This window comes from Stenotrophomonas sp. 107298_Sma (genome assembly GCF_056480345.1).
This window is the reverse complement of sequence record NZ_CM151094.1, coordinates 1,569,587-1,794,364: the sequence shown is the minus strand read 5'-3', so window position 1 is coordinate 1,794,364 and position 224,778 is coordinate 1,569,587. Positions and strand designations below refer to the sequence as shown.

Genomic DNA, 224,778 nt, shown 5'->3' with positions numbered 1-224,778 from the left:
GGTCGTGGGTGAAGAACAGATGCACATTGCGCGCCAGCTTGTCTTCGAGGAACTGCCGTTTCTCGTCGATCAGCAACTCGGCATTGCGGTCGTAGCCCATGGTGATCGGCACGTGCACCCACGAGCGGCCCGGGATCAGATCGGCACAGAACACTACGCCGCCCTTCGGTGATTCATCGGCACGCGCGTGGCCGACAATTTCGGCCAGCATCAGCCCCGGCGTGTGGCCATCGCTGTAGCTGAAACGCACAGTGCGCCCCAACGCCTTCGAATATTCGCCGTCCACCACTTCCAGACGGCCACTGGCCTGCAGCAGGCCCGGCAGTTCCGGAATGAAGCTGGCACGGTCGCGCGGGTGCGGCTGCAGTGCACGCTGCCAGTGCTGCGCACCGACCACGTAGGTCGCGTTGGGGAACAGCAGCTCCGGCTCACGCCCTTCGCTCCAGGCCGCGAGCAGGCCCCCGGCGTGATCGAAGTGCAGGTGACTGAGCACCACCACGTCGATATCCTCGTGCTCGAAACCGGCTTCGCGCAGCGAATCAATCAGCACGTGCTGGCTTTCCTGCACGCCGTAGCGTTCGCGCATGCGTGGATCGAAGAAGGCACCAATACCGGTTTCAAACAGCACCGTCTTGCCTTCCAGAGGGCTGGCAAGCAGCGCACGGCAGGCCAGCTCGATGCGATTGAGCTCGTCCGGTGCCGCCCATTTTTCCCACAACGCGCGCGGCGCGTTACCAAACATCGCACCGCCATCAAGGCGCTGCGAGTTTCCACGAATCGACCAGAGTTTCATGCGCCGATTATCGGCGTCGGCTCGTTAAATAATCGCTAGATTCGAAACGGAAAACCCCGCCGGTTGGCGGGGTCTCCAGGCCCTCCGTACGCCGGGCATGGCCCGGCGCTGCCGGAGCATCAATGCGCCGGTACAACCTGGGCACTGCCCACCGGGTTGCGCGGGTCGCTGCCACCGAACAGTTTGTTCGCTTTGCGGTCCCATTCCACGGTCTGCAGGTTGCCCCAGACGTGGCTGGAACCGCGGCCGCCGGCGGCGACATCGCCCGGCAGGTCGATCTTGTGGCCCATCGCCTGCAACTGCTTCACCGTGCCGGCGTCGAACGCATCGTTCTCGGCTTCGATCAGGTCCGGCAGCCACTGGTGGTGGTAGCGCGGCAGCGCGGCGACCTGCTGCGCGTCCAGGCCGGCGTCGTAGCCGAGGATGCCCAGCAGCACCATGGTGATGATGCGGCTGCCGCCCGGCGTGCCCAGTACCACCACCTTGTCGGCATTCTCCATGAAGGTCGGCGTCATCGAGCTGAGCATGCGCTTGCCCGGCTTCGGCGCATTGGCCTCATAGCCCATCACGCCGAACGCGTTGGGCGTACCCGGCTTGAGCGCGAAGTCGTCCATCTCGTTGTTCAGCAGCACGCCGGTGCCCTTCGGAATCAGGCCCGAGCCGTACAGCAGGTTGACGGTCTGGGTGGCGCCAACCCGGTTGCCGTCGCGGTCGATGATCGAGAAATGGGTGGTCTCGTCGTCCTCCAGCGGGGTCGGGTTGCCCGACAGCAGGTCGCTGGGCGTGGCCTTCTCCGGATGGATGGTGGCGCGCAGGCCCTGCGCGTAATCCTTGCTGGTCAGCACCTTCTGCGGGATCTGCACGAAGTCCGGATCGCCGAGGAAGAAGGTGCGGTCACGGTAGGCACGGCGCATCGCTTCCACCACCAGGTGGGTGCGGTGGGCCTCATCCATCGACTTCAGGTCCCAGCCTTCCAGGATCTGCAGCATCGACGCGAGCGCGATGCCGCCGGAAGACGGCGGCGACGCCGTGGTGATCTTCCAGTCGCGGTAGTTGAAGACGATCGGCTCGCGCAGCTTCACGCGGTAGCCCGACAGCTCCTCGGCGGTCCACTTGCCACCGGCCTGTTTCACGCCGGCCAGCAGCAGCTTGCCGGTCTGGCCCTTGTAGAAGCCATCGAAGCCGTCAGCGGCGAGGCGTTCCAGGGTCTGCGCCAGCTCCGGCTGCTGGAACAGGTCGCCGGTGGCGATCGGCTTGCCGTTGCGCAGGTAAACCTCGCGCGTGCCGGGGTAGCGTTCCATCACTTCACGGCGCGAGGCATAGCCCTTGGCCATGCGGTCGTACACCGGGAAGCCTTCGCGGGCGATGCGGATCGCCGGTTGCAGCGAGGCCGACAGCGGCAGCTTGCCGTGCTTGGCCGAGAGCTCGACCAGCGCCGCCGGCAGGCCGGGGATGCCAGCCGACCACGGCCCGTTGACCGAGCGGTCACGGTCGAGGTCGCCCTTCTTGTCCAGGTAGGCCTGCGGGGTCGCAGCGGCCGGCGCGGTCTCGCGCGCGTCCAGCATCACATCCTTGCCGGTGGCCGCATCATGCAGCAGGAAGAAGCCGCCGCCGCCCAGGCCCGAGCTGATCGGCTCGACCACCGCCAGCGTGGACGACACCGCCACTGCGGCGTCGAAGGCGTTGCCGCCCTGCGCCAGGATGTCGATGCCGGCCTGGGTGGCCAGTCGGTGGCCACTGGCGATGGCCGCACCATCGGGGCGCTCGGCCCGGACCGGGCTGTCGGCCCAGGCGATCGGGCTCAGCAGCAGGCCAAGCAGCAACAAAGGGCGGACGATCAGCGTCTTCATTCGGATGGGGGCTCCGCGTAGAGTTCGGGGTGATCGTGCTGCAGCTGGCGCAGCTTGGCCAGCAGCTGGTCTTCCGTTTCCACGATCTCCGGGTCCGGGTCGATGCACTCGACCGGGCAGACGACCACGCACTGTGGCTCGTCGAAATGACCCACGCATTCGGTGCAGCGCGCAGGGTCGATCACGTAGATGGTTTCACCCATCGCAATGGCCTGGTTCGGGCAGGCCGGCTCGCATACGTCGCAGTTGACGCAGAGCTCGTTGATTTTCAGCGACACGGCGATACTCCTCGCCCGCGCCCTGGGACAAAGGACCGGCCAACGCGGGCGCGCGGGCCGGTCAGGTCATCAGCGGCGCCCTTGCAGGACGCCGCCCGGGCCATGCCGGAGCATGGCCGCCATGGCTCGGTATTACTTGGCTTCGACGAAAATGTACTCGGCACCGGTCGGCTGGATGGCAGCCTGCACGCGGGCATTGTCGGCCGACTGGCCGATGAAGACGACGCGCACGCCCTTCATCGAATCCGGCGACACGTCCTTGAAGACAGCCTGGATCATGTCAGCCATCTTGCCCGAGGCCGACGAACCGAAGGCCAGCATGTTGCCCGGCTGCACGCCACGGGCCACGGCCTGGGTCGCGCTTTCGGTCTGGCGCTCGTACTTGGCCTGGAAGTCCGGATCCGATTCCGGGGAGAGGTAGTACAGGAACGGGCTGTTGGTGATGTTGCCCATGTTCTGGATCGCCACTTCCTGCAGGTACTTCTTCCAGCCTGCATCGTCGTCCTTGGCCGGAGCGACCAGGGCCTGCTTGGCCTCGTCGACCGGAGCGGCCTCTTCCTTCTTGCAGGCGGTGAAGGCCAGGGCCAACGAAGCGATCAGCATCGCGCGCATGGTGGTGTTCATGGGTTTCCTCCCGGAATGGTGCGTGGTGTTGTACGTAAAGGGGGTGCGGGTACCGCGGGGCTTACGACTGCGCCGACTTCGCTTCGCGGACCTTGCGCAGGGCTTCCAGCACCGCGGCCGGCACGAAACCGGACACGTCGCCGCCCAGGCGCGCGATCTCGCGGACCAGCGATGACGAAATGAAGCTGTGCTGCTCGGCCGGGGTCAGGAACAGGGTCTCGACCTCCGGAATCAGGTGGCGGTTCATGCTCGCCATCTGGAATTCGTACTCGAAGTCGGACACCGCGCGCAGCCCGCGCAGCAGCACACCGCCCTGCACCGAACGTACAAAATGGGCCAGCAGCGTATCGAAGCCGATGACCTCGACGTTGCTGTGGTGGCCCAGGGCGCCACGCGCCAGCTGTACGCGCTGCTCCAGCGGCAGTGCCGGTCCCTTCGAGGGGCTCTGCGCCACGCCCACCACGACCTTTTCAAACAGCGGTGCGGCCCGGCTCACCAGGTCGATATGACCATTGGTGATGGGGTCGAACGTGCCGGGATAGACGGCGATGCGGCGGTTGGCCACGGTCATGGGCGGTTGCAGATGTTCAGATGAGGTCAAAGTGTAGCAGCGGCGCGGCGGTACAGGGCAAAGCGCACCTCGCGGGTACTGCCCTCGCGGTGCAGCAGCCATTCCGGCGGAAGCACCGGCATGTGGCCGGCCGGCGACTCCAGGTACAGCCAGGCATCGGTGGTCAGGTGCCGGGGCAGCTGTGCCAGTACGTCCTGCCACAGGCCATCGGCGAACGGCGGGTCGATGAAGACCAGGTCAGCCTGCTGCGCGGGCGCGCCCTGCAGCCAGCGCACGGCGTCGGCCTGCACGACCGTGATCTGGTCGGTGGCCTGCAGCTTGGCCACAGCGGCGGTCAGATTGCGCGCCAGTTGCGCATCGCGCTCGACCAGGGTGGCGTGCGCGGCACCGCGCGAGACGGCTTCCAGCCCCAGCGCGCCGCTGCCGGCGAACAGGTCCAGCACGCGTGCCCCGCCCAGCTTGGGCATCAGCCAGTTGAACAGGGTCTCACGCACGCGGTCGCTGCTGGGCCGCAGGCCCGGCAGGGTCGGCACCGGCAGGCGGGTATTGCGCCAGCGACCGCCGATGATGCGGACCTGGCCGTCATTGCCGCCACGGCCGCTCACTGGCGCCCCCGGCGGGAGGTATTCGAGGATTTCAGCATGGAGGGGATTGTAGTCGTCCGGGCGGCGCCCGGAACCCGCAGAGGCCGAAGCAACGGCCGAAGCAACAGCCAGAGCAACGACAAAAGCTGGTTTCCTGTGGGTAGGCGGGGTGGGTCAGGCTGTGGGGGAAGCCGTAAACCCGTCCATGGGGGCTTGGCCGCGGCATCCATGCCGCGGACACCCCCACAACCTGACCCACCCCGCCTTCGACAGTTTTCTGCGATCTGTCGGAACATCTCTTGGGGTCAGATCCGTTTTCCTGCGGAAAACGGATCTGACCCCATTTGATGTATCGATATCTGACAGATGTGTCGACCAAGGTCGACACCTACCAACAGCCGCGTGAACCTGTCAGAGGCGGGGCACTGTGGGTTCGCGGGGTGTGAGCCGCATGGATGCGGCGACCAAGGCTACATGGACGTACTTGCGCCGTCCCCGCGAACCCACAGTGCCCCGCCATCCCACGGAATGCCGCTCTGGCTCTGGCTCTGGCTCTGGCTTTGGCAGTTGCAGTTGCAGTTGCACTGAGCGGGTGCCGGGCGCAGCCCGGCCGACCAACCCCTTGATTTCGGGACAATCAGCCATACCCCTTGGCGAGGCCGCACGCGCTGGCGCGGCATTGCACACGGAGCCTTATCGATGACCGAGACCACCCAGACCGAAACCCTTGGCTTCCAGACCGAAGTCAAGCAGCTGCTGCAGCTGATGATCCACTCGCTGTACTCCAACAAGGAGATCTTCCTGCGAGAGCTGGTCTCCAACGCCGCCGACGCCGCCGACAAGCTGCGCTTCGAGGCCCTGACCCAGCCCGCCCTGCTGGAAGGCGACAGCGAACTGCGCGTGCGCGTCAGCTTCGACCCCGCCGCCCACACCATCACCATCGAAGACAACGGCATCGGCATGAGCCGCGCCGAAGCCATTGCCCACCTCGGCACCATCGCCAAGTCCGGCACCGGCGATTTCCTGCGCCAGCTGTCCGGCGACCAGAAGAAGGATTCGCAGCTGATCGGCCAGTTCGGCGTCGGCTTCTACAGCGCCTTCATTGTCGCCGACGAAGTCGAAGTGACCTCGCGCCGCGCCGGCCTGGCTGCAGGCGAAGGTGTGCGCTGGACCTCCCGCGGTGAAGGCGATTTCGACGTTGCCACCGTCGACAAGGCCGAGCGCGGCACCCGCATCGTGCTGCACCTGAAGGACGGCGAGCACGATTTCGCAGACGGTTGGCGCCTGCGCAGCATCCTCAAGAAGTACTCGGACCATATCGGCCTGCCAATCCAGATGCCGAAGGAAGACAGCGAAGAAGGCGCGGCCGTCGAGTGGGAGACCGTCAACCGCGCCAGCGCGCTGTGGACCCGTCCGCGTACTGAAATCAGCGACGCCGAGTACACCGAGTTCTACAAGCACGTGGCGCACGACCACAGCGACCCGCTGGCGTGGAGCCACAACAAGGTCGAAGGCAAGCTCGAGTACACCTCGCTGCTGTACGTGCCGGGCCGCGCGCCGTTCGACCTGTATCACCGCGATGCACCCAAGGGCCTGAAGCTGTATGTGCAGCGCGTGTTCGTGATGGACCAGGCCGAGCAGTTCCTGCCGCTGTACCTGCGCTTCATCAAGGGCGTGGTTGATTCCAATGATCTGTCGCTGAACGTTTCGCGCGAGATCCTGCAGTCCGGCCCGGTCATCGATTCGATGAAGGCCGCGCTGACCAAGCGCTCGCTGGACATGCTGGACAAGCTGGCCGCCGACAAGCCGGAGCAGTACGCCACGTTCTGGAAGGAATTCGGCCAGGTGCTGAAGGAAGGCCCGGCCGAGGACTACAACAACCGCGAGAAGGTGGCCGGCCTGCTGCGCTTCGCCTCCACCCGTGGCGACGGCGATGCGCAGAGCGTGTCGCTGGCCGATTATATTGGCCGAATGGCCGAAGGCCAGGACAAGATCTATTACCTGACCGGCGAGAGCTATAGCCAGGTGCGCAACAGCCCGCACCTGGAAGTGTTCCGCAAGAAGGGCGTGGAAGTGCTGCTGCTGACCGACCGCATCGACGAGTGGCTGATGGGCTACCTGACCGATTTCGACGGCAAGGGCTTCGTCGACATCGCGCGTGGTGACCTCGACCTGGGTGCGCTGGAAAGCGAAGCCGACAAGCAGGAGCAGGAAGCGGCAGCAAAGGACAAGCAGGGCCTCGTCGAGCGCCTGAAGACGGTGCTGGGCGATGACGTGGCCGAAGTGCGCGTCTCGCACCGCCTGACCGATTCGCCGGCGGTGCTGGCCATCGGCGAACAGGACCTGGGCCTGCAGATGCGCCAGATCCTGGAAGCCAGCGGGCAGAAGGTGCCGGACAGCAAGCCGGTACTGGAGATCAATCCAGGTCATCCGCTGATCGCCAAGCTGGATGCGGAAGCCGATGGCGCACGCTTCGACGACCTGGGCCGGGTGCTGTTCGACCAGGCTGCGCTGGCCGCCGGCGACAGCCTGAAGGACCCGGGCGCCTACGTGGCACGCCTGAACAAGCTGCTGCTGGAGTTGTCGGCCTGATCGAGGCGGTGGTCGCCGGGCATGGCCCGGCGCTGCTCTGGTAGATGCCAACCTTGGTTGGCACTTTTGCCCGGGTAGGCGGCAACCTTGGTTGACGCTCGAAAAGCGTGCCAACCAAGGTTGGCACCTACCGGGGCGAGTCGAGCGTGCCAACCAAGGTTGGCACCTACCGGGGCGGGTCGGGCGTGCCAACCAAGGTTGGCACCCACCAGGGGCGGCGGTTGGCGCCGACCGAGGGGGTTCAGGCTTCGCGATCCAGCAGCGAGCCCAGCATCTGGTCCTGGCGGCGGATCACCGTGGCATTGGCGGCGAAGGCCACCACTTCGGCTTTCGCTGCCAGCAGATCTCCCAGCGGTGCGGCGGCATCGACGCCGGCAGGGGTCACCGAGGCCTGCACCCCGCCCTGCTCCACCGCACTACGCTTCAGCTGCAGGCGCTGGGCATCGGGAGTCGCCAGGTTGGCCACGTTGTGCGCGGCCACCTGCACGCCCTGCTGGGCCACGCGCATTCCGCTGAGGGCGATTCCCATCACATTGTTCATGGCGGCCTCCGGGCCGCCCTGCGCAGCCCTCCGGACCGGTTAACGGCCGATGGGCCGCGACCTTGAGTCCACATCGGCCCGACAGGCCCGAGTGGTAGCATATCCCTCTGATTTCAGCGCCTTTTGCCAATGCTCAGTTTTTTCCGCCGCAAGAAGCCCCAGGATGCCCCCGCAACGGAGGCACCCAAGACCCAGCACTACTCGGCTGAAGAGCTGGCCGCGGCGTTCCCGTCGACCGCGCCCGTCGAGGACAAGGAACCGGCGCCGGCAGCTGCGCCAACTGCACCTGCCCCCGTCGAGCCGCCCCCGGCAGCGGTCGCACCGGCAACCGTCGAGCCCTCCCCGGTGGCTCCAGCGCCGGTGGTCCCGGCAGTCCCGGCTCCCACCGCTCCGAGCCCGACCGCGCAGATCGACGTCGCCCCTGTTGCGACCCCGGCCATCGAGCCGGTGCCTGCGCCGCTGCCGGAGCCCACGCCTGCGCCGACCCCGGCACCGATCGCCGACGATCTGCCTGCCGCAGCCTCTGTCGACGCCGTGCCGGCCACGGCCGGCAAGCCCGGCTGGCGCGAACGCCTGCGCAACAGTGTCATCGCGCGCAGCTTCGGCGGCCTGTTCTCGCGCAATCCCAAGCTCGACGACGACCTGCTGGACGAGCTGGAAACCGCACTGATCACTGCCGACGTCGGCGTCGGCGCCACCACCGATCTGGTGGAGGGCCTGCGCAAGCGCATGAAGGCGCGTGAATTCGTCGATGCCAACGCTTTGCTGGCCGCGCTGCGTGCCGAACTGATCGCGATCCTGCAGCCGGTGGCCAAGCCGCTGGTGATCGACCGCACTGCCAAGCCCTTCGTGGTGCTGACCGTGGGCGTCAACGGCGTCGGCAAGACCACCACCATCGGCAAGCTGGCCAAGCGTTTCAAGGACGAGGGCCACAGCCTGATGCTGGCCGCCGGCGACACTTTCCGCGCCGCCGCCGTCGCCCAGCTGCAGATCTGGGGCGAGCGCAACGGCGTGGCCGTGGTCGCGCAGGGGCAGAATGCCGATGCCGCCTCGGTGGCCTACGACGCACTGCAGGCCGGCAAGGCCCGCGGCACGTCGGTATTGATCGCCGATACCGCAGGCCGCCTGCACACCCAGTCCGGGCTGATGAACGAGCTGGGCAAGATCCGCCGCGTGCTCGGCAAGATCGACGAGAACGCGCCGCACGAAGTACTGATGGTGATCGACGGCACCACCGGCCAGAACGCGCTTTCGCAGCTGCGCCAGTTCAATGCTGCGGTCAAGGTGACCGGCCTGGTGGTGACCAAGCTGGACGGTACCGCCAAGGGCGGCGTGGTGTTCGCGCTGGCCCGTGAGTTCGGCATTCCTATCCGTTTCGCCGGCATCGGCGAGCGCCCGGAAGACCTGCGCGTGTTCGATCCGGAAGCTTTCGTCGACGCCCTGTTGCCTGAGGCGCTGGGCGCCTGATACACCGTGCAGCCACGCATCGCGTGGCTCTACTGAAACCGGTAGAGCCACCCCATGCGTGGCTGCCCACCTCCGGAACGCCGATGCCACGCCAGCCGCACGCCAGCGCCGAGATGGTCAAAAGAGACAGCTTCGTTGCCCGCCTGCTGCACTGGTTCGACGACCACGGCCGCCACGACCTTCCCTGGCAGCACCCGCGCAGCCCCTATCGGGTCTGGCTGTCGGAAATCATGCTGCAGCAGACCCAGGTGACCACGGTCATCCCGTACTTCCACCGGTTCCTGCAACACTTCCCGACCCTGCCTGACCTCGCCGCGGCCAGCAACGATGCGGTCATGGCGCAGTGGGCTGGGCTGGGTTACTACGCCCGCGCGCGCAACCTGCATTCCGCGGCCAAGCGCTGCGTGGAACTGCACGACGGTGATCTGCCGCGTGATTTCGACGCGCTGCACGCGCTGCCCGGCATAGGCCGCAGTACCGCCGGCGCGATCCTCAGCCAGGCCTGGAACGATCCGTTCGCGATCCTCGACGGCAACGTCAAGCGCGTGCTCTGCCGCTACCACGGCATCGACGGCTTCCCGGGCCTGCCTGCGATCGAGAAGCAGCTGTGGGCCATTGCCGAGGCGCATGTGGCACAGGTGCCGGATGGGCGCATGGCCGACTACACACAGGCGCAGATGGACCTGGGTGCAACGGTCTGCAGCCGCGCCAAGCCGGCCTGCGTGATCTGCCCGCTGCAGGATGACTGCGTGGCACGCCGCGAAGGCCGCACCGCTGAACTACCCACGCCCAAGCCCAGCAAGACCCTGCCCGAGCGCGAGGCCGTTGCGCTGCTGCTGCGCGACGCCCAGCAGCGCGTGCTGCTGCAGAAGCGGCCGGATACCGGCATCTGGGCGCAGCTGTGGACGCTGCCACAGGCCGAGGCCGGCAGCGTGCTCCAGGACTGGTTCGACCTGCACGTCGACGGCTCGCTGGAAGAGGCCGAAGAGCTGCCAGTGCTGCAGCACACCTTCAGTCACTACAAGCTGCATCTGCAGGTACTGTCGCGGCAGGTGCACGGCCTGCGCGTGGAAGAACCGACGCTGCGCTGGGTGGCCGCCGACGAGCTGCCCGCGCTGGGCCTGCCGGCACCGATCCGCAAACTACTCGACGGTGCCACGACCAAGGCACCGAAACGAAAATCCACGAAACCCCGCAACCACGAGTGAGTGCCATGCCCCGAACCGTCTTCTGCCAGTACGAACAACGCGATGCCGAGGGCCTGGACTTCGTGCCCTACCCCGGTGAGCTGGGCCAGCGCATCTTCAACAACATCGGCAAGCAGGCCTGGGCCGCATGGCTGGCGCACCAGACCATGCTGATCAACGAAAACCGCCTGTCGCCGCGGACGCCGGAGCATCGCGCTTTCCTCGAAGGCGAACTGGTCAAGTTCCTGTTCGAGAAAGACGCGGAAAAGCCGGCAGGCTTCACCCCGGAAGCCTGACACACAGGTAGTGCCGGCCGCTGGCCGGCAACCTGGCATCTTCGCGATGCCGGCCAGCGGCCGGCACTACCACGCTATTTCGTGCTTTCCTCGCGCTCCTGCACCTGCGCCTGGCGCAGCTCCTGCTCGGAGGCACGCAGCGCCTTTACGTCCAGCTTGCGGATGCTGTCGATGAAGCACGGCATGCGCGGGCCGCCGGCAGGGTCGCGCACCAGCACTTTGTCGAAACGCGCCGAAACACGGTTCATCTGGCTGGTCAGGCCGATGGCGGTGGCATACGGCAGGTCCTGGCAGGGACCTCTCAGTTCCAGCAGGTAGGCTTCGCTGGGACGCGTCCACACCGCCAGCGCGCTGTCACCCAGTTCGGTCCAGCCATTGAGGCTGCCGAAGAACTGCATGTCGTTCTGCGGCGCGCCGGCATGGGCACGGTACAGGTCAAGCTTTTCGGCAGTGCTGAGCCGGCCGGTGGTCGCGCAGGCGGCCAGCGCCAGGCAGAGGCCGGCCATCAGAAGCGGGGTCTTCATGGCGATCTCCTCGGGGAACTGTCGCCATCATGCGCCTGCGCAGACAACGCCGGCGCGAAAGCCAGTACCCCATTCAGCAGCCGGTCGGCGGTCGACCAAAGCAGGCCCAAGGCTCCGGATTCCGGTAGTCGCCAACCTTGGTTGGCGCTTGCCCTGCAGGAGCAGCCGACCAAGGTCGGCTTCTACCAAAGCGGGCCCAACGCCTCAGACGTCGGCGTGGGCCAGCGCGTGCAGGCGCCCTTCGCGCAGCTCCAGCACCCGGTCCAGGCGGCGCGCCAGGCTGCGGTCGTGGGTCACCAGCACCAGGCTGGTATGCCGCGCCCGGTTGAGCTCCAGCATCAGCTCGAACACGGTGGCGGCGGTACGGTCATCGAGGTTGCCAGTCGGCTCGTCGCCGAGCACGCAGGCCGGGTGGTTGACCAGCGCTCGCGCCACCGCCGCGCGCTGGCGCTCACCGCCGGACAGTTCGCCCGGCTTGTGGTCCAGACGATGGCCAAGGCCGACCGCCTCCAGCAGGGTCGTTGCACGACTGCTCGCTTCGGCCACCGCGGTGCCGGCCAGCAGCACCGGCATCATCACGTTTTCCAACGCGGTGAATTCCGGCAGCAGGTGGTGGAACTGGTAGACGAAGCCCAGTGCCTGGTTGCGCAGCAGGCCACGCGCGGTATCAGACAGCGCCGACATGCGCTGGCCGGTCACGTACACCTCACCGGCGGTCGGAGTATCCAGCCCGCCAAGCAGGTGCAGCAGCGTGCTCTTGCCGGCGCCGGAGGCACCGATGATCGCCACCGTCTCGCCTGCGGTCACGGTCAGGCCCAGGCCATCGAACACCGGGGTCTGCATGCGTCCCTCGGCATAGGTTTTGCCCAATGCCTCGGCGCGGATCACTTCATCGCCGCGATTGAAGACCTTATTCATAACGCAGGGCCTCCGCCGGCTGGGTGCGTGCTGCCCGCCAGGCGGGATACAGGGTGGCCAGGAAGCTCATCAGCAGCGCGACCACGGTGATCGCCACCACGTCGCCGGTCTGCATGTCGGTCGGCAGGCCGGTGATGTAGTAGACATCCTCCGGCATCAGCTTGACGTTGAACACGCTCTCGATGGCGCCGAGGATGCGTTCCAGATTGAGGGTCAGGGTGATGCCGCCGATCAGGCCGGCCAGGGTGCCGAAGATGCCGATCAGCGAACCCTGCACCATGAACACCTGCATCACCCCGCCCGGGGTCAGGCCGAGCGTGCGCAGGATGGCGATGTCGGCCTGCTTGTCGGTGACCAGCATCACCTGCGAGGACACCAGGTTGAACGCGCCCATGGCGATGATCAACGACAGCAGGATGCCCATCACCACCTTCTCCATGCGCAGCGAGTGGTAGAGGTTGGCGTTCTGCTGGGTCCAGTCGCTCACGCGGTAGGCGCCGCCAAGGTTCTGTGCCAGGTCCACGCCCACTTCCAGCGAGCGGTCCATGTCGTGCAGTTTCAGCCGCACGCCGGTAGCACCATCGGAACGCAGCACGCGCTCCAGGTCCTTCATGTTGGCGAAGCCGACGCCGCGGTCGACCTCGTTGTAGCCGGCCTCGAAAATGCCGCTCACGGTAAAGCGTTTCATCCGTGGCACAGCACCGGCAGGCGTGCCCTGCACTTCGGCGAAGGTCACCAGTACCTGGTCGCCGACGTCCACGCCCAGCCAGATCGCCAGTTCCTTGCCCAGCAGCAGGTTGAAGCTACCTGGCTTGAGGCTGTCGTAGCTGCCCTTGGTGACCTTCTTGTCGATCACCGACACCTTCGGCTCCAGCGCCGGGTCGATGCCCTGGATGATCGCGCCCTGCACGCGCGGGCCGCTGATCATCGACTGGATCTCGATGTAAGGCGCGGCACCGGCCACGCGCGGGTCCTTGCGGGCCACGTCGACCACACGCATCCAGTCCGGCATCGGCTCGCCGTCGCGGCTGATGGTGGTGTGCGCGGTCATCTGCAGCAGGCGGCTGCGGATTTCCTTCTGGAAACCGCTCATCACCGCCAGGGTGGTGATCAGCACGGTGACGCCGAGCGCAATGCCCAGGATCGATGCCATCGAGATGAAGGAGATGAAGCCGTTGCGGCGCTTGGCGCGCAGGTAGCGCAGGCCGATCGCCACGGGAATGGGTTTGAACATGCAGGCACGCCAGTCAATTCAGCTTATGGTGCCATCGTACGGGGCCTACGGGAAACGGCACGTGCGGCCACGGCCAGTCGCAGTTCACGTCGCTGCCCGGGATCGAGCACATCGGGCCAGAACAACAGGCGCCGCCGGCGCCGATCCTCACGCCACAGCAACAGCAGCCAAGGCCCACGCACGACCAGCCGTGGTGCATCGACGCCCTGCCCTGCCACCTGCAGCGGGTCGGGCGGTACTGGCAGAAGCACCTGCACGCGTGGCCTGCGCTGGCGCCAGGCCAGCTCCGCCAGCCCCATCAGCCAAGCCAGCAGCACGGCCGGCATCAGCAGGCGCGGCGGCAACTCCGTCGCGCGCAGGAGCCAGGGCGCGGCCAGCAGCACCGCCAACTGGACAGCGGCCTGCAGCCGCGATGGCCGCCACTCAAGGCTTGAGGGCGAGGATCTTCTGCATGAGGGGGATCGCGTGCGCATGCGGGCAGGCCTCATAGCCCATGAACCAGCGCCACAACTTATCGTCCTCGCAGTCGAGCAGGAACAGGAAAACCTCGCGCTCTTCGGTCGGCGCAGTGCTCCACTCGTGGTCCAGGTAACGGCCGAACAGCTGGTCCAGCTCACGCATGCCGCGGCGGCAGCGCCAGCGCAGCTTCTTCAGCAGAACATCTTCTTCCATCGTGTTTCTCCAGATACAGCAAAGCCACGCATGGCGTGGCTCTACTGGGGTGGCACAGCCACGCGTGGCGTGGCTCTACCGGGTACGGCCAGGCCCGATCAGGCGCGGCGTTCCATCATCAGCTTCTTGATCTCGGCGATCGCCAGCGCCGGGTTCAGGCCCTTCGGACAGGTGCGGGCGCAGTTCATGATGGTGTGGCAGCGGTACAGCTTGAACGGATCTTCCAGATCGTCCAGGCGGGCACCGGTGTCCTCATCGCGCGAGTCGATGATCCAGCGGTAGGCCTGCAGCAGGATCGCCGGGCCCAGGTAACGCTCGCCGTTCCACCAGTAACTCGGGCAGCTGGTCGAGCAGCAGGCGCACAGGATGCATTCGTACAGACCATCGAGCTTCTTGCGGTCTTCCGGCGACTGCAGGCGCTCACGGTCCGGCGGTGCCGGGGTCTGGGTGCGGATCCACGGCTTGATCGAAGCGTACTGCGCGTAGAAGTGGGTCAGGTCCGGAACCAGATCCTTGACCACGTTCATGTGCGGCAGCGGGTAGATCGGCACTTCCTTCTTGCCGCAGTCCGAGATGGCTCGGGTGCAGGCCAGGGTGTTGGTGCCGTCGATGTTCATCGCGCACGAACCACAGATACCTTCGCGGCAGGAGCGGCGGAAGGTCAGGGTCGGGTCGATCTCGTTCTTGATCTTGATCAGGGCGTCCAGGACCATCGGGCCACAGGCGTCCAGATCGACTTCATAGGTATCGGTGCGCGGGTTGCTGTCGTCGTCCGGACTCCAGCGGTAGATCTTGAAGGTGCGCACGTTCTTGCCGCCGTTCTTGACGGGGAAGTGCTTGCCCTTCGTGATCTTGGAATTCTTGGGGAGTGAAAACTCGGCCATGGCTGCTCTCGTTGGCTCAGGCGGCCCGCGCCCGAGGGCGCGGATTGCATGGTAGGCGGGGTCGGATCAGTACACACGCGGCTTCGGCGGCACCACGGACACGTCATCAGTCAACGTGTACATGTGCACCGGACGGTAGTCGAAGCTGCACTTGCCCTTCTCGTCCACGCTGACCAGGGTGTGCTTCTGCCAATTGACGTCGTCGCGGTCCGGGAAGTCCTCGTGCGCGTGTGCGCCGCGGCTTTCCTTGCGCTGCTCGGCCGAGTTGATCGTCGCCACCGCATTCAGCAGCAGGTTGTTCAGCTCGTAGGTCTCGATCAGGTCCGAGTTCCAGACCAGCGAACGGTCGGAGACCTTCACGTCCTGGAACGAGTCGAAGATCTTGTCCATCTTCTCGCAGCCTTCCTTCAGCGTCTGGCTGGTGCGGAAGACGGCCGCGTCGGCCTGCATGGTGCGCTGCATGCGATCGCGGATGACCGAGGTCGGGGTATCGCCGTTGGCGTGGCGCAGCTTGTCCAGCAGGCCCAGTGCCTTGTCGCAGGCATCAGACGCCAGCGGCTTGTGCGACGCGCCCGGCTTGATGGTCTCGGCGCAGCGGTTGGCCACCGCACGACCGAACACCACCAGATCCAGCAGCGAGTTCGAGCCCAGGCGGTTGGCACCATGCACCGACACGCAGGCGGCTTCGCCGATCGCGTACAGGCCAGGGATCACCGCATCGGGGTTGTCGCCATCCTTGCGCACCACTTCGCCGTGGTAATTGGTCGGAATACCGCCCATGTTGTAGTGCACGGTCGGGATCACCGGGATCGGCTGCTTGTGCACATCGACGCCGGCGAAGATGCGGGCGCTCTCGGCGATGCCCGGCAGCTTCTCGTCGATCACGCCCGGGCCGAGGTGGGTCAGGTCGAGCAGGATGTGGTCCTTGTGCTCGCCAACGCCGCGGCCTTCGCGGATCTCGATGGTCATCGAACGACTGACCACGTCGCGCGAGGCCAGATCCTTGTAGTGCGGTGCGTAACGCTCCATGAAGCGCTCGCCACTGCTGTTGCGCAGGATGCCACCTTCACCGCGGACACCCTCGGTGATCAGGCAGCCGGCGCCATAGATGCCGGTCGGGTGGAACTGCACGAACTCCATGTCCTGCATGGCGATGCCGGCACGCATGGCCAGGCCGCCACCGTCGCCGGTGCAGGTGTGCGCCGAGGTGGCGCTGAAGTAGGCACGGCCGTAGCCGCCGGTGGCCAGCACCACGCCCTGGGCGCGGAACAGGTGCAGGGTACCGTCGGACATGTCCAGGGCCAGCACGCCGCGGCAGGCACCTTCGTCATCGAAGATCAGGTCGAGCGCGAAGTACTCGATCATGAAGCGCGCGTCGTGCTTCAGCGACTGCTGGTACAGGGTGTGCAGCATCGCGTGGCCGGTACGGTCGGCCGCCGCGCAGGTACGCTGCGCCGCCGGGCCTTCGCCGTACTTGGTGGTCATGCCACCGAACGGACGCTGGTAGATCTTGCCCTCGGCGGTACGCGAGAACGGCACGCCGTAGTGTTCGAGCTCGATGATGGCCGGGATGGCCTCACGGCACATGTACTCGATGGCGTCCTGGTCGCCCAGCCAGTCCGAGCCCTTGATGGTGTCGAAGAAGTGGTAACGCCAGTCGTCCTCGCCCATGTTGGCGAGTGCGGCCGAGATACCGCCCTGGGCGGCAACGGTATGCGAACGGGTCGGGAAGACCTTGGTCAGGCACACGGTCTGCAGGCCCTTGGCGGCCAGGCCGAACGTGGCGCGCAGGCCGGCGCCGCCGGCGCCCACCACGACCATGTCGTACTTGTGTTCGGTGATCTTGTAAGCGGACATCTAATCTGGATTCCTGTGTAGGTGCCTGGGCTCAGGCAACGCCGAGGGCGATGCGGCCCACCGCAAACACACTGACGATCATGCCGAGCACGGCGACGAACTTCACCGCGGTCTGCAGCACCAGGGCCAGCAGCGATTCGTGGATGTAGTCTTCCAGCACGACCTGCATGCCGAGCTGCGCGTGCCAGAACATGGCGATCAGCAGGCCGATCAGCGGCACTGCGTTCCACGGCTTGGCCACGGCGGCGGCGGCGGTCGCGTAGTCCGAGCCAAGCAGGCCCAGCACGAAGACCAGGAACCAGATGCCCAGCGCCACCAGGGCGGCGGCGGTCAGGCGCTGGTGCACGAAGTGCTCGGTGCCGGTCTTGGCCGAACCAAGGCCGCGCACACCCTTCAGCGGAGTACGGAACTTGCTCACGCGGCACCTCCGAACATCACATAGGCCCACACCAGCAGGGTGATCACCAGGCTGCCGGTGACCGACAGCCAGCTGCTGCGGATGAAGGCGGGGATGCTGAAGCCGATGGCGAAGTCCTGCACCACATGGCGGATGCCATTGCACAGGTGATAGGCGAACGACCATGTCCACGCGAACAGGAACACGCGGCCATACCAGGCCCCGGCATGGCCGGTGAAGCAGTTCCAGGAATCGGGCCCCATCATCAGGGCCAGCAGGCCGGCGGCGATGATGAGGGCACCAACAGACAGAAAGACGCCAGTGGCTCGATGCAGGATCGAGGTGGCCATCTGAATCTGCCAGCGATACACCTGAAGGTGCGGGGAAAGTGGGCGTTGTCTGGTCGCCATTCGCTGGGCTCGTTGTCTCGGCTGGGCGGCACACGGCCGCGTTGGCTCAATGCTGATCAGAAATCGATGCAGCGTCCGTTTTTCTCCCAATCGCCATACCGCACCGGATCAAGTCCGCCGCGGCCGCCGAATTCCTCTGCTTTTTCCTGTTCCACGGGCACGGGTGCCGCGGGGACCAGCGGGGCTTCAGATTCGTCGTCGGGAGTGGGGGTTGTTTGGCCTATCATTGTTGGTCTCGCAACGCACAAATTTTAGACCTCGTTCACGTGCCTGACAACCTGCCCCCTGCTTTCGTCGGATATCCGCGCCTGCCCGGCCACCAGTTGCTGAGCCTGCAGGGCCCGGATGCGGCCGTATTCGCCCATGCCCAGTTCAGTGGTGATGTCACTGCCCTGCCCCTGCTGCACTGGCAGTGGAGCGCCTGGCTGAGCGCCAAGGGCCGCACCCTGGCGGTGTTCCAGCTGCTTAGGCTGACCGAAGACCATGTGTTGCTGGTGTTGGCCGACGGCGACGCCGATGCGATTGCGTCGCAACTGCAGCGCTTCGTGTTCCGCCGCAAGGTGAAGGTGCTGGTGCGCAGCGATCTGGCCGTGGCCGGTGCGTTCACTGCTCCCGAGGCCGCCAGCGGCGCCGCCATTGCGCAGATCACAGGTGACGGCTGGGAGCTGGACCTCGGCAGCGACGCGCTGCCGCGCACCCTGCGCATTGGCGCGACCGAGGCCTTCGACGCCGGCAGCGAGGCCGATGAGGCCGCTTTCGCTCTTGCCTGGCGCCAGGCCGACCTGCGCTATGGCCTGCCGCGGCTGGAAGAAAGCCAGCGCGAGGTGTGGACGCCGCAGCAGCTGGGGCTGGACCGCCTGAATGGTTACAGCGTGAAGAAAGGCTGCTATCCGGGCCAGGAGATCGTTGCCCGCACCCACTTCCTCGGCAAGGCCAAGCGCGCGGTGCAGCTGCTGCATACCGCAGCACCGGCCCAGGCCGGTGATGGCGTGCAGCAGGACGGCGCGGTGCTGGGCACCATTGCCAGCGTGGCCGGCGAACTGGCGCTGGCGGTACTGCCGCTGGAAACCAGTGACGCTGAGCTGCAGGCGGGGGATGCCATCGCGCAGCGCGTGCCCTTGCTGGACGGATTGGCGCGCTGAACCCGGTGGATGAAGGAAGGTAGTGCCGGCCGCTGGCCGGCAACCACGCATGGTTGAGGTTGCCGGCCAGCGGCCGGCACTACCCCTTACAGGCGTTCGCCGCTTTCCGGGTTGAAGAAATGCAGGCCCTGCGGGTGGATCGCCACGCGGATGTCCTCACCCACGCGCGGCAGCGACTGCGGCGCCACGCGCATGGTCAGCGCATGCTGGCCGCTGCTCATGTTGACGAAGATCTCGTTGCCGACCGGTTCGATGCCCTCGATACGCGCGATGAATGCATGCGCATCATCAGCACTGGCCGGCTGCAGGTGCTCCGGACGCACACCCACTGCGATCGGCTTCTGCAGCCAGGCCGGATCAATCGTGGCCTGGCCCAGCGGAGCACGCCATTCACCATCGACCACGGTCACGCCACCAGCATCTCCCTCAAGGGTGCCACGCAGCACGTTCATCGCCGGGCTGCCGAGGAAACCGGCCACGAACAGGTTGGCCGGGCGGTCATACAGCGCCATCGGTGTATCGATCTGCTGGATGATGCCGTCCTTCAGCACCACGATGCGCTGGCCCAGGGTCATCGCTTCGACCTGGTCGTGCGTCACGTAGATCATGGTGGTGCCCAGCTTGCGGTGCAGCTGGGCGATCTCGGTGCGCACGCTGTGACGCAGCTTGGCATCGAGGTTGGACAGCGGCTCGTCGAGCAGGAACACCGCCGGTTCGCGCACCAGCGCACGGCCCAGCGCGACACGCTGGCGCTGGCCACCGGACATCGCCTTGGGCAGCTTGTCCATCATCTCGGTCAGGCCCAGCGTCTGCGCCGCCTCGCTGATGCGCTTGTCGATCGTGGCTTTGTCATGGCCACGCAGCTTCAGGCCGAAGGCCAGGTTCTCGGCCACGGTCATGTGCGGATACAGCGCGTAGCTCTGGAACACCATCGCGATGTCGCGATCCTTCGGCGCCACGTCGTTGACCACGCGATCGCCGATGGTCAGCGTGCCGCCGCTGATCTCCTCCAAGCCAGCCACCATCCGCAGCAGGGTCGACTTGCCACAGCCGGACGGACCGACCAGCACCATCAGCTCGCCATCGGCGACCTCGAAGGTGGCGTCCTTCACCGCGACCTGGCCGTTGTCGTAGACCTTGCGCACACCCTGCAACTGCACTTTTGCCATATCACCTATCCGGTCCGCCCGAAGCCGGGCTGTCTTTTGGGACTGCCTCGGCCCTCCCGATGGCAGTGATGATTGCGCGCCTGCCGCATGACGGCGAGCACTGCAATCGAATACAGTTGCCCATTCTGCCATGTAAACGTTTTCACGTGGCACTATCCGATGATCGGTGCGCACCGATCTGCGTCGGCGGTTGAACGAAGGTTCTGCCGAAGCAGTGGTTTCGAATGGAACGGTCTTCCGGAGCCCCGGAGAACGCCCCGGACGAACCTCGGACAGGCAGTTGCGCGGATGTCCCCCGAACCCAGCCATGAAGCGATTGACAACGATGTCACCCGGATCTGAAACTCGAGCGATGCACGACACCCTCTTCCTGTTCGGTGCCACAGGTGATCTGGCCCAGCGCTATCTGTTCCCTTCGCTGCTTCGCCTGCTTGGCGACGGCCTGCTGCCGGAGGACTTCCGCATCCGCGCACTGGCGTTGTCCGGGCATGACACCGAAGCCTTCCATGACATCCTGCGGCCACGCCTGCAGCAGGCCATGCCGATGGCCAGCCAGGACGACATCGCCGCGCTGCTGCGCCGCATCGACTACCGTTCGGTCGACCTGCGCGACGTCGACTCGGTCGCCGCTGCGGTCTCCGATCTGGTGCATCGCAAGTGCGTGAGCTACCTGGCCATTCCGCCGGGCCTGTACATCTCCACCTGCGAAGGCCTGGCCAAGGGCGGCGCCCTCGCCGCGCCGGCACGCCTGATGCTGGAGAAGCCGATCGGCAGCGACAGCGAAAGCGCCGAGGAAATCATCAGCACCATCGGCCAGTGGATCGACGAGGACCGTGTATTCCGCCTCGACCACTACCTGGGCAAGGCGGCGGTGCAGAACCTGATCGCGCTGCGCTTCGGCAACACGCTGCTGGAAGCGGTGTGGAACCGCAACTACATCGAGTCGGTGCACATCCTGGTGGCCGAGAGTGAAGGCGTGGACGGCCGCGATGCCTACTACGCCCGCTCCGGCGCGCTGCGCGACATGGTGCAGAGCCACATCCTGCAGCTGCTGTGCATGGTGGCGATGGAACCGCCGGCCTCGTTGGAAGCCGACCGCATCCGCGACGAGAAGGTCAAGGTGCTGCGCGCCCTGCGCCCGCTCGACGCGAAGCACGCCGCACGTGACAGCATCCGCGGCCGCTACACCGCCGGCACCATCAACGGCCAGCCGGCACAGGCCTACCAGCCGCCGGAAGGCAGCGACGTGGAGACCTTCGCCGGTGTCACCGCACATATCGACAACTGGCGCTGGAGCGGCGTGCCGTTCCACCTGGTCACCGGCAAGCGCCTGCCCGAGCGCACCACCCGCGTGGTGGTCACGCTGAAGCCGGTCACCCACTGGCTGTTCGAGCGCCCGCAGCGCGCGCAGGCCGCACCGAACCGGCTGGTGTTCCAGCTGCAGCCGCAGGAGAACATCGAGCTGGGCCTGATGAGCAGCCTGGCCGGCCCGGAATGGGGTGCGCTGGAACTGCACCCGCTGGAACTGGAACTGTCGGTGCCGACCGGCCTGCATCGCCGCATCGCCTACGAGCGCCTGTTCCTGGATGCCTTCAACGGCAACCACACGCTGTTCGTGCGCGACGACGAAGTGCGTGCGGCCTGGGCCTGGATCGACAGCGTGGCCGATGCCTGGAAGGAAGCGAAGCTGCCGCTGGAACCCTACCCCGCCGGCCAGTGGGGCCCGGACAACGCGACCGGCTTCCTGCCGCAGGGCGTGGATGCGCCGGACAGCGAGGCGTCGGCATGAGCGCCAGCTCACAGCCGGTGCTGGTCGCCGACATCGGTGGCACCAACGCCCGCTTCGCCCTGGCCGACACCTCGCTGGATGCGCCGCTGCAGAAAGACAGCATCCGTGAGTACGCAGTGGCGGAATTCCCATCGCTGGGTGATGCCGCCCGCCACCATCTCGAACAGATCGGCGCTACCGCCAGCCGGGGCGTGTTCGCGGTGGCCGGTCGTGTTGATGGTGACGAAGCACGGATCACCAACCATCCGTGGGTGATCTCGCGCAGCCGTACCGCGGCCATGCTCGGTTTCGACGAACTGCACCTGATCAACGACTTCGCCGCACAGGCGATGGCGATTTCACTGCTGCAGCCCGATGACGTGGTCCAGGTCGGTGGTGCCGCCTGGGTCCCCGGCAAGCCCGGCCAGCCGCGCAACTACGCGGTGATCGGTCCGGGTACGGGCCTGGGTGTCGGTGGCCTGATCCTGCGCCACGGCCGCTGCTACCCGCTGGAAACCGAAGGCGGCCATGTCAGCTTCCCGCCGGGAACTCCGGAGGAGATCCGCATCCTGGAGATCCTGTCCGAACAGTTCGGCCGCGTCTCCAACGAGCGCCTGATCTGTGGCCCCGGGCTGGTCAACATCCACCGCGCCGTGTGCGAGATGGCCGGCATCGACCCGGGCCAGCTGCAGCCGGTGGACGTGACCGCCCGTGCCCTGCATGGTGATCCGCAGGCGATGCGCACCGTGGACGTGTTCTGCGCCGTGTTCGGCGCCATCGCCGGTGACCTGGTGCTGACCCAGGGCGCCTGGGACGGCGTGTTCCTGACCGGCGGCCTGACCCCGAAGATGCTCGATTCGCTGCAGCACTCCGGCTTCCGCCAGCGCTTCGAGCACAAGGGCCGCTTCTCCTCGATCATGGCGCGGGTTCCCTCGTTGGCCGTGATGCACCCCCACGCCGGATTGCTGGGCGCCGCCGCCTATGCCGCCGACGCCGAACGTGACGCACCTGGAGTTGCCGCATGAGCCCCACTTTCCACGACGACCGCATCGAGTTCATCAACCACGGCGATGCCGATGGCTGGATCGAGGCGGTAGCCGCCGAGATGGCGCAGACCCTCAACCGTGACATCAACGAAGTGGGCCGCGCGCGCATCCTGTTGTCTGGCGGCACCACACCGGCCCCGGTGTACCAGGCACTGGCCGAGCTGGACGTGCTCTGGGACCGGGTGGAAGTGAGCCTGGCCGATGAGCGCTGGTTGTCGCCGCAGGATCGCGACAGCAATGCCTGGCTGGTGCGCGAGAATCTGCTCAAGCGCGCCGAGGGTGCGCATTTCGATCCGCTGGTGCGGATCGGCAAGCCGCTTCCGGAATGCGTGTACACCGCCAACCTGCAGGCGCAGCACAGCCAGCCGCCGAGCCTGGTGGCGCTGGGCATGGGCAACGACGGCCACACCGCCTCACTGTTCCCCGGCTCGAAGGACCTGGCCCGTGCACTGGAAAGCACCCTGCCCTATGCCGCGCTGGACGCCACCGGCTGTCCGGGTGCCAACCAGTGGCCGCTGCGCATCACCCTGACCCCGCATGGCCTGCGCCAGTGCCGCCAGCGCCTCTTGCTGCTGCGCGGCAAGCAGAAGCTGCAGGTGCTGCGCCAGGCGCTGGACAGCAACGATGCCCAGCAGTACCCGATCCTCAATGCGATCAACCTGGAAGGCGCGCGCCTGCGCGTCCACTGGGCTGATTGATGTTGGCGGCGGCGCTCTGCCGCCGCTTGCCTCTCGCCACCACGAACGCCGGTAGCCAATGAGCCTCCATCCGCAACTGCAAGCCATCACCGAACGTGTCATCCGCCGCAGCGCCGCCTCGCGCGCCGCCTATCTGGCCGCGATCGACGCCGCACTGCGCGATGGCCCGTTCCGCAGCCGCCTGAGCTGCGGCAACCTCGCCCACGGTTTCGCCGCCTGCGGCGGCACTGACAAGAGCCGCCTGCGCGGTGGCGTGACGCCGAACCTCGGCATCATCACCGCCTACAACGACATGCTGTCGGCGCACCAGCCATTCGAGACCTATCCCGATCAGATCCGCGCCATGGCCCGTGAGCTGGGCGCAACGGCACAGGTGGCCGGCGCGGTACCGGCGATGTGTGACGGCGTCACCCAGGGCCGCGGCGGCATGGAGCTGTCGCTGTTCTCGCGCGATGTAATCGCCCAGGCGACCGCGATCGGGCTCAGCCACGACATGTTCGACACCACCATCCATCTCGGCGTGTGCGACAAGATCGTGCCCGGCCTGCTGATCGGTGCGCTGGCCTTCGGCCACCTGCCGGCGGTGTTCGTGCCGGCCGGCCCGATGACGCCGGGCATTCCGAACAAGCAGAAGGCCGAAGTGCGCGAGCGCTACGCCGCCGGCGAGGCCACCCGCGAGGAACTGCTGGAAGCCGAATCGGCGTCCTACCACGGTGCGGGCACCTGCACCTTCTACGGCACCGCCAACTCCAACCAGGTGCTGCTGGAAGCGATGGGCGTGCAGCTGCCGGGCGCATCGTTCGTCAATCCGGACACGGCGCTGCGCGATGCTTTGACCCGCGAAGCCACCGAACGTGCGCTGGACATCACCGCACTGGGCGATGATTTCCGTCCGCTCGGCCGGATCATCGATGAGCGCGCGATCATCAATGCGGTCATTGCGTTGATGGCAACCGGTGGTTCGACCAACCACACCATCCACTGGATCGCGGTGGCACGCGCAGCTGGCATCGTGCTGACCTGGGACGACTTCGACGAGCTGTCGCAGCTGATTCCGCTTCTGGCCCGCGTTTACCCGAACGGCGAAGCCGATGTAAACCGCTTCGCCGCAGCAGGCGGCCCGGCCTTCGTGTTCGGCGAACTGATCAAGGCCGGCTTGATGCACGGCGACCTGGTCAGCGTGGCGCGCGGCGGCATGGCCGACTATGCGCGCGAACCGCAGTTGCGCGACGGCAAGCTGGTCTACCTGCCGGGGCTGGAACGCAGCGCCGACGAAGAGGTGGTGCGTGGTGTCGACAATCCGTTCGAACATCAGGGAGGCCTGCGCCTGTTGCGCGGCAACCTCGGCAAGTCACTGATCAAGCTGTCGGCAGTGAAGCCGCAGTACCGCACGATTGAAGCACCGGCGGTAGTGGTCGATGCGCCGCAGGTGCTGAACAAGCTGCACGCCGCGGGCATGCTGCCGGAGCATTTCGTGGCGGTGGTGCGCTACCAGGGCCCGCGCGCCAACGGCATGCCGGAACTGCATTCGCTGGCGCCGCTGCTGGGCCTGCTGCAGAACCAGGGCCGGCGCGTGGCGCTGGTCACCGACGGCCGCCTGTCCGGTGCCTCGGGCAAGATTCCGGCGGCGATCCATGTGACGCCGGAAGCCGCACGTGGTGGTCCGCTGGGCAAGGTACGCGAAGGCGACATGATCCGCCTTGATGGCGAGGCCGGCACGCTGGAAGTGCTGGTGGATGCGGCCGAATGGGCCGCACGTCCGCTGGCGCCGAACACGGCACCGGCAGCGCACGACCTGGGTCGCAACCTGTTCGCGATCAACCGTCGCGTGGTGGGGCCGGCCGACCAGGGTGCGATTTCAATTTCGTGCGGGCCGGCGGCGGCCGATGGTGGGCCGTGGGACTACGATGCGGAGTACGAGCTGGGGCACGATGCGGCGGCGGCGGCGGCACCGCATGAGGCGAAAGACGCCTGAAGCGAAAAGCCGCGGCAGGCTTCCCGGCTTGGGCAGTAGAGCGCCCTGGCCGGGACACGCCGTAAACCCATCCATGGGGGCTCGATCGCGGCATCCATGCCGCTCACGGTCCCGGCCAGGGCGCTCTACTGCCCTTGGACAACTCCCGGCGCGTCATTTGCGCTGCGGCCACTGAATCAAGAAGAGCAAAGGCAAGGGCAAAAGCATGGGTATCGAACAACATCAGGTGAAGGCGGCGGAGTTGCTGCATGCGGCGGGCATCCTGCCGGTGGTGACGATTCATACGCTGGACCAGGCGCGTGCGGTCAGTGCGGCGTTGCTGGAAGGTGGCCTGCCGGCGATCGAGTTGACGCTGCGTACGCCGGTGGCGATGGAAGCGCTGGCGATGCTCAAGCGTGAGCTGCCGGACGTGGTGGTGGGTGCCGGTACGGTGCTGACCGTGGAGCAGATGCAGCAGTCGATCGATGCGGGTGCGGACTTCCTGGTGACGCCGGGTACGCCACCGGCACTGGCCGATGCACTGGCGGCGGCACCGCTGCCGGTAGTGCCGGGTGCGGCGACGCCCACCGAGCTGCTGTCCCTGTACGCGCGCGGCTTCCGCGTGTGCAAGCTGTTCCCGGCCACTGCCGTGGGTGGGCTGGCGATGATCAAGGGCCTGGCCGGCCCGGTCGCCGACCTCAAGCTGTGCCCGACCGGTGGCATCACCGAAAACACCGCCGCCGAATACCTTGAGCAGAAGAACGTGGTCTGCATCGGCGGTTCGTGGATGGTGCCGGGCAACTGGATCGCCGACGGCGAATGGGACAAGGTGCGCGCCAGCGCCGCCGACGCCGCGAAGATCATCCAGCGCGTGCGCGGTCACTGAGCACATCAAGATGTAGAGCCGAGCCCGCGCTCGGCTCCGGCATCATCAGGGGTCAGAGCCCTTTCCCACCGGGAAAGGGATCCGACCCCGGGCAACGAGCGCGCAAAGCGCGCGACCCGCTCCTGCTCTTCCTTCTTCATTCCGCGGTGGCGGCGCACGGAAACTGTCCGTGGCCCTGCGGAGGGATTGCGCAGGGGCGTAAGCGCCATGGATGGCGCGCCCGAGCCTCCAGGGATGGATTCACGGCGTCCCCTGCGCAATCCCTCCGCAGGGCCAACCCCACGAATCCTGCCGCACACCGCGAGGGGCTCAGCCGTTGGCCGAAAACCCTTACAGCGGCCGCGCCGGATCCACCAGCCCATACTGGCTGGCCATCCGCGCCAACGCGATGTTGTCGCTGATCCCCATCTTCTCGAACAACCGCGCCTTATGCGTGTTCACCGTCTTCGCACTCAGGCTCAAGCGCCGCGCGATGTCTTCCTGGCGCAGGCCCTGGGTCAGCAGCAGCGCCACTTCCAGCTCGCGCGGTGACAGGCTGTCGAACGGCGAACCGTTGCCCTCCACCGTCGACAACGCCAGGTTCTGCGCGATGCTGGTGCCCAGGTAGCGGCGGCCACCGGCCACGTCGCGCACCGCACGCAGCAGCTCCTGCGCATCGCAGCCCTTGCCGATGTACCCGGCAGCGCCGGCTTCCAGCAGGCGCTTCGGCAGCGGGCCGTCCTCCAGCACCGATACGATCACCACGCGGGTGTTGCGGTGGCTGCGGACGATGCGCTCGGTCACTTCCATGCCGCTTACGCCCGGCAGGTGCAGATCGCACAACACCACGTCCGGCAGCAGCTGGCGGACTTCACGCAGCGCGTCTTCACCGGTCTCGGCTTCGCCCACCACCTCGATGTCGGTTTCCCCCGACAGAATCATCTTCATCCCGGTGCGGACCAGCGCGTGGTCATCCACCAGGTAGACTCGAATCGTCATTCACGTACCTCTTCGAATGCGGCCATTGCAGGTCAAGCTAGGCAGGGTGCCGATACCCTGCAAGCGCGTCCGGAATGCGGCGCCGGCGATCTGCCTTGCGCATCACATTACCGCGCGTTGTGCTTGCCCCCTGTCTTGCAGAACCTGCTGCAACGAAACAACTAATCTATTACGTAGACGCCCCGGAGGAGCCATCCACGTCAATCCCCCTGTGATGATGCTTCGCTGGCCTTCGCTGGCGGCGAGCCGTGACGTCGCCATGGGTGCCGGCGACTGAACATGACCAGATAGCACCCTACCACCCAAACCAGCGCGGCACACCATCCGGCCAGGATGTCGGAGGGGTAATGCACCCCCAGGTAGACCCGCGACACGCTGACCAGCAGGCTGAACGCCGGTGCCAGCAGCAGCACCGGCCAGCGCCAGCGGGTGTTCCAGGCCAGCAGCACCAGGGTTACCGCGAGGGTCATCGAGCCCATCGCATGGCCGCTGGGGAAGCTGAACGTCGATTCCGGCGCGATCGATTCCCACAGGCTGGGCCGCTGGCGCTGGAAGAAGTGCTTGCTGCCCATGTTCAACAGTGCCGAGCCAACGAAGCTGACCGCCACGAAGGTGGCCTCGCGCCAGCGCCGGTAACCCAGCAGCACGCCGATGATCAGCACGTCGGCCGGAATCAGGAACCACTCGTAGCCCAGCTTGGAGATGAGCACGAAGAAGCGGTCCAGCAGCGGCGAATGCAGGCCATGCATCTGCCACAGCAGGGGCGCGTCGAAATGGAACGATTCAAACTCGTGCACCTCGTCGGCCAGAGCGACAAAGCCTGCCAACGGCAGCAGCACCCCACCGAACAGCAGGAGCAGGCGCCAGGCATTGCTCGCCATCCAGTGGCGGAAACCGGAGGCAGACTCCGGTGCAGCGAGGATCGCAGGCTTATCCGGCGTTTCGGACATAGGTGCGTTCGACGTAGTCGTCGATCAGGGCGACGAAGTCCTGGGCGATGTTCTCGCCGCGCAGGGTCACCTTCTTTTCGCCATCGACGAATACGGGCGCAGCCGGGGTTTCACCGGTGCCCGGCAACGAAATACCGATGTTGGCGTGCCGCGACTCGCCCGGCCCGTTGACGATGCACCCCATCACCGCCAGGGTCATGTTCTCCGCACCCGGGTGCTGGATCTTCCACATCGGCATCTTTTCGCGCACATGGCTCTGCACCACCTTGGCCAGCTCCTGGAAGAACTCGGAGGTGGTACGGCCACAGCCCGGGCAGGCCGTGACCAATGGCGTGAAGGCGCGCTGGCCGGTGGTCTGCAGCAGTTCCTGGGCGACGATCACTTCCTGCGTACGCGACTGGCCCGGCTCCGGGGTCAGCGAAATGCGGATGGTGTCGCCGATGCCTTCCTGCAGCAGCACGCTCAGCGCGGCCGACGAGGCGACGATGCCCTTGCTGCCGATGCCGGCCTCGGTCAGGCCCAGATGCAGGGCGAAATCCGAACGCTGGGCCAGGTCGCGGTACACCGCGATCAGTTCCTGCACGCCGCTGACCTTGGCCGACAGGATGATGCGATCGCGCGGCAGGCCGATCTCCACGGCCTGCTCTGCCGAATCCAGCGCCGAACGGATCAGCGCCTCGCGCAGCACGCGGCCGGCGTCCCAGGGCTGTTCACGGTGGTTGTTCTCGTCCATCAGCTTCGCCGCCAGGGCCTGGTCCAGCGAGCCCCAGTTGGCACCGATGCGCACCGGCTTGTTGTAGCGGATCGCGAACTCGATCAGCTGCGCGAACTGCAGGTCCTTCTTCTTGCCGAAGCCGACGTTGCCCGGGTTGATGCGGTACTTGGCCAGCGCTTCGGCACAGGCCGGTTCGGCCGTCAGCAGCTGGTGGCCGTTGTAATGGAAGTCACCGATCAGCGGCACATCGATGCCCATCATCGCCAGCTTGTCGACGATGCGCGGGATCGCGGCGGCCGCTTCAACGGTGTTGACGGTCAACCGCACCATCTCCGAGCCAGCCCGCCACAGCTCGGCCACCTGCTTCACGCTGGAGGCCACATCGCTGGTGTCGGTATTGGTCATCGACTGCACCACCACCGGCTTGCCACCGCCTACGGTAACCCCGCCGATCTGGACGGCATGGGTCTGGCGGCGCGGCCAGGAGGTGGCATCGGAGGGCGGAGTCGGGCGGGTGACGGCGTCGTGCATGGGCGCATTCTACCGCCCGCCCCCGCATTCGGGGTGACTCGCATTCAGCCGCCGGCACGGCTGCGGCCGATTGTCGCAGGCACGTCCACGCGTGAACGCATACGATGAGCGTGAATGACCGGTCCCGACGCCCCGTTTCTCCGAACCCTGTGCAGCCTGCGCTGGCTTGCCGTAGGTGGCCAGGCCGCCACGATCCTGGTCGCCACCTGGGTGCTGGGCCTGCCGTTGCCGCAGCTGCCGCTGTGGGCCGGCGTGGCCGTACTGACCCTGTTCAATATCTATACCCAGCTGCGCCCGGAAGCGGCCGACACAGCGCCGCTGACCGCATTCGGTCACATCCTGGTGGACGTGATCATCCTGACCTGGATGGTGGGCTGGAGCGGCGGCATGGCCAACCCGTTCAGCTCGCTGTTCCTGATCCTGATCGCGCTGGCCGCGTTCGCCCTGCCCCTGCGCTGGGCGCTGGCGGTGGCACTGGCCTGCCTGCTCGGCTATGCCGCCAGCGGCATTTTCGGGCAGCCGTTGCCGGACGGTTATTTCCGCGGGCAGGACCTCAACCGCTGGGGCGTGGTCGCCAATTTCCTGATTTCCGCTGCGGTCGTGCTGACCTTCTCCACCCGCCTGGCGTTGGCGCTGCGCCAGCGTGAGCTTGAACTGTCGGCACTGCGCGAGCGCTTCGCCCGCAACGAGGGCATCGTCGCTCTGGCCACCCATGCAGCCTCGGTGGCGCATGAACTGAACACGCCGCTGGCGACCATGACCCTGCTCGCCGATGACGTCGCCGAGCGCAGCGAAGAGCCGGAAGTACGCGAAGACATGGAAACCCTGCGCGAGCTGCTGGTGCAGTGCCGTGAACGGGTGCTGGCGCTGGCCGCGCCGGCCTCGGCCGATGCACCGGGACGCAGCCATTCCAGCGCCCAGCAGGTGCTGGAGCAGTGGCGTTTGGTGCGCCCGACCATCGACCTGCATCGCAACGACGATGCGCCGTTGCGGCTGCCGCTGGATCCGGGCGTGGGCCATCTGCTGATGGTCCTGCTCAACAATGCCGCCGATGCCGGCGAACAGGCCGGCCGGCCGCGCGTGGACCTGGACCTGCGCATCGAAGGCGACGACCTGATCGGCGAAGTCCGCGACTACGGCCATGGCTTCGACGCCCGTGCCGCCGTCCTGCCGGGCAAGCTGTTCGGCAGCAGCAAGAGCGAGGGCATGGGCGTCGGCCTGGCCCTGTCCCATGCCACCATCGAACGCCTCGACGGCGAGATGTGGATGCGCCCGGCCCAGGGGGCCGGCAGCCGCGTCGGCTTCCGCCTGCCGCTGGCCCCACGTGAGGACACCCCATGAGCATTCACCATTCCACCCTGGGCCTGCTGGTCGACGACGACGAGCTGTACCTTCGTACGCTGCAGCGCAGCCTGGCCCGCAAGGGGCTGGAAACGCAGACCGCGCAGGACGCCGCCAGTGCACTGGCGCTGGCCCGCCAGCATCCGCCGGCGTTCGCGCTGATCGACCTGAAACTGGGCAGCGATTCCGGCCTGGCCCTGATCCAGCCATTGCGCGCCCTGCGCGCGGACATGCGGATCCTGCTGGTGACCGGCTACGCCAGCATCGCCACCGCGGTGGAGGCGATCAAGCTCGGTGCCGACGACTACCTGCCGAAGCCGGCCACGGTGCCAATGATCCTGCGCGCACTCGGCGAGGAAGACGATGGTCCGGCCGACGATGGCGAAATGGAAGTGCCCGATGCGATGACGCCGATCAGCCGCCTGCAGTGGGAACACATCCAGCAGGCGATGCACGAGACCGGCGGCAATGTGTCGGCGGCCGCGCGCCTGCTGGGCATGCACCGGCGTTCGTTGCAGCGCAAGCTGGCCAAGCGGCCGAGCCCGGAACGCGACCCGAGCCGGTGATGCGTCGTCGTATTCGCCGGGCATGGCCCGGCGCTACCGGCATAACGAAGGGTAGCGCCGGGCCATGCCCGGCGGCATTCCCCGCCCGCGTCAGCCCTTCAGCTGCGCCAGGATCTCGCGGGTCATTGGATCGGCAACCGTCACGTCCTCGCCCTGCAGCGCCGGCAGCAGGCCACTTGCCAGCTGTTTGCCCAGCTCGACACCGAACTGGTCGAAGGCATTGATGTTCCAGATCACCGACTGCACGTACACCGCGTGTTCGTACATCGCGATCAGCGCACCCAGCGCCTGCGGGGTCAGCGCGTCGAGCAGGATCAGCGTGCTTGGGCGGCCGCCCGGGTAATCGCGATGCGGATCGTCGCTGCCCTGGCCATTGGCCAGCGCCTCGGTCTGCGCCAGCAGGTTGGCCAGCAGTGCCTGGTGATTGATCGTGTACGGATCATCGTTGTGCACGCAGCCGATGAAGTCGGCCGGAACGATGCTGGTGCCCTGGTGCAGCGCCTGGAAGAAGCTGTGCTGCACGTCGGTGCCTGCCCCGCCCCACCACACCGGCACGGTATCGGTGGTGACCGGCTGGCCGTCACGCTGCACGCGCTTGCCCAGGCTTTCCATCACCAGCTGCTGCAGGTAGGCCGGCAGCAGCGCCAGGCGCTGGTCGTAGGTCATCACCGCATGCGTGGCATGGCCCAGCAGGTTGCGGTTCCAGATGTCGGTCAGGGCGTGCAGCACCGGCAGGTTGCGCTCCAGCGGTGCATCCAGTGCGTGCGCATCCATCTGCGCCGCGCCTTCCAGCAGCTGTTCGAATCGCTCGAAACCGATCGCCAGCGCGATCGGGAAACCAACCGCCGACCACAGCGAATAGCGGCCACCGACCCAGTCCCACATCGGCAGCACGCGATCGGCGGCGATGGCAAAGGCTTTGGCCGCACGTTCCGGATTGGCGCTGACTGCGTACAGGCGCTCGCTGCCACCCAGCCAGTCGTGCAGGATCTGGCCGTTGAGCAGGGTTTCCTGCGTGCCGAAGGTCTTTGAGATGAGGATGCCGGCGGTCTTCGCCGGATCCAACGTGGCCAGTGTGCGCTGCATGGCGGCGCCGTCCACGTTCGACACGAAATGCACGCGCAGGCGCGCACCGGTGACCGGACGCAGCGCATCAGCGACCAGCCGCGGACCGAGATCGGAACCGCCGATACCAACGCTGACCACATCGGTGACGCCGCTGTCTTCCAGCGCACGTACCAGCACGCCCATGCGCTGGCGGATGTCGCGCGCGGCGGCATAGGCCTCGGCCGCCACCGGCGCATCGACCACATCGCCACGCAGCGCGGTATGCAGTGCGGCGCGGCCTTCGGTCAGGTTGACCTGTTCGCCACGGAACAGGCGGGTGATGGCAGCGCCGACATCACGCTCGGCAGCCAGCGCCAGCAACGCCTGCAACGCCGCGGCATCGTACTTCTGCCGGGCGAAATTGACATACAACGGACCAACCCGCAGCGCCAGCTCCTGTACACGGCCGGGTTCGGCGGCGAGCAGGCCGGGAATGCTTGCGCCCTTCAGGCGCTGGGCGTGGGAATGCAGCGAGTCGAATCCGTTGTTCGTTGTCATGCGGCCTGTGTCGGGATCGTGTCGTTGGTGTGGGAGATCTGGTTGTTGCCATCAACGTACACCAGCTTCGGCTTGAAGCTGTCAGCTTCCTGCTCGGTCATGCTGGCAAACGCGGCGATGATGATGATGTCACCGACCTGCACGTGGCGCGCGGCACCACCGTTGAGCGAGACAACGCCACTGCCGGCTTCGGCGCGGATGGCATAGGTCGAGAAGCGCGCACCGTTGGTCACGTCCCAGATGTGCACCTGCTCGAACTCGCGGATGCCGGTGGCAGCCAGCAGGTTGTCATCGATGGCGATCGAGCCTTCGTAGTTCAGCTCGGAATGGGTGACGGTGGCGCGGTGGATCTTGGTCTTGAGCAGGGACAGGTGCATGGGGGCGCTGCAACGGCAAAGGAAAGAGCGGATTCTAGCACCCGCTTGGCTGTCGTCAGGGGCCTGCGGCAGGACGCTGAAGGCCGTTCAGGCGCGCTCGCCCGGCGGGACTGCCGGGACAGCGCCGGAAGTGCCGTGCAGCGACAGGCGGAACACCGTGTGGAAGGCCAGGCCGGCGACCACGCCGAAGCCCCCTGCTGCCAGCACCGTCAGGCCGTAGCTGATCACGTCGAAGGTGTCGACATAGCGCAGGCGCTGCAGCAGCGGGCCGCTATCCGCGCCCGGCCAGGCGCACGTGGCCATGGCCAACGCCCCCAGCCCAAACCCGACCAGGACGAACCCGATCCGGCGCAGGCGCTGCTGAGACTGCAGGATCAGCGCCATCGGCAGCAGCACGGCGATGGCGTTGCAGGCGGCCAGCACGAACATCAACCCACCGCCGGTGAGCGCGGGCACCGGTGTGCGCCGGAATTCGAGCGCAAACAACAGGCCGCCAAACAGCTGGGCCGGCAGCATGCCGGCCGCCAGCACCGCCAGGATCGAGGCCTGGGCAAGGCGGCCGGTATCAGTGGTTGGGGTGTTCATTTCCGATCTCCCGTCCGTGGGAAGGTGAAAGGCGCCCATTGCGGGCGCCCTTCCATGCTGCGCTTAGCGGCTCAGAATTCCAGGTTGTCGATCAACCGGGTCGTACCCAGGCGCGCGGCGATCAGCGCGACACGGCCGCCGCCATCGAAGGTCGGCTCGGCCAGTTCCGGCGTGCGCAACACGGCGTAGTCGACCTGGAAACCATCCGCCTGCAGCGCGGCGGCTGCCTCGGCCTCGATCTGCGCGCGCGACTGGCCAGCCACGTAGCCCTCGCGCATGCCCAGCAGGGTGCGATGGATGCGGGTCGCGACCGGGCGCTGTTCGGCGCTCAGATACTGGTTGCGCGAACTCTTGGCCAGGCCATCGTCGTCACGCACGATGTCCGCGCCGACGATCTGGATCGGGAACGACAGCTCGGCCACCATCTGCTTGATGACGGCCAGCTGCTGGTAGTCCTTGCGACCAAACACGGCCACGTCCGGCTGCACCTGCAGGAACAGGCGCGCGACCACCGTACAGACGCCATCGAAGTGACCCGGGCGGCTGGCGCCCTCCAGCACTTCACTGACACCCGGCGCGTGCATGCGCGTGGTCTTGTCCACGCCCAGCGGGTACATCGCCTCGACACTGGGCAGCCACACCGCATCGCAGCCAGCCTGCTCCAGCCCGGCCACGTCAGCCTCGGGCGTGCGCGGGTAACGGCTGAAATCTTCGTTGGGGCCGAACTGGGTCGGGTTGACGAAGATGCTTGCCACCACCTTGTCGGCGTACTGGCGGGCCAGGGTCACCAGCGAGTGGTGGCCCCCATGCAGGTTGCCCATGGTCGGCACCAGCGCAACGCGCAGGCCTTCGCGCTTCCACTCGGCGATCTGCCCGCGCAGTGCGCCGAGCTCGTTGAAGGTCTGGATCATTGGGCGTAGGCGTGCTGTTCGTCGGGGAAGCTGCCGTCGCGCACGGCGTCGGCATAAGCGCGGGTGGCACCGGCCACCGAACCGCCTTCAGCCAGGAAGTCCTTGACGAACTTCGGACGGCGATGGCCGCTGTCCAGGCCGAGGAAATCGTGCAGCACCAGCACCTGGCCATCGCACTGCGGGCCGGCACCGATGCCGATGGTCGGCACGTCCACCGCAGCGGTGACTTCAGCAGCGACCGGAGTCGGCACGCATTCGAGCACCATGATGCTGGCACCTGCAGCGGCCACGGCCCTGGCATCTTCCACCAGTTGGCGCGCGGCATCGCCACGGCCCTGGATCTTGAAGCCGCCCAGGCGCAGCACCGACTGCGGGGTCAGGCCCAGATGCGCGCAGACCGGAATCTCGCGTTCGACCAGGTAGCGGATGATGTCGACCTTGAAGCCGGCACCTTCGATCTTGACCATCTCCGCGCCGGCCTGCAGCAGCTGCAGCGAGGCATCCAGCGCGCGCTCCGGGGTGGCATCGGCGCCGAACGGCAGGTCGGCCACCAGCAGCGCACGCTGCAGCACGCGGGCCACGGCGCGGGTGTGGTAGACCATGTCGGCCACGGTCACCGGCAAGGTGGAGTCATGACCCTGCACGACCATGCCCAGCGAATCGCCGATCAGGATCAGGTCGACGCCGTTGGCATCGAAGGTGCGGGCGAAGCCGGCGTCGTAGGCGGTCAACATGACCAGCTTCTGGCCATTGCGCTTGGCCTCGGCCAGGGCGGGAACGGTCCAGGGCTTGCTGTCTGCGTGGGTGCTCATGTGCTGATAACCGGGGGAGATAACCCGGCCATTATCACCCTATCGGCGCAATCCCGCAGGCATCCACCCGCATCACTGCATCCTGCACGCGGCCGTGGCCGGGGATGGCCAGATCCGGCGCGATTTCGGCCAGCGGTACCAATACGAAGGCGCGCTCATGCATGTAGGGATGCGGCACCTGCAGGCCAGGCTGATCGATCACCTGCGCGCCATGCAGCAGCAGGTCCAGATCCAGCGCACGCGGCCCCCAGTGCACCTGCGGATCGCGCACGCGGCCGAAATGCCGCTCCAGCGACAGCATCGCCTGCAGCAGTTCGTTGGCCGGCAGATCGGTTTCGACCGCAGCCACCGCATTGACGAACGGCGGCTGATCTTCATTGCCCCAGGCGGGCGTGGCGTACAGGCGCGACGCCCTGTCCACGCGGGTGCCAGGCAGGCCGTCCAGCGCAGCAATCGCTGCGCGGACGGTGGCAGCCGCGTCGCCAAGGTTGGCGCCGAGGCCGATCCAGGCAAGGGTCATCGCTTACTCGCCCGCAGCACCGGCCGGGGCGCCCGGACGGCGACGGCGACGGCGGCGCTTGCGCGGTGCCCCACCCTCTTCGTCAACGCCCTCGTGGTGCAGCGAATCCAGCGACGATTCCAGCTCATGCCCGGATTGCGCCTGCGCTTCACGCCAGAACGCCACATCAGCCTCGTGCTCGGCGGAGGCCACCTGGCGCAGGGCCAGGAAGTCGAACGCGGCGCGGAAGCGCGGGTGGGTCAGGGTACGGAACACGCGCTTGCGCTGGCGCGAACCGAAGCGCGACTGCAGCAGCCAGATCTCCTGCATCGGCAGCGAGAAGCGGCGAGGCAATGCGATGGTGCTCAGCTGCTGCACGGTGACGCGGTCGGCGGCACGGCGCTGCGCTTCTTCTGGCGCCACGCCCTGCTTGAGCAGGGTCGCCTGTGCACGGCAATACGCCGGCCACAGCAGCAGCGCGAACAGGAACGCCGGCGAGACTGGCTCGTCATTGGCCACGCGCGCATCGGTATTGGCCAGGCCTTCCACCAGCATGCGGCGCAGCGCGCCGGTGCGGTTGGACTTGAGGGCCTTGGCACTTTCCGGGAACAGCACGTCCAGCAGGCCGTAACGCTCCAGGCCTTCGAAGCTGGCCACACCGTGCCCGGACAGGAACAGCTTGAGCACTTCCTCGAACAGGCGCGCCGGCGCAGCCTCGTTGAGCAGGCTGGCCAGCTGCGGGATCGGCGTGGCGGTGCCCTCTTCGATCTGGAAGCCGAGCTTGGCCGCCAGGCGCACCGCACGCAGCATGCGCACCGGATCTTCCTGGTAGCGCTGCACCGGATCGCCGATGAGCTTCATCAGGCGCGCCTGCACGTCTTCGAAGCCGCCGGTGTAGTCACGCACCGAGAAGTCCTCGATGGCGTAATACAGGGCGTTGCAGGTGAAGTCGCGGCGGATGGCGTCGTCTTCGATGGTGCCGTACACGTTGTCGCGCACGAGCATGCCGTTTTCCATCTCGCGGTCGCCGCTGCCGTCATCGCTGTTGGCACGGAACGTGGCCACTTCGATGATCTCGCGGCCGAACACAACATGGGCCAGGCGGAATCGGCGGCCGATCAGGCGGCAGTTGCGGAACAACTGCTTGACCTGCTCGGGCGTGGCATCGGTGGCCACGTCGAAATCCTTGGGTTGGCCATTGACCAGCAGGTCGCGCACCGCACCACCCACAAGGTAGGCGCCGAAGCCGGCATCGCGCAGGCGATAAAGCACGCGCAGGGCGTTCGGGCTGATGTCCTTGCGGGAGATCGTGTGCTGGTCGCGCGGGATGACGCGCAGGCTGAACGGTGATGGAGCAGAGGAAATGATGTTGGCGCTTCCGGTTGAAGTTTCGGGATTGCCCAATGGCATCGAGGTGCATATACTAGCGCTCCTGCATCGGCAGCGACACACTGCTCCCTTCGTCTAGTGGTTAGGACGTGGCCCTCTCAAGGCTAAAACAGGGGTTCGAGTCCCCTAGGGAGCACCAGTCGCCGCAGCAGGAACCGAAAAAGCCCGCCTTGTGCGGGCTTTTCTGTTTTCCTGGGTTTGTGGCGTCGGGTGCTTGGTCGCTGTGGCGCCTGCCTGCTTCTGCGTTTGAGGGGGCGGGCCACCCTGGCCTGGACACGCAAAAGCCCATCCATGGCGCCAACGGTCCAGGCCAGGGTGGCCCGCCCCCTCCTTACAGTTTTCCGCGACGGCGGCACGAACAGCCTCGCTCCTCCGCAGCCAACTCAATCCCGACCCGCAGACCTGCGTCCGCCACACGAAATGTGTCGAGAGGCGGCAGGCCAGCCGTCAGCCTTCCATCTGCTCCAGTTCCTTGCCCTTGGTCTCGCGCACGTAGCGGACGACGAAGAAGATCGAAAGGATCGCCACGACCATATAGATGCCGTAGGCACCGGCCAGGCCAATGCCAGCCAGCAGCATCGGGAAGGTCACGGTGATGGCGAAGTTCGAGGTCCATTGCGCCGCACCCGCCACCGCCAGCGCCGGGCCGCGGATCTGGTTGGGGAACATTTCGCCCAGCATCACCCACATCACCGGGCCCCAGGACATGTTGAAGAACACCACGTAGGCATTGGCCGCAACCAGGGCCAGCCTGCCCATGCCATCGGACAGCTGCAGGCGACCGTCGACCAGACTGCCGCTGGCGAAGGCGACCACCATCAACACCAGCGCCCCCGACATGCCGACCGAGCCGATCCACAGCAGCGGCTTGCGTCCGATGCGGTCGATCAGCAGCACGGTCAGCAGGCAGGCACCGATGCTCAGTCCACCGGACAGCACATTGATCAGCAGCGCGTCGCTTTCCGAGAAGCCCACCGCCTGCCACAGCACTGCGCCGTAGTAGAACACCACGTTGATGCCGACCAGCTGCTGGAACATCGCCAGGCCGATGCCCACCCAGAGGATCGGGCGCAGTTTGCCGGTGGCCTTGTCGAGCAGATCGCCGAAGCGCGGCTTGTGCTGGTCCTGGGCCAGGCTGGCTTCGATCTCGGCCTGCTTGGCCGCCGCCGCACCATCGCCATACAACCGTGCCAGCACCACCCCTGCCTGCGCCTGCCGGCCCTTCAGCACCAGGAAACGCGGGCTCTCCGGGATCACCAGCAACAGCAGCAGGAACAGACCCGACGGCAGCGCCTGCATCCAGAACATCCAGCGCCAGGCCTCATGCCCCAGCCACAATGGCTCGGTGGAGGCCCCGGCGGCACGGGCCAGCAGGTAATTGCTGAGGAAGGCGGCAAACAGGCCGCAGATGATCGCCATCTGCTGCACCGTGGCCAGGCGACCGCGATAGCGTGCCGACGCCACCTCGGCGATGTAGGCCGGCGACATCACACTGGCCGCGCCCACTGCGAACCCGCCGAGTACGCGAGCGGCTATGAACAGCCAGGAGGCATGGGCAGCACCGGCACCCAGCGCCGATATCAGGAACAACAGCGCGGACACGATCAGTACGCCGCGACGGCCCAGGCGGTCGCCCAGCCAACCGGCCAGGAATGCACCGATCGCGCAGCCCAGCAGCATCGAGGCGACTTCGAAGCCCAGCGCCGCCTCACTGGAATTGAAGGCTTGGCGCAGGCCGTCGACCGTGCCGTTGATGACACCACTGTCGAAGCCGAACAGGAATCCACCGAGGGTGGCCACGCAGCTGATCAGGACGATGAACGCGGTGTTCTCACCACGGTGCAAGGCGGATCCGGTCTGGATCTGGGACATGGACGTACCTGCTGGGAAGGGGTACCGGCCATCACGGATGACCGGCTGCGCCACAGCGTCGCATGGGCGTTGCCCTGCCGCCAACCGGCCACGGCCGGGCCTGCCAGACGCCCGTTTTCCGCCCTGCGCCGACACCGGGGGCCAACCTGTTCTAGAATTGTCGGGTTCAGGAATCGATCCACCCCCAGCCCATGCCCTTTGTCGTCACCGAAAACTGCATCAAGTGCAAACACACCGATTGCGTGGAAGTGTGCCCCGTGGATTGTTTCCACGAAGGCCCGAACTTCCTGGTGATCGACCCGGATGAGTGCATCGACTGCACCCTCTGCGAACCGGAGTGCCCGGTCAATGCGATCTTCCCGGAGGATGATGTCCCCGCCGGCCAGGAAGGCTTCGTCGCCCTCAATGCCGAGCTGGCCAAAGAATGGCCGGTGCTGACCGTGCGCAAGGACCCGCCTGCCGACGCCGGCGAATGGGACGGCAAGCCGGACAAGCTGAAGCTGCTGGAGCGCTGAGAAGCGCTTGTTGCAGCAAGGAAAAGGGCGCCATCGGCGCCCTTTTCCGTTCCTGGTCCTGGCGGAGGTCGCCGACCAAGGCAGGTAATGCGGTAGCCGCCAACCTTGGTTGGCACAGGAGCGCCGACCAAGGTCGGCCTCTACCCGGGCAGGTGCGGACCTGGGCCCGCCCCCACCCGACCCGCGCTTACTGCGCCAGCTTCGCCTTCAGCGCGGCGATCAGCTTCACCGGGGCCTCGGCGGTGGCCGGCAGGCCACGCGGGTCGACCGCGGAAATGTACGCGCCGGCGTCGACGGCAACCACACGCACCAGGAAGTTGCTGCCTTCATAGGCTACATCGTACGAGCCCAGCAGCTGCGCGCGGCTGGCGATGGTCACGCCTTCCACGCCTTCCAGCGCGGTACCGACCTTGGCGAAGGCTTCATCCTTGCCACCGGCAATGGTGAAACCGGTGTTGCCCACAGCCGGAGCCGCCGCAACCGGCGCAGCCGGCTTGGTCGCCGACGCCAGCGTCGGCACCTTGTTATCACCGGTGGTCGCCGGCAGGTTCAGGTCCGGCGGCACTTCCAGCGGACGCATTTCCGGGGCCAGGGCATAGTCGCCCTTGACGCCACGCTTGAAGCAACCAGTGGTGCCGGCGGCGACGGCCACAGCAAGCAGGGCGTAGGACAGCACGCGGACAGTGGAAACGGATTGACGCATGTGAATCTCCTGGGTCAGACCAAGACGGAAGGTCAGTGGCTGGAAAGGGCTTCGAGGGCGGCGATGTCGCCGGCAAGGTGATCGGCAGCCCGATGATGCGCTGCCGACAACGGCAGCAGCGGCAGGCGCAGGTCGTGGCCGATGCCGATGCGGCGCAGCAGCGCCTTGACCGGGATCGGATTCGGCTCGACGCCACAGAACTCATGGAACGGCTGCAGGCGCGCATCCCATGATTCGGTAGCTTCGTGGTCGTGGGCGGCCGCCAGCTCGCACATCCGGCGGTAGGCGCCCGGCAGCACATTGGAACCGACCGAGATCAGGCCATCGATGCCAGCCCGGATCGAACGCGCGGCAGTACCGTCATCGCCACTGAGCACGGCGAACTGCGCGCTGCGCAGCGCCAGCAGCGCCTGCACCCGGCCGGTGTCACCCACGGCCTCCTTGATGCCGACGATGTTGGGATGGCTGGCCAGCTCGGCCACGGTCTCCGGCTGCATGTCGCAACCAGTACGGCCAGGCACGTTGTACAGCACGACCGGCAACCCGCCCTGGTCGGCAACGGCACGGTAGTGCGCGATCAATCCGGCCTGGGTCGGCCGCACATACGGCGGGGTGACCACCAGCGCGTGGCTGGCACCGAGCGCGGCGGCGCGGCGGGTCTGTTCGATGGTTTTGGCGGTGCCCGACAGGCCGGTACCGGCCATGACCGGAATGCGGCCGCCGATACGCTCGACCGCGCTGGCCAGCAGCTGGTCGTACTCGGCATCGGTGAGGGTTGCCGCTTCGCCGGTCGAGCCAGCTACGACAACGCCATGGACGCCACCTTCCAGTTGCAGGTGCAGCAGGCGCTGCCAACCGTCGGGATCGAGGGCGCCGTCGGCCCGGAACGGGGTCGCCAGCGCGGTGATGAGGCCGGAAAGGGACAAGGACGTGCTGCTCTTGGCTGGAAAGGGAAACGCCCGCCACGAAAGGCCGGGGGCGACCTGAATGTTACTTGCGGCGCGAAACCACGGGCAAGTATGCTGGACACCGGTGGATCCCCGCCTCTGGCGGGCATTCAGACTAACGCATGCATTACCCGGAATCGCCTTGACCGACACCACCCCGCGCCCCGCGCCGAGCGAAAACCACCTCCTGATCAACGCCTATACGACGCATCCGGAGTCCCCCCTGCTGTCCGTCACCCGCCGCATTGCCGACAGCGGCTGCAATCTGGTGGACGCGCGCCTGGCCACGGTCGGTCGCGATGTGTCCGTCACCGCCCTGGCCACCGGCTCCTGGGATTCGGTGGCCAAGCTGGAAGCGATGCTGACCCGGCTGGAGCGCGAAGAAGGCCTGAAGCTGGTCTGGTACCGCACCGCTGCCAAGCAGGCGCAGTCCAACCTGCTGCCGTACATCGTGGAGGTGATCGCCGCCGACAAGCCGGGCATCCTGTTCCAGCTGGCCGACTTCTTCGACCGCCAGGGCATCACCATCGAGAGCCTGCAGAGCACGCGTTACCGCGCCATGCAGACCGGTGCGGAAATGTTCAGCGCGCAGGTCACCATCGGCGTGCCGGCCAACATGCACATCGCCGCGCTGCGCGACGATTTCCTCGAGTTCTGCGACCACTTGAACCTGGACGCGATCATGGACCCGATGAAGTTCTGAATTTCGCGCGCCTCTCACAGGCGCGTGGCGTTTCATGCAATTGTCTTGGAAAGAACCCAGGCTCGACAGAAGGACCTCATGAACAACGGCGACACCCTGGACAGCACCACTCTTTCCCTGCCGCTGGCACTGTCCGGCGGCGAACAGGCCACCCTCGGCGACTACGCCGGCCAATGGCTGGTGCTGTACTTCTACCCGAAAGACAGCACCCCCGGCTGCACCACCGAAGGCATCGACTTCAACGCGCTGCTACCGAAGTTCAGGAAGGCCGGTGCCGTCGTGCTGGGCGTGTCGCGTGATTCGGTGAAGTCGCACGACAATTTCTGTGCCAAGCAGGGCTTCGCGTTCCCGCTGGTCAGCGATGGCGACGAAGCGCTGTGCAGCGCCTTCGACGTGATCAAGATGAAGAACATGTACGGCAAGCAGGTACGTGGCATCGAGCGCAGCACCTTCCTGATTTCCCCCGACAGCCGCATCGTGCAGTCCTGGCGCAAGGTCAAGGTCGCCGGCCATGCCGATGCCGTTCTCGCCGAACTGAAGGCCTCCCAGTCCAAGTGAGTCCCACTGCCTACTGTGTCTGCCATCACCCTGCCCCGCAGCAGGCCGTGATGGTTTTCCCCTGTCCGTAACCAGGAATCGACGATGACCCGAGGCAAGCGCATCTACGTGCTGGATACCAACGTGCTGATGCACGATCCCACCGCGCTGTTCAAATTCGAGGAGCACGACGTCTACCTGCCCATGCAGGTGATCGAGGAGTTGGACAACGGCAAGAAGGGCACCACCGAGGCGAGCCGCAATGCGCGCCAGGTCAGCCGCTTCCTCAACGAGCTGGTGCAGGCCTCGGGCCTGGACAACCTGGCCGACGGCATTCCGCTGCAGCGGCCGCAGGGCCTGCAGCTGCGCGGCAAGCAGAGCGTGGGCCTGCTGCGCTTCCAGACCAGCCATTTCGACGCCGGCAAGAGCTTCGGCAAGGTGATCCCGGACAACGCCATCCTCGGCGCGATCCTGGCCCTGAAGGAAGAGACACCTGAGATCCCGGTGGTGTTCGTTTCCAAGGACATCAACCTGCGGATCAAGGCAGCGATCGCCGGCATCGTGTCCGAGGACTACGAGAACGACCGCGCGCTGGATGATTTCAGCCTGCTCTACACCGGCGCCACCGAGCTGCCGGAAGACTTCTGGAAGCGCCACGGCGATGACCTGCGCAGCTGGAGCGACAAGGGCCGTACCCATTACGAAATCCAGGCGCAGGACGGCGAAGAGTGGTACCCGAACCAGTACGTCTACCTGCCCGGCGAAGACGAAGTCGAGCTGCGCGTCAGCCGCGTGGTCGGCGATGGCAAGGTGGTGCTGTCGCTGGTCGATGATTTCCGCCACGGCAGTCACGCCGTATGGGGCATCAGCGCGCGCAACCGCGAACAGAACTTCGCGCTCAATGCGCTGATGGACCCGGAAATCGACTTCGTCACCCTGCTCGGCACCGCCGGTACCGGCAAGACCCTGCTGGCCCTCGCCGCCGGCCTGGCACAGACGATGGACCAGCAGCGCTATCGCGAGATCATCATGACCCGCGCCACCGTCAGCGTCGGCGAAGACATCGGCTTCCTGCCCGGCACCGAGGAAGAGAAAATGACGCCATGGATGGGCGCGTTGACCGACAACCTGGAAGTGCTCACGCACAACCAGGAAGGCGGCACCTGGGGCCGCCAGGCCACCAACGACCTGCTCGCCAGCCGCATCAAGATCCGCTCGATGAACTTCATGCGCGGCCGCACCTTCCTGTCGCGCTACCTGATCCTGGACGAGGCGCAGAACCTCACCCCGAAGCAGATGAAGACGCTGATCACCCGTGCCGGCCCCGGCACCAAGATCGTCTGCCTGGGCAACGTCGAGCAGATCGACACCCCGTACCTGACCGAGACCACCTCGGGCCTGACCTACGCGGTCGACCGTTTCAAGAACTGGCCGCACAGCGCGCACATCACACTACGTCGTGGCGAGCGCTCGCGCCTGGCCGACTACGCCTCGGAGGTGTTGTGAACCGCTGCACCCGCCTGCTGCTGCCCACGGCTGCGATCACCCTCGCAGCCGTGCTCGGCGCCTGCACCACCACGCGCGGCCCGGCCAGCGTGCCGACCGCAGAGCGTACCGGCCAGTCCTGGGTGGTCACCCGCCCGATCATCGCCGCGCAGGTGCTCGACACCTGCTCGCGCGCCAGCCCCGGCCGCGAGGCCGGGCGGGTCAGCGGCTACTGGGCACCCAGCCGGCAGCAGATCGACCAGCTGGAAGCGAAGCTGCCTTCGCTGGAAGCACAGGTTCCCAAGGTGCTGGACTTCGATCGCCAGTACGTCGGCATCGAAAGCGCAGGCAAGCGGCTGATCTACATCAACGCCTTCCACCTGCCTGACGATGGCAGCATCAATCCGGCCCGTAAGGCGATCCGCGTCTGCGATGGCGGCACGCAGTTCTGGGGCGCCGTGTTCGATCCCGCCAGCAACACCTTCAGCGAGCTGCAGTTCAACGGCGGCTTCGGCGGGCCCTGAGGGGGCCCCGCCGATGGGAATACGCCTGCCCACCTGGGTCTGGATCGGCGCGGTCGCGCTTTCATGCGTGGCCGGCATGGTCAATGTGGTTGGCTTCCTGGGGTTCGAACACCAGGCCGTCAGCCACATGACCGGCAGCACCAGCCAGTTGGGCATGGCGCTGGCACAGGGCGACTGGCGTGCGGTCGGCCACCTGTGGGGGCTGCTGATCGCGTTCGCGCTGGGCGCGATGCTCAGCGGCCTGCTGATCCAGGACAGTGCCCTGCAGCTTGGCCGCCGCTATGGCGTGGCGCTGGCACTGGAATCGGCACTGCTGCTGGTCGCCATCCCGCTGTTCGAACAGCATCAGATCTGGGGTGCGCTGGCCGCCGCCATGGCCTGCGGCCTGCAGAACGCGATGGCTACCACCTTCAGTGGCGCGGTGGTGCGCACCACCCACCTCAGCGGCATGTTCACCGACCTCGGCATCGGCCTCGGCCACCTGCTGCGCGGGTTGCCGTTGCAGGTGCGCCGACTGACCCTCAGCGGCCTGATCATCAGCGGCTTCCTCGCCGGCGGCGTCATCGGCGCCTGGCTGTTCATGCGCTGGCAGTACGACGCCCTGCTCGCCCCCGCCCTGCTGACCGGGCTGACAGGGCTGGGCTATGTGGTGTACCAGCAGTGGGCGCGCTGGCGGCATTGAATCAAAGGCATCCACGCATGGCGTGGATCTACCTTCCCCTGCTGGACCACGGCACAATCACCTGATGAGCCCGACCACTCCCGTTTCCGCCCTGACCATCGCCGGCTCCGATTCCGGCGGCGGCGCCGGCATCCAGGCTGACCTCAAAGCCTTCGCCGCGCACCGCGTGCACGGCCTCTCGGCGATCGCTGCGCTGACAGCGCAGAACACCCGCGGCGTCATTGCCGTGCACGTACCACCGATCGACTTCCTGCGTGCACAGCTGGACGCCTGCTTCGACGACTTCGACATCCACGCCGTGAAACTCGGCATGCTGGCCAATGCCGAAGTGATCAACGCCGTCGCCGACGCACTGGAGCGCCACCGGCCGCCGCATGTGGTGCTGGACCCGGTGATGGTCGCCACCAGCGGTGCTCGCCTGCTTGAAGACAGCGCGCTGCAGGCGATGCGTGAGCGCCTGATTCCGCTAGCCACGCTGATCACCCCGAATACCCCCGAAGCAGAACTGCTGGTAGGCCGGAAGATCAGCAACGGCGATGACGCCGAACAGGCCGCTGCCGCACTGCTTGGCCTCGGCGCCGGCGCAGTACTGCTCAAGGGCGGGCACCTGCATGAAGGCAACCGGGTGATCGACCGTTACTTCGACGGCGTCAGCAGCGAAGAATTCATCCACGCTCGCCTGCCGCTGGACGCACACGGCACCGGCTGCACGCTGGCCTCAGCCATCGCCGCGCAGCTGTGCAACGGCCTGAGCCTGGCCAACGCCTGCGAAGCCGGCATCGACTACGTCGCACGCGGGCTGCAGCAGGGCTACGCGCCTGGCCGCAGCGAGGTGCTGGTGCTCGACCACTTCGGCGCGGCGCCTCACGCATGAGCCTCGCACCGGACGTCCTTGCCGTGCAGTGCACTGATGGCCATCGCTACGAAGTGATCGCCTGCGTGCCCGCACAGCCCATCGCGCGCCTGCTGTGGCTGCCAGCACTGGGTGTGGCCGCACGCCATTACCTGCCGCTGGCACAGGCGCTGGCGGCGAAGGGCGTGGCGGTGTACCTGCACGAGTGGCGCGGCAACGGCAGCAGCTCGCTACGTCCGTCACGCACGCAGGACTGGGGCTATCGCGAAGTACTCGATCAGGATCTGCCGAGCAGCCAGGGCGTACTGGCCTCAGCGGATTACGAAGCAGGCGCCCTGCCCTGGATCATCGGTGGCCACAGCCTGGGTGGGCAGCTGGCCTGCGTGCACGCCGGTCGCCATCCGCAGCACTTCAATCGGCTGTGGCTGGCCGCCAGTGGCTCACCGTTCTGGCGCAGCTTCCCGCCGCCACGCGGCTGGCTGCTGCCGCTGGTCTATCGCTTCCTGCCGTGGATCGCACAGCGCCAAGGCGTGCTGCATGGCCGTCGCCTGGGCTTTGGTGGAACCGAAGCACGTGGGCTGATCGCCGACTGGGCGCGCGTGGGCCTGAACAATCACTACGCCGCCGCGGGCATGGCCGAAGATCTCGACGCACAGATGGCACGCATGCATGGCAGCGCACAGGCGGTGCTGATGGAACACGACTGGTTGGCACCGACCGGATCGATGCAGACGTTGCTGGCCAAGCTGCCGAATGTGGCCGCGCAGCTGCACGTGCTTTCCGCGCAGGAGCTGGGCACGCGTGCCGATCACTTCGCCTGGCTGAAGGCACCGGACGCCGTGGCTGACAGCTTTTTCATTCAGTTGGGTGAAAATTTTCACAAAACTGTTGACGGTCCGCGCCGGGATCCGCATAATTCCGCTCCTGTCGCAGGGCGCCCGTAGCTCAGTTGGATAGAGTACCTGGCTACGAACCAGGCGGTCGGGAGTTCGAATCTCTCCGGGCGCACCACTCGACAGGTTTTCAGCATCCGCCGCTGAAAATGCAGTAAAATTAAGCAGTAAGTTGATTGTGTACCGCGCGCCCGTAGCTCAGTTGGATAGAGTACCTGGCTACGAACCAGGCGGTCGGGAGTTCGAATCTCTCCGGGCGCACCATACACCGTCAGCACAACAAGTTTATGTAATTGGCGCCCGTAGCTCAGTTGGATAGAGTACCTGGCTACGAACCAGGCGGTCGGGAGTTCGAATCTCTCCGGGCGCACCATTACACCGAAACAGCAGGCCTCGGCCTGCTGTTTTTTTATGTGTGTTTTTCGGCAGGGCTGCGCCCTGCACCCGCCGAAGCAACGGCCGGAGCAACAGCAACAGCACACATTCCGTGGGGTGGCGCGGCGGTGTCGGAGTGCGGGGACGCCGTGAACCCGTCCATGGGGGCTTGGCCGCGGCATCCATGCCGCGGACACCCCGCACTCCGACACCGCCCCACCTCTGACAGATTTCCGCGATCTGATGGATCCACGCCATGCGTGGATGAATCTTCATCGAGTTCGAATATTTCGACAATTGATGGAAGAGCATCCACGCATGGCGTGGATCTACCGTGTCGACCAAGGTCGACACCTACCAACAGCACCGGGACTCTGTCGAAGGCGGGGTGGGTCCGGTTGCGGGAGTGTCCGCGGCATGGATGCCGCGGCCAAGCCCCCAAGGGTGAGGGTGCTTTGCTTGCGAAGCACTGCTTCGCAAGCGCCCGAACGCACAGCCGCCAGCGGCTGGGCCGGACCGCGGAGCGGGGTTTACGGCGTCTCCCGCAACCGGACCCACCCCGCCTCCCCACAGGAAACCAGCTTCTGCTGTTGCTGTTGCTGTTGCTCCAGCTCGTAGCGGGTGCAGGGCGCAGCCCTGCCGTACCCCTAACCCCGTGCCATTGACTGCCACCACTGCGACAGCAGCTCCGGCCTGCGCAGGCGGTCTCGCCACCAGCGCAGTGCGGCGCCATCTTCTCCGGTACGCCAGGCCAGCCAGAACGTCTCTTCCGGCTTGTGCTCCTCCACTTCGCGGATCACCAGCTGGCCGCGCGCTACTGCCGCGCGCGCGCACGGCTCGGGCAGGAATCCGAAGCCCACACCCTCGCATTGCAGCTTCAGCTTGCTGGCCATGTCCGGCACCGTCAGCATTTCCTGCCCCATCAACAGGCCGACCGTGCGTGGCAACAGCCGCCGCGCCGAATCGGAGACGGCGATCGCGCAATGCTCGACCAGCTGCTCGCGACCGAGCACGCCCGGCACCGCCGCCAAGGGATGATCGGGCGCGACCGCGAACACGAACTCCACCGTGCCCAGCGGCTCGACCACGTAACCACCGCCACTGGGGCCCTCGCCCGGCGCACCGACCAGCAGGTCGGCACGGCGGTCCAGCAGGGCTTCCCAGGTGCCGGACAGGGCCTCGCCAATCAGCCGCAGCCGGGTCGGCGCCTCGGCCTCACGGAATGCGGCGATATCCGGCCCCAACAGCCAGGTCGGAAACACCGAGTCGACCGCCAGGGTCAGCTCGGTCTCCCAGCCCGAGGCCACCCGCCGCACCCGCAGCTCCAGCTCACGCGCGGCGCGCAGCAGGTGCCTGCCCTCTTCCAGCAGCGCGCGGCCGGCCTCGGTCGGTTCGGCGCGCGGTCCGACCCGGTCGAACAGCTGCACACCCAGATCCTCCTCCAGCTTGGCCACGGTATAGGAGATGGTCGAGGGTACTTTGTGCAGGGCCTTGCCGGCGCCGGCGAAAGAGCCGCGGCGGTCGATGGCATCCAGGATCTGCAGAGCATCGAGGCTGAGCTTGAGCATTCGAATTTTTCGATGATGGCTGTCAAAACTATCCGTTTTTCAAAGCCGGGGCGCAAGCGGATACTTCTCTCCAACGGGAAAACACAGCGGCCAGAGGCCCATCCCGCCCCATCGAAACCATCGAACAAGGAGATTCCATCATGCTGCAGATCCGCAAGAGCGCTACCCGTGGCCTGGCCGAGCATGGCTGGCTGTCCTCGCGCCATACCTTCTCCTTCGCCAACTACTACGACCCCCGTTACGTCAGCTTCGGCCCGCTGCGGGTGATCAACGAAGACAAGGTGATCGGCGGCCAGGGCTTCGGCACCCACAGCCACAGCAACATGGAGATCGTTTCCTATGTACTGGGCGGCGCGCTGGAGCACAAGGACTCGATGGGCACCGGTTCGGTGCTGCGCTACGGCGACGTGCAGCGCATGAGTGCCGGCAGCGGTGTCAGCCACAGCGAGTTCAACCATTCGGCCGATGAGCCGGTGCACTTCCTGCAGATCTGGATCTTCCCGGACGCGGAGAACATCACCCCGTCGTACGAGGAGACCCACTTCGCGCCGGAGACCAAGCGCGGCCAGCTGCGCCTGATTGCCTCGCCTGACGGTGCCGACGGCTCGCTGCGTATCCACCAGGATGCCCGCATCTTCGCCGCCATCCTCGATGGCGGCCAGAAGCTGCACCACGCGCTTGGCAACGGTCGTGGCGCCTATGTGCAGGTGGCGCGGGGCCAGCTGCAGGTCAACGGCATCACCCTGGAAGCCGGCGATGCGCTGCAGGTCAGCGACGAAGCACAGCTGACCCTGGAAAACGGCAACGACGCAGAAGTGCTGGTGTTCGACCTGCCGCTGTAACGACAACGCCCGCGATGCTCCAGTGCATCGCGGGCGCATTTCTGTAGCGCCGGGCCCACGCTCGGCTGCTGTTTGCCTGGATCAGGCCATGCACGGCCAGCCGAGAGCGGGCTCGGCGCTACAGCACCACCGGCGTCAGAACTTGTACGTCATCGCCAGGCGTACGTTGCGCGGCTCACCCCAGGTATAGGTGCTGTACCAGCTGAAGATCGTGTAGTACCGCTTGTCCAGCAGGTTGTTGACGTTGAGCGTAGCCGACAGGCGATCACTGAATTCATAACGCGCCATCGCATCCAGCAACCAATACGGTTGGGTGCGATGCACCACCTTGGCCTGCGTGGCCGGGTTGGTGATCTCACCGAAAGTGGAATCCTGCCAGCGCGCACCACCACCCAGCGTCAGCCCCTTCCAGTCGCCGCGCAGGCGGTAGCTGGTGTGCAGGCTGAACTGATTCTCCGGCTCCAGCGTCGACACCTTGGTCCCGGCCTGGCGTGCGATCTTGTGGGCGAAACCACCCTGCACCTGCCAGCCCTCGGCCAGCTGGCCGGACAGCTCCAGCTCATAGCCCTTGGTGCGCACGCCCATCAGCGCGCGGTAGGCGATGTCGCCGGTCGGCGTCTTGCCACCGGAAGGCTGGGCGAAGTTGTCCTGGTCGAGCTGGAACAGCGCCGCACTGGCGTTGAAGCGGCCATCGAAGAATTCCGCCTTCAGGCCCATCTCGTAGCTGCGTCCTTCCAGCGGATCCAGCGCCTTGCCCTGTTCGTCGCGCTCGCCCTGCGGCTTGAAAATGGTGCTGTAGCTGGCATACACCGAATAGTGTTCGCCGAGGTCGTAGACCACGCCGGCATACGGTACGAACACGCCGGTCTCGCGCGTCTGCGGCGAGCGGTAGCTGGCCAGGCGGCTGCCGACGATCACCTTCAACGGATCGGCAACATCGAAGCGGCCGACCACATAGACGCCGTTCTCGCGGGTCACTTCATTGTTGTCGTAGCCCCGCTGCCATTGCGGCTCGGGAATGTCCCCCTGCCACGCGCGATAGTCCGGCACCGCTGTCGGGTAGCCGGGCTGCGGTGAGTAACCGGTGTTGGTCCAGCGCTTGCGCGACGCGCTGCCGCCGACCACCAGTTCATGCTCGCGCCCAAGCAGGCCGAAGCGCCCGCTGACGTAGAAGTCGGCGGCGTTGCTGACGGTCTTGCCGACATACTTGCCCAGCCACAGCGACACGCCTTCGCCGGTAACCGGATCGGGATTGCCACCGGCCGCGCCGGCCAGGGCCGCGTCATAGCCATTGACCTGATGGTTGAGCTGCAGCTTGGCAACCCAGTCATTGTTGAACGTGTGCTCCAACGTGGCGAAGCCGGTGCGCACGTACTGGCGCCAGCCGCTCCAATGGGTGCCATTGTTGAACGAACGCGGCATGTCGTTGAAGTTGCCCTGGCTGTCCAGCAGCGGGATGCCGCCCCAGGTCGAGCCCTTCGGATCGCTCTCCAGTACGTCCCCGCCGACAGTCAGCAGGGTGCGCTCGCCCACGTCGGCCTCAAGCACTGCGTAGCCCACCTTGCTGGTGCGCTGGTAGAAATCGAGATTGGAATGCTTGTCCTGCCAGGCACCAACGGCACGGCCACGCACACGACCATCGGCGGTCAGCGGACCACCCACATCGATCTCGGCGCGGTAGTCGTCCCAGCGGCCCACACCCAGCGTCGCACTACCTGCGAAGTCCTTGCCCGGCTTCTTGCGCACCAGGTTGATGGTCGCGCCTGGATCGCCCATGCCGGTCAGCAGGCCGGTGGCGCCCTTGAGCACTTCAATGCGGTCGTAGATGGCGGTGTCGCTGAGCGTGTTACCGGCCGAGTAGGCCGAGTCGCGCGACATCGGGATGCCGTCGTACTGGAAGTTCTGCACGGCGAATCCGCGTGCGTAGTACTCGGTGCGCTCGCTGTCGTAGGTCACGATGCTGATGCCCGGGGTCACCCGCATCACGTCATCGATGCCGTCCAGGCCGAAGTCGTCCATCTGCGCGCGGGTGATCACGCTGATGGTCTGCGGGGTCTGCCGCGGGGTCAACACCAGCCGGGTGGCGGTGGCGATGGTGCCCGGCGTGTAGGCGCCGCTGCCTTCGGTGATGGTGCCGAGCTGGTTGGCGGTGACCTGTACGGTCTGCAGGGTCTGCGAGGCGGGCGCCGGCTTGGCCTTGTCCTCGTCCTGGGAGGACTGGGCGGCCGCGGTGCCGCCGCTCAGTGCAAGCAGCAGCAGACCCTGGGCCAGCGCATGCGACAGCGGCAGGCGACGTGGAAACGGGAGCGGAAAACGGACAGGCACAGACGACACGACGGGACCTCCACGATCGAGTGGGATCCTCTGGCGGCGGCTGGAGGCGGGATGGGAATGGGGCCGGATGGCCGCAGGCGCAGGAGTTTACTCCCCTGCGCCCCGGCTGTCGTGCGGTATGCCGTCGCGCGCGTCGCGATGGCGCCGGATCAGCCGCCTACGGCGGCACAGGCCTCAAGAATCAACGCGGTCACCTCGGCCGGTTTCGAGGCCAGCGAGGCATGGCTGGCATCCAGTTCCAGCAAGCGCTTGGGTTGCATCCGACCAGCCATGACCTTCTGGTTCTCCGGCGAGATCATCCGGTCATGGCGGGACAGCTGGTACCAGCTCGGCTTGTGCTTCCACGCCGGGTCGCTGACCGCATCGCCGAAAGTGCTGGCCAGCGGCGCCTTCTGGGTCACCGCCATCACCCGGCCGTCGTCGTCACTCAGGTCCTGGCAGAAGCTTTCATGGAACTTGTCGGCACGCAGCCACAGGTAGCCATCGCTGTCCGGCGCCAGATTCGGTGCCGCATCCGGCAGATGCTGCTGGGTGATGCCACCTGGACTCTCGCCGGCATCCGGGGCGAACGCCGCGATGTAGACCAGGCCCTTCACGTTGGCCTCGTTGCCGGCCTGGCTGATCACCGCACCACCATAGGAGTGGCCGACCAGCAGCACCGGCCCGTCGATCTGCCGGATCATTTTCTGGGTGCGGCCGGCATCATCGGCCAGCGAGGTGAGCGGCAGTTCCACCGCCTGCACGCGGTCATGGCCGTTGCGATGCAGCTCCAGGATCACTTTGGCCCAGTGTGCGGCCCCGCCCCAGAAACCATGGACGAGGAGGATGGTCGGTGTCGTGCTCATGTACGGATCTCCGGCAGCGGCCGGCGGAATGCCGACCGTGTCGCCACTGTCCGCGTGGGGCGTTAATCACTGGTGACGCATTCGGGTCACTGCAATCGTATGCGTCGCTTGATCTCACGCATGGCACTTGCCCATCCGGCCTGAAAACGTTTTCATGGATACTCCTTGGAGCTTCGCACCGCGCATGACGCCCTCATCCCCACGTGCCCAGCAGCACGCCACCCGTGCCGCCTTCTTCATTCCCGGATTCGCCACCGCTGCCTGGGCGCCGATGGTGCCCTATGCCAAAGCCAAGGCCGGGTTGTCCGATGCCAGCCTCGGCGCGGTACTGCTGTGCCTCGGCCTGGGCTCGTTGCTGGCGATGCCGTTGGCCGGTGCCTTGACCGGCCGCCTCGGCTGCCGCCGGCTGCTGGTGGTGACCTGCGCGATGGTGCTGTTGGCATTGCCACTGCTGGCGCTTGCGCCCTCGCCTTTCGCACTGGGCGCTGCTCTGTTCGTATTCGGTGCCGGCGTGGGCGCGATGGACTGCACGGTGAACATGCAGGCGGTGGCGGTCGAGCGCGACGCCGGGCGCGCAATGATGTCCGGCTTCCACGCCTTCTACAGCATCGGTGGTTTTGTCGGTGCTGGCTGCATGACCGGCCTGCTGATCCTGGGTACGCCGTTGTGGCTGGCCGCGCTGGTCTCGGTAGCGGCGCTGCTGGTGGTGGCGGCGCTGTCGGCCCCGCACTGGCGCCCACAACGGATCCTGCACGAAGGGCCGCTGCTGGCACTGCCGCACGGCGTGGTCCTGTTCATCGGCGTGCTGGCCTTCGTGGTGTTCCTCGGCGAAGGTTCGATGCTGGACTGGAGTGCGGTGTTCCTGGCCGAAGTACGGCAGGTGCCACGCGACCAGGCTGGTGCGGGCTTCGCGCTGTTCACCCTGGCGATGACCGCGATGCGCCTGTTCGGCGACGGTATCGTCGAGCGCCTGGGCCGGACCCGCACGATGGTCTTCGGCGGCATCACCGCTGCGGTGGGTTTCACCCTGGCCACGCTGGTGCCGTCATTCCCGGTGGCGCTGGCCGGCTACGTGCTGGTCGGGCTGGGCTGCGCCAACATCGTGCCAGCGCTGTTTTCCATGGCGGGCCAGCAGCGGGTGATGCCGGAGAGCATCGCCATCACTGCGGTTACCACACTGGGGTACGCCGGCATCCTCGCCGGCCCGGCAGCGATCGGTGCACTGGCACACGCCACCAGCCTCGGCTTCGCCTTCCTCTGCGTGGCCGCGCTGCTGCTGGGCGTAGCCGCGTCGGCGCGCTCACTGGCACGACGCCTGCCCTGACAGAAAAGGGGACGGAGGGGATTAAGTCGTTTCTAGCCCAGGTGTGCGGGAAACGACCTAATCCACTCCGCCCCCTTTTTTCAGCTGCGCGCCGGAGCCTTCACCGGCGTATCGGTTTCGTGCACCAGCCATTCGGCCTGGGCGGGCAGCTGCGGTGCCGGGCAGGTGCTTTCCGGATGGTGCTCGTCGCGTGCCATCCAGTCGTCGACCACACCGGCCAGCAGATCCAGCCTCAGCGGCAGGGTGATGTGATCTTCGCCGCGCATCTCGATGTAGTGCGCGCGCGGATTGGCCTGCGCCAGTTCGCGGCCCTGGCTGACCGGGATGTGCTGGTCGCCCTGCCCGTGCAGAAGCAGTACGCAGGCGTGGGTATCGGCCAACGCGCGCGCCACGTCCACACGGTCGAGATCGACGTCGATGCGGCGGCTTGCCGCGGCGACCACCTGGTCGATGTCCTGGCCACCGTAACGCCAGCGCGCGTAGGAGGCTACCGCCTGCGCCTTCAACCCTTCCGGCTGCAACCCCATCAGATGCGGGATCATCGTACGGATGGCCACCCCGGCATTGGCGAATGACTCCATCGCTACCACCCCGGCAACCTGATCGCCCAGCTTGTCGGCGGTGAACACTGCGGTGGCCGCACCGTATGACACACCGAACAGGTACAACGGGCCGGTCACTTCGCCGCGTGCACGCAACTCACCGATCACATCGACCACGTCATCGGATTCATAGGTGCCATAGCCGGACGGACCGGCACCGGACTGGCCGTGGTTGCGCAGGTCGAGGGTGACCACGCGGTAGCCGGACTCGGCCAACTGCAGCGACCACGGCAACATCGAATCACCGTTCATCATCCAACCGTGCAGCAGCACCACGGTGCCGCGCGGTGCCTGCGCGTGGAAGGGCTGCGGCACGGCCAGGCTCAAGCCGGTATCCAGCGGCAGGCCGTTCTCGTGGCGCTGCGGCAGGTAGTGGTAGCGGGCACCGTAGTTACCCGGATCGAACACGCGCCAGAAGATCGGCACGCCATCGCGCCCCGCTGCGAAACCATGGCGATTGGGCAACTCGGCAATGGCGGCGGCAATGCGCGGGCGATCGAGCAGGGTCGACACGCCACCCGGCGCGATCAGCCGATCAGCGAGCGAGGTGGAGGATGCATTGATGGAGGAGGAGCATGCAGCCAGCCACAGGCCGGCGCACGCCAGCAACAACAGCAGCAGGCGCTTCATATCACGTCGTAGGGGTGAATCAGACAAGTGGCGACGTTAACGCCCCACCCGACCGGCCATCTATCGCGCGTGGATGACGGCTTGATGACAACGCGGGAACGATTCAGCTTGGTGTACAAGCTGTATCTGTTCAGTCATTGATCCGGATCAATGAACGCGCGTGCGCGATTGCCCACAGTGCCGCCATGCGCACCTCGTTCAAGCTCGCCATTGCCCTGGCCGCCACCGTGGCCGCCGCCTACGGCATCGCCCGCACCACGCCCTACTGGTTCGCACCGCGACAGGAGGCGAAGGTCAACGTCCACGACCTGGCGCTGATCGCGCAGGGGCAATACCTGTCGCGCGCGGCCGACTGCGCTGCCTGCCATACCGCGCCGGGCGGCAAGCCGTTCGCCGGTGGACTGGGCATGCAGACGCCGATGGGCACGATCTATTCGACCAACATCACGCCCGATCCGGACACCGGCATTGGCGCCTACGACTACGCCGACTTCGAGCGCGCGGTCCGTCGCGGCATCCGTCACGATGGGCAGCCGTTGTATCCGGCAATGCCGTACGCCTCATACGTGATCGCCAGCGATGCCGAGATCAAGGCGCTGTACGCCTACTTCATGGGCTCGGTGCAGCCGGTGAAGCAGGACAACGCCGACAGCACGATTCCGTGGCCAGCCAACATGCGCTGGCCACTGGCCTGGTGGCAGCTGCTGTTCGCACGCCCGCGCAGCTTCAGCCCGGATCCAGCGCTGGATGCCGGCGAGCAGCGTGGTGCAGAACTGGTGGAAGGCCTGGCTCACTGCGGCGCCTGCCACACGCCACGCGGGCTGGCCTTCCAGGAAAAGGCGATGGCCGACGATGGCAGCCGCCAGTTCCTGTCCGGTTCGGTACTGGAAGGCTGGTACGCGAAGAACCTGCGCAATGAATCGACCGGCCTGGCCAGCTGGAGCGAGGGCGAGATCGTCGACTTCCTGCGCACCGGCCGCACCGATCGTTCGGCGGCCTTCGGTGGCATGGCCGATGTGGTCGAGCACAGCACGCAGTACCTGTCCGACGCCGACCTGCTGGCCATGGCACGCTACCTGAAACAACTGCCGGCACGCGAGGGCCGCAGCGCACAGTGGTCACCGGGTACCGACACCACCACCGCCGCACTGCGCAGTGCCGACTATCGCGTGGCCGGCTCGCTGGCCTATGCAGAGCACTGCCAGGCCTGCCATCGCGCCGACGGCCGCGGCATGCCACGGGTCTACCCAGCACTGGCTGGCAACTCGATCGTGTTCGCCGATGATCCCAGTTCGCTGGTGCAGGTGACCCTGATCGGTGGCCGCACGCCGCATACCCCGCACGACCGCATGGCGTTCACCATGCCCGGTTTCGAGCAGCTGCCGAATGCACAACTGGCACAAATCCTGACCTTCATCCGCAGCAGCTGGGGCAACCAGGCCAGCGCGGTCAGCGAGGTCGACGTGGCGAGGATGCGCCGGGTGGTGCGTGACAAGCCGGTGCATTACGTTCCGCAGGAGGCTGCACGATGAAGCGTTCGCGCAAACGTTCCCGCCTGCTGCCCGGCAGTGCGATCGCCGTTGTGCTGCTGGCCGGTGCCGGCACCCTCGCCTACCGCCATCTGTACCCGGACCTGGATGCCGCCGTGGCCAGCACGATCGATATTCTCGACGCGCAGGGCACGGTGGTCGGCCAGTACCACGCCCCCAGCGCCGAGGAAATTGCCGGGCTGGGCAATGCCGGGTCGGTGATGCTCGGCCGCCGCCTCCTCAACGAGACCGCGCGGTTGCTGCCGGACAACGTCGGCAACGATCTGAACTGCAATTCGTGCCACATGGCCGAGGGCAAGCGGCCGTTCGGCAACCACTACTTCAATACGGGTGGTGGTGCCTACCCGCGCTACATGCCACGGCCAGGCAAGGTGATCGGGCTGACCGAGCGCATCAATGGCTGCCTGCAGCGCTCGATGAACGGCAAACCGCTGGCCAAGGACGCGCCGGAAATGCGTGCCATGCTGGAATACATGACCTGGTTGAGCCGTCCCGTTCCCGAAGGTGCGCGCGTGGCGGCACCCAGCGAAGGGCCGATCGACAGCTCACTGACACCTGATCCGATCCGCGGCCAGGCGCTGTACGCCGCGCAATGCGCCGCCTGCCACGGTGACAACGGCGAAGGCCGACGCGATGCCAGCGGTGATATCGCCTTCCCGCCGCTGTGGGGTGACCGCAGTTTCAACATCGGCGCGGGCATGGCGCGGCTGTACAAGGCCGCCGGCTTCGTCAAGCACAACATGCCGCCGGCAGTGACCCGCGAGCCCCCGCTGGGGCAGCAGGTGATGCCCGACCAGGATGCGGTGGACGTCGCCAGCTACTTCATCAACCAGCCGCGTCCGGACTTCGCCAACAAGGCCAAGGACTGGCCGCGTGACCCGAAACCGAAGGACGCGCGCTACTGAGGCAGGCGGCCTCGGGTACCGGCCGTCACACAACACGGTTCCTGCATCTTCGCGTCATGCCGATGTCATTGGCGCTGCCGACACTCCGGGGCTTCCCTCCCCTCAAGGTCCGGTCTCGATGCGAACCATTGCGCGCTTTCCCCGTGTCTCCCTGCTTGCCCTGCTGATCGCCCCCGCACTGGATGCCCTGGCCGAAGCACCGCAGGGCGACGCGGCCGAACCGCGCAGCAGCGATGCCCGTACCCTGGACCAGGTGCAGGTGATAGGCCAGGCCACCAGCTACGCCAAGACCTCGGTACGTGCGGAAACGTTGAACCGGCAGACCGTGATGAGCAGCGTCAACGACGCACTCAATGAAGTACCCGGGGTGGTGGTCAGTGAAGCCGACGCCACCGGTTCGTCGGTGTGGGGCACGCAGATCAGCATGCGCGGTTTCGTCACCAACCGCGATACGCAGCAGATCGGCACCACCATCGATGGCCTGCCCAATGGCGGCTCGGGCTACGGCGGCGGCTCGCTGGCCAACCGCTACATCGACACCCTCGATCTGGAAACGGTGGAAGTCAGCCAGGGCACCGCTGATATCTCCTCGCGCTCGAACGAAGCGCTCGGGGGCACCCTGAACTTCCTTACCAGCGATCCGCTGCAGGACAGCCGCCTGCGCTTCGTGGTCGGCGCCGGTGACAACGAGGCACGCAAGTACTACGTGCGCTACGACACCGGCCTGCTCGGCGGCCACACCCGCGCCTGGGTCAGCGCTTCCTCCGCGCGCGTGCACGACTGGATCGACGGCAGCGGCAAGACCAGCAACGACCACATCGCCGGCAAGTTCATCACCGAGCTGGACCGTTGGACCCTTACCGGCTACCTGTCCTACAACGATGCCGACGAGCCGGAATACACCAGCGTCTCGCCGAAGGGCTTCGCCACCAACCCGGATCGCGACAACCTGGTCGGCACCCTCACCGGCATTCCGTACCTGGACCAGAACTTCCGTTCCGGCTCGCGTGCGCTGCGCGAGAACACCTTCGGCTACCTGCGCGCGGCCTTCGACGGCGGTAACGGTTTCAAGGCCTCGGTGGCCGCTTATGGGCACCGAATGGAAGGCCGCGGCGACTGGCTGCCGCCCTACCTGGCACAGGTCAGCGATGACGGTGCTGGCCGCCCGGAATCGGAGTATCTCGGTGGCAGGACCGTGTATGGCGGCAGCAACCGCGGCCAGATCTTCTTCGTCAATCCTGATGGCAGCGCCGCACAGCGCCTGGCCAGCTGCACCCCACGGCTGGGCTTCACTGCCGAGTACGACCCGAACTGCTACGCCGGCAACGTGTTGGGCGCGCAGTCGTACCGCCACACCCACTACGACAACAACCGCAAGGGCGTGACCGCCGACGTCGAGTGGCGGCAGACTTTCGGTGCCGTCGACAACACGATCCGTGGCGGCCTGTGGGTGGAGAAGCTGGACCGCTCGGCACGCCGCGACTGGCATCGCCTGCTCAACGTCGGCCAGGACATCGCCTTCGACCACCAGCCGTACTGGGTGCAGTTCGAGGACAAGTACAAGGTTGATGAGCAGATGTACTACGTCGAGGATATCGCGCGCTTCGGCCCGTTCAGCGCGCGCCTGGGCGTGAAGCAGTTCTTCGTCGACCAGTCGCGCCGCCGCGTGATCGGTGCCAATGAGCACGTGAAATCCGATTCCAAGTCCGATCCGCTGCTGTCCACCGGCTTCACCTGGGCGCCAGGCGTGGAAGGCATGGAGCTGTTCGCCGGTTTCTCGCAGAACTTCGCCGCCATTCCCTCCGGCGTGCTCGGCGAGACCGACCCGCAGCGCTTCCGCAACGTGGAGCCGGAAACCGCCGACAACATCGAAGTCGGCATGCGCATCAGCCGTTGGCCGCTGACCGCCTCGGTCACCCTGTACAACATCAAGTTCGACAACCGCATCGTCTACCTGCCGGCAGGCTTCGTCAGCGGCATCGACTACCTGGGCGAGACCGATGGTGTCTACGAGAACTTCGGCGGCGTGGAAAGCAACGGCCTGGAGGCCGCGTTCGGCTATGGCTGGGACAACGGCTGGCGCCTCAACGCCGCCTATACCTACAACCGCTCCAAGTACCTGGGCAGTGGCGACGCCGCACGTGATACCCAGCTCGGCATCGTCGACGGTGCCAAGGTGATCGGCCAGCCCGAACAGACCCTGGTGCTGTCGGCCGACTGGCAGGGTGAAAGCTGGAACTTCGGCCTGTCCGGCCGCTACCTGGGCACGCGCTACCTCGATGCCGCCAACGTCAACAAGCTGCCCTCGGCCACCGTGTTCAACGCCAACATCGGCTTCGACCTGCAGGGCCTGTCGCCGCGCCTGAAGGGCATGGGCACCAACCTGGTGGTGAGCAATCTCACCGACAAGCGGTATCTTGCAGGGGTGGATGGCCGCGACAACGCCTTCATCGGCGCACCGCGTACCGTCGGCATCTCCTTCCGTGTGGACCTGTGAGTGAACCCGTGACCGATATCGGCCGACGCCGGTTGTTGCAGGCCGGCGCTGCCGCCGGCCTTTCCCCCCTGCTACCCAGCATCGCCCGGGCTGCAGCGATCGCACCCGCCGCGCAGACGCGCAGCCTGGAAGACCTGCAGCACATCGTGGTGTTCATGCAGGAGAACCGCTCGTTCGACCACTACTTCGGCACGCTGCCGGGGGTACGTGGCTTCGGCGACCGCTTCGTGGCCCCGGCCGCCGCGCTGCAGGCCGGTGGCCGCGCGCGCAGCCTGTGGCTGCAACCCGATGCCAGCGGCACGCTCGCGATCGCACCGTTCCCGCTGGATACCGCTGCACACTTCGGCTACATGCGGGTGGAAGGCACGCCGCACACCTGGCCTGATGCACAGCGTGCCTGGGACCATGGACGCATGGGTCAATGGCCGAAAGCCAAGCAGAACCATTCGATGGGCTATTTCCAGCGCAGCGACCTGCCCTTCCAGTTCGCCCTGGCCGACGCGTTCACTATCTGCGACGCCTACCACTGTGCGATGCAGGCCGGAACCAACCCGAACCGGGTGTTCCTATGGACCGGCCACAACGATGCGACCGCGCGCGCCGGTGGCCCGGTGATCGCCAACTCGCACGACAACTTCCCGGAACATGGCGGGCATCCGGCGTCGTACCGATGGACCAGCTATGTAGAACGCCTGCAGAAGGCCGGGGTGTCCTGGCAGATCTACCAGGACATGGCCGACAACTTCACCGACAACCCGCTGGCCGGCTTCGAGTCCTTCCGCCAGGCCTACCGCGCTGCGCCGGGGCATGACCCGCAGCTGCGCGCGCGTGGGGTCAGCACGCGTGGGCTGGCACAGCTGCGCCAGGACGTGGTCGACGGGCGCCTGCCGCAGGTCAGCTTCATCATCGCCGACGCGGCCGGCAGCGAGCATCCCGGCCCTTCCAGCCCGGCCCAGGGCGCGGCGTACACCGCGCGCGTGCTGGATGCACTGACCGCCGATCCAGAAGTGTGGAGCCGCACCGCCCTGTTGCTGATGTTCGACGAGAACGACGGCTTCTTCGACCACATGCCGCCACCGGCACCACCTTCACCGGAAAACGGTGGCTGGGCGGGTGCGTCTTCGGTCAGCACCGAGGGCGAGTACCACCGCCATCCGGCACCGGGGGATGAGAAGTACGACGCCGCCGAGCTGCGCGGACGCCCCTACGGACTGGGCCCGCGCGTGCCGCTCTACGTGATCTCGCCCTGGAGCCGGGGTGGCTGGGTCGATTCGCAGGTGTACGACCACACCTCGGTCATACGCCTGATCGAACGCCGATTCGGCGTGGCCGCACCGGACATCTCGCCGTGGCGCCGCGCGGTCTGCGGTGACCTCAGCAATGCCTTCGACTTCGCCCAGCGTGATACCCGCCCGTTCGTACGCGGCCTGCCCGACGTCAGCGCGGTTGCCGCACGCGCTGCCGCCCTGCCGGGACGCACAGTGCCGGCGTTGCCGGAGGGACTGAAGCCGGCGAAACAGGAAAGCGGCGTACGCCCGGCGCGTGCCCTGCCCTATCGGCCGCAGGCATCGATTACTGCGATCGACGCATCGGGCGTGGATCTGACGCTGTCCTGCGAAGGCGCAGCGGCGGTGCTGCATGTGTACGATCGGCTGCGGCTGGGTGCGGTGCCACGCCGCTATACGCTGGTACCGGGCACGCCGCTGCGCGAGCGCTGGGCGCTGGACGCCCAGGGACGCTATGACCTGTGGCTGCTCGGCCCGAATGGCTTCCACCGTCACTTCCAGGGCGCTGCCAAAGGGCCCGTCGTGCAGGCGTCGGTCGAGCGCGCCGAAGGCCAGCTGCGGCTGCATCTGCGCAATCTCAGCGATGCCGTACAGCAGCTGCGCGTGCATGCCGGCGCCTATGCCGGGCACATGCCGGAACAGACGCTGGCGCTGCCGGCGCATGCAGAGACCGCATTGGCGTGGGATGCAACGCCTACCGCGGGCTGGTATGACCTGCAGGTCGGCGCGGGTGAGAGCGTGCTGCGTCTGGCCGGTCGCGCAGAAGATGGTCGCCCCGGCACCAGCGACCCGGCGATGGGCAGCGAGCCATTGCGGTTCGAGCACGATTGAAGGATCTCTGTAGAGCCGAGCCCATGCTCGGCTGCTTTTCCGGTCAGTTATCGAAGAGCAGCCGAGCATGGGCTCGGCTCTACAGGGTAGACCGGTAGATTCAGGCCTCCTGCAACCCCGGCCGGCCGTGCTCCACCGCATAGCGTTTCCAGCTCTGCACCGTTCCGTTCGGCTGCATCACGGTATCCAGCGTCTTCATGTCGCCGATCCAGGCATCACGGGTGACATCGCACAGCACATAGCCGCGCTTGTCGGTGGTCGCCTTCAATTGCGGACTGTGCCGCAGCTGGTTCTCGGCATACGCGTCCACGCCCTGGCCATCGGCACCGGAGGTGATCGACGTGGCGAGGAATTCACTGGAGATCACGCCCGAGTCACGATGGTCCTGCACCAGGTCACTGGCGTAGTGCCGATGCGCGTCGCCGCAGGCGGTCACTACATTGCCGAAGCCAACCTTCTGGATGTGGTCAAGCAGGCGCCGGCGGCTGTCCAGATAGCCCGACCATTGGTCGTCGGACGACTGCACCACACCATCCTTCTCGCGCATGTAGTTGCCCAGTGCCACCTGGTGGGCGATGGTGTGCCAACGTGGCGTGGCATCGGCCAGTCCGTCGAACAGCCAGCGCTCCTGCTTCGCACCGACGATGCTGCGCGCCGGTGATTCCACTTCCTCATGCAGCGCCATGTCCACCTGCTTGCTGCGGTACTGGCGGGTGTCGAGCAGGTGCAGGTCCATCAGCGTGCCATAGCGGGCACGCCGATACATCTGCATGTGGCCGTTGCGGGGAAGCGCCGATCGGCGCAGCGGCATGTTCTCGTAGTAAGCCTGGAAGGCCTGTGCGCGGCGCAGCAGGAACACCTCGCTGGGGGTATCGTCCTGGTCCTCCGCACCGGCCCAGTTGTTGTCCACTTCATGGTCATCGAAGGTGACGAACCACGGCGCCGACGCATGCGCGGCCTGCAGGTCGGAATCGCTCTTGTACTGGGCGTAGCGGCGGCGGTAATCGTCCAGCGTGTAGATCTGCGGTCCAACATGGTTGCGCAGGTTGGTGAATGGCCGGCCGTTCATCCTGCGCACGCCCGGTTGGCTTGCGCCCTCGTAGATGTAGTCGCCATAGTGGAAGACGAAGTCCAGCGGCTCCTCGGCGATGCGCCGCCATGCGGTGTAATGGCCCTCTTCATAGTGCTGGCAACCGGCCACAGCGAAACGGACACGATCAACCGCAGCGTTGGCTGCCGGCAGCGTGCGGGTGTCGCCCACGGCACTGGCGTGGCCGCCCACGCTGAAGCGATACCAGTACGGACGGCCCGGTGCCAGCCCTTCCAGCTCCACGTGCACCGCATGGCCAAGCTCGGGGTGGGCCATCGCCGAACCCTGGCGCACCACCTTGCGCATGCCATCGTCGGCCGCCAGCTGCCACTGGACCGCCATCGGCTGCGTCGGCATGCCACCACCGAACACCAGCGGCTCCGTTGCCAGGCGTGTCCACAGCACCATGCCATCGGCCGAGGGATCACCCGAGGCCACGCCCAGGGTGAACGGTGTACTGGCGAACCGCGGCGATGCCAGCAGGTTGCGCGGGTTCAGCGCGGTGGCATCGGTCTGCGCGGCCAGCGCCCGTGCCGTGCCCATCCAGGCGCCGGCGGCGGACAGGCCGGCCAGGGCCAGGAATCGCCTGCGATTGATCGTATCCACGGGTGCGCCCTCAGTTGTAGATGATGTGGAAGTAGAAGAAGCGGCCGTAGTCGTCGATCTCGGTGCGGAAGCGACCATTGGGTCCAGTGCTGTAGGTCGGCTGCGTGTTGAACAGGTTCTTGGCCTCGTACTTCAGCGTCACGTGTTTGCTGACCTTGTGGCTGAAGGCCAAGTTGAAGGTCATGTACGGGTCGTAGTACGAGTCCAGCCACTGGGTATCACCGAAGTCGACCAGCATCCGGCTGCGGTAGGTGCCGGACATGCGCAGCTGTGCGCTCTTCCACGGCATGCGCCAGATCACCGACCCATTGAGCGACCAGTCCGGCTGGTACAGCAGGCGGTCCAGGCGGCGCTCGCTGCCATCACTGATGCGGTAGTTGGTCTGGCCTTCCAGCCGCGTGGCGTTGAAATACATATCAAAGCGCTGGCGGCCCCACTGCAGGTTGCGGTTGGCCACCGCGAACTCGACGCCGCGCAGCTTGGACGCGTCGGTGTTCATCGGCTGGGTGACCCGGTAGCGGGTATCACCCACGTTCTCGAACGTGGTCAGGGTGTAGATGTCGTCCTTGATCACTTTGTCGAACAGCGCGACCGAGACCAGGCCGTTGTTGTCGTTGAAATACAGGTCCCAGGCCAGGTCGATGTTGGTGGAGCGGCGCGGCTGCAGGTTGGCGTTGCCCTGCTTGATCGTGCAGAAGCCCCTGCCCTCCTCGTCATCGCCACAGCTGGTGCTGGTGGCCTGGGCGATGTTGCTTGGCGTCGGCCGGCCCAGGGTGCGGCTGGCGGAGAAGCGCAGGCGCTGGTCGTCGGTCAGCTTGAAGGTTGCATTCAACGACGGTAGCAGGTTGTTGTAGCTACCACTGGTCCTGCGGAACGCGGAGGTATAGGTGGTACCGCCATCATCACTGAACGGGCTGAATGCATCGAAGGTGGTGTGGTCGTAGCGCAGGCCACCGATCAGCAACAGCCGATCCCAGGCATAGTGCGCGGAGACATAGGCATTGGTGATGTCCTCAACGTACTTGTAGTCACTGGTGAAATCGGCATTCGGATAGGCCGCGTCGTTGCCGCCAAGCGTGGGCGCGAGTTCGTCATTCCATTTGCGATTGTCGATCAGCGGAAAGCCCGGCACGCTGCCCAGCAGGGTCGAACCCGGGTACAGGTAATCGTTGAGCGTGGCACTGCTCTTGTAGTAGTCAAAGTCGATGTCCTGCCAGATCTTCAGGTGACGGTACTCGGCACCGGCGGCCAGGCCAAAGCCACGCGCATCGGCGTCGATGTTGTAGCTGAAGTCGGCACGCAGGTTGTCGATGCTCTCCTTGGCATCACGCGGCGAGACATAGGCCTGTGCCGGGTTGAGCTTGAACGCCGAGCTGGTCAGCAGGCTGGAATCGGAAACCGCCACCGCGTTGGGGAAGCCGTGGCTGTCGTTCTCGTAATCGACGAACAGGTTGCTCGGGTAGGCGCGTACCCCCCAGTAGACCTGGCTGTTGTGGAAGGTTTCTTCGGTGTGGCCGCCACGCAGGGTCAACCGCGAACGGTCACCAATGTCCCAGTTGAAGCTGGCGATGGCGCCGCGATTGCTGCGATCCCAACGATCATGCCGGTTCTTGATGTAGATGCTGTTGATCTGGGTGGTGCCGCTGTCATCGGTCTGGTTGCGGATCGGAAACTTGGCGTTGCCATACAGATCGGTCTTGTTCATCGTCGAGTTCTCGTAGAACCGGTACGAGTACAGCAGCAGCGACGCGTAGAACGGATCGTCCGACGGTTTCCATTCCAGCTTGGCCGAGCCACCGAAATTGGTGATGAAGTTGGTGTAGGTACCGGTACTGAAATTGCCGGGCGCACGCAGCCCGTTCCAGCCCTTGGCCTCGTCCGGCCCAGTGGTGCCGTCGGTGAGGTACTTGCCGGCGTCGTTGTAGTAGTAGTTCGACTCCACCCAGCGCTTGACGCTGTTGCGCGAACGCTGCTCATAGCGCGCCACCGCAACGATGCCGAATTCCTGGTCGGCACCGAACTGGTTGGAGAACACCACCTTGGCGCTCTTGCCGAAGTGACCCAGGGTCTGGTGGTTGCCACCGGCGCTGCGCTCGACGTTGGTCTCGGCAGTGGAGTAGATACCGGCCACATCGGCGAACACATACTTGCCGGACCGGTCGAACGCACTGCGGCTGATGATGTCGATCACGCCGCCGATGGCATCCGGCGCCTGCTCGGCACTGAAGCTCTTGTAGATATCGGTGCGGGTACCGATGTCGCTGGGAATCAGCTGCAGGTTGTTCATGCGCTCACCCGAGCCACTGCCACCCACGCTGGCAATCGCGATGCCATCGATGGTGGTGTAGTTGAGGTTGGCCTGCACGCCACGTACCGTGACGTAACGCGGCTCGCCAGCGTCTTCCACCGCGCTCAGCCCCGGCGCGGCCATCAGGCTCTCGGCCAGGGTTTCGTCGCCGTAGCTGTCCATCTCGTCGTAGACCACCGAATCCTTGATCACCGGCGAGGTCTTCTTCTGGTCGATCACCTCGTGCGCGGCAATCACCTTCACCGTATCCAGGGTCGGCGCCACCACCGCCTCGGCCTCGCGCGGCTTCGGCGCGGCCGGTTTCGGCTCGTTGCGTACGGGCGCCGGATCAATGGCGATGACGTTGCCGTCCACCACGGTGTAGCCCAGGCCGGTCCCTGCCAGCAGCGCGTCCAGTGCCTGCTTGACGGTCGCACCACGCGGCACCGCCCCGGCCATACGCGCTTCACCGCTGCCCGAATACAGGAACTGCACGCCCGAACTGCGCGACAACTGCTCCAGCGCACGCGCCAGCGGCTGCGCCGCGATCGGCGCCGACACACGGGCCTCAAGGCCATCTGCAGTGGCCGCAGCCGCCACCGGCACGCTGCAGGGAGACAGAGCGAGGATGATCGACAGGTAGAGCGTGTTACGCATCACGGGTCCTTGGAAGAGAGAAAGCAGCAGGTGCCGCTGAGCGATTCGACAGCGGCTTCTCCCAAGTAAGAGCCCGCTTCCACCGAAGTGGAGAACGCGGATTCGATGAATCTTTTCTGACAGTGCACGGCCACGCCGGCCTCAGCGGCTGCCGACCCGCACCGTGTCGCCCTCGCGGCGTACGACAAAGCGCGGATCGCGTTCGAGGAACACCTGCAATGCACCGATGCGATGCGCATCGAGGCTGCCGGACAGCCGCGCCGATGCCGCGCCTTCATCCAGTATCCGCACCTGTACCTGGTTGTGTCGGTTGAAGGCGGCGGCCACTTCATCCAGCCGCTCATCAAGGAAGGACACCTTGCGATGCTGCCAATCCAGCAGCATCGACAACGGCATGTCCAAGGACTCCACAGCATGACTGCGCGTGTCGACCTGCACTACCCGGCCTTCGCCCAGCTGCGCAAGACGCGTTGCATCCCTGCCCTGGCTCCACACCTCCACTTCGCCGGAGACCACGCCGATGCGCGTGCTCTGCAGCCGCCGCGATACATCGAACACGGTGCCGATGTCTCGGATCTTCAGGCCGTTCACCTGCACTTCGAACGGACGGCGGTCGCGGGCGATGTCGAACGTGGCCTCGCCCTGCAGCAGCTCCACCTTGCGGCTGAACCAGCTCATGCGTACCCGCAGGCGGCTGTCCGCGTTGAGCTGCACCTGGGTCTGGTCAGGCAGCACCAGGTCGCGCAGTTCACCATGGTCGGCGCTGTACAGCTGTTCGGTGGGCATCAACTGCGGAACCAGGCCCACGCCGAGCAGGGCGACACAGGCTGCGGCAGCCAGCGCCCACCAGCGCGCGCGGCCGCGCCGCGGCGCAGCGCGCGGCGCGGCCGGTGCGCTACCGAACAGCGGCACCACCTTGGCGGCAGCCTGCCGTGGCGGCGCCTGCGCCTCTTCAGGCAATGGCGATTGCAGTGCCTCACCGACCTGCCGGTGCAGCGCGAGGGCGTGCATATAGGCGCGCACGTGTTCGGGCGAACGCTTCATCCAGTGCAGGAATGCAGCGCGCTCGGCCTCGCCCAGACTCCCCTCGCGATTGCGCTGGAACCAGTCCATGGCCTCGCAGGCGATCGTGTCGTCGGCTGCGGGCGATGTGTTCCGGTTCATGTGTGCTCCCTGGCGCCCAGCGCCTTCCTGCAGGCCTCCAGCCCCTTGCCGATGTGCTTGCGCACCATGTGCACCGACACCTGCAGCTGCTGGCTGATTCCCGGGCAGTCCAACCCGTCGCGGTAGTGCAGCTCCATCACCCGCCGCGTGGTCGCCGGCAGTCGTGCGATGGTGCTGCGGATACCGTTCCAGCGCTGCGCGCGCTCGAATTCGCCTTCGATGTCTTCTTCGCTTTTCAGCACTTCCGCCAGTAAATCAACGTCTTCCAGCGGCGGCAGCGACGAACGTGAGCGTGCATGCTCGCGCGCCAGGTTGGCCGCGACGGTGAACAGGTAGGCTTCCGGGTTCTCGATCGCTGCGGCATTCTCGCCGGTGGTCCGCAGCAGCCGCAGGTACACTTCCTGCGCCAGGTCCTCGGCATCTTCGCTGGCAGAACCGCGGCGCAGGAAAAAGCCACGCAGCAGCCGTCGCCGCAGCGCGTAGCTCTTCTCCCAGATCCTCACGCTGTTCACGGCCGGCCAACCACCCCGAGGCTGGAAAGCCCCGCAGGGTGACGGCCATCGATGACAGTGACGTTTCAACTGCCGGCAGGCAGCCGCTAGAATTCCGCCCCTGCAATATCCCGGCAGCCGGCACAAGGAGTGCCCCGCAATGAACGCACGCACCGCCATCAACACACTCAGCAGCCTGCTGTTCCTGCTGCTGGTCGCGCACACCACGGCCTACCAGCAGCAGATGTGGCCGCCCAGCCGGGTCATCCATGTGCATCCGGTGATCGTCGCCCTCGCCTATGCACTGGGTGTGCTCACGCTGCTGCTGTGGACCGGCGGCCGTCGTACACCGGAACCCGCCCAACGACTGGCGCGCTGGCTGCCCATCGTCGCCTGGTGCCTGTTGGGCGTCGGCGTGGTGATCATCCCGATGTTCCTGCCTGGGTTGTCCCCGGCCTGATCAGCGGTCGTGCCCAGCGCATCCGCCCATGATACGCCGCGCCGCGCCAACCCTTGCTTGCCAGAGACCCAAGCCCTGCCCGCCTATCGAAGCCGGGGGGCCAGGCCTACGCTTGTCTTCTCGGTGACCGCCACGGTCGCCCTTCGCGTCACGGCCCCGCCGTTGCGACCCCGCTCCAGTGCTGTGCGCCCTGCCGGTGTTGTCGCCCAGGCAGAAGTCCGACCGGCGCCCTCTGGAGACAGCCATGAATCAAGCCCAGATCCCCTTCGATACCGACCCGCTGGAAACGCGGGAGTGGCGTGAATCGCTGGAGGCGGTGATGCAGGCCGGCGGCCGGCCGCGCGCGCACTACCTGATCGACCAGCTGAGCGAGCTGGACGCCCAGCAGCATGGCGACCTGCATACCCGTGCCTGGACCGCGTACGTCAACACCATCCCGCCCGAGCGCCAGCCGGCCTACCCGGGTGACCTGGCCATCGAGCGCCGCCTGAACGCGATGATCCGCTGGAATGCGATGGTGATGGTGCTGCGTGCCGGCAAGCATTCCAACGTCGGCGGCCACATCGCCACCTACCAGTCGGCGGCAGTGCTGTACGACGTGGGTTTTGATCATTTCTTCCGGGGCCGTACCGACACCTTCGACGGCGACATGATCTACATCCAGGGTCATTCAGCGCCAGGCATCTACGGCCGCGCCTATGTGGAAGGCCGCGTCGATCCGGCGCGGATGGACAACTTCCGCCGCGAAGCGGGCCGCGAGGGCCTGTCCTCGTATCCGCACCCTCGCCTGATGCCGGAGTTCTGGCAGTTTCCCACCGTGTCGATGGGCCTGGGCCCGCTGACCGCCGCCTACCAGGCGCGCTACATGCGTTACCTGGAATACCGCGGTCTGAAAGAACACCAGGGCCGCAAGGTCTGGGCCTTCCTCGGCGACGGCGAGATGGATCAGCCCGAATCGCTGGCGGCAATTTCCCTGGCCGGTCGCGAGCGGCTGGACAACATCGTGTTCGTGGTCAACTGCAACCTGCAGCGCCTGGACGGTCCGGTGCGCGGCAACGCCAAGGTCATCCAGGAACTGGAAGGCACCTTCCGCGCGGCCGGCTGGAACGTGATCAAGCTGATCTGGGGCAGCGGCTGGGACGACCTGCTCGCCCGCGACCACAGCGGCCTGCTGCGCCAGCGCATGATGGAATGCGTGGACGGCGACTACCAGACCTTCAAGTCGCAGAACGGTGCCTACGTGCGCGAGCATTTCTTCGGCCGTTATCCCGAGCTGCTGGAGCTGGTCGCGCACATGAGCGACGACGACATCTGGGCGCTGGCGCGTGGCGGCCATGATCCGCAGAAGGTGTTCGCCGCCTACCAGCAGGCAGTGAACACCAGCGGCCGGCCGACCGTGATCCTGGCCAAGACGGTCAAGGGTTTCGGCATGGGCGAAGCCGGCGAAGGCCAGAACATCAACCACCAGCTGAAGAAGATGAGCGCCGACGCGGTGCGCGCCTTCCGCGACCGTTTCAACCTTCCGGTCAGCAATGAGCAGCTGGAGGAGATGCCGTACCTGCGTCCTGAGCCGGGCAGCGCCGAGGCGGCCTACTTCGCCGAACGCCGCCGCATCCAGGGCGGGCAGCTGCCGGCGCGCCTGGCCAAGGTCGATCCGCTGCCGCTGCCGCCGCTGTCGATCTTCAACACCCAGCTGCAGGGCAGCGGCGATCGCGGCCAGTCCACCACCATGGGCTTCGTGCGCATCCTCACCAGCCTGCTGAAGGACCCTGAACTGGGCAAGCTGGTGATTCCGATCGTGCCCGATGAATCGCGCACCTTCGGCATGGAAGGCCTGTTCCGCCAGATCGGCATCCATTCGTACCTGGGCCAGCTGTACACCCCACAGGATGCCGGCCAGCTGAGCTACTACAAGGAAGCCAAGGACGGCCAGATCCTGCAGGAAGGCATCAACGAATCCGGTGCGATCTGTTCGTGGATCGCCGCGGGTACCGCCTACAGCAACCACGGGCTGGCGACGATTCCGTTCTACATCTTCTATTCGATGTTCGGCCTGCAACGCGTCGGTGACCTGGCCTGGGCCGCCGCCGATGCGCGCACCCGCGGCTTCCTGCTCGGCGCCACCTCCGGCCGTACCACGCTGATGGGCGAAGGCCTGCAGCACGATGACGGCCACAGCCACGTGCTGTCGTCGGTGATTCCGAGCTGCGTGTCCTACGACCCGACCTACAACTACGAGCTGGCGGTGATCATCCACGCCGGCCTGCGCCGCATGTACGTCGAGCAGGAAGACATCTACTACTACATCACCGTGCTCAACGAGAACTATCCGCAGCCGGCACTGCCCGAGGGCACCGAGGCTGGGATCCTGAAGGGCCTCTACCTGCTGCGCCCGGCAGCCGCAAGCAGCACTTCGCAGCCACGCGCGCAGCTGATGGGCAGCGGCTCGATCCTGCGCGAAGTGGAAGCAGCAGCCGAACTGCTGCAGCAGGACTTCGGCGTCGCCAGCGATGTGTGGAGCGCGACCAGCCTGACCGAACTGCGCCGTGACGGCCTGGCAGCCGAACGCTGGAACCTGCTGCATCCGGCCGAGGAGCCGCGCGTACCCTACGTGCAGCAGTGCCTGCAGGGCCACGAAGGGCCTGTGGTGGTGGCCACCGACTACATGAAGATCGTCGGCGACCAGATCCGTCCCTTCATCAACGACCGCCGCTTCACCGCCTTGGGCACCGATGGTTTCGGCCGCTCCGACACGCGTGAATCGCTGCGCACGTTCTTCGAGGTGGATCGCCACTTCATCGTGCTGGCGGCCCTGAAGTCACTGGCCGATGAGGGCCGCATCGAACGTTCGCGGATGCAGGAGGCCATCGACAAGTACGGCATCGACACCGGCAAGCGCGATCCGGCGGCGGTGTAAGGCTGCTGCATTCACCACGCCCGTTCTGCGGGCGTGGTGCCGGCGGCAATGCTAGGGCATCCGCTTGAACAGATTGGTCTGCAGTATCGGCGTACCGTCGTGGCCGTAGAACGCCTTGGTCTCGGTCATCGTCGAGCGATCGGCCGCCACGGTGTAGATGCGTGTGGAGGCCGGCGTACCGTGGTCCACCAGCTGCATCACCAGCGTGTTCGGCGCTGGCAGTTTCAGGTTGGCCTTGTCCGCACCGTAGGTGCCGGACAGGGGACCTGGCGTGCCATCCAGCGCCAGCGTGCCATCGGACTTCATGGTATTGCCATCGTGCAGCACGATGTCCACGTGCGAACTCCAGCGGCCGCCACCGGCATCCTTGAATTCGAGTACTACCTGCTTTGGACGCTGCGCCTGCGGCAGCGCCGAGGTGGCGATATCCAGCGACCAGCGCCCCAACAGCGGCGAAGGAGATGCCTCCATTGCCAGCGCCGGAACGGCGGGGAGTGAAAGCGCAGACAACAACACAGCGGACAACAGCTTCATACGTTGCTCCATTCGACGAAGAAGGCTCTGCGTGAGGCGTTGTGGGGCGCAGCACGGTCAATGCTGCTCGCCCACGGCGTGTGCTGCAAGCCACTCGCTGAATGGCCGACCTCACGCCATGTCAGGCCGCTGTCACACAGGGGTAGTAGAACGATCCCGGATCTCCGGCCTCCTCCCCCAAAAACAGCGTTGAACGCGCAGCCATCGCTGCGGCAGCTCTATGCCGCCGGCCACTTCGCCCGCACTCTGTCCTGGTCGTTCGTGGACCTGGCGCTGGGCTACTACCTGCACGTCCGGCTGGGACTGTCGGCTGACCACACCGGCCAGCTGCTGGCCATCTCACTGGCCTACAGCAGCGTGCTCGATCTGCTGTTGGCCGCCGTGTTCACGCGCCTGCACGACCAGCGTCGCCTCGCCTTGCGCCTGCAGCTGGTCGGGGGCCTCGGTACCGCGGCCAGCGCCTGCCTGCTGTTCAGCCCGAGCACCGCGACCGAGCCGGCCTTCCTGCCGCTGCTGGCCGCCTCGCTGTTGTTCCGTACCTGCTACGCGGTTTACGACGTGGCCCAGAATGCACTGACTTCGCTGTTGCCCCGCGACGAGAACGAGGCCATGCGCTACGTTTCCGCCCGCGCGGTAGTGGTACCGATCTCCAAGGTGTGCATCGCTGCAGCACTGTTCGGCGTGGTCGGTGCACCTGAATCCGCAGGAGGTGGCAGCGCGCTGCTGATCTGCATGATCATCGGCATCCTGATCGCGGCCGCCGCGCTTCCCCTGGCCTGCGTCGCCACGCCCGCACAGCCCGCCACAGCCATCAGGCCCGTTGCCGGCGCCCTGCCGCTGCCGGCACTGCTGCCGGTTCTGCTGGCTGCAGCGGCAGAAACGGCGCTGGTGGGCCTGGCCGGGCGCCTGTTTCCCTTTGCCGACCAGGGCGCAGCGCTGACCTTCGCCATGGTCGCGGGCATGGTGGTCGCGCCTTGGCTCCATCTGCGCCTGCGCCCCCCGCTGTGCAGCGAGACAGGCCTGATTGCGCTGATGTCGGTGCTGGCCATCGCTGCCGTCTGCGTTTACCAGGCCAAGCCCTCCCTGCCTGTAGCGATTGCGTGTGCCGCTGTCCATGGGGCGGCGGTGGCCAGTGTCGGCCTGGTGCTGTGGCGGCGCACCGCGCTGATCGCCCGTCGCCATGCCGTCCGCAGCGGACGTGAGGATGACCTGAGCTGTTTTGCCCTGCTCACTGGAACCATGAAACTGTCCATTGCCGCCTCCTCATTGCTGCTGGGCCAGCTGCTGCCCGGCATACAGGCAGGTGATCCGGTCACCTCTGCCGCACTGGTCTCGCTGGTTGCCGTCGGCAGCCTGCTGTCGCTGGCCGCATTGGCCTGGCCAGTCGCGCCGCCGCGTACCGAAGGCCTGCGCCCATGAACCTGGCTCCCACATCGCGGCTGCGCCGCAAACCGCTGATCGCGCTGGATGCCGACCACAAGCGCATCATCTGGCTGTTGCGCACGATGGGAGCCGTTCCCCGCATCACCATTGCCCATCACTTAGGCATGCACAACGGTGCGTTGACCCGCCTGGCGCGTGAACTGCTGATGCTGGAAGTGATCGAGGAACAGGGACAGCTGTCCGATGGCCAGCGCGGCCGACCCTCGGTGCCACTGGCGCTTTCCGGGCGGGGCGGCTATGCCGCCGGTGCCACGGTACATCCCGGTTGGCTGGAGATCGCGCTGGTGGATTTTGCCGGCCAGGTCATCGCCCGCGATGCAACCGCATTCGACAGCGCAGATCCCTACGACTTCGTGCACGCGGTGGACCAGCGCCTGCGCAGCCTTACCAGCCGCACCGGGCTCATGCGCGCGCGCTTCCTGGGCCTCGGCGTGGCGGTTCCCGGGCCCGTGGTCGAAACCGGGCCTGCGCGCAGGCACGCGGTGGACTGGTTGCACGGTTGGCGCGATATCGACAACGACCAGTTCTTCGAAGATTACTTCGGTTTCCCGGTCTGGGTGGAGAACGATGCGACCCTGGCGGCGCTGGCGGAGTACTACGACAGCGGGCTGATCCGCGACTGCGCCTCGGCGCTGCTGCTGTATGTAGGCCACGGCGTGGGCGGCGGCGTGATCCATCGGCGCGACGTGATGCGCGGTGAGTTCGGCAATGCCGGGGATATCGGTCGCTTGTTCCGCATGGACGCACCGCGCCCCTCGGGCATCGACCTGCTGGCCACGTTGCGCGACGCCGGCGCCGGCATTCCTTCACTGTTCGAACTTGAGTCCTGCCTGGAAACCCATGCCGGCATCATCAATGCCTGGGCAGAACGTGCGGGCAACCAGCTGGGCGTGGCGGCCAATACCGGTGTGGCGTGGCTCGATCCCGGCGCCGTGATCCTGTCCGGTTCACTGCCCCGGCAGGTGCTGCAAGCATTGGGACAGCATCTGCAGCAGCCAGCACGCTGGAGTAGTGCGCTGGACAGCCTGCGCCTGCCACAGGTGCATGTGTCGCGGCTGGGAGGGTCTGCGGTATCGGTGGGTGCGGCCCTGCTGCCAATCCACCAGTTGGGTGCCGATGCCGCCGCTTAATTGTTTATTTCCGCCGAAGTAAACAATTCCGTCATCGCCCGGACCTACCGTGCAGCGGTCCCCCCTTCCCTGCATGGCCGCCCTCCGATGAACATCAGCCCCCTGGTCCTGGGAATCTCCCTGGTCCTGATATCCCTGCACGGCACTGCATCTGCGCAGGACGCGCCGGTGCAGAAGCAAGACACGGCCGACGCAGCAACACTGGATGCAGTGGTGGTTACCGGTGCGGCACGCACCCAGCGTCGCTTCGATGCGTCCTTCGCGGTCAATTCACTCAGCCGCGAAGACGTGCAGAAGCTCGCACCGAAAAGCTACGCCGACCTGCTCGGGTCGGTGCCCGGCATCCATGTCGAGGCCACCGGTGGTGAAGTACAGAACATCACCCGGCTGCGCGGCATTCCAACCGATCGTGGCTTCATCGCCTTCCAGCAGGACGGCCTGCCGCTCTACCAGGAGCTGGATGGCCACTTCTTCAACTCCGGCGACGGCATGAACCGTTTCGACGTGATGAACCAGCGCGTGGAGATCGTACGCGGTGGCCCGGCACCGATCTATGCGAGCAGCGGCGGCGCCATCGTCAACAACATCCTCGCCGAGGGTTCCGAAGACACGCACGGCAAGGCGCAGTTGACCATCGGCGATACCGGCCTGTACCGCGGCGAGATGTACCAGTCGGGCGCGCTCGGCAAGGACACCTTCTATGCCGTCGGTGGCTTCCTGCGCCAGCACGATGGCTACCGCGACAACGGCTTCCCGAATGACAAGGGCGGGCAGATCCGCGGCAACATCAAGCACTACTTCGACGACACCAGCTGGTTCAAGATCAGCGGCACCTTCGTCGATGACCACAATACGTTCTACCTGCCGATCCCGGTTGCCGATCCGCGCAATCCCAGCGTTCCACTGGACCCGTACATCGACTACTTCGACGGTACGCTGAACTCGCCCTCGCTGCGCAGTGTCAACCTGAAGTACCTCGATGGCGGCGGTGCCCTGCAGGGCATGAACCGCGACCTGGCCGATGGCCGGCACATGCGCTTCGGCAACATCGGCTTCCAGTACGAGAACACCGCCAGCGATTGGACGATCTCGCTGAAAACCGGCTACACCAAGGGCCGCAATACCTTCGACGCGCTGTACTCGACCACCAACCCGGTCGACGCACGCAGCTTCGCCAACGGCTATCTGGGCGCGGCCCGCAGCACCTTCGGTGCCGGCGTCGCGCGGATGGGCTACGCGCTGGCCGGCAGCAACGGCGCCAGTGCCTACGATCCCTACGCCGACTCCGGCCTGGTGATCTCGGCCCAGTACCGTGCTGCTGATTCGGACTTCTACTCCGGCCAGGCCGATTTCAGTGCGACGCGGCTGTTTGAAACGGCCTGGGGCAGCCACGATCTGAACATCGGTGCATACACGGCCTTCTTCGGAACCACCGCTTTCAGCCTGTACCAGGACATGCTGATGGAGATGCGCGGCAAGCCACGCCTGCTGGATCTGGTGGCCTACGGTAACGATGGCGCCCCACTGGGCTATGTCACCGACAAGGGCACGCTGCGTTACACCACCACCCTCAATCGCGGCAAGGTCGATGCCCGCATGTTCGCGGTGTATGCCAATGACACGTGGGCACTGACGGAGCGTTTCAAGCTCGACGCCGGTATCCGCCATGAGCGCTACCGCTATGAAGGCTATGCCGAGCAGACCGCCCAGGTCGACCTCGGCGACCGCAATACACTGGCTGACAACACCACGCGCCGGTTCACCGGCGTCGTCCAGAACCATCGCCTGAACCCGACCGCCACCAACTGGACCGTGGGTGCCAACTACGATTTCACTGCCACCGTAGGCGCCTATGCCCGCGTGTCGCACATGGAGATCGTTCCCAATTCGTCGGTGGCGCGCTCGATCGATCCCACCATCGTGCAGACCCAGCTGGACCAGTACGAGCTGGGCCTGAAGGCAGGGTTCGGCCGGTCCTATCTCTACCTGACCGCGTTCTACACCAAGTTCGATCCACTCAATGCGTCCTTCGTCGCCTTCAATCCGACGACCGGCCGCAATGACCAGTCGGTGCCCTTCATCGGCACCGCCGTCTCGAAGGGCATCGAGCTGGATGGCATGTTCCGGCCGCTGGACTGGTTCAGCATCGCCGGCTCGATCACGGTCAGCGATCCGCAGTACGACAGCCTGCAGAACGATTCCGGCGCCGATCCGGCCGCGGTCAACGGCAAGCAGATCGTCCGCGAACCCAAGCTCTACGGCAACCTGCGGCCGACCTTCAGTTTCCAGCACGGCCAGGACCAGTTCGAGACATGGCTGCGCTATGACGTGGTTGGCAAGTCCTATGTCGATCTGTTCAACCAGACCGCGTTGCCGGCCTACCAGACCCTGGGCCTGGGCATTTCATGGAAGCGCGGCAACTGGGGCGCACAGCTGGTGGGCGACAACCTGACCAATGAAAAGGGGCTCACCGAGGGCAACACCCGTACCGATGCACTGGCTGGCCAGGGTTCGGCCGAGGCAATCTATGGACGGCCACTGTTCGGCCGCAACGTCCGCCTGATGGTGAGCAGGAGCTGGTGATGCACCAACGATTGAGCTTGTCCCTCGCCCTGCTGGCCACGGCTGTGCTGCCGCTTGCGGCAGCCGCCGACGACCGCGACAGCGTGGCCCTCGCCGCGCGCCTGTTTCCGACCCTCGTGCAGCTGAAGCACGATACGTTGCCCGATCGTGCGCGCTCCGCCCTGGCCGAACGCATGCAGCAGCTGGTGGGCTGCCGGACCACTGCCTGCACACTCGAGGCAGCACGCTGGACGCCCGCGCAGGCTGGCCTGTTGAGCGCCGCAGTTCCGGCGCACGCCATGGCCATCGAAAGGGAGCTGGCGGGCCTCAACAACATCCTCTCCGTCTACGGCCACGGCCAGCCGCCCCGCTACGACGCCATCGACGGCCCGGTCGGCGCGGCGGGCAGCACGCGCCTGGCTGGCGATGCTGCAATTGCCATGCAGATGAGCGAGGTGGACGCCGCCGCGGCCTACACCGCATTCGATCGCAGCATCGCGGTGGCAGTGGGCCTGCTCGATGCCAATGATCGTCTCGATGCGATCCGCTTCGAGCCCATCAGCGCGGGAATGAACGCCGCGCCATTCGCACGCGCGCGGCAGCTGGATTGGACCGCGCATCCATACACATCGATCATCGTGCTTGGGCAGGGCCCGGACGAGCTGACCACCCCGCTCAGCGCCGGCAGCAAGCTGCGCCTGAAAGCCGCTGCGCAGCGCTATGCAGCGGGCGATGCGCCTTTCGTCATCGTCTCTGGCGGCGCCGTGCATCCGCGCGGCACCCGCAGCGTCGAAGCCGTGCAGATGCGCGAAGCGCTGATTGCGCGCTTCGGCATTCCCGCAGAGGCGATCATCATCGAGCCCTATGCCCGCCACACCACCACCAACCTGCGCAACGCAGCCCGGTTACTGGCGGCCCTGCAGGCACCGCCACGGCAACCGGCACTGGTGGTCAGCAGTCCATCGCATATCGATTCGGTCGCCAGCAGCGGATTCAGCGAGCGCAACCGTCGTGAGCTGGGCTACGTTCCAGGCAAGGTCGGTTCACGCATTTCGCCGTACGCGATCACCTTCGTGCCAGCGCCCGAATCGCTGCGCATCGATCCGATGGATCCATTGGATCCCTGAAGGGCGCGACGTTACCCTCAGTAGCCGACCTTCAGCGTGAACATCACGTTTCGCGGCGCCCCGTACCAGCCCTGGTTGTAGAAGCCGATCTGCGAGTAGTGGTGGCGGTCGAACAGGTTGTTGATGTTGACCGCCGCAGAGACGTGGGAACTGAACTGGTAGCGCGCCATCAGGTTCACCAGTGCGTAGCTGGGCTGCTCCACCGGCACGCGGCGATTCCCGGGGGCGGTGGCGGTCTGGTACATGCGGTTCTGCCAGTCCACACCGCCACCGAGCGTCAGCCGATCCCAGGTACCGGGCAGGCGCCAGGTGGTGAACAGCTTGAACAGGCTGCGCGGTTTGGCGGTGTTGATCGCCCGTCCCTGTGCATCCTGCGCGCTGAAGGTGGTGAAGCTGGTACCCAGGCTCCAGCCCGGCAGAGGTTCACCGGCCAGCTCCAGCTCCAGGCCGTCCACGGTTGCGCCCTTCACCGCGCGGTAGGCCGCCTGCGTGCTGCCTTCGACCAGACCACCAGTGGCCTCGGCCAGGTTGTCCTGCTGGGTGCGGAACAGCGCCGCCGACGCATTCAAGCGCTCCTGCAACCAGCTGCCCTTGAGGCCCAGCTCATAACTGCGGCCACTGACCGGGTCGAGGATCTGCCCGGATTCATTGCGGTTGTTATGCGGCTTGAAGATGCCGGTGTAGCTGGCGTACACGCTGCTGTAGCCGTTGAGGTCCCAGACCACGCCGGCATAGGGTACGAACTCGTTGCGGTAGCGGTACTTCCGCTTGGCGCCGAAGTAGACCTGGTCGGTCTCCCAGTTGCTCAGGCGGCCACCGACGATCACGTGCAGCGGATCGGCCAACGACAGCCGCGCGACGGCATAGGCACCGCTCTGCTGGTTGTGCAGGTCATCGGCCTGGGTCTTGCTGCTGGCCCATACAGGCTCAGGCGTGCCCGGCCCGTGCCAGTCCAGATAGCTGGCCAACGGCGGCAGCGGCGCCAGTGCGTGGTACTGCCCCAGCGTGATTTCATCACGCGAGCGCGACCAACCGATCGATGCGGTGTGCTGGCGACCGAACAGCTCGAACGGCCCGGACAGGCTGACACTGACCGCCTCGCGGCGCACCGGGCCGTCGTAACGAGTGAAGCTGTTGCCTGTAGGCATGGCGCCGGTAACCGGATCGGGATAGCCGCCCCGGTAGAGATGCTTCATCTCCATATCGGTATGCGAGCGGCTGTAGGACACGCGGGCTTGCCAGTCGTTGCCGAAGCGATGATTGAAATCGAAGAAGCCGTTGCGGGTATCGGTGGTCATCCGTGCCCACGGCGCGGTGGCCGATACCGAGCGGTCGAATCGGGTGCGCGTGCCGTCGGCGTTGAACAGTGCGAAACCGCTGCCGAAGCCTCGGTTGTCGTTGCCCTGGTAGGAGATGCCGGCGATCAATCCAGTGTCCTCGCCCAGATCCACACTGACCACGCCGTAGAGTGTCTTTGCGGTGCTGTCCAGGCCGGCGGTGTAGCTGTCGCCCTCTGCCTGCGCAGCGACCACGCGACCACGCACACGCCCTTCCCGGCTCAGCGGGCTGGACACATCCGCCCACGCGCGGCGCGCGTCCCAGCTGCCGAGGCTGATGCCACCACTGGCAGCGAACTCGCGCAGCGGGCGCTTGCGCACATAGTTCACCGCCGCCGAGGGATTGCCGGTGCCGGTCATCAGGCCGTTGGCACCGCGCACGATCTCGATGCGGTCGTACACCACCATGTCCAGATTGTTCTCGCCGAAATTCCACGGCGACAGCACCGGCATCACCACGCCGTCGAACTGGTAGTTGTCGATATCGAAGCCGCGTGCGGAGAACGAGTAGCGGTTGGCGTCGCTGCGCGTGACCGAGATGCCGGGGGCGGTCGACAAGGCGTCGGCGGTGCTCAGCAGCCCGCGGTCCTCGATCTGCTGGCGGGTAACCACGCTGACCGACTGCGGCGTCTGTCGCGAGGTCAGCGACAGCCCCGTCGCCGTGCCCATGGAATCGGTGGTGTAGGAGCGCGAGCTTTCGGTGCTGCCATCGAGGTCGGCCGTGACCTGCACGGTTGGGAGCTGGGAAGGCGTTACGGAAGGAGCGCGTTCGGCGGCGTGGGCAGCGTTGAACAGCGCCAAGGTCGTGCCGATGGCGGTGGCCAGGGCACATGGGCGGAAACAGGCAGGCATGGGAGATCCAGCAGAAGGGAAAGGCTGGATGAGAATTATTGTCATTTAAGCGTGAGCGCACGTATGCGCGCACGCAGCACGCGTATGCGCACCGCCAGCCGCGATCCGGACTCAGCGGATCTGGCTGGGGGCGATGCCGTAGCGCGTTCGGAACGCGGTTGCGAAATTGGTGGCATGCCGATAGCCGACGAAATGCGCGGCCTGCTGCACGCTGCAGCCCTGCCGCAGTTGCTCGCAGGCCAACTGCAGGCGTCGCTCGCGCAACCACGCGAACACCGAACAGCGGTGCACCTGCTGGAATTTCAGGCGCAGGCTGCTCGGGCTCATGCAGGCCACGCGGGCCAGGTCCTCCAGCCGGTGGTCAGCCGCAGGCGATGCCTGCAGGCAGTCGATCACCCGTTGCAGCATGCGCCGGTCGCGTGGTGAAACACGCAGATCCGGCAGCGCGTCCTGTGCAGACGTACCCAACGCCATCGCCAGCATCTGCAGTCCCACACCCTCGCAGAGCAGCGCATGCATCGCGCCTTGCCAGGTCCCCGACAGCAACTGTTCGGCGGCATGTTCAAGATGCGCGGGTACCTGCCAGCTGTGCAGCCGCCGGCGACCATGGCGACGAGCCTGCAACAGCAGTTCGCTGATCACCGGATCATCCATCTCGGCCGGTGCATCCAGCGAGACATTCAGACTGCGCATCCGTTGACCGGCCGGATGAATCGCAGTCATCGGCGCGGCATCGGCCAACACCATCGCGCCGGCGCCGCGGTTCATGCCGATCACAGCCTGCCCTTCCAGGCGTGCTCCGGCACGGCCTTCCAGCATCACGATCGCAGCGAACGGCGGGGGTGCCTCCGAAGTCGCCTCGAACGGCTGATGCGCGACCACGTCCGACAGCGCCAGGCTGATGCCAGGGCGCAAGCAGCGCTGTTCCACCCTGCCCTCGACCACGCACAGCGCGCCCGAATCCGCGGCGGACGCAAGTGCAGGCAGCCGATAGCGGAAACCGCTGCTGCGGCCCAAGCGGTCCAGGTCGGCAAGGGTAAGGGTGTGCATGGGGCGCCTACGGGAGATCCAACGCCATTGTCATATGAGAACCGCTCTCATCTCCAACCTTCATGGCAAGGCCCAATCTGCCCTTGTCGATACAAATAGTTACGTTATAACATTTCACATCAACTTCACGGATCGTGTCATGCGCCGCCATCTCCTTGCTGCTGCCATTCTGTTCGTCGTCCACAACGCCCAGGCCGCGGACGACCCCACCCTCCCCACCCTCCAGGTCCAGGCCTCCCAACCCTCCCGCATCGACAGCCGGGTCACCGTCGACAATCCGCAGGCGCAGAACCGCACCCTCGGCGGCCTGCTCGAACACGTCTCCGGTGTGCAGAGCACCGCCTTCGGGCCGAACGCGGGCGCTCCGGTCATCCGCAGCCTCAGCGGCAACCGCGTGCAGATCCTGCAGGACGGCCAGTCGATTCTGGGCATGAACGCGATCAGCGGTGACATCAACATCCCGTTCGATCCGCTGTTCGTACGCAGCGTCACCGTCAACAAGTCTTCCGACACCGTGCGCTATGGCGGCAATGCGATCGGTGGCAGCGTGGAGATCGACTCGGGCCTGATCTCGCGCAGCATGGAAGACAAGGACCAGTCGATGGAACTGGTCCTGCGCAAGGGGTTCAACGCGGCCGACGCGCAGGGCTTGCGCATGAACTTCAACAACCAGCGCAACGTGTCCACCAACCTGCAGGTGTCGCGACAGCGGATCTCGCACTACGACATCCCCGGCAACAGCAAGGCCAGCGTCTGCAACACCGGTCTGTTCCCGGCCGCTGGGGGCGTCAACTCGGCCCTGGCCGACGCCTGCCAGAAAGAGGCGCGCGTCCAGCAGATCTACAACAAGGCCTCGCAACCCTACATCGACCAGTTCATGACCGAGAACCCGGACTGGGCCGACGGTGATTTCTCCTTCTATACCAACAGTCCGACCTCGGTCTGGCAGCGCCGTACCTACGTCAATCCGGTCAACCCGGCCTACGTCGCGGGCACGCCCTCATACGTGCAGAAGCAGATAAACAACGATGTGACGCCCGACTACCATCACCGGCTGGGCAACAGCTATGCGCGCAATTCGCAGGTGGCCCTCGGTTCGACGCTGTTCTTCGACCGCGGCTACGTCGGTGTCAGCATCGATGCCAAGGACAGCGAGTACGGCGTGCCGGGCTTTTCGATGCAGAACCTGTCGTTCGGCTCCAACTACGCCGATGGCCTGCCGGTGGGCGTGGTGATCAAGCAGCAACGCTACGCGCTGGAAGCCCTGCTGCGCGATCCGCTGCCCTACGTTGAACGCGCTGAGCTGCGGGTCTCCAAGCTGGACAACACCTCCGGCGAGCGGCTGGGCACAAAAAAAGCCAACGACTACGACTTCGAGAGCACCCAGGCCGAGCTGCTGCTGAGCCATCAGCGGGTCGGCCCGCTGAGCGGCCTGCTCGGTTTCAGCCATCAGTCGCGTGATGTCACCGGCAGCGGCTCGCTGCGCTACCTGCCCGACGTCGACAGCCGCAGCAACGCGGTGTTCCTGAAGGAAACGCTGGACTTCGGCTGGGCGAGCTTCGACGCAGGCGTGCGCCACGAACGCGTGGATCACGAGCTGCAGCCCAGCCGCTTCAAGACCGCGCGCAATGCTTCCAACACGAAACTGCAGGACCGCGACTACCGGCTCAACAGCTACAGCCTGGGCTCATATGTCGAGCTGGGGCCGATGTTCGCGGCCAAGGTGCGTTACTCGTCTTCGCAGCGTGCCCCGGAGATCAACGAGCTGTATGCCAGCAACGCGCACTACTCGGTGATGACCCAGGAAGAAGGCAACCAGGACCTGGAACCGGAACGCGCGAAGAACCTGGAGCTGACCGGCCTGTTCCATCTCGGCGGTTTCGAGCTGTCAGCCACGGCCTACCGGATGAAGTACGAGAACTATCTCTACCTCGGCTACTCCGGCCTGCAGACCGCCAACCGCCTGCCGCTGAAGTACTGGAAGCAGACCGATACCACGGTGAAGGGCTTCGAGATCGACGTGTCGCAGGCCGTGGACCTGGGCCGCTATGGTTCGTTGAATGTCTCCGCCTTCGCCGACCTGGTGAAGAACAAGGCCGACCACCCCGATTCGCTGCGTGCCCACAATGACGGCGAATATCTGCCGAACATGCCAACCAACCGCTACGGCGCTAACCTGCAGTGGCAGCGCGAAGGCTGGAAGGCGCAGTTGTCCAGCACCTACTACGACACCCAGAAGTACCTCGGCCGCAACGTCAGCGAGGAGGTGCCGCTGGATGCGTTCAACATGGTCGACCTGCAGGTCAGCCGTGAGCTGCCGGTGCGCAATGCCTACATTGCCAGCATGGAAGTGTTCGTCAATGGCAGCAATCTGCTCAATGAGGAAGCACGGCCGCACAACTCGCCGCTGAAGTACATTGCGCCGCTGCCGGGGCGTGGTTTCCAGGTGGGTGTGACGGTGAGGCTTTGAGTAGAGATTGAATGAGAACACGCCTGCAGGTGAACAGCCTGCAGGCACTCTGCATCAGAATCCCATCTGGTTGCGCCTCGAACCCCGCTTGATCCACCATCGGCAAAAAGGGAGAGTGCAATGAACTGGATGCAGATGGTTTCACTTGGGCTGTTGCTGTCCGTCTCATCAGGCGCAAACGCCGCCTCTGCGATCACCTACGACAAGGATGGTCGCTTCGGCTATTCGATGAATCAGCGCTCCCTGACCAGCGCGATGCAGCAGTCGCTGCACTACTGCGCAGCGCGATCCCGCAATTGCGGTCAGTCCGCCAGTACGTCCAGCGAAGGCTATTCGGCCATTGCCACAGGCACGATTGCGTTGGGTTTTGCTCTGGGTGAGAAGACCCCGGAAGCCGCGCAGAGGAAGGCAGAAAAGATGTGCAGGGAACGTGCCAACGACTGCACCCTTTCGATGCTGTGGCGGGAAACGCCAACTCCCGAGCTTGAACCGCCAGTGCTCCCTGGCGCACCAGCCCCCGCGCCTGCGGCAACGCCAACACCAACGCCCCGATCGCAGCCCAGGATCGGGACAGTGGATTAGGCATACGCAGCTCTGCGCCGATCTGCCTTTTCGAACATCAGATAAAGAAAAACGCCTGCAGATCGACGATCTGCAGGCGCTTCTTTGTATCTGGCGGAGTGAGAGGGATTCGAACCCTCGATAGAGCTTTTGACCCTATACTCCCTTAGCAGGGGAGCCCCTTCAGCCGCTCGGGCATCACTCCGGGGTTTTCTCCGCGTCTGGTGCGTTGCACCTCAGCGGGGCGTGAATCATAACGTTAATCGAGTGCGAAGGTAAAGCGTTATTCGGCAGAATTTTCACTGCCGGTGCCACCGGCTTCGTCACCACGCTGGATGCGCTGGTAGATCTCTTCGCGATGCACAGCGACGTCCTTCGGCGCAGTGATGCCGATACGCACCTGGTTACCCTTGACGCCAAGCACGGTGACGCTCACCGAGTCACCGATCATCAGGGTTTCGCCGACGCGGCGAGTCAGGATCAACATTTTTGTAAGTCTCCATGGAACCGTGTGGAAGGGTATCCCCCACCGGCTTGACGCTCCGTCAAGAAGCGCTACCACGACAAAGGGAAAAGATTCGCAATGGTACCGTCAGCCGTCCCGCTCCTACAAGGAGGGGGAAGGCGCGGTTCATCACAGGCGGGGGCTGACCCATTCGACGACGGCAGCCAGCGCAGTGGCAAGGGCGGGCCCGTCCTCGCCACCACCCTGGGCGAGGTCCGGGCGTCCGCCGCCCTTGCCCCCGATCTGACTGGCGATATGGGACAACAGTTCCCCGGCCTTGACCTTGCCCATTGCGCTGCCGTTCACACCCGCGACCAGGGCGGCCTTGCCGTCCTGGGCACCGGCCAGCACGATCACCGCGTCGCCCAACTGCTGCTTCAGGCGGTCCATGGCGTCACGCAGGGCCTTGGCGTCGAAACCTTCCAGGCGAGCCGCCAGCACCTTCACACCGGCGACCTCGACGGCCTGGCCGGACAGGTCAGCGGTGGCGCCAGCGGCAACCTTGGCCTTCACGGACTCCAGCTCGCGTTCCAGCTGCTTCTGGCGCTGGCCAAGGGCGCGGATCTTCTCGACCACGTCGGCAGCGCTGCCGCCAAGCAGTTCGGCGGCCTCGGCCAGGCGGGCCTCTTCGGCATCCACGTAGTCCAGCGCACCCTGGCCGGTGACCGCCTCGATGCGACGCACGCCGGCGGAGACGCCGCCCTCGGAGGTGATCTTGAACAGGCCGATGTCGCCGGTACGGTTGACGTGGGTACCGCCGCACAGCTCGGTGGAGTAGTCACCCATCTTCAGCACGCGCACGTGCTCACCGTACTTCTCGCCGAACAGGGCCATCGCGCCGAAGTCCAGCGCTTCCTGCATGCCCATGTTGTGCACTTCGGCAGCGTTGTTGGCACGCACCTGCTGATTGACCTTGCGCTCGATCACCGCCAGCTCTTCCGCGCTGATCGGCTGGAAGTGCGAGAAGTCAAAGCGCAGGCGGTCCGGCGCCACCAGCGAGCCCTTCTGCTGCACGTGGGTGCCCAGCACTTCGCGCAGGGCGGCATGCAGCAGGTGGGTGGCGGAGTGGTTGAGGATGGTGGCGCTGCGACGCTCGCCATCGACCTGGCCGGACAGCACGTCACCAACCTTCAGGCCGCCTTCGGACAGGGTGCCGACGTGGCCATGGAACTGGCCGGCGAACTTCTGGGTGTCGTCCACCGCCAGGCGCACGCCGTTGCCGGTCAGCACGCCGGTGTCGCCGACCTGGCCGCCGGACTCGGCGTAGAACGGGGTCTGGCTGGTGATCACGATGACCGCATCACCGGCATTGGCCGACTGCACCGGACGGCCGTCCTTGAGCACGGCCAGCACGGTCAGGTCATCGGCCTGCAGGCGGTCGTAGCCGAGGAAGCGGGTCGGGCTGAGGGTTGCCACCAGCTCGGCCGGCAGGGTCACGCCACCGCCGAACTTGCCGGCCGCGCGCGCGGTTTCGCGCTGCTGCTCCATCGCCGCATCGAAGCCGGCGATGTCGACGGTCAGGTCGCGCTCGCGGGCGATGTCCTGGGTCAGGTCGAGCGGGAAGCCATAGGTGTCGTACAGGCGGAACGCATCAACGCCGGGGATCACGCCATTGCTGGCCTTGCCGGCAACGTCTTCGAAGATCTTCATGCCGGCGTCGAGGGTTTCAGCGAAACGCTCTTCTTCGGCCTGCAGCGCACGGGTGACGGTATCGACCGCCGCCGGCAGTTCCGGATAGGCCTCGCCCATCTGCTCGACCAGAGTCGGCACCAGCTTGCTGAAGAACGGCTGGCGCACGCCCAGCATCCAGCCGTGACGCAGGGCGCGGCGGATGATACGGCGCAGCACGTAGCCGCGGCCTTCGTTGGACGGCAGCACGCCGTCGACGATCAGGAACGAGCAGGCACGGATGTGATCGGCGATCACCCGCAGCGACTTGTTCTCCAGATCGGCGGTGCCGGTCAGCTCGGACGCCTTGCGGATCAGCGCCTGGAACAGGTCGATCTCGTAATTGGTGTGCACGTGCTGCAGGATCGCCGCCAGGCGTTCCAGGCCCATGCCGGTATCCACGCACGGTGCCGGCAGCGGCACCAGGGTGCCGTCGGGCTGGCGATCGAACTGCATGAACACCAGGTTCCAGATTTCGATGAAGCGGTCGCCGTCTTCATCCGGGGAACCCGGGGGGCCACCGGCGATGTGGTCGCCGTGGTCGTAGAAGATCTCGGTGCACGGGCCGCACGGGCCGGTATCGGCCATCTGCCAGAAATTGTCCGAGGCAAACGGCGCACCCTTGTTGTCACCGATGCGCACGATGCGCTCTTCCGGGATGCCGACCATGTCGCGCCACAGCGCATACGCTTCGTCGTCGGTCTGGTAGACGGTGACCAGCAGGCGTTCGGCCGGCAGTTTCCAGACCTGGGTCAGCAGCTCCCATGCCCAGGCGATCGCGTCCTTCTTGAAGTAGTCGCCGAAGGACCAGTTGCCCAGCATTTCGAAGAAAGTATGGTGACGTGCGGTGTAGCCGACCTGGTCAAGGTCGTTGTGCTTGCCGCCGGCGCGCAGGCAGCGCTGGACGTCGGCCGCGCGCACGTAGCTGCGCTTCTCCGCGCCAAGGAACACGTCCTTGAACTGCACCATGCCGGAATTGGTGAACAGCAGGGTCGGATCATTGCCCGGCACCAGCGGCGCCGACGGCACGATGGTGTGGCCTTTGCCCTTGAAGAATTCAAGGAAGTCGCTGCGGATCTGGGAAGTCGTGAATTTGGCGGATGCGTTCATTGGGGGCTGGCAGTCGGCGGGCCGGCGGACCCGGACCACCGGCCGCAATGGCCAGGGTCGCGCGGGACCGCCGAAAACCTAAAGGGTATCAGGCCCGGCGCCGCCAGTCTCAGTCATCCGGGTCGTAGCGGGTCGCGCGGCGGATGCTGTCCCCGTCGAAGCCCCGTCGGGCCAGCAGGTCCGCAGCCTTGCGACGCTGCGCCAGGTCCTGCGGGCCGGTTTCGCCGAAGCGGCGGCGGACCAGGTCGCGGGCGTTCTCCTGCCAGTCGCCTTCATAACTGTCCATTGCCGCGGCGATCGCCTCGCTGTCCAGGCCATGGGTGCCGAGCTCGGCGCGCACGTGGATCGGCCCGTAGCCGGTATTGGCACGCATCCGCACCAGGTTCTCGGCAAAGCGGGTGTCATCCTGCCAGCCCGCCTCGGTCAGCTTGGCAACAGCGGCTTGCGCGGCCTCATCCTCGATGCCACGGGCGGTCAGTTTGCGGGTCAGCTCTTTGCGCGAGTGTTCGCGGCGGACCAGCAGGCCCAGCGCCCGTTGTACGGGGGTCTGCTCACGCGGCCGTCGCTTGCGGCCGGCGGGAATGTCTTCGGCGTCGGACATCGGTGCTCCAGGGGTGGCGCCATCCGTGGCGCCCTGCCCGTCCATGGGCGATTCGAACCTGCGGAGCAGGGCGACGTCACTGACGGCGCCACCCTGCCCCACAGCAAGCCTTATTCGTCGTCGCCTTCGTCGTCGCCTTCTTCGCGGGCAGCTTCAGACGGCTGGAACTTCTCGCGCAGCTCGGCTTCGAGCTTGGCGGCGACGGTCGGGTTGTCGCGCAGGTAGCCACGGGCATTGTCCTTGCCCTGGCCGATACGCTCTTCGCCGTAGCTGTACCAAGCGCCGGCCTTCTCGACCAGCTTGGCATCCACGCCCATGTCGATCAGTTCGCCTTCGCGGCTGATGCCTTCGCCATACAGGATCTCGGTGATGACCTGCTTGAACGGCGGCGCCAGCTTGTTCTTGACGACCTTGATCTTGGTCTGGTTGCCGATGATCTCGTCGCCCTTCTTGATCGCGCCGATACGGCGGATATCCAGACGCACCGAGGCATAGAACTTCAGCGCGTTGCCGCCAGTGGTCACTTCCGGGCTCTGGCCCGGCATCATCACGCCGATCTTCATGCGCAGCTGGTTGATGAAGACCACCAGGGTGTTGGAGCGCTTGATGTTGCCGGTCAGCTTGCGCAGCGCCTGGCTCATCAGGCGGGCCTGCAGACCCGGCAGCTGGTCGCCCATCTCGCCTTCGATTTCGGCCTTCGGGGTCAGCGCGGCAACCGAGTCGACCACCAGGATGTCCACCGAGCCCGAACGGACCAGCATGTCGGCGATTTCCAGCGCCTGCTCGCCGGTGTCCGGCTGCGACAGCAGCAGGTCGTCCACGTTGACGCCCAGCTTGGCGGCGTAGATCGGATCCAGCGCATGCTCGGCGTCGATGAAGGCTGCAGTGCCGCCCAGCTTCTGGCACTCGGCGATGGCCTGCAGGGTCAAGGTGGTCTTGCCCGACGACTCCGGACCATAGATCTCAACGACACGGCCCTTCGGCAGGCCACCAATACCCAGCGCGATGTCGAGCATCAGCGAACCGGTCGGAATGGCTTCGACGGGTTCGACCACGCGGTCGCCCATGCGCATCACCGAGCCCTTGCCGAACTGCTTTTCGATCTGGCCCAGAGCTGCAGCGAGGGCGCGCTTCTTGTTCTCGTCCATCGGATTGGTCCTTGCAGAGGTCGTGTCGTTGGAGGTGCTGTCTTTGGGGGTCTTCTTCGCCATGGGTTCACTTTAAGTCGGACGTATCGCACAGGCTGAGATTCTGCCCGGCGCTCTGAAAAGAATTATCGGACATCCGTACCAACCTCAGTGGAACCAGAGAATCGCCACAAAAGACCGCGGGGTAATGCGCTATGGAACAGGTCAACGGTTGGGTCGTAACAGGCCGCAATAGAGGCCTTCGATCGAGAAGTCCTGGTCCGGCAGCACCTCGATCGGCTTGTAGTCGGGGTTGCGTGGCAGCAGGCGGATACGGTCCTTGGCGATCTTCAGCAGCTTGACGGTGATCTCGTCATCGATGCGGGCCACCACGATCTGCCCGGAATGGGCATCGCGGGTGCGGTGCACGCCGATCAGGTCACCGTCGAAGATGCCCTCGTCGATCATCGAATCGCCCTGCACCTTGAGCAGGTAATCCGGCGCCGGCGAGAAGAACACCCGGTCCAGCACCACGAAATCATCCGAGCCGATGTCGGCACCGATCGGCAGACCTGCTGCGACCCGGCCGAGCACCGGCAGGCGCAGAACGTTGTCGGGCAGGCCCGGCTCGGCCAGCTTCTCCAGCGGTGGCGCCTGCACCAGGCGGATGCCTCGGGCCTGGCCCGGAATGCGACGGATCGCACCGGCCTGCTCCAGGGCTTCCAGGTGGTACTGGGCCGCGCGGACGCCCTTGAAGCCGAATGCACGCGCGATTTCAGTCTGCGACGGCGGTGCGCCTTCGCTCTCGATACGCTCGGCGATCAACTGCAGGATCGCCTGCTGGGTGTCGGTCAGGTCCATGATTAGTAGTATTACTACTAACGCACGGGACTGCAAGTGCTGGTTGCGACACGGCGGGCTGCAGGACTGACGGGGAACGACCTATGGCGCCGAGCCATGCTCGGTGCCGTCGCCGGGCATGGCCCAGCTGGTAGGGGCAAAAGCAAGAGCAGCCGACCAGCGGTCGGCTCTACAGGAATCGCGCAGCGATTCCGCGGTTCCCGTTGGGAACCGCTGCGGCAAGCACACTAGGTGTGCTTGCCGCTTCTCCATATCGAAAACAGGATCCACACGCCGCAGAAGCCGGCGCCGATGAAACCGCATACGCCCAGCGCCAGCAGCCAGCGGCTGGAAACCCCGCCGACGCTGTGCATCACGATGGATGAGCCGATGATCAGAGCGGCGGTGACGATGCCCATCACCAGCCGGTTGGCGGCGCGGTTGACCTGTTCGCCGAAGCCCTGCAACGCCGTGGTTTCCACCTTCAGCTGCAGGCGCCCACGGCGTGCGGCCTGGACCAGCTTGCGCAGGTCACGGGGCAGTTCGCCGGCTAAATCAACCAGGCCCAGCAGGCTGCGCCGGCCACGCTTGAGCAGCGCCTTGGGCGCATAGCGCTGCAGCACCACCCGCTCCAGGAACGGGCGCGCGGCGCTGGCCATGTCGAAATCCGGGTCCAGCTGCCGGCCCATGCCTTCCAGGGTCAGGAACGCCTTGATCATCAGCGCCAGGTCGGCCGGCAGGGTCAGGCTGTAGCTGCGCAGCAGCTGGGTGATGTCGCCCAGCATCAGGCCGATGCGCAGGTCCTTCAGTGGCACGCCCCGGTACTGGTCGACGAACTGGCTGATGTCGTGCTGCAGCCGGTTTTCGTCCACTTCCACGCCGCCGGCCCAGTCCAGCAGCACGTCGGCCACGCCCTGCGGGTCCTGCTCGACCAGCCCGTGCAGCAGCTGCGCGACCTGGAAACGACGCACTTCGGACAGCGCACCGACCATGCCGAAATCGATCACGCCGATGCGGCCGTCGCGCAGGTAGATGATGTTTCCCGGATGCGGATCGGCGTGGAAGCTGCCGTCCTCCAGCACCATCTTCAGCACGATGTCGGCACCACGCCGCGCCAGTTCGCGCCGGTCCAGCCCTGCGGCGTCGACGCCGGCCAGGTCGCGGCCGGGAATGCCATCAACGAAGTCCTGCACATTCAGGCTTTCGCAGGTCCACTGCCAATGCACGCTGGGAATCAGGATATCGTCGCGGCCTTTGAAGTTGCGCGCGATGCGCTCGGCATTGCGGCATTCGGCGGCGAAATCCAGCTCGCGGCGCAGCGACACGGTGAACTGCTGCACAACCTCGGCCGGGCGGTAACGACGCAGATCGGGAAGGCGCGCCTCGACGATCTCGGCCAGGCGCGCCAGCAGCCGCAGGTCGGCCTCGACCACGTCACGGATACCAGGCCGGCGCACTTTCAGCACCACCTCCCGGCCGTCCTGCAGGCGCGCGCGATGGGCCTGCGCCAGTGAAGCCGCAGCCATGGGCGTTTCATCGAGGAAGGCGAACACGTCCTGCGGCGACGCACCGAGGTCGGACTCGAGCTGCTCGCGGATGTCCGCATACGGCAAGGCCGGCACCGCGTTCTGCAGTTCGGACAGCTCGGCGATCCATTCCGGCGGCAGCAGGTCGACGCGCGTCGCCAGCACCTGGCCAAGCTTGACGAAGGTTGGGCCGAGATCCTGCATGGCGCTGCGCACGCGCACCGGTGCGGTCATCCGCAGCAGTTCCTGGCGCTCTTCGTTCCAGTGCAGCAGGCGCCCTGCCCGCTCCAGCACCGTGGCCAGGCCGATGCGCCGCACCACATCGCCGAAGCCATAGCGGATCAGGACGACGGCAATTTCCTGCAGTCGGCCCAGGTCACGGACCGTGCCCAGCGTTTCCCACATCATGCGTGCTCCGGACGATTACCGGAGCAGCATGTCACAGCTGGGCGTCGATACCGCGCAATGCCGCGGACACGGTTTGCCGGCGGATGGCTTCGCGGTCGCCATCGAACTGGAACAACTCGGCGCGGGCGTAACCTCCACGGCGCTTCCAGCCGATCCAGACGCTGCCGACCGGCTTGTCAGGGCTACCGCCACCAGGGCCAGCGATACCCGTCACCGCCACGGCGATGCCGGCGCCGGAATTGACCAGCGCACCGGACACCATCTCCAACACGGTTTCGCGGCTGACCGCACCAAACTGCTCCAGGGTCTGCGCGCGCACGCCGAGCAGGCGCTGCTTGGCCTCGTAGCTGTAGACCACCATGCCACAGTCGAAGAACGCCGAGGAACCGGCGATGTCGGTCATGCACTTGGCGATCCAGCCGCCACTGCAGCTCTCGGCGGTCACCAGCTGCAGCGAGACCTGCTGCAGGCGCTGCCCGAGCGCGGCGGACAGGGCATTGAGTTCAGCGTCGGTTGGAATGGACATCGGCATGACGGTGGGGTGAAGAACCTGCACGTTGTACCGCAGATGACGGCCGCGTGTCGCGGGCCGCCGTGACGGCAGCCGCCAGGCAGGGCCCGGCGCTACCTCACCACTCCGGCAGCTTTTCCGGCAGCAGCGCCCGGATCGGCGCGCCGTCCGCACTGGCCGCCAGCTTCTCGGCTTCGGCGATCGGCAGGTCGACCTGCAGCAGCCAGCCGTCTTCATCGGTCTGCTCGCTGCGGATCACTTCCAGCTGGTGCAGGCGCGCACGCAGGCGGCCGGCATCCGGCGGCAGGCGCAGCTCACCGGTCACGTGCTGCAGGCCAAGGCGCTTGCCCAGCACGCTCTGCAGCAGTTCCAGGCCCAGTCCATCGCGTGCGGAAATCCACACCCGCTCGCGGCGCGACTCGTCGGGAACGCCGTCCTGGCCATCGTGGCGGACGTCTGCACCGTCGATGCGGTCGATCTTGTTGAACACCAGCAGCTGCGGCAGATCGCCGGCACCGACCGCGGTCAGTACCTCGTCGACCTGGGCGATGCGCTCCTCGCGGTGCGGATCGGCGGCATCAACCACGTGCAGCAGGAAGTCGGCCTCGCGCGCCTCGGACAGAGTCGAGCGGAACGCGGCGACCAGATCATGCGGCAGATCACGGACGAAGCCGACGGTGTCGGCCAGCACCACGTTGCCGCCCGGCACCGCGATGCGGCGCACGGTCGGGTCCAGCGTGGCGAACAGCTGGTCGGCGGCATAGGCCTCAGCGCCGGTCATGGCGTTGAACAGGGTCGACTTGCCGGCGTTGGTGTAACCCACCAGGGCCACGCGCGGCAGCTCGCTGCGCACACGCGCACGGCGCATCTGGGTGCGCTGCACCTCCACCTTTTCCAACCGCTTCTGCAGCTGCTCCACCCGCTTCTGGAGCAGGCGGCGGTCGGTTTCCAGCTGGGTTTCACCCGGGCCACGCAGGCCGATCGAACCACCGCGCTGGCGCTCCAGGTGGGTCCAGCCGCGCACCAGCCGCGTGGCCAGGTGACGCAGCTGTGCCAGCTCAACCTGCAGCTTGCCCTCGTGGCTGTGCGCACGCTGGGCGAAGATGTCCAGGATCAGGCCGGTACGGTCGATCACCCGGCGCTCGAGGAAACGTTCCAGGTTGCGCTCCTGGCCCGGGCTCAACGCATGGTTGACCAGAATCAGGTCGGCACCGCTGGCGTCGGCCGCGGCCTTGATCTCGTCCAGCTTGCCGCTGCCGATCAGGGTCGATGGATTCGGACGGTCCAGGCGTGCGGTGATCGTCGCGGCGATGCTGGCCCCAGCCGAGCGGGCCAGATCACCGAATTCTTCCAGCACATCGTCTTCCAGCTTGCCGAAATGCGGCTGGATCAAGAGGGCGTGTTCGCCCTTTTTCGAGCGGTCAAACATTCACCGCTCCAGTCTTACTCGTCTGCTTCATCACCCGCCTGACCACCTTCACCCGACTGCACATAGCCACCACCCGGTCCGACCTTCACGTTGCGTGCCGGTACCACCGTGGAAATGGCGTGCTTGTAGACCATCTGGCTGACCGTGTTGCGCAGCAGGACCACAAACTGGTCGAACGACTCGATCGTGCCCTGCAGCTTGATACCGTTGACCAGGTACACCGAAACCGGCACGCGCTCGCGCCGCAGTGCGTTCAAGAAAGGATCCTGCAGCGATTGTCCCTTGGACATTGCACACTCCTGATTATTGTTCTTATTGGGTTGCCGACGGTTGCCGCGGCCCCCGAGCCGCCCACCGACCGATGATGTTACACGGCTGGCGGGGGTTCAGCGTGCGACGAAGGTCGACACCGCGCCGGCAAGGCGCTCCCGGTCGATATGGGGGTCGAACCAGCGCGCATCAAGTTCACCGCGCAGCCAGGTCAGCTGGCGCTTGGCCAGCTGCCGGGTGGCGAAGATCGCCTTGTCACGGAAGCGGGCGGCATCGCCCTGCCCGTCCAGGTACTCCCAAGCCTGGCGATAGCCGACCGCGCGCACAGCCGGCAGGTCCAGTGGCGCCTCCGCGGCGGCCAATTCCGGCATCGCGCGCAGCGCCCGCACCTCGTCAAGGAAACCCTGCGCCAGCATGGCGTCGAAGCGCGCCTCGATGCGCTGGTGCAGTACCGCGCGGTCACGCGGGGCCAGGACCAGCTTGAGCGTGCGCACCGGCAACGGCGCCACGCCCGGCCGGCGCTGCCACTCCGTGATGGGGGTACCGGTCAGGCGATAGACCTCCAGCGCCCGCTGGATGCGCTGCGGGTCGGTGGCATGGATGCGTGCGGCGGCCGCCGGATCAACCTTGGCCAGTTCCGCATGCAGTGCCGCCCAGCCGCGTTCGGCGGCTTCGGCGCTGAGCGCTTCGCGCGTCGCCGGATCGGCCTCCGGCATCGGCGACAGGCCCTGCAACAAGGCGCGGAAGTACAACCCGGTGCCGCCGGCCAGGATCGGCATCTTGCCGCGCGCCAGGATGTCGGACACGACGCGACCGGCATCGGCCGCGAACTCGGCCGCCGAATAGGTCTGCCAGGGATCGCGCAGATCCAGCAGGTGGTGCGGCGCCTGCGCACGCTCGGCCGCATCGGGCTTGGCCGAGCCGATGTCCAGGTGGCGATAGACCAGTGCCGAATCGACGCTCACGATCTCGCCATCCAGCTGCCGGGCCAGGGCGATCGCAGTCGCGGTCTTGCCACTGGCGGTCGGTCCCATCACGGCGATCGCCAGCGGCCGCTGGTCGATCCCCATCAGTCTTCGTCCGGCCAGCGGATCGTCGGCGTGGCGTCGGCGCGCGGCGTCGGTACGGCCTCCACTGCCTGCCAGATCTTCAGTGCGTCGACCGTGGCGGCCACGTCATGCACGCGCACGATACCCGCACCTCGCTGAACTGCGATCAGGTGCGCGGCAACCGAAGCAGCCACTCGCTCAGACGGCGTGTCGCGACCGGTCAGTTCACCCAGGCTGCGCTTGCGCGACAGGCCAGCCAGCATCGGCACGCCCAGTTCCAGGAAGCGCTCCGAACGCGCCAGCAGGGTCATGTTGTGGGCGGTGGTCTTGCCAAAGCCGAAGCCGAGGTCGATCAGCAGGTTTTTCTTCTCGATGCCCGCCATCTCGGCAGCGAACAGGCGCTGCACCAGGAAACCGTGCACCTCGGCGACCACGTCGTCGTAATGCGGATCGGCCTGCATGTGGCCCGGCTCGCCCTGCATGTGCATCAGCACCACCGGCACGCCGGCCTCGGCAGCCGCGTCCAATGCGCCTTCCTGGCGCAGGCCGAAGATGTCGTTGATCATGCCGGCGCCGGCCGCCACTGCCGCCCGCATCACGTCGGGCTTGAAGGTGTCGATGCTGATCGGCACCTGGGTTCGGGCAGCCAACTGCTCGATCACCGGAATCACCCGGCGCAGCTCCTCCTCCACCGATACCGGCGCAGCGCCCGGCCGGGTCGATTCGCCGCCGATGTCCAGCAGGTCCGCGCCCTCCTCGACCAGCTTGAGGCCATGTGCGACCGCGGCCTCGGTGGTGTCGTGCGCGCCGCCATCGGAGAACGAGTCCGGGGTGACGTTGACGATGCCCATGACCCGGGCACGGTCGAGGCGCAGAATGCGGCCGGCGCAATCGAGCTGGGGCGAGGTATCGAACATGGGCAATCCTGCAGGGACAACGGCGGGTAGTTTAGTTCGGCAGGGCGGCGCCCTGCACCCGCAGAGGCAACGGCCACAGCAAGAGCCCAAGCAACAGCAGAAGCTGGTTTCCTGAGGGTAGCCGGGGTGGGTCCGGTTGCGGGAGACGCCGTAAACCCATCCATGGGGGCTTGGCCGCGGCTTGCTCGTGTGCGCTGTCCTGCGCACACGGCAAGACCAGGGTTGCGCGTCCTGCCCAACCCGCCCGAGGCATGCCTCGGGCCCATGCCGCGGACACTCCCGCAACCGGACCCACCCCGCCTTCGACAGATTTCTGCGATCTTTCGGAGCAGCTCTTGGGGTCAGATCCGTTTTCCTGCGGAAAACGGATCTGACCCCATTCTTGTACATCGATATCTGACAGATGTGTCGACCAAGGTCGACACCTACCAACAGCTCCCGAAATCTGTCAGAGGTGGGGCGGTGTCGGAGTGCGGGGTGTCAGCCGCATGGATGCGGCTGCCAAGCCTACAGGGACGTACTCGCGGCGTCCCCGCACTCCGACCCCGCCCCGCCATCCCACGGAATGTAGCTGTAGCTGTTGCTGTTGCTCCGGCTCGTAGCAGGTGCAGGGCGCAGCCCTGCCGATACCCATCAACGGCGGCGGCGCTTGCGGTCCACGTACAGGGTCTTGGCGATGCTCAGCACGATGCCGACACCGATACCCACCACGCAGCCCAGCAACAGGTTGTCGGCACCAAGGCCTACACCCACGCCGACCACGGTGGCGATGATCATCTCGACGGTGTGGGAAATCGGTTCGGGCTTCGGGGTGGACATGCGGGCTCCAGCATCAGAACGGTTCTTCGGGATGGGCCAGTGGCCCGGAAACAACGAGGCCGGGTTGCCCCGGCCTCGTCTGGTATTACCTGCAGCGGGCCTTCAGTGCGACTCGGCCGGGCCTGCGATCGGCGGCAGCGGACGGGCGTCGCCACCCTTGTCGTTGCCACCATCCTTGTTCGACTTGTTCCAGCCGGCCGGCGGCGGCGGATCGCGGCCTTCCATGATGGCGTCGATCTGCGGCGCATCGATGGTTTCGTACTGCAGCAGCAGCTGGGACATCGCGTGCAGCTTGTCCAGGTTGGCCGTCATCAGCTCGGTGGTGCGTGCGTAAGCCTCGTCGAGGATGTTGCGCACTTCCTCGTCGATGCGGCGCGCGGTGTCGTTGGACACGCTCTTGTGCTGGGTGACCGAACGGCCCAGGAACACCTCATCGTCCTCTTCGCCATAGGCGATCGGGCCGAGCTGGTCGGACAGGCCCCACTTGGTGACCATGTTGCGGGCCATCTTGGTGGCACGTTCGATGTCGTTGGAGGCACCCGTGGTGACTTTGTCGGCACCGAAGATCAGCTCCTCGGCCACGCGGCCACCGTACAGCGAGCACAGCTGCGACTTGATCGCCACGCGGTTCATCGAGTACTTGTCGCCTTCCGGCAGGTACATGGTCACACCCAGCGCACGGCCGCGCGGGATGATGGTGACCTTGTAGACCGGATCGTGCTCGGGCACCAGACGACCGACGATGGCGTGACCGGCCTCGTGGTACGCGGTGAGGGTCTTCTCCTCCTCGCTCATGGCCATCGAACGACGCTCGGCACCCATCAGGATCTTGTCGCGGGCACGATCGAAGTGGTCCATGCGGACCTCCTTCTCGTTGCCACGGGCGGCGAACAGGGCGGCCTCGTTGCAGAGGTTGGCCAGGTCGGCACCGGAGAAACCCGGGGTACCACGTGCGATCACCATCGGCACGACGTCGTCAGCCAGCGGCAGCTTGCGCATGTGCACCTTGAGGATGTGCTCGCGGCCCTTTACGTCCGGCAGGCCAACCACCACCTGGCGGTCGAAACGGCCCGGACGCAGCAGCGCCGGATCCAGCACGTCCGGACGGTTGGTCGCGGCGATCACGATCACGCCTTCGCCACCCTCGAAACCATCCATCTCGACCAGCAGCTGGTTCAGGGTCTGCTCGCGCTCGTCATGACCGCCGCCCAGGCCGGCACCACGGTGACGGCCGACGGCGTCGATTTCATCAATGAAGATGATGCACGGCGCGTGCTTCTTGGCCTGCTCGAACATGTCGCGCACACGGCTGGCGCCGACGCCGACGAACATTTCCACGAAGTCCGAACCGGAGATCGAGAAGAACGGCACCTTGGCTTCGCCGGCGATGGCCTTGGCCAGCAGCGTCTTGCCGGTACCCGGCGGGCCCACCATCAGCACGCCACGCGGAATCTTGCCGCCCAGCTTGGTGAACTTGGACGGGTCGCGCAGGAAGTCGACCAGCTCGCCCACTTCTTCCTTGGCCTCGTCGCAGCCAGCGACGTCGGCGAAGGTGACCTTGATCTGGTCTTCGCCCTGCAGCTTGGCGCGCGACTTGCCGAAGGACATCGCGCCCTTGGCACCGCCGCCACCGCCCTGCATCTGGCGCATAATGAACAACCAGAAGCCGATGATCAGGATGACCGGCAGGAAATTCATCAGGATCGCGCCGAGGGAGATGCCGCTGGACGGCTCTTCCTGCACGATTTCCACGTTCTTGGTGCGCAGCACGTTGATCAGGTCACGATCGAACGGTGCGGTGATGGTGGCCGACTGGCCGCCACGGGTGGTGTAGGTCAGCTGGCTGGTGCCGCCGCGCATGTCGCCGCCGAAGGCGACCTTCTGCACGTTGCCGCTGTCCACCTGGTCCAGGAACTGCGAATACGACGCGCCCTGCGCCCCAGCCCCGGAGGTCTTGGGCGAGAAGCTCTGGAAGACCACCATCAGCACGACGGCGACGACCACCCATAGCAGGAGGTTCTTGGTCAAGTCGTTCATCCTCATTGGCTCCGGTGTTCCTCTTAGTGCTGGCGTTGCGTTGGGGTCGAACTTGCGTACGTTGCGAGCTTACTTCATGTGGGCGCGTTTTCCCTGACCCAAGGCATACACCTCGGGAGAGCGCTTGCGCGACGCTTCCGGCTTGCGGATGGAGACCTTGTCGTACCGGCGGCGCATGTCACGCACGTAGTCGTCAAAGCCTTCGCCCTGGAACAGCTTGATCAGGAACGCCCCACCGGTCTTCAGGTGGTTGTCGGCAAAATCCAGGGCCAGCTCCGCCAGGTGCATCATCCGCGGCTGGTCGACCGCGCCTACACCACTCTTATTGGGGGCCATGTCCGACAGCACAAGGTCTACCGGCTGATCACCGAGCATGGCTTCAAACTGCGATAGGACGGTTTCTTCCCTGAAGTCACCGTGAAGGAACTCCACGCCGGCCAGCGGCGGCATGTCCAGGATGTCCAGGGCCAGCACACGGCCAGTATCGCCGATCTGTCTCCGAACCTGCTGAGACCAACCGCCCGGGGCCGCGCCAAGGTCGACCACGACCATGTGCGGCTTCAGCAGCCGGTCACGTTCGAGCAGCTCTTCAAGCTTGTAGGCGGCGCGCGAGCGCATGCCTTCGGCCTGCGCCTTCTTCACGAAGGGGTCGGAGAAATGTTCCTTGAGCCAGCGCTGGCTGCTTTTGCTGCGGGTAGCCATTGAAAATAGGGGCTGATGGGGTCCTCATGATACCCTGATCGCCCCATTCAACCGTGTTTTCCTGCATGTTCATCGCCCTGACCGCTTCCCAGACCCGTTTCCTGCGCGGCCAAGCCCACGACCTGAAGGCGCTGCTGCAGACCGGCGGCAAGGGCGTGACCCCGGCCTTCATCGCTGAGCTGAATGAAGTGCTGGAGCGCCACGAGCTGGTCAAGGTGAAGGTCGCTGCCGAAGACCGCGACGCCCGTGACGTGATGATCGGCGAGATCGTCGAAGCCACCGAGAGCGCGTTGGTGCAGCGCATCGGCCACGTCGCCGTGCTGTATCGCCCGAGCAAGGAACAGCGCCAGATCGTGCTGCCGCGCGGCTGATCGCCTTACTGCCATGCAGCTGAACCACGAACCGCCCGATTACGCCTACAGCCTGCGCGCCGCCGATGGCCGCTCGGCCAAGGTGAATGACCAGGTCCTGGGCAGCAGTTTCTTCCTGACTCCGGACCAGCTGGTCGCGCAGTGGCCGGTGGCACGTGCCGCCGAGCTGCAGCTGGCCGACCTGGAGCCGATCCTGGCACTGAATCCGGCACTGATCGTGCTGGGCACCGGCGACCGCCAGGTGTTCCCGCCGGCGGTGGTGATGGCTGCATGCCTGAGCCGTGGCATCGGTCTGGAAGTGATGAACAACCCGGCCGCCGCGCGCACCTTCAACATCCTGGCCGGCGAAGGCCGTAAGGTCGCTGCCGCCTTCATTCTGGAAGGCTGAGGAACAGAGCCGCCAGGCATCGCCCGGCGCTACCTTGGATCACACGTAGCCTGTAGCGCCCGAGCCCATGCTCGGGCGGCGTCGCTTCGCGGCGGAAAGGCGCCGGGCATGGCCCGGCGCCATCAACGTCAACGCGTCGGCAGGTACTGCTGCGGGTCGACCGGCTTGCCGTTGTAGCGGGTGCGCCGACGGCGTTTGCGGCCCATGGGCCGCGCCGACGGCAAACGCCCGGCGTGCTACGCCGGGCCGGGGATCCGCCCAGATGGCGAATCGACGATCAACGCGCCGGCAGGTACTGCTGCGGGTCGACCGGCTTGCCGTTGTAGCGGATCTCGAAGTGGACCATGTCGCGGTTCGCGCCGGTACGGCCCATCTCCGCGATCTGCTCGCCAGCCTTCACGCTCTGCCCTTCATTCACCAGGCGCTTGCGGTTATGACCGTACGCCGACAGCCACTGGTCGCTGTGCTTGATGATGATCAGCTCGCCGTAGCCGACCAGGCCCGCACCGGAATACACCACCACGCCATTGGCGGTGGCCTTGACTGCCTGGCCGCTGGTGCCCGCGATGTCCACGCCCTGCTTGGTCGCATCACCCGCCACGTAGCGGCCCACGACGGCGCCATCGGCCGGCCAGCGCCAAGCGATGTTGCTCTTCACCGGACCGGCCGGCGCCGTGGTCGGCGCGGCACTGCCTGCGGTGCTGCCGCCGGAGCGCGGCGGGGTCACCACCGTGGTCGGTGCGCGGCCGCCGCTGGCACCGGCCGGATACAGGCGGATCACCTGCCCCGGATGGATCGATGAGGGATTGTCCAGGCTGTTCCAGGCAATCAGGTCAGCCGGGGTGATGTCGTGGATGCGGGCCAGCGCATAGATGGTGTCACCCTTGCGAACGACCACGGTCTGGCCCGGCTTGGGCACCGAGGTCTTCGGCGTGGTCACGCCGCCACCGGTGCTGCCCCCACCAGGACGAACCACGGTAGCGGTGCCGCAGGCGGCCAGGGTGGAAACCAGCAACGCCAGCGCGCCGATGCGCACTCCCTTGCTCAGACGATCAGGATTCATGCGAACTTCGACCTCCATACAAGCCAGGCGATCAGCACCACCACCAACGCGGTGGCGATCCAGCCCAGCGGTTCAATCCAGCGACGCAGCGCCGCTTCGGCACGCGCACCACCGATACGGATGACCGCAGCCAGCACGAACACGCGCTTGCCACGACCGATCAGCATGCTCAACAGGTACTGCGGCATCGGTACGCCGACGATACCCGATGCCCACGTGAAGACCTTCATCGGGATCGGCATGAAGCCGCCCAGCACCAGGAAGGTGAACACCGCCCACGGCGACTCGGCCATCTTGGCCTGCACGGTGGTGATGCCCTGCTCGATCGCCGGCAGCATGCCCAGTGCCTCGAACAGTGGCTTGATCGCCTCGAAGGCGAAATGACCCAACGCGTAGCCGACCACCGCACCGACCATTGAACCGGCCAGGCTGAGAGTCGCGAACCACCAGCCGCGCTTGGGCTGGGCCACGCACATCGGCGCCAGCATCACTTCCGGCATCACCGGGAAAATGATCGCCTCGAAGAAACTCAATACCGTGAGGTAGGTCGGCGCGCGTTCGTGCGCCGCCCACTTCATCGCCCGCTCGTACAGCGGCCCGAAAATCTTCATGCAACCCTGCTCCGTGGATTAGTCCAGCATGCCAGACAGCAGCGGTACGAAGGTGACCGGCGCCAGCACGTGTTGTTCGATGCTGCCGTCGGCCTTGCGGTCCAACTGCACCAGCGACTGCGCACTGGGGCCGCCGACCGGGGCCACCAGGCGGCCGCCTTCGGCGAGCTGCTCGATCAGTACATCGACCAGCGCTGGCGCCGCTGCGGTGACCACGATGGCATCGAACGGACCGTGCTCGGCCCAACCGACGCGGCCGTCATCATGCTTGGTACGGATGTTCATGCCCAACGCACGAAAACGCTTGCGCGCCTGGCGCAGCAGGTCTCCGATGCGCTCGACGGTGTACACCTCCAGACCCAGTGCACCGAGCACCGCGGCCTGGTAGCCCGAACCGGTACCCACTTCCAGCACCCGCTTCGGTGCCACCTGCAGGACAGCCTCGGTCATCCGAGCGACCACCCAGGGTTGCGAAATGGTCTGGCCATGGCCGATAGGCAGTGCGGTGTCTTCGTAGGCCCGTGACGCCAGCGCCTCATCGATGAAAAGATGGCGCGGCACCACCCTGATCGCATTCAAGGTTGATTCGTCGACGATGCCCGCTTCACGCAGGCGATCGACCAGGCGGTCACGCACACGTTGCGAGGTCATGCCGATGCCGACAGCTTCCGGTTGCAGGCGCAGGCGCGGGCTCATGCCGGCTGGTCCAGCGCAGCACTGAGGCCGCCGACCCAGCTGGCCACCTTCTCCAGTGCCTGGTAGCGGGTCAGGTCGACCTGGATCGGCGTGATCGAGATGTGGCCGGTGCGCACCGCATGGAAATCGGTGCCGGGGCCGGAGTCCTGCTCGCGGCCAGCTGGCCCGATCCAGTACACATCATTGCCGCGCGGGTCTTTCTGCGCGATGCAGCCTTCGGCGCGATGGCGGTTGCCGAGGCGGGTGACCTCGAAGCCCTTGACCTCGTTCCACGGCAGATCCGGCACGTTGACGTTGAGGATGGTGTCGGCGGGCAGCGGGTCGGCCTTGAGGCGGGCAACGATCTCGACTGCGGCACGCGCGGCGGTCTCGAAGTGCTTCGGATCGTGATTGCGGCTGACCAGCGAGACCGCTACTGCCGGCAAGCCGAGGAAGCGACCTTCCATCGCCGCCGAGACGGTTCCGGAATAGATCACGTCGTCGCCGAGGTTGGCAGCGTTGTTGATGCCGGACACGACAATGTCAGGTTCGAATTCAAGCAGGCCGGTCAGCGCCAGATGCACGCAATCGGTCGGCGTGCCGGCTACAGAGACGGTGTAGTGGTCGATGCGCTTGAGGCGGATCGGCAGGTCCAGGGTCAGGGAGTTGCTGGCGCCGGAGCGGTCGCGGTCAGGTGCGACCACCGTCACTTCGTGACCGGCTTCGCGCAGGACCGAGGCAAGCATCCGGATGCCTGCGGCGTCGACACCATCGTCATTGCTGACCAGGATTCGCATCTTCGATTTAACCGCTTGATTTTCCAAGAATTCGATTCCATCACCGTGCAGTGTGGGCGGGACCGTCGCGCTTCCCTGCGGAAGCCGTCGACCCTGCAAGGGCATCGTCTATTGTGCCGCATGCGAGCCGCCGGTCCTACCCTGCCGGCGGTCACGGCCGACTTCGAATCGTCATAGGCAGGCTCACGCCGGCGGTTTACCCTGTGCGCATGTCGCACCCTGAAGATGAAGATCCGGCCGCATTGTTCCGTGCAGCCATCGGCGAAGTGACGCCGCTGCGCAAGGATGCCGAGCCGGCGCCCGCCGCGCCGCGGCCGAAACCGCGCGCGCGCATGGCCGAGCGTGACGAGGCGGAAGCCGCTGGCGAGTTCGCCCGGCTGCTGCGCGACAGTACACCGCTGGAAGCCGGCGACGTGGCCAGCTATCGACGCGACAACCTGCCGCCGCGGGTGTTCCAGCGCCTCAAGCGTGGCCAGTACTCGGTGCAGGACGAGCTGGACCTGCATGGTGCAACCGCAGCGCAGGCAGAAGCGTTGCTGCGCCAGTTCCTGCTGGAAGCGCATGCGCACGAATACGGCTGCGTGCGCATCATCCACGGCAAGGGCCTGCAGTCCGATGGCGGTGCGCCGGTACTGAAAAACCTGGTCGATCGCCTGCTGCGGCTGCGCAACGACGTGCTGGCGTTTCATTCGGCGCCGACCGGACAAGGCGGCACCGGCGCGATGCTGGTGCTGCTGGCACGGCGTTGACGAATCCGGCGGCGACCGGCCCGGTAGAAGTCGACTGTTAGTCGACTGCTCTCTGCAGCAGCACGCCGAAACCCCGCGATGCGCGCGATAGTCGACTAACAGTCGACTCTACCCCCGCCCGCCTGCTCAGGCCTGCGAGGCGTCTTCGACCGGGCCGAGCTCGTGCAGCACGGCAGTGGCATAACAGCCCGGCGGCAGTGCGAACGACAGTTCCAGCACGTCATCCGCCAGCCACTGGTGCTGCAGCAACGCTGGACGCAGGCGCAGTGCGCGGCGCTCCTGCTTCAGGCGCGCGTCTTCCAGACCGGCACGCAGCGCCTTGGATTCGTCGTCATCCAGCGTCGCCAGCTCCAGCGCGCGTGCCGCTTCGGTGCTGCGCAGTTCACCCTCGCCCCACAGCGGTGCGCTGGGGTGGATATCGAAGCGCGCCAGGCGCTCGGCCAGTACATCGGTGTACGGCTCGGGGCCGAACACGCTGCGGCTGCCATCGAGCATCCACACTTCGCCATCCAGCGGCTGGTCCCAGTTGCCCTGCTCCACGCGCGCGGCCAGCACGCGGTTGAACAGCGCCGAGCGGGCCGCCGACAGCAGCAGTGAACGCTGGTCCTTTCGCATGCGGCGGCCACCGAACATCGCCAGCGCCGCCGGCACGTTGCCACCGTCGCGGCCAAAACGCTGCTCGCCGAACCAGTTCGGCAGGCCCCGCTCTGCGATCTGCTGCAGGCGCTCACTGATCGCGGCGGCATCACCCTGCACGTCGCGCAGCACCAGCTTGAAACGGTTGCCGGCCAGTGCACCGCGCTGCAGCTTGCGGTTGTGCCAGGTGGATTCGATCACTTCGATTTCATCACTGGCCAGCGATGCCAGGTCAGGCGCCACGCGCTTGGGCAGGTGCACGCTGAAGCGCTGGGTGGTGACCGCGTGCCGATCCTTCATGCCGGCGTAGCTCACCGCCATTTCCGGCAGGCCAGCCCATGCGGCCAGCAGCTTGGCCACGTGCACGGTGTTGGCACCGCGCTTGCGGATGTGCAGCAGCAGGTGCTCACCTTCGCCGGTGGCCTCGAAGGCCGGCAGTTCATCAACCTGGAAATCTTCCGGCGTAGTGCGGATGCGTGCGCTCAGCAGCGGCGCGCCGAACGCGAGCGGCAGCGGAATCATGCCGCCACCAGCAGCACCACCGCCTGCGCAGCGATGCCTTCGCCACGGCCGGTGAAGCCCAGCTTCTCCGAGGTGGTGGCCTTGACGCTGACCGCGTCCAGCGGCAGCTGCAGCAGTTCGCCGATGCGTTCGCGCATGGCCAACGCGTGCGGGCCGACCTTCGGCCGCTCGCAGATCACGGTGATGTCGGTGTTGCCGACGCGCCAGCCGCGCTCGCGCAGCAGGCTGTCGCAGTGGCGCACGAAATCGCTGCTGTCGGCACCCTTCCAGCGGTCGTCGCTGGGCGGGAAATGCTGGCCGATGTCCCCCAGCGCGATCGCACCCAGCATGGCATCGCACAGCGCATGCAGGATCACGTCGCCATCGCTGTGTGCGAGCACGCCGCAGCTGTGCGGCACGTTCACTCCGCCGAGCATGATGTGGTCGCCTTCACCGAAGGCATGGACGTCGTAGCCCTGGCCAATGCGGACGGGCGGGAACGGTGCGGTGCTCATGGATACAGCCCTTGCAGCAGGGCCGCGCGGGCGATCAGCCGGCGCGGCGGGAAAGTACGAATTCAAACCGGTCCAGATCGGCCGGGGTGGTGACCTTGAAGTTGTCCTCGCTGCCTTCGACCAACAGCGGGCGCTGGCCCTGGCGTTCCATGGCCATGGCCTCGTCGGTGACTTCCACACCGGCGGCAGCGGCTTCGGACAGCGCGCGACTGAGCTGGTGGCGGCGGAACAGCTGCGGCGTCAATGCGCGCCACAGACGCTCGCGCGGCTCGGTACCATCGATGCCACCATCGTCGCCAGCGCGCTTGAGGGTGTCACGCACCGGTGCCGCGAGAATCGCGCCGACCGGGTCGGCACGACCGACTTCGAGCAGGCGGCCGAGATCGGCCGGCGACAGGTTCGGGCGCGCCGCGTCGTGGACCAGCACGAATTCATCGGCGCGCACCGTCTCCGGCAGCGCCTGCAATCCGGCCAGCACAGAGGCCGCACGGGTAGCGCCACCGATACAGGTCAGCACCGGCTTGCCGGCCCATTCGCTCCAGCCCGGCCAGTCGGCATCGTCCGGGCCGATCACCACCATCGCTCCGGCCACCGCCGGATGCGCCAGCAGTGCATCCAGGGTGTGGGCGAGCAGGATCTGCCCACCCGCCTGCAGGTACTGCTTGGGCAAGGGCGCACCGAAACGGGCGCCACGACCGGCGGCCGGAACCACCACCCAGATCGCCGCGCTCATGGCACGTCCGCCGGATGATCGCCCGCCTGCGCGCTGACACCCGTCGCGGGCTGTACCGGATGGACCGGTGCATCCTCGACCACGCGGTAGAACTTCTCGCCAGGCTTGATCATGCCCAGTTCGCTGCGCGCGCGCTCTTCGATGGCGGACTGGCCTTCCTTGAGGTCCTTCACTTCGGCAGCCAGCGCGTCATTGCGCTGCTGCAGGCCCTCATTGTCACGCTCCTGGTTGGTGACCTGGGCTTCGAGCATCATGACTTCACCCGAATTGCCCGGACCAAACCAGAAGCGATACTGCAGCCAGCCCAGCAACAGGGCCAGCAACAGCAGCATCCAGCGCCAGTCGCGCATCGGATCAGCGCTTCAGCGAAACGAACGCGTCACGACCGGCGTAACGCGCGCCGGCGCCGAGAGCTTCCTCGATGCGCAGCAGCTGGTTGTACTTGGCCACGCGATCGCTGCGGCACAGCGAGCCGGTCTTGATCTGGGTGGCGGTGGTGGCCACCGAGATATCGGCAATGGTGGTGTCTTCGGTTTCGCCCGAGCGGTGAGAGACGACGGCGGCATAGCCGGCGCGGTCGGCCATCGCGATCGCTTCCAGGGTCTCGCTGAGCGTACCGATCTGGTTGACCTTGATCAGGATCGCGTTGGCGGTGCCCGAGTCGATGCCTTCCTGGAAGATCTTCGGGTTGGTCACGAACAGGTCGTCACCCACCAGCTGCACCTTCTTGCCGATGCGATCGGTCAGCAGCTTCCAGCCGGCCCAGTCGTTCTCGGCCAGGCCGTCTTCGATGGTGATGATCGGGTACTGCGCGGCCCAGTCGGCGAGGAAGTCGACGAACTGCTCGGAGGTCAGGCGCTTGTTCTCGCCGACCAGGTTGTACTTGCCGTTCTCGAAGAATTCGCTGGAGGCCACGTCCAGGCCCAGCAGCACATCTTCACCGGCGGTGTAGCCGGCCTTGCCGATCGCTTCGAGGATGGTGTCCAGCGCCTCGACGTTGCTGCGGAAGTCCGGCGCGAAGCCGCCTTCGTCGCCAACCGCCGTGCTCAGACCGTGGCCCTTCAGCACCGACTTCAGTGAATGGAAGATTTCGGTGCCGGCGCGCAGGGCTTCGGAGAACGAGGTGAAGCCGACCGGCAGCACCATGAATTCCTGGAAGTCGACGTTGTTGTCGGCATGTGCGCCGCCGTTGATGATGTTCATCATCGGCACCGGCAGCGACGGGGTCACGCCAGTCCTGGCGGCCAGGTACTGCCACAGCGCCTGCTTGCTCGATGCAGCGGCGGCATGCGCGGCGGCCATCGAAACACCCAGCAGCGCGTTGGCGCCGAGGCGGCCCTTGTTCTCGGTGCCGTCGAGGTCGATCAGGCGACGGTCGAGGCCTTCCTGGTCGGAGGCTTCAAAGCCCTTCAGCGCGTTGGCGATGGTGGTGTTGACGTTGTCGACCGCCTTGCGCACGCCCTTGCCCAGGTAACGGGTCTTGTCGCCGTCGCGCAGCTCCACCGCTTCCTTGGTGCCGGTGGAGGCACCGGAGGGAACTGCGGCACGACCGAACGAACCGTCCTCCAGGGTGACTTCGGCTTCCAGCGTGGGGTTGCCACGGCTGTCGAGGATTTCACGGGCATGGATGCTGCGGATCGTACTCATGGTCGGGCCGGTTACCTGTATGGAGAGGGGGCGACAAAAACGAATGCCGCGTGATTATCCCCGGCTACCCGCCGCTTGCCAAATGGCCTGATCGGCATCAGCCCCAGCTGGACCCGATCACGATCAGCACCAGCGACACCAGCATCACCAGCAGGGCACCGGCAATCGCCGCCCAGATGGGTCCTCGCTGCCGCCGCCAGGCCAGCACCATCGCCACCAGACTGCCCAGAAAGGACAGGACCAGCGTGACCAGCGCGCCCAGCACCCACCACTGCATGGCCTGCACGCCGTTGTCGCCGTCCCCCGGGGGACGGAAGCTGGCTGCAAAGGCCACTACGGCGGTCAACAGGCTGCTCCAGGCGAGCACCGACAATCCCAGGGCGACCAGGCCCCAGGGCCAGCCTCGTGGCGGTGTCGTCGTATTCATCAGAACAGGTCGTGCAGCAGCACGCCAAGCCACAGCGAGAGCAGGACCATGGCAAGCGCGGCGGCCGCCCTGCCCCGGTTCAGTCGCCAACCCAGCACCGACGTAACGATGCCGGCGGAAACAGTGAACAGTTCGGCCACGGCGAGGGTGATGACATAGGGCTTCAGGTTGAGGCCCGCGCCGTCACCGGGCGGGCGCATCGCCGCTCCCACCAGCATGAAGATGAAGAACGCACCCGACAGCGACAGCAATGCCAGGCCAAGTGCGATCAGGCCCCACGGCCACTGCTTCCAGTGCCAGCGACGACGCTGGGTTGCCAACGCCGTCCACGGGTCACGACTCACGCGAAGCGCGAGAAGCCGTGCTTCTTGGTCACTGCATCCAGCTCCATCAGGGTCTCGAGCAGCGCTTCCATCTGGTCCAGCGGCCATGCATTGGGGCCATCGGACAGCGCCTTGGACGGGTCCGGATGGGTTTCGGCAAACAGGCCGGAGATGCCCACGGCAACCGCGGCACGCGCCAGTACCGGCACATGCTCGCGCTGGCCACCGGAACTGGTGCCCTGCCCGCCCGGCAACTGCACCGAATGGGTAGCGTCGAACACCACCGGGCAACCGGTATCGCGCATCACCGCCAGCGAGCGCATGTCGCTGACCAGGTTGTTGTAGCCGAAGCTGGCACCGCGCTCGCAGACCATGATCTGCTCGTTGCCGGTGGCCTTGGCCTTTTCCACGACCGGCTTCATGTCCCACGGCGCCAGGAACTGGCCCTTCTTGATGTTGACCGGCTTGCCGGCCGAGCACACCTTGCGGATGAAGTCGGTCTGGCGGACCAGGAACGCCGGGGTCTGCAGCACGTCCACCACCGAGGCCACTTCATCCATCGGGGTGTATTCGTGGACGTCGGTCAGCACCGGCACGCCGATCTGCTTCTTGACCTCGGCCAGGACCTTCAGGCCCTCTTCCATGCCCGGGCCGCGGAACGCGGTGCCCGAGGTGCGGTTGGCCTTGTCGAAGCTGGACTTGAAGATGAAGTTGACACCGAGCCGGTCGGTGACTTCCTTCAACTTGCCGGCGGTATCGAGTTGCAGCTGCATCGACTCGATCACGCAGGGGCCGGCGATCAGGAACAGGGGCTGATCCAGCCCGACCTCGAATCCACACAGTTTCATGGCATTTCCTTGGTTGTCCACGGCAGCGGCCGGGCCGATGCACTGGGGTTGAAGCGAGCAAGATGGGGGCTCAGGGCCCCCATCACAAGTCAGGCGCGGACTTCCTGCAGCAGCTTGCCGCCGGCCTTGCGCTCGCGCGCGGCACGGATGAAGCCGATGAACAGTGGGTGGCCATCACGCGGCGTGGACAGGAATTCCGGATGTGCCTGGCAGGCCAGGAACCACGGGTGCGCATCGCGCGGCAGCTCGACCACTTCCACCAGGGTGTCGTCCATCGACTTGCCGGCGATCACCAGGCCCGCATCTTCCAGCTGGGTACGGTAGCGGTTGTTGAACTCGTAGCGATGGCGGTGACGCTCGGCCACCACGTCCTTGCCATACAGCTCACGAGCCAGCGTGCCCGGCTTCAGGCGCTGTTCCTGCAGGCCCAGGCGCATGGTGCCGCCCAGGTCACTCTTGTCGTCACGCTTCTCGACGTCGCCGGTGGCAGTGCGCCATTCGGTGATCAGGCCGATCACCGGGTTCGGCGACTGGCGGTCGTTCTCGGTGCTGTTGGCACCCTCCAGGCCGACCACGTTGCGCGCGTAATCGACCACCGCGGCCTGCATGCCATAGCAGATGCCGAAGTACGGCACCTGCTGCTCGCGGGCGAACTTCGAGGTCAGCACCTTGCCTTCGAAACCACGGTCGCCGAAACCACCCGGCACCAGGATGCCATCGACATCGGCCAGCGCGGCCATATCGGTGCCTTCCAGATCCTGCGCTTCCAGCCACTTCAGGTTGACCTTGGTGCGCTGGCGCAGGCCGCCGTGCTTGAGTGCCTCGCCGACCGACTTGTAGGCGTCCTGGTGGTCGACGTACTTGCCGACCACGGCGATGGTCACTTCGTCCAGCGGGTGCAGGGTCGCGTCGACCGCGTCTTCCCACATCGACAGGTCGACCGGACCGACCTTGTCGGCCAGCTTCAGCTGGTTGACGACGATCTCGTCCAGGCCCTGGGCATGCAGGCCCGACGGAATGCGGTACAGCACGTCCACGTCCGGCACGCTGATCACCGCGCGTTCGGAAACGTTGGTGAACTGGGCGATCTTGCGGCGCTCCGAATCCGGCACGGCCTGTTCGGAGCGGCACAGCAGCACGTCCGGCTGGATGCCGATCGAGCGCAGCTCCTTCACCGAGTGCTGGGTCGGCTTGGTCTTCAGCTCGCCGGCGGCGCCGATGTACGGCACCAGGGTGAGGTGCATGAAGAGTGCCTTCTCCGGGCCACGCTCGGTGCGCACCTGGCGGATCGCTTCCAGGAACGGCAGCGATTCAATGTCGCCGACAGTGCCGCCGATCTCGACCAGGGCCACGTCGTAGCCTTCGGTGGCTTCATCGATGCAGCGACGGATCTCGTCGGTGATGTGCGGGATGACCTGCACGGTTGCGCCCAGGTAGTCGCCGCGGCGCTCCTTGCGGATCACGTTCTCGTAGATGCGACCGGTGGTGACCGAGTTCTTGCGGCTCAGGCGGGTGCGCACGAAACGCTCGTAGTGGCCCAGATCGAGGTCGGTCTCGGCGCCGTCGTCGGTGACATAGACCTCACCGTGCTGGAACGGGCTCATGGTGCCCGGGTCGACGTTGATGTACGGGTCGAGCTTCATCATCGTGACCTTGAGGCCACGGGCTTCGAGAATGGCGGCCAGCGACGCGGCGGCAATGCCTTTGCCGAGCGAGGACACCACGCCGCCGGTTACGAAAATCAAGGGAGTCATGGCTGCAAGCATCCTGTCTGGAAATGGAAAACGGCAGCACCACGCGCACCCGGAGGGCGGGCATGGTGCTCAGAGGGGGTTTTCCGGTTCGCTGGGACAGCGAGGGAGGTGCCGTTCCATGCGGCGGCAGGCGCCGGACGGGGACCACCGTGCGAGGTCGGGGTGGCCGTGCCGGTCAAATCGACCGTCACCTGCGACCCGCCATGCTGGAAGCCACGCTTGGCCGCTCCAGCCCATTCGCAAATGGTGGACACGCACTTACTCCCGGAAAGCCATAGTTTACAGATTGATGGCCGCCAACCCAAGGGGCTTGTGCGTCCCATCCAACAAAAAACGCCCCGCTGGGCGGGGCGTTCCGGAGCGCAACCCTTGTCGCAAGGGCGCCTGGCAGGTTGTGGGATCAGCGCTTCTTGCGCGCTTCTTCCTCTTCTTCCTGCTGCGGGACCGGCTGGCCCTTGGCCTTCATTTCGGCATTGGCCTGGGCGCGGCGCTTGGCCTTGGCGTCCGCCTCGGACTGCGCCTTGTCGGCCTGGTCGCCCTGCTGCGGGGCCGGCTGGCCGGCGTTCTGCGCCAGCACCAGCGGCACTGCAACGGCAGCGGCGGCCAGGATCGCAATGGTCAGCAACTTCTTCATGGAGTCCTCCTCGCGGTATGGCTTGGACATATCGGTCCAACTAGGGGCGCCGGCGTTCAGATTCCAGCGGGTGCCATTTTACCCCCTTGCGCGCTCCAAGGCTGAACCGCAGGCGTGCAAAATCACGGGCCAGACCGCACACTTGCGCGTCGCTCCAAGCTTTCGAAGACAGATGAACGCCCGCTATAACGCCGCCGATATTGAAGTCCTGTCCGGCCTTGACCCGGTCAAGCGCCGCCCCGGCATGTATACCGACACCGCGCGCCCGAACCACCTGGCGCAGGAAGTGATCGACAACTCGGTGGACGAAGCCCTCGCCGGCCACGCCCGTTCGATCGAGATCACCCTGTTCAAGGACGGCAGCGTAGAGGTCAGCGATGACGGCCGCGGCATGCCGGTGGACATCCATCCGGAAGAGAAGATCCCGGGCGTCGAGCTGATCCTCACCCGCCTGCATGCCGGCGGCAAGTTCAACAACAACAACTACACCTTCTCCGGCGGCCTGCATGGCGTCGGCGTCAGCGTGGTCAATGCGCTGTCGACCCTGGTGGAAATCCACATCAAGCGCGAAGGTGCCGAACACCGCATCACCTTCCGCAACGGCGACCGCGCCTCGCCGCTGGAAGTGGTCGGCACCGTCGGCAAGAAGAACACCGGTACCCGCCTGCGCTTCTGGCCGGATCCGAAGTACTTCGATACGCCCAAGTTCGCCGTGCGTGCGCTCAAGCACCTGCTGCGCGCCAAGGCCGTGCTGTGCCCGGGCCTGACCGTGAAGCTGACCGACGAAGCCACCGGCGAAGTCGATACCTGGTACTACGAGGACGGCCTGCGCGATTATCTGAAGATGGAGCTGGGCGACCGCGAATCGCTGCCGGCCGATCTGTTCGTCGGCAATCTGAAGAAGGACACGGAGATCGTTGATTGGGCCGTGGCCTGGCTGCCGGAAGGCGAGCTGGTGCAGGAAAGCTACGTCAACCTGATCCCGACCGCGCAGCACGGCACCCATGCCAATGGCCTGCGCACCGGCCTGACCGAAGCGCTGCGCGAGTTCTGCGATTTCCGCAACCTGCTGCCACGCGGCGTCAAGCTGGCCCCGGAAGACGTCTGGGACCGTGTGTCGTTCGTGCTGTCGCTGAAGATGACCGACCCGCAGTTCAGCGGCCAGACCAAGGAACGCCTGTCCTCGCGCCAGGCCGCCGGCTTCGTCGAAGGCGCCGCGCATGATGCGTTCAGCCTGCTGTTGAACCAGAACGTGGAACTGGGCGAGAAGATCGCGCAGATCGCCATCGAGCGCGCCAGTGCGCGCCTGAAGACCGAAAAGCTGGTCGTCCGCAAAAAGGTCACCCAAGGCCCAGCCCTGCCCGGCAAACTGGCCGACTGCATCAGCCAGGATCTGTCGCGCACCGAACTGTTCCTGGTCGAAGGTGATTCGGCAGGCGGCAGCGCCAAGCAGGCCCGCGACAAGGATTTCCAGGCGATCATGCCGCTGCGCGGCAAGATCCTGAACACCTGGGAAGTCTCGTCCAACAGCGTGCTGGCCTCGGAAGAAGTACACAACCTGGCCATCGCCATCGGCTGCGATCCGGGCAAGGATGACATCAGCGGCCTGCGCTACGGCAAGGTGGTGATCCTGGCCGACGCCGACTCCGACGGCCTGCACATCGCGACCCTGCTGACCGCACTGTTCCTGAAGCATTTCCCGGCGCTGGTCGATGCCGGCCACGTGTTCGTGGCAATGCCGCCGCTGTTCCGCATCGACGTGGGCAAGCAGGTGTTCTACGCCCTGGACGAGGAAGAAAAGCGCTCGATGCTGGACAAGATCGAACGCGAGAAGATCAAGGGCGCGGTCAACGTGACCCGCTTCAAGGGCCTGGGTGAAATGAATCCGCCGCAGCTGCGTGAGTCCACCATCCATCCGGATACCCGCCGTCTGGTGCAGCTGACCGTGGACGATCGCGAGCAGACCAGTTCGCTGATGGACATGCTGCTGGCCAAGAAGCGTGCGTCCGACCGCAAGGGTTGGCTGGAAAGCAAGGGCGACCTCGCTTCGCTGGAAGCCTGATCGCTGAGCGGGGTCAGAGCCGTTTCCCAACGGTGAACGGCTCTGACCCCGTTAACCGGTGGTGCCAGCCAGCGGCCGGCACTACCGGTTCATGCGCCACGGGGCCATTACACCCCCATCGGCAAACCCTGCGGGTCCATAATGCGCGCTCATCTGCGTGGACGACTGAATTGCCCGCCAACTCGCTGCTGTTCCCCGGCCTGCCGCTGCACAGCGCGCGCCTGATCCTGAGCCCGATCCGCCGTGATGACGCGGCTGCGCTGTTCACGCTGCAATCCGACCCGGCGGTGATGCGCTGGTGGAACCATCCGGCCTGGAAACGACCTGCCGAAGCCCGCGAGCAGATCGACGACGACCTCGCGGCACACGCCACCGGCACCCAGCTCAAGCTGGCCGTACGCGAATCGCTGGAGGGGCCACTGCTGGGCATCTGCGTGGTATTTGCCGTCGACCGTGACGCTGCCCGCGCCGAGATCGGCTACCTGCTGGCGCCTGGCCTGCAGGGCCAGGGTTACATGCACGAAGCGTTGCAGCAGGTGCTGGCCTACCTGTTCCACACCCTGCGCCTGCATCGCGTGGAAGCCGAAATCGATCCGCGCAACGCGGCCTCCGCGCACGTGCTTGAACGCCTCGGTTTCCACCGTGAGGGCCTGCTGCGCCAGCGCTGGCGCATCCAGGGTGAACTGGCCGATTCGGCGGTGTACGGGCTGCTGGCCGACGACGAAGCGGCCGCCGCCCTGCCCGCTTGACCCAATCTGGCCGCAACAGGCGACAACGCCTGGCCATGGCTTTGGACACATACGGCGCGGCACCGAAGCGGCCTAGCATCGGAACCCCCTTCCGCTGCCGATTCGGTGCCATGAAGTCCCTGCTGCACACTGCCGCGCTCTGCGTCGGCCTGCTCATTGCTCCCGCCAGCGTGCTGGCCGCGCCCGCCGCCGAAACCAAGTCCGATGCCAAGGACGACAAGACCGAGGTACCTGCGCTGCCGGCCGATGCGTCCGCTCGCCAGAGCATCCGCCTGGCCGGTCGCGCCCTCGACTACACCGCCACCGTTGGCACCCTGCCGGTGCGCGATGAGAAGGGCAAGGTGATCGCCGACCTGGTGTTCACCGCCTACACGATGCCGGGCAAGGACCGGCCGGTGACCTTCGCGCTCAATGGCGGCCCCGGCGCTTCGTCGGTCTACCTCAACATGGGCGCGATCGGTCCCAAGGTGGTGACCTTCGGTTCGGAAGGCGACAGCGCCTCGGCGCCGGCCACCCTGCACGACAACCCGGGCACCTGGCTGGACTTCACCGACCTGGTATTCATCGATCCGGTCGGCACCGGCTTCAGCCGCGCACGCATCGGCGATGACGAGGCCAAGAAGCAGTTGTACAACCCCAACGCCGACATCGAGTACCTGTCGCGCTCGATCTACGACTGGCTGCTGCGCAACCAGCGCATGGCCTCGCGCAAGTACCTGACCGGCGAAAGCTACGGTGGCTACCGCGGCCCGCGCATCACCCATTACCTGCAGACCCGGCTGGGCGTGGCGATGAACGGCCTGGTGCTGGTGTCGCCGTACCTGAGCCCGACCCTGGAAGACAACGCCGATGTCTCGCCGATGGCGTGGATGCAGACGCTGCCGTCTATCGCCGCCGCGCACCTCGAGCGCCAGGGCAAGCTGACCGACGCGGCGATGCGTGACGTGGTCGAGTACACCCGCGGCGACTACGCCACCGCGCTGATGAGGGGCCGCAGCGATCCGCAGGCCACCGAGGCGATGCTGCGCCGGGTGACCGAGCTGACCGGCCTGGATCCGCAGTTCGTGCGTCGTGCCGGTGGTCGTCTGGAAACCCAGGCGTACCTGCGCGAGGTGTTCCGCGACAAAGGCACGCTGGGCAGCCGCTACGATTCCAACGTGACCGCGTTCGATCCGTTCCCGAACGATCCGGAGCAGCGTGCCAACGATCCGCTGCTGGACAGCATCATCGCGCCGACCACCACGGCGATGGTCGACTTCGTCACGCGCGTGGTCGGCTGGAAGGTGGATTCCCGCTACCAGGCGCTGAACTACGAGGTGAACCGGTTGTGGGACCGCAACGGTGATCTGCGCCAGGGCGCGGTGACCCAGCTGCGCCAGGCGGTGGCGATCGATCCGCACCTTCAGGTCTTGATCGTGCATGGCTGGAACGACCTGTCGTGCCCGTTCATGGGGTCGATCCTGACGGTGGACCAGATGCCGGCGATGGGCAGCAATCCGGACCGGGTACAGGTACGCAGCTATCCGGGCGGGCACATGTTCTACAGCCGGGCGGACAGCCAGGCGGCATTCCGGAAGGATGTGCAGGCGTTGTTCCAGCGTAACTGAGGGGTTCGGCCGGGCCTGCGGCCCGGCACCCGCTGACAGCAACGGCAACGGCAACTGCAACTGCAACCGCAACGTCAAAAGCCGGGTTCCTGTGGGCTGGCGAGGCGGGATGGGGTTGCAGGACACGCCCTAAACCCATCCATGGGGGCTCGATGGCGCCATCCATGGCGCCAACGGTCCTGCAACCCCACCCCACCCCGCCGCTGACAGATTCCTGCGGCTGTTGGTGGGTGCCGACCGTTGGTCGGCACGCTGGATACGGAAAATTCTTCGCCCATGAAAAAAGCCCGCCGGTATCCGGCGGGCTTTTTCGATTGTTGGGGTCAGATCCTTTTCCCCGCAGGCAAAGGGCTCTGACCCTAAGCTAAGGCCGCGGGCCTCACGTCCAGCCGAACAGCTCGAACAGCTTCAGGATCAGGTACGCACAACCACCTGCTGCCGGAATGGTCAGGATCCAGGCCCAGACGATGCGTTCGATCACGCCGAACTTCAGCGAACGCGGGTTCTTGGCGAAGCCGACGCCCATGATCGCGGTGGAGATGCTGTGCGTGGTCGAGACCGGCATGCCGAAGTGGGCCGCCAGGGTCAGGATGGTGGCCGAGCTGGTCTCTGCGGCGAAGCCATGGATCGGGTGCAGCTTGACCATCTTGTGACCCAGGGTCTTGATGATCTTCCAGCCGCCCGAAGCGGTACCGGCGGCCATCACCACCGCGCAGGTCAGCACGATCCACATGGCGATGCCATCGCCGGCATGCGCGTCCGGATGCATGAAGGCCAGCCACGACGGCAGGTCGTTCAGTGCGCCGGTCGCTTCGGCACCGATCAGGGTCATCGCGATGATGCCCATGGTCTTCTGCGCGTCGTTATGACCGTGTGCGAAGCCCATGTAGGCCGCCGAGGCGATCTGTGCCTTGCCGAAGAAGGCGTTGACGATGCGCGGACGGGCCAGGCGGCCGATGGCACCACCGATCTTGGCCAGGCCGGCGATCAAGCCCCACAGCAGCACCATCACCACGATGCCCAGCAGGAAGCCGGCGATCGGCGAGGTGATCATCGGCACGAACACCTTCCACAGCAGGCCCTTGTTCTGCGCCCAGCTGCCCAGGCGCTCGGACCAGATCAGCGCGTCCCAGTTGTTGTGGGCCGCAGCCAGGCCGGCGCCGCAGAGGCCACCGATCAGGGCGTGCGAAGACGAAGACGGCAGGCCCTTCCACCAGGTGATCAGGTTCCAGATGATGCCGCCCAGCAGCGCGCACAGGATCACCTGCGGGGTCACGTCGACCACGTTGGTGTTGAGCAGGCCCGACGCGATGGTCAGTGCGACCGCGGTGCCGGTCAGGGCACCGATGAGGTTCATGAAGGCGGCAAGCATCACCGCCCAACCGGGCGACAGTACTTTGGTTGCCACCACGGTAGCGATGGAGTTGGCGGTATCGTGGAAGCCGTTGATGAACTCGAAGACGAGCGCGGCCAGGATCACCACCAGGACTAGGGTGAGCATCGGTACCGGCCCGTCAGCTGTTCTTCAACACGATCTGGTACGCCACCACACCGGCCTCGCGGCAGCGGTCGATGGCCTTTTCCAGGATCTCGAAGAATTCCTTCAGCAGGAACATCTGCAGGTTGTCCAGGCGACCGGAGTAGATGTCGCGGTACAGCTCAAGCATCAGACGGTCGGCCTCGTTTTCCAGCGAGCGCAGGCGCTCGTTGAGCGCGGTCATCCGGTCCAGGTTCATGTGGCGCAGGTCGGCCACCATCTCCACCACCACGCCAGCGGCCTGCTCGAGCATCGCCGCGCGCGGCGCGAAGTCGATGTGTTCCAGGTGGGTGGTGGCCAGCGAATAGCGATCGGCGAACTTCTCGATCTGCTTGGGAATCTTGTACAGGGCCGAGCCCAGCGCTTCGATGTCTTCGCGCTCGATCGGGGTCATGAAGCTGTCCACCAGCGCCTGGCTGATCTTGTCCGAGGCCGCGCGTTCGCGCAGACGGGCCAGCTTGAAGGCATCCAGGGCGGGCTGGCGATCGGCGTCGCGCAGCATCGAATGCAGTGCCTTGGCGGCATCGGAAGCCGCGACGGCAGCCTCATCGAGCAGGGTGTAGAACTGTTTGCCGGAACCGAAAATGGTCTGCAGAGAGAACATTGAGAAACCTGTCAGCCGTCGCGGGAAGGACGGCACCAGACGGAATTATGACGGCTAGATGACCATCTCGGGTATCCCCGCCTCCTTTCGGGGGCTGGGGACCCTCAACCTGAACAGGCAGTTGCCACCCTGCCACGGCCCTTTGCTAAGATGCCAGCGCGCCCTCGGGCGCACCTTATGGACGACGACCCTTATCCCCCTGCGCCGCGCCGGACCCTGTTCCTGAGCGCCTGCCGCCATCGCAAGCACCCGCCCTCCCTGCCACCAACCGGGGACGATGCCCGTGTTTGAAATGATCCTGATTGTCTTCGCGCTGGTTCTGTTGAACGGCTTCTTCGCCATGTCCGAGATGTCGGTCATGACCTCGCGCAAGAGCCGCCTGAAGCAGATGGCCGGCACCTCCAAGCGCGCTGCCAAGGCACTGGAGCTGTCGGAGAAGCCGGAGAGCTTCCTGTCCACCGTGCAGATCGGTATCACCGTGATCGGCGTGCTGACCGGCTACCTCGGCGGTGAAGCGCTGGGTGAAGCCTTCGCCGGCTGGATCCAGGGCCTGATGCCCGGCTTTGCCTACGCCGGCAATGTCGGTACCGCGCTGGCGGTCAGCCTGATCACTTTCATTACGCTGATCTTCGGCGAACTGGTGCCCAAGCGCTTGGCGCTGACCCGTTCGGAGGCCATTGCCAGCCTGGTGGCGATGCCGATGAGCTGGCTGGCCAAGCTGGCCCTGCCCTTCGTCTGGCTGCTGTCCAAGACCACCCAGCTGGTGCTGCGCCTCTTCGGCCTGGGCAAGGATGAAGTCGCCTCGGTGACCGAAGAAGAGATCCGCATGCTGGTGGCCGAAAGCCACGAGGCCGGCGTGATCGACGCCCACGAACGCGACATGATGAACCGCGTCATGCGCCTGGGCGATCGTACCGCCGACAGCCTGATGACCCCGCGCAACCGGATTGCCTGGCTGGACACGCAGGGCGGTCTGGACAAGAACCTGGAGATCATGGCCGAGCATGAGTTCTCGCGGTACCCGGTGTACCGCGACAACGACATGGACGTGGTCGGCGTGCTTGAACTGAAGTCGTTGGCCACACGTATGGCGCGCGGTGACAACGCGCTGTTCCAGACCCTGCGCGAGCCGCTGTACGTGTCTGAATCCACCCACGCGATGAAGCTGCTGGAGATCTTCCGCGAGGAACAGCAGTCGATGGCGCTGGTGGTGGACGAGTACGGCGAGATCCAGGGCCTGGTGACCATCAGCGATCTGATGGGCGCGGTGGTTGGCCGTCTGCAGGCCACCGAAAATGCCGACGAAGATGCGCTGGTGGTGACCCGCGAGGACGGCTCACTGCTGGTGGACGGCTCGCTGCCGATCGAGGACCTGCGCGAGCTGATCGGAAGCAACGACCTGCCCGATGCCGAGGATGGCGACTACTACACGCTGGCCGGCATGTGCATCCACTACTTCGGCCGCATCCCGCACGCGGGCGAGTACTTTGACTGGGCCGGCTGGCGCTTCGAGGTGGTCGACCTGGACGGTGCCCGCGTGGACAAGCTGCTGCTGCGCACGCTGTCGGACGAGCAGGCCGATGAGCTCACCGCCTGAGGCCGGCCAGGGTCCGGGCGTTGAGCGCCCGGCCTACCGCAACGAGGGCATCCGCACCCTGCTGGAGATGTTCGCCTCCGGCGACCCGGCCGAGCACATGCCGCTCGGCCAGATCCTTTGCAACCTGCAGCAGAGCGCCTTCGGCGTGTTCCTGTTCGTGGCGATCCTGCCATCGTTCATCCCGATTCCGGGCATGGGAGGCGCGGTCAGCGGCCCACTGGTAATTCTGATCGGGGTGCAGATGCTGTGCTGCCTGCGCCGGCCCTGGCTCCCGGGCTTCATTGCCCGCCGCGGCCCCAGACGCAGCACCATGCACCGCTTCCTCGACCGCATCGATCGCCCGCTGCGGCGGCTGGACCGGATGTTGAAGCCACGGCTGCCGCAACTTCTCACGCCACTGCCGGCGCATGCCTTCACCGGCCTGCTGCTGGTGCTGCTGGGCCTGCTGCTGTCGCTGCCGATCCCGTTCACCAACTTCCTGTTCGGTTTCCAGCTGCTGCTGTTCTCGCTGGCACTGCTGGAACGCGATGGCGCGCTTATGCTGTTCAACTGGATCGCAGCGCTGGCAGCGATTGCGTTCTTCGGTTTCAGTTCCGGGCAGCTGGTGGGCTATACGGTGGAGCTGTTCCAGCGCTGGTTCTGAGCCGGAACCCGGTACAGCCGGCCGCTGGCCTGCCGCCACGTTTCCAGGATTGCCGGCCCGCGGCCGGCACTACCAATACCGGACATCGGCCATCACCGAAGGTCAATGAACCCGTTGTCGGCCAACTGCCCGGGCTCGTCCTGCACTGCTGACAACACGAACGTCAGCGCCTTGCCCAGCAACGTGCCCGGGCCATCCCAGTACTCGGCCGAATCGGCGCGCACATGGATCAGGCGCAGGTTGGGATCATCCTTGCCACCGGGGAAGAACAGTTTCATCGCCGGCGACCACAATTCCTCGACCTTTGCGCGGTCATCGACGACGCGCGCACGCCCCGCGACCGACACGTAAGTATTCTTCGACGGCGAGGCATAGGCCACGTTGACGTGCGGATCGAGCGCGATTTCAGCCACCTTCGGACTGTCGGCAGTGATGACGAACCACAGGTCGCCGTCGAAGGCGACCTGCTGGGTGGCCAGCGGCCGGCTGTAGAGGCGGCCATCGACACCGGTGGTGGTGAACATCGCCACCTCCACGTCCCTGATCAGTTCAGCCAGCTGGGCAATGTGTTCAGTGCGGGCGTTGGACATGTGGGGGCTCCATGAGTGGGAGCCCCATCAGACCGTGCATCGCTGCAACAGCTCGTGACGCAATTGTTCAGCCCGCGTGGCGGGCGTGCCAGGCCTGCATCGCCAGTTCGAACGAGCGCAGGCGCGCGCGGTGGTCGTACAGGTTCGCGGTGAGCATCAGCTCGTCTGGCTTGTGCCGCTCAACGAAAGCGGCGATGCCCTCGGCCACCTGCTGCGGATCGCCGAGGACGGTGCAGGCCAGTGCCCGCTCCACGCCCAGCTTCTCATGCGGCTCCCAGAACGACTCGATGTCGTCGATGGGTGCCGGAATCTTGCCCGGGCGGCCGCGACGCAGGTTCACGAAACTCTGCTGCTGGCTGGTGAACAATCGACGCGACTCGGCTTCGCTGTCGCTGGCGACAACGTTCAAGGCCAGCATGGCGTGCGGTTGCTTCAACGTCGCCGAAGGGCGGAACTCACGGCGGTACACGGCCAGCGCTTCGTCCATCACGTCCGGTGCGAAGTGCGAGGCGAACGCGTACGGCAGGCCCATCGAGGCGGCCATGCGCGCACCGAACAGGCTGGAACCGAGGATCCAGGTCGGCACCCGCAGGCCACCACCCGGAACGGCCTGCACCGCTTGCCCGGGCTGCACCGGCTCGAAGTAGTGCAGCAGCTCGCGCACGTCCTGGGGGAACTGGTCGGCGCTGTCGAAGTAGCGGCGCAGTGCACGCGCGGTCGGCTGATCGGTGCCCGGCGCACGGCCCAGGCCGAGATCGATGCGGTCCGGATACAACGAGGCCAGCGTGCCGAACTGCTCGGCCACCTGCAGCGGCGCATGGTTGGGCAGCATGATGCCCCCTGCACCGACGCGGATGCGCTTGGTGCCGCCGGCGACATGGCCGATCAACACCGCAGTGGCGGCGCTGGCGATGCCGGGCATGTTGTGGTGTTCGGCCAGCCAGTAGCGGCGGTAGCCCAGCCCATCGGCATGCTGGGCCAGCTCCAGCATGTTGGCGAAGGCGGCGGTGGTGTCACTGCCCTCGCAGACCGGGGCCAGGTCGAGAATCGACAATGGAATCATCAGGCGGTTTTCCGTCACAGGATTCCCCATGCATGGGGACGGCGAGGCGCGGCGGCCAGTGACGGTAGCGGGATGCTGATTCCCGTGGGGCGGGTTCAGGGCCGCCGGGCATGGCCCGGGGTGCCATGCGTGTTGGGTAGTGCCGGTCGCTGGCCGACAGGCGGAGAGCCCTTGCAGCCGGCCAGCGGCCGGCTCTACCGGCGCCCTGTCAGAACGCGCTGGGGCGCGGCTCCGGCATCGGCTGGTCGACCATCGGCTTCAACTCGGCATCCAGCGCCACGCGCTCGTCGAACACGAAACAGCGTCCTTCGTAGCCCTCGCCCCCCACCTCCTCGAAGTAACCGAGGATGCCGCCGTCGAGCTGCAGCACGTTGTCCATGCCGTCGTTGACCATCCACAGCGCAGCCTTCTCGCAACGGATGCCACCGGTGCAGAAGCTGACCACGGTGCTGTCCTTCAGCGCCTCGCGGTGCGGCGCCAGCGCCTCGGGCAGGTCGGTGAACTTGTGGATGGGCAGCACCAGCGCATCCTTGAAGGTGCCGTACTCCACTTCCTGCAGGTTGCGCGTATCGAGCATCACCACCGGCTTGCCGACGTCGTCATGCCCCTGCCGCAACCAGCGCTGCACGGTGGCCGGATCGATCGCCGGCGCGCGCGGGTAATCCAGCGGCTGGCCGTCGTCGCGACGGAAGCTGATGATCTCGTCCTTCACCTTGGCCTTCAGCCGCGCGAACGGCTGATGCTCACTGAGGCTGGTCTTGACCCGCATATGTGCAAAGCGCGCATCGGCACGCAGCGCCACATAGAAACCCTCGATGGCCCCAGGCGCACCGGCCAGGAACAGGTTCAGCCCCTCGCCTGCCACCAGGATCGTGCCCCGCAGCCCAGCCGCCTCGGCACGCGCCAGCAGCTGGTCGCACAGGGCCTGGGGGGCGTCGATGACGGCGAAATGGTAGGCGGCGGTATTGGCGATCATCCCGCCATTTTAGCGCCTCCCGCCAGCACGGACAGATTCAGGGGTCAGAGCCCTCTGCGCAGCAGAGGGATCCGACCCCAAGCCCGGCAGACACCCGGAATCTGTCAGGGGTGGGGCGGTGTGGGCAGGCGGGGGCGCAGAGCACCATGGGCCCGGGGCATGCGCCGGGCGGGTTGGGCAGGACGCCCAACCCCGGTCTTGCCGTGTGCGCAGGACAGCGCACACGAGCAAGGCGCTCTACGAGGCAGGCAGGAGCAGTTTTTGCCGTCCCCCGCCTGTCTACACCGCCCCGCCCTCCCACTTAAGCCCGGCTTTTGACGTTGCCGTTGCCGTTGCCGTTGCGGGTGCCGGGTGCAACCCGACCGGAAGTCCCCCTTACCCCCGCAACAGCACGAACGGCAGCAGCACCAGCGCCGCCGCACCGGCCATCGCCAGCAGCACCAGCACCACATATGCCGGTCGGCGCCGGAACAGGCTGCCGAAGGTCTCCGCCGTGCCCTCGCGCAACGCCTGCTCGCGCTCGGCACGGATGCGCGGCCCGCGTTCGGCCTGGTATTCGGCCATCAACGCCTTGGCGCGCGGATGATCGGCATCCTCGCGCAGCCACAGGCCGCCATTGGAGATGCCCCACGGGCTGGGTTCGGTGCGATACCAGGCGATGCCGTGCTGGTCGAGCAGCGTGCAGACATCGGCATATTCGTCGTTGCCGACATTGCGCAGATTGAGCAGGAGTTTTGCCATGCGCCCATGATACCCGGCGCCGATGCGCTACCCTTGCCGCCCTCGCCCTGCGCCCTTCCGGAGACGCCCGATGCGCCGCCTGCTGCTTCCCCTGCTGCTGTCCCTCGCCGCCGTTGGCTGTTCGAGCGAACCCGCCGGCCCGCCGCCGGGCGGCACCCTGACCACCTTCGAGCGCATCGATACCGTGCCTGGCACCGGCACCGAAGCCGTTGCCGGTAACAAGGTCACCGTGCACTACACCGGCTGGATCTACGACAACCGCACCGAAACCAAGCACGGCAAGACCTTCGACAGCTCGGTCAGCCGTGGCGAACCGTTCACCTTCGCGCTCGGCGCCGGCCAGGTCATCCGCGGCTGGGATGAAGGCGTGGCCGGCATGAAGGTCGGTGGCAAGCGCACCCTGATGATTCCGCCGGACTACGGCTACGGCGACCGTCGCGTCGGCCCGATCCCGGCTGGCTCGTCGCTGGTGTTCGATGTCGAGCTGCTCGATGTCAAACCGTAATACCGCAACGCCACACCGGGTCGCCGTCGTCGGCGGTGGTCCGGCCGGCCTGTTCGCCGCGGAGCGCCTGCGCGCGGCCGGGCTGGAGGTCGACCTGTACGAGGCCAAGGGTTCGCCCGGCCGCAAGTTCCTGATCGCCGGCAAGGGTGGGCTCAACCTCACCCACTCCGAGCCGCGCCCGTTGTTCGACAGCCGCTACCGCGAGCAGGTCGCCACGGTCGGCCGATGGCTGGATGGCTTCGACGCGCAGGCGCTGCGCGATTGGGCCGCCGGTTTCGGCGTGGAAACCTACGTCGGCAGCTCCGGCCGCGTGTTCCCGGTCGACCGCAAGGCGGCACCGCTGCTGCGCGGCTGGGTGCGCCGATTGAGGGAACAGGGCGTGCGCCTGCATGCCAACCATCGCTGGATCGGATGGAGTGACGACGGCGCCCTGCGCTTCACCACGGAAGAGGGTGAGATCGCGGTCCACGCCGATGCCACCGTGCTGGCAGTAGGTGGTGGCAGCTGGCCGCAGCTCGGCAGTGACGGCGCCTGGGTCACACCATTGCAGGCACATGGCGTGGACATTGCCCCTCTGCAATCAGCCAACTGCGGCTTCGACGTCGACTGGACGCCGTTCTTTGCCCAGCGCAACGCCGGCGCGCCGCTGAAGCCGGTGGTTGCTCACTGGATCGACCTGGACGGCCAGCCGCGGTCGCTGCAGGGCGAATGCGTGGCCAGCGAGTACGGCATCGAAGGCAGCTTGGTCTATGCGCTGGCGGCCGATCTGCGCGAGACCATCAACCGCGATGGCCACGCCATGTTGTGGTTGGACCTGGTGCCGGGCCGCGACGAGGCACGCCTGCTTGCCGACCTGTCGCGCCCGCGCAAGGGCCGTAGTTTTGGCGAGCATCTGCGCCGCCAGGCCGGCCTGGATGCAGTGAAGGCCGCGCTGGTGTTCGAGCTCCTCGGCAAGGAAGCGGGCAACGATCTGAGCGCCGTGGTGGCCACGCTCAAGCGCCTGCCGCTTCGGCTGCTGCGCCCGCGGCCGATGGCCGAAGTGATCAGCACCGCCGGTGGCGTGCGCCTGGATGCGATGGATGAGGGCTTGATGCTACAGGCGCTGCCCGGCGTGTTCTGTGCTGGCGAGATGCTGGACTGGGAAGCCCCCACCGGGGGCTATCTGCTGACCGCGTGCTACGCCAGTGGCCTGCGTGCTGCGGAAGGCGTGATCGGGTGGTTGGCCGAGCGTTGAGGCCTACCACGTAGAGTCAAGCTTGCTCGGCTGCGTTGCGTTGTAGAGCCGAGCTTGGGCTCGGCTCTACACGCTGGTCACCACGGCCTGCGCATGCTCACCGAGGCCAGCGAAACACCACTGGGATGCGGGTAAGCCTCTTCGCGCACGCTGACGAAGCCCTGCCGCTGGTAGAACGGCACGGCATTGAGCGAGGCCGACAGCACGACCTCGCGCTCCTGGTCGGCCATCGCCAACAGGCGCTGCATCAGGGCCTGGCCGATGCCCCTGCCACCCTGATCCGGGTCGACAAACAACGCATCCACTTCGTTGGCCTCGAGATCAAACACGCCGAAACCCAGCAGGTCTCCCTGCGTGTCCTCGGCCACCACGCAACCGCCCTGCCCCAGCAACCGCGCGTACTGCACCGGCGGTGGTGAAGCCGACCAGGGGGCGATCACCTCCGGCGGGTAGTGGCTGCTGCAGGTTTCGCGCACGCAGCGCGTACGCAGCGCCCACAACGTGGCCACATCGGCCATGGTGCCGGTCCTGAACTGCATGACACCTCCTTGTAGAGCCGAGCCCATGCTCGGCTGTTCTTCGTTCCAACGTCGCCATGCCTGATTGAAAGGCAGTCGGGCATGGCTCGACTCTACAGAAGCGTCATCGCGATTTGCTGGCGCGCAACGCCTGGATCTTCGGCGGTGGCTGGAACGAGTCGCTGCGTGCATCGGCCCAGAACGCATGGAACACCGCGTGGTCCGGCACCTTGTGCAGCAGCTCGCCCGGTTCCAGATAACGGTACAGCGACGCCAGCGAACGGATCTCAACCGGCGAAACACGACGCAGGATGTGCTCCGGACCCAGCTCCGCCGGGTCGTTCAAACCTGCAGCGCAGAGCAGCTCCTTCAAGGCGTGCAGCGTGTGCTCGTGGTAGCTGTACACACGCGTTGCCTTGTCCGGCGCATCGAGGTGCTTCCAGCGTGCCGGATCCTGGGTGGCGATGCCGGTCGGGCACTTGTCGGTGTGGCAGCTCAGCGACTGGATGCAGCCCAGCGCGAACATGAAGCCACGGCCGGCATTGCACCAGTCGGCCCCCAGCGCGACGGTCCGCGCGATGTCGAACGCACTGGTGATCTTGCCCGCCGCACCGATACGGATGCGGTCACGCAGGTCCAGGCCGACCAGTGTGTTGTGTACCAGCAGCAGCGCCTCGTGCATCGGCACGCCGACATGGTCGACGAACTCGGCCGGGGCTGCACCGGTGCCGCCCTCGGCACCATCGACCACGATGAAATCTGGCAACAGGCCAGTCTCCTGCATGGCCTTGGCGATACCGAACCACTCCCACGGGTGACCGATCGCCAGCTTGAATCCGACCGGCTTGCCGCCCGACAACTCGCGCAGGCGGGCAACGAACTGCAGCAGCTCGACCGGCGTGGAGAACGCCGAGTGACGCGACGGCGACACGCAGTCCACGCCCATCGGCACGCCACGGGTCACCGAAATCTCGGCGGTCACCTTCGGCGCTGGCAGCACGCCGCCGTGGCCGGGCTTGGCACCCTGCGACAGCTTGATCTCGATCATCTTGACCTGGTCATGGGTGGCATTGGCAACGAAGCGCTCCTCGCTGAAACCGCCCTTCTCGTCGCGGCACCCGAAGTAGCCCGAGCCGATCTCCCACACCAGGTCACCCCCCATTTCGCGGTGATAGGGTGAAATCGAGCCTTCGCCGGTGTCGTGGTAGAAGCCGCCGCGCCGCGCGCCTTCGTTCAGCGCACGGATCGCATTGGCCGACAGCGAGCCAAAGCTCATCGCCGAGATATTGAACACGCTGGCCGAATAGGGCTTGGCGCAGTTGGCACCGATCAGCACGCGGAAGTCATGCTTGGCGATGGCCGTCGGCGCCAGCGAATGGTTGATCCACTCGTAGTCCACAGCGTACGTACTGCGCAGAGTGCCGAACGGCACCGTGTCCATTTCGTTCTTGGCGCGCTGGTAGATCAGCGCGCGCTGCTGGCGCGAGAACGGCACGTCCTCCAGGTCGCTCTGCACGAAGTACTGGCGGATCTCCGGGCCGATCGATTCCAGGCCGTATCGGAAGTGCGCCATCACCGGATAATTGCGGCGCAGCGTGCTGCGCTTCTGCAGCAGGTCCCAGGTCCCCAGCGCCACCATCGCGGCAGTCAGGCCGACGCCCCAGTACCAGGCCGGCCATATCACGGCCAGCCACAGGCAGATCGGGAACATCAGGATGGCGAGCAGGTAGACGATATACCGGTGCATGGCTTTCCTCGGTTGCAACTGCCCCCGAGTCTACCGCGCCGACTGCCGCCGGGGTTTACAGTCGATCGTCAACCACGTTGCGCGGCCAGGCCGACTTCACGTCGTAGACCAGGCCACCGGGCGCCAGCAGGCTGCGGATCCGTGTTTCATCCATCGCCTTGAAGTGGGCGTGTGCCACGGCCAGCACCACCGCGTCGTAGCAGCCTGCCGCTGGCTCGGCAAGCCACTGCACACCTTCGTCGGCCAATGTGGCGGGGCCGACCCATGGATCGCTGACCTCGACCTGGGCACCGGCATCGCGCAGGCGTTGCGCCAGTTCCAGCGCGCGGCTGTTGCGCAGGTCCGGGCAGTCTTCCTTGAAGGTCACGCCCAGTACCAGGATGCGCGCCTGCGCCGGTGCGCGGCCGCGTTCGGCCAGCATTGCCAGCACCCGCGTCGCCACATGCTCACCCACGCGGTTGTTGACCTGCCGCGCGGTATGGATCAGGTCCGGGTGGAAACCCACGCTCTCTGACTTGTGCAGCAGGTAATACGGATCCACGCCGATGCAGTGGCCGCCAACCAGGCCCGGCCGGAACGGCAGGAAGTTCCACTTGCTGCCCGCCGCGTCGAGCACGTCCTGGGTATCGATGCCGAGCCGGTCGAAGATCAGTGCCAGCTCGTTGACCAGCGCGATGTTGACATCACGCTGGATGTTCTCGACCACCTTGGCCGCTTCGGCCACGCGCATCGACGGCGCCGGGAACGTACCGGCAGCGATGATGCGCTGGTACAGGCCGTCGATCACCGCAGCAACTTCCGGTGTCGAGCCGGAGGTGATCTTGCGGATGTCGGCCAGGCGTCGCTGGCGATCACCGGGGCTGACCCGCTCCGGGCTGTAGCCGCAGTAGAAGTCTTCGTTGAAGCGCAGGCCGGAGCCCTGCTCCAGCAGCGGCACGCACACTTCTTCGGTGGTGCCGGGATACACCGTGGATTCGTAGATCACCAGGTCGCCAGCACGCAGGTGGCTGGCGATCAGCCGCGTGGCCGAGCGCAGCGGCTCCAGGTCGGGCTGCTCGTAGGCATCGATCGGCGTCGGCACGGTCACGATATAGACGTTGCACGCGTCAAGCAGATCCGGATCGCTGCCGTACTCCAGCAGCTGCGCACTGGCCAGCTCGTCGGCTTCCATTTCCAGCGTGTGATCCACGTCGTTGCGCAGCTCGGCGATGCGCCCGGCATCAATGTCGAAACCCAGCGTCGGCCAGTGCCGGCCGAAGGCCACCGCCAGCGGCAGCCCGACATAGCCCAGGCCGATCACCGCAAAACGGGGTGCGTCGGCCGCTGCAACAGGCACATTCATCGGCACGCCCAGTGCAACAGGCAAGGCTTCACGTTCGCATCCATCGCTTCGGCCAATACGCTCATTCGCTGTACCACTCGGAGGAACCCACGCCGGAAAGGCTACAGCGTAACGGCCTCGCCCCCCGCCGCCAAGGCAGTTCAGGACCCCAGTGCGACCGCTGCCGGTTCGAGTTCGCCATCGGCACCGGTCCAGGCCTGGCGCAGGCGTTCGAAGCCACCGCTGCCCTGCAGGAAGCCTGGCCAGGCGGCATCGACGATCTGCGCCAGCAGGTCCGCTTCGATCCGTCGCGTGCCCATCGACCAGCGCGGGAATGCACGCTGCGCTACCGGCGCACGGCACAACACCTTCAGCTGCCCATGGCTGCGCGCGTTGAGGATGCGCGGGAACACCGAATCGATGCCATCTTCCGGACCTTCCAGGTATTGCAGGAAGCGCGTGCCGTCGAACATCAGCACGCCGGTGACGCCGGCTACACGATTGAATGCCGAGGCATCGGCCAGCAGGCGGTCAAGATCGGTTGTCTGCAGATCGGCGCGGGCCTCACTGGCATAGGCAATCGCGTGCAGCGACATCAGGTGGCTCCCCCCCTGGGAACGATGGTTGGGACTATGACATGAACAGGCACAACAGTTAAGCACGTCCCCGCAGGTCACTGCTCCGGTGCAATCCAGCCGTCGTGCGGCAGGTGGGCTACAATCGGCGCCGCGCTGCAGGCCCGGATGGCGAAACTGGTAGACGCATCGGACTTAAAATCCGCCGGGGGCAACCCCATGCCGGTTCGATTCCGGCTCCGGGCACCACACGCGCACAGCGCAGCACGCCGTCAGATCGCCCGCGAATAACGCGGCTGCTCATGCGCCGCACGCAGGTACGGATCGAAGCACATCGCCAGCAGCCGCAGCAGCGGTCGTCCCGGTTCACTGGCGCGTACCACACCCTCACGGTATTCGGCCAGACCGTCGTCCTGCAGACGTTGCACCGAACGCAGGTCTTCGGCGAAGTACTGCTCGAAGTCGACACCATGGCGCTGGCCCAGCACGGCACCATCCACCTCGCCCTGGCACATCAGCTGCTGGATCAGTTCCGCGCGCAGCTGGTCGTCGTTACTCAGTGCCACGCCACGCCAGACTGGCAGTTGGCCGTGGTCCACCGCATCCTCCCAGGACGGCAGGTCACGCGGATTCTGGCTGTAGGTCGCGCCGATGTGGCTGATCGCACTCACGCCCAGGCCGAGCAGATCGGTATCGGCGTGGGTGGTGTAGCCCATGAAGTTGCGATGCAGCTGGCCGGCACGCTGCGCACGCGACAGGTCCTCTTCCGGCAACGCGAAGTGATCCATGCCGATGTACTGGTAACCGGCGGCCGACAGCCTCTCCACCGCCAGCCCCAGCAGCGCCAGCTTGTCTTCCGGCGACGGCAACCGGTTTTCGTCGATCTGCTTCTGCGCGCGGAAAAGATGCGGCAGGTGCGCATATCCGTAGACCGCCAAGCGGTCCGGGCGCAGCGCCAGCACCAGTTCCAGTGTGCGCCCGAAGCCCTCCAGACTCTGCCCCGGCAGGCCATAGATCAGGTCGACGTTGACCGAGCGCATGCCGCTGTCGCGGCAGGCGCGCAGGATGTCCAGCGTCTGCTGCACGCCCTGCACGCGGTTGATCGATTCCTGCACCTGCGGGTCGAAATCCTGCACGCCCAGGCTTGCGCGGTTGAACCCCAGCCGGGCCAGCATCGCTACGTCTCGGGTATCGATGAAGCGCGGATCGAGTTCGATGGAGAAATCGCGGTGTGATGAATCGCTGAAGTCGAAACGTCGGCGCAACCCTTCGATCAGTGTGGTCATCGCCTCGGCATCGAGGAAATTCGGCGTGCCGCCACCCAGGTGCAGCTGGATGACTTCGCGACCATCCTCGAACTGCGGCGCCAGCAGGTCGGCCTCGGCCAGCACGCGCGAGACGTAGCTGTGGCCACGGCCGCGATCGCGGCTGATCACCCGGTTGCAGCCGCAGTAGAAGCAAGGGCTGGAACAGAACGGCACGTGCACGTACAGCGACAGCGCGCGGGCCAGTTGGTTGCTGTCGGCAATTGCCTGGCGCAACGCCGGCGCGTCGAAGCCATCATGGAAATGCGGCGCGGTCGGATACGAGGTGTAGCGCGGCCCCGGACGGTCGTGCCGACGCAGCAGGTCGGGGTCGAAGTTCCAGGCCAGGCCGCCAGCGGCGGGAGAGAACGTGTCCATGGCGCCAGCATCGCGCCGGGCGGCCTGCGCCGCCTTGACCCAGATCAATCCTTGGCGGGGATCCCCAGCACCGGCAGGCCGACCTGAGGCCAGCGCAGCATCTGGTAGCGCTTCCAGAAAGTGTCACCGATGCGTGCGGCCACATCGTTGGCCAGTTCCTGCATCGGCGGGTTATTGCATTCGGCAGTGGTGATCCGGAACAGCACCAGCCAGCGGTCGAACAGATCCTTGTCCAGTTCAATGGCCATGTGCTTGGACATCGGCGAGCCTTTGAAGCGGCGCGTGCCGCGAAGCATCGCCGACCAGAAGTCGACCAGCTGCGCAAGATGCTCCGGCCAATCGTGGACGTGCGCGCCGAACACCGGCCCCAGCCGTTCTTCCTCGCGCACGCGGGCATAGAAGTCGTGGACCAGGCGGGTCACTTCCTGCTCGGTACACAGCTCCGGCGAGGCGACGGGAAGGACTGGCGGAGGTATTGCGGTCATCGGGGCACCCAAAGCTTGCCGGCAGTGTGCCGCAGCCGGCCATCACCACCGTTGATCCAGATCAATGTCGGCGCAGTCCGCTGCACCTAGGCTGGCACGCTTGCAGGAAGCATGCCCTGCGGATGCTGCGCCAGCCGGCGGAGTATACGCGCCGCCCACTTTTCGAACCGGGACAGCATGAACAGACCTTCTCCCAGCCGCCGCCAGCGGCTGATCCAGCATTGGGGCGCCATCCTCTGGCCCAGCTTCATTGCCGCCGGCGTGGCCAGCGTGGTGTTCTTCGCCTTCGTCGATCCATTGCGCCTGCAGGCGATCAGCTTTCCGGACACGGCGATCAGCCGCGAGCTGGGCTACAGCGCTGGCTTCTTCATGTTCTGGGCAGTGACAGCACTGTCCAGTGCAGTCACCTGGTACCTGCAACGACCGATGCCGAGCGACGACGACGACGAGCTGCCGCTGGGATGAGCACGACCTGCACCACAACACCCAGACCGTGGCACTGGCGCGGCCCGCTCAGCGCCGCCCTGCTGGTGCTGTTCTATGCGCTGCCGTGGCTGCGCTGGGATGGCCGCCAAGCCCTGCTGCTGGACATCAACACTCGACGCTTCGACCTGTTCGGCTGGACGCTGTGGCCTGGCGACGCCGGCGTATTGATCGGACTATTGTCGGCGCTGGCGGTGGGCTTTGCGCTGCTCACCCATCTCGCCGGGCGCATCTGGTGCGGCCACGCCTGTCCGCAGACGCTGTGGCGCCGTGCCTTCGACTGGATCGCACGCGCCGTGGCCCGCGTGCTGCCAGCATCAATGGCGCGCCCCGCCACGCAGGTGGCCTGGGGACTGTTGTCGCTATGGACCGGGATCACCTTCGTCGGCCTGTTCAGCCCCATGGCCGAACTGGTGGCCGCTGCGCCCCACGCCGACTGGAGCCGTTGGGAAACCTTTTGGGTGCTGTTCTATGCGGCCGCTACCTGGGGCAATGCCGGCTTCCTGCGCGAGCAGGTCTGCCGCTCGCTGTGCCCGTTCGCACGCATGCAGCCGCTGCTGACCGATCCACACACGCCGCGCATGCTGTACGACGCGCGTCGGGGTGAACCACGCGGGCCGCGTCCATCCGGCCTGGGCGGCGTTCTCGGCCGCGGTCGTGGCCTGCTCGATCCAACAACTGCGCAGGACTACGTGTTCCGTGCTGCGCATCCGTTGCTGGCCGGGCCCATGCCCGTCTTCAGTGCCGACCGCCTGGGCGACTGCACCAACTGCGCTGCCTGTGTCAGCGCCTGTCCGATGCAACTGGACATACGCCACGGGCCGCAGGCCGATTGCCTGGCCTGCGGCGCCTGCCTGGAAGCCTGCGCACAGCAACAGCACCAGGCCGGCTTCGGTCCGGGGCTGGTGCGTTACTGCAGTCCACAGGCGATGGTCGGCCAACCGCGGCGCTGGTGGCGACCGCGGACCCTGGGCCTGATTTCAATGCTGCTGGCGCTGCTTGCCTGCGGCGCTTGGCGCCTGCTCTGAATCAACGCGGCCCGCTGGCGTTAGGCGGGACCAGCTGTGCACGTCGGACGATGCCCAGCTGCTCGATGATCAGCGCCATTTCATTGGTGACTTCGGTACGCTCGGTCCCCTGCGGGACCAGGCGGTCCAGCACCTGCTGGTAGGTATCCCAGAACGCCGGACCGCATCCGTGTTTGTGATAGCTGGCTTCCAGTTCGCGGCGTACCCGTTCAGCCAAGCCATGCATGCCGTATTCCATACGACCTCCGTTGGACTTGTTCTGCATTGTTGACGGTCTACCGACTCACTTGCGTGCTACTGAAAGACTCCCGGGCTTCACGCCCAGTTGATGCCAATGAGTCATAGATTTCACGACAGGTCAATTACATGCAGCGACATTCGTGATCGAAATTATTAATCGTTCACGAAACTGCATACGGGCCCACGGGGTCGCCGGATGGTCCGAAGCCGACACGCGACCTGTCTTGACCGCCCCGCCCGCCAGTAGACGTCACTGATCGGCAATCCCGAATTGATCGAATTTGCCTATGTTGCTAAGCATACTTAACAAAAAGTGCTTAGAGTGCTAGATGCGACAGAATGCGGCGCAGATCAGATGGATTTACCTTCCGCCGCCCCAGTTACGGGGAACAGATTCGGATAGCGCTGGTGCAGGATGTATTGCCTCAACGCCGGAATTGGAAAGTCCCTGGGCCATTGCGACACTGCGGATCGGCTTATGCCGAAGAAGCGCGCCAGTTCGGCATCGGTCCGGAAGCCCAACCGGTTACGCACCTGTCTCTTGCTCCAGAATTCGGTCATGGCCGGTCCTTCTGTTAACCAGCCTTATTCTTGCGGCAAGGATTCTTCGCATTCCACGCGTTAAGCTGGCTTGCATAGATGAATACTCTCGGCCAACGACTCGCCACCGCCATGAAGAAAGCCGGGCTTCCACGCCCGGCCGACCTGGCCCGCGCCGCGCACTCGACGACGGCAACCATCAGCAACTGGCTCAACGACCATGTCAGCCCCTCGCATGTGAAGGCCGAACAGCTGTTCCGCATCGCCGATGCGGCCAAGCTGGACGCGCGTGAACTGCTGTACGGCATCAGCGGGCTCGGCGTCGGTGAGCCCGGCAATGCCTACATCCCCAGCCAGGCCCACCTGGACGTCTGGCAGGACGCCTACGAACTGGTCAGTCACCTGGTTGCCGAGAACGGGCTGGAGATCGATCACCGCCGTCACGCGGCGCTGGACCTGCTCGCGTTCGAGCTGTTGATGGACGGCTTCAGCCGCAGCAAGGTCGCCCGCGTGCTGATGACCTCGATGACGTGAGCGCACCGCCGCTGGTAGCATGGGCGGCGATGGGGATGGGGCTCCCCCGATAACCGCCTGAGAAGGCTGATGGCTCCTGCCAGGACGAACCCGGCGTTCGTCGACGGCAGGTCGTGCCTGCCCTCGCCGTTCGCCGTCGAACCAGCGAATCCGCACGCGAGGCACGCCATGCAAGCTCTGAACAATTACTTCCTGGTCTTCATTGGCGGCGGTCTCGGCGCCTGCCTGCGGCATGCCTGCAACCTGATCGGCGCGCGGGTGGCGGTCGGCAGCCCCTGGCCGTGGTCGACCTTCCTCATCAACATCAGCGGCGCACTGCTGATGGGCGTGGTCGTCGAGGTCTTCGCGATGCGCAATGGCGCCTCGCCGCAGCTTCGCCTCCTGCTGGCCACCGGCATCCTCGGCGGCTACACCACGTTTTCCACCTACGCGCTGGAAATCGGCCTGCTGCTGCAGCGCGGCCAGCACGGGCTGGCGGCGTTGTATGCCGGCGGCTCGGTGGCACTGGGCCTGGCCGGCCTGTTCGGCGGGATGAAGCTGGCCCGGCTGGTGCTGGGCTGAGGCTCAGGCCGCAGTGGCACGGGCCTGCCCGCGCCACTGCCGTGGCGACTGCCCGGTGTGCGCCTTGAAGGCGCGCGACAACGCCGCTTCGCTGCCATAGCCCACGTCGTCGGCAATCCGCTTCAGCGGCCTACCCTGGCGTAGTGCCTGCTGCGCCAGGCCCACCCGCCAGCCCTGCAGGTACTGGCCCGGAGTGGTTCCCATGGCCTCGCGGAAGCTGGCCGCGAACACACTGCGCGACATGCCGGCGACATCGGCCAGATCTTCCAGCGTCCACGCCTGTGCCGGTGATTCGTGTATGGCCACCAGCGCCAGCCGCAGTCGCGGATGACCGAGCCCGGCAAACAGGCCACCGCGCATCTCGCCACCTTCCATCAGCTGGCGCAGCACCTGGATCATCACCACCTCGAACAAGCGGTTGACCATGGCCGCACGGCCACAACGCTGCTCGAAGGCCTCTTCGAACAGCAGTTCCAGCGCCGCGTGGCCGCCATACAGATCCGCCAGCGGCAGGCAGATGAAATCCGGCAGTGCCGCGCTGATCGGATTGAGCCGGCCCCCTTCGAAATACAGGTTGGCGCAGGCCATGTCGGCGCCGAGCTGCGGGTCGGTGCTGAAGCGGTGCGGCATCGGTCGCGGATACAACAACAGGCTGGGCACCTCGACCTGCACGGCCTGCTGGCCGTGCCTGACCTGCACCGGCCCGCGCCGCACCAGGTGCAGCTGGCCGGCCTCATCTTCACTCTCCAGGGTGTTGATACCGCACAGCGCACCCGCATGGAACACCGAGGCGGTGACCGAGAAGCGCTCAAGCAGAATGGCGAGACGGTCGACCATAACGAGACTCCGGATCAAGCGGAAATGGTTCAATACGTCAGATCGTATCGGAATCGCCACTGTGATGGACGATTGAACGCTGTCCGCCCCGGACTCTCACCCATCCTGCAAATGGCGGATCGCCACGAAGCCCTCCGCCGCCGCAGGCGCCACGAAGTGGCGGGTGATCTGCTCGAACGCTTCATCGCTGGCCTGGAACGGGTGCTCACCGCGTGCGTTGCGGGCACGCAGCCGCGCCTTGCAGATGGGGTCGGGAACATCGAGAAAATGGAGCTGATGGGCAACGCCGGCCGACGCGAACAGTTCGCGGCCCCGTGCACGGGTGCCGGGTCCACGGCTGCCAGGCAATCCCCTGCGGCAGTGCAGCGCGCGCAGGATTTCGCCGGGTTCTATGCTCGGCGCGATTCCCGGATGGAATGACCGTGATGCGTCCCTTGCTTCGATGCACCCTCGCCCTCGGCCTGCTGCTGTCTTCGACACCATTGCTGGCCGCACTACCCACTGCACCGCGCACCCTGAGCGGAGAGCTGCAGAGGGCACCGTGGCGGCTGGATGTGCCAGCGAACTGGAATGGCGACCTGGTGATGCTGGCCCACGGCTATGAGCCGGCAGGCATGCCACGCACTACGCCGATGACCGCCAATGACAGCACCGCACCATTGCTGGCCGCTGGCTACGCCGTCGCACAGAGTGCCTATGCCAGCCAGGGCTGGGCAGTGTCCGATGCGATCAGCGATATGGAACGGCTGCGCCAGCACGTGCTGGCTGAACTCGGGCACGTGCGCCAGACATGGATGCTGGGATTCTCGATGGGTGGCGCCGTGACGATCGGCAGCCTCGAGCGCTTCCCGCAGCATTACGCGGGTGGGGTCTCGTTGTGCGGCGCCAATCTCAGTGGTGAACGGATCGCGGCCGACCTGCTGACCACGCTGGTCGCGTTCGACTATTTCTTCCCAAAGGCCGAAGGCCTGCCAAGGACCGGCCTTGTATCGCGCGAAACCGCCACACTGCCGCAGGGCGAGTTGTACCAGGGTATCGCCAACGCGCTGCAGCGCGCACCGTCACATGCGGCGTTGCTGGCGCGGCGGCTGCAGGTCTCCACTGAAGACCTGGCCGGCACGATCAGCCTGCACGCACTGGTCCTGCATGAGCTGGCCACCCGCAGCGGCGGAATGCCGACCGGCAATGTCGGCATTGTCTACAGCGGCTTCGGTGATGACGCCGCATTCAATGCCGGCGTGCAGCGCATCGATGCCGTGCCTTCCGCACAGGCCCATGCGCGCGGAAATCCTGCACTGACCGGTGCGTTGAAGCGACCGCTGGTGATCCAGTTCAACCACAACGACCCGACCATCGTGCCGCACATGCAGGCGGTGTATCCGCAACTGGCCGCACAGGCTGGTGCCCATCCGCTGCCGCAGGTGCTGCCGGCCGTGGGCGAAGGGCATTGTGGCTTCTCTGAAGCGCAGGTGGTCGAAGCATTGAAGGCGGTGCAGCGCTGAGGCCGGCGCATGCCGCAGCGCATCAGGACCGTGCCGGTCGGGCTGCTATGGTAGCCCGGCCCATTGAAGGGCAGACAAAGGACTGACGTGATGATCAAGACGACCTTGAAGACCGTGATGCTCCTTGGCATGGCCGTGACCGGCCTGGCCTTCGCCGCCGGAACCTGCGAGTTCTGCACGCTGAAGTACGAGCAGTGCCTGCGCACTTCGCACGGACCGTTGGGCAAGACCGCGGAGCAGTGCCTGGCCGAGTACAGGATGTGCCGTGAAATGGACTGCCCGTCTCCCTGATTGGCGTCCAGCCGGCTCCTGCGGGAGCCGGCTCAGCCCACAGCGATACCGATCACTTACGTTGCAGGAACTGGTGGGTTTCCCAATCTCGACTGACCGCGCACCTGTCCGGCATGCACGAAGGCGAGTGGCTGGGCTTCGACACCTCGATGTCGTTCGGCCACAAGGGCCTGGGCCTGACCCGCACGGCGCTGCATGATGCGCGCGACCCGATCGGGGCGTCGTCAACCGCCCAGCGTTCCCATGGTGAAGGTGTAACCGGAAGTCATCAGGAACTCGCGCATGCGCATCTCCGCGCGCCGCGGTGAGGCCAGGTTTGCCGGGGCGTACAGGGCATAGACCAGGCCCGATCCTTCGATATGCTCGCGGCGGACCTCGCAGCGGGCGGTTTCCGAGGCAATCACCCATCCGTCTTTCAGCCGATCCGGCCCGATGGATTGCCCGTTCTTCAAACGGAAGGTCAACCAGCGCACATCTGCCATGATTTTGCTCATTTCCGATTCGCTCCGTGCCCGAAGCGATCCGAGGTGTCCTTGCTCGCCATTGCAGCTCCCTAAGACGTGGAACTCGACCATAACGCCTTTCCATGTCGCAGGTGGCTGAGACTGACCCCGCGGCTCAGGTCGCCAGGGTGAACAGTCGCCACAATGCCTCGCGCCCCGGCGGAGTCAGGCGTAGTTCGCGCCGGCCCTCGACGCGTCGGAGCCAGTCGTTGCTCACGAAGCTGTCCAGCATCGCCTCGCCGACCAGGCCCGCCAGATGTGGACGCCGCTCGGTGCAGTCCAGGCACCCCCGGCAGTAGCGCGCGGGCTTGGCCGTGACCGGCTGCCGAAGTACATCGGCCAGTGGCTGGCCCAGTCCTCGCAGGAAGTCAGCGCCGTGCTCACTCACCCGCCAATGTCCCTCACCCGGCAGCACATGACCCGCCCTCAGCAGATGCTCGGTGATGGCCACCGCGTGCACGCCGGCCAGGTGTCGATAGCAGGAACGTGCCTGGCGCAGCGCCGGCAGGGTGCGCGATGCTGCAGCCGTGCACGAGGGCGTACGATCGGCCACGCGCAGGATGCCTTCGAGCATGTCGGCCACCTCGCTTGAGGCCAGCCGATGGTAGCGATGGCGCCCTTGCGCGACGGCAACGAGAAGGTCGCCCTCGACCAGCCTGCGCAGGTGCGAGCTTGCCGTCTGCGGCGTCACCCCTGCCACGCGCGCCAGTTCCATCGCGGTGTAGGCACGCCCATCCATCAATTGCAGCAGCATGGCGGCGCGCGCTTGGTCACCGACCAGGGCACCAACGCTGACAAGGGAACCGGAGGTGTGGACCATGGCCGCATTGTGGCACGCCCCCGTATACCGATAGTTCGATGCAGGCCGAAGCGTCGGCGGCCACTGCCACGTCAAAGTTGCCGCCCCAACACCGTGAGACCTGTCGTGAAGAATGCTTCGATCCATCGTCGCTGCATCACCCCTTCGGTCCTGTATCCAGGCACACCGGTGCTGTTGATGACCACGCTGAACGACGACGGCAGCAGCAACATCAGCCCGCTTTCTTCGTTCTGGGCACTGGGCAATCGCGTGGTGCTGGGCCTCGGCGTGCAGGGCCAGGGCTACCGCAATCTGCAGCTGCGCAACGAGTGCGTGCTGAATTTTCCTTCGTCCGCGCAGGCCGCGCAGGTCGAGGCCATTGCAAGGGCGACCGGCTGTGACCCGGTGCCGGCCGCCAAGCAGGCGATGGGCTACGTGCACGTGCGCGACAAGTTCGCCTTGGGCAGGTTCAGTGAAGTCGCATCGACGCAGGTCGCGCCGATGGCGATTGCCGAGTGCCCATTGCAGGTAGAAGTCAGCGTAATGGCAATGCACCCGTCTGGCGGGGACGATGGCCAGGGCTTTGTGATCGTCGAAGGTCGTATCCGCTGCGTGCATGCCCACGAGGACATCACCGTGGCCGGCACCCAGCACATCGACGTGGCGCGCTGGAAGCCGTTGATCTATCTGTTCCGTCACTACCTGGGCGTGAGCGAAGTGATCGGGCGCAACTTCCGCGCGGAGACGCCGATGCGCGATCCCGCCTAGCGACCAGGACGGTTTCATCCTGTAGGTCGAGCACGCGCGTGATCCATAGCCTCGCCCCCAATGCGGCAACCATGCTGCCACGATTCGAGCCGGCACTTGAGCTGGGCGTTCGCGCTGGATGCCTTGCCGCAGCCGCTGACGCAGGCCACGATTCAGGCGTTGGCCCGGCGGTAGCTGTGATCAACCTTGAACATTCACGGGCAATCCGTCCGCCAAAGAAAAAGCCCTGACCAGAGTCAGGGCTTTTCAATATGGAGGCCTCAAGCGGAATCGAACCGCTGTAAACGGATTTGCAATCCGGTGCATAGCCACTCTGCCATGAGGCCAACGTACTGCGCGTCAGGAACTGAGCCCTGACATGACAAAACCCCGTGATGGGGCCTGTCCGAACATGGAGCGGGAAACGAGACTCGAACTCGCGACCTCAACCTTGGCAAGGTTGCGCTCTACCAACTGAGCTATTCCCGCGTAAGCCGCTATGGTACCGGAAACCCGGAACACACACCAGCGATTTCACATTTCTGACTGCGCGCAAAGCCTTGTGGCCCAACGGGCCCCGCCTTGCCGTGGCGGGAGAAAAACAAGGCCCCTGACGGGGCCCTGTAGAATCTGGAGCGGGAAACGAGACTCGAACTCGCGACCTCAACCTTGGCAAGGTTGCGCTCTACCAACTGAGCTATTCCCGCAGATTCTCCGACCTGCGTCGAAGGAGCGCTATTGTGTCCAAATTCCTTCACGCCGTCAACAGTATTCACACCCTGCGGTCACAGGCGTCCGCACTGGAGTACGCTGCCCCGCCCAGCCCCGTTCGCCCATGTTCCTTCGCGGCAAGCCTCTGTTGATCGCCCTGGCGCTGCATCTGCTGGTAGCGCTGCTGTACTGGGCTCTGATTCCCCTGGGAATGAACTGGTATCGCGACCATTTCGGCTTCACCTCCCACCGCGACATCGGTCTTGGCATCGCCCAGTTCTATCTGTTCTATATGTTCCTCGGCGCCCAGCCGCTGACCGCGGTACTGCGGCCACTCTTCGCCAAGCTGCTGGTGCTGGCGATTCCCTTGGCGTTCGCGACCTGGACGCTGATGCACCACCATCCGCTGCGCCTGGTGTACTTCACCGTTGGACCTGGCCTGCTGGCACTGGCCGCGATCTTCGCCACCCTGCACTTTGCAGCGCGCGGCACAGCACTTCCCGCACCGGACGCCCCCCATGCCTGAGCGCTACATCCGCCTGTTCTGGCTACTGGTCGCCATGACCTGGCTGGCGCTGATCGCCGCACTGGTCAATGCTGGCTTCACGCCGGACTACTGGCTGCTGCGCCACTTGGAAGGCGGCACACTGCCCTACCCGACCAGCACCGTGATCGTGTTCGCGCTGCTGAGCACCGTCGAGCTGGTGGTTGCCGCACTGATCGTGCAGCCCTGGAAACTGGGGCGGCTGTGGTTGCGCCTGCTGATCGCCTTCGTGCTGCTGCTGGCCTGGTCGGTACCATGGCTGCTGTCGGCGATGCACCAACCACCGGTGCAGGGCATGCACCTGCTGTGGTTGCTGCTGCTGGACGTTGGGCTCCTGCTGGCGCTGTGCGTGGTGTCGCTGGTCAGCGTCCTGGGACGCATTTCCGGCAGGAAGAAGACCCCGACTGCGGTTCCTTAAGGCGCTGGATCCGAGGCCTTCACCGCTTCATTTTCGGATCTCTTGCATGGATTGCGGCAGGCCGATGCAGGAAGGTTGAGGATCCGCCAGCGACGAGCGCCTGAATCGTGCCCCTGTCCATCGCATTCCGTGCCGCCCCTGCCATCTGGCCGTTCGTATCACTCATCTGGCTACTGCTGGTTGCTGCACTCATCCATGCCGGCTTCAAGCCAGACTACTGGAAGCTGCGTCACATCGAGTCCGGGACGCTGCCCTATCCCATCGGCTCGGTCATCACGTTCGCGCTGATCATCCTCGTGGAAATGACAGTGCTGGGCCTGGCTGTGCAGCCATGGCGGTTCCGCCGCCTGTGGCTGCGGATCCTGATCAGCCTCATTCCATGGCTGGGGTGGAACGTCCTATGGGGCTTGGCTGCCATGCATCAATCACCCGTGCGCGACGTCCATTCGAACTGGCTGCTCGGCATGAGCGCCATCCTGCTGCTGGCACTGCTCGTGGTTGTTCCGGCCTCACTCTGGCCTCGCCTGCGACGCTGGCTCGGGAACTAAGGCCCGCGCCTACTTCCGGAACTCCACCCGCACATGCTGGCCGAAGCGCGCCTTGGCGTTGCCATCAAACTCCAGCACGCACTCCACTACCTTGGCCACGCCACGCCCGGCGTCTTCCGGCAGACGCGCCTGCGCGAACACCGGACTGATGCGCACCACGCGTGCGGGTGGCAGTGAGCCGGTGTTCTCTGCGCCATCACTGTCCGGCACAACGATGGCATGCATCCCCACCTGCACGGCATCGGCGTAGGCCGCACTGAGTTCGGCACGCACCTGCAGCGGGCGTGCCGGCAGCAGCGAGATCGCCGGCTTGCCACCCTGCACGAATGCGCCGAGTCCCGGCACCTGGCCGACCACGGTGCCAGCCTCCGGTGCGCTCAGCGACATCTGCTGCAGTTTCAGTTTCGCGTGCTCCAGCTTGTGCTGGGCCATGTCAACTTGCGCACCGGCCACGTCGACATCGGCGCGCACACCGACCAGTTGCTGCCTGGCTGCATCGGCCTGCTGGTTGGACGACACGCCTTCGCTGGCGCCGGTGGACAGGCGAGTCGCATTGCGCTCCAGTTCGCGCAGCTGCGCCTGGCTGCCCTTCAGACGGTCATTGGCCAAGGCGAGATCAGCTGTGGCCATCGCTACTTCCTGCTGCAGCAGCGCGCCATCCAGCGACAGCAGCAGCTGTCCCTTCTTCACCATGGCGCCCTCCTTCACCGGCGCGGCAGTGATCGAGCCGTCCACCGGCGGTGCCAGCGCGATCAAACCGCCTTCGACGTCGATGATGCCGCGCGCAACCGCGACCTTGCCGGCAGCAGCAGTGCTGGCTTTGCCGGCGGATGCTGGGGCAGGCGCCTCCTTGGAACAGGCGCCGAGCAGCAATGCTGCGGACAGGGCCAGGCTGAGGGGGAGCAGGTACGGCGTCTTGATCATGGGGCGGACTCTACAGTTTCGTTCTGGCGGCGATCGTCACGGACCATGCCGTCTTCCATGGCGATCACCCGATCGGCATGCCGGATCAGGCGCGGATCGTGGCTCACGCACAGCACGGTGGCGCCGTGCGCACGTGCGTAGCGATGCAGGATGTCGATCACGCGCTGGCCGTTCTCGGCGTCCAGCGCGCTGGTGGGTTCGTCGGCGAAGATCAGCGTCGGCGACTTGGCGAAGGCACGGGCAACGGCCACACGCTGCTTCTCGCCGCCGGACAGCTGCGCCGGACGCATGTCGCTGCGATGGCTGAGGCCCACTTCTTCCAGTGCCTTGCGCGCCAGCGGTTCGCTTTCGCGATTGCTCATGCCTCGATAGCCCAGCGGCAGCTGCACCTGTTCCAGTGCGGTCAGCGCCGGAAACAGATTGAAACCCTGGAACACGAAGCCGACATGGTGCAGGCGGAATCGCTCCACTTCACTGCGCGTCATGTGGCCCACGTCCTGGCCGAGTGCGTGCACGCGGCCGCCATCGGGCGCAGACAACCCAGACAGCAACGACAGCAGCGTGCTCTTGCCGCAACCAGACGGACCGGACACGAGGGTCAGCTCACCGGGGTAGATGTCCAGCGAGAGGCCGCGCAGCACCGGCACCTGCACATCCCCGGACATGAAACCCTTTTCCAATGCATCGGCCTGCAGGGTCGGGGCGACGGCGCGTGTAGAAGTCATCGGCCGGCCCTCAACGCAGCAGCAACGATGGATCGGAGCGGACGACACTGCGCACCGCCATGATGCTCGACAGCATGGCCATCACCGCCACCAGTGCCACGCATCCGATGATGACCATCGGCGTCAGCTGCACCGGTACGCGCTGGGTCTGCGCGATCAGCAACACCGCGGTACTGAAGGCCGCCGCCAACAACATGCCCACGCCGCCGATCAACAGTGCCTGCTCGAACACCACCCGCGCCAGCGCATAGCGACCGGCACCGAGGGCATTGAGCGTGGCGTACTCGCGTACCGAACCGGCCACCACCGAAGCAAACGACTGGTTGGTGATCACCGCACCGACAAAGCAGACGATAACCGCCATGAACAACACCGCGATGCCGGCACCGGTATCGAACAGCCAGTATTGCTGCGAGCGGCTGGCGAACTCCGGTGCGGTCCAGAACTCGACCGGCGTTGCCTGCCCCATCGACGCGGCCAGACGATCACGCACGCCGTTGGCCAGGTCCGGCGAGCGCAGGCCCGCAACGAAATAGGTGCTGCCCTCATGCGGATCGGTACCGGCGATGGCGCGCGCGGTATCCAGCGAAGCCAGTACGTTGACGCCACCAAGGCCACGCAGGCCCGCTTGTGCGGCAACCACGCGCACCGCCTTGCCGTTGATCCAGGCACGGTTGTTCTGCAGGTCCACGCCCAGCGTATCCAGATCGGCACTGTCGACGATCACCGCACCCGGCTCGCGCAGCTGCGCGCGCAGGTCGGCGGGCAGGATGCGCGCGAACATCATCGCATCGTCCTGCGTGGAGATACCCGACAGGTACACCGACACGTTGCCGGTACCCTGCGCGCTGGAACGCCATTCGCCATCGACCCATTCGTAGGGCTCGACGCGGGTGACATCCGGGTCCATGCGCAGGTGACTTTCGACATCCGCGCTGATTGCATGGCCGTAGTTCACGCTCTGGGTGCCGGGAAAGCCGGCCCAGATATCAGCGGAGGATGCCTTCACGTAGATCGCGGCGGTACCGAAGATGCCCAGTACCAGCGCCGCCTGCACGATCAGCAACACCCCGGCGAAACACATTGCCAGCACTACCGGCAGGAACCGGCGCCACTCATAGGCCAGGGTCTTTCGGGCCAGCGCGATCATTGCTGTTCGCCCTCACCCTCAGCCGGCAGCGGTGCACCACCAAGCGCGCGGTACAGCGAAGCAAACGCGAGCACGCGCGCGCCCTGCGCACCGATCAGATCGGCCTGCGAGGCCAGTGCGGCACGCTGAGTGTCCAGCCCATCGAACTCGCTGGACAGGCCCAGCTGCACCTGCCGCGCCTGGCGCTTGACCTGCTGGCCGGCGGCATCATTGGCCGCACGCAGCGACTGGATGCTGCTGTCCTGGCGTGCAAGGCTGCCGAGCGCGCCTTCCACCTCACTCACGCCTTCCAGTACCGCTTTGCGGTAACCGAGCAGCGCGGCATCCAGCTGCTTTTCATCGGCATTGAAGCGCGCGCGACGCTGGCCCCAGTCCCACAGCGGGATATCGATGTACGGGCCGATCGAGGGACTGGAGTCGGAGTTGGAGCGGGCGTTCTGGGTGAGGTTGTAGGCATACAGGATCGAGCCGCCGAGGCTGACCCGCGGATACATCGCAGCGCGTGCGGAGCCCTTGCTCGCCGCCGCCTGCATCACCTCCGATTCGGCCAGCAGAATTTGCGGGCGATGACGCAGCAGATCCGCCGGCACCTGCTGCAGCGAGAACGTACCCAGCTTTGGCGGCGTGCGATAGGCCTGCCAGGTCGGATCCGGGCCGTCGCGGCCCAGCAGCAGGGCCAGCGCACGGGCAGCGTTGTGCGCATTCTCGCGCGCCTGCGCCGTAGCTGCCCGGGTCGCCGCCTGGCGTGCACGCAGACGATCAAGTTCGCCCGGCTCATCCAGGCGCAGGCGCTGGCGCACCAGGGCCAACTGTTCGCCGCGATCATCCACAGCCTGCTGCCGGGCCAGCAGGTCCTGCTGGGCGTGTGCCACGGTCAGGTCGAGATAGTTGCGCACCACGTCGGCGATCACCGCCACCTGCGCGGCGCTACGCAGCGCCTCGGCATTGCCAGCCGAGGCCTGCGCGCTCAGCTGCGCACTTTCGGCGGCGCCGAACAGGCCCAGGTCCCATATCGCTTCGATGCCGGCATGGAAATAGGTGTCGACTGCGGCGGCATCCTGCACCTGCTTGGCGCTGGCTGAGATTTCCGGCAGGAAGCGCGAATCCGAAGTGCCGGCGACGATCCGAACGGCCTGCAGGCGCAGCGTGGCCTGCTGCAGATCGAGGTTGCCGGCGATGGCCTGATCGACCAGCCCGTCCAGCGCCGGGTCGGACAGCGCTTTCCACCATTGCTTGGCGTCGACGGCCACACCCTGGCTCTGTGGCACCTGGGTCCAGGTGCTGGGCGTGCGGTCAGGCAGGTCCGGAACCGGCACCGACATGCAGCCGGCCAGGGCCAGGCTGGCCAGAAGCGCGCCGGGGCGCAGCACCGCATGCAGGGAGAATCCGCGCCCGGTCCTGGGCACTGCCACTGGAGTGATACGCCTGACCACCAGCCCGCCAACGTGTAGAAGGAGCATGAAGGCTACCGTGCGATTGTGGAGCGAACATGGAGAATTGGTCCGAAAAAGGTCACAGCACGCGTGCGGTTCAGGCAATGCTGCCCCAGCCTTTCACCACGCTTTCAGCGCGTTCTCGACACGGAACACTGGACGGCTTTCACGACGTATTGCACATTGCGGCACTGCCTTGCTTCGGTGCTGCCTGCCCGTGAAACGCCCCCGCCGCTGGCTACTGATTGGCTCGATCACGACAGTGACTGTCGGCGTGATCGCGCTCGTCCTGACCACCCCACTGATCTCGAACGCCATGCTGCTACTGATGGAGCGCAGCAACTTCATCCCCGGTGAATCTTCGATCTTCACGTTCGAGCCATATGCCATCAACCAGGGATCGTCGAACTACTGGTTGTACGGAAAGGATCGAACCTACTATTACCACTTCACCTACGAAGACGATGTTCCCTACGTCTACATCCCGCAGGACAACCGCTGCCCTGGTTTCGACCGGCAGGATGCCCTGACCTGGTGCAGCGCCCTGCCCGGCAAGGCACGCTAGCGCGGCAGTGGTGCAACCGGTGTGACAAACGAAAAACGCCCCCTTGCGGGAGCGTTCTTCTTGAATCTGGAGCGGGAAACGAGACTCGAACTCGCGACCTCAACCTTGGCAAGGTTGCGCTCTACCAACTGAGCTATTCCCGCAGATTCCGTTCGACCTGCGTCGAAGGAGCGCTATTGTGTCGATATTGCTGCACGGCGTCAACAGGAATTTTCACGTGACGTGAGGGGCAGCGTTCAGGCGTCCCCGCCTGCTCTCTTCACGTGCGCAGGCCGCGGCGATGGAAGTAGATCTGCTCGGCGATGCGCCGCGTGGCGGCCGTGTGCAGCAAGGCATTGAGCGGCCAATCGGCCTGCAGGTGGTCCATCCCCCAGCGCAGCAGGCGCTTGCCATGGAATGCCGGCGCCACCTGCTGGGCCACCCGTTCCGCTTCCGGCCCTTGGCCACGCAGATGGCGGGCAATCGCCTCGCCGACCGCCCAGCCATGCCGCCACGATGAGTGGATGCCCCCGGCGGACAACGGCGAGACGATGCCTGCGGCGTCGCCGGTCAGGATCAGGCGAGGGCCGGTGATCGGCCCATCCGGCCGACCACACGGCACCAGCCCGGCGCGGGTGGCCGATGGACGCGCAGAAGGCGGAATGCCGACCACATCGCGCACATGCTCAAGGAAGCCATCGATATCAGGCGGCCGCACCTGATTCGGGTCATGGCGCAGCGCCAGGCCGACCTGCAGCCCGGTCGGGTTCTGTGCGACCCAACCGATGTAGCCCGGTGCAAAGCGCTTGCTGACGAAGCAATGCAGTGCATCGCCCTGGGGTAGCTGCAGGCCGGCGAACTCACGTTCGACGCCATGGAGATTGTCGCGCACGTGGCCGAGGCCGGTGCGCTGGGCCACGCGCGAACGCGCACCATCGGCGCCGACCAGATAGGCGCATCGCCCTGCCCCTTCCACCTGCCAGCCATCACCGCTGCGATGGGCGTCGGTGAAGGAGTGCTGCAGGCGCAGGTCGACACCATTGGCCGTCAGTTCGCTGGCCAGCCAGCGCATCAGGCTCGGCGTATCGGTGGTGAGGAAGTAGTAGCCCGGTGCGGCCAGCAGCACGCTGCGCAGGTTCGGCGCATACAGGCGCACATTCGCGACGCGTTGCACCAGGTGTTCGGGCATGCGCCCCAGCCAGGTCTGCTCCATCGCTTCCTTCACCACGATGCCGGTGGTGTGCAGGCGCTCGCCGGGATCGGCTTTGCGTTCGAGCACGCAGACGCGCAAGCCGTACTGGGCGGCGGCCAACGCACAGGCGGCACCGGCGAAACTGGCGCCGACAATGATCACATCGTGGTCGTAGGCGGAGGATTGATGAGGCATCGCGGCGTCACCCTGGGAAAGAAGGACGCAGCATCGAACCTTCGCGTGGTGCGGCGATGGGGTGGCGGTGAAGTGGGGATGAAGCGCGTTGGACGCAAACGAAAAACGCCCCCTTTCGGGAGCGTTTTCCTGAATCTGGAGCGGGAAACGAGACTCGAACTCGCGACCTCAACCTTGGCAAGGTTGCGCTCTACCAACTGAGCTATTCCCGCTTGGGAGGCGAAATTCTACCTATTCCAAGGATGACGTCAAGCGCTTTTTTCGGAGATCTGCGATGCGCCTGACATTGCGTATCCACGCCATGCGTGGATAGGCGCATCGATGGGGTCAGTGCCCTTTCCTGCGGAAAGGGATCCGACCCCGGGGCTCAGTTGCCCAGCTTCTTCTGCCGCGCCCGCTCGCGCGCAGCGCGCTCGTCATCGCGCAGGCTCGGCCAGGCGGCATGCAGGTACTGCAGGCCCGACCACAGGGTCAGCACCGCGGCAATCGCCAGGGTCCAGTCGCCGATGTGGAACACCGGCCAGCCCATCCAGATGTCCTGCACCGGCACGTTCGGCGCCACCGAATACAGCAGGCACAGCAGTGCAACCATCTGCGCCGTGGTCTTGACCTTGCCGATCATCGCCACGCGCACCTTGGCGCGCTGGCCCAGCTCGGCCATCCACTCGCGCAGCGCTGACACCGCAATCTCGCGGCCGACGATGACCGCCGCCCAGAACGCCATCCACGGCGTCGGGTGGCCCTGCACGATCAGGAACAGCGCCACTGCCACCATCAGCTTGTCTGCGACCGGGTCGAGGAAAGCGCCGAAGGCCGACTCCAGCTGGTAACGGCGTGCGATCCAGCCATCGAGCCAGTCGGTGATCGCGGCCAGGCCGAAGATCGCCGCCGAAGCGAAGTTGGTCCAGGTGTAGGGCAGGTAGAACACCAGCACCAGCACCGGGATCATCACGATCCGCAACAAGGTCAGCCAGGTGGGCAGGGTCAACTTCATGCTTGCGTGCTTCTCTCTCTACTCGGCCGGATCAGGCGTGGCCAACCCGTGCAGGTTAGCGTAGATACGTGCCGCGAGGGCGTCATTGATGCCTTCCACCTTGGCGATTTCCGCTTCACCAGCGGCTTTCAGGCCTACAAGACCACCGAAATGCTTGAGCAGGCTGGCACGGCGGCGCGGGCCGATACCGGGAATGTCCTCCAGCTTGCTGGTCATCCGTGCCTTCTGGCGGCGGCCGCGGTGCCCGGTGATGGCGAAGCGGTGGGCCTCGTCGCGCACCTGCTGGATGAACTGCAGCGCCGGGTTGGCCGCGCCAGGACGCAGCTCGCGGCCATCGGGCATCACCAGCGCTTCGTGGCCGGCACGGCGCTCCACGCCCTTGGCCACGCCCACCAGCAGCACGCCTTCCACGCCGAGGTCGGCCAGCGCGGCCTGCGCCTGCGCAAGCTGGCCGGCACCACCATCGATCAGCAGCACGTCCGGCAGCACGCCCTGCTCTTCCACTGCACGGCGGAAGCGGCGGTCGATGGCCTGGCGCATGGCGGCGTAATCGTCGCCCGGCTCGATGCCGCTGATGTTGAAGCGGCGGTACTGCGCACGCACCGGGCCGGCGGCGTCGAACACCACGCACGACGCCACGGTGGCCTCGCCCAGCGTATGACTGATGTCGAAGCATTCGACCCGCTTGACCGGCTCTGCCAGACCCAGCATGTCGCGCAAGGCATCGCTGCGCGCGTGCTGCGCATTGCGGCTGTTGAGTTCGGTGGCCAGGGTCAGCTGCGCGTTGCGGCTGGCCAGTTCCACGTAGCCGGCGCGCTCACCGCGCACGTTCCACTTCAGCTGCACCTTGCGCTCGGCCGAGGCCGACAGCGCGGCGACCAGCAGGTCGGCGTCGGGAATCTCGCGGTCCAGCAGGATCTCGCGCGGCGGTTCGAATTCGATGTAGTACTGCGAGACAAAGGCGGCCAGCACTTCTTCCGGGCTTTCTTCGCCATTGGTGCGCGGGAAGAACGGGCGGGTGCCGAGATTACGACCATCACGGAAGGCCAGCAGCAGCACGCAGGCCTGCGAGCCCTGCATGGCCACGGCCAGCACGTCCAGGTCGGCGGCGCGGCCATCCACGTACTGGCGGGTCTGCATGCTGCGCAGTGAAGAAATCAGGTCGCGCAGGCGTGCGGCCTGCTCGAACTCCAGCGCCTCGCTGGCGGCCTGCATCTGTTCGCCCAGTTCGCGGGTCAGCTCGTCGCTCTTGCCTTCCAGGAACAGCGCGGCGCGGCGCACCGATTCGGCGTACTCCGGCGCCGGCACCAGCTCCACGCACGGCGCACTGCAGCGACCGATCTGGTACTGCAGGCACGGCCGCGAGCGGTTGCGGAACACGCTGTCCTCGCAGCTGCGCAGCTTGAACAGCTTGTGCATCAGGTTCAGCGTTTCGCGCACGGCGGTAACGCCGGGGTACGGCCCGAAGTAGCGACCGGGAATGGCACGCGGCCCACGATGCAGCGCGATGCGCGGCCAGTCCTCGCGGGTCAGCAGCACATGCGGGTAGGTCTTGTCGTCGCGCAGCGAGACGTTGTAGCGCGGCGACAGCGATTTGATCAGCTGGTTTTCCAGCAGCAACGCCTCGGCTTCCGAGCGCGTCACGGTCACGTCCATGCGCGTGATCTGCGAGATCATCGACATGATCCGCGCGTTCTTCGGGCTGCCGTTGAAGTAGCTGCCGACACGGTTGCGCAGCGCGCGCGCCTTGCCGACGTACAACAGGGTGTCGTCGGCAGCGTACATGCGGTACACGCCGGGGGCGGTGCTGAGCTGGGCCGCGAAGGCCTTGCCGTCGAAGACCGGAGCGGATACGTCGGTCATTCGCTGATCGGGACTTCGCTGAGCACGCCGCTGTCGGGGTCGAAACGCAGCACGGCGTGGGCATCGGTCTCGGCGATCCACACCGCGCCCGCACCGGCTGCCAGACCGGCCGGACCATGCAGGCGGCGCGGCAGCGGCTGGGTGGTCAGTTCACCACCGCCGAGGCGCAGGGTGCGCAGGCGGCCGTTGCCCGTATCCGCGATCCACAGCAGTGGCGCATCCGGGCTCAGTGCCATCGCCTGGGGAAACTGCAGGCTGGCCTGGGTGCGTGGGCCGTCCTCATTGCCGAAGCGCCAGGGCCCCTGCCCGACCAGCGTCTGCACCAGGTCGCCACGCAGCTGCAGCGCACGGATCGAGGAACCCAACGCGTCGGCCACGTACAGCACCTGCTGCACCACGGCCAGTGCGGTGGGCTGGGCAAAGGCAGCCAGGTGGCCGCTGCCATCGCGTTCGTCGATGGAACCGCTGCCGGCGCGCCACTGCAGGCTGCGCTGGCCCAGGTGGTAGCTCCAGATGCGGTTGTCACCGGCCATGGCGATGTGCAGCTGGTTGTCGGCGATGGCCAGGCCGACCGGATGATCCAGCGACACCTGCCTGGCCTGTGCGACCGGACCTTCCACCGGCGCACCGGGACGGCCGTTGCCGCACAGGGTATCGACGATCCCGGTCAACAGGTTGATGCGGCGCACGGCATGGTTGCCGGTGTCGGCGACGTACAGCGAATCGCGCTCCAGCACCAGCGCCTGCGGGCGGTGGAAGGCCGCCTCGGCGAGGTTGCCATCCATGAAATCGGCGGTGCCCAGACCGAACTGGCGCAGGATGCGGCCACCGTGGCTGCATTCGAGGATGCGGTGATGGCCGCTGTCGGCGATGTACAGGCGTTCGGTGCTGACCGCCAGGCCGAGCGGGAAGCGCAGCGCGTGGCGCGGCTCCGGATGCAGTTCGCTGCCACCGCGCGGCGGCGCCGATGGCGCGCCCTCGCACAGTGCATTCAAGGCACGCTCCAGTTCACCCGGCGCGCCCTGCCCGACCAGCCGTTGTTGTTCGCGCCCCTGCGCATCCAGCAGCACCATGGTCGGCCAGGCGGTGACACCAAAGCGGCGCCAGCCATCCCAGTCGGCATCAAGCAGCACCGGCATCGTCAGCCCCTGGCGGCGCAGCAGCTTCAGTGCGGCACCGGCCTCGCGTTCGAAATCGAAGCGAGGCACCTGCAGCACCAGCGGTTGCAGCTTGCCGGGGTGGCGCGACAGCCATTGGCCGAACTCGGCCAGGCGTTGCGCGCTCCAGGCGGAAGCCGCGTTGACGAACAACAGCGCCACCGGCCGACCGCGCAGTTCGGTCAGGGTGCAGGGGGTGGCATTGAGCCAGGTGGCGAACTCGGGCAGGTCCGGGACGGGCTGGACGTTCATGGCCCGATTATGCCGGAGTCGGCGTCATGCAACAGTCGTGCCACGGCACGTTTTGCAGCATCATCGACCAGTGTCCAGACCTGTTCGAAGTGATCGTTGCCGCCGGTGTAGGGGTCCGGGATCGCGACCCGGCCCTCTCCGCCGGACCACGGCAGGTACAGCGCCAGGCGTTCGCGCTGGGCGGGTGTGGCCAGGCGACCTGCATCGCGCAGGTTGGCTTCGTCGGCGCACAGAATCCAGTCGAAGCGGTCGAAATCCACGGCCTGCAGCTGGCGCGCACGCAGGCTGCCAATGCCCACGCCGTGCCCGGCCGCGCAGGCGATCGCGCGCCGGTCCGGCGGCTCACCCACGTGCCAGTCGCCGGTGCCCGCCGAATCAACCTGCACCCGCCCCGCCAGCGGCGAGGCCTCCAGGCGTGCGCGCAGCGCACCTTCGGCCATCGGCGAACGGCAGATGTTGCCGAGGCAGACGACCAGCAGCTTCATCGTGCGGCCATTGCCTGCAGCAGCACTTCGGCGCGCTCCAGGTCGTCCGGGGTGTCGATGCCGGGCGGGAACGGTTCCGGCGAGATCGCCACGCTGATCGGATAGCCAGCTTCCAGCACGCGCAGCTGCTCCAGTGACTCGACCTGCTCCAGCCGGCCCGGCGGCATCGCGGCGAACTGCTGCAGGAAACCGGCACGGTAGCCGTAGATGCCGATGTGGCGCAGCCAGGCATGGCCCTCCGGCAACGTGCCCCGGCTGCGCGCGAAACCATCGCGGTGCCAGGCGATCGGTGCGCGGCTGAAGTACATCGCCTCGTTGCGCACGTTGCGTACCAGCTTGACCACATTGGGGTCGAACAGGGTGTGCGCGTCTTCAACAGTGGTCGCCAGGGTCGACATCGGCGCATTGCCACCGACCAGTGCCTCGGCCACCGCACGGATGCCGGCCGCGGGTGCGAACGGCTCATCGCCCTGCAGATTGACCACAACGGTGTCGTCGGCCCAGCCGGCAATGCGCGCGCATTCGGCCAGGCGGTCGGTGCCGGACGCATGCGAGGCGGCGGTCATCGCCACCTTCACTTCGGCCAGGCCGGACAGTGCGTCGGCGATGCGTTGATCGTCGGTGGCGACCCAGACCTCGCCGGCACCGGCCTGCAGCGCGCGGCGCGCCACATGCAGCACCAGCGGCTCACCGCCCAGCAGGCGCAGCGGCTTGCCCGGCAGCCGCGAGGCGGCATAGCGGGCCGGAATGGCGACGACGAATTCGGTCATGCGGGCGGTACTCGGCAGGCTCGTTACAACGGGAATGCGGCCGGCGGCGCGTGAATGCAAGCGCCGCTGCGCCACTCAGTTCGGTCGCAGCTTGTCCAGGCGGTCGGTCAGCGCCACCCAGAACGCGGCAGGCAGCTCGGCACGCAGCGGAACCGCGTAGTGCCAATCATTGCCAAACGCACGGCATTTCACCGCGTCCTTCTCGGTCATCAGCACCGGCAGCTGGCTGCCGAAGGACAGGTCCTGCGGCTGGTAGGCCTGATGATCGGCGAAGGCATGCGGCACCACGCCGATGCCACGCGCGCGCAGCATGTCGAAGAAGCGCTGCGGATGCGCGATACCGGCCACGGCGTGCACGCGCTGGCCCTTGAAGTACGCCAGCGGGCGCGCACGGCCACCGGCCAGTGGCTGCGCGCTGTCGATGTGCAGCGCCATCGGCCATTGGCCGAAGCCACAGGCCTGCGTCGCGGTCTCTTCGTCGGCCTGGCCCAGATTCACTACACGGAAGTCGCATTCGCTGGCACGGCTGACCGGTTCGCGCAGCGGCCCGGCCGGGATCATCCGGCCATTGCCGTAGCGGCGCTGGGCATCGACTACTTCAATCTCGATGTCGCGCGCCAGCCGATAGTGCTGCAGGCCGTCGTCGCAGACGATCACGTCGCAACCGGCTTCGATCAGGGCCTTGCCTGCAGCCACTCGGTCGCGGTCCACCCGCACCGGCACGCCGGTCTTCCAGGCGATCAGCACCGGCTCATCACCGCCCTTGGCGGTCGGCGTGTCGGCCTGTACCCACAGCGGTTTGTCGGCGTCTTCGCGGCCGTAGCCACGGCTGGCCACGCCCGGCTTCCAGCCAGCGGCTCGCAGGCGCTCCACCAGCGCGATGGTCAGCGGCGTCTTGCCGGTGCCACCGGCGGTGATGTTGCCTACCACGATGACCGGCACCGGCAGCGTGTAGTGCTTGCGCCAGCCGCGCCGGTAGGCACGCCGGCGCAACGCGGTGACACCGGCGTACAGCGGCGCCAGCAGGCGCATCGCCCACGGAACCGGGCTGCCGTCGTACCAGTACGGCGGGGTCTGGGTACCCTTGCCGGCCATCAGTCCTGCCTTTCGCGGAACTGCATGCTGTGCAGATGCTGGTACAGGCCGCCCATGGTCAGAAGCTCCTTGTGGGTGCCACGCTCGACGATGCGGCCGTGGTCCATCACCAGCACCTGGTCGGCATGCTCGATGGTCGACAGGCGGTGCGCGATGACCAGCGTGGTGCGCTCGGGCATCAGGCGCTGCAGCGCGTCCTGCACCAGGCGCTCGGATTCGTTGTCGAGCGCGGCGGTGGCTTCGTCGAGGATCAGGATCGGCGCATCGCGCAGGATCGCGCGGGCGATCGCCAGGCGCTGGCGCTGACCGCCGGACAACAGCGCGCCGTTCTCGCCGACCGGGGTCTGCAGCTGCTGCGGCATGCGCGCGATGAACTCCCACGCATTGGCCGCTTCGGCCGCCGCACGGATCTGTTCGTCGGTCGCGTCCATGCCATAGGCGATGTTGGCGCCGATGGTGTCGTCGAACAGCATGACCTTCTGCCCGACCATTGCCACCTGGCGGCGCAGGTCGGCCAACGGATAGTCGTCCAGCGCCACACCATCCAGCGTGATGCGCCCGCCGCTGGGCTCGTAGAAGCGCGGCACCAGCCGGATCAGGCTGGTCTTGCCACTGCCGGAGCGTCCGACGATGGCGGTGACCGTGCCCGGCTTGGCGACGAAGCTGATGTCATCCAGGGCAATGCCACTGTCTTCGCGGTAGCGCAGCATGACGTGCTCGAAGGCCAGTTCGCCGCGTACGCGCTGCGCTGCATTGCGGCCTTCGTCGCGCTCGACCGGCATGTCGAGGATGTCGAACAGGCGCTCGGCAGCGGACACGCCACGGGAAATCGAGGACTGCACGCTGGTCAACCGGCGCAGCGACGGAATGATCGCGGTCATCGAGATCATCAGGCCCATGAACTGGCCGGCGTTCAGGCGCCCCGCCAAGGCTTCACGGGTCGACACCCAGACGATCACCGCCAGGGCCAGCGCAGCCAGGAACTGGACCACGCTGGAGGCACCGGCACGGGTGATTTCCACCTTCATGTTCAGTGCCAGCATGCGGTTGGCCAGGCGCGAGTAACGCGACATCTCATGCTGCTGGGTGCCGTGCACCTTCACTTCCTGCTGCGCGGCCAGCGACTGCTCGGCGGTCTGCGCCATCGTACCCATGCCGTCCTGGATGCCGCGGCTGATACGGCGGTAGCGCTTGCCGACGTAGGACACGATCACGCCGATCATCGGCACCACCACCAGCATCGCCACGGTGACCTTGACGCTCATCTGCAGCATCACTGCCAGCATGGCGATGATGGTCAGGGTATCGGCCACCACGGTCTTGAGCGCATCGGCGCTGGCCTGGGTGACCTGCTCGGTGTCGAAATTCAGGCGACTGACCATCACCGGCGTCGATTCGGTATCGAAATGCGAGGACGGCAGGTGCAGGTACTTGGCCAGCACCTGCTCACGCAGGTCGCGCACCACGCTGCGGCCGGTCTTGGCCAGCGCGTAGTCGCTGACCCAGGTGGCGGCGCTGCGCATCAGGAACAGGCCGAGGATGGTCAGCGGCAGGATCACCGCCATTCTGGGCTCGGGATTGACGAAGCCGCGATTGACCAGCGGCTCCATCAGCTTGGTGAAGTGGTAGCCGGCCACCGACTCCACCACCATGGCGATGACGGCGGCAACCATCAGGCCCCAGTAGGCGCGGGTATACCCCAACAGACGTTTGTAGATCGGCCACACCGGCGCGTGTTTGGAACTCATGGACGCACCTCGGGTGCTGTTGCAATGGCAATACGGCGGAAACCGAGCTGACCCAGCGCATCCTGCGCGGTCACCACGGCCTGGTAGGGAGTGCGTGCGTCGGCGCGTAACAGCACCGGCTGCGTGCGGTCGCTGCCGGCCACGGCGGCGATGGTCTGCTTGACCGACTCGACGTCGCTGCGCAGCACTTCCTGGTCATTGATGAAATAGCGGCCTTCGGCGTTGATCAACACGCTGAGCGAGCGCGGCGGTTCGTTGCTGGGCTGATCGCTGGCGGTCGGCAGCTGCACCTGCAGCGTCGAGCGCGCATCGAAGGTGGTGGTGACCACGAAGAAGATGATCAGCACCAGGATGACGTCGATCAGCGGCACCAGGTCGATATGCGGCTCATCCTGGGATCGGTCGTTGCCGATACGCATCGATCAGGCCTTTGCCGTGGCAGCATTGGCTGGACGTGCGGCCGGGGCCGGGTTCAACACCCCGGGACGGCCGTCGAGCGTATCCAGCAGCGCGCTGGCTTCCTGCTCCATCTCCACCACATAGCCGTGGATGCGGCCCTTGAAGTAGCGGTGGAACATCAGTGCCGGAATGGCCACGATCATGCCGGTGGCGGTGCACACCAGTGCCTTGCCGATGCCACCGGCCAGCTGGTTCACATCACCCACGCCGTGGTCGAGGATGCCCAGGAACATCTGGATCATGCCGATCACCGTGCCCAGCAGGCCCAGCAACGGGCCGGCCGAAGCAATGGTGCCCAGCGCGTTGAGGAAGCGTTCCATGCGGTGCACCAGGTGGCGGCCGGTGTCTTCGATGCGTTCACGGATCTGGTCACGCGGCCGGTTGCGCGCTTCCAGCGCAGCGGCCAGCAGCGCGCCCAGCGGCGAGTTGCTGCGCAGGGTCTGCAGGTGGGCCGGGTCGAGCTTGCCGCGTGCCGCCCAGTTGCGCACTTCCTGGCCGAGGCCGGGCGGCAGCACTTCAGTACGCCGCAGGGACCAGAAACGCTCCAGGATGATCGCCAAAGCCAGTACGCCCAACAGCAGCAGCGGCACCATCGGCCAGCCACCGGCCTTGACCAGTTCCCACACGTTTCAACCCTCCGGCCCAGCGGCCGCTTGTTCAATCGGCGATAGGATAGCAGCCGACCGCGCCCGCCCAGCGGCATCCCACCACCGGGATGCGTGGATACGCTGTTCACGCAGCTGCAGCCCTTGTGCGCCAAGCCATACGCGGATTGCACCGGAATCGGCCGTGGCCAGCACTTCGGCCCCCTGCGCCTGCCAGCGCCGGACCACGTCCGGGCGGGGATGGCCGAAGCGGTTCTGGTGGCCGGCCGAAACCAGCGCCAGCCGTGGTGCTACCGCGGCCACCCACGGGCCGCTGGAGCTGCCGCCGCTGCCATGGTGCGGCACCAGCACCACGTCCGCCTTCAGTGCCGTTGGGGACGCCTGCAGCAGCGCCTGCTCGGCCGGCTGACCGATATCGCCGGCCAGCAGCACCACGCCATGGCGGCTGGCGATGCGCAGCACGCAGCTGTCCTCGTTCTCGGCGTGGCGGCTGCCGGGCGCCGGGTGCAGCACCTGGAAATCGACCCCGTCCCACTGCCAGCGCAGCCCCTGCTGGCACGGCCGGGTACCGGCGATGGCGCTGCCCGGTGGCGCCAGCAGCTGCAGCCCCGGCAGCTGGCGACGCAGGCTGGGCAGGCTGCCGGTGTGGTCGAGGTGATCGTGGCTGAGCATCACCTGCTGCGGCGGCGCCTGCCCCAGCGCGCGCAGGGCCGGGATCAGGATCCGCTCGTTGCCATCGCCGCCGGTCGGCGGCCCGACGTCGTACCAGAGTGCGTGCCGCGCGGTGCGCAGCAGCACCGCCGTGCCCTGGCCAACATCGTGCACCAGCAGTTCCAGCTCCCCTTCCGCCGGTGTCTCACGTGCCGGCCACAGCAGCGGCAGGCATAACAGCAGGCCGGCCAGGCCGCCGCCGTTCCCGCGAGGCAGCAGCCACCAGAACACCCCCAGCAACGCTGCGGGTACCGCCCAGCGCGGCGCCTCGGCCAGCCACCACATCGCCTGCGGATGCAGGGCCAGCGGCTGCAGGGCCTGCCAGCTGAGCTCGAACAGCCCAGCAGCGGCGCGCCATGCCCAGCGCCCCGCCCCGTCGTGCAGCGCATGCAGCCCAGTCCCCAGCAGCGACAGCGGCACTACCAGCAGCGTCCACCAGGGGATGATCGGCAGGTTGACCAGCGGGCCCAAGCGGGCAGTGCCGCCAAACAGCGCCACGCACAATGGCAGCAGGCCGAGGCTGGCCACCCCCTGGGCGGACAGGAATCCGCGCAGGCCACCACCGACGCCCTCCGGCCCGCTGCGGGGCAGGCACCACAGCAGCCACAGCACGCCACCGAAGCTGAGCCAGAAACCGGCGGCCAGCACCGACAGCGGTGCCGGCAGCAACATCACCACGGCAGCCAGTGCCAACCCCTGCCCCGCGCCGACCGGACGACGCCCGGCGCGAGCCAACGCAACCACGCCGATCATCAGCGCGGCGCGCACCGTGGGCAACGCGCCGCCGGCGACCACCGCGTAGATTACCGCCGCCAATGCGGCGCCCCACGCGGCCGCCTGCGGCCTTGGCCAGCGGCGGGCCAACCATGGGCACAGCCACCACAGCCCCCGGCACAACATCACGCCAAAGCCGGCAACCACACCGACATGGAATCCGGAGATGGCGACCAGATGGGTCAGGCCCAGAGCGCGCAGGTGTTCCCAGTCGGTATCGGACAAGCCGCGGGTATCGCCCAGTGCCAGCGCCTGTACGAAGCGAGCGGCAGGACGGGCCACCTGGGTGGCGATGGCAGCACTGCTGCGCTCGCGCCAGGCCGGCAGGCCGTGCGCGGGTCGCCGCTCACGCGCACTCGCCGGATCGCGCACCGTACCGGTGCCGGATATACCCCGCAGCAATGCATGGCGCTCGCCGTCAAAGCCTCCAGGATTGATCCGCGAACGCGGTGCCCGCACCCGCAGCGACAGCTCCCAGTGCGCGCCAGCTTGAACCGCATGGCGCCCACCATCGGTACCGCTCGCAGGCGGTCCACGCCATGGATCGTTCCAGGTGATCTGCAGGCGCTTGCCACGCAACGAGGGCAGCGCATCGGCCTCGTCGACCTTCAACACGAAACGGGTATAGCCGGGGCCACTGTGTGGAAGATCAACCACTCGGCCAAGGACCTGCACGTCCTGCGCGGGCCCTCCGGGTAGAAGCTGGCCCTGCAGGACCCAGTGTCCGTGCAATGCCGCCCACGACAGGCCGAACAGCGCAGCCGCCCAGGCGCGGCCGCGCCAAGGCACGATCCAGCCTGTGGCGCTGGCAATGGCCAACGGCATGCACAGCCACAGCGGCGGCAGCACCGGCAGCTGCACGCAGGCCAGCGCACCCAGCACCAGACCGGCGGCACAACCACTGCCAAACAGCGGTGGGGCGGATCGTTCGGCGACCATCACCCCAGCCTGGCGCCGGGGCAGCAGCTTGCCTATCGGGTTATAGCCCGTATTGGCGTCAGCGGCGGACGCTACCGCGATGGAAATTGACACGGAAACTGGCGCCACCACCGGCCGCCTCGCCGACGCTGACCGATCCGCCATGGTGCTGCACGATCTCCTTGACCAGATGCAGGCCCAGGCCACTACCACTGCCGGCCGCACGCAGCCGATGGAACGGCTCGAAGATCGCCTCGCGGTCACCGACCGGAATGCCGGCACCCTGGTCACTGACTTCCAGCAGGCCGCGCGCGTCCAGCCGTACGCAGATGGTTCCGCGCCCGCCACCATGGACGATGGCGTTGTGGACCAGGTTGGCGATCACCCGCCCCAGCGCCAGGCTGTCGCCGTGGATCCACACCGGCACTTCCGGCGCATCCACTTCAAAGCCATAGCCGGCGCCGACCACCAACGGCGCAAGATCCGCGGCCGCTTCGCGTACCAGCAGCGCCAGGTCCAGCCGCTGCAGTGCGCCGACATTGCGGTCGAGCCGCTGCAGGTCCAGCAGATGCTCGGCGACGTTGCCGAGGCGGGCGACATCGGTCAACAGCTGCGACTTCAACTCGCCCTGCGGCAGCTGCGACAGCCGCGCCTGCACCACTGCGATCGGCACGCGCAGTTCGTGCGCGGCATCGGCGAGGAACTTGTCACGCGCGGCATACCCCTGCTGCACCTTGTCGATTGCGTCGTTGAAGGCTTCCACCAGCGGTGCGACCTCGGTCGACACCAGCTGCGCATCCAGACGCGCACCCGGCTGGCCGATATCCAGCTCCTTGGCCTGCTGCGCGGAGCGGCGCACCCCGCGCATCGCGCGGTGGATCACCGTCGGCATCACCAGCAGCGTGACCACGATCAACGGCAGGAAGAACCACAGGCCGATCAGGCGCAGCACCATCAGCGCACCATCCAGCAGGCCGCCCTTCGGCGCGCCACCGACCATTACCGTGATGCGACGACCATCTTCCTTGCGGATCATCACCCGCGCCACGTCCAGGTACGGTGGCACCAGCGAGCCGAGTTCGGTGGCGCCCAGCGTCGGCAGACGCGCCAGCAGCGGCGCGTGGATCGCAGGGATCGTGCCGCGCTCCAGCCACGCGCCCTTGTCGTCGACGGCCGTGAACCACAGGTTGCCCCCTGCCTCCGCGTCCAGCCTGCGCCAGCGCGCTTCGTCCAGGACCAAATGGCCGCCGTCTCTGTGCACCGCCTTGGCGACTGCCTCGGCCATGAACATGTCCATGCCCCAGGTGTCCTTGTCGCCCCAGGTCAGGATCAGCGCGACCACCGCGAACAGCACGGTGAAGGCCTGCGCGAGGAACAGGCGCCAGGCCAGACCCAGCGTGATGGAACGGATCGGACGCGCCATCTCAGCCCTCCGCCAGCAGATAGCCGACACCGCGGATCACATGAATTTCCACGCCCGCCCCGGCCTGCTGCAGCGCCTTGCGCAGCTTGGATATATGCGCGTCGAGCGCATTGGACTGAATCTCATCATCGAACCCGTACACCGCCGCCTCCAGCGCGCTGCGGGTGACGGTCCGCCCCTGCCGCATCGCCAATGCCTGCAGCACCAGCACCTGGCGCCGTGGCAACGCCAGCGGCTGGCCCTCCACCTGCGCCTGCAGCGACTCGAAGTCAAATTCCAGCCGGCCCAGGTGCAGGCTCGGCGTCACCATCGCCGACGGCCGCCGCGACACCGCGCGGATGCGCGCCATCAGCTCCTCGATCGCCACCGGCTTGACCAGGTAGTCATCGGCGCCGACATCCAGTCCTTCAACCTTGTCCGACAACGTGCCCTTGGCGGTCAGCATGATCACCGCCAGGTTCGGCCGCAGCGAACGCGCGGTGGCGACGAAACCTGCGCCATCGCCATCGGGCAGCTGCCGGTCGAGCAGCATCAGCTGGTGCACCGGCTCGCGCAATGCGATCGCCGCCTCGGCCAGGCTGCCGACCACGTCGGCGACCACGCCCTGCCGCTCCAGGCCCGATTGCAGGGCACGGGACAGATCGGGATCGTCTTCGACCAGGAGGATGCGCATCAGCGGCTCGGTTACGGAAACGGTGCCGATCATAGTGCCTGCCGCCAGCTTTTTCCCCCAGGCGTGCCGATTGCACCGGCGCAATGTTCTGACAATGTTGAGCCCTCACCATGCGCAGCCATCCCCCGCAAAGTGGTTGATCGATGCCGTCGCTGCCCCCGAAACTGCTGCGCCCGTTGCTGTTCTCCGCCGCCATTGGCCTGCCACTGGCAGCGTACGCCGGCGAGCAGAACCCGGGCGTGCAGGCCGGTATAAGCGCAGGGGCGACCTCTGGGGCCTACGCCCACTATGACGTCAAGCCGCTGGTCGTACCGTCCATTGCCTGGCAGGGCCAGCGCTTCTTCGCCAGCCCCGGCTCGCTGGGCATGTACCTGTACAAGGGCCAGGGCCTGCGCCTGTCGGCTGCGGTCACCCCGTACACGCTGCGCTTCAAGACCGACGACGTGAACGATCCGCAGCTGCGCCGCCTGCACAGCCGGCAGATGTCGGCCATGGCCGGCCTCAACGGCGAATACAGCGCTGACTGGGGCATCGTCGAAGCCAGCGTGATGCGCGAGGTCACCGGCCATGGCGGCGGCATTGAATCGCGCCTGCATTACAGCTATCCGATCCAGGCCGGACGCTTCACCTGGGTGCCCCGGGTGGGTGTGGTGCATTCCAGTGCACGCCTGCTCGACTACTACTACGGCATCAGCGACGCGGAAGCAGTGCGCTCGGGGCTTGCCGCCTACAACCCGGGCAGCGCGACGTCGCCGAGCCTGCAGATCGCGGTGAGCACGCCCTTGGGCACGAAGTGGCGCGCGACCGGCGTGGTCGCCAACCAATGGTTCGGTGATGCAGTGAAGGACAGCCCGATGGCGCGACGCGGTACACAGACGTCAGCCTTCGTTTCCCTGATGCGCTCGTTCTGATCGAGCGCCCGTTACGGACAAGGACACCCCACATGGCCTCCGTCTCCCCCACCACCGAAGCGCACGCGATCCTGCGTGCGCCCGACCTGGACAGCGCCGAGCGCGCCTACCTCGTCCTCATGCCCGACCTTGAGCACGTGAACGCACTGGCACGACGGGCGCTGGGCCTGTCCCGCGTGGCCGATGCGGCACGCGGCTACGCGCTGTCGATGACCCTGGTCGGGCTGCGCCTGCAGGAACTGGAAATGGGCGAAGCGACGGCCAAGGAACATCGCCAGGCGACGCTGCGCAGCCTGCGGCAGGCCTTCAGCGCCTGATCTCCAGCTTTCAGTGCCGGCGCATGCCCCCGTGCCGCGCCGTGCGGTTTCCACTCAGCGGAAGGTGGTCCAGGCCAGTACCGCCGCCAGCAGGGCCACCCAGATCACCGCCTTGAACGTGCCTTCCAGCATGTTGCCGCCGAACAGCAGTTCGAAAAACGGATTGGGCCTGGAAACCGGGACGTGATCGCTCATGCGGCAGCTCCTTGCAGTGACGGCGCGATTGCGCGGTAGACCGGAGTCTACGCCTGCACGGCCCGGATTCATCGCTCCCCGGCCGTCTTTGGCGGTTCAATTCCGGCCTTCGTCGCAGGCCGGCTGCAGCACCCCACATGTCATGCCAGCCTGCGTGCACTTTCCCGCTGGAGCACCGTGCCATGCCGATGCTTGCCTTGATGCTGCTGCTCTCCAGCCTGTTCAGCGCTGGCAACGAGCCCACTGAAGAGGCCCTTCGCAGCCAGATCCTGCTTGCCGAAACCCAGCAGCCGGAAGCCGCACGACAGGATTGCGGCTCGCCCTCCCTGCTGCTGTACCGGCTGCGCCAGGACCGGGTCCTGCGGCTGGCCAACCAGCCCCTGCAACACGCCCCCACCGATACCCAGCCCACGCTTGGCGCGACGGTTCGCGTTGCCCAGCTCTGGGAGCGCGTGGACGGCCACTGGAAGCTGCAGCGGATGATCAGCGTCGAAGACCTGGTCGTGCAGCACTGACCATGTGCAACTGTGGCCGATGCCAAAAACGAGAAAAGCCGGCCCAGGGCCGGCTTTCATCGTAATCCACCGCTGCACCGGCAGTGCCGGGAGCCAGGTGGTGGGCGGTACAGGGTTCGAACCTGTGACCCCTACCATGTCAAGGTAGTGCTCTACCGCTGAGCTAACCGCCCATCTTGTTATTGCCGCCCGAAAGCTGGCCTTGCTACGTAAAAACCCGGCGCCAGGGCCGGGCTTTGCAGTTCACGACAACCCTCCTGCGAGGACTTCGTGGTGGGCGGTACAGGGTTCGAACCTGTGACCCCTACCATGTCAAGGTAGTGCTCTACCGCTGAGCTAACCGCCCGTATTGCTTCTGCATTTCCGCGAATGCGTCGGTGCAGGCCGCGTATATTACGGATGCCGGCGGTTGAGCGCAATACTTTTGTGAAGATGATGCTGCACTGCCGCGTTCAGCCGAGGCTGGCCTCCTTCAGCTGCCGGATCTGGTCGCGCACGCGCGCGGCGTCCTCGAATTCCAGGTCCTTGGCGTGCTGGTACATCTTCTGCTCCAGCGCCTTGAGCCGGGCCGCCAGCTGGGCCGGGCTGAGCGAACGATAATCGGCCGCTTCCTCGGCCACGCCGGCCTTGCCCTTGCCTTTACCCTTCTTCGCCTCTTTCTCGGCTGCATCCGAACGTGCACCTTCCAGCACGTCGACGATCGGGCGCGCCACCGAGCGCGGCACGATGCCGTGCTCCTCGTTGTACTCGACCTGCTTGGCACGACGGCGGTCGGTCTCGTCGATCGCCGCCTGCATCGAGCGGGTGATCTTGTCGGCGTACAGGATCGCCTTGCCGCGAACGTTGCGCGCGGCGCGGCCGATGGTCTGGATCAGCGAGCCGGTGGAGCGCAGGAAGCCCTCCTTGTCTGCGTCCAGGATCGCCACCAGTGACACCTCGGGCATGTCCAGGCCTTCGCGCAGCAGGTTGATGCCCACCAGCACGTCAAACTTGCCCAGGCGCAGATCGCGGATGATTTCCACACGCTCGACGGTATCCACGTCCGAGTGCAGGTAGCGCACGCGGATGCCATGTTCGGTGAGATATTCGGTGAGGTTCTCGGCCATGCGCTTGGTCAAGGTGGTGACCAGCACGCGGTCGCCAGCCTTGATGCGCTCGTTGGCTTCGCTCATCAGATCATCGACCTGGGTGCCGACCGGGCGGATCTCCACCACCGGGTCGATCAGGCCGGTCGGCCGCACCACCAGCTCAGTGATTTCTTCGCCGGCCTCCCGATACTCGTACGGTCCCGGCGTCGCCGACACATAGATGCTACGCGGGCAGCGCTCTTCCCATTCCTCGAAGCGCAGTGGACGGTTGTCCAGCGCCGACGGCAGGCGGAAACCGAACTCCACCAACGTCTCCTTGCGCGAACGATCGCCCTTGAACATGGCGCCGATCTGCGGGATGGTCACGTGCGATTCGTCGATCACCAGCAGCGCATCGGGCGGCAGGTAATCGAACAGGGTCGGTGGCGGTTCGCCGGCATTCTTGCCGGTGAGGTGCCGGGAGTAGTTCTCGATGCCGTTGCAGAAGCCGACCTCGGCCATCATCTCGATGTCGAACTGGGTGCGCTGGGCCAGGCGTTGCGCTTCGACCAGCTTGTTCTGCGCATACAGCTGCTCAAGCCGCTCCTTCAGCTCGACCTTGATGGTTTCCACTGCTGCCAGCACGCGTTCGCGCGTGGTTGCATAGTGGGTCTTCGGGTAGACCGTGAAGCGCATCAGGTTGCGCATCGTCTCACCGGTCAGCGGATCGAACAGGGTGATCTTCTCGACCTCGCCATCGAACAGTTCGATGCGCAGCGCCTCGCTGTCCGACTCGGCCGGGAACACGTCGATCACCTCGCCGCGTACGCGGAACGTACCGCGCTGCAGCTCGTACTCGTTGCGCGTGTACTGCAGCTGGGTCAGGTGATTGATCAGGTCGCGCTGGTCGATGCGCTCGCCCTTGGACAGGATCAGGCGCAGCGACAGGTAGTCTTCCGGCGCGCCCAGGCCATAGATGGCCGACACCGTCGCCACTACGATCGCATCCGGGCGCGACAGCAGGGTCTTGGTCGCGGCCAGCCGCATCTGCTCGATGTGCTCGTTGATCGAACTGTCCTTCTCGATGAAGGTATCCGACGACGGCACGTAGGCTTCGGGCTGGTAGTAATCGTAATAGCTGACGAAATACTCCACCGCGTTGTGCGGGAAGAACGCCTTGAACTCGCCATACAGCTGCGCCGCCAGCGTCTTGTTCGGCGCCATGATCAGCGTCGGCTTCTGCACGTTCTGGATGACATTGGCGATGGTGTAGGTCTTGCCCGAGCCGGTGACGCCCAGCAGGGTCTGCTTGGCGATGCCTGCCTCGAAATTGCTGGTCAGCTTGGCGATGGCATCGGGCTGGTCGCCTGCCGGCGAATACGGCGAGACGAGTTCAAAACGGTCGCTCATGGTGTTGCCAGTTCCCGGGAAAGGTAAGTATACGAGGCAAGCAGTGACGGCCGGCTGAGGGGTTTCCGGGCAGGCGGGCGCGGCGGTGCCTGATGGCGGCGCCGGCGCCGGCCGGGGAGTCTGGACACATGCGCCGCCCCCTCTTCCCCCGCCCTCCCCTGCCGCGAGGCATGCATCTGGTCGAACTGCTGGTGGTCGTGGCCATACTCGCCGTGCTGCTGGCAGCAGGCTGGCCCGCCCTGCATCCGATGTTGTTGCGGCATCGCGCGGATGCCCTGCAACTGACCCTGCACGCCAGCCTTTCCAGTGCCCGCAGCGAAGCCCTGATGCGGCGGGAACTGATCGGGCTGTGCGCCAGCGATGACGGTGAGCACTGCACCCTCGACTGGAGCGCTGGATGGATCATCTATCGCAGCGGCGGAAAGCGGGGCACACCGGAATCCAGGGAGGACATCCTGGCCCATCATCAAGGCCGCTCAGATGTCTCGATCGTTGCACAGACCAGCAGTGGACGGCCGTTGCTCTTCTTCCAGCCTGACGGACGCAGCCCCGGCGCCAATCTGACCCTGCGCATCTGCGCGGGAAGTCGGCTGCATGGCAGGCTGGTGGTCAACAACGGCGGCCGCACCCGAAGCGAACGCGTCGACCGCGCGCTGCCCTGCTGACAGGCCTGAAAAAGCAGAAGCCGCGATTTCTCGCGGCTTCTGCAGTATCTGGCGCCCGAAGTTGGACTCGAACCAACGACCCCCTGATTAACAGTCAAGTGCTCTAACCGGCTGAGCTATTCGGGCGGGGAGGCGCATTGTACTGGCCGTTTACGGGAAGATCAACACCTGATTTACCAGCAGTCGGAAACGGTACCGCTGGCGGTTTTGCGGTTGGCCTGGTCCACGCCCAGTGTCCCGCAGCTGTCCTTGGTCTGGTTGCCCTGGGGCGTAGCAGTCAGTGTGAACGAGGACGCCTTTCCATCGAACGTGATTGCGTAGCGTGTGGTTCCCCCTTCCCGCGGTGACACCTTGCTGGGCAGAGCGAAGCCGGAATACGTGTTGTTCACCGAGTAATAGCGCTCGGCGCGCTGCGCGTACTCCACCAGATCCGCTTTGGCCACGCCACGGTGGGACTGTCGGATGTACTGCTGGTACGAGGGAACGACGATGGCCGCCAGGATGCCGATCACTATCACCACGATCATCAGTTCGATGAGGGAGAAACCGCGCTGCTGGTGAGGGCGTCGCACTGTACTGGAAACACTGTTCAGGTTCATTGGGGTCGTCTTGGTTGATCGTTACTGGATCTGACGCCAGGACTGGCGGCCGCAGGGGTAAGGCACGTACATCGTCGGAGCACCTGCCACATTGATCGCCATCCAGCAGGCACGTCCACCGCCCTTGTCCAGGCGCGGCATCACAGAAGCGTTTACGTCCTTCACCGGCGCGGTGCCGCCGGTATCCAGGCTGACCGCTGCCGTGCCGGATCCGTACGCCTTTCCGTCAGTGGATCCCACACGCGCAAGTTCCAGCGATGCACCACCCGAGACCGGGTCGAGGCCGAACAACCAGTTGCTGCCCTCGGTCGAACAACCACGACCACCCGAGGTAGGCATGTAGGTGGGCATGAACACCGTGCCCGACGCCACGGCAGGATTGCCGACGAAGCGTTCGCCGGAACCCGGCAGCGCGATGCTCCACCCACGCGCGGTCCCGCTGAACGGCTTGGCGGCGATTGATCGCTGCTTTCCATTGGTGGTCACCGAATAGGCCACCAGATCGGAGGGAACGATCGTCGCGTCGGGCTGCCCCTTGCTGGTGTCGTTGACACCGTACAGGGACTGCGCGGTGACGTCCTGCGGATCATTGTCGAACGAGAAACTGCCGGTCCCCAGAACCAGCATCACACCGCCGCCGGATCCGGTCACTGCGGTCATCCCGCCGGTGATCGGCTGGCGGTATACCTGGTTGTTGTTGTTGGTCTGGCGCGCGGTGGTGAATACCGGCGTGGTGACCGACGTCGCCGCATCTTCCAGGTCGAATTTCCAGAGCGCACCACGTTGGTCGGCCGCGTAGACCGTGTCGGCCAGGCCGTCACGGCCGCGCACACGTCCCGTTCCACCACTGCTGTCGGCACGCCAACGGTCAACCGCCACGATGTTGCCCAGGCCATTGTCACCCGCCGGTGCGGTTGCCGCAGCCTCATTGGCACTGATCATCCGTACCGCACCAGAGCCGAGGTCAACCACGAACAGCACCGCCTTCCGGTTGAGGCTGTTGTAACCGTTGCCGAAAATCGCCTTCCACGCCACCCCGGTCCCGTTCTTCACCGGCACGATGACCGGCTTGCCAAGGACGTGGCCGATATTGGCCTTGACGGTGGAGTCGAGGCCTGGCGCCACGTCGCTGATTTCCCACAGGCGGTTGCCGGTGCTGAAGCTGGACGGCGTGGTCACATCCAACGCGAACACCGAGCGCCCACCGGCGCCCGCCGTACCCACCAGCGCCGTGGCCCAGTTGCCATCGATCTGCGCGTCTGCCACTGCAATCGGTCCATCCACGTAATAGCGATGGCGGAAGCGCTGGTCGGACTTGTTGGCCGCCACGTAGGGATACAGCAGGTTGGCCATGTGCCCCAGCGCCGTGCCGGGGATGTAGGCAAAGGTCTCGCTGCCGCCGGCACTGTCACTCACGCCACTGCCGTTCATGCCGCCATCGAAGGCGTGCAGCATGCCGTCGTTGGCGCCGACGTAGACCATGTAGCGGCCGTTGCTGCGCTTGCGGGCCAGATACGTGGCATACGACGTGGCCATGTCGTCGCCGATGCGCTGATAACCATAGTCATCACGCGGCGAGCTGATCACCGGGCTGGAGTTCACGATGTCTCCCAGCACGGTGGTGCGCGTCCGGTAGAAACCGCCCGCATTACGTACTTCCCGTGATGCATCGCCTCCCAGGTAGGCAATGGCCGTGCCGATATCCCCGCCCAGCTTCTCGGCCTCGGTGGGGGTACAGCGTACGATGCCTGGATACTGCTTCTCGTCCTTGCTGCAGAGATCGGTGAAGGAGATGTTGGTGCTGTTGAATACGACAGCCGCATTGCCCTTGGCCGCGACGATGTTGCGCGAACGCTGCGCGCCCAGCTTCTCGGCCGCATCCCACACCTGCGTGTACTCGGTCTGGCGGGTCGTGTTGTTCACCGTGAGCTTGGAGGCCTTCAGGCGGCTGAACCAATCGGTTTCCTCGTTGGCCACTTCGAACTGGGGCGTGACCGCCAGCGAGCCGGTGCCGATGCGCGCACCGGTCAGGCCCTGGCTGCCCGAAGGTGCCGGCCCGGACGTAACCGACGACAGCACCCGGCGCATGGCCGTGGTGATGTCTGCCGGCGTGCGCGCGTTGATGTACTCGCCGCGGGTATTGGTCGCCGCGTGCCAGATGTCATCCACGGTGCTGGGGTTGTCGTTCTGGCGATCCGGCCAGTTGCTGTAGACCGTCGAATCGGTATAGGGATTCTGCTGCCTGTCCGGATCGAACAGATTGCCGCGTGCTCCCAGGGTGATGCCGTAGAAGTTGATATGCAGGTCTTTCTTGCAGTCCAGCGACTTGTCAGTGCTGGTCGCACACTGCTCCGGTACCGGCACCTGCCCCAGCGGCATCCTGTCGTCGGTGCGCAGTGGATTGACGTAGTAGTACGTCGCGATGTCGGCCATCGTATGTGAGTAGCCATCCGAGAACGGGGCCCCGAGACCACCGTCGATATTGCCCGGCGTGGGAATCGAGCTCGCCGGGAATCCATTGCCGTTGTTGCTGTAGCCATCGGTGAAGAGCATCACCGCGTTCTTCTGGCAGGACAGCTTGATCGGTGCAGCATCGTCGGTGCGCATGAACTGCAGACCGGCCGCGTTGACCGCGTTGCGGTTTGGCGTACCACCACTGGCCGTCAGCGAAATCATGTCACTGTACAGCTGCGTCTTCTGCGGCATCTGGCTCATGTCCTGGACCGCCAGACGCTTCGCTGGATCCGTTGAGCTGTTGTACTTCTGGAAATCGTTGATCTTGAAGTAGCCGACATACATGTCATTGACATTCAATGCATGCGTCATGCCCGCGATCATCGCGCGGTTACGATTGCCGTAGTAGGTGAACCAGTTGGCGAAGTTCTGCATCGCCGCCGCATCACTGGTCGTGAGCACGTACTTCCACATGTGGCAGCCCTTGCCACAGGCATCCAGAACCTTGGTCCGGTTGTTGCCTGCGTTGGCGTAGGCATCGGGCGCCCCCGCCAACTGCGGATAAGGATCGCCATTGCTCTTGAAGGGCATATAGAACGTCGCAGGCGTGTACTCCAACGACGCATTGCCGGCCGACGTCCAAGAAGCTCCGAATTTATTGGCCTGCACGGCACTGAAGCGTCCGGAATCGCTTACGGTGCTGTACCTCTGCCCCGGCGGCGCATACATGCCGTCCTGCATACGCTGCACGTCCCAGGACAGAGCACCCAGGTAGGTGCCCGTCAAATTCACGACATAGTCGCTCTCACCCGCCCTGCGAGGATCAATGAGCGCGGCACTGGCGGTGGACGGCGGGTAGGATTCAACGGCCTCATTGACGATCCGGAGCCACGGTTGATACTGGATCGAAGGATCGTAATAGGCCGGATTGTAGGCAGCCGACCGGGCGAACCCGAACACGTCCAACGCAGGAATTCCGAGATAACTGGTGTTGATCCGTGGCCCCGGCAACAGGTAGAAATAGTTGCACTGGCCATCGTTGTATGCCCTGCCCCACGCATCGTAGGCAACGATGTCTTCTGGCTTGTTCAGGACACCGGCCGATCTGAAGAAGCTCTTGCGCGCATTGCTCCAGCACGCCGTGCCATCCTGCCCCGGGAACTGGGTCTGGAAGGTCATCGAGCCCGAGTCGTCCACCGCCATGATGAACGACGGCGGCGCGGATACCTTCAGGTTCATCGGACGCTGCGACAACGTGCCCTGCGCCTGTGCGGCAAACAGATTCATCGCAAGCCAGGCACCGCCGGCCACCGCCAGCAGCAGCCCGGAACCGGCCAGGATCTTGATCTTTCGGGTCGCCATGACCGGATTCCTCAAAGCTTGAAAACAGTGTCGACAGCCGCCGAGGAGGTACCCTCGTTGCTGGTGGCGGCATCGCGGTCGGAGCCGAACGCGGTGATCTGGTAAACGCGTGTGGGCTCTTCGCTTTCCGGCGTGCCCATGCCGAGCGGCGTCTCGCCCAGGATGCAGGAATCGATACGGCGCACGCTGACCACCGGTGCCGCCGAAAGTTTCTGCTGGCCCACCCAACGGGTGGGGTCGAAGCCGTCATCGCAGATGCGTTTGATGGCGTCGGCCTTCAACGAGCCGCCATCGCCGGTATTGTTGTCGATCTGTTCTATCGACCGCTCGGCGTCGCGGACGGCGCGCTCAGTCGCCTGGAACGCGACGTTGGCCGCCCGGTAATTGGACGACATGCGCTCCTGCATGCTGGCCACCTGCATGCCGACCACGCCGATCAGCGACAGCAGGATCAACAGCATCAGGGCCACATACAGCACCGCGCCACGCTGCTGCGCGCGCCCCTGGAAACGACGGGAGACGGAGGGCTTCATGGGTCAGTTTCCGAACAGTCGGTTGCGCAGCGCCACGGACACCTCATACGAGGCGCGATAGCGATCGTCGTAGCTCGTGGGCGGATTGAAACCAACGCCCAGCACGCCCAGCTGGGCCACCGCGGTGTTGGCCTGCTCGGCGGCGGCCCGCTGCGGGCTGCGTACCAGCAGACCGAACTGCACCAGGCCAACCCGGCGCCACGCGGCGACGGCGGCGTCATCGGTGCCGGTGCTGACGCCGCTGGCAGTCTTCTGGAAGGTGATCGCACCGGTCGGCGGCGTGGTGCTGCTGATCGCAGTCTCGGTGTCCTGGCCGTACAGGAACTGCAGGTTCTCGATGCCTTCCACCAGCTCTTCGCCGTTGGCAAAGGTGTTGTTGCCGGTACCGCGCGCACGATACAGCGCAGGTTCGCCGGCCGTGTTCGTGGCCACGTAGTACGCCATCGATTCCACACGGTAGACCATGGTCACTGCGTTGTTGGCCGAGTAGGCCGAGAGATCGGCGTTGCTGGCCGTGATCGTGCTGCCGGCGATTTTCCCGGCGAACACGTTCACCCTGCTGCAATCAGCTACGGCAAACGCCGAAGGCGTCGTGACAGCACCAGCCGACAAGCGTGCGGCCGCATCCGCGGCAATGGTGATGTCCGGCGAAGCGCCGGAGCCAATGGCAAGCACCGGCGAGCCTTCCGGCGCCAGATAGCGCATCACGATGATGTCACTGCCAGCACGGGGTGCGGGCTTGAGGTTGGTGACCGCCGACGGTGTGCTGCCGGCCGCTCCCCAGGTTGCGCCGAGGGTCAGCTTGTTGCCCGGCGCCGTACCATCCGCCTCGTATCCCTGGATCGGCACGGAGAAGTCCATCGGACTGCCGTCTCCCTGCTTCACGCCGGCGATGTTGACCTTGATGCTGTTCTGCCCGCGCACGATGTGTGCCTGATCATTCACGCAGCCCATGTGCCCGGCCATGCGGATGTCGCGCTCGAGGAACTCAAGTGCGAATCGAGCATTCTCCTGGGTGCGCGCGACGCCTTCGGACAGCTGCGAGGCCGCGCGTGAGGCCATGAATATCTGGGTCACGCCAAGCATCAGCACCAGGCCGATGACCAGCGAGATCAGCAGTTCAACCAGCGAAAGGCCGGCCGCATGGGTGGCAGCGAAGGGGGCGCGCTTCATAGGCGGGTAACCAGAGTGAACGTGGTGATGCTGTCGGGATTGGCGGCATTCCAGCGCTCGTCCCCCCAGCCGATGCCGACGGTGACCAGACCGTCGTTGACGCTCACGTTGGCACTGGCCTTGCCCCCCAGCACCTTGACGACCTGGCACTGCCAGCGCGCCACGTTCGCCTTGGATGCTGTCTGGTCGGTACTGTTGGGCCAGGTGCATGGGCCGGCCGGCGCAGTGACCGAGCCTGCAGTGAAGGAAGCCTTGGTGTACTCGCCACCCTTGAGGGTTTCACTGCGCTGCACGCGCATCAGTTCGATAAGGTCGTAGGCCAGGCTGGTGGCCTGGGTACGCTGGCTGGCGCTCTGCACGAAGCGGACGTTCATGGTCTGCAGCAGCGCGAAGCCCAGCAGGCCGAACGCCAGCACCAGCAGCGCGATCAGCACCTCGATCAAGCTGAAGCCACGACTGCGGGCATGCCCCCCCAGGCCGGAAAGACGACGCTTCATTTGCAGGTTCCTGCAGTGGAGCGGACCTGCCCGGAGAACAGCACGGTCAAGGTCCGCATGGGGTCACCCGCCTTGCAGCCTTGCGGCACCAGGCTCACGGTCTGGTCGGCGGAAGCGCGGCGGCGCCCCTGGGAATCGAAGGCGATGACGGCCTGGCTGGGAACCTCGACGGCCAGGCTGCTGTTGCCCTTGGAAAAACGCAGCACGCTTTCGCTTCCGCTGAGCGAACCATCGCCATCGGCGTCGCCCCAGGCCAGCATGCCCTTGCTCCAGTCACCGTCGCAGGACGTGCCGTTGCTGCTGCCGCAGACCGCGCCTCCGTGCCGGTTGCGGATGGCCTCGCTGCGAGCGAGCGACAGCAGGCCGATCACCTCGTTGTTGGTGGTGGTCAAACGGTTGGAACGCATCGCGGTGCGGAAGCTGGGATAGGAGATGCTGGCCAGAATGACCAGGATGACCAGCGTGATCATCAACTCAACCAGCGTGAAGCCGTTTGGCCGGCGCAAAGACATTGGACGCTCCCCAGCGTGTTGATGGCCACGATGGGCCATCGCCCTGCCACCGGCAAGCGGCGGCAGGACGAACGGTCAATCCGGGGCGACGGGCGTCAAAGCCTTGACGACCCCTGCCCTGTCGGCCGCCCGTGGCGGGGGTCGGAGCCCGATGGGACCCGACCCCGGGCCGATCAGGCCAGCACCTGGTAGCAGGGCTGGTACTCGCCGGAGATCTTCATCCGGCGCTGCTCGACGAAGGCACGCAGCAGCCCATCCAGCGCCTGCATCATGTCCGTATCGCCGTGGATCTGGAACGGCCCGAACTGCTCGATGCGGCGCATGCCATCTTCCTTCACGTTGCCGGCGACGATGCCCGAGAACGCCCGGCGCAGGTCGGCCGCCAGTGCGTGCGGGGCACGCCCGTGGTGCAGATCCAGCGCAGCCATCGCCTCGTGGGTCGGCACGAACGGCTGCTGGTATTCCCACGGAATCTCGATCGACCAGTTGAAGAAGAACGAGTCCTTCTGCGCCAGGCGGTGCTCACGCACGCGCTTGATGCCGTTGGCCATCTTCTTGGCCACCGCCACCGGGTCGCCGATGACGATCTCGTAGCGCTCGGCGGCCGCATCGCCCAGGGTCAGGCGGATGAAGCGGTCGATCTGCTCGAAGTACGGCGCGGCCACGGTCGGGCCGGTCAGGATCAGCGGGAACGGCAGGTCCTTGTTTTCCTCGCGCAGCAGGATGCCGAGCAGGTACAGGATTTCCTCGGCGGTGCCGACGCCACCGGCGAACACGATGATGCCGTGGCCAATGCGGACGAAGGCCTCCAGGCGCTTCTCGATGTCCGGCATGATCACCAGGTGGTTGACGATCGGGTTCGGCGACTCGGCCGCGATGATGCCCGGCTCGGTCAGGCCGATGTAACGCGTCACGGTGCGGCGCTGCTTGGCATGGGCGATGGTGGCGCCCTTCATCGGGCCCTTCATCGCGCCCGGACCGCAGCCGGTGCAGATGTCCAGACCGCGCAGGCCCAGCTCGTAGCCCACCTGCTTGGTGTACAGGTATTCGTCGCGTGAGATCGAGTGGCCGCCCCAGCACACGACCAGATTCGGGTCGCCCGGGTTGAGGATGCGCGCGTTGCGCAGCAGGCCGAACACCGCATTGGTGATGCCCTCGGACGACTCCAGCTCGGCCGCGTAGGCCGGGCCCATCTCGATGGCCATGTAGGCCAGGTCACGCACCACTGCGAACAGCAGTTCGGCGACGCCGCGGATGATCTCCCCATCGACAAAGGCCATCGCCGGTGCATTGACCAGGTCGATGCGCACGCCGCGATCCTGCTGCGCCACCTGGATGTCGAAATCGGGATACAGATCGCGCGCCGCGCGCGGATCGTCAGAGGCGCTGCCGCTGGTCAGCACGGCCAGCGCGCAGCGGCGCAGCAGCTCGTGCATACCGCCGGCAGACGCATCGCGCAGGCGGGCCACTTCGGCCCGCGACAGCACATCCAGCCCACCGCGCGGGTAGATCCGCGCGTCCTGCACCGGCAGTGCACGGGCTGATTTTTCGTTCGTGGTCATGTCCAATTTTTCGCTTCCTTCAAGGTTTCCGACTGTACTGCCGCCCCCTTAAAAAGCAAAACGGCCGGGAAGCCCGACCGTTGGATGTGTGCTTCCCGCGTTCGCCTTTCCGGGACCGCATCGGCGGCGTTGGCACCGCGCACATTTCTGAATGCTACGCCGATGCCAGGCGACCTGCAAGAACTTTCGCCTGAACGGAAAACGGCCGGGTTTCCCCGGCCGTTTCCACTTACTGCTTCAGGCTCTGACGGATCAGAACTTGTACTTCAGGGTCAACTGCATCGACCAGCGCGACACGGCGGTGTTGCCCTTGTCGTTGTTGTTTTCCTGGACCGAGGAATCTTCCGCACCGGTGAACGAGTACACGTACTTGCCGGTAGCCGGATCGATACCCGCGTAGTTGGCAACGCGGCGGGTCGAGTAGAAGCCGTAGTCGTCGATCAGACCCCACTTCTTGTTGAGCAGGTTGCCGACATTCATGATGTCCAGCGCGATCTCGCCCTTGTGGCTCTTCACGAAGCCCGGGAACTCCTGGCTGATGCGGACATCGAAGGAGTTGATCCACTTGGCGCGATGCTGGTTGGCCGGAACCACGCTGCCACGGTAGGCATCCAGCTCCGGGTTCTGCGCCAGCCATTCGAAGAACTTCTTCTCCATGTCGGCACCGCCAGAGAACAGCACGTCGCCCGGGCCCTTCGGCACGTAGAACAGATCGTTGGTGGTCGCACCGTCGCCGTTCGCATCGTTGTAGTAGATGTAGCTATACGGACGGCCCGAACGGCCTTCATAGAACAGGCCGACGCGGGTGGCGTTGTCACCGAAGAAGTTGTGCTTCCACTCCAACGTACCGGTGATACGGTCCTTGATCGCATAGCGCGAGTTGTACGCAACGTTGTCGTTGGCGTTCAGGCTGAGGGTGTTGTTCCAGTTCGAGGTGTTCTGCGAGCTGGACAGCGGGCTCACTTCCTTCGACTGGGTATAGGTGTAACCCAGCGACCAGCCCCAGTTCTCGGTCAGCGGCTTGGCCAGCGAGAAGGTGGCCTGGGTACCGCGACCCTTGTCGGTGTTGCGCAGCACCAGCACATCACCAATATCATTCGGGCGGTTGGCACGATCGATAGCACCATTGGTGCCGGTGGTCATGCCCAGGTCCCCACGGGTGTTGGCCGGGTTACGACCCTGCGGATTCCAGTAGATCGCACGGCCATCCGGGCCGTAGGCAGTCGGTGCGGATACGTCCAGACGATCGAAGTAGATACCGTCCTTGACCTTGGTCACCAGCACTTCAGCCGACGCCACGATGCCGTACCACGGCAGTTCGTGGTCGAACGCCAGGTTGGCCTTCCACACCGACGGCAGGCGGGTGCCAGGAGCGATGATGTCCACGTTCTGGCGGGCAGACGCCGGGCCACCAGCCGGAACGTACGGGTTGTTGCCGTCCGGACTGAAGGTGCCGACCGGAGGATTGCGCTGGTCATACTCGACGTAGTTCAGGCCCGTGTTCTGGTACGCACCTGCCAGCCACACGTTCGGGGCGGCGCCACCAAACAGGCCCACGCCGCCGCGCAGCTGCGTCGGACGCTCGCTGTCGAAGGTGTAATTGAAACCAACACGCGGCTGCACCAGGTTCTTGTCGACCAGCTTGGTGTTGTTGAAGCCGTACAGCTGCTCGATGCGCGGGTTGTACAGGCGCTGGGTGCTGAAGTCGGGCATGTCGATGCGCACGCCGAACATCAGGCTCAGGTTGTAGTTGATCGCCCAGGTATCCTGCACGAACACGCCGGTATTCTTCAGAGTGAAGTCAGCCGGAATGTCGCTGCGGCTGCCATCGGCGCGCGGCGCACGCAGCTGGTAGCGCGCAGCCTTGCCTGCCAGGAAGTCGCTGACGCTGTTGAACTCGTATGCGCCATTGAGGTTGCGGCCATAGAAGTTCATCAGCTCGTTCTTCGAATAGTCGAAACCGAACTTGACGGTGTGGTCACCAACGTACCAGGTGCCGGCACCGAAGGCGCTCAATTCCTTCGACTCAACGATGTTGACGTGGGTGTTCTGCTCCGTACCCACGTACAGCGAATCGTTGCCCGAACGGATGCGGATCTGCGGCATGTCGACCAGCGGAACGCGATTGGCCGAATAATCCTTGTGCGAGACCTTGAACTCGGTCGAGAAATTCTCGGACCAGTCGCTGAACAGTTCACCCATCCAGGTTTCGTATTCGGTCGGCTGCTGGTACCAGAAGTTGCTCAGCGAAATCGCACTGTTGTTCACCTGCGGGAAGCGAACGACGTTCTGCTCCATCTTGTTGTAGCGCAGGGCCGCGCGGTGGTTCTCGTTGATGTTCCAGTCCAGCTTGACCGCATACTCTTCGATCTCGGTCTTGCTGCTCGGCGCGGACAGCGAGCCCGGGTCATAGCCCAGCTTGCCCAGGTAATTCTGGACGTCAGTGATGTCCTTCTGGGTGATGGTGCCCTTGCCGATCGGCGTATCGCTCAGGCTGATGCCGGCGGCCGAACGCTCGTACTTTTCATAGTTGGTGAAGAAGAACAGCTTGTCCTTGACGATCGGGCCGCCGAAGGTCATGCCGTAGGTCTTCTCGTCCTCGAAGCCGTTGAAGTCCTGCTTGTCACCTTCCAGACGCGAACGGACCATGTCCTTGTCGCGGTACGAACCGTACACGGTGCCGTGGAATTCGTTGGTACCCGACTTGGTCACGGCGTTGATCACCGCACCGGTACCACCGGCGATGGTGGTGTCGTAGTTGGCCAGGTCGATGTTGATTTCCTGGATGGCGTCCATCGACACCGGCTGACGCTCGGTCGGCAGGTTGTTGGAGCCCAGGCCGAACGGATCGGAGGCGCTGATGCCGTCGATGCGGATGGCGTTGTAACGGGTGTTCTGGCCACCGGCCGAGATCGCGCCGTCAGCCTTGCTGACCTGCGAGATGCGCGGGTCCAGGCGGATGTAGTCCTGGATGTTGCGGTTGGCCGACGGCAGCGCGTCCATCGTTTCGCGGGTCACGTTGGTGCCGCTGCCCATCTTGGTGGCGCTGAACAGGTCCAGTCCGCCGGCGGTGGCGACGACGTTCACGGCGTCCAGGTTGGTGGCGGCCAAGTCGCCGCCGAGGCTGGCGTTGACCGTGTTGACCTGATTCAGGTTCAGGAAGACACCTTCTTCGGTCTTGGTGCCTTCACCAGACTTGGTGATGGTGATGGTGTACGGGCCACCCACGCGCAGGCCGCGCGCGTTGTAACGACCCGACGCATCGGTGGTAGCACGCGAAACAGTGCCCGACTCGGTGTGGGTGATGGTGACCTCAGCGCCGGCGACAGGCTGGCCTGCAGCGGACATGACCTGGCCGCCGACACCGGCGGAGGTGCTCTGGGCGAAGGCAGGAGCGGCAGCAAGTGCAGCCACGAGACCAAGGGTAAGCTTGGACATCCGGAGTGGGTGAGTCATTTTTCGGTAGCCTCGATGCGAGTTGGCGATGGCGGAAAAAAAGCGCATCCAAGCAGCCTTGCGGGCGGCTGTTCGGACATTTATCTGGGGTTCCCTACCGTGAACGGCAGCTGCCGAAACGGTTAACACTAGATTAACACGCTACGCCTTGGATGTGACGGTTGTGCGACAAACGGCACCGGATCGCAACGCAATCGTGACGGGTTCTTCACTCCGCCTTTCCCCGGGACTTACTCGACCGGGCTCATTCCACTGGCGTCAAGGACCTGCCCGCGCCACGCGCTCCCCGCGCTGGACAGGAGGGTCACGGCCGCCGCCGCGGCCGCTTCAGGGCCCTGGGCGGCCGGGTCCTGGTCAACGGAATAGGCCCGGGCACGCAGCGCGGTGCGCAGCGGGCCGGGATACAGGCCGCTGACCCGCACCGGGCTGCGGCCGAGTTCGTCGTGCAGGCTGGCGATCAGGCCGCGCAGGCCATGCTGGGCCACGCCGTAGCCGCCCCAGTAGGCCTGCCCGACCCGTTCCGGCGCATCGACGGCGAACACCATCGCTGCATCTTCACGCTGCCGCAGCAGCGGCAGGCAGGCTTGGGCCAGCCAGGCCGGGGCAGTCAGGGTGACATGGACGGCACGGGCGAAGCTGGCCGGATCGGCCAGCTCGAACGGGGTCAGGCCCGGGAAGTGGGCGGCGCAGACCAGCAGGCCGTCCAGGCGGCCCAACTCGCGCTGCAGGGCCTGAGCCAGCTCGGCATAGTCATCGGGGCCGGCTCCCTCAAGGTCCAGCGGGTAGAGCAGAGGCTCCGGACCGACGGCCTGGACCTGCGCATAGACGCGATCCAGCCGGCGCGGCTTGCGCCCCATCAGGACGACAGTGGCCCCGGCGGCGGCCGCTGCGACCGCTGCGGCACTGCCCAGCCCGCCACCGGCACCGGCAACCAGCACCACGCGGTCCTGCAACGGGCGGCCATCGAGCGCCCCGTCAGTCGGTGACGTCGATGGCCAGGCACTCATCCCTGGGTCGCCTCTTCGACGATGCGCTTCAGCTCGCCGGCTTCGAACAGTTCCATGACGATGTCGCAGCCGCCGATCAACTCGCCGTTGATGAACAGTTGCGGGAAGGTCGGCAGATTGGAGAAGCGCGGCAGATTGGCGCGGATCTCCGGCTCTTCCAGCACGTTGACGGTGCGCAGGGTGACGGCGCCGGCAGCCATCAACGCCTGTACGGCGCGGCTGGAGAAGCCACACATCGGGTATTGCGGGGTGCCCTTCATGAACAAGACGAGCGGGTAACGATCGACCTCGGCCTGGATTTGCTGCATTACCGCCACAACCACACTCCTTGCTTCGCCGGACAAACCGACCGCGATGGTCGGCTAGACTGCCCAAGGTAGCCGCCATTGTAAGCCGATGGAACCGGCTGCCGCCGCCCCCTGCCACGAACCTGTCCATGCCCGTCGAATTGCCTGCCCTGCCCTACCTCTCTGGCTCCCTGCTGCCGCACCTGTCCGCGCAGACCGTGGAACTGCACCACGGCCGCCACCATCGCGCCTATGTCGATGCGGTCAATGCCGGCATTCTCGGCACCGAGTGGGAGGAGGCGTCACTGGAAGAGATCGTCCGCCACACCCAGGGCAGACTGTTCGACGCTGCGGCCCAGGCGTGGAACCACGGCTTCTACTGGCAATGCCTGCGCCCACGCGGCGGTGGCGAGCCACAGGGCCGGCTGGGCGAGCTGGTCAAGCGCCAGTTTGGCGACACGCAGCGCCTGCGCGAGGAGTTCAACCGTACCGCGCTGGGGCTGTTCGGCTCCGGCTGGGTGTGGCTGGTGCAGCATCCCGGCGGCCAGCTGGGCATCCAGGCCACCCGCAATGCCGGCACGCCGCTGACCGGCGAGAGTACGCCGCTGCTGTGCTGCGATGTGTGGGAACACGCCTACTACACCGACTACCAGAATGATCGCGCGCGTTATCTGGACGCGTTCTGGCAGATGGTCAACTGGGAGTTCGCCGAAAGCCAGCTGCGCTGAGGACATCCGCCGGGCCATGCCCGGCGACAGGTGGACCTCATGCGCTCTCGTGCGCGGCCACGGCATCCATCACCCGCGCCGAGTAGACCAGCGCTGCACCGGCATTGAGCGACACCGCCACGCCCAGCGCTTCGGCGATTTCCTCGCGGCTGGCGCCGTGCTTCAGCGCAGCATCCACGTGCACGGTGATGCAGCCATCACAGCGGGTGGTGACCGCCACCGCCAGCGCGATCAGCTCGCGGGTCTTGGCATCGAGATGGTGGGTCTGCGCGCCGGCATTGGCCAGCGTCGCGTAGCCCTTGACCGTATCCGGTGAAAGCTTGCCGATCTCGCCGATGCGGCCCTTCAGTTCCTTGCGGTAGGCATTCCAGTCGAGCATGGGGATGAGTCCTGTGAAAGGAGCTCCACGCTACCACCGGGAATGTTGCGCCGATGCCTGCACCGGCGCGCCACAGCGTTGCATTGCCGGCCAGCGGCCGGCACTACCCTCCTCAGCGATTGCGCAGCGCGCGTACCGCTGGTGCCACCTGGGCCTGGCGGTCCAGCTCCAGGCCGACCTGCTCCAGCGCATCGGCCAGCGCATCGGCATCATCGTCGCGCAAGGTGGCGTGGCCAACCTTGCGGCCATCGCGCGCTTCCTTCCCGTAGTCGTGCCAGTGGCCGCTGGCCTGGGCCAGCACCGGCAACGGGTCGGGCATCGCGCCCAGCCAGTTCAGCATGCAGGCATGGCCGAGCATGCGGGTGCTGCCCAGCGGCAGGCCGAGCACCGCACGCAGGTGGTTCTCGAACTGCGAAGTTTCACTGCCTTCGATGGTCCAGTGGCCGGAGTTGTGCACGCGCGGTGCCATCTCGTTGGCCAGCAGTTCGCCATCGCGGCAGAACAGCTCCAGCGCGAACACACCGACATACTGCAGGTGCTCCGCGATGCGGCGCGCATAGCCGATCGCGGCCTCATGCTCGGCGGCCGACAGCACGGCCGGGGCCACGCTGGCCGACAGCACCCCGTCGACGTGCCAGTTACCGGTGACCGGCCAGGCCTGGAAGCTGCCATCGCGGCCACGCACGGCAACCACACTGACCTCGCGCTGGAAGGCCACGAAGCCCTCCAGGATCAGGCCAGTGCGTTCGACCTGGGCGCCCAGCGCATCCCATGCCGCGTCGATGTCGGCTTCGCTGCGCAGGCGGAACTGGCCCTTGCCGTCATAGCCGAGGCGGCGCGTCTTGAGAATGCACGGCAGGCCGAACTCGGCGGCCTTCGCGGCCAGCTCGTCACGGCTGCGGATATCGGCAAAGGCCGGCAGCGGGATGCCCAGCTGCTGGAACAGGATCTTCTCGCTCAGCCGGTCCTGGGCCACGGCCAGTGCGGCCGGCGGCGGGTAGACCGGCACGCGATCAGCCAGGAACTGCGCGCTGTCGGCAGGCACGTTCTCGAAATCGAAGGTGACCACATCGACCCTGGCGGCGAAGTCCGCCAGAGCCTGGCGGTCGTCAAACGCGCCGACGGTGAGCGGCGCCAGCGGGCCACTGCAGGCGTCGGCCGCCGGGTCATACAGTTCGAAGCGCAGTCCCAGCGGCGCACCAGCCAGAACCATCATGCGGGCGAGCTGGCCGCCGCCCAGGATGCCGACGGTCAAGCTCATTGGCGCGGATCGTCGTGGGCCATCACGTCTTCGGTCTGGCGTGCGCGGAACGCGTCAAGCGCCTGGCCGATCGCCGGCTGGTCGCTGGCCAGCATCGCGGCGGCGAACAGGGCGGCGTTCGAGGCACCTGCATTGCCGATGGCGAAGGTGGCGACCGGGATGCCGGCCGGCATCTGCACGATCGACAGCAGCGAATCCATGCCGTTGAGGGCCTTGGACTGCACGGGCACGCCCAGCACCGGCACCGCGGTCTTGGCCGCGATCATGCCCGGCAGGTGCGCGGCCCCGCCGGCACCGGCGATGATCGCGCGCAGACCACGCGGGCCCGCCTGCTCGGCGTAACTGAACAACACATCCGGCGTCCGATGGGCGGACACCACCTTCACTTCGAACGGAACACCCAGGGCTTCAAGCTTCTGGGCGGCGTGCTGCATGGTTTCCCAGTCGGAGCGGGAACCCATGACGATGCCGACAAGCGGCGCGATCGGGTTGGGGGTCATTGGCCGTCACCTGCCTTAAAGACGTATTCTAGCCATCTTCCACGCAAGACGAAGAACCATGGATCGCAAGCTGCTCGACCTGCTGGTGTCGCCGGACACCCGCCAGCCCCTGTCCCTGCTGGATGGCAAGGGCCTGGAAGCCCTCAACAAGGCCATTTCCACCGGCGCGGTGAACAAGGCCGATGGCAACCCGCTGGCGCAGCCGCTGCGCGAGGCGCTGGTCACCCGCGACCGCAAGCAGGTGTTCCGCGTCGACGATGGCATCCCGGTACTGCTGGCCGAGGAAGCCATCCCCACCGCGCAGATCGCCGACTTCCCGGCCGCATGAGCACGCTGCCGACGCCGGATGCGGCCGTGGTCGCCGCCGATGTCGCGCGTGCGCTGGCCGAGGACCTCGGCAGCGGCGACGTCACCGCCGCCCTGTTGCCTGACCAGGCCGACAGCGCCTATCTGCTGTGCAAGCAGGATGCGGTGATCGCCGGCCGCCCCTGGTTCGACGCCACCCATCGTGCACTCGACCCCGACGTGCGCATTGAATGGCGCGTTGCCGACGGCGATGCAGTCACTGCCGGCACTGTACTGGCCCTGCTGCATGGCCGCAGCCGCAGCCTGGTCAGCGCCGAGCGCACCTCGCTGAATTTCCTGCAGACGCTGTCCGCCACCGCCACCACCACCGCCCGCTACGTGGCGGCCGTGGAAGGCACCGGCACGCGCATCCTCGACACCCGCAAGACGCTGCCCGGCCTGCGCCTGGCGCAGAAGTACGCAGTGCGCTGCGGCGGTGGCGAGAATCACCGCTTCGGCCTGTACGACACGGTGATGCTGAAGGAAAACCACATCCGTGCCGCCGGTTCGCTGGCTGCCGCCGTGGCGGCTGCACGCCGGCAATGGCCGCAGCTGCCGCTGGTGGTCGAGGTCGAGGATCTGGAGCAGTTGCGGCAGGCACTGGAAGCCGGCTGCGAACGCATCCTGCTGGATGACTTCAGTCCCGATCTGCGCCGCGAGGCGGTGCGCATTACGGCGGGACGCATTCCGCTTGAGGTCTCCGGCAGCGTCGGCCTGGGTGGCCTGCGTTCGATCGCCGAAGACGGCGTGGACTGCATCTCGATCGGTGGACTGACCAAGCACGTGCTAGCGATTGATCTGTCGCTGAAGCTGGGCCCGCCGCCGGGCTGAGGCCGGGGCTGGGGTCAGATCCCTTTTCCTCGGGAAAAGGGATCTGACCCCGATCTCACACCCGGCGTTCACGACGGCACTGCGACGCTGCGGCCATCCCCCACAGGAGCCGCGCATGCGCCGGACGCTCTTGCCTGCCTGCCTGCTACTGGCAGCCGCCCCCTTGTCTGCGGCTGCCGCCGAAGCCTGCGATGTACCGCCACGCTTTGGCCTGAGCCCCTTGGCGGTGGCCATCCGCAATACTGCCTGCAACGAACACCGTCTGTGGTACCGGCCCTTCATCGACCGTGATGGCCGCGCCGCAAGCCTCAGCGTCACCGAAGCCGAAAGCGATCACCTGGCCGACAACGGGCTGATCGCCTGGCAGCGCGTGGCCGGCTACTGGCGCAACAGCGGCACGCTCAACGCGATGGGCAGCATCGTGGGCGCCAGCAGCTGTCTGGCACCTCTGGGCACGCGCTACACCGACAGCGACTGCCGCGCCTTCCTGATCGACAACCCGTGGTCGGCCGCGTTCATTTCCTGGGTAATGGTGCAGTCCGGCGTTCCCGGCTTCAACACGTCGCCACGCCACATCGACTACATCCGTGCCGCCTACCAGGGTGGCCCGTCGGGCGTGCCCTACCGGCTGGTCGACCCCGCCACGGCCAAACCCGCGCCGGGCGACCTACTGTGCTTCCTGCGCGACCGCAGCAGCACGCTCAGCTACGGCGGGCTGGTGCAGGCGCTGGGCAACGGTTCGGTCGGCCACTGGAAGTCGCACTGCGAGGTCGTGGTCGCGGCCAATCTCGGCGGCGACCAGACCCTGTACCTGATCGGTGGCAACGTCATGAACACCGTGGCGATGCGCCTGCTGCCGCTGGACCGCACCGGACTGATCAAGCTGCCGCCCGCGCGCGAACGCAACAGCACCGGCATCGACCCCAGCTGCACGCCGGGCCGCGAGGACGAGTGCAGCTTCAACCGCCAGGACTGGGCGGCGCTGCTGCAGTTGACCGCAACTGCGCCGTCGGTGATGCCCACACCAACAGCGACGCCGATGCAGCCCTCACCCGCGCCACAGCCGGTCGTCATACCGCCGCAACCGGACTCTGGTGGCCCGCAGCCAACGCATTGAATCCGGCGCTTGATCCAGCGCGCGTTCGCCGCCATCTTTGCAGGATCGACACCTGACGGCTGACGCCATGCCCACCCTGCTGCTGTTGCTGATTGCCGGCGGAATCATCTACTTCTTCTGGAACGCCGCGCGTTCGGCTGCCGAGCGCGCGGTCGAACTGGGCCGCAACGCCTGCCGTGCCGCCGATGTGCAATGGCTGGACCAGGCGGTGCACGCTACCGGCCTGCGCCTGTCGCGCGGCGAGGACGGCCGGCTCGGTTTCGAGCGCACCTTCAAGTTCGAGTATTCCTACGATGGCATCGACCGCCATGTGGGGCGCATGGTGCTGCGCGGCGATCAGCTGATTTCGTTCACTGGCCCGGGCGCGGCGCGAATCAGCCAGATCCGCGCGGACGTGGATGATGCCGAGGACATCTAGGCGGTAGCGCCGGGCCATGCCCGGCGAGCACAGCGGCATCGGTGTGCCGACCAACGGTCGGCACCCACCCCATCTAGCCCCCACAACCTGACGGCAACCGGCGCTACGCCATCAAACGAAAAACGCCGCCCTTGAGGGGCGGCGTCGGAGAGGTTACTTGACCACGCGCAGGTTCGGGCGCCCCTTCGGCGGCGGACTGGCCGGCGGCGTATCGTCCGGTGGCGTGTCTTCGTCGTGCAGCAGTTCGTCGCTGGTCGGCGCGGTTTCGGCGCCGGGAATGTCATCCGGCAACGCCATGCCCTGCCCGGTCTCGCGGGCGTAGACGGCCAGCACGGCGCTGATCGGCACCTGCACCGGATAGCTGGTGCCAGAGAAGCGCGCCGAGAAGCTCACCATCTCGTTGTCGATCATCAGCCGCACGACGGCGCGCTCGGCGATGTTGAGCACCACCCGGCCATCCTTGACCGCCGAAGGCGGGACCTGCACGCCGGGGACGCCGGCGTCGACCAGGATGTGCGGGGTCAGCTGGTTGTCGTTGATCCATTCCACCAGCGCCCGCAGCAGGTACGGGCGGTGGCTGGTCATGTGGAAGAAGTCTTCGGTCATGCGTGAAGTGTACGCGCCCGGCGCCCTGCCTGGGCAGATCGCCTGCACGCCGGTCGGCGTGCAGACGGGTAATCGCGCACCGGATCAGACCGGCAGATCGCGCAGTTTCTTTTCCTGTTCGGTCAGGCTGCGGATGAAACCAGGGTGACGGAAGATGCGGTTGCCGTAGTCCTCGATCGCCTTGCCGTCCTTCGGCAGCGGCACATCCAGCGACTGCAGGCGCCAGATGATCGGGGCCATCGCGCAGTCGGCCAGGCTCATTTCCGGATTGAGGAAGAATTTGCTGGCCTTGAACAGTGGCAGCGAAGCCGTCAGCAATTCTTTCAGGCGCTTGCGCCCCGCTTCGGCCTGCGTCTTGTTGCCCAGCTGGATGGCCTGCACCTGCGGCACCCAATCGTGCTCGATTCGCAGCATGGCCAATCGGATGCGGGCACGCGACAGCGGATCGACCGGCATCAGCGGCGGATGCGGATAGCGCTCATCGAGGTATTCGCTGACCACCGATGCCGCGTACAGCACCAGCTCGCGCTCGACCAGGGTAGGCACCGAATGGTACGGATTGAGGTCGATCAGGTCTTCGGGCGGGTTCTGTGGATCGACCGGAACGAAGTCGAAGCTCACACCCTTGGCCGCCAGGACCAGACGTACACGGTGGCACAGTACATCGTCGTTCGAGGAAAACAGCGTCAGTGTATTGCGCATGCGTACGCTCGCCGCCATCAAAGGCTCTCCCACGACAGGAGACCGCCTGCCGCATCGGCGCCGCCGGCACCGTGCCGGCGATCGACTCCTCCCCGAGTGTGCAACCGACCATCACAAAAGCCAATAGGCCCGTGCGATGGCCGGCGGCAGAATCAGTGAACGTCCTTCCAGTATTCCTTCTTCAGCAGGTACAGCAGGAAGGTCAACAGGGCCAGGAACAGGATCACCCACACGCCCAGTTGCTGGCGCTTGAGTGCGGCCGGTTCACCGGCATATTCGAGGAAGTTGGTGATGTCACGAACTGCCTGGTCGTACTGGCCGGCATCGACCGAGCCCGGACTGTCGATGCGCAGGGCGGTCACCGGCGGGTCCATGCCCGGCGCTTCCGGCTTTCCATGCACGGCGTGCTGCAGGCCCTGCATCTCCCACAGCGGGTTGGGCATGGAGGCGTTGGCGAACAGCGCGTTGTTCCAGCCCAGTGGCCGGCTGCTGTCCAGATAGAACGACTTGAGGTAGGTGTAGACCCAGTCGCTGCCACGCACGCGCGAGATCAGGCTGAGGTCCGGCGGCATCTTGCCGAACCACTTTTCAGCGTTCTCCTTGGGCATTGCCACCGGGATCGGGTCACCGATCGCCGAGCCGGTGAAGTTGAGGTTGTTCATCACCTCTTCCTCGGTCAAGCCCAGGTCCTGCGCCATCCGCGAATAGCGCAGGTACTTCAGTGCATGGCAGCCGGAGCAGTAGTTCATGTACAGCTGCGCGCCGCGCTGCAGCGATGCGCGGTCACCGAGGTCGTTGCCGGCCTGCAGCAGTTTGGTGCCGCCTTCGGCGGCGGAGGCCAGGAAACTTCCCAGCATCAGGGTGGCCGCCAGGGCCAGCCGGACCATCCAGCGCTCAGTCATGGGTGGTCACCCTCTCCGGTACCGGCTTGGTCCTGTCCAACCGGGTCCATAGCGGCATGGTGATGAAGAACGCGAAGTACAGGAAGGTCAGCACTCGCCCGATGTAGGTCTCGTGCGCGTCGGTGCCCGGGCCGGAGCCGATCACGCCGAGCCAGACGAAGCACACCGCGAACACGCCCAGCAGCACCTTCGAGAGCACGCCGCGATAGCGGTAGGACTTCACCCGCGCGCGGTCCAGCCAGGGCACCAGGAACAGGATGGCGATGGCCGAGAACATCACCAGCACACCACCCAGCTTGTTGGGCACCACCCGCAGCATCGCGTAGTACGGGGTGTAGTACCAGACCGGCTTGATGTGCTCCGGGGTCACCAGGCGGTTGGCCTCGGTGAAGTTGTCGTGCTCCAGGAACAAGCCGCCGAATGCAGGTGCGAAGAAGATGATGAAGGCGGCGATGATCAGCAGGAAGCCGGCGCCGACGCCATCCTTGAGCGTGTAGTACGGGTGGAACGGGATGCCGTCGGCCGGTGCGTTCGGCGACCAGCGGTTGCCCTTCGGCCCCTTCTTGATCTCCACCCCGTCCGGGTTGTTCGACCCCACTTCATGCAGCGCGCCCAGATGCAGCACCACCAGCAACAGCAGCACCAGCGGTAGTGCGATGACGTGCAGTGCGAAGAAGCGGTTGAGCGTGGCGTCACTGGGCAGGTAGTCGCCCATGATCCATTCGGTCAGGCCGTTGCCGATCACCGGTATGGCGCCGAACAGCGAGATGATCACCTTGGCGCCCCAGAACGACATCTGGCCCCATGGCAGCACATAGCCCATGAAGGCTTCGGCCATCAGCACCAGATAGATCAGCATGCCGAGGATCCACACCAGCTCGCGCGGCTTCTGGTAACTGCCGTACAGCAGGCCGCGGAACATGTGCAGGTAGACCACGATGAAGAACAGCGAGGCCCCGGTGGAGTGCATGTAGCGGATCAGCCAGCCCCACTCCACGTCCCGCATGATGTATTCGATGGAACCGAACGCCTCGGCGGCGTTGGTCTTGTAGTGCATCGTCAGGAAGATGCCGGTGACGATCTGGTTGACCAGCACCAGCAGCGCCAGCGAACCGAAGTAGTACCAGATGTTGAAGTTCTTCGGCGCGTAGTACTCGCTGACGTGCTTGCGGTAGACCGGCATCAGGCCCGGTGCGCGGGCGTTGACCCAGTCGGCCACGCCGCTGGCGGTACGGCTGAGGATATTGGCCATCAGGCAGCCCCCTGCGGATCGACACCGATGATGATGGTGTTGTCGTCCTGGTAATGGTGCGCGGGCACCTTCAGGTTGATCGGCGCCGGCACGTCCTTGAAGACGCGGCCGGACATGTCGAAGCGCGACTTGTGGCAGGGGCAGAAGTAGCCGCCCTTCCACTGCGGGTCGTAGGGTTCAGGCCGGATCTCGGCGACCATCTCCGGCGAGCAGCCCAGGTGCGTGCACAGGCCGACCAGCACGGAAATGTCCGGCTTGATCGAACGCAGCTCGGGATTCTGCTTCAGCACGTAGTCCGGCTGCTGGTCCTTCTCGCCGGACTCCGGGTCCTTGAGACGGCCATCCAGCCCATGCAGCGCATCGAGGATGGCCTTGGACCGCTTGACGATCCAGATCGGCTGGCCACGCCACTCCACGATCAGGCGTTGGCCTTCCTGCAGCGCGCTGATGTCGGCCACCACAGGTGCACCGGCAAGCTTGGCCCGCGCACTGGGATTCCAGGATTTGATGAAAGGGACTGCGGTGAATCCGACGCCGACGGCGCCCACCACGGCTGTGGTGGCAGAAAGAAAACGCCGACGTCCGGTGTTGACTGGATCGTGTACCCCATCGTTTGCCATCCGGCACTCCGATATTGATTAGGTAGCTTTAAGGCTGCCAACGGTTCCGGTGGGGGCCAGAGCCGCATTGAATCATGGCCGAGTGTAGCGGAACCGTCGCGCGCCACACAACGCATTGCAACAACATTGATTGCGGGGTTGCCGGCCAGCGGCCGGCACTACCTTTCAAATGAGTGCCGACCAACGGTCGGCACCCACCAGTTAGCGGCACCTACTGGTGACTCAGGGCGGTGCGGTAACGCTCGGCCAGCTGGCCGACCCGGCGCACGTAATACTGGGTTTCGCTGTATGGCGGCACGCCACCGTGGCGGTCGACCGCGCCTTCGCCGGCGTTGTAGCCGGCGGCAGCCAGGGTCAGATCGCCGTTGAAGCGCTTCAGCAACCACGCAAGATACTGCACGCCGCCGCGGATGTTCTGTCCGGCATCGTAGGAATCACCAACCCCGAAGCGGGCGGCGGTGGGGGGCATCAGCTGCATCAGGCCCTGGGCGCCGGCGCGGCTGAGCGCGGTCGGGTTGTAGGCCGACTCGGCATGGATGATCGCGCGCACCACCGCCTCGTCGACGCCGAACTCGCGTGCGGCCGAGGTGATCTCGCTCTGGAATGCCGTGGTGTTCAAGCGCACCGTGCCGAAGTCCACGCGCGGATTGACCCCGCAGGCGTAGCAGCGCTCCATGAAGCTGTAGCGGATGGTGCGTACCGGGCCGAGATTGGCCACCTGGGTCGGCCGGGCGCTGGTGTAGTGGCGCACGCCGTCCTTCATGAAGGAATAGACCTGGCCGCTGACCATGCGGCCGCCACGCGGGGTGGCCTGGGGCGCCGGAACAGCTGCAGGTGTTGGCGTTGGTGCTGGCGCGACCACGGCCGGCGCCGCCACACCGGCCGCCACAGCGACCGGATTGCGCTCGATGCTGGCCACGGTGGCCGGAGACGGTTTCGGCGCGGAAACCACCGGGCGCGGTGCCGGGCGGCTATCGCGGCTGTAGCTGATGGTGCTGCAGCGGGCCCCGGCCACACGCTTGCTGACATAACTGGTGACGCCATCGGCGCCCTGGCACTTGTACAGGCTGCCGGCGCTGGCCGGCGCAGCGGTCAGCGCAGCGATGATGATCGCCGTTGTCCCCAGTATCCCCTTCATGGCGGCGAGTGTCCCAGCTTCGCCTGAGCTTGCCAAGCGATGCGGCTCAGGCTGTGACCGGCGCCACAGCCAGCACCTGGCCCAGCCCGGCCAAGCGCTGCGCCAGCTCGTCGCGCAGGCCTGGTGGCGTGGTCCACAGCGCCACCGGCACGCGGTCCAGGCTGAGGATCTGCGCCAGCATCATGCCGCGGCTCTCGGCGCCCATGCGCAGCAGGCAATGGTGGGCGCCATCGGCCTCCAGCACCCCGCACCACGGCGGAATGCGCCCTTCCAGCTCGGCGCGGCTGCCGGCCAGGCGCAGGATCGCCTGCAGCGCGAACGGGGCCTGGCTGACTGCCTGCCGCACCATCACATCCGGCGGTGCCGGGGTACGTCGGTGCATGCCCGGCTCGGAGCATTCGCGTACCGCGCCCATCCGGTCCACGCGCAGGGTGCGCCAGTCCTGGCGCCCCAGATCCCAGGCCAGCAGGTACCAGCGCCGACCGTAATTGACCAGATGCTGGGCCTCGACCTCGCGCTGGGTCACCGCGTCCTGCGCGCTGCGGTACTCGAAGGCCAGCCGCGCCGCCTGCCGGCAATGCAGGGCCAGCCGTCCCAGCAGCCGTGCATCGGTGGACGGAAGATCTGACAAGGTGGCCGTCGCTGCATGCACCTCGCCCGCCTGCTGGCGACGGCGGGCCGGCACCAGCGGGTCGAGCTTGGACAGCAGCCCACGCGCGGTGTCGTCGATTCCGGCGACGGTGGCCGATGCCGCACGCAGCGCGATGGCCAGGGTGGTCGCCTCCTCCTCATCCAGCAGCATCGGCAACACTGGCGCGCCGGACCCCAGCTGGTAGCCGCCGCCGACGCCGGCCGAGGCCTGCACCGGGTAACCCAGCTCGCGCAGGCGCTCGATGTCGCGGCGGATGCTGCGCCGGTCCACGCCCATGCGCTCGGCCAGTTCGGCGCCGGACCACTGGCGACGGGCCTGCAGCAGGGCGATCAGGCGCAGCAGTCGATGGGCGGTGTGGCGCATGAAGGATCGAGGACAAAAGTCGTCCGCAATAGTGCCCCAGGATGGCCTCCAGTTCACCACCCACCGCAAGGAGCAATGCCATGACGTCACGCCAGATCACCCTGTACCACGCCGCCCGTTCACGCTCGAGCGGCGCCGTGGCCCTGCTGGAAGCGCTGGGTGCCGACTACCGCATGCAGGTGCTGGACCTGAAGGCCGGCGCCAACCTGGCCCCGGCCTACCTGGCCATCAACCCGATGGGCAAGGTGCCGGCCATCGTCCACAACGGCGCCCTGGTGACCGAACAGGTGGCGATCTACCTGTACCTGGCCGACCTGTATCCGGAAGCCGGGCTGGCCCCGCCGATCGGCGACGCCCTGCGCGGCCCCTACCTGCGCTGGATGGCCTTCTACGGCGCCTGCTTCGAGCCGGCGATGATCGACAAGGCGATGCATCGCGAGCCGCCGCCGCGACTGATGTCGCCCTACAACGACGCGGAGACCGTGCTGCAGGTGATCGAAGCCCAGCTGGCGCAAGGCCCGTACCTGCTCGGCGAGACGATGAGCGCCGCCGACGTGCTGTGGGGCAATGCACTGGCCTGGACCACCGCCTTCGGCCTGGTGCAGCCGGCGCCGGCCACGGCTGACTACATCGCGCGAATGAGCGCGATGACCGCCTTTGACCGCTCGCGTCAGATCGATGCGGAGCTGGCAGCGGCTTAAGCAGCGCCCCCTTGTAGAGCCGAGCCCACGCTCGGCTTGGGTTTCAGCAGAGCCAGGCCATGCCTGGCTGCCACGTAGGTGATGGAGGAGCAGCCGAGCGTGGGCTCGGCTCTACACAGGCGCGGCGGGGGGCGCAGGATGCGGGTAGAATTGCCCGCTTTCCCGCCACCCGAATGGATTAAGCGCCATGACCGGGACGCCAGACGTCTTTCCGCCCGCCGCGCCGGGCGGTACCCCGCTCGTTGCCCTGCCCGCTGGTCCGCGCAAGCCTGACCAGGTCAAGGGCAAGCTGTACATCAAGACCCACGGTTGCCAGATGAACGAGTACGACTCGGCCAAGATGGCCGACGTGCTTGCCGCCAGCGATGGCCTGGAACTGACCGACAGCCCGGACGACGCCGACGTAATCCTGGTCAACACCTGCTCCATCCGTGAGAAGGCGCAGGAAAAGGTATTCAGCCAGCTGGGCGTGTGGAAGGGCCTGAAGAACAAGGGCCGTGAAGTCATCATCGGCGTGGGCGGCTGCGTCGCCTCGCAGGAAGGCGAAGCGATCATCAAGCGCGCGCCGTTCGTCGACCTGGTGTTCGGCCCGCAGACCCTGCACCGCCTGCCGGAACTGATCCGCGCACGGCGCGAGCAGAAGCGTCCGCAGGTGGACATCAGCTTCCCCGAGATCGAGAAGTTCGACCGCCTGCCCGAGCCGCGCGCCGACGGTGCCTCTGCCTTCGTCTCGATCATGGAAGGCTGTTCCAAGTACTGCTCGTTCTGCGTGGTGCCTTACACCCGCGGCACCGAGGTCAGCCGCCCGTTCGAGGACGTGGTGGTGGAAGTGGCGCAGCTGGCCGCGCAGGGCGTGCGCGAGATCAACCTGCTCGGCCAGAACGTCAATGCCTACCGCGGCCCGTATGGCGACGGCGAATTTGCCGACCTCGGCCTGCTGATCCGCACCATCGCCGAGATCGACGGTGTCGGTCGCATCCGCTTCACCACCTCGCACCCGCTGGAATTCAGCGATTCGCTGATCGATGCATTCCGCGACGTGCCGCAGCTGGCCAACTTCCTGCACCTGCCGGTGCAGGCCGGCAGCGACCGCGTGCTGTCGGCGATGAAGCGTGGTTACACCGCACTGGAATTCAAGTCGAAGATCCGCAAACTGCGCGCGGTGCGCCCGGACATCTCGATCAGCTCGGACTTCATCGTCGGCTTCCCCGGCGAGACCGATGCCGACTTCGAGAAGACCATGAAGCTGATCGAAGACATCGGCTTCGACCACAGCTTCTCCTTCATCTATTCGCGTCGCCCGGGCACCCCGGCTGCGGACCTGGAGGACACGATCAGCGACGCCGAGAAGCACGCACGCCTGTCGCGTCTGCAGGAACGCATCAATGCGCATGCCGCCGGCATCTCCGAGAAGATGGTCGGCACCGTGCAGACCGTGCTGGTGGAAGGTCCTTCGCGCAAGAACCCGAACGAGCTGACCGGCAAGACCGAGAACATGCGTTCGGTGAACTTCCCGGCACCGGCGCGGCTGATCGGCCAGTTCGTGGACGTGGTGATCACCGAAGCGCTGACCAATTCGCTGCGCGCGCGCGTGGTCGCGGGCTGACCGGCAGGGTCGGATCCCCGCAGGGGCTCCGACCCGTTGCACCGATCATTGGGGTCAGAGCCCCTGTGGGGATCCGACCCCGGCCACGTCAATCCAGCCGCTTGCGGAAGCGCAGGATCGCCAGCGTCATCATCACCACGATGAAGGCCAGCAGCGCCAGCGCGTCGTGCCACAGCTCCCACAGCGAGGCCCCGCGCAGCATGATGCCGCGCACCAGTCGCAGGAAATGGGTCAGCGGAAGCACCTCGGCCAGCCACTGCACCGGCCGCGGCATGCCCGCGAACGGGAACATGAAGCCCGACAGCAGGATCGACGGCAGGAACAGGAACAGAGTCATCTGCATGGCCTGGAACTGCGAGCGTGCGCGCGTGGAAATCAGCAGGCCCAACGCCAGGTTGGCCAGCACCAGCAGCACCGCCGCCAGGTAGATGTCCAACAGGCTGCCGCGGATCGGCACCTGGAACAGCCATGTGCCAAGCAGCAGCACCAGCGTAGTCTGCAGCAGGCCGATGGCCGCATAGGGCAGCACCTTGCCGACCATCAGTTCGCTGCGTGACACCGGCGTGGCGATCAGCAGTTCCATGTTGCCGCGCTCGCGTTCGCGCACCACCGCCACGGCAGTGAACATCACCAGGGTCATGGTCAGGATCACCCCGATCAGGCCCGGCACGATGTTCACTGCCGAACGCCGCTGCGGGTTGTAGAAACTGGTCACACTGATCGGACCACCGGCGATGCTGCCTTCGCGTAGTGGCCGCGTGTTGCTGGTCGGTCGTGTCTCCAGCGGCACCTGCGCCAGCTGGATCGCCGCGCTCTGTACAACCGTGTCGCTGCCATCGACCAGCACCTGTACCGCCTCGCGTCCATCGAAACGGCGCCGCTCGAAGTCGGCCGGCACCACGATGCCGACACTGATCTCGCCACGGCGCAACGCCTGCATCAGCTCATCAGGCGTGTAGGTGTCGCTGCGCGGCGTGATCACACCAGTGGCCACCATGTCCTGCACCAGCGCACGCGACGCCGCACTGTTGGCCTGGTCGGCGACACCGGCGTTGAGATGGCGCAGGTTGAGATTGATCGCGTAGCCGAACAGCAGCAGCTGCATTACCGGAATGCCGACGATCATCGCCAGCGTGATGCGGTCGCGGCGCAGCTGCCGCAGTTCCTTGAGCATGATCGCCCACAGCCGGCGCAGGTTCATGCCGCCGGCTCCCGGCCGCGGCCGCGGGTGGCGGCCACGAAGACGTCTTCCAGGTTCGGCGCCACCGGCTCAATGCTGGCCTGCGGATCGGCACCGGCCAGTGCATGGCGCAGCTCAGCAACATCTGCCATCTCCTCACTGCACAGCACGCGAAGCTGAGTGCCGATCTGCGCCACGCTCAGCACGCCAGGCAATGCGGCCAGCGCGCGGCTGGCCTGACGCGGTTGCACCGACGTGACCTGCAACGTGCGGCCTTGCAGCTGTGCACACAGCTCGTCCGGCGTGCCGTCGGCCACCAGTGCGCCACGATCGAGAATCGCCAGCCGGTGGCAGCGCTCGGCCTCGTCCATGTAATGGGTTGAAACCAGCACGGTGGTACCGGCGTCGGCCAGCTCGAACAGGGCCTCCCAGAAATCGCGGCGCGATTCCGGATCGACCGCACTGGTCGGCTCGTCCAGGAACAGCAGTTCCGGCCCATGTATCACCGCACCGGCCAGCGCCAGGCGCTGCTTCTGCCCACCGCTGAGGGTGCCGGCCAACTGCGGCTGCCGGTCCTGCAGGCGGTACTGCTGCAGCAGCGCTTCGATCCGCTGTCGGGCCTGCGCGCGCGGCAGGTCCTGGATGGCGGCGAGGAATTCCAGGTTCTCGCGCACCGACAGGTCTTCGTACAGCGAGAAGCGCTGGGTCATGTAGCCGATGCGCCGGCGCAGCGCCTCTGCCTGCTCGGGCACTGCCAGTCCCAGCACCTCGATCTGCCCTGCGCTGGGTTCCAGCAGGCCGCACAGCATGCGGATGGTGGTCGACTTGCCGGACCCGTTCGGGCCCAGGAAGCCGTAGACCTGGCCGCGCGGCACGGTCAGGTCGACGTTGTCCACGGCCAGAAGTTCGCCGAAGCGACGCGTCAGCCCTCGTGCGCGGACCGCGATGTCCTCACTGGTGTTCAGAAGCGCACCTGCACCGGCAACCCGGCCGGGAGCTTCTGCATGTCCGCAGCCTCGTCCACTTCGATCTCGGCCAGATAGCTCAAGCGCGCGACGTCGTCGCCGGTCAGTGCGTAGTACGGCGTGAACGAGGGCTCGCTGCGGATCGAACGCACGCGCCCCTTCAGCACGGTGCCGCCCCCTTCCAACTGCACCTGTGCGGCCTGCCCCACGGTGACCTGCAGGCGCAGCGGCTGCGGCAGGTAGACACGCGCGTAGGGACGCTCGCCGACCAGCATCACCGCCAGCGGTGCGCCGATGGGGGCCTGGTCACCCTGCCGATACGGCAAGGCATCGACCACGCCATCGCGTGGCGCGCGCAGCTGCAGCTTCTGCAGATTGACCCCCTGCACGACCTGTTGTGCCTGTGCGGCTTCGGCGGTGGCCTGGCCCTGGGCGATGTCCTGCAAGCGACTGCCGTGCACCAGCTCCAGCCAGGCCTGCTCGGCAGCATGCACGCTGGCCTCGGCATTGCCGGCGGCGGCGCGTGCGCGGTCCAGTTCGGCGGCGGCGATCAGGCGCTGCTGCGCCAACGGCTGCACCCGGCGGTAGTAGGCACTGGCCTCGGCGGCCTGTGCGCGCAATGCGGTCAGCTGTGCCTTTGCCTGCGCGATCTGCTCCTGGCGCGGTCCGATCTTCAGTTCTTCCAGTTGCGCCTGCGCTCGGGCCGTGTCGGCCTGAGCGGCAGCGAACTGCGCGTCGCCGCGGGCCGGGTCGAGCTGCATCAGCACCGCGCCGGCCTTGACCTGCTGGCCTTCGTGCACGTCCACCGTGGCGATTACTTCGGCTGCCGGCGCCGGCACCGTGATCCGGTCCCATTCCAGCGTGCCCAGTGCGATGGGCGGTGCCTGCCCACACCCTGCCAGCAGACCGATGCCTACCAGCCCAATTCGACGCATGCCGTTGCACATATCCATGCCAGCCCCTACTGCGACGGCGCTACGGTGCCATGTGCTCCGTGCACCCACAATGATCCCGATCAGCCCTGACGGTTTTTTCACCACGGCGTGGCGAAGCCCTTGCGACAAGGGTCTGAGCCACCTATCCACAGGTTGATTCAGCATCATTCCACAGCGGGTGTGGAAAACCGGCACGGCACGCTGCCGTTGCTCGCCTGGCAGTGGAACATGCGCTGCCATCACGATGAATCCCGGAGTGCGCTGCGAAGTAGCCTCCTTGCGACGCGTTTGTCCTTTCGATGCGGGAGCCCTTGCGGCCGTGACGATTTTTTCACCACCTTCTCATGAGGCTTGTGGCACAAGCACTGCAGAGGTCTATCCACAGGTTTCCTCAGCTCCCGTCCACACCGGGTGTGGAAAACGCTGTATCGCCCTCCTGCTGGCCGTGCGCCCCGTGCGCGCGCTACCCTTGTCCTCCCTGAATACACTGCGGTGGAAGGCTTCCGCCCCACCCAAAGCAATGAAAAGCATCGATCATCGAGACTTCACCCTGTCGCCGGAAGACAACGAGCGATTGGCCAACCTGTGCGGCCCCTTCGATGGCCACCTGCGCCAGATCGAGCTGAAGCTCGGCGTGGAGATCGCCAACCGTGGCTTCGTGTTCCGCATCAGCGGGCCGAACGAGGCCATCGTCGAGGCGCAGAAGCTGGTCGAGGCGCTGTACGCCGAAGCCGGTGAGACCACCTTCGACAACCACGCCATCCATCTGCGCCTGGCGCAGGCCAATGTCGAGCAGATCGCCGAGCGCTCCTACGAAGCACAGGACGTGGCAATCAAGGTCAAGCGCGGCACGGTGCGCGGACGTGGCGCCAACCAGAGCCGCTACCTGCACCAGATCGCCAGCCACGACATCAACTTCGGTATCGGCCCGGCCGGCACCGGCAAGACCTTCCTGGCCGTAGCCAGCGCGGTCGAGGCGCTGAACGAGTCGCGGGTGCAGCGGCTGATCCTGGTGCGCCCGGCAGTGGAAGCCGGCGAGAAGCTGGGCTTCCTGCCCGGCGACCTGAGCCAGAAGGTCGACCCCTACCTGCGACCGCTGTACGACGCCCTGTACGAGATGATGGGTGTGGAAAAGGTGGTGAAGCTGCTCGAGCGCAACGTCATCGAGATCGCACCGCTGGCCTACATGCGCGGCCGCACGCTCAACGATGCATTCGTGATCCTGGACGAAGCACAGAACACCACCATCGAGCAGATGAAGATGTTCCTGACCCGCCTGGGCTATGGCTCGACCGCAGTGGTCACCGGTGACCTGACCCAGACCGATCTGCCCAAGCATGTGAAGTCCGGCCTTCGCGATGCCATCGATGTGCTGCGCGAGGTCGAGGGCGTGAGCTTCACCTTCTTCGAATCCCGCGACGTGGTGCGCCACCCGCTGGTGGCGCGTATCGTCAGTGCCTACGACCGCCGCGACCTGCATCAGATCCAACCTGGAGCAACTCCATGACCCGTGGTCCCGTGCGACTGGACGTCGCCGTCAGTTACGCCCTGCCGCGTGCCGGCCTGCCGGCGGCCGTCAGCTTCCGCAAGTGGGTGGCCGCTGCGCTGAAGGGCCGCATCCGCGAGGCCGACCTGGCCATCCGCGTGGTCGATGCCAAGGAGGGGCAGTCGCTGAACCGCCATTACCGTGGCAAGGACTACGCCACCAACGTGCTCAGCTTCCCGGCCGAAGTGCCCGAAGGCCTGCCCAAGGGCGTGAAGTTCCCACTGCTCGGTGACCTGGTGATCTGCGCACCGGTGGTGGCCCGCGAGGCCGACGAACAGGGCAAGGCGCTCAACGCGCACTACGCGCACCTGACCGTGCACGGCGTGCTGCACCTGCTCGGCTGGGACCACGAAGACGACAAGGAAGCCGAGGCGATGGAACAGCTGGAGCGTGACATCCTGGCCGAGCTCGGCATCGCCGATCCGTACGCTGGCGAGCGCTGAGCGGGAAACGCCCCCAATGCCCCATGCCGGGGGCCAGAAACCGGAGGAACAAGGATGACCTCGCACGGCAGCTTCATTCCGTTTCTGATTGGCGCCAGCCTGTTTGCCGTCCTGGTGGTGCTCGGTGCCTATGCCGTTCAACGCATCGGCGCCCGTGATCCCGCCGGCAGCCACTGGCTGCTGCGCGGCCTGGCCCTGCTGTCGCCCGTCTGTCTGCTGATCGGGCTGGCGATCGGCTTGATCGGCCCGCATCTCACCGGCGAACGCGAGCCGGTCCATCTTCCCGGAATGTGGGAAACGTCGATGGTGCTGGTGCTGGTGGGTGCACTGACCCTTCCGGTCCTGTGGCGAATGATCCTGCACCGCCGTCTGGGCCGCTCCGTAAACGCGCTGCCGTTCTTCCATGCCAGCCGCACCGCGCTGCTGGTGCTGTTCGTGCTGGCCGTGATCTACATGAAAGTGGCCAGGATCGCGGCAGCGGAACTGATGCCCTGGCTGACCAGCCCGGGCCTGTGGCCGACCGTGGCGCGCATCGCGGGGCAGTTGATGCAGGTCGCCATGCTTGCGGTCGTGCTGACCCTGTCGCTGATGGTCGTACGGCGGGCGATGGTCGGCTTCCTGCGCCTTCTCACCCGGCCTTCCGGGCGTTCGCCGGAGCTATGATGGCGGCCCCCGACCACGGAAACCGCTCGTGTCATTGCGCTGCTGCCTGCCCCTGCTGTGTGCCCTTGCGGCCCCGTCTGCCGTCGCCTCCAGCCTGGACCTGCCGGCGCTGATCGAATGCCGCCAGGGTATGGCCGAGTACGCCGCACTGGCACCGCTGCTGGCCGACCCGCTGAAAGCCGTGGCCCAGGGCCTGCAGCCGCTGCCGCAGGGCAACCAGTTCATGAGCGAGTACCGCCTGGCCCAGCCGATCAGCGTATTTGGCACAGTCACCGAGCGGGTGGCCGTGGCCGGCGCCAGCATCATGGCCGTCCTCGACCAGGCCGACCCGCGGCCGCTGGCCAAGCAGCTGGAACTGGAGACCGGCTACGACCAGGACGGCAAGTTCATGGCCGGGCGCGAGCTGGTCAGCCGCGATATGACCGACCCGAAGACCGGCGAGGCCCAGATCGAGTCGATCATCCTCAGCGTCTCCACCGTGGCCTCCCACCCCGGCAAGACCCTGGCCGGCTGCACCTACAGCCTGGACCTGCCCGAGGAGGAAGCCCCCCGGCCCGAACTGGCCCCGCCGCCGATCACTGGACCGGGCAGCGTCGGTAACTGACAGGCCGCCACATCCTGCTAGACTTGGGCCAACGCCCGGCCTGCCGGGTGCCTTTTTTCCAGAGATGTCAGAAGACGACAGTAGTAGCTCCCCCGCGGAGCACAGTGAAAAGAAGCGCGGCTGGCTTGAACGCCTGACCTCCGCCTTCTCCGGCGAACCCCACACCCGCGACGAACTGGTCGCTGTCCTGCACACCGCGCAGGAAGAGGGTCTGATTGCCGCCGATACCCTGAAGATGATGGAAGGCGCCATTTCGGTGGCCGAGCTGACCGTGGGCGACGTGATGATTTCGCGCTCGCAGATGGTCTCGCTGCCGGTCGAAGCGCCCTTCCTGGAACTGATGAAGCAGGTGGTCGAATCCGGCCATTCGCGCTTCCCGGTGCACGGCGAGAACAAGGACGACATCCTTGGCATCCTGCTGGCCAAGGACCTGCTGCGCGGCGTGGTTGCCGACAACGGCCCGGCCAACGTGCGTGAGCTGCTGCGCCCGGCGGTGCTGATTCCGGAGGCCAAGAAGCTCAACGTGCTTCTCAAGGAGTTCCGCCTGTCGCGCAACCACATGGCCATCGTGGTCGACGAGTACGGCGGTGTCGCCGGCCTGGTCACCATCGAAGACGTGCTGGAACAGATCGTCGGCGACATCGACGACGAGCATGACGAAGCTGAAGATCCCTCGGCACAGATCGCCATCCAGTCCGACGGCCAGTACGTGGTCGACGCGCTGACCCCGATCGGCGACTTCAACGAGCGATTCGGCGCGACGTTCTCCGACGAAGACTACGACACCATCGGCGGCCTGGTCACCGAGGCCGTGGGCCATCTGCCGGAAGTCGGTGACGAGCTGGCGCTGGACCGTTTCATGTTCCGTGTGGCCCGCGCCGATGCGCGCCGGGTGCAGGCCTTCCACGTGACCGTGCTGCCGCCGGACGCGCAGGACGACGCTTGAAGCGCCGCGGCCTGATCCTGACGCTGTGGCTGGCACTGTGCGTGCTGGCCATGGGCCTGCCGCTGGCCGCCTTCGCGCAGCCTGCGGCAGCCGCGCCTGCCGTACCCGCGACCCACGCCGAAGCCCCTGCCCCGCGCATCGGCGTGGTGACCATGCAGCCGGGCACGGTGTTCTTCGAACGCTTCGGCCATGACGCCATCGTGGTGCTTGATCCGGTCAGCGGCGAGGCGACCTCCTACAACTTCGGCTACTTCGACCCGTCCGAGGACGATTTCATCAGCCGCTTCGCACGCGGCGACATGATGTATTACCTGGTGGCGCTGCCGTTGCAGCAGGACCTGTCGTACTACGACGAGACCGGCCGTGGCGCCAGCGTGCAGTGGCTGGACCTGCGCCCGGACCAGGCACGTGCGCTGGCCGCCGATCTGGCCGAGCGGGCCAAGCCGGAAAACGCGCGCTACCACTACGACTACTACACCGCCAACTGCGCGACGATGGTGCGCGACACGGTGGACAAGGCACTCGGCGGTGGCCTGCACTCGCAGCTGTCGGGCCGCTCGCGTGGCAATACCTACCGCAGTGAATCGGTTCGCCTGGCATCGCCGGCACCGTGGATGTGGCTGGGCTTCGATGTAGGCCTTGGGCCGTTCGCCGACCAGCCGCTGTCGCGCTGGCAGGAAGCCTTCGTGCCGATGCGCCTGGCAGATGCACTGCGCCAGGCACGCAACAGCGATGGCCGTCCGCTGGTGCAGTCCGAACAGGAACTGCTGCCGCACCGCATCGACCCGGAGCCGAAGGAGTTCGCACGCCGTTGGTGGCCGTGGCTGCTGTGCGGCCTGGTAATCGCCGCTGGCGTGCTGGCGCTGCGCAACCGCCCGCGCCTGCTGGCGGGGCTGGCCCTGCCGTTCTGGCTGCTGTGCGCCCTGTTCGGTGGCGTGCTGGTGTTCCTGTGGGGCTTCAGCATCCACTACGCCGCATGGGCCAACCGCAACCTGCTGTTGCTCTCGCCGCTGGCGGTGCTGCTGCTGCCGGGTGCGATCGCCCTGCTGCGCCGACGTGTGCCGGGCCGCATGTTCAGGATCGTGCTGTGGCTGCTGGCGGTACAGGCCGTAGCCGCGCTGGTGCTGCACTGGCTGAGCCTGCAGGCGCAGTACAACGTGCAGTGGATCGTGCTGCTGCTGCCGGTCCATGTGGCCCTGGCCTGGGTACTGGGCCGGCGTCCTCACTTGTCGGAAACACGGCACTGACGCACGATGGCGGGCATGTCATTGCCCGCCTCCGCTTCCGCACCTGCTTCGGCCAACCCCGCCTGCGTCATCAACTGCGTCCACTACGATGACGAGGGCAAACGCCACGACATCAGCCTGGATGCCATCAGCGACGTCATCGCCAGTGGCAACGGCTTCGTCTGGGTCGGCCTGTACGACCCCAACGACGATGTGCTGCTGAAACTGCAGGAGGAATTCTGCCTGCACGACCTGGCCATCGAGGATGCGCGCAACGCGCACCAGCGGCCCAAGGTCGAAACCTACGGCAACTCAATGTTCGTGGTGGTGACCACCGCGCAGATGGTCGACGAGCGTATCCAGTACGGCGAAACCCACGCCTTCCTCGGCCCGCGCTTCCTGGTCACGGTGCGCCATGGTGCTTCGCTGTCCTATGCACCTGTGCGCGCACGCGTGGAACGCGAGCCGCAGCTGCTGAAGATGGGCCCGTCGTACTGCCTGTACGCAGTGGCCGACTTCGTGGTCGACAACTACCTGCCCATCGTGCACCGCTTCCGCGACACCCTGGACCTGCTGGAAAAGGACATCTTTGCGGACAACTACAAGCGCAGCACGGTGGTGCGGCTGTACGAGCTCAAGCGCGAACTGAACAAGATGCGGATGGCGGTGGCGCCACTGCAGGACGTACTGGCTCAGCTGCGCCGCTACCAGGGCGAACTGATCCCCGACGAAGTGAAGCTGTACATCCGCGACGTGCACGACCACGCAGTACGCATCAGCGATGTGATCGACACCCTGCGCGAGATGCTGGGCACCGCACTGAGCGTAAACCTGTCGCTGGTGACGCTGGCGCAGGGCGAGACGGTGAAGCGGCTGGGTGCATGGGCGGCGCTGCTGGCGGCGCCGACGCTGATCACCAGCTGGTACGGCATGAACTTCAGCCACATGCCGGAGCTGAGCGAACCGTGGTCCTACCCGCTGATGATCGTGGGCGTGGGTGGCGTGTGCGTGGGGTTGTACCGGTTGTTCAAGCGCGCGAAGTGGTTGTAGCCCGCTTTGGGTAGTGCCGGCCGCGGGCCGGCAACCAGGCAATGCCGGCCAGCGGCCGGCACTACCCTTCGGCATCAAGCCACGTAGACGGTCTTGATGTTCATGAACTCATGGATGCCGTGGTCGGCCAGTTCACGGCCGAAACCGGACTGCTTGCTGCCACCGAACGGCAAGCGCGCATCGCTCTTGACGATGGCGTTGACGAACGCCGCGCCGCATTCCATGCGTTGCGCGAAACGTTCGCCGCGCACTGGATCGCGCGTCCACACGCTGCCGCCCAGGCCAAAACGGGTGTCGTTGGCCACGCGCAGCGCCTCGGCCTCGTCCTTGACCCGGATCACCGCAGCGACCGGACCGAACAGTTCCTCGTCGTAGGCAGGCATGCCCGGGCCGACCTGATCGAGCACGGTGGCCGGATAGCCGGCATGCGTGCCCGCAATCGGCTCACCACCCACCAGCACCCGCGCGCCCTTGGCCACACTGGCCTGCACCTGCTTGTGCAGTTCGTCGCGTAGATCAGCGCGGGCCATGGGTGCCAGCGTGGTGCCGCGCTCGCCGGGATCACCGTATTGGCGCTCGCCCGCAGCTTCAACGAAACGACGGGTGAACTCATCGGCCACCGCGTCCACCACGATGAAGCGCTTGGCCGCGATGCAGGTCTGACCGCTGTTGTCGAAACGCGACTTCACCGCCGTCGCCACGGTCTTGTCGAGGTCGGCATCGTCTAGCACCACGAAGGCATCGCTGCCCCCGAGCTCCATCACCGACTTCTTCAGCTGGCTGCCCGCGTTGGACGCAATCGAGCGCCCTGCCCGTTCGCTGCCAGTCAGGGTCACCGCCTTTACCCGTGCATCGCGCAGCACGTCGGCCGCCTGGTCGTTGTCGATGTGCAGTACATCGAACACGCCATCCGGCAGGCCACCGTCACGGCATACCGCCAGGATCAGGTCGGCACACTGGGGCACATTGCTGGCGTGCTTGAGCAGGGCCACGTTGCCGGCCATGAACGCCGGAGCGAGGAAACGGAACACCTGCCAGATCGGGAAATTCCACGGCATCACCGCGAACACGCAGCCGATCGGCTCGTAGCGCACATAGCTGCGCTGGGCTTCGGTGTCGATCAGCTGCGGCTTGAGGTAATCGGCGGCGTGGTCGGCGTAGAACTCGCAGGCCGCCGCGCACTTGTCGACCTCGGCCAACGCCTCTGCCTTGAGCTTGCCCATCTCGTGGGTCATCGCCTGCTGCAGATCATCGCGGCGCGCACGCAGTTGGCCAGCGATCTGCTTGAGGATCGCCCCCCGTTCCTGCAGCGAGCGCTCGGCCCAGCCGGGGAATGCATCGGCGGCGGCCTGCAGGCGCTGCTCGATGTCGGCAGCACCCATCAGTTCATGGCGGTAGGTCACCTGGCCGGTGGCCGGGTCGACAATCTCGACGGTCATGGGGGATCTCCATCTGGTAGACCCCCATTGTGCGCCGCCGGCCGTGAGCCGGATGTTGCCGACGCTGTCGACAAACCGTGTGCTCAGCCGTTGTCCTGGCGTGCCAGCTGCAGGTCGCGCTGGCGCCGTTTCTCGGCACGCGCGTTGATGTACCAGCCGATCACCGCGGCGATCGACACCGCCGACACCAGCAGGGTGGCCAACGCGTTGATCTTCGGGCTGATGCCCATGCGCACCGAGGCGAACACCTTCATCGGCAGCGTAGTCGAGCCCGGCGTGGCGACGAAGCTGGCCACCACCACGTCATCCAGCGACAGGGTGAACGCCAGCAGCCAACCGGCCACCAGCGCCGGTGCGATGATCGGCAGGGTGATGCGCCCGAACACGGTCAGCCGGCTCGCGCCCAGGTCCATTGCGGCTTCTTCCAGCGACAGGTCCATTTCCTGCAGGCGCGAGGACACCACCACGGTGACGAAGCACAGGGTGAAGGTGACGTGGGCAATCCAGATGGTGGTCAAGCCACGTGCCGGGAAGCCGGGAATCGCACCCATCGAGGCCAGCAGCGCCATCAGCGAGAAGCCGAGGATCACATCCGGCATCACCAGCGGCGCGGTCACCAGCGCGCCGAACAGCGGCTTGCCACGGAAGCGCTTGAAGCGCGTCATCACCATCGCCGCCAGCGTGCCCAGCACGGTGGCGGTACAGGCGGTCCAGAACGCAACCACCAGGCTGGTCCACATCGCATCCATCAGCGCGCGGTCGGCGAACAGGTCGCTGTAGGCGCGGGTAGAGAACCCTGCCCAGACCATCGCCAGCCGCGAGCTGTTGAACGAATAGAACATCAACAACAGGATCGGCAGGTACAGGAAGGCAAAGCCGAGCAGCAGCACGCCCAGCCCCAGGCCCTTGGCGGAACGCGGGCTCATGCCTGCTTCCCTTCCAGCAGGCGCTGCTGGGACCGGTTGAACAGCAGGATAGGCACCAGCAGCAACAGAATCATCGCCACCGCCATCGCCGAGGCGCCCGGCCAATTGCGGTTGTTGAAAAATTCATTCCACAGCTGGCGGCCAACCATCAGCGTTTCCGAGCCACCCAGCATTTCCGGAATCACGAATTCGCCAATCGCCGGGATCATCACCAGCATGCAACCGGCGATGATGCCGGCCTTGGACAGCGGCAGGGTGATGCGCAGGAACGCCTGCCACGGCTTGGCACCGAGGTCGTAGGCCGCTTCCAGCAGGCGGTGATCGTGCTTGACCAGGTTGGCGTACAGCGGCAGCACCATGAACGGCAGGTAGCAGTAGACAATGCCGATGTAAGCGGCGGTCGGGGTGTCGATCAGCTGCAGCTTGGGCAGGCCCATGCTGGTCATCAACGATTGCAGGCCGGTGAACTGCAGGAACTGGTCGAGCAGGCCGTTGCGGTCCAGGATCGCCTTCCACGCATACACGCGGATCAGGAACGAGGTCCACGACGGCAGCACCACCAGCATCATTGCCACGTTGCGCGCGGCCGGCGACAGGCGGGCGATGGCATAGGCCATCGGGTAGCCGATCAGCAGGGTCAGGAAAGTGGAGATGGCCGCGATCTTGATCGAGCTCAGGAAGGCCTGCGCATAGATCGAGTCGCGGAACAGGGCCAGGTAGTTCTCGAGGTTGAGCTTGAGCGAGAACGCGCCGTCCACGTACTGCAGCAGCCAGGTGTACGGCGGCGAGCCGACCCGGCTGTGCGAGAAGCTGATCATCAGCACGATCAGGAACGGCACCGCGAAGAACAGCAGCAGCCACAGGTACGGAATACCGATCACCGTGGCACGCAGCCCCGGCAGCCAGCGCTTCAGGCCGGCGACGCTCATGAGGTCAGCACCACGCCATCGTTGTCGCGCCAATGCACCCACACTTCGTCGCCCCAGGTCAGGCCATCGCTGGCCCAGCGCTGCGAGTTGGCGAAGTTGGCCAGCACCTTGGCGCCGCTGGGCAGCCGCACGTGGTAGACCGAGTGGCTGCCGAAGTAGGCGATGTCTTCGATCACGCCCTGCGCCTTGTTGGTGTGCCCTTCCGGCTCGTCCTTGCCGATCATCACCTTCTCGGGGCGCAGCGCGAACGCAACCGGTTGCCCTTCATAGCAGGTGATGCCATGGGCGATGTAGATCGGCGCGGGGAACAGCGGGGTGCGCACGGTCACGTACTCGGGCAGGTCCTCGTCGATCACGCCGTCGAAGGAATTGACTGAACCGATGAAGCCCGCGACGAAGCGGTTGGCCGGCTGCTCGTAAACCTCGTCCGGCTTGCCGACCTGCTGGATCCAGCCGGCATCCATCACTGCGATGCGGGTGGCCATGGTCATCGCTTCTTCCTGGTCGTGGGTGACCATCACACAGGTCACGCCCGACGATTCGATGATGCTGACCAGTTCAAGCTGCATCTGCGAGCGCAGCTTCTTGTCCAGCGCGCCCATCGGCTCGTCCAGCAGCAGCAGCTTCGGCCCCTTGGCCAGCGACCGCGCCAGCGCCACGCGCTGCTGCTGGCCGCCGGACAGCTGGTGCGGCTTGCGCTTGCCCAGGTGACCCATCTGCACCAGGTCCAGCATCTCGCCCACGCGCTTGCTGATCGCGTCCTTTGCCATCCCGTCCTGCTTCAGGCCGAAGGCGATGTTCTGCTCGACCGTCATGTGCGGGAACAGGGCGTAGGACTGGAACATCATGTTGACCGGCCGCTGGTACGGCGGCAGCGCGTCCAGGCGCTGGCCATCGAGGGTGATGCTGCCCTTGGTAGGCGTCTCAAAGCCGCCGAGGCAGCGCAGCAGGGTCGATTTACCACTGCCGGAGCCACCGAGCAGGGCAAAGATCTCGCCCTTGCGCACGTCCAGATTGACGTCGTCGACGGCGACGAAACCGTCGAATTCCTTGCGCAGGTCACGAATGGAGAGATAGCCGGGCGCACCGGTCGTGTCGACGACGGCGGCTACCGGCTGGGCTTCAACGGGCATGGGGGCTCCGGGAGCGGGCGGTGGACAGCGGCCGCCATTCTAACGGCCGGTGGGCGCAGGGGATATGACGGCGGCAGGCGGAAGCGGCCGCTGGCCGGCTCCGGGGCTCCGAGGGGTGTCGGTTTTCCCCGCAATGGTGGCCTGTCCGCTCAAAGGCCGCGGCTCGCCCGGACGCCCATGCCGCCGTCCCGACCAGACAGCACGGGCGACGGCCCGTTCTGCAACGTTTTTCAGAACCGGATCTGTTGAAGGCACGGGGCATTCCCCGCGCAATGGCCCTGATCAAGGCCTTGCATGGACCCACCCTGGTGATTTCCCCGGACAACCCCTCCCCCTTCCTGCCCCGCCTACCGGACTCCCTGCCTGCCAGGCTGCCGCTGGTCATCATCGGCGCCGGCCAGGCCGGGCTGTCCCTCAGCGCGCTCCTGCAGGAGGCCGGAATCGAGCATCGCGTGCTGGAGGCCGAAACCGTGGGCGCCAGCTGGCAACGGCGCTGGGACTCGTTCCAGACCAACACCGCCAACGCGACGATGGCCCTGCACGGCCACGCTTACGCGGGCGATGACCCGGAAGGCTTCATGGGGGCCTCGGAGGTGATCCGGCGGCTGCGCGACTATGCCCGCGAGCGCTCGTTGCCGATCAACGAGGGATGTGGGGTACGTCGGGTCGCACCTGAGTCCGGTGCCTACGCCATCGACAGCAGCCAGGGGCCGATCCACGCCCGCGCAGTGGTGGTCGCCACCGGTGAATACCGCCGCGCGCGGATGCCCAGGGTCCCTTTCGCGCCCGCGCCGGGTCTGACGGTGCTGCACTCCGGCGACTACCGCAGCCCCCGCCAGCTGCCCGACGGCGGCGTGCTGGTCATCGGTGGCGGCCAGTCCGGTGCGCAGATCACCCAGGACCTGCGCGACAGCGGTCGCAGCGTGTACTGGTCACTGGCCCAGCGGCATTCGCATACCCGCCGGCTGCGCGGCAAGGACTCGATGACCTGGTGGGACATGGCCGGGCGCATCCACCAGCACGTGAGTGAAGCGGCCGCCGTACTGGCCGGCGAACCGGATGCGCTGCGCATGGCCCGCACCGCGGAGTTCCCGCTGATTTCCGGGAAGGGAAGTGCCGGCCTGGGGAGCTCGATCAGCCTGCTGGCGATGCACCGCGCGGGCATCAGACTGTTGGGCCGGTTGCAGGGCTTCGAAGGAAACGTCGCCCGCTTCGCCGATGTGCGCCCGCAGCTGCATACCGCGATCAAGGCCACGCGCGCCGAGTATGCCTATCTCGATTCGCTGGCCAGCGCGTACTACGCCACGCGGCCCGAACCGCGTACCGACGATGCCCGCTACATTCCCGAAGAGGTCTATCTGCACTGGGAGCCGGACGCCGCTCCGCTTGAACTGGATCTGCAGGCGGAAGGCATCCGCTCGGTGGTGCTGGCCACCGGCTTCGTTGCCGAATGGCCGTGGCTCGACGTGCGGGGCGCGCTGGATGCACACGGCTATCCGCTCGGCGAGTTTGGCGTTTCCCCGCAGCCGGGGCTGTTCTTCATCGGCATGCACAACCTGCAGCGGATGAGTTCGTCGTTCCTGTGCAACGGCGGCCGCGATGCGCGCGACCTGTTGCCGGCGATCCTGCGACACCTTGGCCAGGGCGGCGGTACCGCGCCGGGCCAAGGATGAAGCAATCCGACGGGCATGGCCCGCCGGCGCCAGACCGGCTTAACGGCCGGTCTTCACCTCGGTCCACAGCCGGGTGTAGAGCTTGTCGGTCTCCGGCGTGTTGATCGAGTACGTGAACATCTTCTCGGCCACGTCGGCCGGCGGGTAGATGGTCGGGTCGGTGCGGATCGCTTCATCCACCAGCGGGGTCGCAGCCGGCACCGGGTTGGCGTAGTGGATGAAGTTGGTGTTGGCCGCGGCAACCTTCGGCTGCAGCAGGTAGTTGATGAACGCGTACGCGGCTTCCGGATGCTTGGCATCCTTCGGGATCGCCAGCATGTCGAACCACTGCGGGGCGCCTTCCTTCGGGATCGAGTAGGCCACGTGCACGCCATTGCTGGCTTCCTCGGCGCGGTCGCGGGCCTGGATGATGTCACCCGACCAGCCGACCACCAGGCAAGTGCCGCCATTGGCCAGCGAACCCACGTACTGCGAGGAGTGGAAGTTCTGCACGTACGGGCGGATCGACTTCAGCAGATCGGCCGCCTTCTGCAGCTCGGCCGGATCACCGCTGTGCGGGTCCAAGCCCAGGTAGTGCAGCGCGATCGGGATCATGTCCGCCGGCGTGTCCAGGATGGTCACGCCGCAGTCCTTCATCTTGCTGATGTTCTCCGGCTTGAACACCAGGTCCCAGCTGTTGGCGATGTCGGCGCTGCCGCCGAAGCGTTCCTTCAGCATCTCCACGTTGTAGCCGATGCCGGTAGTGCCGATCATGTACGGCACGCCGTACTGGTTGTCCGGATCCTGGGTGGCGATGCGCTTCATCACCGCCGGGTCGAGGTTGGCCAGGTTGGGAATCTTGCTCTTGTCCAGCGGCAGGAACACGCCGGCCTGGATCTGGCGACCGAAGAAGTTCAGCGTCGGCACCACCACGTCGTAGCCGCTGTTGCCGGCCAGCAGCTTGGTCTCGACCATCTCATCGCTGTCGAACACATCGTAGGTCACCTTGATCCCGCTCTCCTTCTCGAAGGTCGGGATGGTGTCCTCGGCGATGTAGTCGCTGTAGTTGTAGACGTTCAGGACCTGGCTGTCCTGCGCGCCGCCGTTGCCACCGCTGCAGGCGGCAAGCATGGCGGAGGCCAGGCCGAGCGTGAGGATACGCAGCTTCATCGGGTGCTCCAGAATGCGGGAAGGGGGGCCGGCGGGGCCGGCGACGGGTGCCAGCCTACCCCCCGGCGGCGGATTTTTCTATTCCAGATACTCAGACGTTCAGCAGCAGGAACTCGCGCTCCCACGAACTGATGACCCGGAAAAAGGTCTCGTATTCCTTGCGCTTGACCGAAATGTAGGCACGGCAGAAGCGCTCGCCCAGCAGGGCCTGCAGCTCGCTGCACTGCTCCAGCCCGTCCAGCGCTTCACCCAGCGAGCGCGGCAGGTTGTAGCCCAGCTCCTTGGCGCTGCCGGTCACCGGTGCATCCGGTGCCAGCCGCTCGCGGATACCGAGCAGGCCACAGGCCAGGGTCGCAGCCATCGCCAGGTAAGGGTTGGCGTCGGAACCGGCGAAGCGGCTCTCCACACGCATGTTCTCCGGCGTATCCAAGGGCACGCGCAGGCCGCAGGTGCGGTTGTCGAAGCCCCAGTGCACGTTGCTCGGCGAGACCTCGCCAAACACCAGCCGGCGGTAGGAATTCACGTTCGGCGCGAAGAACGCCATGGCCATCGGCACATACTTCTGCAGGCCGGCCAGGTAGTGGGCGAACAACGGGCTGAAATCTTCCCCGCCATGTTCGCCGGTGAACACGTTCTGGCCATCGCTGATCCGCAGCAGGCTCTGGTGGATGTGCATGGCACTGCCCGGCTCGTTCTCCATCGGCTTGGCCAGGAAGGTGGCATACACCCCGTGACGCATCGCCGATTCGCGCATGGTGCGCTTGAACAGGAACACCTGGTCGGCCAGGTCCATCGCGTTGGCATGGGTGAAGTTGACTTCCAGCTGCGCCGCACCGGACTCGTGGATGAGCGTATCCACGTCCAGCTTCATCGCATCACAGTAGTCGTACATCAGGTCAAGGATGGGGTCGAATTCGTTGACCGCATCGATCGAGTAGGACTGGCGGGCCGTTTCCGGCCGCCCCGAGCGACCGGCCGGCGGCAGCAGCGGGAAATCGGGATCGGTGTTCTTCTGCACCAGGAAGAACTCCAGCTCCGGCGCTACCACCGGGCGCAGGCCCAGCTCCGTGTAAGCGTCCAGCACCCGTCGCAGCACGTTGCGCGGCGCCAGCTCGTGCGGCTCGCCGGTCTTGGTGTAGCAATCGTGGATGACCTGCGCGGTCGGATCGGTGGCCCACGGCACCATGCGCACGGTATCCGGATCCGGACGCAGGATCATGTCCGAATCCGAAGGCGAGGTCAGGTCGTAGTAATCGTCCGGGAACTCGCCGGTGACGGTGGTCGCGAAAATGCCTTCCGGCAAGCGCGTCCCGTAATCATGCGAGAACTTATCGGCGGGAATGATCTTGCCGCGGGCATTGCCGGTGATATCCGGCACCAGGCATTCGACCTCGGTGATGCGCCGCTCCTTCAGCCAGCGCAGCAGACTGCTTTCCTGCGGTGCGGGGGGCGTGGCCGTCTTGCGCGGGCGCGTTCGGGAACTCATCGGGAATCCAGTCGGTTCTGTTGGTGCTGCCGGCAAGCTTGGCCGAACGCACGGAAAATAGCGTGATAGAACGGCGCCTGCATGACACGCCATTCCGGGTGCCACTGTACGCCGAGCACGAAACGATGGTGCGGACTGCGTGCAGCCTCGATCAGACCATCGTCGGCCCAGGCCTCGACCTGCAGGCCTTCGGCGAGGCGCGCAATGCCCTGCCCATGCACCGAATTGACCTGCACGCGATCGCCTCCATGCCACTGCGCCAGCCAGCCATCGGCGACCAGGGTGACCGCATGGGCCGGCCCGTACTGCACATCCACCGGCGCCTGCGGGTCTTCGCGGTGGTCGGCCAGGCCCGGCACGGCATGCACCTGCGGATGCAGGCTGCCACCGAGCACGACGTTCAGTTCCTGGAAGCCGCGGCAGATCACCAGCACCGGCATGTCCAGCGAAAGCGCTTCGTGCAGCAACGCAAACGCATTGGCATCGCGGGCCGGGTCATGCGGATTGCCGGGCCAGCTGCGGCCGCCCTCGTAGTGCTGCGGTTCGATGTTGCTGACCGCACCAGTCAACAGCAAGCCATCGAGCCCGTGCAGCCAGTCGCCAGCCGGCAACGGAGGCTGCAGGCTCGGCAGTACCACCGGTGTGACCTCGGCTGCATCGGCCAGCGCGCGCACATACTTCTCGCCGGCCACCGCGAAACGATGATGGCCGAGCACGGTGCTGTCGGTGGGCAGGCCCACCCAGGGCAGGCGGCGCATGGGAAAACTCCTTGGCGTGCCGACACGTTACCCGTCGGCCCGCGAATGCGGCAAGTCGTCGCCGTCACACCATGGCCGTCACGCATCGGCGAAACTAGTCGTGTGAACGTTGATCGTCCTCCCCCGCTCCGTCCTTCCGTACTGCGCCTGCGAGGCCGGCGGTGAGCGCCGCCTTCCCGCCCAGCTGGTATGCCGCCAGCCTGCCCGAACCACCCGCACTGCCCCCACTGCAGGGCGACGTGCAGGCCGATGTCGCGGTGCTTGGCGCCGGCTACACCGGCCTGACCGCCGCGCTGGAGCTGGCCGCGGGTGGACAGCGCGTAGTGGTGCTGGAGGCGCAGCGGATCGGCTGGGGCGCGTCCGGCCGCAACGGCGGCCAGGCACTGGTCGGCTATGGTTGCGAGGTGGACGAACTGGAGCGCCAGCTCGGCCGCGACGACGCGCGCCACCTGTTCGACTGGTCACGCGACGCGGTGCAGGCGATGCGCGCACGCATCGATCGCCATGGCATCAACTGTCATTGGGTGCAAGGCCACGCCAGCGTCGCGATCCGCGAACGCCATGAGCGCGACCTGCGGGCCAACTGCGAGCATCTGCAACGCCACTACGACTACCCCATGCAGTGGTGGGACCGTGATGCCCTGCGCGCACAACTGGACAGCCCGCGCTACCGCGCAGCGATGTTCGATCCGTTCAGCGCGCACCTGCAGCCCCTGGCCTATGCCCGCGGACTGGCCGATGCAGCGCGCGCCGCTGGCGTGGTGATCCACGAGAACTCCCCAGTGACCCGCGTGCAGCGTGGACCGCAGCCTGCCCTGCATACCGCTCAGGGCAGCGTGCGCGCTGCGCATCTGGTGGTGGCCGGCAACGCCTGGCTGCAGGGCCTGCTACCTGAGCTGGAGCGGCGGATCATGCCGGTCGGCACCTATATCGGTGCCAGCGAACCGCTGGGTGCTGAACGCGCCCGGGCGCTGATTGGCAACAATATGGCCGTGGCCGACACCGCTTGGGCACTGGATTACTTCCGTCTCAGCCACGACCACCGCCTGCTGTTTGGCGGCCGCGCCAGCTACTCGGCCCTGCCCCCACCCGGCCTGCGCGGCGTGATGCAGCGGCGCATGCACCAGGTGTTCCCGCAGCTGGCCGACGTGGCCCTGGACCAGGTCTGGGGCGGTTATGTGGACATCACCCGCAACCGCGCCCCGCACTGGGGCCGGCTGGATGGCAACCTGTACTTCGCACAGGGCTTCTCCGGCCATGGCGTGGCCTCCGCCGGGCTGGCCGGTGAGGTGATCGCCGCCGCGATTGCCGGCCAGAGTGAGCGCCTTGACGTGTTCCAGCGCCTGCGGCATGCCCCCTTCCCCGGCGGCCGGCTGCTGCGCACACCTCTGCTGGTGGCGGCGATGTCCTGGTACAAATTGCGGGATGCGCTGTGGTGAGTTGATCAGGGATCCCCCTGAATCAGCTGCCTCGGAAACTGTGAAACCCGTCGCCACGGCAATTCATGTGATGATTTTCTCACTTGCCCGGCACTGCGCTGCAGTGATTGCATAATCGAACGCGTGTCGATACCGTCGGTAAGAACCGGGTCCCGCGGCGAATGGATGCTGACAGGGAACGTACTGTGAAGGGGTAGTGCGATTGAATTGGTGGAATGAAGGCCTGCAGCTGAAGTTGCGCATCCATCCGGCAGGACTTGCCTTGGCTGTGCTGTATGCCATTGCCTGTTGGGCCACCCGCCAGTTGTCCCTTGATCAGTTCTATCTGCCCGCTGGTGTACGCGTGGCTGCGGTACTGCTCTGCCCTCCTCGGCTTTGGCCCTATCTCCTGCTGGGCGAGTACGCCTATTTCGCACAGATGCGAGTGCCGATGATCGATCGGTACGGGCTGACATGGGTCATTCTCGGCTCGGTGTTCCAGATGCCGGTTGTAATGACGATCGTCTATCTCCATCGCAATGTAATCTCGGCAGTAAAGAACGCTTGGCTCATCTCGATTGCTGCCTTCGCTGCAGTTTCCGTCACACTGATCAACCTGCTTCTGGCGAACTCCCTCTGGCCAACACCCCCCGCTTTTCCGCTGTTGACCGGAATCGTCCGCCTGGTAGTAGGTGACTTCATCGGCATACTCACGTTTGCGCCGCTTGTGCTGCTGTGGTCGCGAGGCAAGGCTGAAGTGCAGGTCCGGAAACGGGATATCGCACAGATGGCAGGAGCGCTTGCGCTGATGGTCGTGTTCGGCCTTTGGGCTGCGGACGTACCTGCTGATGCAGTGACGACAAAAGTGTCCCTGCAACTCCTCATGGCGCTTCCCGCCGTTCTTCTCACATGCGTGTATGGGTGGCGGGGCGCCGCCATCGGCGTGCCGACCCTGAACATGATTATCGGTCTGACAACACCCTCGTCTCACCCTGAGTCATTCGATCCTGCATCGTTCGCGACCCAGCAGATCATGGCCGTCACGGGCGCAGCACTGCTCATACTGGGCTCCCGGATCACTCACTACTATCACCGTTATCGACTGCGGGAGGTCGGCGAGAAAAATGCCATCAGACTTGCTCGGAGCTCCCATGTCGCCAGTGAGCTGGATCTTCGCGAACGCGCGTTTCATCTGCGGAAGCTTGGGGATGGCATAGATCATGCGCTTGACGAGGTGATCAACTGGCTTACTGCACAAGGCCATCATGCGATTGCGGAGAGCCTTGTACATGTGGCGTCGATTCATTCGCGCCAGTTCCGCGAGCAGACAAGCATGATTTATCCGACCGCCCTGGAGCAGCTCGGCCTTTATGTTGCCCTCCGAGCAGGTGGCGTTCGCGAAGCATGGGAAAAAACGGCTCGCGTCGCCAATCCGTCGTTGCTTGGCGACCCCTGTCAACTCAGTGTCGGAATGCAGCTTGCTGCCTACCGCACTGTGATAGATGCGGTGTCACTGCTGATCCAGGGTGAAACGGGACAGATCCACGTGCGGGCGCGTTGCGGACGGACGGGTTCGCATCGTGGAATCCTGATAGCGGTGTCACTGCTGGATCAACATCAACGCCTTTCGGACACAACCGTCGCCGCCGCGATGGAACGACTGGCCGGCAAGACGCTTGCCTACGGCGGCACACTGAAATGCAACCGAAATCGCATCGTGCTGGCAATGAAGGAAACGGGTACAGCCGCTCCTCTGGATGCTTTTTCATCAGATGCCCGGAACAGCCTTTCGGGACTCGAAGCGGGCCCCTCACGCGCTCAGGCTTGAACGACAAGGTCTACTGACTTCTGTTCCGATAGCAGGCATTTACCCCCCCCTGAGCGTGGTCGCGGAAACGTGCAAGCGGTTTTGATCGCTCGCACGCCTCAAGCCCTCCGGTCCGGGCGCTACGGTGTTTCGACAGACCAGATGTCGCCATCCGCGGTGGCATACCGCACCAGTACCACGTCCTGCGCACGATACACCTCGGAACGCTTTGCAGTGGATGGGACAGTGAGTCGCTGACCGGGAAGCGAAACAAGTGCTGCGGACTTGCCGGCAGGCAATGCAAAGTACGCACCAGCGGCATTGCCGATGATCAGCTTTACCTGCCCGGTCAGATCGTTGACCTGTAGGTAGACCATGCCATCGCGTTGGAAGGCATACACCTGCCAAGCGGGATCGGCGCTGATGTCTGCGGCGGCAGGGCTGGTCTCACCAAGGCCTGCCTTCGAAACTGCGGCACTTGCCAAGGGACTGCCGTGGTAGTCCCCCCCCCCTTTATCACCCGCGAATACCGGAGCTGCGGCGAACAATGTTGCCCCGGTCACAACACCAACAAATATGGATCGCACAATGACCTCCTGGTCGGAATGAGAGCAAACAACCTCGAGACGATAGTAGCGTCTTCCCGCCACAACAAAGTGATTGGCGGATAATCCGGACGATTTAGTTTCATTCGTGCACCCCTGCCCCCTTCCCCCTGCCCGCACCATGTCATCTGCAGAAGAAGGACGGTGCTGATTGCGCCTGCGACGATCTATTGGATAGTGTCCAGTAGCCGGCCAGCGGTGGCTGGGCGGGAGCAAAGGAGTCTTGTTTTTGGACAGATTCAAGAAGGCAATTGAACTGAGCTTCCGGATCCGTCCGGTCGGTCTTGTGCTGGCCGCCGCCTATGCGGCCAGCTGCCTCATATCGCGTCAGTTCTCGCTCGATCAGTTCTTCCTGCCCGCAGGCATCCGGGCAGCGGCACTGCTGATCGTCCCGCCCCGCTTGTGGCCTTACCTGTTGCTGGGCGAATACATCTACTTCGCGACGCTGCGCATCCCCATGATTGATGCCTACGGCTTGGCGTGGGTCATCCTGGCGTCAACACTGTTGATGCCGATGGCGATGCTGGTGGTCCACCTTCACCTCAGGAGAATGCCGTCCGAGGCCGTCACCGGTCTCTGGCTGCTGTCGTTATCGATCTGCACGGCACTGTTCGTCCCGGGTCTAAACCTGAGCATTTCATATATCCTCTGGTCGAACCCTCCGCCGAGCAACCTGCTGGACGCGGTCGACCGAACGATCTTTGGTCACTTCGCGGCCATCATCACCGTGCTCCCACTGGCCTTCCTTTGGGCGCAGCGGCACGCGGATCCCAGTTGGAGCACCCGCTTTGTAGCGCCTACAGCTGCGGCGATCCTGGCGATGCTGATACTGGGGTTGGGCATGCAGTTGACAGCCGGCAGTGCCCATACCACCCGCACACACCTTGTCCTGCTGGCCGCGCTGCCCGCCATCGCCCTGACCTTCATGCATGGGTGGCGTGGCGCTGCCATCGCGATTCCGCTATTGAATCTCCCGCTTCACGGCGCTACGCCCAGCACTGGCCTGCCGTCTTCTTTCGACCTCGGCACGTTCGCAACCCAGCAGAACATGGCAGTCATGAGCATCGCACTGCTCGCGCTGGGATCCAGCATCAGCTATCACCATCAGCGTGCACGGTCCCGCGGCCTGGCAGAGAAAACCACGTTGCGCCTGGCACGCAGTTCACACCAGACCAGCGAACGTGAACTTCGCGAGCGCGCTGCCCACCTCAAGCACCTGGGCGAAGGCATGGATAATTCGCTCGGCGAGATGATCAGCTGGCTGAGGTCCCAGGGCCACCACGCGGTAGCCAACAGCCTGCAACACGCTACTTCCGTGCACTCGCGCCTGTTTCGTGAACAGGCCAGTCTGGTCTACCCTACGGGACTGGAGCAGGTGGGGCTCTATGTCGCCCTTCAGGGCGGCGGCGCTTACGAAATATGGAGCAACACCCACCGCGTCACGCAGCCCCGGCTGACAGGCAATCCCTCCGCGCTGAATGTGGATCTGCAACTGGCGATCTACCGCACATTGATCGAAGCAGTTTCGCTGCTGCTGGAACTGGAAGCGGGGCAGGTCTACGTGCGAGCGCGATGCGGCAGTGTTGGCAACCGCCGTGGCATCGTAGCGGTCATCGCCCTGCTTGACCGCGGATGTGCGTTGTCGCCGCAGACAACCCACCAGGCCTTCGAACGTCTGGCCGGCAGGATGCTGGCCTACGGCGGCGCGGTGCATTGTCGTGGCAACCGACTGCGTCTCGTGTTGCACGAACCGACCACGACGCCTCAATCCACGATCCCACAGCCGGCCCAACCGCGCCCCCTGCCCGGCTAAAGTTACGCCCGAAACCGCCGCTATCCGTGCCGAGCCCTCCTTCGTGAGCCACCGCATCATGCCCGTCCTGCCGCAGGCCGCCGTCGATGGCGACCTGGCCGATCCGTTGCCACAGCGGATCCTGCTGGTCGAAAACTCCCGTGCCTTTACCGGCATGCTGCGCGAAGCCATCGAGCAACGCCTGGAACTGCCGGTGGTGATCGCCTCCACCCTGGCCGAGGCAGACCGCCTGCTCAGCGAAGGGGGCGGCTGGTTCCTTGTGCTGACCGGGCTGGTGTTGGCCGATGGCGACCGCGACACGGTGGTCGAGTTCTTCCTCAAGCGTGACCTGCCCACCGTGGTGGTCAGCGGCGTGTATGACGAGGACCTGCGCAAGCGCGTGCTGCAGCAGCAGATCATCGACTACGTGCTGAAGAACACCCCCGGCAGCATCGACTACCTGGTGTGGCTGGTACAGCGGCTGGAACGCAACCGCCGCATCGCCGCGCTGGTGGTGGACGATTCGCCCTCCGCGCGTGGCTATGCCGCGGCCCTGCTGCGCATGTACGGCCATGAGGTGCATGAAGCCGCCGACGGCAACGAGGGCCTGGCCGCGATCGAGGCGCATCCGGCAATCCGCCTGGCGGTGGTCGACCAGGAAATGCCCGGCATGCAGGGCGTGGAATTCACCCGCCGCCTGCGCACCCTGCGCTCGCGCGACAAGGTGGCGGTGATCGGCATCTCCGGCAACACCGACGCCTCGCTGATCCCGCGCTTCCTGAAGAACGGTGCCAATGACTTCCTGCGCAAGCCATTCTCGCGCGAAGAGTTCTTCTGCCGCGTCTCGCAGAACGTGGACCAGCTGGAACTGATCGGCACCCTGCAGGATCTGGCCACCCGCGACTTCCTTACCGGCCTGCCCAACCGCCGCTGCTTCCTGGAACAAAGCCAGCGCCAGTTGCCGCAGCTGCAGCTGCATGGCCAGTGCGTGGCGGTGGCGATGATCGACATCGATCATTTCAAGCACATCAACGACACCCACGGCCACGAGGCCGGCGATGATGCGCTGCGCGCGGTGGCCGGTGCGGTGGCCTCGCATGCACGCAGCCAGGACCTGATCGCACGCTTCGGTGGCGAGGAGTTCTGCCTGCTGGTGCCGGACATGGAACAGGACGAGGCACTGCAGTACTTCGAGGAACTGCGTCAGCGCATTGCCGCACTGGAAGTGGACATCGGCACCGCCACCCTGCGCATGACGGTCAGCATCGGCCTGTGCTGCCTGCGCCCGCAGCGTGATGCACTGCACCGGCTGATCTCCGAGGCCGACCGCCAGCTGTACCTGGCCAAGGCCGGTGGCCGCAACCGGGTCACCTGCACCACGGTGGCCAGCCAGCTGCGCCCGCGCGAGCCCGCCCTGCCCTGACCGGCCTGCTTTGATCCAGATCAACGCCGCCCAGGCGCGGCGGCCCTACAGTCGGCCCCGACATACGCATGAAGGGGAGCCGGGGATGGCACTACTGGTCTGGCAGGACGATCTGAACATCGGCATCGATGTGATCGACCAACAACACCGCCGCATCATCGAGATGCTCAACCACCTGCACGTGGCACAGACCAGCATGCAGCGTGCGGCGGTGGGTGAAGTGATCGACGAGGTGGTGGACTACACCATGTCGCACTTCGCATTCGAAGAAGAACTGATGGAGGAAGCGGGCTATCCGTTCTGTGCCGCGCACAAGCGCGTGCATGAGGTCTTCATCAAGCGGGTATCGGAATACCGCATGCGCTTCCAGGCCGGCGAAGACATCAGTGACGAGCTGCGCACCATGCTCTCGCGCTGGCTGTTCAATCACATCCGCGGCGATGACCAGGCCTATGCCGAACAGGTCAAGGCGCACCTGAACCAGTTCGCCCGCGAACACCAGGGCGGCGGTTGGCTGGGGCGCACGCTCAAGCGCTTCTTTGGTTGAGCCGCAGGGCGCGCCGGTGCAGTGCCACCAGCGCGCACAGGGTCGCCACCGCGGTCAGGCACAGGTAGTAGCCCACCGCGACCAGGCCGAAGCGTTCGGCCAGCCAGGTGGCCAGGTAGGGCGCCGGTGCCGCACCAAGGATGCCGGCCAGGTTGAACGACAACGAGGCACCGGTGTAGCGCACTTCCACAGGGTAGATCTCGGCCAGGAAGGTGCCGCAGGGGCCGTAGGTCAGGCCCATCAGGAACAGGCCCAGGCACAGGAAACCGGTGACCAGCCACGGGCTGTGCGGCTGGAACAGCGGCGCGAACAGTACGCCGAAACCGATGATCAGCAGACTGGCGACGATCATCGTGCGGCGCGTGCCCCAGCGGTCGCCATAGCGTGCCGACAGCGGAATGCCCAGCGCGAAGAACAGCATGCCGGCCATCTGCATCAGCAGGAACTGCTCACGGCTGTAGCCCAGCACCGCCGTGCCATGGCCAAGGCTGAACACCGTCATCAGGTAGAACAGCACGAAGGTGGCGAACGCACCCAGTGTGCCCAGCAGCATTGGCACGGCGTGGTCGCGCAGGACGATCCACATCGGCAGGCGCACCGGCGCCTTGCGCTCCAGCGCCTGCTTGAAATCGGGCGTCTCGTGGATGTTCAGGCGCACCCACAGGCCGAGGCCGACCAGCAACGCGCTGGCCACGAACGGAATGCGCCAGCCCCATTGCAGGAAGTCGTCCTGGCTCAGGCAGCGGCCCAGCACCAGGAAGATACCGGCTGACAGCAGGAAGCCCAGCGGTGCGCCCAGCTGCGGGAACATGCCGTACCAGGCGCGCTTGCCCGGTGGTGCGTTCTCGGTGGCCAGCAGCACCGCCCCACCCCACTCGCCGCCCAGCCCCAGGCCCTGGCCGAAACGGCACAGCGCCAGCAGTGCCGGCGCCCACAGCCCAATCTGCGCATGGGTCGGCAACAGGCCGATCAGCACCGTGGACACGCCCATGGTCAGCAACGCGGCCACCAGCGTGGCCTTGCGGCCGATGCGGTCGCCGAAGTGGC

Annotated in this window: 217 protein-coding genes, 14 tRNA genes, 1 pseudogene and 1 riboswitch (2 of these 233 only partly in view); of the genes and pseudogenes, 84 read left to right on the top strand and 148 right to left on the bottom strand. The window is 66.0% G+C overall.

Going from position 1 to position 224,778, the window contains the following annotated elements; translation table 11 throughout:
* The 6 genes from ACZK2G_RS08470 to rsmD all read right to left on the bottom strand — a co-directional run.
* On the bottom strand, positions 1-793 hold the 5' portion of the coding sequence (locus ACZK2G_RS08470; RefSeq protein WP_004153182.1) for an MBL fold metallo-hydrolase. The gene continues 95 nt to the left of window position 1, outside the view; only the first 793 of its 888 coding nucleotides appear in the window; the start codon lies at positions 791-793; its stop codon lies beyond the left edge, outside the window.
* 119 nt (positions 794-912) lie between these two features.
* Complete coding sequence (gene ggt, locus ACZK2G_RS08465) at positions 913-2,643, bottom strand: gamma-glutamyltransferase (RefSeq protein ID WP_253078898.1); 1,731 nt, start codon at positions 2,641-2,643, stop codon at positions 913-915.
* Entirely contained in the window at positions 2,640-2,921 is a 282-nt protein-coding gene (locus ACZK2G_RS08460; RefSeq protein WP_004153175.1) for a YfhL family 4Fe-4S dicluster ferredoxin, read from the bottom strand. Before ACZK2G_RS08460 ends, ggt begins: the two co-directional genes overlap by 4 nt.
* Positions 2,922-3,053: 132 nt before the next feature.
* Complete coding sequence (locus ACZK2G_RS08455; protein WP_005409092.1) at positions 3,054-3,545, bottom strand: hypothetical protein; 492 nt, start codon at positions 3,543-3,545, stop codon at positions 3,054-3,056.
* A gap of 61 nt (positions 3,546-3,606) precedes the next feature.
* The gene (coaD, locus tag ACZK2G_RS08450) at positions 3,607-4,116 is read right to left on the bottom strand and encodes a pantetheine-phosphate adenylyltransferase (protein ID WP_008267036.1); all 510 of its coding nucleotides are present in this window, start codon (positions 4,114-4,116) and stop codon (positions 3,607-3,609) included.
* A 26-nt stretch (positions 4,117-4,142) separates the two neighbouring features.
* Positions 4,143-4,721, bottom strand: a complete 579-nt coding sequence (rsmD, locus tag ACZK2G_RS08445; protein ID WP_478475202.1) for a 16S rRNA (guanine(966)-N(2))-methyltransferase RsmD — start codon at positions 4,719-4,721, stop codon at positions 4,143-4,145.
* Positions 4,722-5,399: 678 nt separating this feature from the next.
* On the opposite strand from rsmD, the gene htpG reads away from it, so the two are divergent.
* Positions 5,400-7,292, top strand: a complete 1,893-nt coding sequence (htpG, locus tag ACZK2G_RS08440; protein ID WP_136638814.1) for a molecular chaperone HtpG — start codon at positions 5,400-5,402, stop codon at positions 7,290-7,292.
* Positions 7,293-7,533: 241 nt separating this feature from the next.
* On the opposite strand, the gene ACZK2G_RS08435 is transcribed toward htpG, so the two are convergent.
* Positions 7,534-7,833 (bottom strand): hypothetical protein, encoded by a 300-nt coding sequence (locus ACZK2G_RS08435; RefSeq protein ID WP_136638815.1) that lies wholly within the window; start codon positions 7,831-7,833, stop codon positions 7,534-7,536.
* Positions 7,834-7,962: 129 nt separating this feature from the next.
* On the opposite strand from ACZK2G_RS08435, the gene ftsY reads away from it, so the two are divergent.
* The 3 genes from ftsY to ACZK2G_RS08420 all read left to right on the top strand — a co-directional run bounded on the left by ftsY (position 7,963) and on the right by ACZK2G_RS08420 (position 10,783).
* Entirely contained in the window at positions 7,963-9,300 is a 1,338-nt protein-coding gene (ftsY, locus tag ACZK2G_RS08430) for a signal recognition particle-docking protein FtsY (protein ID WP_478475199.1), read from the top strand.
* An 83-nt stretch (positions 9,301-9,383) separates the two neighbouring features.
* Positions 9,384-10,508, top strand: coding sequence for an A/G-specific adenine glycosylase (gene mutY, locus ACZK2G_RS08425; RefSeq protein WP_478475197.1), 1,125 nt, complete (start codon positions 9,384-9,386; stop codon positions 10,506-10,508).
* A 5-nt stretch (positions 10,509-10,513) separates the two neighbouring features.
* Positions 10,514-10,783 carry an oxidative damage protection protein gene (locus ACZK2G_RS08420; protein WP_014036808.1) on the top strand — a complete coding sequence of 90 codons (270 nt, stop codon included), beginning with the start codon at positions 10,514-10,516 and terminating at the stop codon, positions 10,781-10,783.
* Positions 10,784-10,857: 74 nt separating this feature from the next.
* Here ACZK2G_RS08420 and ACZK2G_RS08415 read toward each other — a convergent pair whose 3' ends face one another.
* The 10 genes from ACZK2G_RS08415 to ACZK2G_RS08370 all read right to left on the bottom strand — a co-directional run bounded on the left by ACZK2G_RS08415 (position 10,858) and on the right by ACZK2G_RS08370 (position 17,906).
* Positions 10,858-11,307, bottom strand: a complete 450-nt coding sequence (locus ACZK2G_RS08415) for a DUF6491 family protein (protein WP_478475195.1) — start codon at positions 11,305-11,307, stop codon at positions 10,858-10,860.
* Between the two features lie 204 nt (positions 11,308-11,511).
* The gene (gene lolD / locus ACZK2G_RS08410; protein WP_004153158.1) at positions 11,512-12,225 is read right to left on the bottom strand and encodes a lipoprotein-releasing ABC transporter ATP-binding protein LolD; all 714 of its coding nucleotides are present in this window, start codon (positions 12,223-12,225) and stop codon (positions 11,512-11,514) included.
* Positions 12,218-13,459 (bottom strand): lipoprotein-releasing ABC transporter permease subunit, encoded by a 1,242-nt coding sequence (locus tag ACZK2G_RS08405; protein ID WP_046987012.1) that lies wholly within the window; start codon positions 13,457-13,459, stop codon positions 12,218-12,220. Before ACZK2G_RS08405 ends, lolD begins: the two co-directional genes overlap by 8 nt.
* Before the next feature lie 23 nt (positions 13,460-13,482).
* Positions 13,483-13,932, bottom strand: a complete 450-nt coding sequence (locus ACZK2G_RS08400) for a hypothetical protein (protein ID WP_337301907.1) — start codon at positions 13,930-13,932, stop codon at positions 13,483-13,485.
* Positions 13,883-14,131 (bottom strand): FAD assembly factor SdhE, encoded by a 249-nt coding sequence (locus ACZK2G_RS08395; RefSeq protein WP_005409080.1) that lies wholly within the window; start codon positions 14,129-14,131, stop codon positions 13,883-13,885. The genes ACZK2G_RS08400 and ACZK2G_RS08395 overlap by 50 nt, the downstream gene beginning before the upstream one ends.
* Positions 14,132-14,229: 98 nt before the next feature.
* Positions 14,230-15,015: a succinate dehydrogenase iron-sulfur subunit gene (locus ACZK2G_RS08390; RefSeq protein WP_005409079.1), complete on the bottom strand. Its 786-nt coding sequence runs from the start codon at positions 15,013-15,015 to the stop codon at positions 14,230-14,232.
* Between the two features lie 66 nt (positions 15,016-15,081).
* Positions 15,082-16,872, bottom strand: a complete 1,791-nt coding sequence (sdhA, locus tag ACZK2G_RS08385; protein ID WP_004153153.1) for a succinate dehydrogenase flavoprotein subunit — start codon at positions 16,870-16,872, stop codon at positions 15,082-15,084.
* 31 nt (positions 16,873-16,903) lie between these two features.
* Positions 16,904-17,290, bottom strand: coding sequence for a succinate dehydrogenase, hydrophobic membrane anchor protein (gene sdhD / locus ACZK2G_RS08380; RefSeq protein WP_004153152.1), 387 nt, complete (start codon positions 17,288-17,290; stop codon positions 16,904-16,906).
* Entirely contained in the window at positions 17,287-17,679 is a 393-nt protein-coding gene (sdhC, locus tag ACZK2G_RS08375; RefSeq protein ID WP_136638819.1) for a succinate dehydrogenase, cytochrome b556 subunit, read from the bottom strand. Before sdhC ends, sdhD begins: the two co-directional genes overlap by 4 nt.
* Positions 17,680-17,735: 56 nt before the next feature.
* Positions 17,736-17,906 (bottom strand): DUF1674 domain-containing protein, encoded by a 171-nt coding sequence (locus ACZK2G_RS08370; protein WP_005409075.1) that lies wholly within the window; start codon positions 17,904-17,906, stop codon positions 17,736-17,738.
* A gap of 39 nt (positions 17,907-17,945) precedes the next feature.
* Between ACZK2G_RS08370 and ygfZ the strand changes: the two genes are divergently transcribed.
* Complete coding sequence (gene ygfZ, locus ACZK2G_RS08365; protein WP_136638820.1) at positions 17,946-18,821, top strand: CAF17-like 4Fe-4S cluster assembly/insertion protein YgfZ; 876 nt, start codon at positions 17,946-17,948, stop codon at positions 18,819-18,821.
* A gap of 86 nt (positions 18,822-18,907) precedes the next feature.
* Here ygfZ and ACZK2G_RS08360 read toward each other — a convergent pair whose 3' ends face one another.
* A complete protein-coding gene (locus ACZK2G_RS08360) occupies positions 18,908-19,990 on the bottom strand; it encodes an ABC transporter ATP-binding protein (RefSeq protein ID WP_478475190.1) in 1,083 nt (360 codons plus the stop codon).
* 352 nt (positions 19,991-20,342) lie between these two features.
* On the opposite strand from ACZK2G_RS08360, the gene zwf reads away from it, so the two are divergent.
* The 5 genes from zwf (at position 20,343) to eda (ending at position 26,342) form a co-directional block, all read left to right on the top strand.
* Positions 20,343-21,779 carry a glucose-6-phosphate dehydrogenase gene (gene zwf / locus ACZK2G_RS08355; RefSeq protein ID WP_136638822.1) on the top strand — a complete coding sequence of 479 codons (1,437 nt, stop codon included), beginning with the start codon at positions 20,343-20,345 and terminating at the stop codon, positions 21,777-21,779.
* A complete protein-coding gene (glk, locus tag ACZK2G_RS08350) occupies positions 21,776-22,783 on the top strand; it encodes a glucokinase (RefSeq protein ID WP_049447609.1) in 1,008 nt (335 codons plus the stop codon). Before zwf ends, glk begins: the two co-directional genes overlap by 4 nt.
* Positions 22,780-23,502 (top strand): 6-phosphogluconolactonase, encoded by a 723-nt coding sequence (gene pgl, locus ACZK2G_RS08345; protein ID WP_478475187.1) that lies wholly within the window; start codon positions 22,780-22,782, stop codon positions 23,500-23,502. Before glk ends, pgl begins: the two co-directional genes overlap by 4 nt.
* Before the next feature lie 58 nt (positions 23,503-23,560).
* A complete protein-coding gene (gene edd, locus ACZK2G_RS08340) occupies positions 23,561-25,477 on the top strand; it encodes a phosphogluconate dehydratase (protein WP_253078905.1) in 1,917 nt (638 codons plus the stop codon).
* A 205-nt stretch (positions 25,478-25,682) separates the two neighbouring features.
* Positions 25,683-26,342 (top strand): bifunctional 4-hydroxy-2-oxoglutarate aldolase/2-dehydro-3-deoxy-phosphogluconate aldolase, encoded by a 660-nt coding sequence (gene eda, locus ACZK2G_RS08335; RefSeq protein ID WP_049434194.1) that lies wholly within the window; start codon positions 25,683-25,685, stop codon positions 26,340-26,342.
* Positions 26,343-26,672: 330 nt separating this feature from the next.
* On the opposite strand, the gene ACZK2G_RS08330 is transcribed toward eda, so the two are convergent.
* The 3 genes from ACZK2G_RS08330 to ispG form a co-directional block, all read right to left on the bottom strand.
* Positions 26,673-27,320 carry a response regulator gene (locus tag ACZK2G_RS08330; protein WP_136638826.1) on the bottom strand — a complete coding sequence of 216 codons (648 nt, stop codon included), beginning with the start codon at positions 27,318-27,320 and terminating at the stop codon, positions 26,673-26,675.
* A gap of 200 nt (positions 27,321-27,520) precedes the next feature.
* Positions 27,521-28,270, bottom strand: a complete 750-nt coding sequence (locus ACZK2G_RS08325) for a phosphatase PAP2 family protein (protein ID WP_004153111.1) — start codon at positions 28,268-28,270, stop codon at positions 27,521-27,523.
* Positions 28,251-29,516, bottom strand: a complete 1,266-nt coding sequence (ispG, locus tag ACZK2G_RS08320) for a flavodoxin-dependent (E)-4-hydroxy-3-methylbut-2-enyl-diphosphate synthase (protein WP_253078906.1) — start codon at positions 29,514-29,516, stop codon at positions 28,251-28,253. Before ispG ends, ACZK2G_RS08325 begins: the two co-directional genes overlap by 20 nt.
* 114 nt (positions 29,517-29,630) lie before the next feature.
* Here ispG and ACZK2G_RS08315 point away from each other — a divergent pair, with 114 nt between their 5' ends.
* Together ACZK2G_RS08315 and ACZK2G_RS08310 are read left to right on the top strand one after the other, a co-directional pair.
* Positions 29,631-30,857, top strand: coding sequence for an ATP-binding protein (locus tag ACZK2G_RS08315; protein ID WP_295377985.1), 1,227 nt, complete (start codon positions 29,631-29,633; stop codon positions 30,855-30,857).
* Entirely contained in the window at positions 30,854-31,423 is a 570-nt protein-coding gene (locus ACZK2G_RS08310) for a response regulator transcription factor (protein ID WP_046986022.1), read from the top strand. The genes ACZK2G_RS08315 and ACZK2G_RS08310 overlap by 4 nt, the downstream gene beginning before the upstream one ends.
* Positions 31,424-31,513: 90 nt before the next feature.
* Here ACZK2G_RS08310 and pgi read toward each other — a convergent pair whose 3' ends face one another.
* The 7 genes from pgi to pcnB form a co-directional block, all read right to left on the bottom strand.
* Positions 31,514-33,028 (bottom strand): glucose-6-phosphate isomerase, encoded by a 1,515-nt coding sequence (gene pgi / locus ACZK2G_RS08305; protein WP_478475182.1) that lies wholly within the window; start codon positions 33,026-33,028, stop codon positions 31,514-31,516.
* Positions 33,025-33,405 (bottom strand): aspartate 1-decarboxylase, encoded by a 381-nt coding sequence (gene panD / locus ACZK2G_RS08300; protein WP_004153087.1) that lies wholly within the window; start codon positions 33,403-33,405, stop codon positions 33,025-33,027. Before panD ends, pgi begins: the two co-directional genes overlap by 4 nt.
* A gap of 87 nt (positions 33,406-33,492) precedes the next feature.
* Positions 33,493-33,990 (bottom strand): hypothetical protein, encoded by a 498-nt coding sequence (locus ACZK2G_RS08295; protein WP_136638828.1) that lies wholly within the window; start codon positions 33,988-33,990, stop codon positions 33,493-33,495.
* Positions 33,991-34,061: 71 nt separating this feature from the next.
* Positions 34,062-34,901 (bottom strand): pantoate--beta-alanine ligase, encoded by an 840-nt coding sequence (panC, locus tag ACZK2G_RS08290; protein ID WP_295377992.1) that lies wholly within the window; start codon positions 34,899-34,901, stop codon positions 34,062-34,064.
* Positions 34,898-35,713, bottom strand: a complete 816-nt coding sequence (gene panB / locus ACZK2G_RS08285; protein ID WP_004153072.1) for a 3-methyl-2-oxobutanoate hydroxymethyltransferase — start codon at positions 35,711-35,713, stop codon at positions 34,898-34,900. Before panB ends, panC begins: the two co-directional genes overlap by 4 nt.
* A gap of 34 nt (positions 35,714-35,747) precedes the next feature.
* Positions 35,748-36,233: a 2-amino-4-hydroxy-6-hydroxymethyldihydropteridine diphosphokinase gene (gene folK, locus ACZK2G_RS08280; protein ID WP_046986018.1), complete on the bottom strand. Its 486-nt coding sequence runs from the start codon at positions 36,231-36,233 to the stop codon at positions 35,748-35,750.
* A gap of 3 nt (positions 36,234-36,236) precedes the next feature.
* A complete protein-coding gene (pcnB, locus tag ACZK2G_RS08275; RefSeq protein WP_046986017.1) occupies positions 36,237-37,616 on the bottom strand; it encodes a polynucleotide adenylyltransferase PcnB in 1,380 nt (459 codons plus the stop codon).
* 49 nt (positions 37,617-37,665) lie between these two features.
* On the opposite strand from pcnB, the gene ACZK2G_RS08270 reads away from it, so the two are divergent.
* Positions 37,666-37,740, top strand: a tRNA-Glu gene (locus tag ACZK2G_RS08270).
* A gap of 308 nt (positions 37,741-38,048) precedes the next feature.
* On the opposite strand, the gene ACZK2G_RS08265 is transcribed toward ACZK2G_RS08270, so the two are convergent.
* On the bottom strand, positions 38,049-39,473 hold the full coding sequence (locus tag ACZK2G_RS08265) for a sugar porter family MFS transporter (RefSeq protein ID WP_136638830.1): 1,425 nt from the start codon (positions 39,471-39,473) through the stop codon (positions 38,049-38,051).
* A gap of 191 nt (positions 39,474-39,664) precedes the next feature.
* On the opposite strand from ACZK2G_RS08265, the gene fdxA reads away from it, so the two are divergent.
* Positions 39,665-39,988, top strand: a complete 324-nt coding sequence (gene fdxA / locus ACZK2G_RS08260) for a ferredoxin FdxA (RefSeq protein WP_005409054.1) — start codon at positions 39,665-39,667, stop codon at positions 39,986-39,988.
* A 187-nt stretch (positions 39,989-40,175) separates the two neighbouring features.
* Here fdxA and ACZK2G_RS08255 read toward each other — a convergent pair whose 3' ends face one another.
* On the bottom strand, positions 40,176-40,691 hold the full coding sequence (locus ACZK2G_RS08255; RefSeq protein WP_046986015.1) for a hypothetical protein: 516 nt from the start codon (positions 40,689-40,691) through the stop codon (positions 40,176-40,178).
* 32 nt (positions 40,692-40,723) lie between these two features.
* The gene (gene dapA / locus ACZK2G_RS08250) at positions 40,724-41,617 is read right to left on the bottom strand and encodes a 4-hydroxy-tetrahydrodipicolinate synthase (RefSeq protein ID WP_046986014.1); all 894 of its coding nucleotides are present in this window, start codon (positions 41,615-41,617) and stop codon (positions 40,724-40,726) included.
* Between the two features lie 163 nt (positions 41,618-41,780).
* On the opposite strand from dapA, the gene ACZK2G_RS08245 reads away from it, so the two are divergent.
* From ACZK2G_RS08245 to ACZK2G_RS08200, 10 genes are all read left to right on the top strand, one after another.
* The gene (locus ACZK2G_RS08245; RefSeq protein WP_012510695.1) at positions 41,781-42,341 is read left to right on the top strand and encodes a glycine cleavage system transcriptional repressor; all 561 of its coding nucleotides are present in this window, start codon (positions 41,781-41,783) and stop codon (positions 42,339-42,341) included.
* A 78-nt stretch (positions 42,342-42,419) separates the two neighbouring features.
* On the top strand, positions 42,420-42,899 hold the full coding sequence (locus ACZK2G_RS08240; protein WP_046986013.1) for a peroxiredoxin: 480 nt from the start codon (positions 42,420-42,422) through the stop codon (positions 42,897-42,899).
* Positions 42,900-42,983: 84 nt separating this feature from the next.
* Positions 42,984-44,384 carry a PhoH family protein gene (locus ACZK2G_RS08235; RefSeq protein ID WP_012510694.1) on the top strand — a complete coding sequence of 467 codons (1,401 nt, stop codon included), beginning with the start codon at positions 42,984-42,986 and terminating at the stop codon, positions 44,382-44,384.
* Positions 44,381-44,887: a hypothetical protein gene (locus tag ACZK2G_RS08230; RefSeq protein WP_046986012.1), complete on the top strand. Its 507-nt coding sequence runs from the start codon at positions 44,381-44,383 to the stop codon at positions 44,885-44,887. The genes ACZK2G_RS08235 and ACZK2G_RS08230 overlap by 4 nt, the downstream gene beginning before the upstream one ends.
* A 13-nt stretch (positions 44,888-44,900) precedes the next feature.
* Complete coding sequence (locus tag ACZK2G_RS08225) at positions 44,901-45,569, top strand: YoaK family protein (RefSeq protein ID WP_046986011.1); 669 nt, start codon at positions 44,901-44,903, stop codon at positions 45,567-45,569.
* A 64-nt stretch (positions 45,570-45,633) separates the two neighbouring features.
* The gene (gene thiD / locus ACZK2G_RS08220) at positions 45,634-46,443 is read left to right on the top strand and encodes a bifunctional hydroxymethylpyrimidine kinase/phosphomethylpyrimidine kinase (protein WP_136638832.1); all 810 of its coding nucleotides are present in this window, start codon (positions 45,634-45,636) and stop codon (positions 46,441-46,443) included.
* On the top strand, positions 46,440-47,366 hold the full coding sequence (locus ACZK2G_RS08215; RefSeq protein ID WP_478475176.1) for an alpha/beta hydrolase family protein: 927 nt from the start codon (positions 46,440-46,442) through the stop codon (positions 47,364-47,366). The genes thiD and ACZK2G_RS08215 overlap by 4 nt, the downstream gene beginning before the upstream one ends.
* Positions 47,357-47,433 (top strand) — tRNA-Arg (locus ACZK2G_RS08210). Before ACZK2G_RS08215 ends, ACZK2G_RS08210 begins: the two co-directional genes overlap by 10 nt.
* Positions 47,434-47,502: 69 nt before the next feature.
* A tRNA-Arg gene (locus tag ACZK2G_RS08205) sits at positions 47,503-47,579 on the top strand.
* Between the two features lie 32 nt (positions 47,580-47,611).
* Positions 47,612-47,688 (top strand) — tRNA-Arg (locus ACZK2G_RS08200).
* Between the two features lie 649 nt (positions 47,689-48,337).
* On the opposite strand, the gene ACZK2G_RS08195 is transcribed toward ACZK2G_RS08200, so the two are convergent.
* Positions 48,338-49,258, bottom strand: coding sequence for a LysR family transcriptional regulator (locus ACZK2G_RS08195; RefSeq protein WP_478475174.1), 921 nt, complete (start codon positions 49,256-49,258; stop codon positions 48,338-48,340).
* A gap of 140 nt (positions 49,259-49,398) precedes the next feature.
* On the opposite strand from ACZK2G_RS08195, the gene ACZK2G_RS08190 reads away from it, so the two are divergent.
* A complete protein-coding gene (locus ACZK2G_RS08190) occupies positions 49,399-50,100 on the top strand; it encodes a pirin family protein (RefSeq protein WP_478475172.1) in 702 nt (233 codons plus the stop codon).
* Between the two features lie 135 nt (positions 50,101-50,235).
* Here ACZK2G_RS08190 and ACZK2G_RS08185 read toward each other — a convergent pair whose 3' ends face one another.
* Together ACZK2G_RS08185 and ACZK2G_RS08180 are read right to left on the bottom strand one after the other, a co-directional pair.
* Entirely contained in the window at positions 50,236-52,434 is a 2,199-nt protein-coding gene (locus ACZK2G_RS08185) for a TonB-dependent siderophore receptor (RefSeq protein ID WP_478475170.1), read from the bottom strand.
* 149 nt (positions 52,435-52,583) lie between these two features.
* On the bottom strand, positions 52,584-53,279 hold the full coding sequence (locus ACZK2G_RS08180; RefSeq protein ID WP_478475168.1) for an alpha/beta hydrolase: 696 nt from the start codon (positions 53,277-53,279) through the stop codon (positions 52,584-52,586).
* Positions 53,280-53,463: 184 nt separating this feature from the next.
* Here ACZK2G_RS08180 and ACZK2G_RS08175 point away from each other — a divergent pair, with 184 nt between their 5' ends.
* Positions 53,464-54,603 (top strand): MFS transporter, encoded by a 1,140-nt coding sequence (locus ACZK2G_RS08175; RefSeq protein ID WP_046985860.1) that lies wholly within the window; start codon positions 53,464-53,466, stop codon positions 54,601-54,603.
* Positions 54,604-54,683: 80 nt separating this feature from the next.
* On the opposite strand, the gene ACZK2G_RS08170 is transcribed toward ACZK2G_RS08175, so the two are convergent.
* Complete coding sequence (locus ACZK2G_RS08170) at positions 54,684-55,835, bottom strand: alpha/beta fold hydrolase (protein ID WP_136638836.1); 1,152 nt, start codon at positions 55,833-55,835, stop codon at positions 54,684-54,686.
* Positions 55,836-56,020: 185 nt separating this feature from the next.
* Here ACZK2G_RS08170 and ACZK2G_RS08165 point away from each other — a divergent pair, with 185 nt between their 5' ends.
* The 4 genes from ACZK2G_RS08165 (at position 56,021) to ACZK2G_RS08150 (ending at position 62,904) form a co-directional block, all read left to right on the top strand.
* On the top strand, positions 56,021-57,367 hold the full coding sequence (locus tag ACZK2G_RS08165; RefSeq protein ID WP_478475166.1) for a c-type cytochrome: 1,347 nt from the start codon (positions 56,021-56,023) through the stop codon (positions 57,365-57,367).
* Entirely contained in the window at positions 57,364-58,290 is a 927-nt protein-coding gene (locus ACZK2G_RS08160) for a c-type cytochrome (RefSeq protein ID WP_136638838.1), read from the top strand. The genes ACZK2G_RS08165 and ACZK2G_RS08160 overlap by 4 nt, the downstream gene beginning before the upstream one ends.
* Positions 58,291-58,408: 118 nt before the next feature.
* Positions 58,409-60,787: a TonB-dependent receptor gene (locus ACZK2G_RS08155; RefSeq protein ID WP_478475164.1), complete on the top strand. Its 2,379-nt coding sequence runs from the start codon at positions 58,409-58,411 to the stop codon at positions 60,785-60,787.
* An 8-nt stretch (positions 60,788-60,795) separates the two neighbouring features.
* The gene (locus tag ACZK2G_RS08150; RefSeq protein ID WP_478475162.1) at positions 60,796-62,904 is read left to right on the top strand and encodes a phosphocholine-specific phospholipase C; all 2,109 of its coding nucleotides are present in this window, start codon (positions 60,796-60,798) and stop codon (positions 62,902-62,904) included.
* Positions 62,905-63,004: 100 nt separating this feature from the next.
* Here the strand turns inward: ACZK2G_RS08150 and ACZK2G_RS08145 are convergent, their stop codons facing one another.
* The 4 genes from ACZK2G_RS08145 to ACZK2G_RS08130 all read right to left on the bottom strand — a co-directional run bounded on the left by ACZK2G_RS08145 (position 63,005) and on the right by ACZK2G_RS08130 (position 69,220).
* Complete coding sequence (locus ACZK2G_RS08145; protein WP_478475160.1) at positions 63,005-64,600, bottom strand: alkaline phosphatase D family protein; 1,596 nt, start codon at positions 64,598-64,600, stop codon at positions 63,005-63,007.
* 10 nt (positions 64,601-64,610) lie between these two features.
* Positions 64,611-67,544 (bottom strand): TonB-dependent receptor, encoded by a 2,934-nt coding sequence (locus ACZK2G_RS08140; RefSeq protein WP_478475158.1) that lies wholly within the window; start codon positions 67,542-67,544, stop codon positions 64,611-64,613.
* Positions 67,545-67,685: 141 nt separating this feature from the next.
* Positions 67,686-68,708 carry a FecR family protein gene (locus tag ACZK2G_RS08135; protein ID WP_136639937.1) on the bottom strand — a complete coding sequence of 341 codons (1,023 nt, stop codon included), beginning with the start codon at positions 68,706-68,708 and terminating at the stop codon, positions 67,686-67,688.
* Complete coding sequence (locus ACZK2G_RS08130) at positions 68,705-69,220, bottom strand: RNA polymerase sigma factor (RefSeq protein WP_046985852.1); 516 nt, start codon at positions 69,218-69,220, stop codon at positions 68,705-68,707. The genes ACZK2G_RS08135 and ACZK2G_RS08130 overlap by 4 nt, the downstream gene beginning before the upstream one ends.
* Positions 69,221-69,359: 139 nt before the next feature.
* Here ACZK2G_RS08130 and ACZK2G_RS08125 point away from each other — a divergent pair, with 139 nt between their 5' ends.
* Both ACZK2G_RS08125 and aceE read left to right on the top strand, forming a co-directional pair.
* Entirely contained in the window at positions 69,360-69,659 is a 300-nt protein-coding gene (locus tag ACZK2G_RS08125; protein ID WP_046985851.1) for a hypothetical protein, read from the top strand.
* A gap of 244 nt (positions 69,660-69,903) precedes the next feature.
* Positions 69,904-72,576: a pyruvate dehydrogenase (acetyl-transferring), homodimeric type gene (gene aceE, locus ACZK2G_RS08120; RefSeq protein ID WP_478475155.1), complete on the top strand. Its 2,673-nt coding sequence runs from the start codon at positions 69,904-69,906 to the stop codon at positions 72,574-72,576.
* 51 nt (positions 72,577-72,627) lie between these two features.
* Here the strand turns inward: aceE and ACZK2G_RS08115 are convergent, their stop codons facing one another.
* The gene (locus ACZK2G_RS08115) at positions 72,628-73,110 is read right to left on the bottom strand and encodes a hypothetical protein (RefSeq protein WP_004152943.1); all 483 of its coding nucleotides are present in this window, start codon (positions 73,108-73,110) and stop codon (positions 72,628-72,630) included.
* Positions 73,111-73,299: 189 nt separating this feature from the next.
* Here ACZK2G_RS08115 and ACZK2G_RS08110 point away from each other — a divergent pair, with 189 nt between their 5' ends.
* The 4 genes from ACZK2G_RS08110 to ACZK2G_RS08095 all read left to right on the top strand — a co-directional run bounded on the left by ACZK2G_RS08110 (position 73,300) and on the right by ACZK2G_RS08095 (position 79,372).
* Positions 73,300-74,529: an MFS transporter gene (locus ACZK2G_RS08110; protein ID WP_046985849.1), complete on the top strand. Its 1,230-nt coding sequence runs from the start codon at positions 73,300-73,302 to the stop codon at positions 74,527-74,529.
* Complete coding sequence (locus ACZK2G_RS08105; protein WP_046985848.1) at positions 74,526-75,683, top strand: ROK family protein; 1,158 nt, start codon at positions 74,526-74,528, stop codon at positions 75,681-75,683. Before ACZK2G_RS08110 ends, ACZK2G_RS08105 begins: the two co-directional genes overlap by 4 nt.
* Positions 75,684-75,851: 168 nt before the next feature.
* The gene (locus ACZK2G_RS08100; protein WP_337301950.1) at positions 75,852-78,266 is read left to right on the top strand and encodes a TonB-dependent receptor; all 2,415 of its coding nucleotides are present in this window, start codon (positions 75,852-75,854) and stop codon (positions 78,264-78,266) included.
* Positions 78,266-79,372 carry a YdcF family protein gene (locus tag ACZK2G_RS08095; protein ID WP_478475151.1) on the top strand — a complete coding sequence of 369 codons (1,107 nt, stop codon included), beginning with the start codon at positions 78,266-78,268 and terminating at the stop codon, positions 79,370-79,372. Before ACZK2G_RS08100 ends, ACZK2G_RS08095 begins: the two co-directional genes overlap by 1 nt.
* 17 nt (positions 79,373-79,389) lie before the next feature.
* On the opposite strand, the gene fauA is transcribed toward ACZK2G_RS08095, so the two are convergent.
* Together fauA and ACZK2G_RS08085 are read right to left on the bottom strand one after the other, a co-directional pair.
* Entirely contained in the window at positions 79,390-81,561 is a 2,172-nt protein-coding gene (gene fauA, locus ACZK2G_RS08090) for a TonB-dependent alcaligin siderophore receptor FauA (RefSeq protein WP_478475147.1), read from the bottom strand.
* A 111-nt stretch (positions 81,562-81,672) separates the two neighbouring features.
* Positions 81,673-82,611: a helix-turn-helix transcriptional regulator gene (locus ACZK2G_RS08085; protein WP_046985845.1), complete on the bottom strand. Its 939-nt coding sequence runs from the start codon at positions 82,609-82,611 to the stop codon at positions 81,673-81,675.
* Between the two features lie 139 nt (positions 82,612-82,750).
* Between ACZK2G_RS08085 and ACZK2G_RS08080 the strand changes: the two genes are divergently transcribed.
* Positions 82,751-85,081, top strand: a complete 2,331-nt coding sequence (locus tag ACZK2G_RS08080; RefSeq protein WP_478475145.1) for a TonB-dependent receptor — start codon at positions 82,751-82,753, stop codon at positions 85,079-85,081.
* 120 nt (positions 85,082-85,201) lie between these two features.
* A complete protein-coding gene (locus ACZK2G_RS08075) occupies positions 85,202-85,663 on the top strand; it encodes a DUF4189 domain-containing protein (protein ID WP_136638579.1) in 462 nt (153 codons plus the stop codon).
* Between the two features lie 91 nt (positions 85,664-85,754).
* Here ACZK2G_RS08075 and ACZK2G_RS08070 read toward each other — a convergent pair.
* From ACZK2G_RS08070 to rlmE, 15 genes are all read right to left on the bottom strand, one after another.
* A tRNA-Ser gene (locus ACZK2G_RS08070) sits at positions 85,755-85,847 on the bottom strand.
* 78 nt (positions 85,848-85,925) lie between these two features.
* The gene (gene csrA / locus ACZK2G_RS08065; protein ID WP_004152909.1) at positions 85,926-86,129 is read right to left on the bottom strand and encodes a carbon storage regulator CsrA; all 204 of its coding nucleotides are present in this window, start codon (positions 86,127-86,129) and stop codon (positions 85,926-85,928) included.
* Between the two features lie 147 nt (positions 86,130-86,276).
* Positions 86,277-88,925, bottom strand: a complete 2,649-nt coding sequence (gene alaS / locus ACZK2G_RS08060; protein WP_337301954.1) for an alanine--tRNA ligase — start codon at positions 88,923-88,925, stop codon at positions 86,277-86,279.
* Between the two features lie 109 nt (positions 88,926-89,034).
* Complete coding sequence (gene recX, locus ACZK2G_RS08055) at positions 89,035-89,526, bottom strand: recombination regulator RecX (protein ID WP_253078933.1); 492 nt, start codon at positions 89,524-89,526, stop codon at positions 89,035-89,037.
* 110 nt (positions 89,527-89,636) lie between these two features.
* Positions 89,637-90,674 (bottom strand): recombinase RecA, encoded by a 1,038-nt coding sequence (recA, locus tag ACZK2G_RS08050; RefSeq protein WP_012510666.1) that lies wholly within the window; start codon positions 90,672-90,674, stop codon positions 89,637-89,639.
* Positions 90,675-90,878: 204 nt separating this feature from the next.
* Positions 90,879-91,514, bottom strand: a complete 636-nt coding sequence (gene lexA / locus ACZK2G_RS08045) for a transcriptional repressor LexA (RefSeq protein ID WP_012510665.1) — start codon at positions 91,512-91,514, stop codon at positions 90,879-90,881.
* 227 nt (positions 91,515-91,741) lie between these two features.
* Complete coding sequence (gene ubiB / locus ACZK2G_RS08040) at positions 91,742-93,424, bottom strand: 2-polyprenylphenol 6-hydroxylase (protein WP_478475567.1); 1,683 nt, start codon at positions 93,422-93,424, stop codon at positions 91,742-91,744.
* Positions 93,425-93,458: 34 nt separating this feature from the next.
* Positions 93,459-93,953: a CinA family protein gene (locus ACZK2G_RS08035; protein WP_136638582.1), complete on the bottom strand. Its 495-nt coding sequence runs from the start codon at positions 93,951-93,953 to the stop codon at positions 93,459-93,461.
* 103 nt (positions 93,954-94,056) lie between these two features.
* Positions 94,057-95,367, bottom strand: a complete 1,311-nt coding sequence (gene hflX / locus ACZK2G_RS08030; RefSeq protein ID WP_136638583.1) for a ribosome rescue GTPase HflX — start codon at positions 95,365-95,367, stop codon at positions 94,057-94,059.
* A gap of 14 nt (positions 95,368-95,381) precedes the next feature.
* Positions 95,382-95,657, bottom strand: coding sequence for an RNA chaperone Hfq (gene hfq, locus ACZK2G_RS08025; RefSeq protein WP_004152891.1), 276 nt, complete (start codon positions 95,655-95,657; stop codon positions 95,382-95,384).
* Between the two features lie 96 nt (positions 95,658-95,753).
* Positions 95,754-96,707: a tRNA (adenosine(37)-N6)-dimethylallyltransferase MiaA gene (miaA, locus tag ACZK2G_RS08020; protein WP_337301955.1), complete on the bottom strand. Its 954-nt coding sequence runs from the start codon at positions 96,705-96,707 to the stop codon at positions 95,754-95,756.
* The gene (folP, locus tag ACZK2G_RS08015; RefSeq protein WP_136638585.1) at positions 96,707-97,603 is read right to left on the bottom strand and encodes a dihydropteroate synthase; all 897 of its coding nucleotides are present in this window, start codon (positions 97,601-97,603) and stop codon (positions 96,707-96,709) included. The genes miaA and folP overlap by 1 nt, the downstream gene beginning before the upstream one ends.
* A gap of 633 nt (positions 97,604-98,236) precedes the next feature.
* On the bottom strand, positions 98,237-98,422 hold the full coding sequence (locus ACZK2G_RS08010; RefSeq protein ID WP_065722299.1) for a hypothetical protein: 186 nt from the start codon (positions 98,420-98,422) through the stop codon (positions 98,237-98,239).
* A 102-nt stretch (positions 98,423-98,524) separates the two neighbouring features.
* Positions 98,525-100,459, bottom strand: a complete 1,935-nt coding sequence (gene ftsH, locus ACZK2G_RS08005) for an ATP-dependent zinc metalloprotease FtsH (RefSeq protein WP_169050334.1) — start codon at positions 100,457-100,459, stop codon at positions 98,525-98,527.
* 69 nt (positions 100,460-100,528) lie between these two features.
* Positions 100,529-101,161 carry a 23S rRNA (uridine(2552)-2'-O)-methyltransferase RlmE gene (gene rlmE, locus ACZK2G_RS08000; RefSeq protein WP_004152870.1) on the bottom strand — a complete coding sequence of 211 codons (633 nt, stop codon included), beginning with the start codon at positions 101,159-101,161 and terminating at the stop codon, positions 100,529-100,531.
* A gap of 65 nt (positions 101,162-101,226) precedes the next feature.
* Here rlmE and yhbY point away from each other — a divergent pair, with 65 nt between their 5' ends.
* Positions 101,227-101,532 carry a ribosome assembly RNA-binding protein YhbY gene (yhbY, locus tag ACZK2G_RS07995; RefSeq protein WP_478475140.1) on the top strand — a complete coding sequence of 102 codons (306 nt, stop codon included), beginning with the start codon at positions 101,227-101,229 and terminating at the stop codon, positions 101,530-101,532.
* 13 nt (positions 101,533-101,545) lie between these two features.
* Positions 101,546-101,920 carry an Mth938-like domain-containing protein gene (locus ACZK2G_RS07990; RefSeq protein WP_253079824.1) on the top strand — a complete coding sequence of 125 codons (375 nt, stop codon included), beginning with the start codon at positions 101,546-101,548 and terminating at the stop codon, positions 101,918-101,920.
* 277 nt (positions 101,921-102,197) lie between these two features.
* On the opposite strand, the gene ACZK2G_RS07985 is transcribed toward ACZK2G_RS07990, so the two are convergent.
* Genes ACZK2G_RS07985 through surE form a run of 4 tightly spaced genes read right to left on the bottom strand, consistent with a single transcriptional unit; the run spans position 102,198 to position 105,066 of the window.
* Complete coding sequence (locus ACZK2G_RS07985; protein WP_136638588.1) at positions 102,198-102,983, bottom strand: peptidoglycan DD-metalloendopeptidase family protein; 786 nt, start codon at positions 102,981-102,983, stop codon at positions 102,198-102,200.
* Positions 102,980-103,594, bottom strand: a complete 615-nt coding sequence (locus tag ACZK2G_RS07980) for a YqaA family protein (RefSeq protein WP_004152860.1) — start codon at positions 103,592-103,594, stop codon at positions 102,980-102,982. The genes ACZK2G_RS07985 and ACZK2G_RS07980 overlap by 4 nt, the downstream gene beginning before the upstream one ends.
* A gap of 18 nt (positions 103,595-103,612) precedes the next feature.
* A complete protein-coding gene (locus ACZK2G_RS07975) occupies positions 103,613-104,290 on the bottom strand; it encodes a protein-L-isoaspartate(D-aspartate) O-methyltransferase (protein ID WP_046984418.1) in 678 nt (225 codons plus the stop codon).
* Positions 104,287-105,066 carry a 5'/3'-nucleotidase SurE gene (gene surE, locus ACZK2G_RS07970; RefSeq protein ID WP_478475137.1) on the bottom strand — a complete coding sequence of 260 codons (780 nt, stop codon included), beginning with the start codon at positions 105,064-105,066 and terminating at the stop codon, positions 104,287-104,289. Before surE ends, ACZK2G_RS07975 begins: the two co-directional genes overlap by 4 nt.
* A 209-nt stretch (positions 105,067-105,275) precedes the next feature.
* Between surE and ACZK2G_RS07965 the strand changes: the two genes are divergently transcribed.
* The gene (locus tag ACZK2G_RS07965; protein ID WP_046984417.1) at positions 105,276-105,815 is read left to right on the top strand and encodes a Smr/MutS family protein; all 540 of its coding nucleotides are present in this window, start codon (positions 105,276-105,278) and stop codon (positions 105,813-105,815) included.
* 126 nt (positions 105,816-105,941) lie between these two features.
* On the opposite strand, the gene truD is transcribed toward ACZK2G_RS07965, so the two are convergent.
* The 10 genes from truD to ACZK2G_RS07915 all read right to left on the bottom strand — a co-directional run bounded on the left by truD (position 105,942) and on the right by ACZK2G_RS07915 (position 113,833).
* On the bottom strand, positions 105,942-106,973 hold the full coding sequence (truD, locus tag ACZK2G_RS07960) for a tRNA pseudouridine(13) synthase TruD (protein ID WP_253078634.1): 1,032 nt from the start codon (positions 106,971-106,973) through the stop codon (positions 105,942-105,944).
* Positions 106,970-107,467 carry a 2-C-methyl-D-erythritol 2,4-cyclodiphosphate synthase gene (gene ispF / locus ACZK2G_RS07955; protein ID WP_065722302.1) on the bottom strand — a complete coding sequence of 166 codons (498 nt, stop codon included), beginning with the start codon at positions 107,465-107,467 and terminating at the stop codon, positions 106,970-106,972. Before ispF ends, truD begins: the two co-directional genes overlap by 4 nt.
* A 34-nt stretch (positions 107,468-107,501) precedes the next feature.
* Positions 107,502-108,200 (bottom strand): 2-C-methyl-D-erythritol 4-phosphate cytidylyltransferase, encoded by a 699-nt coding sequence (gene ispD, locus ACZK2G_RS07950; protein WP_046984414.1) that lies wholly within the window; start codon positions 108,198-108,200, stop codon positions 107,502-107,504.
* Positions 108,197-108,550, bottom strand: coding sequence for a cell division protein FtsB (ftsB, locus tag ACZK2G_RS07945; RefSeq protein WP_136638592.1), 354 nt, complete (start codon positions 108,548-108,550; stop codon positions 108,197-108,199). The genes ispD and ftsB overlap by 4 nt, the downstream gene beginning before the upstream one ends.
* 4 nt (positions 108,551-108,554) lie before the next feature.
* Positions 108,555-109,847, bottom strand: coding sequence for a phosphopyruvate hydratase (gene eno / locus ACZK2G_RS07940; RefSeq protein ID WP_136638593.1), 1,293 nt, complete (start codon positions 109,845-109,847; stop codon positions 108,555-108,557).
* A 97-nt stretch (positions 109,848-109,944) separates the two neighbouring features.
* Positions 109,945-110,274: a hypothetical protein gene (locus ACZK2G_RS07935; RefSeq protein WP_046984411.1), complete on the bottom strand. Its 330-nt coding sequence runs from the start codon at positions 110,272-110,274 to the stop codon at positions 109,945-109,947.
* Positions 110,274-110,618: a hypothetical protein gene (locus tag ACZK2G_RS07930; protein WP_337301958.1), complete on the bottom strand. Its 345-nt coding sequence runs from the start codon at positions 110,616-110,618 to the stop codon at positions 110,274-110,276. Before ACZK2G_RS07930 ends, ACZK2G_RS07935 begins: the two co-directional genes overlap by 1 nt.
* On the bottom strand, positions 110,615-111,445 hold the full coding sequence (kdsA, locus tag ACZK2G_RS07925; protein WP_012510652.1) for a 3-deoxy-8-phosphooctulonate synthase: 831 nt from the start codon (positions 111,443-111,445) through the stop codon (positions 110,615-110,617). Before kdsA ends, ACZK2G_RS07930 begins: the two co-directional genes overlap by 4 nt.
* Positions 111,446-111,534: 89 nt before the next feature.
* Positions 111,535-113,199 (bottom strand): CTP synthase, encoded by a 1,665-nt coding sequence (locus ACZK2G_RS07920; RefSeq protein ID WP_004152841.1) that lies wholly within the window; start codon positions 113,197-113,199, stop codon positions 111,535-111,537.
* 400 nt (positions 113,200-113,599) lie between these two features.
* A complete protein-coding gene (locus ACZK2G_RS07915) occupies positions 113,600-113,833 on the bottom strand; it encodes a hypothetical protein (RefSeq protein ID WP_032969519.1) in 234 nt (77 codons plus the stop codon).
* 172 nt (positions 113,834-114,005) lie between these two features.
* Between ACZK2G_RS07915 and parE the strand changes: the two genes are divergently transcribed.
* From parE to ACZK2G_RS07900, 3 genes are all read left to right on the top strand, one after another.
* Positions 114,006-115,895, top strand: a complete 1,890-nt coding sequence (gene parE, locus ACZK2G_RS07910; protein WP_046984409.1) for a DNA topoisomerase IV subunit B — start codon at positions 114,006-114,008, stop codon at positions 115,893-115,895.
* 170 nt (positions 115,896-116,065) lie between these two features.
* A complete protein-coding gene (locus ACZK2G_RS07905) occupies positions 116,066-116,644 on the top strand; it encodes a GNAT family N-acetyltransferase (protein ID WP_046984408.1) in 579 nt (192 codons plus the stop codon).
* A gap of 110 nt (positions 116,645-116,754) precedes the next feature.
* Positions 116,755-118,251, top strand: a complete 1,497-nt coding sequence (locus ACZK2G_RS07900; RefSeq protein WP_295378387.1) for a S10 family peptidase — start codon at positions 116,755-116,757, stop codon at positions 118,249-118,251.
* Positions 118,252-118,630: 379 nt separating this feature from the next.
* Here ACZK2G_RS07900 and ACZK2G_RS07895 read toward each other — a convergent pair whose 3' ends face one another.
* Positions 118,631-119,752 carry an inorganic phosphate transporter gene (locus ACZK2G_RS07895; protein WP_006431323.1) on the bottom strand — a complete coding sequence of 374 codons (1,122 nt, stop codon included), beginning with the start codon at positions 119,750-119,752 and terminating at the stop codon, positions 118,631-118,633.
* A gap of 13 nt (positions 119,753-119,765) precedes the next feature.
* On the bottom strand, positions 119,766-120,392 hold the full coding sequence (locus ACZK2G_RS07890; protein WP_025878890.1) for a DUF47 domain-containing protein: 627 nt from the start codon (positions 120,390-120,392) through the stop codon (positions 119,766-119,768).
* A gap of 292 nt (positions 120,393-120,684) precedes the next feature.
* Between ACZK2G_RS07890 and ACZK2G_RS07885 the strand changes: the two genes are divergently transcribed.
* Both ACZK2G_RS07885 and ACZK2G_RS07880 read left to right on the top strand, forming a co-directional pair.
* Positions 120,685-121,989: a hemolysin family protein gene (locus ACZK2G_RS07885; protein WP_041864498.1), complete on the top strand. Its 1,305-nt coding sequence runs from the start codon at positions 120,685-120,687 to the stop codon at positions 121,987-121,989.
* Positions 121,973-122,632, top strand: a complete 660-nt coding sequence (locus tag ACZK2G_RS07880; RefSeq protein WP_046988219.1) for an exopolysaccharide biosynthesis protein — start codon at positions 121,973-121,975, stop codon at positions 122,630-122,632. The genes ACZK2G_RS07885 and ACZK2G_RS07880 overlap by 17 nt, the downstream gene beginning before the upstream one ends.
* A gap of 92 nt (positions 122,633-122,724) precedes the next feature.
* On the opposite strand, the gene ACZK2G_RS07875 is transcribed toward ACZK2G_RS07880, so the two are convergent.
* The 4 genes from ACZK2G_RS07875 to ACZK2G_RS07860 form a co-directional block, all read right to left on the bottom strand.
* Positions 122,725-123,222: a pyridoxamine 5'-phosphate oxidase family protein gene (locus ACZK2G_RS07875; protein ID WP_295378373.1), complete on the bottom strand. Its 498-nt coding sequence runs from the start codon at positions 123,220-123,222 to the stop codon at positions 122,725-122,727.
* Positions 123,223-123,289: 67 nt separating this feature from the next.
* On the bottom strand, positions 123,290-124,285 hold the full coding sequence (locus tag ACZK2G_RS07870; protein ID WP_046988222.1) for an LLM class flavin-dependent oxidoreductase: 996 nt from the start codon (positions 124,283-124,285) through the stop codon (positions 123,290-123,292).
* Between the two features lie 208 nt (positions 124,286-124,493).
* Positions 124,494-125,261: a sulfurtransferase gene (locus ACZK2G_RS07865; protein ID WP_430766396.1), complete on the bottom strand. Its 768-nt coding sequence runs from the start codon at positions 125,259-125,261 to the stop codon at positions 124,494-124,496.
* Between the two features lie 375 nt (positions 125,262-125,636).
* The gene (locus ACZK2G_RS07860; RefSeq protein WP_046988229.1) at positions 125,637-126,002 is read right to left on the bottom strand and encodes a DUF6164 family protein; all 366 of its coding nucleotides are present in this window, start codon (positions 126,000-126,002) and stop codon (positions 125,637-125,639) included.
* A 70-nt stretch (positions 126,003-126,072) separates the two neighbouring features.
* Between ACZK2G_RS07860 and ACZK2G_RS07855 the strand changes: the two genes are divergently transcribed.
* Positions 126,073-126,507 (top strand): FKBP-type peptidyl-prolyl cis-trans isomerase, encoded by a 435-nt coding sequence (locus ACZK2G_RS07855; protein WP_046988230.1) that lies wholly within the window; start codon positions 126,073-126,075, stop codon positions 126,505-126,507.
* A complete protein-coding gene (locus tag ACZK2G_RS07850) occupies positions 126,494-127,741 on the top strand; it encodes a TIGR03862 family flavoprotein (protein ID WP_253078640.1) in 1,248 nt (415 codons plus the stop codon). The genes ACZK2G_RS07855 and ACZK2G_RS07850 overlap by 14 nt, the downstream gene beginning before the upstream one ends.
* Positions 127,742-127,818: 77 nt before the next feature.
* Here ACZK2G_RS07850 and ACZK2G_RS07845 read toward each other — a convergent pair whose 3' ends face one another.
* The 4 genes from ACZK2G_RS07845 to ACZK2G_RS07830 form a co-directional block, all read right to left on the bottom strand.
* Positions 127,819-128,280 carry a GNAT family N-acetyltransferase gene (locus tag ACZK2G_RS07845; RefSeq protein WP_046984927.1) on the bottom strand — a complete coding sequence of 154 codons (462 nt, stop codon included), beginning with the start codon at positions 128,278-128,280 and terminating at the stop codon, positions 127,819-127,821.
* A gap of 103 nt (positions 128,281-128,383) precedes the next feature.
* The gene (locus tag ACZK2G_RS07840; RefSeq protein WP_136638751.1) at positions 128,384-130,006 is read right to left on the bottom strand and encodes an FMN-binding glutamate synthase family protein; all 1,623 of its coding nucleotides are present in this window, start codon (positions 130,004-130,006) and stop codon (positions 128,384-128,386) included.
* A gap of 55 nt (positions 130,007-130,061) precedes the next feature.
* Positions 130,062-131,348: a nucleotide sugar dehydrogenase gene (locus ACZK2G_RS07835; RefSeq protein ID WP_046984925.1), complete on the bottom strand. Its 1,287-nt coding sequence runs from the start codon at positions 131,346-131,348 to the stop codon at positions 130,062-130,064.
* Between the two features lie 140 nt (positions 131,349-131,488).
* Positions 131,489-131,923: a BLUF domain-containing protein gene (locus ACZK2G_RS07830; RefSeq protein WP_046984924.1), complete on the bottom strand. Its 435-nt coding sequence runs from the start codon at positions 131,921-131,923 to the stop codon at positions 131,489-131,491.
* Between the two features lie 141 nt (positions 131,924-132,064).
* Between ACZK2G_RS07830 and ACZK2G_RS07825 the strand changes: the two genes are divergently transcribed.
* Positions 132,065-132,151, top strand: a tRNA-Leu gene (locus ACZK2G_RS07825).
* Between the two features lie 23 nt (positions 132,152-132,174).
* Here the strand turns inward: ACZK2G_RS07825 and hemN are convergent.
* Positions 132,175-133,584 carry an oxygen-independent coproporphyrinogen III oxidase gene (gene hemN, locus ACZK2G_RS07820; RefSeq protein WP_478475127.1) on the bottom strand — a complete coding sequence of 470 codons (1,410 nt, stop codon included), beginning with the start codon at positions 133,582-133,584 and terminating at the stop codon, positions 132,175-132,177.
* A 44-nt stretch (positions 133,585-133,628) separates the two neighbouring features.
* On the bottom strand, positions 133,629-134,069 hold the full coding sequence (locus ACZK2G_RS07815; protein ID WP_046984923.1) for a group III truncated hemoglobin: 441 nt from the start codon (positions 134,067-134,069) through the stop codon (positions 133,629-133,631).
* Positions 134,070-134,246: 177 nt separating this feature from the next.
* Here ACZK2G_RS07815 and ACZK2G_RS07810 point away from each other — a divergent pair, with 177 nt between their 5' ends.
* Positions 134,247-134,534 carry a hypothetical protein gene (locus tag ACZK2G_RS07810; RefSeq protein WP_046984922.1) on the top strand — a complete coding sequence of 96 codons (288 nt, stop codon included), beginning with the start codon at positions 134,247-134,249 and terminating at the stop codon, positions 134,532-134,534.
* Complete coding sequence (locus ACZK2G_RS07805) at positions 134,531-135,580, top strand: 4Fe-4S dicluster domain-containing protein (RefSeq protein WP_478475125.1); 1,050 nt, start codon at positions 134,531-134,533, stop codon at positions 135,578-135,580. Before ACZK2G_RS07810 ends, ACZK2G_RS07805 begins: the two co-directional genes overlap by 4 nt.
* Before the next feature lies 1 nt (position 135,581).
* Here ACZK2G_RS07805 and ACZK2G_RS07800 read toward each other — a convergent pair whose 3' ends face one another.
* A complete protein-coding gene (locus ACZK2G_RS07800; protein WP_012510634.1) occupies positions 135,582-135,818 on the bottom strand; it encodes a hypothetical protein in 237 nt (78 codons plus the stop codon).
* A gap of 353 nt (positions 135,819-136,171) precedes the next feature.
* A complete protein-coding gene (locus ACZK2G_RS07795; protein WP_478475122.1) occupies positions 136,172-136,381 on the bottom strand; it encodes a helix-turn-helix domain-containing protein in 210 nt (69 codons plus the stop codon).
* A 111-nt stretch (positions 136,382-136,492) separates the two neighbouring features.
* On the opposite strand from ACZK2G_RS07795, the gene ACZK2G_RS07790 reads away from it, so the two are divergent.
* Together ACZK2G_RS07790 and crcB are read left to right on the top strand one after the other, a co-directional pair.
* Positions 136,493-136,894, top strand: coding sequence for a transcriptional regulator (locus ACZK2G_RS07790; RefSeq protein ID WP_478475566.1), 402 nt, complete (start codon positions 136,493-136,495; stop codon positions 136,892-136,894).
* A gap of 22 nt (positions 136,895-136,916) precedes the next feature.
* A riboswitch (Fluoride riboswitch) is annotated at positions 136,917-136,980 on the top strand.
* A gap of 82 nt (positions 136,981-137,062) precedes the next feature.
* The gene (gene crcB / locus ACZK2G_RS07785) at positions 137,063-137,455 is read left to right on the top strand and encodes a fluoride efflux transporter CrcB (protein WP_012510632.1); all 393 of its coding nucleotides are present in this window, start codon (positions 137,063-137,065) and stop codon (positions 137,453-137,455) included.
* 3 nt (positions 137,456-137,458) lie between these two features.
* Here crcB and ACZK2G_RS07780 read toward each other — a convergent pair whose 3' ends face one another.
* Together ACZK2G_RS07780 and ACZK2G_RS07775 are read right to left on the bottom strand one after the other, a co-directional pair.
* A complete protein-coding gene (locus tag ACZK2G_RS07780; protein ID WP_478475120.1) occupies positions 137,459-138,292 on the bottom strand; it encodes an AraC family transcriptional regulator in 834 nt (277 codons plus the stop codon).
* 96 nt (positions 138,293-138,388) lie between these two features.
* Positions 138,389-138,622 (bottom strand): annotated as a pseudogene (locus ACZK2G_RS07775) (P-loop nucleotide/nucleoside kinase family protein); the annotation flags it as partial.
* 95 nt (positions 138,623-138,717) lie between these two features.
* Between ACZK2G_RS07775 and ACZK2G_RS07770 the strand changes: the two are divergent.
* Positions 138,718-139,794, top strand: a complete 1,077-nt coding sequence (locus tag ACZK2G_RS07770; RefSeq protein ID WP_295378058.1) for an alpha/beta hydrolase family protein — start codon at positions 138,718-138,720, stop codon at positions 139,792-139,794.
* A gap of 90 nt (positions 139,795-139,884) precedes the next feature.
* Entirely contained in the window at positions 139,885-140,085 is a 201-nt protein-coding gene (locus tag ACZK2G_RS07765; RefSeq protein ID WP_046984916.1) for a hypothetical protein, read from the top strand.
* 224 nt (positions 140,086-140,309) lie between these two features.
* Here ACZK2G_RS07765 and ACZK2G_RS07760 read toward each other — a convergent pair whose 3' ends face one another.
* On the bottom strand, positions 140,310-140,579 hold the full coding sequence (locus tag ACZK2G_RS07760; RefSeq protein ID WP_046984915.1) for a hypothetical protein: 270 nt from the start codon (positions 140,577-140,579) through the stop codon (positions 140,310-140,312).
* A 124-nt stretch (positions 140,580-140,703) separates the two neighbouring features.
* Positions 140,704-141,408: an ArsR/SmtB family transcription factor gene (locus tag ACZK2G_RS07755; protein ID WP_136638757.1), complete on the bottom strand. Its 705-nt coding sequence runs from the start codon at positions 141,406-141,408 to the stop codon at positions 140,704-140,706.
* A gap of 105 nt (positions 141,409-141,513) precedes the next feature.
* On the opposite strand from ACZK2G_RS07755, the gene ACZK2G_RS07750 reads away from it, so the two are divergent.
* Positions 141,514-142,155, top strand: a complete 642-nt coding sequence (locus ACZK2G_RS07750) for a flavin reductase family protein (protein ID WP_136638758.1) — start codon at positions 141,514-141,516, stop codon at positions 142,153-142,155.
* 252 nt (positions 142,156-142,407) lie between these two features.
* On the opposite strand, the gene ACZK2G_RS07745 is transcribed toward ACZK2G_RS07750, so the two are convergent.
* The 3 genes from ACZK2G_RS07745 to ACZK2G_RS07735 form a co-directional block, all read right to left on the bottom strand.
* Positions 142,408-142,481, bottom strand: a tRNA-Cys gene (locus tag ACZK2G_RS07745).
* 66 nt (positions 142,482-142,547) lie between these two features.
* Positions 142,548-142,623, bottom strand: a tRNA-Gly gene (locus ACZK2G_RS07740).
* Between the two features lie 142 nt (positions 142,624-142,765).
* Positions 142,766-142,841 (bottom strand) — tRNA-Gly (locus ACZK2G_RS07735).
* A gap of 128 nt (positions 142,842-142,969) precedes the next feature.
* On the opposite strand from ACZK2G_RS07735, the gene ACZK2G_RS07730 reads away from it, so the two are divergent.
* The 3 genes from ACZK2G_RS07730 to ACZK2G_RS07720 all read left to right on the top strand — a co-directional run bounded on the left by ACZK2G_RS07730 (position 142,970) and on the right by ACZK2G_RS07720 (position 144,355).
* On the top strand, positions 142,970-143,371 hold the full coding sequence (locus tag ACZK2G_RS07730; RefSeq protein ID WP_046984912.1) for a hypothetical protein: 402 nt from the start codon (positions 142,970-142,972) through the stop codon (positions 143,369-143,371).
* Positions 143,364-143,807 (top strand): hypothetical protein, encoded by a 444-nt coding sequence (locus ACZK2G_RS07725; protein ID WP_046984911.1) that lies wholly within the window; start codon positions 143,364-143,366, stop codon positions 143,805-143,807. Before ACZK2G_RS07730 ends, ACZK2G_RS07725 begins: the two co-directional genes overlap by 8 nt.
* Positions 143,808-143,914: 107 nt before the next feature.
* The gene (locus ACZK2G_RS07720) at positions 143,915-144,355 is read left to right on the top strand and encodes a hypothetical protein (protein ID WP_248298461.1); all 441 of its coding nucleotides are present in this window, start codon (positions 143,915-143,917) and stop codon (positions 144,353-144,355) included.
* Positions 144,356-144,364: 9 nt separating this feature from the next.
* Here the strand turns inward: ACZK2G_RS07720 and ACZK2G_RS07715 are convergent, their stop codons facing one another.
* Genes ACZK2G_RS07715 through ACZK2G_RS07700 form a run of 4 tightly spaced genes read right to left on the bottom strand, consistent with a single transcriptional unit; the run spans position 144,365 to position 148,614 of the window.
* Positions 144,365-145,279, bottom strand: a complete 915-nt coding sequence (locus tag ACZK2G_RS07715; protein ID WP_428709136.1) for an HlyD family secretion protein — start codon at positions 145,277-145,279, stop codon at positions 144,365-144,367.
* Entirely contained in the window at positions 145,276-146,004 is a 729-nt protein-coding gene (locus ACZK2G_RS07710) for an ABC transporter ATP-binding protein (RefSeq protein ID WP_478475116.1), read from the bottom strand. Before ACZK2G_RS07710 ends, ACZK2G_RS07715 begins: the two co-directional genes overlap by 4 nt.
* A gap of 10 nt (positions 146,005-146,014) precedes the next feature.
* Positions 146,015-147,154, bottom strand: coding sequence for an ABC transporter permease (locus tag ACZK2G_RS07705; protein WP_136638760.1), 1,140 nt, complete (start codon positions 147,152-147,154; stop codon positions 146,015-146,017).
* Entirely contained in the window at positions 147,151-148,614 is a 1,464-nt protein-coding gene (locus ACZK2G_RS07700) for an efflux transporter outer membrane subunit (RefSeq protein WP_428709137.1), read from the bottom strand. Before ACZK2G_RS07700 ends, ACZK2G_RS07705 begins: the two co-directional genes overlap by 4 nt.
* A gap of 190 nt (positions 148,615-148,804) precedes the next feature.
* Here ACZK2G_RS07700 and ACZK2G_RS07695 point away from each other — a divergent pair, with 190 nt between their 5' ends.
* Positions 148,805-149,152: a hypothetical protein gene (locus ACZK2G_RS07695; RefSeq protein ID WP_248298462.1), complete on the top strand. Its 348-nt coding sequence runs from the start codon at positions 148,805-148,807 to the stop codon at positions 149,150-149,152.
* A gap of 67 nt (positions 149,153-149,219) precedes the next feature.
* On the opposite strand, the gene ACZK2G_RS07690 is transcribed toward ACZK2G_RS07695, so the two are convergent.
* The 15 genes from ACZK2G_RS07690 to ACZK2G_RS07620 form a co-directional block, all read right to left on the bottom strand.
* Positions 149,220-149,295, bottom strand: a tRNA-Gly gene (locus ACZK2G_RS07690).
* A gap of 116 nt (positions 149,296-149,411) precedes the next feature.
* A complete protein-coding gene (locus ACZK2G_RS07685; RefSeq protein ID WP_478475115.1) occupies positions 149,412-150,518 on the bottom strand; it encodes an NAD(P)/FAD-dependent oxidoreductase in 1,107 nt (368 codons plus the stop codon).
* A gap of 136 nt (positions 150,519-150,654) precedes the next feature.
* Positions 150,655-150,730 (bottom strand) — tRNA-Gly (locus ACZK2G_RS07680).
* A gap of 155 nt (positions 150,731-150,885) precedes the next feature.
* Positions 150,886-151,512, bottom strand: coding sequence for a CDP-diacylglycerol--glycerol-3-phosphate 3-phosphatidyltransferase (gene pgsA / locus ACZK2G_RS07675; protein WP_004152330.1), 627 nt, complete (start codon positions 151,510-151,512; stop codon positions 150,886-150,888).
* 18 nt (positions 151,513-151,530) lie between these two features.
* The gene (gene uvrC / locus ACZK2G_RS07670; RefSeq protein ID WP_046984501.1) at positions 151,531-153,375 is read right to left on the bottom strand and encodes an excinuclease ABC subunit UvrC; all 1,845 of its coding nucleotides are present in this window, start codon (positions 153,373-153,375) and stop codon (positions 151,531-151,533) included.
* Positions 153,372-154,784 (bottom strand): nhl repeat protein, encoded by a 1,413-nt coding sequence (locus tag ACZK2G_RS07665; RefSeq protein ID WP_046984502.1) that lies wholly within the window; start codon positions 154,782-154,784, stop codon positions 153,372-153,374. Before ACZK2G_RS07665 ends, uvrC begins: the two co-directional genes overlap by 4 nt.
* Positions 154,781-155,269: a low molecular weight protein-tyrosine-phosphatase gene (locus ACZK2G_RS07660; RefSeq protein WP_136638763.1), complete on the bottom strand. Its 489-nt coding sequence runs from the start codon at positions 155,267-155,269 to the stop codon at positions 154,781-154,783. Before ACZK2G_RS07660 ends, ACZK2G_RS07665 begins: the two co-directional genes overlap by 4 nt.
* Entirely contained in the window at positions 155,266-156,039 is a 774-nt protein-coding gene (gene kdsB, locus ACZK2G_RS07655; protein WP_478475112.1) for a 3-deoxy-manno-octulosonate cytidylyltransferase, read from the bottom strand. Before kdsB ends, ACZK2G_RS07660 begins: the two co-directional genes overlap by 4 nt.
* 75 nt (positions 156,040-156,114) lie before the next feature.
* A complete protein-coding gene (lpxK, locus tag ACZK2G_RS07650) occupies positions 156,115-157,134 on the bottom strand; it encodes a tetraacyldisaccharide 4'-kinase (protein WP_046984505.1) in 1,020 nt (339 codons plus the stop codon).
* Positions 157,134-158,882: a lipid A export permease/ATP-binding protein MsbA gene (gene msbA / locus ACZK2G_RS07645; RefSeq protein ID WP_136638765.1), complete on the bottom strand. Its 1,749-nt coding sequence runs from the start codon at positions 158,880-158,882 to the stop codon at positions 157,134-157,136. The genes lpxK and msbA overlap by 1 nt, the downstream gene beginning before the upstream one ends.
* Positions 158,879-159,301, bottom strand: coding sequence for an ExbD/TolR family protein (locus ACZK2G_RS07640; RefSeq protein WP_046984507.1), 423 nt, complete (start codon positions 159,299-159,301; stop codon positions 158,879-158,881). The genes msbA and ACZK2G_RS07640 overlap by 4 nt, the downstream gene beginning before the upstream one ends.
* A 3-nt stretch (positions 159,302-159,304) precedes the next feature.
* On the bottom strand, positions 159,305-159,967 hold the full coding sequence (locus ACZK2G_RS07635; protein WP_046984508.1) for a MotA/TolQ/ExbB proton channel family protein: 663 nt from the start codon (positions 159,965-159,967) through the stop codon (positions 159,305-159,307).
* A gap of 3 nt (positions 159,968-159,970) precedes the next feature.
* Positions 159,971-162,370, bottom strand: a complete 2,400-nt coding sequence (locus ACZK2G_RS07630) for a DNA internalization-related competence protein ComEC/Rec2 (protein ID WP_046984509.1) — start codon at positions 162,368-162,370, stop codon at positions 159,971-159,973.
* Between the two features lie 58 nt (positions 162,371-162,428).
* Positions 162,429-163,772, bottom strand: a complete 1,344-nt coding sequence (locus tag ACZK2G_RS07625) for a sensor histidine kinase (protein WP_478475109.1) — start codon at positions 163,770-163,772, stop codon at positions 162,429-162,431.
* A 1-nt stretch (position 163,773) separates the two neighbouring features.
* Positions 163,774-164,445 (bottom strand): response regulator transcription factor, encoded by a 672-nt coding sequence (locus tag ACZK2G_RS07620; RefSeq protein WP_046984515.1) that lies wholly within the window; start codon positions 164,443-164,445, stop codon positions 163,774-163,776.
* Between the two features lie 143 nt (positions 164,446-164,588).
* Here ACZK2G_RS07620 and ACZK2G_RS07615 point away from each other — a divergent pair, with 143 nt between their 5' ends.
* On the top strand, positions 164,589-165,356 hold the full coding sequence (locus ACZK2G_RS07615; protein ID WP_046984511.1) for a MipA/OmpV family protein: 768 nt from the start codon (positions 164,589-164,591) through the stop codon (positions 165,354-165,356).
* Between the two features lie 32 nt (positions 165,357-165,388).
* Positions 165,389-165,673 carry a hypothetical protein gene (locus tag ACZK2G_RS07610; protein ID WP_004152241.1) on the top strand — a complete coding sequence of 95 codons (285 nt, stop codon included), beginning with the start codon at positions 165,389-165,391 and terminating at the stop codon, positions 165,671-165,673.
* Positions 165,674-165,727: 54 nt separating this feature from the next.
* Here ACZK2G_RS07610 and ACZK2G_RS07605 read toward each other — a convergent pair whose 3' ends face one another.
* Positions 165,728-165,868, bottom strand: coding sequence for a hypothetical protein (locus ACZK2G_RS07605; protein ID WP_162838403.1), 141 nt, complete (start codon positions 165,866-165,868; stop codon positions 165,728-165,730).
* Positions 165,869-166,050: 182 nt separating this feature from the next.
* Here ACZK2G_RS07605 and ACZK2G_RS07600 point away from each other — a divergent pair, with 182 nt between their 5' ends.
* Positions 166,051-166,383 carry a hypothetical protein gene (locus ACZK2G_RS07600; RefSeq protein WP_478475105.1) on the top strand — a complete coding sequence of 111 codons (333 nt, stop codon included), beginning with the start codon at positions 166,051-166,053 and terminating at the stop codon, positions 166,381-166,383.
* Between the two features lie 98 nt (positions 166,384-166,481).
* Here ACZK2G_RS07600 and ACZK2G_RS07595 read toward each other — a convergent pair.
* From ACZK2G_RS07595 to uvrB, 3 genes are all read right to left on the bottom strand, one after another.
* A tRNA-Val gene (locus ACZK2G_RS07595) sits at positions 166,482-166,556 on the bottom strand.
* A 98-nt stretch (positions 166,557-166,654) separates the two neighbouring features.
* Positions 166,655-166,729, bottom strand: a tRNA-Val gene (locus tag ACZK2G_RS07590).
* Between the two features lie 106 nt (positions 166,730-166,835).
* Complete coding sequence (gene uvrB / locus ACZK2G_RS07585) at positions 166,836-168,860, bottom strand: excinuclease ABC subunit UvrB (RefSeq protein WP_046984513.1); 2,025 nt, start codon at positions 168,858-168,860, stop codon at positions 166,836-166,838.
* A 170-nt stretch (positions 168,861-169,030) separates the two neighbouring features.
* On the opposite strand from uvrB, the gene ACZK2G_RS07580 reads away from it, so the two are divergent.
* Entirely contained in the window at positions 169,031-169,525 is a 495-nt protein-coding gene (locus tag ACZK2G_RS07580) for a GspH/FimT family pseudopilin (protein ID WP_136638797.1), read from the top strand.
* 49 nt (positions 169,526-169,574) lie between these two features.
* On the opposite strand, the gene ACZK2G_RS07575 is transcribed toward ACZK2G_RS07580, so the two are convergent.
* The 11 genes from ACZK2G_RS07575 to grxD form a co-directional block, all read right to left on the bottom strand.
* Positions 169,575-169,651: transfer RNA gene (locus ACZK2G_RS07575), tRNA-Asn, on the bottom strand.
* 47 nt (positions 169,652-169,698) lie between these two features.
* On the bottom strand, positions 169,699-170,124 hold the full coding sequence (locus ACZK2G_RS07570; RefSeq protein WP_426353869.1) for a type IV pilin protein: 426 nt from the start codon (positions 170,122-170,124) through the stop codon (positions 169,699-169,701).
* Between the two features lie 21 nt (positions 170,125-170,145).
* Positions 170,146-173,940, bottom strand: coding sequence for a pilus assembly protein (locus tag ACZK2G_RS07565; protein ID WP_478475102.1), 3,795 nt, complete (start codon positions 173,938-173,940; stop codon positions 170,146-170,148).
* An 11-nt stretch (positions 173,941-173,951) separates the two neighbouring features.
* Entirely contained in the window at positions 173,952-174,473 is a 522-nt protein-coding gene (locus tag ACZK2G_RS07560) for a pilus assembly PilX family protein (RefSeq protein WP_046983312.1), read from the bottom strand.
* Positions 174,474-174,476: 3 nt separating this feature from the next.
* Positions 174,477-175,646: a PilW family protein gene (locus ACZK2G_RS07555; RefSeq protein ID WP_426353873.1), complete on the bottom strand. Its 1,170-nt coding sequence runs from the start codon at positions 175,644-175,646 to the stop codon at positions 174,477-174,479.
* A complete protein-coding gene (gene pilV, locus ACZK2G_RS07550; RefSeq protein WP_478475100.1) occupies positions 175,643-176,143 on the bottom strand; it encodes a type IV pilus modification protein PilV in 501 nt (166 codons plus the stop codon). Before pilV ends, ACZK2G_RS07555 begins: the two co-directional genes overlap by 4 nt.
* Complete coding sequence (locus ACZK2G_RS07545; RefSeq protein ID WP_426353875.1) at positions 176,140-176,655, bottom strand: GspH/FimT family pseudopilin; 516 nt, start codon at positions 176,653-176,655, stop codon at positions 176,140-176,142. Before ACZK2G_RS07545 ends, pilV begins: the two co-directional genes overlap by 4 nt.
* 173 nt (positions 176,656-176,828) lie before the next feature.
* On the bottom strand, positions 176,829-178,217 hold the full coding sequence (gene ppnN / locus ACZK2G_RS07540; RefSeq protein WP_004152180.1) for a nucleotide 5'-monophosphate nucleosidase PpnN: 1,389 nt from the start codon (positions 178,215-178,217) through the stop codon (positions 176,829-176,831).
* 252 nt (positions 178,218-178,469) lie between these two features.
* Positions 178,470-181,673 (bottom strand): TonB-dependent receptor, encoded by a 3,204-nt coding sequence (locus ACZK2G_RS07535; RefSeq protein ID WP_478475098.1) that lies wholly within the window; start codon positions 181,671-181,673, stop codon positions 178,470-178,472.
* Positions 181,674-181,903: 230 nt separating this feature from the next.
* On the bottom strand, positions 181,904-182,680 hold the full coding sequence (locus ACZK2G_RS07530) for an SDR family NAD(P)-dependent oxidoreductase (RefSeq protein WP_046983317.1): 777 nt from the start codon (positions 182,678-182,680) through the stop codon (positions 181,904-181,906).
* On the bottom strand, positions 182,677-182,997 hold the full coding sequence (gene grxD / locus ACZK2G_RS07525; RefSeq protein ID WP_004152129.1) for a Grx4 family monothiol glutaredoxin: 321 nt from the start codon (positions 182,995-182,997) through the stop codon (positions 182,677-182,679). Before grxD ends, ACZK2G_RS07530 begins: the two co-directional genes overlap by 4 nt.
* Before the next feature lie 119 nt (positions 182,998-183,116).
* On the opposite strand from grxD, the gene ACZK2G_RS07520 reads away from it, so the two are divergent.
* Positions 183,117-183,695: a superoxide dismutase gene (locus ACZK2G_RS07520; protein WP_046983318.1), complete on the top strand. Its 579-nt coding sequence runs from the start codon at positions 183,117-183,119 to the stop codon at positions 183,693-183,695.
* Positions 183,696-183,732: 37 nt separating this feature from the next.
* On the opposite strand, the gene ACZK2G_RS07515 is transcribed toward ACZK2G_RS07520, so the two are convergent.
* The 3 genes from ACZK2G_RS07515 to purE all read right to left on the bottom strand — a co-directional run bounded on the left by ACZK2G_RS07515 (position 183,733) and on the right by purE (position 185,835).
* Positions 183,733-184,074 carry a carboxymuconolactone decarboxylase family protein gene (locus ACZK2G_RS07515; RefSeq protein ID WP_046983319.1) on the bottom strand — a complete coding sequence of 114 codons (342 nt, stop codon included), beginning with the start codon at positions 184,072-184,074 and terminating at the stop codon, positions 183,733-183,735.
* Between the two features lie 112 nt (positions 184,075-184,186).
* Positions 184,187-185,335 carry a 5-(carboxyamino)imidazole ribonucleotide synthase gene (locus ACZK2G_RS07510; protein WP_478475095.1) on the bottom strand — a complete coding sequence of 383 codons (1,149 nt, stop codon included), beginning with the start codon at positions 185,333-185,335 and terminating at the stop codon, positions 184,187-184,189.
* Positions 185,332-185,835, bottom strand: coding sequence for a 5-(carboxyamino)imidazole ribonucleotide mutase (gene purE / locus ACZK2G_RS07505; RefSeq protein ID WP_005412808.1), 504 nt, complete (start codon positions 185,833-185,835; stop codon positions 185,332-185,334). The genes ACZK2G_RS07510 and purE overlap by 4 nt, the downstream gene beginning before the upstream one ends.
* Positions 185,836-185,893: 58 nt before the next feature.
* Between purE and ACZK2G_RS07500 the strand changes: the two genes are divergently transcribed.
* From ACZK2G_RS07500 to ACZK2G_RS07485, 4 genes are all read left to right on the top strand, one after another.
* Positions 185,894-186,163, top strand: a complete 270-nt coding sequence (locus ACZK2G_RS07500; protein WP_032128883.1) for a Trm112 family protein — start codon at positions 185,894-185,896, stop codon at positions 186,161-186,163.
* Complete coding sequence (gene nadC / locus ACZK2G_RS07495) at positions 186,160-187,011, top strand: carboxylating nicotinate-nucleotide diphosphorylase (RefSeq protein WP_478475093.1); 852 nt, start codon at positions 186,160-186,162, stop codon at positions 187,009-187,011. Before ACZK2G_RS07500 ends, nadC begins: the two co-directional genes overlap by 4 nt.
* 115 nt (positions 187,012-187,126) lie before the next feature.
* Positions 187,127-188,128: a DUF2272 domain-containing protein gene (locus ACZK2G_RS07490; protein WP_478475091.1), complete on the top strand. Its 1,002-nt coding sequence runs from the start codon at positions 187,127-187,129 to the stop codon at positions 188,126-188,128.
* Positions 188,129-188,195: 67 nt separating this feature from the next.
* Positions 188,196-188,546 carry a DUF3301 domain-containing protein gene (locus ACZK2G_RS07485; RefSeq protein WP_012510594.1) on the top strand — a complete coding sequence of 117 codons (351 nt, stop codon included), beginning with the start codon at positions 188,196-188,198 and terminating at the stop codon, positions 188,544-188,546.
* Positions 188,547-188,699: 153 nt separating this feature from the next.
* Here the strand turns inward: ACZK2G_RS07485 and ACZK2G_RS07480 are convergent, their stop codons facing one another.
* From ACZK2G_RS07480 to ACZK2G_RS07450, 7 genes are all read right to left on the bottom strand, one after another.
* Positions 188,700-189,152, bottom strand: a complete 453-nt coding sequence (locus ACZK2G_RS07480; protein ID WP_046983322.1) for a ClpXP protease specificity-enhancing factor — start codon at positions 189,150-189,152, stop codon at positions 188,700-188,702.
* An 84-nt stretch (positions 189,153-189,236) separates the two neighbouring features.
* Entirely contained in the window at positions 189,237-189,872 is a 636-nt protein-coding gene (locus tag ACZK2G_RS07475; protein WP_046983323.1) for a glutathione S-transferase N-terminal domain-containing protein, read from the bottom strand.
* A gap of 134 nt (positions 189,873-190,006) precedes the next feature.
* A complete protein-coding gene (locus ACZK2G_RS07470; RefSeq protein WP_046983324.1) occupies positions 190,007-190,756 on the bottom strand; it encodes a cytochrome c1 in 750 nt (249 codons plus the stop codon).
* Positions 190,749-192,008 carry a cytochrome b gene (locus tag ACZK2G_RS07465; protein ID WP_046983325.1) on the bottom strand — a complete coding sequence of 420 codons (1,260 nt, stop codon included), beginning with the start codon at positions 192,006-192,008 and terminating at the stop codon, positions 190,749-190,751. Before ACZK2G_RS07465 ends, ACZK2G_RS07470 begins: the two co-directional genes overlap by 8 nt.
* Complete coding sequence (gene petA / locus ACZK2G_RS07460; RefSeq protein ID WP_004151998.1) at positions 192,008-192,628, bottom strand: ubiquinol-cytochrome c reductase iron-sulfur subunit; 621 nt, start codon at positions 192,626-192,628, stop codon at positions 192,008-192,010. The genes ACZK2G_RS07465 and petA overlap by 1 nt, the downstream gene beginning before the upstream one ends.
* Before the next feature lie 211 nt (positions 192,629-192,839).
* The gene (locus tag ACZK2G_RS07455) at positions 192,840-193,766 is read right to left on the bottom strand and encodes a lytic transglycosylase domain-containing protein (protein ID WP_478475087.1); all 927 of its coding nucleotides are present in this window, start codon (positions 193,764-193,766) and stop codon (positions 192,840-192,842) included.
* Positions 193,767-193,812: 46 nt separating this feature from the next.
* Positions 193,813-194,781, bottom strand: coding sequence for a helix-turn-helix transcriptional regulator (locus ACZK2G_RS07450; RefSeq protein WP_046983327.1), 969 nt, complete (start codon positions 194,779-194,781; stop codon positions 193,813-193,815).
* Between the two features lie 80 nt (positions 194,782-194,861).
* On the opposite strand from ACZK2G_RS07450, the gene ACZK2G_RS07445 reads away from it, so the two are divergent.
* Both ACZK2G_RS07445 and miaB read left to right on the top strand, forming a co-directional pair.
* Positions 194,862-195,482 carry a glutathione S-transferase family protein gene (locus tag ACZK2G_RS07445; RefSeq protein WP_012510589.1) on the top strand — a complete coding sequence of 207 codons (621 nt, stop codon included), beginning with the start codon at positions 194,862-194,864 and terminating at the stop codon, positions 195,480-195,482.
* 187 nt (positions 195,483-195,669) lie between these two features.
* On the top strand, positions 195,670-197,088 hold the full coding sequence (gene miaB / locus ACZK2G_RS07440) for a tRNA (N6-isopentenyl adenosine(37)-C2)-methylthiotransferase MiaB (protein WP_136638778.1): 1,419 nt from the start codon (positions 195,670-195,672) through the stop codon (positions 197,086-197,088).
* Between the two features lie 88 nt (positions 197,089-197,176).
* On the opposite strand, the gene ACZK2G_RS07435 is transcribed toward miaB, so the two are convergent.
* From ACZK2G_RS07435 to ACZK2G_RS07425, 3 genes are all read right to left on the bottom strand, one after another.
* Entirely contained in the window at positions 197,177-198,289 is a 1,113-nt protein-coding gene (locus ACZK2G_RS07435) for an ABC transporter permease (RefSeq protein WP_046983329.1), read from the bottom strand.
* Positions 198,286-199,164 (bottom strand): ABC transporter ATP-binding protein, encoded by an 879-nt coding sequence (locus tag ACZK2G_RS07430; protein WP_046983330.1) that lies wholly within the window; start codon positions 199,162-199,164, stop codon positions 198,286-198,288. The genes ACZK2G_RS07435 and ACZK2G_RS07430 overlap by 4 nt, the downstream gene beginning before the upstream one ends.
* A 65-nt stretch (positions 199,165-199,229) precedes the next feature.
* Positions 199,230-200,186 carry an HlyD family secretion protein gene (locus tag ACZK2G_RS07425; protein ID WP_478475084.1) on the bottom strand — a complete coding sequence of 319 codons (957 nt, stop codon included), beginning with the start codon at positions 200,184-200,186 and terminating at the stop codon, positions 199,230-199,232.
* 502 nt (positions 200,187-200,688) lie between these two features.
* Here ACZK2G_RS07425 and ACZK2G_RS07420 point away from each other — a divergent pair.
* From ACZK2G_RS07420 to ACZK2G_RS07390, 7 genes are all read left to right on the top strand, one after another.
* On the top strand, positions 200,689-201,675 hold the full coding sequence (locus tag ACZK2G_RS07420) for a PhoH family protein (RefSeq protein ID WP_032969420.1): 987 nt from the start codon (positions 200,689-200,691) through the stop codon (positions 201,673-201,675).
* Positions 201,672-202,157 carry an rRNA maturation RNase YbeY gene (gene ybeY, locus ACZK2G_RS07415; protein WP_019659039.1) on the top strand — a complete coding sequence of 162 codons (486 nt, stop codon included), beginning with the start codon at positions 201,672-201,674 and terminating at the stop codon, positions 202,155-202,157. Before ACZK2G_RS07420 ends, ybeY begins: the two co-directional genes overlap by 4 nt.
* Positions 202,158-202,211: 54 nt before the next feature.
* The gene (locus ACZK2G_RS07410) at positions 202,212-202,820 is read left to right on the top strand and encodes a hypothetical protein (protein WP_136638779.1); all 609 of its coding nucleotides are present in this window, start codon (positions 202,212-202,214) and stop codon (positions 202,818-202,820) included.
* 28 nt (positions 202,821-202,848) lie between these two features.
* Positions 202,849-203,424: a hypothetical protein gene (locus ACZK2G_RS07405; protein ID WP_136638780.1), complete on the top strand. Its 576-nt coding sequence runs from the start codon at positions 202,849-202,851 to the stop codon at positions 203,422-203,424.
* Positions 203,425-203,488: 64 nt separating this feature from the next.
* Complete coding sequence (locus tag ACZK2G_RS07400) at positions 203,489-204,370, top strand: CorC family transporter (protein WP_004151956.1); 882 nt, start codon at positions 203,489-203,491, stop codon at positions 204,368-204,370.
* The gene (locus ACZK2G_RS07395) at positions 204,367-205,617 is read left to right on the top strand and encodes a lipoprotein N-acyltransferase Lnb domain-containing protein (protein WP_136638781.1); all 1,251 of its coding nucleotides are present in this window, start codon (positions 204,367-204,369) and stop codon (positions 205,615-205,617) included. Before ACZK2G_RS07400 ends, ACZK2G_RS07395 begins: the two co-directional genes overlap by 4 nt.
* Before the next feature lie 6 nt (positions 205,618-205,623).
* The gene (locus ACZK2G_RS07390; RefSeq protein WP_046983335.1) at positions 205,624-206,646 is read left to right on the top strand and encodes a magnesium and cobalt transport protein CorA; all 1,023 of its coding nucleotides are present in this window, start codon (positions 205,624-205,626) and stop codon (positions 206,644-206,646) included.
* Between the two features lie 74 nt (positions 206,647-206,720).
* Here ACZK2G_RS07390 and ACZK2G_RS07385 read toward each other — a convergent pair whose 3' ends face one another.
* The 4 genes from ACZK2G_RS07385 to ACZK2G_RS07370 form a co-directional block, all read right to left on the bottom strand.
* Complete coding sequence (locus ACZK2G_RS07385; RefSeq protein ID WP_046983336.1) at positions 206,721-208,085, bottom strand: NAD-dependent succinate-semialdehyde dehydrogenase; 1,365 nt, start codon at positions 208,083-208,085, stop codon at positions 206,721-206,723.
* An 83-nt stretch (positions 208,086-208,168) separates the two neighbouring features.
* Positions 208,169-209,011: an ABC transporter permease subunit gene (locus ACZK2G_RS07380; protein WP_008267688.1), complete on the bottom strand. Its 843-nt coding sequence runs from the start codon at positions 209,009-209,011 to the stop codon at positions 208,169-208,171.
* Positions 209,008-209,940, bottom strand: a complete 933-nt coding sequence (locus ACZK2G_RS07375) for an ABC transporter permease subunit (protein WP_012510577.1) — start codon at positions 209,938-209,940, stop codon at positions 209,008-209,010. The genes ACZK2G_RS07380 and ACZK2G_RS07375 overlap by 4 nt, the downstream gene beginning before the upstream one ends.
* Positions 209,937-211,073 (bottom strand): ABC transporter ATP-binding protein, encoded by a 1,137-nt coding sequence (locus tag ACZK2G_RS07370; protein WP_046983338.1) that lies wholly within the window; start codon positions 211,071-211,073, stop codon positions 209,937-209,939. The genes ACZK2G_RS07375 and ACZK2G_RS07370 overlap by 4 nt, the downstream gene beginning before the upstream one ends.
* Before the next feature lie 272 nt (positions 211,074-211,345).
* Here ACZK2G_RS07370 and ACZK2G_RS07365 point away from each other — a divergent pair, with 272 nt between their 5' ends.
* On the top strand, positions 211,346-212,746 hold the full coding sequence (locus ACZK2G_RS07365; protein ID WP_295379776.1) for a flavin-containing monooxygenase: 1,401 nt from the start codon (positions 211,346-211,348) through the stop codon (positions 212,744-212,746).
* Positions 212,747-212,785: 39 nt separating this feature from the next.
* On the opposite strand, the gene ACZK2G_RS07360 is transcribed toward ACZK2G_RS07365, so the two are convergent.
* The 3 genes from ACZK2G_RS07360 to ACZK2G_RS07350 form a co-directional block, all read right to left on the bottom strand.
* Positions 212,786-213,895 carry a polyamine ABC transporter substrate-binding protein gene (locus ACZK2G_RS07360; protein ID WP_295379778.1) on the bottom strand — a complete coding sequence of 370 codons (1,110 nt, stop codon included), beginning with the start codon at positions 213,893-213,895 and terminating at the stop codon, positions 212,786-212,788.
* 91 nt (positions 213,896-213,986) lie between these two features.
* Complete coding sequence (locus ACZK2G_RS07355) at positions 213,987-215,381, bottom strand: glutamine synthetase family protein (RefSeq protein WP_046984963.1); 1,395 nt, start codon at positions 215,379-215,381, stop codon at positions 213,987-213,989.
* Positions 215,378-216,139 carry a gamma-glutamyl-gamma-aminobutyrate hydrolase family protein gene (locus ACZK2G_RS07350; RefSeq protein WP_478475079.1) on the bottom strand — a complete coding sequence of 254 codons (762 nt, stop codon included), beginning with the start codon at positions 216,137-216,139 and terminating at the stop codon, positions 215,378-215,380. Before ACZK2G_RS07350 ends, ACZK2G_RS07355 begins: the two co-directional genes overlap by 4 nt.
* A gap of 161 nt (positions 216,140-216,300) precedes the next feature.
* On the opposite strand from ACZK2G_RS07350, the gene ACZK2G_RS07345 reads away from it, so the two are divergent.
* A complete protein-coding gene (locus ACZK2G_RS07345) occupies positions 216,301-217,578 on the top strand; it encodes an NAD(P)/FAD-dependent oxidoreductase (protein ID WP_317233344.1) in 1,278 nt (425 codons plus the stop codon).
* A 202-nt stretch (positions 217,579-217,780) separates the two neighbouring features.
* Positions 217,781-219,385 (top strand): MASE1 domain-containing protein, encoded by a 1,605-nt coding sequence (locus tag ACZK2G_RS07340; protein ID WP_211195199.1) that lies wholly within the window; start codon positions 217,781-217,783, stop codon positions 219,383-219,385.
* Positions 219,386-219,504: 119 nt separating this feature from the next.
* Here ACZK2G_RS07340 and ACZK2G_RS07335 read toward each other — a convergent pair whose 3' ends face one another.
* On the bottom strand, positions 219,505-219,849 hold the full coding sequence (locus tag ACZK2G_RS07335) for a hypothetical protein (RefSeq protein WP_136640137.1): 345 nt from the start codon (positions 219,847-219,849) through the stop codon (positions 219,505-219,507).
* A 349-nt stretch (positions 219,850-220,198) separates the two neighbouring features.
* Here ACZK2G_RS07335 and ACZK2G_RS07330 point away from each other — a divergent pair, with 349 nt between their 5' ends.
* From ACZK2G_RS07330 to ACZK2G_RS07320, 3 genes are all read left to right on the top strand, one after another.
* The gene (locus tag ACZK2G_RS07330) at positions 220,199-221,782 is read left to right on the top strand and encodes an MASE1 domain-containing protein (protein ID WP_478475076.1); all 1,584 of its coding nucleotides are present in this window, start codon (positions 220,199-220,201) and stop codon (positions 221,780-221,782) included.
* A gap of 58 nt (positions 221,783-221,840) precedes the next feature.
* Complete coding sequence (locus tag ACZK2G_RS07325) at positions 221,841-223,184, top strand: diguanylate cyclase (RefSeq protein ID WP_295379791.1); 1,344 nt, start codon at positions 221,841-221,843, stop codon at positions 223,182-223,184.
* 85 nt (positions 223,185-223,269) lie between these two features.
* Complete coding sequence (locus tag ACZK2G_RS07320; RefSeq protein WP_065722369.1) at positions 223,270-223,731, top strand: bacteriohemerythrin; 462 nt, start codon at positions 223,270-223,272, stop codon at positions 223,729-223,731.
* On the opposite strand, the gene ACZK2G_RS07315 is transcribed toward ACZK2G_RS07320, so the two are convergent.
* On the bottom strand, positions 223,712-224,778 hold the 3' portion of the coding sequence (locus ACZK2G_RS07315; protein ID WP_478475074.1) for an MFS transporter. It continues 235 nt past the right edge of the window; only the last 1,067 of its 1,302 coding nucleotides appear in the window; the start codon falls outside the window, past its right edge; the stop codon is at positions 223,712-223,714. The genes ACZK2G_RS07320 and ACZK2G_RS07315 overlap by 20 nt on opposite strands.

Coding starts and splice junctions, on each gene's coding strand:
- aceE (WP_478475155.1), top strand. CDS start 69,904: ATGAATCAAGCCCAGATCCCCTTCGATACCGACCCGCTGGAAACGCGG.
- ACZK2G_RS07620 (WP_046984515.1), bottom strand. CDS start 164,445: ATGCGCATCCTCCTGGTCGAAGACGATCCCGATCTGTCCCGTGCCCTG.
- ACZK2G_RS07565 (WP_478475102.1), bottom strand. CDS start 173,940: ATGGCGACCCGAAAGATCAAGATCCTGGCCGGTTCCGGGCTGCTGCTG.
- ACZK2G_RS08215 (WP_478475176.1), top strand. CDS start 46,440: ATGAGCCTCGCACCGGACGTCCTTGCCGTGCAGTGCACTGATGGCCAT.
- ACZK2G_RS07980 (WP_004152860.1), bottom strand. CDS start 103,594: ATGAAGATTTTCGGGCCGCTGTACGAGCGGGCGATGAAGTGGGCGGCG.
- ACZK2G_RS08435 (WP_136638815.1), bottom strand. CDS start 7,833: ATGAACAATGTGATGGGAATCGCCCTCAGCGGAATGCGCGTGGCCCAG.
- ACZK2G_RS08140 (WP_478475158.1), bottom strand. CDS start 67,544: ATGCGTAACACGCTCTACCTGTCGATCATCCTCGCTCTGTCTCCCTGC.
- ACZK2G_RS07710 (WP_478475116.1), bottom strand. CDS start 146,004: ATGACTTCTACACGCGCCGTCGCCCCGACCCTGCAGGCCGATGCATTG.
- ACZK2G_RS08315 (WP_295377985.1), top strand. CDS start 29,631: ATGACCGGTCCCGACGCCCCGTTTCTCCGAACCCTGTGCAGCCTGCGC.
- ACZK2G_RS08085 (WP_046985845.1), bottom strand. CDS start 82,611: ATGCACACCCTTACCCTTGCCGACCTGGACCGCTTGGGCCGCAGCAGC.
- panC (WP_295377992.1), bottom strand. CDS start 34,901: ATGATCCAGACCTTCAACGAGCTCGGCGCACTGCGCGGGCAGATCGCC.
- purE (WP_005412808.1), bottom strand. CDS start 185,835: ATGACCCCCAACCCGATCGCGCCGCTTGTCGGCATCGTCATGGGTTCC.
- ACZK2G_RS07850 (WP_253078640.1), top strand. CDS start 126,494: ATGTCAAACCGTAATACCGCAACGCCACACCGGGTCGCCGTCGTCGGC.
- folP (WP_136638585.1), bottom strand. CDS start 97,603: ATGTTCGATACCTCGCCCCAGCTCGATTGCGCCGGCCGCATTCTGCGC.
- ACZK2G_RS07455 (WP_478475087.1), bottom strand. CDS start 193,766: ATGAAGGGGATACTGGGGACAACGGCGATCATCATCGCTGCGCTGACC.
- rlmE (WP_004152870.1), bottom strand. CDS start 101,161: ATGGCTACCCGCAGCAAAAGCAGCCAGCGCTGGCTCAAGGAACATTTC.
- pilV (WP_478475100.1), bottom strand. CDS start 176,143: ATGAAGCGTCGTCTTTCCGGCCTGGGGGGGCATGCCCGCAGTCGTGGC.
- ybeY (WP_019659039.1), top strand. CDS start 201,672: ATGACCCGTGGTCCCGTGCGACTGGACGTCGCCGTCAGTTACGCCCTG.
- ACZK2G_RS07830 (WP_046984924.1), bottom strand. CDS start 131,923: ATGTCGCTGCACGCGATTGCCTATGCCAGTGAGGCCCGCGCCGATCTG.
- eda (WP_049434194.1), top strand. CDS start 25,683: ATGGGTATCGAACAACATCAGGTGAAGGCGGCGGAGTTGCTGCATGCG.
- htpG (WP_136638814.1), top strand. CDS start 5,400: ATGACCGAGACCACCCAGACCGAAACCCTTGGCTTCCAGACCGAAGTC.
- ACZK2G_RS08190 (WP_478475172.1), top strand. CDS start 49,399: ATGCTGCAGATCCGCAAGAGCGCTACCCGTGGCCTGGCCGAGCATGGC.
- ACZK2G_RS07985 (WP_136638588.1), bottom strand. CDS start 102,983: ATGAATCCTGATCGTCTGAGCAAGGGAGTGCGCATCGGCGCGCTGGCG.
- ACZK2G_RS07625 (WP_478475109.1), bottom strand. CDS start 163,772: ATGGCGCGTCCGATCCGTTCCATCACGCTGGGTCTGGCCTGGCGCCTG.
- uvrB (WP_046984513.1), bottom strand. CDS start 168,860: ATGAGCGACCGTTTTGAACTCGTCTCGCCGTATTCGCCGGCAGGCGAC.
- ACZK2G_RS08370 (WP_005409075.1), bottom strand. CDS start 17,906: ATGATAGGCCAAACAACCCCCACTCCCGACGACGAATCTGAAGCCCCG.
- ACZK2G_RS08105 (WP_046985848.1), top strand. CDS start 74,526: ATGAACCTGGCTCCCACATCGCGGCTGCGCCGCAAACCGCTGATCGCG.
- sdhA (WP_004153153.1), bottom strand. CDS start 16,872: ATGTCCGCTTACAAGATCACCGAACACAAGTACGACATGGTCGTGGTG.
- ppnN (WP_004152180.1), bottom strand. CDS start 178,217: ATGACCACGAACGAAAAATCAGCCCGTGCACTGCCGGTGCAGGACGCG.
- ACZK2G_RS07420 (WP_032969420.1), top strand. CDS start 200,689: ATGAAAAGCATCGATCATCGAGACTTCACCCTGTCGCCGGAAGACAAC.
- ACZK2G_RS07325 (WP_295379791.1), top strand. CDS start 221,841: ATGCCCGTCCTGCCGCAGGCCGCCGTCGATGGCGACCTGGCCGATCCG.
- ACZK2G_RS08330 (WP_136638826.1), bottom strand. CDS start 27,320: ATGACGATTCGAGTCTACCTGGTGGATGACCACGCGCTGGTCCGCACC.
- ACZK2G_RS07730 (WP_046984912.1), top strand. CDS start 142,970: ATGTTCCTTCGCGGCAAGCCTCTGTTGATCGCCCTGGCGCTGCATCTG.
- ACZK2G_RS07920 (WP_004152841.1), bottom strand. CDS start 113,199: ATGACTCCCTTGATTTTCGTAACCGGCGGCGTGGTGTCCTCGCTCGGC.
- ACZK2G_RS07360 (WP_295379778.1), bottom strand. CDS start 213,895: ATGAAGCTGCGTATCCTCACGCTCGGCCTGGCCTCCGCCATGCTTGCC.
- hfq (WP_004152891.1), bottom strand. CDS start 95,657: ATGTCCAAGGGACAATCGCTGCAGGATCCTTTCTTGAACGCACTGCGG.
- ftsY (WP_478475199.1), top strand. CDS start 7,963: ATGCTCAGTTTTTTCCGCCGCAAGAAGCCCCAGGATGCCCCCGCAACG.
- miaB (WP_136638778.1), top strand. CDS start 195,670: ATGACCGGGACGCCAGACGTCTTTCCGCCCGCCGCGCCGGGCGGTACC.
- edd (WP_253078905.1), top strand. CDS start 23,561: ATGAGCCTCCATCCGCAACTGCAAGCCATCACCGAACGTGTCATCCGC.
- ACZK2G_RS07475 (WP_046983323.1), bottom strand. CDS start 189,872: ATGGCGGCGAGCGTACGCATGCGCAATACACTGACGCTGTTTTCCTCG.
- ACZK2G_RS07600 (WP_478475105.1), top strand. CDS start 166,051: ATGCCGATGCTTGCCTTGATGCTGCTGCTCTCCAGCCTGTTCAGCGCT.
- ACZK2G_RS08455 (WP_005409092.1), bottom strand. CDS start 3,545: ATGAACACCACCATGCGCGCGATGCTGATCGCTTCGTTGGCCCTGGCC.
- ACZK2G_RS07520 (WP_046983318.1), top strand. CDS start 183,117: ATGCCCGTCGAATTGCCTGCCCTGCCCTACCTCTCTGGCTCCCTGCTG.
- ACZK2G_RS07965 (WP_046984417.1), top strand. CDS start 105,276: ATGTCGCACCCTGAAGATGAAGATCCGGCCGCATTGTTCCGTGCAGCC.
- ACZK2G_RS07715 (WP_428709136.1), bottom strand. CDS start 145,279: ATGATCAAGACGCCGTACCTGCTCCCCCTCAGCCTGGCCCTGTCCGCA.
- ACZK2G_RS08400 (WP_337301907.1), bottom strand. CDS start 13,932: ATGCGCACGCGATCCCCCTCATGCAGAAGATCCTCGCCCTCAAGCCTT.
- ACZK2G_RS07705 (WP_136638760.1), bottom strand. CDS start 147,154: ATGATCGCGCTGGCCCGAAAGACCCTGGCCTATGAGTGGCGCCGGTTC.
- ACZK2G_RS08035 (WP_136638582.1), bottom strand. CDS start 93,953: ATGTCCATTCCAACCGACGCTGAACTCAATGCCCTGTCCGCCGCGCTC.
- ACZK2G_RS08395 (WP_005409080.1), bottom strand. CDS start 14,131: ATGGAAGAAGATGTTCTGCTGAAGAAGCTGCGCTGGCGCTGCCGCCGC.
- ACZK2G_RS07800 (WP_012510634.1), bottom strand. CDS start 135,818: ATGGAATACGGCATGCATGGCTTGGCTGAACGGGTACGCCGCGAACTG.
- ACZK2G_RS08240 (WP_046986013.1), top strand. CDS start 42,420: ATGAACAACGGCGACACCCTGGACAGCACCACTCTTTCCCTGCCGCTG.
- coaD (WP_008267036.1), bottom strand. CDS start 4,116: ATGACCGTGGCCAACCGCCGCATCGCCGTCTATCCCGGCACGTTCGAC.
- ACZK2G_RS07700 (WP_428709137.1), bottom strand. CDS start 148,614: ATGCTCCTTCTACACGTTGGCGGGCTGGTGGTCAGGCGTATCACTCCA.
- ACZK2G_RS08010 (WP_065722299.1), bottom strand. CDS start 98,422: ATGTCCACCCCGAAGCCCGAACCGATTTCCCACACCGTCGAGATGATC.
- ACZK2G_RS08160 (WP_136638838.1), top strand. CDS start 57,364: ATGAAGCGTTCGCGCAAACGTTCCCGCCTGCTGCCCGGCAGTGCGATC.
- ACZK2G_RS07570 (WP_426353869.1), bottom strand. CDS start 170,124: ATGAACCTGAACAGTGTTTCCAGTACAGTGCGACGCCCTCACCAGCAG.
- ACZK2G_RS08295 (WP_136638828.1), bottom strand. CDS start 33,990: ATGAACACCCCAACCACTGATACCGGCCGCCTTGCCCAGGCCTCGATC.
- ACZK2G_RS08235 (WP_012510694.1), top strand. CDS start 42,984: ATGACCCGAGGCAAGCGCATCTACGTGCTGGATACCAACGTGCTGATG.
- ACZK2G_RS07580 (WP_136638797.1), top strand. CDS start 169,031: ATGCATCTGGTCGAACTGCTGGTGGTCGTGGCCATACTCGCCGTGCTG.
- yhbY (WP_478475140.1), top strand. CDS start 101,227: ATGTTCATCGCCCTGACCGCTTCCCAGACCCGTTTCCTGCGCGGCCAA.
- ubiB (WP_478475567.1), bottom strand. CDS start 93,424: ATGTGGGAAACGCTGGGCACGGTCCGTGACCTGGGCCGACTGCAGGAA.
- panD (WP_004153087.1), bottom strand. CDS start 33,405: ATGCACCTGTCCCTGCTCAAGACCAAGATCCACCGCGCCACCGTCACC.
- ACZK2G_RS07860 (WP_046988229.1), bottom strand. CDS start 126,002: ATGGCAAAACTCCTGCTCAATCTGCGCAATGTCGGCAACGACGAATAT.
- ACZK2G_RS07840 (WP_136638751.1), bottom strand. CDS start 130,006: ATGCACCGGTATATCGTCTACCTGCTCGCCATCCTGATGTTCCCGATC.
- ACZK2G_RS07375 (WP_012510577.1), bottom strand. CDS start 209,940: ATGAGCGTCGCCGGCCTGAAGCGCTGGCTGCCGGGGCTGCGTGCCACG.
- ACZK2G_RS07765 (WP_046984916.1), top strand. CDS start 139,885: ATGATCAAGACGACCTTGAAGACCGTGATGCTCCTTGGCATGGCCGTG.
- pgsA (WP_004152330.1), bottom strand. CDS start 151,512: ATGAAGTTGACCCTGCCCACCTGGCTGACCTTGTTGCGGATCGTGATG.
- msbA (WP_136638765.1), bottom strand. CDS start 158,882: ATGAGTTCCAAACACGCGCCGGTGTGGCCGATCTACAAACGTCTGTTG.
- fauA (WP_478475147.1), bottom strand. CDS start 81,561: ATGCCTGCCTGTTTCCGCCCATGTGCCCTGGCCACCGCCATCGGCACG.
- ACZK2G_RS08125 (WP_046985851.1), top strand. CDS start 69,360: ATGAACGCACGCACCGCCATCAACACACTCAGCAGCCTGCTGTTCCTG.
- ACZK2G_RS08115 (WP_004152943.1), bottom strand. CDS start 73,110: ATGAAGCTGTTGTCCGCTGTGTTGTTGTCTGCGCTTTCACTCCCCGCC.
- ACZK2G_RS08180 (WP_478475168.1), bottom strand. CDS start 53,279: ATGAGCACGACACCGACCATCCTCCTCGTCCATGGTTTCTGGGGCGGG.
- ACZK2G_RS07815 (WP_046984923.1), bottom strand. CDS start 134,069: ATGACCGCAATACCTCCGCCAGTCCTTCCCGTCGCCTCGCCGGAGCTG.
- ACZK2G_RS07900 (WP_295378387.1), top strand. CDS start 116,755: ATGAAGTCCCTGCTGCACACTGCCGCGCTCTGCGTCGGCCTGCTCATT.
- ACZK2G_RS07470 (WP_046983324.1), bottom strand. CDS start 190,756: ATGACTGAGCGCTGGATGGTCCGGCTGGCCCTGGCGGCCACCCTGATG.
- ggt (WP_253078898.1), bottom strand. CDS start 2,643: ATGAAGACGCTGATCGTCCGCCCTTTGTTGCTGCTTGGCCTGCTGCTG.
- ACZK2G_RS07450 (WP_046983327.1), bottom strand. CDS start 194,781: ATGCGCCACACCGCCCATCGACTGCTGCGCCTGATCGCCCTGCTGCAG.
- ACZK2G_RS07560 (WP_046983312.1), bottom strand. CDS start 174,473: ATGAAGCCCTCCGTCTCCCGTCGTTTCCAGGGGCGCGCGCAGCAGCGT.
- lexA (WP_012510665.1), bottom strand. CDS start 91,514: ATGGACCTGACCGACACCCAGCAGGCGATCCTGCAGTTGATCGCCGAG.
- ACZK2G_RS08310 (WP_046986022.1), top strand. CDS start 30,854: ATGAGCATTCACCATTCCACCCTGGGCCTGCTGGTCGACGACGACGAG.
- ACZK2G_RS07535 (WP_478475098.1), bottom strand. CDS start 181,673: ATGACTCACCCACTCCGGATGTCCAAGCTTACCCTTGGTCTCGTGGCT.
- ACZK2G_RS07445 (WP_012510589.1), top strand. CDS start 194,862: ATGACGTCACGCCAGATCACCCTGTACCACGCCGCCCGTTCACGCTCG.
- ACZK2G_RS07760 (WP_046984915.1), bottom strand. CDS start 140,579: ATGAGCAAAATCATGGCAGATGTGCGCTGGTTGACCTTCCGTTTGAAG.
- ACZK2G_RS07855 (WP_046988230.1), top strand. CDS start 126,073: ATGCGCCGCCTGCTGCTTCCCCTGCTGCTGTCCCTCGCCGCCGTTGGC.
- ACZK2G_RS07915 (WP_032969519.1), bottom strand. CDS start 113,833: ATGAAGAAGTTGCTGACCATTGCGATCCTGGCCGCCGCTGCCGTTGCA.
- ACZK2G_RS07780 (WP_478475120.1), bottom strand. CDS start 138,292: ATGGTCGACCGTCTCGCCATTCTGCTTGAGCGCTTCTCGGTCACCGCC.
- ACZK2G_RS07510 (WP_478475095.1), bottom strand. CDS start 185,335: ATGAGCTTGACCGTCGGCATCCTGGGCGGCGGCCAGCTCGCCCGCATG.
- hemN (WP_478475127.1), bottom strand. CDS start 133,584: ATGGACACGTTCTCTCCCGCCGCTGGCGGCCTGGCCTGGAACTTCGAC.
- ACZK2G_RS07975 (WP_046984418.1), bottom strand. CDS start 104,290: ATGAGCCCGCGCCTGCGCCTGCAACCGGAAGCTGTCGGCATCGGCATG.
- lolD (WP_004153158.1), bottom strand. CDS start 12,225: ATGAATAAGGTCTTCAATCGCGGCGATGAAGTGATCCGCGCCGAGGCA.
- ispF (WP_065722302.1), bottom strand. CDS start 107,467: ATGAGCACCGCACCGTTCCCGCCCGTCCGCATTGGCCAGGGCTACGAC.
- ACZK2G_RS07810 (WP_046984922.1), top strand. CDS start 134,247: ATGAACAGACCTTCTCCCAGCCGCCGCCAGCGGCTGATCCAGCATTGG.
- ispD (WP_046984414.1), bottom strand. CDS start 108,200: ATGAGCGCGGCGATCTGGGTGGTGGTTCCGGCCGCCGGTCGTGGCGCC.
- ACZK2G_RS08155 (WP_478475164.1), top strand. CDS start 58,409: ATGCGAACCATTGCGCGCTTTCCCCGTGTCTCCCTGCTTGCCCTGCTG.
- ACZK2G_RS07410 (WP_136638779.1), top strand. CDS start 202,212: ATGACCTCGCACGGCAGCTTCATTCCGTTTCTGATTGGCGCCAGCCTG.
- ACZK2G_RS07530 (WP_046983317.1), bottom strand. CDS start 182,680: ATGAGTGCCTGGCCATCGACGTCACCGACTGACGGGGCGCTCGATGGC.
- ACZK2G_RS08255 (WP_046986015.1), bottom strand. CDS start 40,691: ATGCGTCAATCCGTTTCCACTGTCCGCGTGCTGTCCTACGCCCTGCTT.
- csrA (WP_004152909.1), bottom strand. CDS start 86,129: ATGTTGATCCTGACTCGCCGCGTCGGCGAAACCCTGATGATCGGTGAC.
- ACZK2G_RS07755 (WP_136638757.1), bottom strand. CDS start 141,408: ATGGTCCACACCTCCGGTTCCCTTGTCAGCGTTGGTGCCCTGGTCGGT.
- ACZK2G_RS07400 (WP_004151956.1), top strand. CDS start 203,489: ATGTCAGAAGACGACAGTAGTAGCTCCCCCGCGGAGCACAGTGAAAAG.
- ACZK2G_RS07380 (WP_008267688.1), bottom strand. CDS start 209,011: ATGAGCCCGCGTTCCGCCAAGGGCCTGGGGCTGGGCGTGCTGCTGCTC.
- kdsA (WP_012510652.1), bottom strand. CDS start 111,445: ATGAAACTGTGTGGATTCGAGGTCGGGCTGGATCAGCCCCTGTTCCTG.
- nadC (WP_478475093.1), top strand. CDS start 186,160: ATGAGCACGCTGCCGACGCCGGATGCGGCCGTGGTCGCCGCCGATGTC.
- eno (WP_136638593.1), bottom strand. CDS start 109,847: ATGAGTACGATCCGCAGCATCCATGCCCGTGAAATCCTCGACAGCCGT.
- ACZK2G_RS07490 (WP_478475091.1), top strand. CDS start 187,127: ATGCGCCGGACGCTCTTGCCTGCCTGCCTGCTACTGGCAGCCGCCCCC.
- ACZK2G_RS07320 (WP_065722369.1), top strand. CDS start 223,270: ATGGCACTACTGGTCTGGCAGGACGATCTGAACATCGGCATCGATGTG.
- ACZK2G_RS08080 (WP_478475145.1), top strand. CDS start 82,751: ATGCGCCGCCATCTCCTTGCTGCTGCCATTCTGTTCGTCGTCCACAAC.
- ACZK2G_RS07605 (WP_162838403.1), bottom strand. CDS start 165,868: ATGAGCGATCACGTCCCGGTTTCCAGGCCCAATCCGTTTTTCGAACTG.
- ACZK2G_RS07665 (WP_046984502.1), bottom strand. CDS start 154,784: ATGAACGTCCAGCCCGTCCCGGACCTGCCCGAGTTCGCCACCTGGCTC.
- ispG (WP_253078906.1), bottom strand. CDS start 29,516: ATGCACGACGCCGTCACCCGCCCGACTCCGCCCTCCGATGCCACCTCC.
- ACZK2G_RS07390 (WP_046983335.1), top strand. CDS start 205,624: ATGGCGGGCATGTCATTGCCCGCCTCCGCTTCCGCACCTGCTTCGGCC.
- recA (WP_012510666.1), bottom strand. CDS start 90,674: ATGGACGAGAACAAGAAGCGCGCCCTCGCTGCAGCTCTGGGCCAGATC.
- zwf (WP_136638822.1), top strand. CDS start 20,343: ATGCACGACACCCTCTTCCTGTTCGGTGCCACAGGTGATCTGGCCCAG.
- ACZK2G_RS08415 (WP_478475195.1), bottom strand. CDS start 11,307: ATGAAGACCCCGCTTCTGATGGCCGGCCTCTGCCTGGCGCTGGCCGCC.
- ACZK2G_RS07660 (WP_136638763.1), bottom strand. CDS start 155,269: ATGAAGCTGCTGGTCGTCTGCCTCGGCAACATCTGCCGTTCGCCGATG.
- miaA (WP_337301955.1), bottom strand. CDS start 96,707: ATGGGGATCGACCAGCGGCCGCTGGCGATCGCCGTGATGGGACCGACC.
- ACZK2G_RS07725 (WP_046984911.1), top strand. CDS start 143,364: ATGCCTGAGCGCTACATCCGCCTGTTCTGGCTACTGGTCGCCATGACC.
- ACZK2G_RS07685 (WP_478475115.1), bottom strand. CDS start 150,518: ATGCCTCATCAATCCTCCGCCTACGACCACGATGTGATCATTGTCGGC.
- ACZK2G_RS08075 (WP_136638579.1), top strand. CDS start 85,202: ATGAACTGGATGCAGATGGTTTCACTTGGGCTGTTGCTGTCCGTCTCA.
- mutY (WP_478475197.1), top strand. CDS start 9,384: ATGCCACGCCAGCCGCACGCCAGCGCCGAGATGGTCAAAAGAGACAGC.
- ACZK2G_RS08390 (WP_005409079.1), bottom strand. CDS start 15,015: ATGGCCGAGTTTTCACTCCCCAAGAATTCCAAGATCACGAAGGGCAAG.
- ACZK2G_RS07870 (WP_046988222.1), bottom strand. CDS start 124,285: ATGATTCCATTGTCGATTCTCGACCTGGCCCCGGTCTGCGAGGGCAGT.
- ACZK2G_RS07845 (WP_046984927.1), bottom strand. CDS start 128,280: ATGCAGTTCAGGACCGGCACCATGGCCGATGTGGCCACGTTGTGGGCG.
- ACZK2G_RS07485 (WP_012510594.1), top strand. CDS start 188,196: ATGCCCACCCTGCTGCTGTTGCTGATTGCCGGCGGAATCATCTACTTC.
- ACZK2G_RS07555 (WP_426353873.1), bottom strand. CDS start 175,646: ATGAAGCGCGCCCCCTTCGCTGCCACCCATGCGGCCGGCCTTTCGCTG.
- crcB (WP_012510632.1), top strand. CDS start 137,063: ATGCAAGCTCTGAACAATTACTTCCTGGTCTTCATTGGCGGCGGTCTC.
- ACZK2G_RS07545 (WP_426353875.1), bottom strand. CDS start 176,655: ATGTCTTTGCGCCGGCCAAACGGCTTCACGCTGGTTGAGTTGATGATC.
- ACZK2G_RS07790 (WP_478475566.1), top strand. CDS start 136,493: ATGAAGAAAGCCGGGCTTCCACGCCCGGCCGACCTGGCCCGCGCCGCG.
- ACZK2G_RS08325 (WP_004153111.1), bottom strand. CDS start 28,270: ATGTCCGAAACGCCGGATAAGCCTGCGATCCTCGCTGCACCGGAGTCT.
- ftsH (WP_169050334.1), bottom strand. CDS start 100,459: ATGAACGACTTGACCAAGAACCTCCTGCTATGGGTGGTCGTCGCCGTC.
- thiD (WP_136638832.1), top strand. CDS start 45,634: ATGAGCCCGACCACTCCCGTTTCCGCCCTGACCATCGCCGGCTCCGAT.
- ACZK2G_RS08095 (WP_478475151.1), top strand. CDS start 78,266: ATGCACCAACGATTGAGCTTGTCCCTCGCCCTGCTGGCCACGGCTGTG.
- folK (WP_046986018.1), bottom strand. CDS start 36,233: ATGACCCTTGCCTGGATCGGCCTCGGCGCCAACCTTGGCGACGCGGCT.
- recX (WP_253078933.1), bottom strand. CDS start 89,526: ATGTCCGACGCCGAAGACATTCCCGCCGGCCGCAAGCGACGGCCGCGT.
- surE (WP_478475137.1), bottom strand. CDS start 105,066: ATGCGAATCCTGGTCAGCAATGACGATGGTGTCGACGCCGCAGGCATC.
- glk (WP_049447609.1), top strand. CDS start 21,776: ATGAGCGCCAGCTCACAGCCGGTGCTGGTCGCCGACATCGGTGGCACC.
- ACZK2G_RS07835 (WP_046984925.1), bottom strand. CDS start 131,348: ATGAATGTGCCTGTTGCAGCGGCCGACGCACCCCGTTTTGCGGTGATC.
- ACZK2G_RS07465 (WP_046983325.1), bottom strand. CDS start 192,008: ATGGCCAATATCCTCAGCCGTACCGCCAGCGGCGTGGCCGACTGGGTC.
- ACZK2G_RS08265 (WP_136638830.1), bottom strand. CDS start 39,473: ATGTCCCAGATCCAGACCGGATCCGCCTTGCACCGTGGTGAGAACACC.
- panB (WP_004153072.1), bottom strand. CDS start 35,713: ATGAGCACCCACGCAGACAGCAAGCCCTGGACCGTTCCCGCCCTGGCC.
- fdxA (WP_005409054.1), top strand. CDS start 39,665: ATGCCCTTTGTCGTCACCGAAAACTGCATCAAGTGCAAACACACCGAT.
- ACZK2G_RS07385 (WP_046983336.1), bottom strand. CDS start 208,085: ATGACCGTCGAGATTGTCGACCCGGCCACCGGCCAGGTGACCTACCGC.
- ACZK2G_RS07355 (WP_046984963.1), bottom strand. CDS start 215,381: ATGAGTTCCCGAACGCGCCCGCGCAAGACGGCCACGCCCCCCGCACCG.
- ACZK2G_RS07875 (WP_295378373.1), bottom strand. CDS start 123,222: ATGTCCAACGCCCGCACTGAACACATTGCCCAGCTGGCTGAACTGATC.
- ACZK2G_RS07795 (WP_478475122.1), bottom strand. CDS start 136,381: ATGACCGAATTCTGGAGCAAGAGACAGGTGCGTAACCGGTTGGGCTTC.
- ACZK2G_RS08420 (WP_014036808.1), top strand. CDS start 10,514: ATGCCCCGAACCGTCTTCTGCCAGTACGAACAACGCGATGCCGAGGGC.
- pgl (WP_478475187.1), top strand. CDS start 22,780: ATGAGCCCCACTTTCCACGACGACCGCATCGAGTTCATCAACCACGGC.
- ACZK2G_RS08135 (WP_136639937.1), bottom strand. CDS start 68,708: ATGAACCGGAACACATCGCCCGCAGCCGACGACACGATCGCCTGCGAG.
- ACZK2G_RS08225 (WP_046986011.1), top strand. CDS start 44,901: ATGGGAATACGCCTGCCCACCTGGGTCTGGATCGGCGCGGTCGCGCTT.
- ACZK2G_RS07365 (WP_295379776.1), top strand. CDS start 211,346: ATGGCCCTGATCAAGGCCTTGCATGGACCCACCCTGGTGATTTCCCCG.
- lpxK (WP_046984505.1), bottom strand. CDS start 157,134: ATGGCCGGCAAGGGTACCCAGACCCCGCCGTACTGGTACGACGGCAGC.
- ACZK2G_RS07890 (WP_025878890.1), bottom strand. CDS start 120,392: ATGTTCTCTCTGCAGACCATTTTCGGTTCCGGCAAACAGTTCTACACC.
- ACZK2G_RS07885 (WP_041864498.1), top strand. CDS start 120,685: ATGATCCTGATTGTCTTCGCGCTGGTTCTGTTGAACGGCTTCTTCGCC.
- uvrC (WP_046984501.1), bottom strand. CDS start 153,375: ATGACCGACGTATCCGCTCCGGTCTTCGACGGCAAGGCCTTCGCGGCC.
- sdhC (WP_136638819.1), bottom strand. CDS start 17,679: ATGGCGACCAGACAACGCCCACTTTCCCCGCACCTTCAGGTGTATCGC.
- ACZK2G_RS07805 (WP_478475125.1), top strand. CDS start 134,531: ATGAGCACGACCTGCACCACAACACCCAGACCGTGGCACTGGCGCGGC.
- ACZK2G_RS08195 (WP_478475174.1), bottom strand. CDS start 49,258: ATGCTCAAGCTCAGCCTCGATGCTCTGCAGATCCTGGATGCCATCGAC.
- alaS (WP_337301954.1), bottom strand. CDS start 88,925: ATGAACGCATCCGCCAAATTCACGACTTCCCAGATCCGCAGCGACTTC.
- ACZK2G_RS08170 (WP_136638836.1), bottom strand. CDS start 55,835: ATGAAGCGCCTGCTGCTGTTGTTGCTGGCGTGCGCCGGCCTGTGGCTG.
- ACZK2G_RS07480 (WP_046983322.1), bottom strand. CDS start 189,152: ATGACCGAAGACTTCTTCCACATGACCAGCCACCGCCCGTACCTGCTG.
- ACZK2G_RS08175 (WP_046985860.1), top strand. CDS start 53,464: ATGACGCCCTCATCCCCACGTGCCCAGCAGCACGCCACCCGTGCCGCC.
- parE (WP_046984409.1), top strand. CDS start 114,006: ATGAACGCCCGCTATAACGCCGCCGATATTGAAGTCCTGTCCGGCCTT.
- ACZK2G_RS08405 (WP_046987012.1), bottom strand. CDS start 13,459: ATGTTCAAACCCATTCCCGTGGCGATCGGCCTGCGCTACCTGCGCGCC.
- ACZK2G_RS07630 (WP_046984509.1), bottom strand. CDS start 162,370: ATGGTCGCCGAACGATCCGCCCCACCGCTGTTTGGCAGTGGTTGTGCC.
- ACZK2G_RS07640 (WP_046984507.1), bottom strand. CDS start 159,301: ATGCGTATCGGCAACGACCGATCCCAGGATGAGCCGCATATCGACCTG.
- petA (WP_004151998.1), bottom strand. CDS start 192,628: ATGGCAAACGATGGGGTACACGATCCAGTCAACACCGGACGTCGGCGT.
- truD (WP_253078634.1), bottom strand. CDS start 106,973: ATGATTCCGCTGCCGCTCGCGTTCGGCGCGCCGCTGCTGAGCGCACGC.
- ACZK2G_RS07500 (WP_032128883.1), top strand. CDS start 185,894: ATGGATCGCAAGCTGCTCGACCTGCTGGTGTCGCCGGACACCCGCCAG.
- ACZK2G_RS07895 (WP_006431323.1), bottom strand. CDS start 119,752: ATGCTCACCCTAGTCCTGGTGGTGATCCTGGCCGCGCTCGTCTTCGAG.
- ACZK2G_RS07515 (WP_046983319.1), bottom strand. CDS start 184,074: ATGCTCGACTGGAATGCCTACCGCAAGGAACTGAAGGGCCGCATCGGC.
- kdsB (WP_478475112.1), bottom strand. CDS start 156,039: ATGACCGAATTCGTCGTCGCCATTCCGGCCCGCTATGCCGCCTCGCGG.
- ACZK2G_RS07615 (WP_046984511.1), top strand. CDS start 164,589: ATGCCGTCGCTGCCCCCGAAACTGCTGCGCCCGTTGCTGTTCTCCGCC.
- ACZK2G_RS07880 (WP_046988219.1), top strand. CDS start 121,973: ATGAGCTCACCGCCTGAGGCCGGCCAGGGTCCGGGCGTTGAGCGCCCG.
- ACZK2G_RS08360 (WP_478475190.1), bottom strand. CDS start 19,990: ATGGCAAAAGTGCAGTTGCAGGGTGTGCGCAAGGTCTACGACAACGGC.
- pgi (WP_478475182.1), bottom strand. CDS start 33,028: ATGACAACGAACAACGGATTCGACTCGCTGCATTCCCACGCCCAGCGC.
- ACZK2G_RS07865 (WP_430766396.1), bottom strand. CDS start 125,261: ATGATCGCCAATACCGCCGCCTACCATTTCGCCGTCATCGACGCCCCC.
- ACZK2G_RS07935 (WP_046984411.1), bottom strand. CDS start 110,274: ATGAATACGACGACACCGCCACGAGGCTGGCCCTGGGGCCTGGTCGCC.
- ACZK2G_RS07350 (WP_478475079.1), bottom strand. CDS start 216,139: ATGCGCCGCCTGCCCTGGGTGGGCCTGCCCACCGACAGCACCGTGCTC.
- ACZK2G_RS07435 (WP_046983329.1), bottom strand. CDS start 198,289: ATGAACCTGCGCCGGCTGTGGGCGATCATGCTCAAGGAACTGCGGCAG.
- ACZK2G_RS07770 (WP_295378058.1), top strand. CDS start 138,718: ATGCGTCCCTTGCTTCGATGCACCCTCGCCCTCGGCCTGCTGCTGTCT.
- ftsB (WP_136638592.1), bottom strand. CDS start 108,550: ATGCGCGACTGGCGCTGGATGCTGCTGTTGCTGGCCCTGTTGCTGGGC.
- hflX (WP_136638583.1), bottom strand. CDS start 95,367: ATGTTTGACCGCTCGAAAAAGGGCGAACACGCCCTCTTGATCCAGCCG.
- ACZK2G_RS07990 (WP_253079824.1), top strand. CDS start 101,546: ATGCAGCTGAACCACGAACCGCCCGATTACGCCTACAGCCTGCGCGCC.
- ACZK2G_RS07370 (WP_046983338.1), bottom strand. CDS start 211,073: ATGCCCGTTGAAGCCCAGCCGGTAGCCGCCGTCGTCGACACGACCGGT.
- ACZK2G_RS07610 (WP_004152241.1), top strand. CDS start 165,389: ATGGCCTCCGTCTCCCCCACCACCGAAGCGCACGCGATCCTGCGTGCG.
- ACZK2G_RS07425 (WP_478475084.1), bottom strand. CDS start 200,186: ATGGATATGTGCAACGGCATGCGTCGAATTGGGCTGGTAGGCATCGGT.
- ACZK2G_RS08165 (WP_478475166.1), top strand. CDS start 56,021: ATGCGCACCTCGTTCAAGCTCGCCATTGCCCTGGCCGCCACCGTGGCC.